Annotated in this window: 218 protein-coding genes, 2 other RNA genes and 3 pseudogenes (2 of these 223 cut by a window edge); 112 read left to right on the top strand and 111 right to left on the bottom strand. The window is 65.6% G+C overall.

Going from position 1 to position 223,975, the window contains the following annotated elements; genetic code table 11:
- Positions 1-165, top strand: the end of a protein-coding gene (locus tag ACETII_RS05405; protein ID WP_472787385.1) for a tRNA1(Val) (adenine(37)-N6)-methyltransferase. The gene continues 510 nt to the left of window position 1, outside the view; the window shows 165 of its 675 coding nt (coding positions 511-675); its start codon lies beyond the left edge, outside the window; it ends in the stop codon at positions 163-165.
- An 8-nt stretch (positions 166-173) separates the two neighbouring features.
- Here ACETII_RS05405 and ACETII_RS05400 read toward each other — a convergent pair whose 3' ends face one another.
- From ACETII_RS05400 to ACETII_RS05390, 3 genes are all read right to left on the bottom strand, one after another.
- Entirely contained in the window at positions 174-590 is a 417-nt protein-coding gene (locus tag ACETII_RS05400) for a L,D-transpeptidase (RefSeq protein WP_363349880.1), read from the bottom strand.
- A 98-nt stretch (positions 591-688) separates the two neighbouring features.
- A complete protein-coding gene (locus ACETII_RS05395) occupies positions 689-1,765 on the bottom strand; it encodes a DUF2778 domain-containing protein (RefSeq protein WP_363349879.1) in 1,077 nt (358 codons plus the stop codon).
- Positions 1,766-2,077: 312 nt separating this feature from the next.
- Positions 2,078-3,193, bottom strand: coding sequence for a DUF2778 domain-containing protein (locus ACETII_RS05390; protein WP_363349878.1), 1,116 nt, complete (start codon positions 3,191-3,193; stop codon positions 2,078-2,080).
- A gap of 150 nt (positions 3,194-3,343) precedes the next feature.
- Between ACETII_RS05390 and ACETII_RS05385 the strand changes: the two genes are divergently transcribed.
- Both ACETII_RS05385 and ACETII_RS05380 read left to right on the top strand, forming a co-directional pair.
- The gene (locus tag ACETII_RS05385; protein WP_363349877.1) at positions 3,344-4,276 is read left to right on the top strand and encodes a glycine--tRNA ligase subunit alpha; all 933 of its coding nucleotides are present in this window, start codon (positions 3,344-3,346) and stop codon (positions 4,274-4,276) included.
- A gap of 421 nt (positions 4,277-4,697) precedes the next feature.
- Complete coding sequence (locus ACETII_RS05380) at positions 4,698-5,090, top strand: hypothetical protein (RefSeq protein WP_472787384.1); 393 nt, start codon at positions 4,698-4,700, stop codon at positions 5,088-5,090.
- Between the two features lie 286 nt (positions 5,091-5,376).
- On the opposite strand, the gene ACETII_RS05375 is transcribed toward ACETII_RS05380, so the two are convergent.
- Positions 5,377-5,961, bottom strand: a complete 585-nt coding sequence (locus ACETII_RS05375; protein ID WP_472787383.1) for a gamma-glutamylcyclotransferase — start codon at positions 5,959-5,961, stop codon at positions 5,377-5,379.
- Positions 5,962-6,171: 210 nt separating this feature from the next.
- Between ACETII_RS05375 and smc the strand changes: the two genes are divergently transcribed.
- Positions 6,172-9,627: a chromosome segregation protein SMC gene (smc, locus tag ACETII_RS05370; protein WP_472787382.1), complete on the top strand. Its 3,456-nt coding sequence runs from the start codon at positions 6,172-6,174 to the stop codon at positions 9,625-9,627.
- Positions 9,628-9,644: 17 nt separating this feature from the next.
- Here smc and ACETII_RS05365 read toward each other — a convergent pair whose 3' ends face one another.
- On the bottom strand, positions 9,645-10,148 hold the full coding sequence (locus tag ACETII_RS05365; RefSeq protein WP_363349873.1) for a DUF305 domain-containing protein: 504 nt from the start codon (positions 10,146-10,148) through the stop codon (positions 9,645-9,647).
- A gap of 396 nt (positions 10,149-10,544) precedes the next feature.
- Here ACETII_RS05365 and ACETII_RS05360 point away from each other — a divergent pair, with 396 nt between their 5' ends.
- The 5 genes from ACETII_RS05360 to ACETII_RS05340 all read left to right on the top strand — a co-directional run bounded on the left by ACETII_RS05360 (position 10,545) and on the right by ACETII_RS05340 (position 13,213).
- Positions 10,545-10,868, top strand: a complete 324-nt coding sequence (locus tag ACETII_RS05360; protein ID WP_363349871.1) for an AtpZ/AtpI family protein — start codon at positions 10,545-10,547, stop codon at positions 10,866-10,868.
- A gap of 84 nt (positions 10,869-10,952) precedes the next feature.
- Positions 10,953-11,720, top strand: a complete 768-nt coding sequence (locus ACETII_RS05355; protein WP_363349870.1) for a F0F1 ATP synthase subunit A — start codon at positions 10,953-10,955, stop codon at positions 11,718-11,720.
- 45 nt (positions 11,721-11,765) lie between these two features.
- Positions 11,766-11,990, top strand: a complete 225-nt coding sequence (locus ACETII_RS05350) for a F0F1 ATP synthase subunit C (RefSeq protein ID WP_341105183.1) — start codon at positions 11,766-11,768, stop codon at positions 11,988-11,990.
- Between the two features lie 123 nt (positions 11,991-12,113).
- Positions 12,114-12,701, top strand: coding sequence for a F0F1 ATP synthase subunit B family protein (locus tag ACETII_RS05345; protein ID WP_472787381.1), 588 nt, complete (start codon positions 12,114-12,116; stop codon positions 12,699-12,701).
- A 14-nt stretch (positions 12,702-12,715) separates the two neighbouring features.
- Entirely contained in the window at positions 12,716-13,213 is a 498-nt protein-coding gene (locus ACETII_RS05340; RefSeq protein WP_363349868.1) for a F0F1 ATP synthase subunit B family protein, read from the top strand.
- Positions 13,214-13,251: 38 nt separating this feature from the next.
- Here the strand turns inward: ACETII_RS05340 and ACETII_RS05335 are convergent, their stop codons facing one another.
- Both ACETII_RS05335 and ACETII_RS05330 read right to left on the bottom strand, forming a co-directional pair.
- Positions 13,252-13,842, bottom strand: a complete 591-nt coding sequence (locus tag ACETII_RS05335; RefSeq protein WP_363349867.1) for a hypothetical protein — start codon at positions 13,840-13,842, stop codon at positions 13,252-13,254.
- 35 nt (positions 13,843-13,877) lie between these two features.
- A complete protein-coding gene (locus tag ACETII_RS05330) occupies positions 13,878-14,408 on the bottom strand; it encodes an invasion associated locus B family protein (protein ID WP_472787380.1) in 531 nt (176 codons plus the stop codon).
- A 319-nt stretch (positions 14,409-14,727) separates the two neighbouring features.
- Here ACETII_RS05330 and coxB point away from each other — a divergent pair, with 319 nt between their 5' ends.
- The 11 genes from coxB to ACETII_RS05275 all read left to right on the top strand — a co-directional run bounded on the left by coxB (position 14,728) and on the right by ACETII_RS05275 (position 24,241).
- On the top strand, positions 14,728-15,597 hold the full coding sequence (coxB, locus tag ACETII_RS05325) for a cytochrome c oxidase subunit II (RefSeq protein WP_363351213.1): 870 nt from the start codon (positions 14,728-14,730) through the stop codon (positions 15,595-15,597).
- Between the two features lie 38 nt (positions 15,598-15,635).
- Positions 15,636-17,297: a cytochrome c oxidase subunit I gene (gene ctaD, locus ACETII_RS05320; protein ID WP_363349865.1), complete on the top strand. Its 1,662-nt coding sequence runs from the start codon at positions 15,636-15,638 to the stop codon at positions 17,295-17,297.
- A 92-nt stretch (positions 17,298-17,389) separates the two neighbouring features.
- Positions 17,390-18,322, top strand: a complete 933-nt coding sequence (locus tag ACETII_RS05315; protein ID WP_472787379.1) for a heme o synthase — start codon at positions 17,390-17,392, stop codon at positions 18,320-18,322.
- A 21-nt stretch (positions 18,323-18,343) separates the two neighbouring features.
- Positions 18,344-18,532, top strand: coding sequence for a hypothetical protein (locus tag ACETII_RS05310; RefSeq protein ID WP_472787378.1), 189 nt, complete (start codon positions 18,344-18,346; stop codon positions 18,530-18,532).
- A gap of 1 nt (position 18,533) precedes the next feature.
- Entirely contained in the window at positions 18,534-19,124 is a 591-nt protein-coding gene (locus ACETII_RS05305; RefSeq protein ID WP_472787377.1) for a cytochrome c oxidase assembly protein, read from the top strand.
- Between the two features lie 77 nt (positions 19,125-19,201).
- Entirely contained in the window at positions 19,202-20,092 is an 891-nt protein-coding gene (locus tag ACETII_RS05300; protein WP_363349861.1) for a cytochrome c oxidase subunit 3, read from the top strand.
- Between the two features lie 80 nt (positions 20,093-20,172).
- Positions 20,173-20,550, top strand: a complete 378-nt coding sequence (locus tag ACETII_RS05295; RefSeq protein ID WP_363349860.1) for a DUF983 domain-containing protein — start codon at positions 20,173-20,175, stop codon at positions 20,548-20,550.
- On the top strand, positions 20,547-21,284 hold the full coding sequence (locus tag ACETII_RS05290; protein WP_472787376.1) for an SURF1 family protein: 738 nt from the start codon (positions 20,547-20,549) through the stop codon (positions 21,282-21,284). Before ACETII_RS05295 ends, ACETII_RS05290 begins: the two co-directional genes overlap by 4 nt.
- A 95-nt stretch (positions 21,285-21,379) precedes the next feature.
- Positions 21,380-22,786 (top strand): threonine synthase, encoded by a 1,407-nt coding sequence (thrC, locus tag ACETII_RS05285; RefSeq protein WP_363349858.1) that lies wholly within the window; start codon positions 21,380-21,382, stop codon positions 22,784-22,786.
- A gap of 16 nt (positions 22,787-22,802) precedes the next feature.
- Positions 22,803-23,399: a GNAT family N-acetyltransferase gene (locus tag ACETII_RS05280; RefSeq protein WP_363349857.1), complete on the top strand. Its 597-nt coding sequence runs from the start codon at positions 22,803-22,805 to the stop codon at positions 23,397-23,399.
- Between the two features lie 80 nt (positions 23,400-23,479).
- A complete protein-coding gene (locus tag ACETII_RS05275) occupies positions 23,480-24,241 on the top strand; it encodes a WecB/TagA/CpsF family glycosyltransferase (RefSeq protein ID WP_472787375.1) in 762 nt (253 codons plus the stop codon).
- A gap of 22 nt (positions 24,242-24,263) precedes the next feature.
- Here ACETII_RS05275 and hisG read toward each other — a convergent pair whose 3' ends face one another.
- The 4 genes from hisG to ACETII_RS05255 all read right to left on the bottom strand — a co-directional run bounded on the left by hisG (position 24,264) and on the right by ACETII_RS05255 (position 28,484).
- A complete protein-coding gene (gene hisG, locus ACETII_RS05270) occupies positions 24,264-25,226 on the bottom strand; it encodes an ATP phosphoribosyltransferase (RefSeq protein ID WP_472787374.1) in 963 nt (320 codons plus the stop codon).
- Positions 25,223-26,374, bottom strand: a complete 1,152-nt coding sequence (locus ACETII_RS05265; protein WP_363349853.1) for an ATP phosphoribosyltransferase regulatory subunit — start codon at positions 26,372-26,374, stop codon at positions 25,223-25,225. Before ACETII_RS05265 ends, hisG begins: the two co-directional genes overlap by 4 nt.
- Positions 26,375-26,537: 163 nt before the next feature.
- Positions 26,538-27,590, bottom strand: coding sequence for a hemerythrin domain-containing protein (locus tag ACETII_RS05260; RefSeq protein ID WP_472787373.1), 1,053 nt, complete (start codon positions 27,588-27,590; stop codon positions 26,538-26,540).
- A 108-nt stretch (positions 27,591-27,698) separates the two neighbouring features.
- The gene (locus ACETII_RS05255) at positions 27,699-28,484 is read right to left on the bottom strand and encodes a bestrophin-like domain (protein WP_472787372.1); all 786 of its coding nucleotides are present in this window, start codon (positions 28,482-28,484) and stop codon (positions 27,699-27,701) included.
- 170 nt (positions 28,485-28,654) lie between these two features.
- Between ACETII_RS05255 and ffs the strand changes: the two genes are divergently transcribed.
- From ffs to recR, 4 genes are all read left to right on the top strand, one after another.
- Positions 28,655-28,751: signal recognition particle sRNA small type (gene ffs, locus ACETII_RS05250), an RNA gene on the top strand.
- 73 nt (positions 28,752-28,824) lie between these two features.
- Positions 28,825-30,672 (top strand): DNA polymerase III subunit gamma/tau, encoded by a 1,848-nt coding sequence (locus tag ACETII_RS05245; RefSeq protein WP_472787371.1) that lies wholly within the window; start codon positions 28,825-28,827, stop codon positions 30,670-30,672.
- A 12-nt stretch (positions 30,673-30,684) separates the two neighbouring features.
- The gene (locus tag ACETII_RS05240; protein WP_363349849.1) at positions 30,685-31,008 is read left to right on the top strand and encodes a YbaB/EbfC family nucleoid-associated protein; all 324 of its coding nucleotides are present in this window, start codon (positions 30,685-30,687) and stop codon (positions 31,006-31,008) included.
- Between the two features lie 84 nt (positions 31,009-31,092).
- On the top strand, positions 31,093-31,698 hold the full coding sequence (gene recR, locus ACETII_RS05235) for a recombination mediator RecR (RefSeq protein WP_363349848.1): 606 nt from the start codon (positions 31,093-31,095) through the stop codon (positions 31,696-31,698).
- A gap of 20 nt (positions 31,699-31,718) precedes the next feature.
- Here recR and ACETII_RS05230 read toward each other — a convergent pair whose 3' ends face one another.
- From ACETII_RS05230 to ACETII_RS05190, 9 genes are all read right to left on the bottom strand, one after another.
- Positions 31,719-32,381 (bottom strand): DsbA family protein, encoded by a 663-nt coding sequence (locus tag ACETII_RS05230; RefSeq protein ID WP_363349847.1) that lies wholly within the window; start codon positions 32,379-32,381, stop codon positions 31,719-31,721.
- An 87-nt stretch (positions 32,382-32,468) separates the two neighbouring features.
- On the bottom strand, positions 32,469-32,690 hold the full coding sequence (locus ACETII_RS05225) for a hypothetical protein (RefSeq protein ID WP_363349846.1): 222 nt from the start codon (positions 32,688-32,690) through the stop codon (positions 32,469-32,471).
- A gap of 112 nt (positions 32,691-32,802) precedes the next feature.
- Complete coding sequence (locus tag ACETII_RS05220) at positions 32,803-33,477, bottom strand: alpha/beta hydrolase (protein WP_363349845.1); 675 nt, start codon at positions 33,475-33,477, stop codon at positions 32,803-32,805.
- Positions 33,474-33,776, bottom strand: coding sequence for a hypothetical protein (locus ACETII_RS05215; protein ID WP_363349844.1), 303 nt, complete (start codon positions 33,774-33,776; stop codon positions 33,474-33,476). Before ACETII_RS05215 ends, ACETII_RS05220 begins: the two co-directional genes overlap by 4 nt.
- 517 nt (positions 33,777-34,293) lie before the next feature.
- The gene (locus tag ACETII_RS05210; RefSeq protein ID WP_363349843.1) at positions 34,294-34,584 is read right to left on the bottom strand and encodes a hypothetical protein; all 291 of its coding nucleotides are present in this window, start codon (positions 34,582-34,584) and stop codon (positions 34,294-34,296) included.
- A gap of 105 nt (positions 34,585-34,689) precedes the next feature.
- Positions 34,690-36,645, bottom strand: coding sequence for an ATP-binding protein (locus tag ACETII_RS05205; RefSeq protein ID WP_472787370.1), 1,956 nt, complete (start codon positions 36,643-36,645; stop codon positions 34,690-34,692).
- A gap of 263 nt (positions 36,646-36,908) precedes the next feature.
- Positions 36,909-37,715 carry an outer membrane protein gene (locus ACETII_RS05200; protein WP_363349841.1) on the bottom strand — a complete coding sequence of 269 codons (807 nt, stop codon included), beginning with the start codon at positions 37,713-37,715 and terminating at the stop codon, positions 36,909-36,911.
- Between the two features lie 224 nt (positions 37,716-37,939).
- Complete coding sequence (locus ACETII_RS05195; RefSeq protein WP_363349840.1) at positions 37,940-38,233, bottom strand: HdeA/HdeB family chaperone; 294 nt, start codon at positions 38,231-38,233, stop codon at positions 37,940-37,942.
- 19 nt (positions 38,234-38,252) lie between these two features.
- Positions 38,253-38,549: an HdeA/HdeB family chaperone gene (locus tag ACETII_RS05190; protein ID WP_363349839.1), complete on the bottom strand. Its 297-nt coding sequence runs from the start codon at positions 38,547-38,549 to the stop codon at positions 38,253-38,255.
- Positions 38,550-38,787: 238 nt separating this feature from the next.
- On the opposite strand from ACETII_RS05190, the gene ACETII_RS05185 reads away from it, so the two are divergent.
- On the top strand, positions 38,788-39,954 hold the full coding sequence (locus ACETII_RS05185) for an efflux RND transporter periplasmic adaptor subunit (protein ID WP_472787368.1): 1,167 nt from the start codon (positions 38,788-38,790) through the stop codon (positions 39,952-39,954).
- Between the two features lie 8 nt (positions 39,955-39,962).
- Positions 39,963-43,103 (top strand): efflux RND transporter permease subunit, encoded by a 3,141-nt coding sequence (locus ACETII_RS05180; RefSeq protein ID WP_472787367.1) that lies wholly within the window; start codon positions 39,963-39,965, stop codon positions 43,101-43,103.
- Here the strand turns inward: ACETII_RS05180 and ACETII_RS05175 are convergent.
- Complete coding sequence (locus tag ACETII_RS05175; protein WP_472787366.1) at positions 43,100-44,365, bottom strand: acetyl-CoA C-acyltransferase; 1,266 nt, start codon at positions 44,363-44,365, stop codon at positions 43,100-43,102. The genes ACETII_RS05180 and ACETII_RS05175 overlap by 4 nt on opposite strands.
- Before the next feature lie 170 nt (positions 44,366-44,535).
- Here ACETII_RS05175 and ACETII_RS05170 point away from each other — a divergent pair.
- The 3 genes and pseudogenes from ACETII_RS05170 to ACETII_RS05160 form a co-directional block, all read left to right on the top strand.
- Positions 44,536-44,979: pseudogene (locus ACETII_RS05170) on the top strand (HdeD family acid-resistance protein); the annotation flags it as partial.
- 201 nt (positions 44,980-45,180) lie between these two features.
- A pseudogene (aqpZ, locus tag ACETII_RS05165) lies at positions 45,181-45,867 on the top strand (aquaporin Z); the annotation flags it as partial.
- Positions 45,868-46,161: 294 nt separating this feature from the next.
- The gene (locus ACETII_RS05160) at positions 46,162-46,551 is read left to right on the top strand and encodes an META domain-containing protein (protein ID WP_472787365.1); all 390 of its coding nucleotides are present in this window, start codon (positions 46,162-46,164) and stop codon (positions 46,549-46,551) included.
- 3 nt (positions 46,552-46,554) lie between these two features.
- On the opposite strand, the gene ACETII_RS05155 is transcribed toward ACETII_RS05160, so the two are convergent.
- Positions 46,555-48,129: a phytoene desaturase family protein gene (locus ACETII_RS05155; protein ID WP_472787364.1), complete on the bottom strand. Its 1,575-nt coding sequence runs from the start codon at positions 48,127-48,129 to the stop codon at positions 46,555-46,557.
- A 122-nt stretch (positions 48,130-48,251) separates the two neighbouring features.
- Between ACETII_RS05155 and msrB the strand changes: the two genes are divergently transcribed.
- From msrB to ACETII_RS05085, 14 genes are all read left to right on the top strand, one after another.
- Entirely contained in the window at positions 48,252-48,665 is a 414-nt protein-coding gene (gene msrB, locus ACETII_RS05150) for a peptide-methionine (R)-S-oxide reductase MsrB (protein WP_363349833.1), read from the top strand.
- 630 nt (positions 48,666-49,295) lie between these two features.
- The gene (locus ACETII_RS05145) at positions 49,296-51,032 is read left to right on the top strand and encodes a formate--tetrahydrofolate ligase (RefSeq protein WP_363349832.1); all 1,737 of its coding nucleotides are present in this window, start codon (positions 49,296-49,298) and stop codon (positions 51,030-51,032) included.
- A 102-nt stretch (positions 51,033-51,134) separates the two neighbouring features.
- Positions 51,135-52,328, top strand: a complete 1,194-nt coding sequence (locus ACETII_RS05140) for an aminotransferase class V-fold PLP-dependent enzyme (RefSeq protein WP_363349831.1) — start codon at positions 51,135-51,137, stop codon at positions 52,326-52,328.
- Positions 52,329-52,415: 87 nt separating this feature from the next.
- Positions 52,416-53,357 (top strand): D-2-hydroxyacid dehydrogenase, encoded by a 942-nt coding sequence (locus tag ACETII_RS05135; protein WP_363349830.1) that lies wholly within the window; start codon positions 52,416-52,418, stop codon positions 53,355-53,357.
- A gap of 133 nt (positions 53,358-53,490) precedes the next feature.
- Entirely contained in the window at positions 53,491-54,351 is an 861-nt protein-coding gene (locus ACETII_RS05130; RefSeq protein ID WP_472787363.1) for an NADP-dependent methylenetetrahydromethanopterin/methylenetetrahydrofolate dehydrogenase, read from the top strand.
- 1 nt (position 54,352) lies between these two features.
- Positions 54,353-54,985, top strand: coding sequence for a methenyltetrahydrofolate cyclohydrolase (gene fchA, locus ACETII_RS05125; RefSeq protein ID WP_472787362.1), 633 nt, complete (start codon positions 54,353-54,355; stop codon positions 54,983-54,985).
- A 58-nt stretch (positions 54,986-55,043) separates the two neighbouring features.
- Positions 55,044-56,216 (top strand): malate--CoA ligase subunit beta, encoded by a 1,173-nt coding sequence (locus ACETII_RS05120; protein ID WP_363349827.1) that lies wholly within the window; start codon positions 55,044-55,046, stop codon positions 56,214-56,216.
- Between the two features lie 18 nt (positions 56,217-56,234).
- Complete coding sequence (gene sucD / locus ACETII_RS05115; protein WP_363349826.1) at positions 56,235-57,122, top strand: succinate--CoA ligase subunit alpha; 888 nt, start codon at positions 56,235-56,237, stop codon at positions 57,120-57,122.
- A gap of 94 nt (positions 57,123-57,216) precedes the next feature.
- The gene (locus ACETII_RS05110) at positions 57,217-59,961 is read left to right on the top strand and encodes a phosphoenolpyruvate carboxylase (RefSeq protein WP_363349825.1); all 2,745 of its coding nucleotides are present in this window, start codon (positions 57,217-57,219) and stop codon (positions 59,959-59,961) included.
- Positions 59,962-60,043: 82 nt separating this feature from the next.
- Positions 60,044-61,018, top strand: coding sequence for an HpcH/HpaI aldolase/citrate lyase family protein (locus ACETII_RS05105; RefSeq protein WP_363349824.1), 975 nt, complete (start codon positions 60,044-60,046; stop codon positions 61,016-61,018).
- 175 nt (positions 61,019-61,193) lie between these two features.
- Positions 61,194-62,549 carry a glycerate kinase type-2 family protein gene (locus ACETII_RS05100; RefSeq protein ID WP_472787361.1) on the top strand — a complete coding sequence of 452 codons (1,356 nt, stop codon included), beginning with the start codon at positions 61,194-61,196 and terminating at the stop codon, positions 62,547-62,549.
- Between the two features lie 134 nt (positions 62,550-62,683).
- The gene (locus tag ACETII_RS05095) at positions 62,684-63,535 is read left to right on the top strand and encodes an NADPH-dependent oxidoreductase (protein ID WP_472787360.1); all 852 of its coding nucleotides are present in this window, start codon (positions 62,684-62,686) and stop codon (positions 63,533-63,535) included.
- 236 nt (positions 63,536-63,771) lie between these two features.
- On the top strand, positions 63,772-65,109 hold the full coding sequence (locus tag ACETII_RS05090) for an MFS transporter (protein WP_472787359.1): 1,338 nt from the start codon (positions 63,772-63,774) through the stop codon (positions 65,107-65,109).
- Positions 65,110-65,189: 80 nt separating this feature from the next.
- Positions 65,190-66,407 (top strand): LL-diaminopimelate aminotransferase, encoded by a 1,218-nt coding sequence (locus ACETII_RS05085; protein WP_363349820.1) that lies wholly within the window; start codon positions 65,190-65,192, stop codon positions 66,405-66,407.
- Positions 66,408-66,540: 133 nt separating this feature from the next.
- Here the strand turns inward: ACETII_RS05085 and murA are convergent, their stop codons facing one another.
- Positions 66,541-67,836, bottom strand: a complete 1,296-nt coding sequence (murA, locus tag ACETII_RS05080) for a UDP-N-acetylglucosamine 1-carboxyvinyltransferase (RefSeq protein WP_363349819.1) — start codon at positions 67,834-67,836, stop codon at positions 66,541-66,543.
- A gap of 425 nt (positions 67,837-68,261) precedes the next feature.
- Entirely contained in the window at positions 68,262-69,479 is a 1,218-nt protein-coding gene (locus ACETII_RS05075) for a beta-ketoacyl-[acyl-carrier-protein] synthase family protein (RefSeq protein ID WP_472787358.1), read from the bottom strand.
- Positions 69,480-69,707: 228 nt separating this feature from the next.
- On the opposite strand from ACETII_RS05075, the gene ACETII_RS05070 reads away from it, so the two are divergent.
- The 6 genes from ACETII_RS05070 (at position 69,708) to ACETII_RS05045 (ending at position 72,560) form a co-directional block, all read left to right on the top strand.
- A complete protein-coding gene (locus ACETII_RS05070; protein ID WP_472787357.1) occupies positions 69,708-70,328 on the top strand; it encodes a 50S ribosomal protein L25/general stress protein Ctc in 621 nt (206 codons plus the stop codon).
- Between the two features lie 90 nt (positions 70,329-70,418).
- Positions 70,419-71,024 carry an aminoacyl-tRNA hydrolase gene (gene pth, locus ACETII_RS05065; protein ID WP_363349816.1) on the top strand — a complete coding sequence of 202 codons (606 nt, stop codon included), beginning with the start codon at positions 70,419-70,421 and terminating at the stop codon, positions 71,022-71,024.
- Positions 71,025-71,096: 72 nt separating this feature from the next.
- Positions 71,097-71,450, top strand: a transfer-messenger RNA (tmRNA) gene (ssrA, locus tag ACETII_RS05060).
- Positions 71,451-71,518: 68 nt separating this feature from the next.
- Entirely contained in the window at positions 71,519-72,112 is a 594-nt protein-coding gene (locus ACETII_RS05055; RefSeq protein ID WP_472787356.1) for an SspB family protein, read from the top strand.
- Positions 72,112-72,303, top strand: a complete 192-nt coding sequence (locus ACETII_RS05050) for a DUF4169 family protein (protein ID WP_472787355.1) — start codon at positions 72,112-72,114, stop codon at positions 72,301-72,303. The genes ACETII_RS05055 and ACETII_RS05050 overlap by 1 nt, the downstream gene beginning before the upstream one ends.
- Positions 72,300-72,560 (top strand): ribbon-helix-helix domain-containing protein, encoded by a 261-nt coding sequence (locus ACETII_RS05045; protein ID WP_472787354.1) that lies wholly within the window; start codon positions 72,300-72,302, stop codon positions 72,558-72,560. Before ACETII_RS05050 ends, ACETII_RS05045 begins: the two co-directional genes overlap by 4 nt.
- On the opposite strand, the gene ACETII_RS05040 is transcribed toward ACETII_RS05045, so the two are convergent.
- Together ACETII_RS05040 and ACETII_RS05035 are read right to left on the bottom strand one after the other, a co-directional pair.
- The gene (locus tag ACETII_RS05040; protein WP_363349812.1) at positions 72,544-72,795 is read right to left on the bottom strand and encodes a hypothetical protein; all 252 of its coding nucleotides are present in this window, start codon (positions 72,793-72,795) and stop codon (positions 72,544-72,546) included. The genes ACETII_RS05045 and ACETII_RS05040 overlap by 17 nt on opposite strands.
- Before the next feature lie 89 nt (positions 72,796-72,884).
- A complete protein-coding gene (locus tag ACETII_RS05035; RefSeq protein WP_472787353.1) occupies positions 72,885-74,699 on the bottom strand; it encodes an ABC-F family ATP-binding cassette domain-containing protein in 1,815 nt (604 codons plus the stop codon).
- 112 nt (positions 74,700-74,811) lie between these two features.
- Here ACETII_RS05035 and ACETII_RS05030 point away from each other — a divergent pair, with 112 nt between their 5' ends.
- Positions 74,812-75,471: a class I SAM-dependent methyltransferase gene (locus ACETII_RS05030; RefSeq protein WP_472787352.1), complete on the top strand. Its 660-nt coding sequence runs from the start codon at positions 74,812-74,814 to the stop codon at positions 75,469-75,471.
- Positions 75,472-75,612: 141 nt separating this feature from the next.
- Here ACETII_RS05030 and ACETII_RS05025 read toward each other — a convergent pair whose 3' ends face one another.
- Positions 75,613-77,202 (bottom strand): L,D-transpeptidase family protein, encoded by a 1,590-nt coding sequence (locus ACETII_RS05025; RefSeq protein WP_472787351.1) that lies wholly within the window; start codon positions 77,200-77,202, stop codon positions 75,613-75,615.
- A 246-nt stretch (positions 77,203-77,448) separates the two neighbouring features.
- Here ACETII_RS05025 and ACETII_RS05020 point away from each other — a divergent pair, with 246 nt between their 5' ends.
- The gene (locus ACETII_RS05020) at positions 77,449-77,745 is read left to right on the top strand and encodes a type II toxin-antitoxin system HicB family antitoxin (protein ID WP_472787350.1); all 297 of its coding nucleotides are present in this window, start codon (positions 77,449-77,451) and stop codon (positions 77,743-77,745) included.
- On the opposite strand, the gene ACETII_RS05015 is transcribed toward ACETII_RS05020, so the two are convergent.
- From ACETII_RS05015 to smbP, 4 genes are all read right to left on the bottom strand, one after another.
- Entirely contained in the window at positions 77,746-78,066 is a 321-nt protein-coding gene (locus ACETII_RS05015; protein ID WP_472787349.1) for a type II toxin-antitoxin system HicA family toxin, read from the bottom strand.
- Positions 78,063-80,384: an ATP-dependent helicase gene (locus ACETII_RS05010; RefSeq protein ID WP_363349806.1), complete on the bottom strand. Its 2,322-nt coding sequence runs from the start codon at positions 80,382-80,384 to the stop codon at positions 78,063-78,065. Before ACETII_RS05010 ends, ACETII_RS05015 begins: the two co-directional genes overlap by 4 nt.
- A gap of 397 nt (positions 80,385-80,781) precedes the next feature.
- Positions 80,782-81,957, bottom strand: a complete 1,176-nt coding sequence (locus ACETII_RS05005; protein WP_472787348.1) for a serine hydrolase domain-containing protein — start codon at positions 81,955-81,957, stop codon at positions 80,782-80,784.
- Positions 81,958-81,976: 19 nt separating this feature from the next.
- Positions 81,977-82,330: a small metal-binding protein SmbP gene (gene smbP / locus ACETII_RS05000; protein ID WP_363349804.1), complete on the bottom strand. Its 354-nt coding sequence runs from the start codon at positions 82,328-82,330 to the stop codon at positions 81,977-81,979.
- Between the two features lie 126 nt (positions 82,331-82,456).
- On the opposite strand from smbP, the gene ACETII_RS04995 reads away from it, so the two are divergent.
- Positions 82,457-83,161, top strand: a complete 705-nt coding sequence (locus ACETII_RS04995; RefSeq protein WP_472787347.1) for an NAD-dependent deacylase — start codon at positions 82,457-82,459, stop codon at positions 83,159-83,161.
- A 122-nt stretch (positions 83,162-83,283) separates the two neighbouring features.
- On the opposite strand, the gene ACETII_RS04990 is transcribed toward ACETII_RS04995, so the two are convergent.
- The 5 genes from ACETII_RS04990 to ACETII_RS04970 all read right to left on the bottom strand — a co-directional run bounded on the left by ACETII_RS04990 (position 83,284) and on the right by ACETII_RS04970 (position 87,480).
- Positions 83,284-83,682 (bottom strand): DUF1178 family protein, encoded by a 399-nt coding sequence (locus ACETII_RS04990; protein ID WP_472787346.1) that lies wholly within the window; start codon positions 83,680-83,682, stop codon positions 83,284-83,286.
- The gene (gene grxC / locus ACETII_RS04985; RefSeq protein ID WP_363349801.1) at positions 83,679-83,948 is read right to left on the bottom strand and encodes a glutaredoxin 3; all 270 of its coding nucleotides are present in this window, start codon (positions 83,946-83,948) and stop codon (positions 83,679-83,681) included. The genes ACETII_RS04990 and grxC overlap by 4 nt, the downstream gene beginning before the upstream one ends.
- Positions 83,949-84,002: 54 nt before the next feature.
- Positions 84,003-84,776, bottom strand: coding sequence for a ComF family protein (locus tag ACETII_RS04980; protein WP_472787345.1), 774 nt, complete (start codon positions 84,774-84,776; stop codon positions 84,003-84,005).
- 65 nt (positions 84,777-84,841) lie between these two features.
- Positions 84,842-85,996 carry a CobW family GTP-binding protein gene (locus tag ACETII_RS04975; RefSeq protein ID WP_472787344.1) on the bottom strand — a complete coding sequence of 385 codons (1,155 nt, stop codon included), beginning with the start codon at positions 85,994-85,996 and terminating at the stop codon, positions 84,842-84,844.
- Positions 85,993-87,480: a D-alanyl-D-alanine carboxypeptidase family protein gene (locus ACETII_RS04970; protein ID WP_472787343.1), complete on the bottom strand. Its 1,488-nt coding sequence runs from the start codon at positions 87,478-87,480 to the stop codon at positions 85,993-85,995. The genes ACETII_RS04975 and ACETII_RS04970 overlap by 4 nt, the downstream gene beginning before the upstream one ends.
- A gap of 336 nt (positions 87,481-87,816) precedes the next feature.
- Between ACETII_RS04970 and ACETII_RS04965 the strand changes: the two genes are divergently transcribed.
- From ACETII_RS04965 to ACETII_RS04870, 20 genes are all read left to right on the top strand, one after another.
- A complete protein-coding gene (locus ACETII_RS04965) occupies positions 87,817-88,716 on the top strand; it encodes a LysR family transcriptional regulator (RefSeq protein ID WP_363351211.1) in 900 nt (299 codons plus the stop codon).
- Positions 88,717-88,842: 126 nt separating this feature from the next.
- Positions 88,843-89,319: a formate dehydrogenase subunit gamma gene (locus ACETII_RS04960; protein ID WP_472787342.1), complete on the top strand. Its 477-nt coding sequence runs from the start codon at positions 88,843-88,845 to the stop codon at positions 89,317-89,319.
- Complete coding sequence (locus tag ACETII_RS04955; protein ID WP_472787341.1) at positions 89,316-90,866, top strand: formate dehydrogenase beta subunit; 1,551 nt, start codon at positions 89,316-89,318, stop codon at positions 90,864-90,866. Before ACETII_RS04960 ends, ACETII_RS04955 begins: the two co-directional genes overlap by 4 nt.
- Positions 90,867-90,876: 10 nt before the next feature.
- Positions 90,877-93,756, top strand: coding sequence for a formate dehydrogenase subunit alpha (fdhF, locus tag ACETII_RS04950; RefSeq protein WP_363349795.1), 2,880 nt, complete (start codon positions 90,877-90,879; stop codon positions 93,754-93,756).
- Positions 93,753-94,580: a formate dehydrogenase accessory sulfurtransferase FdhD gene (fdhD, locus tag ACETII_RS04945; protein ID WP_363349794.1), complete on the top strand. Its 828-nt coding sequence runs from the start codon at positions 93,753-93,755 to the stop codon at positions 94,578-94,580. Before fdhF ends, fdhD begins: the two co-directional genes overlap by 4 nt.
- A complete protein-coding gene (locus tag ACETII_RS04940) occupies positions 94,570-94,803 on the top strand; it encodes a formate dehydrogenase subunit delta (RefSeq protein WP_472787340.1) in 234 nt (77 codons plus the stop codon). The genes fdhD and ACETII_RS04940 overlap by 11 nt, the downstream gene beginning before the upstream one ends.
- A 120-nt stretch (positions 94,804-94,923) precedes the next feature.
- Positions 94,924-95,436, top strand: coding sequence for a YchJ family protein (locus ACETII_RS04935; protein WP_363349792.1), 513 nt, complete (start codon positions 94,924-94,926; stop codon positions 95,434-95,436).
- Positions 95,437-95,661: 225 nt separating this feature from the next.
- Entirely contained in the window at positions 95,662-96,552 is an 891-nt protein-coding gene (locus ACETII_RS04930; protein WP_363349791.1) for a flagellin N-terminal helical domain-containing protein, read from the top strand.
- 170 nt (positions 96,553-96,722) lie between these two features.
- Positions 96,723-97,616, top strand: a complete 894-nt coding sequence (locus ACETII_RS04925; RefSeq protein ID WP_472787339.1) for a flagellin N-terminal helical domain-containing protein — start codon at positions 96,723-96,725, stop codon at positions 97,614-97,616.
- A 160-nt stretch (positions 97,617-97,776) separates the two neighbouring features.
- Positions 97,777-99,444, top strand: coding sequence for a flagellar basal-body MS-ring/collar protein FliF (fliF, locus tag ACETII_RS04920; RefSeq protein WP_472787338.1), 1,668 nt, complete (start codon positions 97,777-97,779; stop codon positions 99,442-99,444).
- 9 nt (positions 99,445-99,453) lie between these two features.
- The gene (locus ACETII_RS04915) at positions 99,454-100,086 is read left to right on the top strand and encodes a hypothetical protein (protein WP_363349788.1); all 633 of its coding nucleotides are present in this window, start codon (positions 99,454-99,456) and stop codon (positions 100,084-100,086) included.
- Positions 100,083-101,072, top strand: coding sequence for a flagellar motor protein MotB (locus tag ACETII_RS04910; protein WP_472787337.1), 990 nt, complete (start codon positions 100,083-100,085; stop codon positions 101,070-101,072). The genes ACETII_RS04915 and ACETII_RS04910 overlap by 4 nt, the downstream gene beginning before the upstream one ends.
- Positions 101,069-102,184 (top strand): hypothetical protein, encoded by a 1,116-nt coding sequence (locus ACETII_RS04905; protein WP_472787336.1) that lies wholly within the window; start codon positions 101,069-101,071, stop codon positions 102,182-102,184. Before ACETII_RS04910 ends, ACETII_RS04905 begins: the two co-directional genes overlap by 4 nt.
- Positions 102,181-103,641: a flagellar hook-length control protein FliK gene (locus tag ACETII_RS04900; RefSeq protein WP_472787335.1), complete on the top strand. Its 1,461-nt coding sequence runs from the start codon at positions 102,181-102,183 to the stop codon at positions 103,639-103,641. The genes ACETII_RS04905 and ACETII_RS04900 overlap by 4 nt, the downstream gene beginning before the upstream one ends.
- 37 nt (positions 103,642-103,678) lie before the next feature.
- Positions 103,679-104,149, top strand: coding sequence for a transglycosylase SLT domain-containing protein (locus tag ACETII_RS04895; RefSeq protein ID WP_472787334.1), 471 nt, complete (start codon positions 103,679-103,681; stop codon positions 104,147-104,149).
- A gap of 78 nt (positions 104,150-104,227) precedes the next feature.
- Positions 104,228-105,103 carry a flagellar motor stator protein MotA gene (gene motA, locus ACETII_RS04890; RefSeq protein WP_363349783.1) on the top strand — a complete coding sequence of 292 codons (876 nt, stop codon included), beginning with the start codon at positions 104,228-104,230 and terminating at the stop codon, positions 105,101-105,103.
- Positions 105,100-106,020, top strand: a complete 921-nt coding sequence (locus tag ACETII_RS04885) for a FliM/FliN family flagellar motor switch protein (protein WP_472787333.1) — start codon at positions 105,100-105,102, stop codon at positions 106,018-106,020. The genes motA and ACETII_RS04885 overlap by 4 nt, the downstream gene beginning before the upstream one ends.
- Positions 106,021-106,041: 21 nt before the next feature.
- Positions 106,042-106,404 carry a flagellar motor switch protein FliN gene (gene fliN / locus ACETII_RS04880; RefSeq protein ID WP_363349781.1) on the top strand — a complete coding sequence of 121 codons (363 nt, stop codon included), beginning with the start codon at positions 106,042-106,044 and terminating at the stop codon, positions 106,402-106,404.
- 14 nt (positions 106,405-106,418) lie between these two features.
- Positions 106,419-107,441 (top strand): flagellar motor switch protein FliG, encoded by a 1,023-nt coding sequence (locus ACETII_RS04875; RefSeq protein ID WP_472787332.1) that lies wholly within the window; start codon positions 106,419-106,421, stop codon positions 107,439-107,441.
- Entirely contained in the window at positions 107,442-108,527 is a 1,086-nt protein-coding gene (locus tag ACETII_RS04870; RefSeq protein WP_472787331.1) for an EscU/YscU/HrcU family type III secretion system export apparatus switch protein, read from the top strand.
- A gap of 48 nt (positions 108,528-108,575) precedes the next feature.
- Here ACETII_RS04870 and ACETII_RS04865 read toward each other — a convergent pair whose 3' ends face one another.
- The 15 genes and pseudogenes from ACETII_RS04865 to rph form a co-directional block, all read right to left on the bottom strand.
- Entirely contained in the window at positions 108,576-109,001 is a 426-nt protein-coding gene (locus tag ACETII_RS04865) for a sugar 3,4-ketoisomerase (RefSeq protein ID WP_472787330.1), read from the bottom strand.
- A gap of 23 nt (positions 109,002-109,024) precedes the next feature.
- The gene (locus tag ACETII_RS04860) at positions 109,025-110,095 is read right to left on the bottom strand and encodes a hypothetical protein (protein ID WP_472787329.1); all 1,071 of its coding nucleotides are present in this window, start codon (positions 110,093-110,095) and stop codon (positions 109,025-109,027) included.
- Between the two features lie 16 nt (positions 110,096-110,111).
- Entirely contained in the window at positions 110,112-111,167 is a 1,056-nt protein-coding gene (locus tag ACETII_RS04855) for an NAD-dependent epimerase/dehydratase family protein (RefSeq protein ID WP_472787328.1), read from the bottom strand.
- Positions 111,168-111,179: 12 nt separating this feature from the next.
- Positions 111,180-112,199 (bottom strand): beta-1,6-N-acetylglucosaminyltransferase, encoded by a 1,020-nt coding sequence (locus tag ACETII_RS04850; RefSeq protein ID WP_472787327.1) that lies wholly within the window; start codon positions 112,197-112,199, stop codon positions 111,180-111,182.
- Positions 112,200-112,416: 217 nt separating this feature from the next.
- Positions 112,417-113,520, bottom strand: coding sequence for a flagellar basal body P-ring protein FlgI (locus ACETII_RS04845; protein ID WP_472787326.1), 1,104 nt, complete (start codon positions 113,518-113,520; stop codon positions 112,417-112,419).
- Positions 113,521-113,976 carry a flagellar basal body P-ring formation chaperone FlgA gene (gene flgA, locus ACETII_RS04840; protein ID WP_472787325.1) on the bottom strand — a complete coding sequence of 152 codons (456 nt, stop codon included), beginning with the start codon at positions 113,974-113,976 and terminating at the stop codon, positions 113,521-113,523.
- Positions 113,973-114,761, bottom strand: coding sequence for a flagellar basal-body rod protein FlgG (gene flgG, locus ACETII_RS04835; protein ID WP_363349773.1), 789 nt, complete (start codon positions 114,759-114,761; stop codon positions 113,973-113,975). The genes flgA and flgG overlap by 4 nt, the downstream gene beginning before the upstream one ends.
- 13 nt (positions 114,762-114,774) lie before the next feature.
- Positions 114,775-115,101 carry a flagellar hook-basal body complex protein FliE gene (gene fliE, locus ACETII_RS04830; RefSeq protein ID WP_472787324.1) on the bottom strand — a complete coding sequence of 109 codons (327 nt, stop codon included), beginning with the start codon at positions 115,099-115,101 and terminating at the stop codon, positions 114,775-114,777.
- A 3-nt stretch (positions 115,102-115,104) separates the two neighbouring features.
- Entirely contained in the window at positions 115,105-115,524 is a 420-nt protein-coding gene (flgC, locus tag ACETII_RS04825; protein ID WP_472787323.1) for a flagellar basal body rod protein FlgC, read from the bottom strand.
- Positions 115,521-115,901, bottom strand: a complete 381-nt coding sequence (locus tag ACETII_RS04820; protein ID WP_472787322.1) for a flagellar basal body protein — start codon at positions 115,899-115,901, stop codon at positions 115,521-115,523. Before ACETII_RS04820 ends, flgC begins: the two co-directional genes overlap by 4 nt.
- A gap of 76 nt (positions 115,902-115,977) precedes the next feature.
- Positions 115,978-116,499: pseudogene (locus tag ACETII_RS04815) on the bottom strand (methylated-DNA--[protein]-cysteine S-methyltransferase); the annotation flags it as partial.
- Between the two features lie 49 nt (positions 116,500-116,548).
- Complete coding sequence (locus ACETII_RS04810; protein ID WP_472788218.1) at positions 116,549-116,923, bottom strand: DUF779 domain-containing protein; 375 nt, start codon at positions 116,921-116,923, stop codon at positions 116,549-116,551.
- A 99-nt stretch (positions 116,924-117,022) separates the two neighbouring features.
- Entirely contained in the window at positions 117,023-118,540 is a 1,518-nt protein-coding gene (adh, locus tag ACETII_RS04805; RefSeq protein WP_363349769.1) for an aldehyde dehydrogenase, read from the bottom strand.
- Positions 118,541-118,687: 147 nt separating this feature from the next.
- Positions 118,688-119,332, bottom strand: a complete 645-nt coding sequence (gene rdgB, locus ACETII_RS04800; protein WP_363349768.1) for an RdgB/HAM1 family non-canonical purine NTP pyrophosphatase — start codon at positions 119,330-119,332, stop codon at positions 118,688-118,690.
- Positions 119,329-120,045 carry a ribonuclease PH gene (gene rph / locus ACETII_RS04795; protein ID WP_472787321.1) on the bottom strand — a complete coding sequence of 239 codons (717 nt, stop codon included), beginning with the start codon at positions 120,043-120,045 and terminating at the stop codon, positions 119,329-119,331. Before rph ends, rdgB begins: the two co-directional genes overlap by 4 nt.
- Positions 120,046-120,202: 157 nt before the next feature.
- On the opposite strand from rph, the gene ACETII_RS04790 reads away from it, so the two are divergent.
- Entirely contained in the window at positions 120,203-122,284 is a 2,082-nt protein-coding gene (locus ACETII_RS04790; RefSeq protein ID WP_472788217.1) for an elongation factor G, read from the top strand.
- A 50-nt stretch (positions 122,285-122,334) separates the two neighbouring features.
- Here ACETII_RS04790 and ACETII_RS04785 read toward each other — a convergent pair whose 3' ends face one another.
- The 6 genes from ACETII_RS04785 to ACETII_RS04760 all read right to left on the bottom strand — a co-directional run bounded on the left by ACETII_RS04785 (position 122,335) and on the right by ACETII_RS04760 (position 128,604).
- Positions 122,335-123,624 (bottom strand): 4Fe-4S ferredoxin, encoded by a 1,290-nt coding sequence (locus tag ACETII_RS04785; protein ID WP_472787320.1) that lies wholly within the window; start codon positions 123,622-123,624, stop codon positions 122,335-122,337.
- 34 nt (positions 123,625-123,658) lie between these two features.
- Positions 123,659-124,120 carry a MarR family winged helix-turn-helix transcriptional regulator gene (locus ACETII_RS04780; protein ID WP_472787319.1) on the bottom strand — a complete coding sequence of 154 codons (462 nt, stop codon included), beginning with the start codon at positions 124,118-124,120 and terminating at the stop codon, positions 123,659-123,661.
- A gap of 354 nt (positions 124,121-124,474) precedes the next feature.
- Positions 124,475-125,101 (bottom strand): hypothetical protein, encoded by a 627-nt coding sequence (locus ACETII_RS04775; RefSeq protein ID WP_472787318.1) that lies wholly within the window; start codon positions 125,099-125,101, stop codon positions 124,475-124,477.
- Positions 125,102-125,222: 121 nt separating this feature from the next.
- Positions 125,223-126,467: a DUF2235 domain-containing protein gene (locus tag ACETII_RS04770; RefSeq protein WP_472787317.1), complete on the bottom strand. Its 1,245-nt coding sequence runs from the start codon at positions 126,465-126,467 to the stop codon at positions 125,223-125,225.
- Between the two features lie 154 nt (positions 126,468-126,621).
- Positions 126,622-127,347 (bottom strand): acetoacetyl-CoA reductase, encoded by a 726-nt coding sequence (phbB, locus tag ACETII_RS04765; RefSeq protein WP_472787316.1) that lies wholly within the window; start codon positions 127,345-127,347, stop codon positions 126,622-126,624.
- An 81-nt stretch (positions 127,348-127,428) separates the two neighbouring features.
- Positions 127,429-128,604 carry an acetyl-CoA C-acetyltransferase gene (locus ACETII_RS04760; protein ID WP_363349760.1) on the bottom strand — a complete coding sequence of 392 codons (1,176 nt, stop codon included), beginning with the start codon at positions 128,602-128,604 and terminating at the stop codon, positions 127,429-127,431.
- A gap of 248 nt (positions 128,605-128,852) precedes the next feature.
- Here ACETII_RS04760 and phaR point away from each other — a divergent pair, with 248 nt between their 5' ends.
- On the top strand, positions 128,853-129,476 hold the full coding sequence (gene phaR / locus ACETII_RS04755) for a polyhydroxyalkanoate synthesis repressor PhaR (RefSeq protein WP_363349759.1): 624 nt from the start codon (positions 128,853-128,855) through the stop codon (positions 129,474-129,476).
- Positions 129,477-129,554: 78 nt separating this feature from the next.
- Here the strand turns inward: phaR and ychF are convergent, their stop codons facing one another.
- Positions 129,555-130,652 (bottom strand): redox-regulated ATPase YchF, encoded by a 1,098-nt coding sequence (gene ychF, locus ACETII_RS04750; protein ID WP_472787315.1) that lies wholly within the window; start codon positions 130,650-130,652, stop codon positions 129,555-129,557.
- A gap of 103 nt (positions 130,653-130,755) precedes the next feature.
- Positions 130,756-132,420: a di-heme-cytochrome C peroxidase gene (locus ACETII_RS04745; protein ID WP_472787314.1), complete on the bottom strand. Its 1,665-nt coding sequence runs from the start codon at positions 132,418-132,420 to the stop codon at positions 130,756-130,758.
- A 293-nt stretch (positions 132,421-132,713) separates the two neighbouring features.
- Here ACETII_RS04745 and ACETII_RS04740 point away from each other — a divergent pair, with 293 nt between their 5' ends.
- Positions 132,714-133,967 (top strand): serpin family protein, encoded by a 1,254-nt coding sequence (locus ACETII_RS04740; RefSeq protein WP_472787313.1) that lies wholly within the window; start codon positions 132,714-132,716, stop codon positions 133,965-133,967.
- 117 nt (positions 133,968-134,084) lie between these two features.
- A complete protein-coding gene (locus ACETII_RS04735; protein WP_472787312.1) occupies positions 134,085-135,422 on the top strand; it encodes a L,D-transpeptidase family protein in 1,338 nt (445 codons plus the stop codon).
- A gap of 3 nt (positions 135,423-135,425) precedes the next feature.
- On the opposite strand, the gene ACETII_RS04730 is transcribed toward ACETII_RS04735, so the two are convergent.
- The 8 genes from ACETII_RS04730 to ACETII_RS04695 form a co-directional block, all read right to left on the bottom strand.
- A complete protein-coding gene (locus tag ACETII_RS04730) occupies positions 135,426-136,202 on the bottom strand; it encodes an ABC transporter permease (RefSeq protein WP_472787311.1) in 777 nt (258 codons plus the stop codon).
- Positions 136,199-137,029: an ABC transporter ATP-binding protein gene (locus ACETII_RS04725; RefSeq protein ID WP_472787310.1), complete on the bottom strand. Its 831-nt coding sequence runs from the start codon at positions 137,027-137,029 to the stop codon at positions 136,199-136,201. Before ACETII_RS04725 ends, ACETII_RS04730 begins: the two co-directional genes overlap by 4 nt.
- Positions 137,026-138,015 carry an ABC transporter substrate-binding protein gene (locus ACETII_RS04720; RefSeq protein WP_472787309.1) on the bottom strand — a complete coding sequence of 330 codons (990 nt, stop codon included), beginning with the start codon at positions 138,013-138,015 and terminating at the stop codon, positions 137,026-137,028. Before ACETII_RS04720 ends, ACETII_RS04725 begins: the two co-directional genes overlap by 4 nt.
- Before the next feature lie 34 nt (positions 138,016-138,049).
- Positions 138,050-139,384 carry a TldD/PmbA family protein gene (locus tag ACETII_RS04715; RefSeq protein WP_472787308.1) on the bottom strand — a complete coding sequence of 445 codons (1,335 nt, stop codon included), beginning with the start codon at positions 139,382-139,384 and terminating at the stop codon, positions 138,050-138,052.
- 5 nt (positions 139,385-139,389) lie between these two features.
- Positions 139,390-140,934, bottom strand: coding sequence for a TldD/PmbA family protein (locus tag ACETII_RS04710; protein WP_472787307.1), 1,545 nt, complete (start codon positions 140,932-140,934; stop codon positions 139,390-139,392).
- Between the two features lie 19 nt (positions 140,935-140,953).
- Complete coding sequence (locus ACETII_RS04705; RefSeq protein WP_472787306.1) at positions 140,954-141,688, bottom strand: RluA family pseudouridine synthase; 735 nt, start codon at positions 141,686-141,688, stop codon at positions 140,954-140,956.
- 24 nt (positions 141,689-141,712) lie between these two features.
- Positions 141,713-142,501 carry an SGNH/GDSL hydrolase family protein gene (locus ACETII_RS04700; protein WP_363349749.1) on the bottom strand — a complete coding sequence of 263 codons (789 nt, stop codon included), beginning with the start codon at positions 142,499-142,501 and terminating at the stop codon, positions 141,713-141,715.
- A gap of 123 nt (positions 142,502-142,624) precedes the next feature.
- The gene (locus ACETII_RS04695; RefSeq protein ID WP_472787305.1) at positions 142,625-143,662 is read right to left on the bottom strand and encodes an acyltransferase family protein; all 1,038 of its coding nucleotides are present in this window, start codon (positions 143,660-143,662) and stop codon (positions 142,625-142,627) included.
- Between the two features lie 316 nt (positions 143,663-143,978).
- Between ACETII_RS04695 and ACETII_RS04690 the strand changes: the two genes are divergently transcribed.
- A complete protein-coding gene (locus ACETII_RS04690; RefSeq protein WP_472788216.1) occupies positions 143,979-144,779 on the top strand; it encodes an enoyl-CoA hydratase in 801 nt (266 codons plus the stop codon).
- 7 nt (positions 144,780-144,786) lie between these two features.
- Here ACETII_RS04690 and cysE read toward each other — a convergent pair whose 3' ends face one another.
- Both cysE and ACETII_RS04680 read right to left on the bottom strand, forming a co-directional pair.
- Positions 144,787-145,638: a serine O-acetyltransferase gene (gene cysE, locus ACETII_RS04685; RefSeq protein ID WP_363349746.1), complete on the bottom strand. Its 852-nt coding sequence runs from the start codon at positions 145,636-145,638 to the stop codon at positions 144,787-144,789.
- Between the two features lie 2 nt (positions 145,639-145,640).
- Entirely contained in the window at positions 145,641-146,237 is a 597-nt protein-coding gene (locus tag ACETII_RS04680) for a LemA family protein (protein ID WP_472787304.1), read from the bottom strand.
- A gap of 132 nt (positions 146,238-146,369) precedes the next feature.
- Here ACETII_RS04680 and ACETII_RS04675 point away from each other — a divergent pair, with 132 nt between their 5' ends.
- Positions 146,370-146,789, top strand: coding sequence for a SufE family protein (locus ACETII_RS04675; RefSeq protein ID WP_363349744.1), 420 nt, complete (start codon positions 146,370-146,372; stop codon positions 146,787-146,789).
- Positions 146,790-146,837: 48 nt separating this feature from the next.
- Here the strand turns inward: ACETII_RS04675 and ACETII_RS04670 are convergent, their stop codons facing one another.
- From ACETII_RS04670 to ACETII_RS04660, 3 genes are all read right to left on the bottom strand, one after another.
- Positions 146,838-147,692 (bottom strand): DUF6456 domain-containing protein, encoded by an 855-nt coding sequence (locus ACETII_RS04670; protein WP_472787303.1) that lies wholly within the window; start codon positions 147,690-147,692, stop codon positions 146,838-146,840.
- A complete protein-coding gene (locus ACETII_RS04665) occupies positions 147,689-148,057 on the bottom strand; it encodes a chromosomal replication initiator DnaA (protein WP_363349742.1) in 369 nt (122 codons plus the stop codon). Before ACETII_RS04665 ends, ACETII_RS04670 begins: the two co-directional genes overlap by 4 nt.
- A 136-nt stretch (positions 148,058-148,193) precedes the next feature.
- Positions 148,194-148,808 carry a hypothetical protein gene (locus ACETII_RS04660; protein ID WP_472787302.1) on the bottom strand — a complete coding sequence of 205 codons (615 nt, stop codon included), beginning with the start codon at positions 148,806-148,808 and terminating at the stop codon, positions 148,194-148,196.
- On the opposite strand from ACETII_RS04660, the gene ACETII_RS04655 reads away from it, so the two are divergent.
- The gene (locus tag ACETII_RS04655; protein ID WP_472787301.1) at positions 148,807-148,995 is read left to right on the top strand and encodes a hypothetical protein; all 189 of its coding nucleotides are present in this window, start codon (positions 148,807-148,809) and stop codon (positions 148,993-148,995) included. The two genes, ACETII_RS04660 and ACETII_RS04655, sit on opposite strands and share 2 nt — an antisense overlap.
- A 316-nt stretch (positions 148,996-149,311) precedes the next feature.
- Here the strand turns inward: ACETII_RS04655 and ACETII_RS04650 are convergent, their stop codons facing one another.
- On the bottom strand, positions 149,312-150,259 hold the full coding sequence (locus ACETII_RS04650) for an IS1595 family transposase (RefSeq protein ID WP_472787300.1): 948 nt from the start codon (positions 150,257-150,259) through the stop codon (positions 149,312-149,314).
- A 198-nt stretch (positions 150,260-150,457) separates the two neighbouring features.
- On the opposite strand from ACETII_RS04650, the gene ACETII_RS04645 reads away from it, so the two are divergent.
- A complete protein-coding gene (locus ACETII_RS04645) occupies positions 150,458-150,829 on the top strand; it encodes a hypothetical protein (RefSeq protein ID WP_472787299.1) in 372 nt (123 codons plus the stop codon).
- A gap of 65 nt (positions 150,830-150,894) precedes the next feature.
- Entirely contained in the window at positions 150,895-151,701 is an 807-nt protein-coding gene (locus ACETII_RS04640; protein WP_472787298.1) for a hypothetical protein, read from the top strand.
- Positions 151,702-151,740: 39 nt separating this feature from the next.
- Here ACETII_RS04640 and yidD read toward each other — a convergent pair whose 3' ends face one another.
- The 14 genes from yidD to ACETII_RS04570 form a co-directional block, all read right to left on the bottom strand.
- Entirely contained in the window at positions 151,741-152,070 is a 330-nt protein-coding gene (yidD, locus tag ACETII_RS04635) for a membrane protein insertion efficiency factor YidD (RefSeq protein WP_472787297.1), read from the bottom strand.
- A gap of 208 nt (positions 152,071-152,278) precedes the next feature.
- Positions 152,279-156,454, bottom strand: coding sequence for a DNA-directed RNA polymerase subunit beta' (gene rpoC / locus ACETII_RS04630; RefSeq protein ID WP_363349739.1), 4,176 nt, complete (start codon positions 156,452-156,454; stop codon positions 152,279-152,281).
- 162 nt (positions 156,455-156,616) lie between these two features.
- Positions 156,617-160,756, bottom strand: a complete 4,140-nt coding sequence (gene rpoB, locus ACETII_RS04625; protein ID WP_363349738.1) for a DNA-directed RNA polymerase subunit beta — start codon at positions 160,754-160,756, stop codon at positions 156,617-156,619.
- 164 nt (positions 160,757-160,920) lie between these two features.
- Positions 160,921-161,298 carry a 50S ribosomal protein L7/L12 gene (gene rplL, locus ACETII_RS04620; protein WP_363349737.1) on the bottom strand — a complete coding sequence of 126 codons (378 nt, stop codon included), beginning with the start codon at positions 161,296-161,298 and terminating at the stop codon, positions 160,921-160,923.
- A 45-nt stretch (positions 161,299-161,343) separates the two neighbouring features.
- On the bottom strand, positions 161,344-161,859 hold the full coding sequence (rplJ, locus tag ACETII_RS04615; protein ID WP_363349736.1) for a 50S ribosomal protein L10: 516 nt from the start codon (positions 161,857-161,859) through the stop codon (positions 161,344-161,346).
- A gap of 543 nt (positions 161,860-162,402) precedes the next feature.
- On the bottom strand, positions 162,403-162,822 hold the full coding sequence (locus tag ACETII_RS04610) for a hypothetical protein (RefSeq protein ID WP_472787296.1): 420 nt from the start codon (positions 162,820-162,822) through the stop codon (positions 162,403-162,405).
- Positions 162,801-165,212, bottom strand: a complete 2,412-nt coding sequence (gene pheT / locus ACETII_RS04605; protein ID WP_472787295.1) for a phenylalanine--tRNA ligase subunit beta — start codon at positions 165,210-165,212, stop codon at positions 162,801-162,803. Before pheT ends, ACETII_RS04610 begins: the two co-directional genes overlap by 22 nt.
- Positions 165,209-165,661 carry a hypothetical protein gene (locus ACETII_RS04600; protein WP_472787294.1) on the bottom strand — a complete coding sequence of 151 codons (453 nt, stop codon included), beginning with the start codon at positions 165,659-165,661 and terminating at the stop codon, positions 165,209-165,211. The genes pheT and ACETII_RS04600 overlap by 4 nt, the downstream gene beginning before the upstream one ends.
- A gap of 8 nt (positions 165,662-165,669) precedes the next feature.
- Positions 165,670-165,951: a hypothetical protein gene (locus ACETII_RS04595; RefSeq protein ID WP_472787293.1), complete on the bottom strand. Its 282-nt coding sequence runs from the start codon at positions 165,949-165,951 to the stop codon at positions 165,670-165,672.
- Positions 165,952-165,963: 12 nt separating this feature from the next.
- Positions 165,964-167,043 (bottom strand): phenylalanine--tRNA ligase subunit alpha, encoded by a 1,080-nt coding sequence (pheS, locus tag ACETII_RS04590; protein ID WP_472787292.1) that lies wholly within the window; start codon positions 167,041-167,043, stop codon positions 165,964-165,966.
- A gap of 229 nt (positions 167,044-167,272) precedes the next feature.
- Positions 167,273-168,235: a bifunctional enoyl-CoA hydratase/phosphate acetyltransferase gene (locus ACETII_RS04585; RefSeq protein WP_472787291.1), complete on the bottom strand. Its 963-nt coding sequence runs from the start codon at positions 168,233-168,235 to the stop codon at positions 167,273-167,275.
- A gap of 9 nt (positions 168,236-168,244) precedes the next feature.
- Positions 168,245-168,781, bottom strand: a complete 537-nt coding sequence (locus tag ACETII_RS04580) for a DUF3280 domain-containing protein (protein WP_472787290.1) — start codon at positions 168,779-168,781, stop codon at positions 168,245-168,247.
- On the bottom strand, positions 168,778-169,539 hold the full coding sequence (locus tag ACETII_RS04575) for a M48 family metallopeptidase (protein ID WP_472787289.1): 762 nt from the start codon (positions 169,537-169,539) through the stop codon (positions 168,778-168,780). Before ACETII_RS04575 ends, ACETII_RS04580 begins: the two co-directional genes overlap by 4 nt.
- A 97-nt stretch (positions 169,540-169,636) precedes the next feature.
- Positions 169,637-170,284 carry an SCO family protein gene (locus ACETII_RS04570; protein WP_363349729.1) on the bottom strand — a complete coding sequence of 216 codons (648 nt, stop codon included), beginning with the start codon at positions 170,282-170,284 and terminating at the stop codon, positions 169,637-169,639.
- Between the two features lie 485 nt (positions 170,285-170,769).
- Here ACETII_RS04570 and ACETII_RS04565 point away from each other — a divergent pair, with 485 nt between their 5' ends.
- From ACETII_RS04565 to ACETII_RS04555, 3 genes are all read left to right on the top strand, one after another.
- A complete protein-coding gene (locus tag ACETII_RS04565) occupies positions 170,770-172,308 on the top strand; it encodes a helicase HerA-like domain-containing protein (protein ID WP_472787288.1) in 1,539 nt (512 codons plus the stop codon).
- Positions 172,309-172,516: 208 nt separating this feature from the next.
- Positions 172,517-173,401 carry an RNA polymerase sigma factor RpoH gene (rpoH, locus tag ACETII_RS04560; RefSeq protein ID WP_472787287.1) on the top strand — a complete coding sequence of 295 codons (885 nt, stop codon included), beginning with the start codon at positions 172,517-172,519 and terminating at the stop codon, positions 173,399-173,401.
- 58 nt (positions 173,402-173,459) lie between these two features.
- On the top strand, positions 173,460-174,149 hold the full coding sequence (locus tag ACETII_RS04555; RefSeq protein WP_472787286.1) for an SDR family oxidoreductase: 690 nt from the start codon (positions 173,460-173,462) through the stop codon (positions 174,147-174,149).
- 114 nt (positions 174,150-174,263) lie between these two features.
- On the opposite strand, the gene ACETII_RS04550 is transcribed toward ACETII_RS04555, so the two are convergent.
- Genes ACETII_RS04550 through ACETII_RS04535 form a run of 4 tightly spaced genes read right to left on the bottom strand, consistent with a single transcriptional unit; the run spans position 174,264 to position 177,948 of the window.
- Positions 174,264-175,016 carry an ATP-binding cassette domain-containing protein gene (locus ACETII_RS04550; RefSeq protein WP_472787285.1) on the bottom strand — a complete coding sequence of 251 codons (753 nt, stop codon included), beginning with the start codon at positions 175,014-175,016 and terminating at the stop codon, positions 174,264-174,266.
- The gene (locus ACETII_RS04545) at positions 174,958-175,713 is read right to left on the bottom strand and encodes an ABC transporter permease (protein WP_472787284.1); all 756 of its coding nucleotides are present in this window, start codon (positions 175,711-175,713) and stop codon (positions 174,958-174,960) included. Before ACETII_RS04545 ends, ACETII_RS04550 begins: the two co-directional genes overlap by 59 nt.
- Entirely contained in the window at positions 175,710-176,672 is a 963-nt protein-coding gene (locus ACETII_RS04540) for an ABC transporter substrate-binding protein (protein WP_472787283.1), read from the bottom strand. Before ACETII_RS04540 ends, ACETII_RS04545 begins: the two co-directional genes overlap by 4 nt.
- A 28-nt stretch (positions 176,673-176,700) precedes the next feature.
- Positions 176,701-177,948, bottom strand: a complete 1,248-nt coding sequence (locus ACETII_RS04535) for a glycosyltransferase family 4 protein (protein ID WP_472787282.1) — start codon at positions 177,946-177,948, stop codon at positions 176,701-176,703.
- 113 nt (positions 177,949-178,061) lie between these two features.
- Between ACETII_RS04535 and parE the strand changes: the two genes are divergently transcribed.
- Both parE and ACETII_RS04525 read left to right on the top strand, forming a co-directional pair.
- The gene (gene parE, locus ACETII_RS04530; RefSeq protein WP_472787281.1) at positions 178,062-180,077 is read left to right on the top strand and encodes a DNA topoisomerase IV subunit B; all 2,016 of its coding nucleotides are present in this window, start codon (positions 178,062-178,064) and stop codon (positions 180,075-180,077) included.
- Positions 180,078-180,150: 73 nt separating this feature from the next.
- The gene (locus ACETII_RS04525) at positions 180,151-181,215 is read left to right on the top strand and encodes a sensor histidine kinase (protein ID WP_363349719.1); all 1,065 of its coding nucleotides are present in this window, start codon (positions 180,151-180,153) and stop codon (positions 181,213-181,215) included.
- Between the two features lie 2 nt (positions 181,216-181,217).
- On the opposite strand, the gene ACETII_RS04520 is transcribed toward ACETII_RS04525, so the two are convergent.
- The 4 genes from ACETII_RS04520 to argJ all read right to left on the bottom strand — a co-directional run bounded on the left by ACETII_RS04520 (position 181,218) and on the right by argJ (position 184,952).
- Entirely contained in the window at positions 181,218-182,585 is a 1,368-nt protein-coding gene (locus tag ACETII_RS04520; protein ID WP_472787280.1) for a DUF2252 domain-containing protein, read from the bottom strand.
- A gap of 47 nt (positions 182,586-182,632) precedes the next feature.
- On the bottom strand, positions 182,633-183,034 hold the full coding sequence (locus ACETII_RS04515) for a (deoxy)nucleoside triphosphate pyrophosphohydrolase (protein ID WP_363349717.1): 402 nt from the start codon (positions 183,032-183,034) through the stop codon (positions 182,633-182,635).
- 8 nt (positions 183,035-183,042) lie between these two features.
- Positions 183,043-183,561, bottom strand: coding sequence for a carboxypeptidase regulatory-like domain-containing protein (locus ACETII_RS04510; protein WP_472787279.1), 519 nt, complete (start codon positions 183,559-183,561; stop codon positions 183,043-183,045).
- A 143-nt stretch (positions 183,562-183,704) separates the two neighbouring features.
- The gene (gene argJ / locus ACETII_RS04505; RefSeq protein WP_472787278.1) at positions 183,705-184,952 is read right to left on the bottom strand and encodes a bifunctional glutamate N-acetyltransferase/amino-acid acetyltransferase ArgJ; all 1,248 of its coding nucleotides are present in this window, start codon (positions 184,950-184,952) and stop codon (positions 183,705-183,707) included.
- A gap of 193 nt (positions 184,953-185,145) precedes the next feature.
- Between argJ and ACETII_RS04500 the strand changes: the two genes are divergently transcribed.
- Positions 185,146-186,882, top strand: coding sequence for a patatin-like phospholipase domain-containing protein (locus ACETII_RS04500; RefSeq protein WP_472787277.1), 1,737 nt, complete (start codon positions 185,146-185,148; stop codon positions 186,880-186,882).
- A gap of 51 nt (positions 186,883-186,933) precedes the next feature.
- On the opposite strand, the gene ACETII_RS04495 is transcribed toward ACETII_RS04500, so the two are convergent.
- Both ACETII_RS04495 and ACETII_RS04490 read right to left on the bottom strand, forming a co-directional pair.
- Positions 186,934-187,812 (bottom strand): peptidylprolyl isomerase, encoded by an 879-nt coding sequence (locus ACETII_RS04495; RefSeq protein WP_363349713.1) that lies wholly within the window; start codon positions 187,810-187,812, stop codon positions 186,934-186,936.
- 85 nt (positions 187,813-187,897) lie between these two features.
- Entirely contained in the window at positions 187,898-190,879 is a 2,982-nt protein-coding gene (locus ACETII_RS04490) for a bifunctional [glutamine synthetase] adenylyltransferase/[glutamine synthetase]-adenylyl-L-tyrosine phosphorylase (RefSeq protein ID WP_472787276.1), read from the bottom strand.
- 100 nt (positions 190,880-190,979) lie between these two features.
- Between ACETII_RS04490 and ACETII_RS04485 the strand changes: the two genes are divergently transcribed.
- Positions 190,980-191,828 (top strand): ATP-binding protein, encoded by an 849-nt coding sequence (locus tag ACETII_RS04485; RefSeq protein WP_472787275.1) that lies wholly within the window; start codon positions 190,980-190,982, stop codon positions 191,826-191,828.
- 9 nt (positions 191,829-191,837) lie between these two features.
- On the top strand, positions 191,838-192,152 hold the full coding sequence (locus ACETII_RS04480) for a hypothetical protein (protein ID WP_363349710.1): 315 nt from the start codon (positions 191,838-191,840) through the stop codon (positions 192,150-192,152).
- On the opposite strand, the gene ACETII_RS04475 is transcribed toward ACETII_RS04480, so the two are convergent.
- On the bottom strand, positions 192,149-192,622 hold the full coding sequence (locus ACETII_RS04475; RefSeq protein ID WP_363349709.1) for a cupin domain-containing protein: 474 nt from the start codon (positions 192,620-192,622) through the stop codon (positions 192,149-192,151). The two genes, ACETII_RS04480 and ACETII_RS04475, sit on opposite strands and share 4 nt — an antisense overlap.
- A gap of 176 nt (positions 192,623-192,798) precedes the next feature.
- Here ACETII_RS04475 and ACETII_RS04470 point away from each other — a divergent pair, with 176 nt between their 5' ends.
- Positions 192,799-193,677, top strand: coding sequence for a chorismate mutase (locus ACETII_RS04470; RefSeq protein ID WP_363349708.1), 879 nt, complete (start codon positions 192,799-192,801; stop codon positions 193,675-193,677).
- Here the strand turns inward: ACETII_RS04470 and ACETII_RS04465 are convergent.
- Positions 193,674-194,099, bottom strand: a complete 426-nt coding sequence (locus ACETII_RS04465) for a type II toxin-antitoxin system VapC family toxin (RefSeq protein WP_363349707.1) — start codon at positions 194,097-194,099, stop codon at positions 193,674-193,676. The two genes, ACETII_RS04470 and ACETII_RS04465, sit on opposite strands and share 4 nt — an antisense overlap.
- Positions 194,096-194,614, bottom strand: coding sequence for a DUF7662 domain-containing protein (locus tag ACETII_RS04460; protein WP_363349706.1), 519 nt, complete (start codon positions 194,612-194,614; stop codon positions 194,096-194,098). Before ACETII_RS04460 ends, ACETII_RS04465 begins: the two co-directional genes overlap by 4 nt.
- 151 nt (positions 194,615-194,765) lie before the next feature.
- Here ACETII_RS04460 and hisC point away from each other — a divergent pair, with 151 nt between their 5' ends.
- The 3 genes from hisC (at position 194,766) to ACETII_RS04445 (ending at position 197,513) form a co-directional block, all read left to right on the top strand.
- Positions 194,766-195,878, top strand: coding sequence for a histidinol-phosphate transaminase (gene hisC / locus ACETII_RS04455; protein WP_472787274.1), 1,113 nt, complete (start codon positions 194,766-194,768; stop codon positions 195,876-195,878).
- Positions 195,871-196,791 (top strand): prephenate/arogenate dehydrogenase family protein, encoded by a 921-nt coding sequence (locus ACETII_RS04450; RefSeq protein ID WP_472787273.1) that lies wholly within the window; start codon positions 195,871-195,873, stop codon positions 196,789-196,791. The genes hisC and ACETII_RS04450 overlap by 8 nt, the downstream gene beginning before the upstream one ends.
- A gap of 113 nt (positions 196,792-196,904) precedes the next feature.
- Positions 196,905-197,513, top strand: coding sequence for a response regulator transcription factor (locus tag ACETII_RS04445; protein ID WP_363349703.1), 609 nt, complete (start codon positions 196,905-196,907; stop codon positions 197,511-197,513).
- A gap of 127 nt (positions 197,514-197,640) precedes the next feature.
- Here ACETII_RS04445 and ACETII_RS04440 read toward each other — a convergent pair whose 3' ends face one another.
- The 4 genes from ACETII_RS04440 to sseA form a co-directional block, all read right to left on the bottom strand.
- Positions 197,641-197,958: a polyhydroxyalkanoic acid system family protein gene (locus tag ACETII_RS04440; protein ID WP_363349702.1), complete on the bottom strand. Its 318-nt coding sequence runs from the start codon at positions 197,956-197,958 to the stop codon at positions 197,641-197,643.
- Positions 197,959-198,184: 226 nt separating this feature from the next.
- The gene (gene glnA / locus ACETII_RS04435; protein WP_363351201.1) at positions 198,185-199,594 is read right to left on the bottom strand and encodes a type I glutamate--ammonia ligase; all 1,410 of its coding nucleotides are present in this window, start codon (positions 199,592-199,594) and stop codon (positions 198,185-198,187) included.
- A 102-nt stretch (positions 199,595-199,696) separates the two neighbouring features.
- Positions 199,697-200,035 (bottom strand): P-II family nitrogen regulator, encoded by a 339-nt coding sequence (locus ACETII_RS04430; protein WP_016921979.1) that lies wholly within the window; start codon positions 200,033-200,035, stop codon positions 199,697-199,699.
- Between the two features lie 188 nt (positions 200,036-200,223).
- Positions 200,224-201,084, bottom strand: coding sequence for a 3-mercaptopyruvate sulfurtransferase (sseA, locus tag ACETII_RS04425; protein WP_472787272.1), 861 nt, complete (start codon positions 201,082-201,084; stop codon positions 200,224-200,226).
- 157 nt (positions 201,085-201,241) lie between these two features.
- Here sseA and ACETII_RS04420 point away from each other — a divergent pair, with 157 nt between their 5' ends.
- Both ACETII_RS04420 and ACETII_RS04415 read left to right on the top strand, forming a co-directional pair.
- A complete protein-coding gene (locus ACETII_RS04420; protein WP_472787271.1) occupies positions 201,242-201,658 on the top strand; it encodes a hypothetical protein in 417 nt (138 codons plus the stop codon).
- Between the two features lie 44 nt (positions 201,659-201,702).
- Positions 201,703-202,518 carry a DUF3108 domain-containing protein gene (locus tag ACETII_RS04415; protein ID WP_472787270.1) on the top strand — a complete coding sequence of 272 codons (816 nt, stop codon included), beginning with the start codon at positions 201,703-201,705 and terminating at the stop codon, positions 202,516-202,518.
- An 18-nt stretch (positions 202,519-202,536) separates the two neighbouring features.
- On the opposite strand, the gene ACETII_RS04410 is transcribed toward ACETII_RS04415, so the two are convergent.
- A complete protein-coding gene (locus ACETII_RS04410) occupies positions 202,537-202,935 on the bottom strand; it encodes a DUF1190 domain-containing protein (RefSeq protein WP_363349698.1) in 399 nt (132 codons plus the stop codon).
- Between the two features lie 803 nt (positions 202,936-203,738).
- Here ACETII_RS04410 and ACETII_RS04405 point away from each other — a divergent pair.
- Complete coding sequence (locus ACETII_RS04405; protein WP_363349697.1) at positions 203,739-204,548, top strand: response regulator transcription factor; 810 nt, start codon at positions 203,739-203,741, stop codon at positions 204,546-204,548.
- 8 nt (positions 204,549-204,556) lie between these two features.
- Here ACETII_RS04405 and ACETII_RS04400 read toward each other — a convergent pair whose 3' ends face one another.
- Positions 204,557-205,351 carry a YdcF family protein gene (locus ACETII_RS04400; RefSeq protein ID WP_472787269.1) on the bottom strand — a complete coding sequence of 265 codons (795 nt, stop codon included), beginning with the start codon at positions 205,349-205,351 and terminating at the stop codon, positions 204,557-204,559.
- Between the two features lie 74 nt (positions 205,352-205,425).
- Positions 205,426-207,105 (bottom strand): electron transfer flavoprotein-ubiquinone oxidoreductase, encoded by a 1,680-nt coding sequence (locus ACETII_RS04395; protein ID WP_472787268.1) that lies wholly within the window; start codon positions 207,103-207,105, stop codon positions 205,426-205,428.
- Between the two features lie 131 nt (positions 207,106-207,236).
- Between ACETII_RS04395 and ACETII_RS04390 the strand changes: the two genes are divergently transcribed.
- The 6 genes from ACETII_RS04390 to ACETII_RS04365 all read left to right on the top strand — a co-directional run bounded on the left by ACETII_RS04390 (position 207,237) and on the right by ACETII_RS04365 (position 212,057).
- Positions 207,237-208,232 (top strand): HlyD family secretion protein, encoded by a 996-nt coding sequence (locus ACETII_RS04390; RefSeq protein ID WP_472787267.1) that lies wholly within the window; start codon positions 207,237-207,239, stop codon positions 208,230-208,232.
- Between the two features lie 83 nt (positions 208,233-208,315).
- Entirely contained in the window at positions 208,316-209,260 is a 945-nt protein-coding gene (locus ACETII_RS04385) for an ABC transporter ATP-binding protein (protein WP_472787266.1), read from the top strand.
- 77 nt (positions 209,261-209,337) lie between these two features.
- Positions 209,338-210,438 carry an ABC transporter permease gene (locus ACETII_RS04380; protein ID WP_472788215.1) on the top strand — a complete coding sequence of 367 codons (1,101 nt, stop codon included), beginning with the start codon at positions 209,338-209,340 and terminating at the stop codon, positions 210,436-210,438.
- A gap of 89 nt (positions 210,439-210,527) precedes the next feature.
- Complete coding sequence (locus tag ACETII_RS04375; RefSeq protein ID WP_363349692.1) at positions 210,528-211,316, top strand: class I SAM-dependent methyltransferase; 789 nt, start codon at positions 210,528-210,530, stop codon at positions 211,314-211,316.
- An 88-nt stretch (positions 211,317-211,404) separates the two neighbouring features.
- Entirely contained in the window at positions 211,405-211,614 is a 210-nt protein-coding gene (locus ACETII_RS04370) for a hypothetical protein (protein WP_363349691.1), read from the top strand.
- Entirely contained in the window at positions 211,614-212,057 is a 444-nt protein-coding gene (locus tag ACETII_RS04365) for a hypothetical protein (RefSeq protein WP_472787265.1), read from the top strand. The genes ACETII_RS04370 and ACETII_RS04365 overlap by 1 nt, the downstream gene beginning before the upstream one ends.
- A gap of 7 nt (positions 212,058-212,064) precedes the next feature.
- Here the strand turns inward: ACETII_RS04365 and ubiA are convergent, their stop codons facing one another.
- Positions 212,065-213,015: a 4-hydroxybenzoate octaprenyltransferase gene (gene ubiA, locus ACETII_RS04360; protein ID WP_472787264.1), complete on the bottom strand. Its 951-nt coding sequence runs from the start codon at positions 213,013-213,015 to the stop codon at positions 212,065-212,067.
- Positions 213,012-213,461, bottom strand: coding sequence for a hypothetical protein (locus ACETII_RS04355; RefSeq protein WP_363349688.1), 450 nt, complete (start codon positions 213,459-213,461; stop codon positions 213,012-213,014). Before ACETII_RS04355 ends, ubiA begins: the two co-directional genes overlap by 4 nt.
- A gap of 157 nt (positions 213,462-213,618) precedes the next feature.
- On the opposite strand from ACETII_RS04355, the gene ACETII_RS04350 reads away from it, so the two are divergent.
- Positions 213,619-214,362 carry a 16S rRNA (uracil(1498)-N(3))-methyltransferase gene (locus ACETII_RS04350; RefSeq protein WP_363349687.1) on the top strand — a complete coding sequence of 248 codons (744 nt, stop codon included), beginning with the start codon at positions 213,619-213,621 and terminating at the stop codon, positions 214,360-214,362.
- Between the two features lie 241 nt (positions 214,363-214,603).
- A complete protein-coding gene (locus ACETII_RS04345) occupies positions 214,604-214,909 on the top strand; it encodes a hypothetical protein (RefSeq protein WP_363349686.1) in 306 nt (101 codons plus the stop codon).
- Positions 214,910-215,041: 132 nt separating this feature from the next.
- On the opposite strand, the gene ACETII_RS04340 is transcribed toward ACETII_RS04345, so the two are convergent.
- Positions 215,042-216,430 carry a glutamate--cysteine ligase gene (locus tag ACETII_RS04340; RefSeq protein WP_472787263.1) on the bottom strand — a complete coding sequence of 463 codons (1,389 nt, stop codon included), beginning with the start codon at positions 216,428-216,430 and terminating at the stop codon, positions 215,042-215,044.
- Between the two features lie 238 nt (positions 216,431-216,668).
- Between ACETII_RS04340 and ACETII_RS04335 the strand changes: the two genes are divergently transcribed.
- Positions 216,669-216,833 (top strand): Flp family type IVb pilin, encoded by a 165-nt coding sequence (locus ACETII_RS04335; RefSeq protein WP_472787262.1) that lies wholly within the window; start codon positions 216,669-216,671, stop codon positions 216,831-216,833.
- A 48-nt stretch (positions 216,834-216,881) separates the two neighbouring features.
- Here ACETII_RS04335 and ACETII_RS04330 read toward each other — a convergent pair whose 3' ends face one another.
- Positions 216,882-217,727 carry a DUF937 domain-containing protein gene (locus ACETII_RS04330; RefSeq protein WP_472787261.1) on the bottom strand — a complete coding sequence of 282 codons (846 nt, stop codon included), beginning with the start codon at positions 217,725-217,727 and terminating at the stop codon, positions 216,882-216,884.
- 289 nt (positions 217,728-218,016) lie between these two features.
- On the opposite strand from ACETII_RS04330, the gene ispH reads away from it, so the two are divergent.
- The 7 genes from ispH to ACETII_RS04295 form a co-directional block, all read left to right on the top strand.
- Positions 218,017-218,985 carry a 4-hydroxy-3-methylbut-2-enyl diphosphate reductase gene (ispH, locus tag ACETII_RS04325; RefSeq protein WP_363349682.1) on the top strand — a complete coding sequence of 323 codons (969 nt, stop codon included), beginning with the start codon at positions 218,017-218,019 and terminating at the stop codon, positions 218,983-218,985.
- Positions 218,986-219,012: 27 nt separating this feature from the next.
- Positions 219,013-219,978, top strand: a complete 966-nt coding sequence (gene thrB / locus ACETII_RS04320; protein ID WP_363349681.1) for a homoserine kinase — start codon at positions 219,013-219,015, stop codon at positions 219,976-219,978.
- Complete coding sequence (rnhA, locus tag ACETII_RS04315; RefSeq protein ID WP_472787260.1) at positions 219,975-220,433, top strand: ribonuclease HI; 459 nt, start codon at positions 219,975-219,977, stop codon at positions 220,431-220,433. The genes thrB and rnhA overlap by 4 nt, the downstream gene beginning before the upstream one ends.
- Before the next feature lie 190 nt (positions 220,434-220,623).
- Complete coding sequence (locus ACETII_RS04310; RefSeq protein ID WP_472787259.1) at positions 220,624-222,030, top strand: OmpA family protein; 1,407 nt, start codon at positions 220,624-220,626, stop codon at positions 222,028-222,030.
- Between the two features lie 39 nt (positions 222,031-222,069).
- Positions 222,070-222,879 (top strand): hypothetical protein, encoded by an 810-nt coding sequence (locus tag ACETII_RS04305; RefSeq protein WP_472787258.1) that lies wholly within the window; start codon positions 222,070-222,072, stop codon positions 222,877-222,879.
- Positions 222,879-223,652 (top strand): pentapeptide repeat-containing protein, encoded by a 774-nt coding sequence (locus ACETII_RS04300; RefSeq protein ID WP_472787257.1) that lies wholly within the window; start codon positions 222,879-222,881, stop codon positions 223,650-223,652. The genes ACETII_RS04305 and ACETII_RS04300 overlap by 1 nt, the downstream gene beginning before the upstream one ends.
- Positions 223,649-223,975, top strand: the 5' portion of a protein-coding gene (locus tag ACETII_RS04295) for an ROK family protein (RefSeq protein ID WP_472787256.1). 582 nt of this gene lie beyond the right edge of the window; the window shows 327 of its 909 coding nt (coding positions 1-327); it begins with the start codon at positions 223,649-223,651; its stop codon lies off the right edge, out of view. The genes ACETII_RS04300 and ACETII_RS04295 overlap by 4 nt, the downstream gene beginning before the upstream one ends.

The raw sequence follows: 223,975 nt of genomic DNA, 5'->3' as shown, positions 1-223,975 counted from the left end.
GCCGACGCGTTAGCCGATTGTCTCGCCGCCGTGGCCGGGCGGCTGGGCGGCGTGGCCATTGAGCCGATTTATTCCCGCGCCGGCGCGCCGGCGACCCGCATCCTGCTGCGCGGGGTGAAGGGCTCGAAGGCGCCGCTGGCGCTGCTGCCCCCGCTGACCCTCTGACGGGCCGGTCACCGACGTCCGCTGATCGAGATGGTCGCGCCTTCCTGCCGCACCATCGAATAGAGCCGCGCCGCGTTCCAGGGCGACAGCCGCACGCAGCCATGCGACGCCGGTCTGCCCAGCGCCCGTGTCGCATAGGTGCCGTGAATGGCGTAGCCGCCGTTGAAAAAGATCGAGTGCGGCATCGGCGCGTTGTCGTATTTGGCGGAGTAATGCATCGGCTGCAGCGCCTTGGCGGAGAAGACGCCGCGCGGCGTCCGGTAGCCGGCCCTGGCCGTTGAAACCGGCCAGCTGTAGCTGCCGCGCGCCGAATTCACATACATGCGCTGGCTGCCGAGATCGATGTGGACATTCACCCGCGCCGCGGCGCTTTGCACGCTTGCCGCGACGAACAGGGAAGCAAGAAAGAGGGCGTTGATACGCAAGGCGACCTCCCGCTTGGAAGTGAGATCCTCACAAGCGGTACATATGCGGCGTTGGCGCGACGTCCACGGCCGCCGCGCCGAAAACCGCACGGGCGCAATCACATACGGGCGACGACCACCAGCCGGCGCACCTCGCCGCGCTTATAGGCTTGCAGAAAGGCGTTGTAGTCGCGGAAGGAGACGCAGCCGTTGGAGTCGCCGTTCGGTCCCAGCATGAAGGTGTGGGCCAGGAGGCCGGCGCGGCCGTAAACCGAGCTGTTGATCGGCGTGAGCCGCAGCGCCTCCACGCCGTGGAACAGCGCTTCGCGCGGCGACAAGGCGTAGACGCTCGGCGGCGTCGGGCCGCGCATGCGCACATGCACATAGCGGGGATCGTCGAGATATTCGCGCAGGCCCGAATGCGCTTCGAGCTTGCTGCCGTCCGGCATGTAAACCGTGTGGGCCGAAATGTCGTAAACCGCGGTTCCGGCGCCGGCGCGGGGCGCCGGGCCGACCGCGTCGTTTTGAGCGGGCGCGGCGGGCGCGGCAGGATTGGTGAGGCCGCCGAAAAGACCGCCGGTGGTCTCGGGCGCGGCATAAGCGAGCGCTTGGGCCGGCGCCTGCTGCGGGCGGCGGGCGTTGCGGCCGGTCTGACCCGCATCGGGCTGCGCGGAGGGCGGCGGCGGCGCGCCGGCGCCGCCGAAGATCTTTTCGAAGAAGCTGCGGTTATCCGCCGGGGCGGGAGCCGTCGCGGGCTCGGCCAGGGCGGCCTGGCGCTCCGGCGCGGGCGCCGCCATGCGACTGGCCAGAATCTTGAGGTCGGACGGCCGGCGCGGCGGCACGGGAACGGTGTCGGCGTCGGGGGACGCGCCTTCCGCCTCGGCCATGAGCTGCGGTTCGGCAGTCGGCGCAGCGGGCTCGGCTTTGGGGGCCTCGAGCGCGGCCGTCGTTTCGACCTTCTGCCCAGGCGCCGCGGCGGTCTTGGCCCAAGGGCCGAGGCCGACGACCAGCGGCCCGTAAGGGTTGCCGGTCGGCGCCGCCAGCGTCTCGGCCGAGGCCAGCGCTTTTTGTCGGTGGGCGTGCCAGCCGATCAGAAGGCTCGACGACAGCGCGGCGCCGCCAAGCGCCACATAAGCAAAGAGCCGGCCGCGCTCTCGTGACAGGAAGCCATGTAAAATCTGGGGTTTCGTCAACATCCGCCCTCGGAAGTACCTTGCGTGGCGCGCCTCGCGGGGCGCCCAGCGGATCCGAATCACGCGCCGGGGCCGACTCAGCTGGCGCGCAAGAACGCCGCAGCAACACTCTGGAAAAGCATCGCGGCCTTGCTTGGGCTTGAATTAGGCGAATTCTTGGCCGTCCCCGGACAGCTTGGCGCAAGGCGCTATAGCGTGTCCAGGCAAAAAGAACTAGTTAAATCTGATAGTTGCGTTCTCGTTGTCTGCTTGAATTGAGGCCGCTGACAGAAAAACGCGCCGTTTCGGAAAGACGGCGCGTCGGACGCGGATCGCCTAGAGATGCGCGACCACCGCCAGTCGGCGCACCTCGCCGCGCTTATAGGCCTGGAGGAAGGCGTTGTAGTCGCGAAAAGACACGCAGCCATTCGAATCGCCGTTCGGCCCGAGCATATAAGTGTGCGCGAGCAGACCGGCCCGGCCGAAAATCGCCCCCTCGCCGCCGACCGGGGTGAGGCGCAACGCCTCGACGCCGTGAAACAGCGCCTCCCGCGGCGTCAGCATATAAAGATGCGGCGGCGTCGGCCCGCGCATGCGCAGATGCACGTAGCGCGGATCGTCGAGATGCTCGCGCAGGCCCGAATGCGCTTCGAGCCGTGCGCCGTCCGGCATGTAAACGGTGCGGGCGGAAATGTCGTAGACCGCGGTATAGCGATCGAAGCGCGCAGCGGGATTGGCGGGGGCGACGGCGCTGCGCAATCCGCCGAACAGCCCGCCCGTATCCGGCGTCGCGGCATAGGCCATGACCTCGCGATTCGGGCGACCCGGCGTCACCGCCGACGCCGTCTGGGGCGCGCCGCCGAAGAGGCGCTCGAAGAAGCTGCGCCCATCGGCCGGCGCAGCGGGAACAACGGTCGAGCCCGAAGCAGCCCGCGCCATCTGGCGCGCGGGCGCCCGCGGCTCGTCCTGGGCGAGGGAGGGCGCTTGCTCCTTGGGCGGTTCCGGCTTCAGCGCCACGGAGAGCTCCGCCGGACGCCGCGGCGGCGTCGGCGCGTCCAGAGTCGCGGCCTCCAGCGCGGCCGCCTTCTCTGTCTCGAGAGCGGCGGGCCGCGCCGGCGGGGTCGGCGCCTCTGCCGCCTGCCAGGGCTGATCGGCCGATTGCGGCTTCGCCTCCGCTCTTGCGATGAAGAGGTTTTGCGCTCTCATGCCGGCGCTGCGGGGCGCAAAGGCGGTGGGCGCATGCGGACCGATGTCCGCAAGGAGGGAGCCGCGCAGACCGGCGCCGGCCGGCTCCAGCTCGGCGACGTCGAGGGTCGGCTCGGGCGGATTTTCGGCGAAGGAGTAAAGCAGGCCGCCGGTCATCAGGGAGAGGACGACGCCGCCGAGCGCCGGCGCGATTTTGTGCGCCCGCCGCGGGGCGCGAACACGGGGAGACGACACATGGTTACGCATGGGCTAACGCTAGCGCGCATGACTTTCGGAATGGTTTCCGAGCGCTTTCGCAGCCGGATCGACTTTGCTTCAAATTGGAACGACTCGCGCAGCCATTGACCGCAGGCGGCGGCGCCCGTAACTGCTTCTGCGCCGCGACAGGAAGCCCGCATGACCCCGATTGCCGAAGATCTCTCCCCCACGCGCTCCTTCCAGGGCCTGATTCTCACGCTTCAGAAATTCTGGGCGGCGCAGGGCTGCGTCATTTTGCAGCCCTATGACATGGAGATGGGCGCCGGCACCTTTCATCCGGCGACGACGCTGCGGGCGCTCGGCCCCAGGCCCTGGCGCGCGGCTTACGCGCAGCCGTGCCGGCGCCCCAAGGACGGGCGTTATGGCGAGAACCCCAACAGGGTGCAGCACTATTACCAGTTCCAGGTGATCTTGAAGCCGTCGCCGGCCAATCTCCAGGATCTCTATCTCGCCTCGCTCGCCGCAATCGGCCTCGACGCAACCCTTCACGACATCCGATTCGTCGAGGACGACTGGGAGAGCCCGACGCTCGGGGCCTGGGGGCTCGGCTGGGAATGCTGGTGCGACGGCATGGAAGTCTCGCAATTCACCTACTTCCAGCAGGTGGCGGGCTTCGAATGCGCGCCGGTGTCGGGCGAACTCACCTATGGGCTCGAGCGCCTCGCCTGCTATCTGCAGGGCGTCGACAGCATCATGGAGCTGAACTTCAACGGCCGCGACGGCGCGGAGAAGGTCACTTACGGCGACGTCTTCCTGCAGGCGGAGCAGGAATATTCGCGCCATAATTTCGAGGCCGCCGATACGTCGAAGCTGTTCGAGGACTTCAAGGACGCCGAAGCCGAGTGCCGGCGCCTGCTCGATTTCGGCGCGGGCTCCGGCGACGAGCGGCATCTCATGGCGCTGCCCGCCTATGACCAGTGCATCAAGGCGAGCCACGCCTTCAATTTGCTGGACGCGCGCGGCGTGATCTCCGTCACCGAGCGGCAGAGCTATATTTTGCGGGTGCGCGAGCTGGCCAAGGCCTGCGGCGCCGCCTGGCTGCGCACGGCGGGCGGCGGCGCCAACGGCTGACGCCGTCGGAAGACTGGAAAACCAGGGCCCCCCTCGAAACCGAGGGTTTTGGCGGCGTTCCCGCATGCGGCGCGCGGCGTCCAATCGGGCGCACGACCACCACAAAATCAAAAAAATTGCGGGGCGCGTTGAACGAACGTAAAAGTTGTGCGTTTTATTGTCGCGTTCTAGCTTGAACCGGACGAATCGTTTCCCATGTCTAAGCTTCAAACGAGCGCAAACGTTGGGGTTCGTGCTGCGCGTCGGCGCACGGCGAGGAAGCTGTGCGCCATGCAACAAACCGGGTGAGAGGCTGGCGCCCTGCGTCGCACGACGGCGCGTCGGCGTTGTCCCCATCCTCTGACACGCGGGGTTCGGTCATTGACCGGGGGCATGGTTTGTTCTAGCATTGTTCCTGTTTTGCTCTGGTAGGCAGGCTGTCATGCGTCGTGATCACGGTTTTTCGCCTTTTTTGCCGCCCCGTTCGTCGAACGGTCTGACGCCACGCGGTCAGGAGCTCGATTCGCTCGCCGAGGCGAATGTCCTGCGCGGCCGCTTCTTCTCCTGGCGAGGCGTTTCGGGCCGGCGTTATGTCTGCTCCGTTTTCCAGCGAGGAGAGGAAGGTTTCATTTCCGACCTCGACGGCGGCGTCGTCATTGGCGTGGCCCGGGGCGGCGGCTCTCTTCGTCCCTTATGCGTCCTTGTGGCGCGTGACAACGGGACCAAGCCGCCGCTCGCCCGTCTGGCGCGAGAACTCGGCGTCGACGAGTGGCATGTCCATTTCTGCGCCGGGGACGCAACCGCGCGCGATCTTTCGGGGTCGCTTCTCAACTAGAGCGGCTCTGATTCCAAAGGGGGCGCCTGAACCCCGATAAAAAGGGAGCCGCGATCTCGGTTGCTCGGATCGGCGAATGCTCCGGCGGCGTGAGCGTAGGTCGCGTTTCGTGCATGGTCGTCAGGTCGTCGTTGTGTGAGCGTTGCTGCCTTGCGTGTGTCGTCGTTGCGTGAGCGTGGTCGAGCGTGCGAGTGCAAGGCGTCTTGTAAAATGCGGGTTGCGTGTGTGTCCTAGCAGCCGGGGCTTGCCCCGGCCTTTTTTTGCTCGCGCGAGAATGATGGGCGCCTCAGATGTCCTGGCCGGCGGAGGCCGCGGGGACCGTCCGGCAGGAGCATTGGTCGAGCCGGCGTACGATTTCGGCGAGATCGGCGTCGTGAATGTCGAGCTGCATCAAGTGCTCGTAGGTGTTGCGCACATAGGAGGGGTTGTCGCCGGTCAGTCCCACGCCTTCGGCGACGAGACGGGTCATTTCCTCAATGGGCAGGCGGCCGGCGTATTGGCGGTGGCTGCGGTCGACGACATAGGCCAGCGCGTTGACGCAGCTCCCTTCGGCGAATCGCACGCCCACCGTCTTTTCGAGATAGACGGCCGTCACGAGCTCGCGTTCGCGCAGATAGCGGACGGTGCGCTCGCGGTCCCGGGCCGCGACGCGGAAGGCCACGCCCTGGCAGCAGCCGCCTCTGTCGAGACCGAGGACCAGGCCCGGCCGCTCCGGCGTGCCCCGATGGACGTGAGAAAAGATGCAGAGGGAGCGGTGATAGCCATGAACCCAGGCGAGGGCGCTTTCGACGTAGTCGAAGCCGGGGCGCCACATCAGGGAGCCATAGCCGAACACCCAGAGATCCTCGTCGCGGGAAAGCGTCTCCAGCAAGCCTGGTCCCCATCTGGAGCATGAAGCCCACCGGCGAAGACGAGTGGTCCGCGCCGCCCGTCGACTCTTTCAAGTCAATTCCTGCAATGCAACAGGAAAAGGCGGCGCGCCGCGGCCAAGCGAGCCCAAAGAGTCGCGCCTCGCGTCGCTTCCACAAGATATTGCGAGCGTTTTCTTGCTTTCACCCTTCTTTTGTGGCGCTCTTGACGCATGAAATTCGAACGCCTGAGACTTCTGGGGTTCAAGAGCTTCTGCGAACCGACCGACTTCCTGATCCACTCCGGCCTCACCGGCGTGGTCGGGCCGAACGGCTGCGGAAAGTCGAATCTCGTCGAAGCCCTGCGTTGGGTCATGGGCGAAAACTCGTATAAGAACATGCGCGCGTCCGGCATGGACGACGTGATTTTCTCCGGCGGCGGGTCGCGCGCCGCGCGCAATTTCGCTGAAGTCGGCCTTGTCCTCGACAATTCCGCGCGTCTCGCGCCCGCGGGCTTCAACGACGCCGACCAGATCGAAGTCACCCGCCGCATCGAGCGCGAGCAGGGTTCGACCTACCGAATCAACGGCAAGGAAGTCCGCGCCCGCGACGTGCAACTGCTGTTCGCCGACGCCGCGACCGGCGCGCGTTCGCCGTCGCTGGTCCGGCAGGGCCAGATCGGGGAGATCATCTCGGCGAAGCCCCAGGCCCGACGACGCATTCTGGAGGACGCCGCCGGCGTCGCCGGCCTGCACTCCCGCCGCCATGAGGCGGAGCTGCGGTTGAACGCGGCTTCCGAAAATCTCACCCGTCTCGAAGACGTGCTGAAGCAGGTCGAGAGCCAGGGCGACAGCCTCAGGCGCCAGGCCCGCCAGGCCGCGCGCTACCGCGAAGTGGCGGCGAAGATTCGCCAGAACGAGGCGCTCGTCGCCCTCGTCTCCTATCAGATCGCCGCCGACCAGCTGCGCGACGCGGCGCAAAAGCTCGAGGCCGACATTCTCAATGTGCAGGCCCGCACGCTGGCGCAGGCCGAGGCGGCGAAGCTGCAGGCCATCGCCGCGCATGAGCTTCCCAAGCTGCGCGACAAGGAGGCCGAGGCCGGCGCCGCCGTGCATCGCCTCGTCGCCGCCCGTCAGGCGCTCGAGGCCGACGAGCAGCGCGCCAAGCAGCGCATCTCCGAGCTGGCGCGCCAGATCGAGCAGTTCATGCGCGATCTCGAACGCGAGAAGGCGCTGATCGAGGACGCCGCCGAGGTCGCGGAGCGGCTCGAAGAGGAGCGCGCCGAACTCTTGGGCGCCGATCTGCAGGACGACGACCGCGAGAGCGAAGCGCGCGAGCGACTGGCGGAAATCGAGGCGACGCTCGCCGAGACCGAATCGGCCCTCTCCGACGTTCAGCAGCAGCTCGCCGGCGTGAACGCCCGGCGCGGCGCGATCGAATCGGCGCTGCGCGACGAAAACGGGCGCGTCGCCCGCTTCCAGGCGGAAGTCACCCGGCTCGACACGGAATTTGCGCTCATCGCCGGGCAGGGCGGCGGCGCCGAGGAGGCCCAGCGCCTCGCCGAAGCGTTTGAAATGGCCGCCGAGGAGGCGCAGGCCGCCGACGAAGCCGCACAGATGGCGGAAGAGGCGCAGCGCGAGGCGCGCGAGGCGGAGGCCGCCGCCCGTCACCCGGTCGAGCAGGCGGCGCTCAAGGCCCAGCGGCTGGAGACCGAGGTCCGCACGCTCGAAAATCTCCTTCACGCCGGCGCAGGCGGCCTGTGGGCGCCGGTCGTCGAAGCCATGACGGTCGAGAAGGGTTATGAGACGGCGCTGGGCGCCGCGCTCGGCGACGACCTTGACGCCTCGGCCGAAACCTCTGCGCCTGCGCATTGGGCGCTCACCGCCGACGCGGGGGATCCCGCCTTGCCGAACGGCGTGCGTTCGCTGGGCGAGATGGTGGAAGCGCCGCCGGCGCTGCGCCGCCGCCTCGCGCAGATCGGCGTCGTTCTGCGCGCCGAGGGCGAGAGCCTGCGCAAACTGTTGAAGCCGGGCCAGCGCCTCGTCTCGAAAGAAGGCGATCTGTGGCGCTGGGACGGCTTCACCCAGGCGGCCGAGGCGCCGACGCCGGCGGCGCGCCGTCTTACTGAAAAGAACCGCCTCGCCGAGTTGCGCGCCGAGGCGGCGCGCGCCCGCGCCGAGGCCGACGCCCTCGCCGAGGAACTGGAGAGCGCCCGCGAGGCGACGCGCCTCGCGACACTGGCCGACGCCGCGGCCCGCGACGCCCAGCGCCGCGCCCGCGCCCGTCTCGAAGAGGCGCGGGAACGCCATACCGCCGCCGAGCGGCGAATGGCCCAGATCGGCCAGCGCCTGTCCGCGCTGGAGGAAGCCAAGGCGCAGACCCTCGCCAATCTCGACGAAGCGGCGCAGAAGCGCGAATCGCTCGCCGCCGAACTCGACGGCCTCGACGAGCCGGCCTCGCTCGCCGGCGCGATGGAAAGCCTGCGCGCCCGCGCCATGGTCGAGCGCGCCCAGGCCGGCGAGGCCCGCGCGGCGCTGGCGACGCTGCGCAACGACGCGAGCGCCCGCGCCGCCCGCGTCGCGGCCATCGGGCGCGAGATCGCCTCCTGGGCCGAGCGCCGCGACCGCGCCCAAGATCGACTCGGCGAATTGGAGGAGCGTCTCGAATCGGCGCGCGAGGAGCAGGAGCGCCTGGCCGAGGCGCCCGACGCCTTCCTCGATCAGCGCCGGGCGCTGATGAACGCCCTCGAAGACGCCGAGGCCGCGCGCCGCGACGCCTCCGACGCCCGCGCCGAGGCCGAGACGCGGCTCGCCGAGGCCGACCGCGCCGCCCGCGCCGCGCTCGACGCAATGAGCGCCGCGCGCGAGGAGAAGGCCCGCAGCGAGGCGCAACTCGAGGCCGCGAGACAACGCGCCGCCGACGTCGAGCGCGCCATCCAGCACGATCTCGAAACGACGCCGGCCGCGCTCGCCGGTCTCGCGGGCGTGGCGGAAGGCGACGAACTCCCCGACATCGCCGAGGTCGAGCGGCGGCTCGAATCCTTGCGCGCCGACCGGGAGCGCCTCGGCGCCGTCAATCTGCGCGCCGAGGAGGAATTGACCGAGATCGACGCCCAGCGCGAGAGGATGGTCGCGGAGCGCGACGATCTCGCCGAGGCGATCAAGAAGCTGCGCGCCGCCATCGCCAGCCTCAACAAGGAGGGCCGCGAGCGCCTGCTCGCCGCCTTCGACAAGGTCAACGCCCATTTCAAGGAGCTGTTCACGCTGCTTTTCGACGGCGGCTCGGCGGAGCTTCAGCTCGTTGAAAGCGAAGACCCGCTGGAGGCCGGCCTCGACATTCTCGCCCGCCCGCCCGGCAAGAAGCCGCAGACCATGACGCTACTCTCCGGCGGCGAGCAGGCGCTGACCGCCATGTCGCTGATCTTCGCAGTGTTTCTCACCAACCCGTCGCCGATCTGCGTGCTCGACGAGGTCGACGCGCCGCTCGATGATTCGAACGTCGAACGCTTCTGCGACCTGCTGGAGGAAATGCGCAAGAAGACCGACACGCGATTCGTGACGATCACCCATAACCCGATCACCATGGCGCGCATGGACCGGCTCTTCGGCGTGACCCAGGCCGAGCGGGGTATTTCGCAGCTCGTCTCGGTCGATCTGGAGCAGGCCGAGAAATTCGCGCTGGCGAGCTGAGCCGCCGGCCGCGGCCGTCACCGGCTCACTGTCTTTGACTGCCCGTCCCGCGGCTGCGCCGGCGCCGGCCTGCCGCCGGTGCGTTCGAGATCGGCGATCAGCCGCTCCATTTCTGAAATCTCCTGCATTTGATCTGTGACGATGCGCCGCGCCAGCTCCCGCACGCGCGGGTCGCGCAGTTGCGCGCGCTCGGCCATGAGGATCGCGGCGGAGTGGTGCGGGATCATCGCGCGCAGAAAAGTCATCTCGTGCACGCCGTCCTGGGTGCGAACCAGCCAGGCGGCGGCGGCGAAGACCGTGATCGCAGCGGCGACGATCACCGAATTGGCGGGGCCGCTGCGATAGACGTCGGGCGAGAACGCAACGAGCGCCGCCGCGACGGCCGCGCCGGCGGCCACGGCCATCCAGAGGCGGCCCGCGCTGAGCCAGATATGATCGGCCTGGTAGACGTTGAGATAGCTCACGCAGAAAATGACCAGGGTCGCGACCGCGATGATAAGGGCGAGACGCGCATATGGCATGGGTTCCTCCCTGTCCCCGCCGCGCGGCGGGACCCCGTGCCGATAACCGTGCAGGGGCCGGGAAGGTCCAAGAGGTCTCGGCCCCGAAACGATCGGCCGCGATGAGCGCGGCGGCTCCGCACGAATGGGGGCGCCTTTCGCAAATGCACAAACTTTCAGCCGCGCAAATCGTCGCAACAAATGGTTTTTCCATATAAATCAAGATATTTGCGCAAAAGCGGCGCGCCTTGACTTAAGAGTGGCCGCTCAATATGTTGCGCGCGGCTCGAAAGGGCCTGGCCGCGAGGCTGGGGTTTTTCGATCAGCCGCTCCCGAAAGCCGGATAAATCCCCGAACCAAGCCGTCCCGGCCATCGTTCATTTTGCGCGCTCACGCAGGGCGCGACGGAGAGAGCCGATGACCGACGACGACAAGCGGGACGCCGAACAGGACGCGCTGAATGCGCGGCTCGAGAAGCTCAACGCCGCGCTGCGTCAGCGTGACGAGGAGCGACTCGCCAAGGAGGCGCCGCCGCCCGAGAGAAGGGGCCTGTCGCGGGCGTTGAGCGTCGGGCTCAACGCTTTTTCCGAATTTGTGGGGGCCGTGCTGGTGGGCGGCTTCGTCGGCTGGAAGGCGGACGAATGGCTCGGCACCAAGCCCTGGCTGATGATCGTCTTGCTCGGTCTCGGCATAGCGGCTGGCTTTTGGAACATTTATCGCGTGGCGAAGCCGAAGGACTGAGCCGTTCGCGAATTGGAACAGTCATCAGGCGCGGCGTATGCGCCTTCAAATCGAGGGCCGGGCGGAAACGTCCGGGCAGGGACGATGAGCACTGAAGCAGCGGCCGCGCCGAATCCGATCGAACAGTTCGAACTGCACCGCTACTTCCCGCACGAGATCGCGGGCGTCGAGACCTCCTTCACCAACGCTTCGCTCTACATGCTGCTCGCCGCGCTGGGCGTCGTGCTGCTGATGGTCATCGCCACCTCGCGCAAGGCCATTGTGCCGGGCCGTTTCCAGGCGCTCGCCGAAATGCTCTACGAGTTCGTCGCCAATACGGTGCGCTCGACCGCGGGCAAGGAAGGGATGAAATTCTTCCCCTTCGTCTTCTCGCTGTTCTCCTTCATCTTGATCGCCAATCTGATCGGCCTCATCCCGTATACTTATTCGGTGACGAGCCAGATCGTGGTGACCGGCGCCTTCGCGCTGCTCGTTATTCTGCTCGTGACCTTCTACGGCTTTTACCGGAACGGGCTGGGCTTCATTAACCTCTTCGTGCCGCATGGGGTGCCGCTGCCGGTGCTGGTGATTCTCGTGCCGATCGAGATCATCTCCTTCCTGTCGCGCCCGGTGTCGCTGTCCATCCGTCTCTTCGCCAACATCCTCGCGGGCCACGTAACGCTCGCGGTGTTCGGCGGCTTCGTCGTGCTGCTGCTCGCGGCCGGCGGCGCCTATGCGGCGCTCGCGCCGGTGCCGCTGCTCGCGATCGTCGCTCTTTATGCGCTGGAGCTTCTCGTCGCCTGCCTGCAGGCGTTCGTGTTCAGCGTTCTCACTTGCGTCTATCTCAACGACGCGATTCATCCGGGCCACTGATAAACATCCAACAATAAAAGTCGCCCCAATACACTGGAGAAAACTATGGCTACTGAAATGCAGCTGGTTGGCGCGGGTCTCGCCGCGATTGGCACCGGCGCCGCGGCGATCGGCGTCGGCCTCATCTTCGGCAACTTCGTCAATGGCGCGCTGCGCAATCCGACGGCCGCCGCCTCGCAGTTCACCAACGCGATCATCGGCGCGGCGCTCGCCGAAGGCCTCGGCATCTTCGCCTTCGTCATCGCGCTGCTGCTGTATCTGAAGGCCTAAAGGCTTTCTCCGACCGCGCGAGGCGCGCTGCGACAGCGTGCGCCTCGCGGCTTCTCAACGCCCCTCGCAGAGGCGCGTTTTTGCGTTCCATCCGCAGCCGCGTCGAAGACTTTGGATATGTCCATGGCGATCATCTCTCCCGCCTATGCCGCCGAGGCCGAGCAGGAAACCCAAGGAACTCACGAATCCGTGGGCGCGCCGGGTGGCGAGGCTCATCATGAAGGCGTCTTTCCGCCTTTCCAGACCGAGAATTTCGCGCCGCAGCTCATCTGGCTGGTTCTGATCTTCGGCGTTCTCTACATTCTGATGTCGCGCATCGCGCTGCCGCGCGTCGGCGGCATCATCGAGACGCGCGACGCCAAGATCGCCGCCGACCTCGACGCCTCGCGCGACATGCAGTCGAAGGCGCAGGCCGCGGCGCAGGCCAATGACGAACATCTGCGCCGCCGGCGCGAAGAGGCGCAGGCCATCGGCCGCGAAGCCCAGCAAAAGATCGCCAATGAGGCCGCCGCCCAGCGTACGCGCGCCGAGGCGGACGCCGCCGAAAAGATTCGCGCGGCCGAAGAGCGCATCGGCGCCGCCAAGACCGCCGCGCTCGCCAATGTCGAGCAGATCGCGCTCGACGCCGCCGCCTCGATCATCGAGAAATTGACTGGCGTTCCCGCCGAACGCGATCGGCTCTCCGCCGAATACCAGTCCGTGAAGCGCTAAAGGAGACGCGTTCCATGCATTTCGACGCGGAATTCTACGTCGCCGTCGGCTTCACGATCTTCGTGCTCGTGCTGCTGTGGGTGGGCGCCCATTCGAAGTTCGCGGCGCTGATCGACGCCCGCATCAACCGCATCAAGGGCGAGCTCGCCGAGGCGGAGCGCCTGCGTACGGAAGCCGAATCGCTGCTCGCGTCCTTCGAGAAGAAGCGCGAAGAGGCCGAGGCCGAAGCGCGCGCCATTGTCGCGCAGGCGAAGGAAGAGGCGGAGCTGATCGCCGCCGAGGGCAAACGCCGTCTCGACGAGTTCATGGCCCGCAGCGTCAAGCAGGTCGAGCAGAAGATCGCCCAGGCCGAGGCCCAGGCGGCCGCCGAAGTGCGCGCCGCCGCCGCCGACGCCGCCGTGAAAGTCGCCGAAGGCGTCCTGGCCAAGGGCGCGCCGGGCAGGGACTTCGTGACTGCCGGCATCAACGAGGTGAAGTCGCTCGCCGAGCGCGCGCGCTATGTGTCGACCTGAATCGCTCAGGAGCGTGTTAAGATCATTGAAGGCCGGCGTCAGCGCCGGCCTTTTTTGCGTCCGCGCGCCGGCTTGTCGGCGGCGTCGGCTAAGCCTTCCGTGAAGCCGACGAGAACTTCGTACTCTTCCTGCGCCTTCCCGTTCGCCGGCGCCGACAGCGGCTCGGCGAGAAGACTGAAATCGGCGCGCGTCCCGTTGGCGGGGATGACGGCGTTGATTCGATAGTTCTTCGAGGAGACGATCGAATCGTCCTTGGTCTGGCGCAGCGCGACCCGAATGGTTCCGCCGTAAGAGCCAGGCGCGCCGGCGGGGCCGAGCATGGCGTCGCCCTCGACGCCGACGCGGATGACGATCTGGTCGCCGTTGAGGATGCATTCGCGCGCGATGTTCTTGATCGATACCTGGTGATGCACGCTCGCCGCGTCCGCGCCGGCGGGCGCGCGCAGCATCTGCGCGCCGTCCTCCGCGACGATCACGGGACAATCGGTCGTGGCGCCAGGCGTTTGCGGCGATTCCTTTTTGCCGCCGAGGGCCTCGGGCCATTTGGGGAAATCGAAGGCCGTCGCCTCCTGCGCGCCGGACGCCGCCAAGAGGACGAGCGCCGCCAATCCAGCAAAACCCTTGTTCATTCGTGTGAGCGCTCCTCTCGAGGGGCCGCCGTTTATCATGGCAGCTTCGCGAAACCTTCCTTGAAGCCCTGCAGCGTCAAGGGCAGGCCAATGCCTTCTTCCGGCACCTGATGAATGATGAAGGTCGCCATCTTGCCGTTTTTCAGCTGGTCGACGAGCTTGTCGTCCATCATCACTTCGGCGACGCAGCCGGTTGGCAGACATTTGACAAAACCGGCGCGCCCAATGTCCGTTTGGTCGATTTTCAGACCAAGGCCGTTCGGCAACAATACGCCGAGCGGCGCGACCACGCGCAGCAGGCGGCTCTTGCCGTCGCTGGTCTTGAGCACGATCACCACCAGATTGACGTTGTTCTTGTCTTCGGCGACGACGCTTTGAACCAGCGCGCATTGTTCGGCGGCCGCGCCGGCGGGCGTCTCGCAGCGAATCTCCCAGTCGCCATATTTGGATTTGACCACGCCCTGGGCCAAAGCGGCGCCGCCAACGGCCGCGAGCGCGGCTCCTAAGATGCCCGCGACGAGATGTCGCAAGGGGCCAGGGGACGTCGCGGCGCGCAGAAGACTCATGATCTCTCCAAAAAGCAGAGGGGCGTTCCTGCGCCGACTATGTGCGGAAAAAAGGCCGCATCGCGGCGCGCCGTTGCCTAGCAAATCGAATGAGCCTGTCAAGCCGCCGCCACGCGCGCGCCGCGCCGCGCACCTTGCGGGAATCTTTTCAGCGCGACCATTTGTCAGCCGCGGTACGGCGACGCAGCAATTGCGTGTGGCTTGCGTTTGTGGTTGAACCGGGCCGGGTCGGGCAAAAGCTTGCGGCGGCGAAAGCGTGCTCGAAAATTGCATGAAACGAATGACACTGTCTGACGAAAAGGTGCGAAAGGCGACCTGCATGTCCACGGGCAATCGAAACTTCCTTTCTGTCGGCGCGCTTGCGGCGGCCGTCGCGCTTCCGGTCGTCCTCTTCGCCGGCTTCGCCTACGCCCAGGTGGAGGGGCAGCCAACGCCGGGCGGCATCGGCCTGCCGGCGACCGTGACCGAGGTCGGCCGCGAGACGCAGTTCTTCTACAACGGCATCCTGCTGCCCATCATCACCTTCATCGCGCTGTCGGTTCTCGGCCTGCTGCTCTATGTCTCCTGGCGCTACAATGAGCAGGCCAGCCCCGTGCCCTCCAAGCTGACGCACCACACGGGCCTCGAGATCGTCTGGACCCTCATCCCCATTCTGATCCTGGTCTTCATCGCCATCCCGTCGTTCCGCATCCTCGCCCATCAGGTCGAGATTCCGGAATCCAAGCTGACCATCAAGGTGACGGGCAATCAGTGGTACTGGTCGTATAAATATCCGGAGGATCAGGGCGGCGGATTTGGCTTCGACCAGCTCATGAAGCCCGATGCCGAGCTGAAGGAGGGCGAGCCCCGCCTGCTCGCCGTCGACAATGAGGCCTATGTGCCGGTCAACGAGGTGGTGAAGCTGCAAATCACGGCCGCGGACGTCATTCACTCCTTCGTGATCCCCGCCTTCGGCGTACGTATGGACGCGGTGCCGGGCCGTTTGAACGAGACTTGGTTCAAGGCCGAGAAGGAAGGCGTCTATTATGGCCAGTGCTCGAAGATCTGCGGCAAAGACCACGCCTTCATGCCGATGGCCATCCGGGTCGTGAGCCGCGAGAAATACGACGAGTGGCTGGCCGAGTCGAAGAAGAAGTTCTCGGCCGCCGAATCGCGCACGCGCCTCGCCTCGAGCGAGCAGGCTCGCTAACCCGACGCAAGACAACATAAGACATCGAGGACAAAACGATGGCGAGTTCGACTGCCGCAGCGCATGACCATCCGAGGGGCCTGCGCCGCTTTCTCTTCTCCACGAACCACAAGGACATCGGCACGCTCTATCTGATCCTTGCCGTCATCGGCGGCGTGGTCGGCGCGCTCATGTCTGTCGCAATTCGCGCGGAGCTCATGTATCCGGGCATCGGCGTATTCCCGGGACTCGCGCAGCTCATCAATCACGCCGACCCGTCGATGGGCGCCGACGCCGGCAAAAATCTCTACAACGTCTTCATCACCGCGCATGGCGTGCTCATGATCTTCTTCATGGTCATGCCCGCGCTGATGGGCGGCTTCGCCAACTGGTTCGTGCCGATCATGATCGGCGCGCCGGACATGGCCTTTCCGCGCCTCAACAATATCTCCTTCTGGTTCCTCGCGGTCTCGCTGATCCTTCTGGTGCTGTCGATGTTCGTCGAGGGCGCGCCGGGCATGATGGGCTTTGGCGGCGGCTGGGTCTTCTATCCGCCTCTGTCCTCGAACATCGGCCATCCCGGTCCGGCGATGGACTTCGTCATTCTGTCGCTGCATCTCGCGGGCGCGTCGTCGATCCTGGGCTCGATCAATTTCATCACCACGATCTTCAATATGCGCGCGCCCGGCATGACGCTGCACAAGATGCCGCTCTTCGCCTGGGCCATGCTTGTGACGGCCTTCCTGCTCGTTCTGACGCTTCCGGTTCTCGCCGGAGCCATCACCATGCTGCTGACCGACCGCAACTTCGGCACCATGTTCTATGATCCGGCCGGCGGCGGCGATCCGCTGCTGTTCCAGCATCTGTTCTGGTTCTTCGGCCATCCGGAAGTCTATGTGCTGATCCTGCCGGCCTTCGGCCTCATCAGCCATATCGTGTCGACCTTCTCCAAGAAGCCGGTCTTCGGCTATCTCGGCATGGCCTACGCCATGGTCGCCATCGGCTTCCTGGGCTGCATCGTGTGGGCGCACCACATGTATACGGTCGGCCTGTCGCTCAATGCGCAGCGCTACTTCGTCTTCGCCACCATGGTGATCGCGGTGCCGACCGGCATCAAGGTGTTCTCCTGGATCGCCACGATGTGGGGCGGTTCGATCACCTTCCGCGCGCCGATGGTCTGGGCGATCGGCTTCATCTTCGTCTTCGTCATGGGCGGCGTCACGGGCGTCGTGCTGGCGAATGCGAGCGCCGACCGTCAGCTGCACGAAACCTATTTCGTGGTGGCGCACTTCCACTACACGATGTCGCTCGGCGCGGTCTTCGCCGTCTTCGCGGGCTTCTACTACTGGTTCCCGAAGATGACGGGCTATCTCTACAACGAGACCCTGTCGAAGGCGCACTTCATCGTGTTCTTCATCGGCATCAACCTCACCTTCTTCCCGCAGCACTTCCTCGGCCTCGCCGGCATGCCGCGCCGCTACATCGACTATCCGGACGCTTTCGCGCTCTGGAACTACATCTCGTCGATCGGCGCGTTCATCGGCGTGCTGAGCATGCTGATCTTCTTCTACGCTGTGTATGAAGCCTTTGCGCGGAAGCGTGAGGCGGGCGCGAATCCGTGGGGCCCCGGCGCCACGACGCTGGAATGGACGCTGCCTTCGCCGCCGCCCTTCCACCAGTTCGAGGTGCTGCCGCGCATCTCCGGACCGGGCCACCAGTAACAGACGACAACAGCCGGCGCGGGTATGACCCTGCGCCGGCTGCCGCGATAACCGCGGCCTACTCGTTCCTGTCAGTGTCAAGAGCGACGGCGATGAGCGACGCATCCTATCTCGACGACGGCCAGAGCCCGCGCATTCCGGTTGCCGCGCCGTCCGATTATTTCCGGCTCTTGAAGCCGCGCGTCATGTCGCTTGTCGTGCTGACGGCGCTCGCGGGGCTTCTGCTCGCGCCGATGCCGCCGCATCCGTTCATCGTCTTCACCGCGCTTCTCGCCATCGCTGTGGGCGCGGGCGCGTCGGGCGCGCTCAACATGTGGTTCGACGCCGACATCGATGCGGTGATGACCCGCACGCGGCTGCGCCCGATTCCCGCCGGCCGCATGGAGCCCGAATCGGCGCTCGCCTTTGGCCTCGTGCTGGCGCTGTTCTCGGTCTTCACGCTGGGCTTCGCCACCAACTGGCTGGCGGCCGCGCTGCTCGCCTTCACCATTTTCTTCTACGTCGTGATCTATACGATGTGGCTGAAGCGTTCGACGCCGCAAAACATCGTCATCGGCGGCGCCGCCGGGGCGCTGCCGCCGATCGTCGGCTACGCCGCCGCGATGGGTGACGTCTCGCTCGCGAGCGTGGTCTTGTTCGCCATCATCTTCGTCTGGACGCCGCCGCATTTTTGGGCGCTGGCCATCCTCAAGCATGAGGACTACGGCCGCGCCGGCGTTCCGATGATGCCCAATGTCCATGGCGCCGACCGCACGCGGCTCGAGATCCTGATCTACTCGCTGCTGCTCGCGCCGCTCGGCGTCCTTCCCTGGCCGATGGGCTTTGCGACAGGCGTCTATGGGGTCGTCGCGATCGTTTCGGGCCTCTATCTCGTCTGGCTCGCGGTGCGGGTCTATCGCAAACGTGAGGGCGACGCAGCGCGCCGCGCGTCATTGCGGCTGTTCCTGTTCTCCATTTCCTATCTGTTCCTGCTGTTCCTCATTATCGTCGCCGAGCGCGCCGCGCATCTCGCCGGATACGTCTAAGCGGGACAAAAGGGAAAACACATGAGCAGCCAGCACAATGAGACGAGAGGCGGCCGGGCCGAGGACGGCGTCGTGCTGACCCCCGAGCAGGCGCGCAGCCGGCGCGCCCGCAACATCGCCATCGGCGTGGCCGTGGCGCTGCTCGCCATTCTGTTTTACGCGATCACGGTGGTCCGGCTCGGCGGCGCCGTCGCCAGTCGGGCAATTTGAGATGACCGGGTCGGCCCCAGAAAAGACGCGTCGCTCTCCGCGCGCCGTCGCCGCGGCGCTGGTGATTGGCTCTCTGGGCATGCTCGGGCTTTCCTTCGCCTCCGTGCCGCTCTACCGCGCCTTTTGCGCCGCGACCGGTTTCGGCGGCACGCCACAAGTGGGAAAAACCGTCGCCGCCACACAGGGCGAACGCCATTTGACGGTCCGCTTCGACGCCAATGTCTCGCGCGATCTGCCCTGGCGCTTCGAGCCGGAGGTCGCGAAAGTTTCCCTGCGCACGGGCGAGACGACGACGGTCTATTACAAGGTCGCCAATCTCTCCGACAAGGAGACGAGCGGCCAGGCCGCCTACAACGTCAGCCCCGATCAGGCGGGCGCCTTTTTCGTGAAGGTGCAGTGTTTCTGCTTCGACGAGCAGCGTCTGGGCCCGCATCAGACGGCCGAATGGCCGGTCGTTTTCTATCTCGATCCCGCTCTCGAATCGGACGAAACGATGCGCCGGGTGCAGGAAATCACCCTGTCCTATTCCTTCTATCCGACCAAATCGCCGGCGAAGACCAGCGACGCGGCCGGGCAGAAGCCAAAGTCCTGACCGCCGGCGACGCACGGCGGGAAGCGTATAACCTAAGAACACGCCGGGCGACCGGCGCATGACGAGGAAAACTAAAAATGGCCGACGGACACGCGAAACCTCAACACGATTATCACCTCGTTGATCCGAGTCCGTGGCCGATCGCCGGCGCCTTCGCCGCGCTCGCCACCGCCATCGGCGCCATCATGTGGATGGCGCAGCACAAGGGCGCGCCGATCTACGGTCAGACCTGGGGCGGAACGCTGTTTTTCGCGGGCTTTGCCGCGATCCTCGCGGTCATGTACGGCTGGTGGAGCGACGTCGTCCGCGAGGCGCAGGACAAGGGCGATCATACGCCCGTCGTCCAGCTGCATCATCGCTACGGCATGATTCTGTTCATCCTGTCCGAGGTGATGTTCTTCGTCGCCTGGTTCTGGGCCTTCTTCAACTCGAGCATTTTTCCCGACGACGTCTGGCAGGTGACCCGCACCGAACTGTTCCAGGGCGTTTGGCCGCCGAAGGGCGTCGAAGTGCTGAGCCCGTGGAAGTTGCCGCTGCTCAACACCGTTATCCTTCTAACCTCCGGCGCGACGCTGACCTGGGCGCATCACGGCCTGCTCCACAACGACCGCGACCAGCTCAAGAAAGGCCTGATCGCTACGATCGCGCTGGGCCTGCTGTTCACGGCCATCCAGGGCTATGAATATGCCCATGCGCCTTTCGCCTTCTCCTTCGATCCGGCGCATCCGGCGGCGACGAATTACGGCTCGACCTTCTTCATGGCCACGGGTTTCCACGGTTTCCATGTGATCGTCGGGACGCTGTTCCTGATCGTGTGCCTCGCCCGCGCCTTCAAGGGCCACTTCAAGCCGGATCAGCATCTCGGCTTCGAGTTCGCCGCCTGGTACTGGCACTTCGTCGACGTGGTCTGGCTGTTCCTGTTCTTCTGCATATATGTTTGGGGGAACTGGGGCGGCGCGATGGAGTAAGGCTCCGCGAGCAACCTCACGACCGGATTGAGACGGTCACGGCGCCGCCGTGGCCGTTTTCTTTAGCAAGCGAGCTTAGAATGGCTGAAGAGCAGGTTTATCCGCCCGCGCAAATCTACATTGACGGGTTGCTCGGCAAGTGCCCCCGCTGCAGCAAGGGACATATGATCAAGGGGCTTCTGCAGGTCGCGCCGCAATGCGAGGTCTGCGGGCTCGACTTCTCCTTCGCCGACACCGGCGACGGGCCGGCGATCTTCGTGATGACCATCGCCGGCTTCATCATTGTCGGCCTCGCCTGGTACATCGAGGTTGTTTATCAGCCGTCGTACTGGATCCATGCGCTGATCTTCCTGCCGCTCTCGGTGATCGTCTGCGTCGGCCTGCTGCGCCCAACGAAGGGTCTGTTGATCGCCCTGCAATATTTCAACAAGGCGGAAGAGGGCCGGCGCGAATCATGAGGAGCGGCGCGCGGGCGCTGTGGGGACCGGCGGTCGCGACCGCGCTCGTCTTCACGCTGCTCCTCGGCCTCGGCGTCTGGCAATTGCGCCGCCTCGGGGAGAAAGAGGCGCTCATCGCCCGCGTCGAGGCGCGCGTCCATCTCGCGCCGAAGCCCGTCCCGCCGCGCAGCGAATGGGCGTCGCTTGCGCCCGCCGACTATGAATTCGCTCATGTGGCGGCCGAAGGCAGTTACCTTCCGGGGCGAGACGCGCTCGTCTTCATGAAGCCGCCGGAGGGCTTCGGCCTCGAGCCGGGCTATATGGTCGTGACGCCCTTCGCCCTCGCCTCGGGCGGCGAGATTCTCGTCGAGCGCGGTTTTATTCCGGCGTCACGGGCGAATGACGCCGCAGGGCGCGCGCCGCCGGCGGGCGACGTCACGCTCACCGGCCTTCTGCACGCCCCCCAGCGCCGCAACTTTTTTACGCCTTCGGATACGCCGGACCGCTTCACCTGGTTCACGCGCGATCCCGACGCCATCGCCGCCCGGCTGGGCCTCTCGGACGCCGCGCCCTTCACGCTGGCGCTCGAACGCCCCTCGAGTGCGGGGCCGAGCGGCTTGCCGCGCCTCGTGCCGGCGACCCCGGAATTCGCCAACAACCATTTGTCCTATGCGCTCACCTGGTTCTCGCTGGCCGTGGCGCTCGTGGTGATCTTTATGATTTTTGCCCGCGCCCGTCTGGCCCGCGACGGCTAGATCGCGCACACGCCAATGCTTGCGAGGCGCGCGAATATGCTATGAAAGGCGCCGACGCGCGTCCTCGCGTCGCCTGCCCGAATGGATCGAGACAGTTGCGTTATCTTTCGACGCGCGGAGAAGCCGCGCAGCTTGCCTTCGAGGATGTTTTGCTCGCCGGCTTGGCGACGGACGGCGGTCTTTACGCGCCGCTCGCCTATCCGCATGTCGCGCCGGGCGAGATCGCGGCGCTTGCCGGCGTTCCCTACGCCGAGGCGGCGGCGCGGCTCATCGCGCCTTTCGTGAGCGAGGCGGCGTCGGAGGCGGGGCTGCCGGGCCAGGCCGAGGCGGCCTATGCGAGCTTCCGCCACCGCGCCATCGCGCCGCTGACGCAGATCGCCGACAACCTGTTCGTCCTGGAGCTTTTCCACGGGCCGACGCTCGCCTTCAAGGATCTGGCGATGCAGCTTCTCGGCCGCATGATGAACGACCTCCTGGAAAAGCGGAATCTGCGCGCCACCATCGTCGGCGCGACCTCCGGCGACACGGGCGCCGCCGCGATCGAGGCGTTTCGCGGCCTGCCGCGCGTCGACGTCTTCATCCTCTATCCGCATGGGCGCGTCTCGGAGGTTCAGCGGCGGCAGATGACGACCGTCGCCGACGACAACGTCCACACGATTGCGCTGCAAGGGACCTTCGACGACGCGCAGAACATTCTCAAGCGGCTGTTTCGAAACAAGCCGTTCCGCGAACGGGTCGCGCTCGCCGGCGTCAATTCGATCAATTGGGCGCGCGTCGTCGCACAGATGGTCTATTATTTCACCAGCGGCGTGGCGCTCGGCGCGCCGCATCGACGCATCTCCTACGCCGTGCCCACCGGCAATTTCGGCGACGTGCTCGCCGGCTATATCGCCAAGCGCATGGGCCTGCCGGTCGACCGGCTGATCGTCGCCACCAACGCCAACGACATTCTCGCCCGCGCGCTGGCGACAGGGCGATACGAACCGCGCGGCGTGACGCCGACGCAGTCGCCCTCGATGGACATTCAGGTTTCCTCCAATTTCGAGCGCCTCCTGTTCGACGCGACGGGCCGCGACCATGCGGCGGTGCGCGCGGCCTTCGCCTCGCTCGAGCAGTCGGGCGCCTTCGAGATCCCGCCAGCGCCGCTCGAGGCCATTCGAGCCGAATTCGAGGCGCTGTCGGTCGGGGAGGCGCAGACCACGGCGGAAATCGCTCGGACATGGCGCGAAGCCGGCTATGTGCTCGATCCGCATACGGCGACGGGCGTGCGCGCGGCGCGCACACGGCTCGAAAAGGACCCCGCGACGCCGGTCGTCGCGCTCTCGACGGCGCATCCCGCGAAATTCCCGGAGGCGATCGAGCGGGCCATCGGCCACCGGCCGCGATTGCCCGAGCCGCTTGCAGCGCGCCTCGAGGCGCCGGAGCGTTTCACCGTTCTCGAAAACGACGAGGCGCGCGTCGCCGCCTTCATCGCCGAGCGCGCCCGCGCGGCGCAAATTTGAGCGTTACGGGTTGGACATGGCTCTCTTTGGCGTCATTGGCCGTCGCGACATGCCGATCCGGGGCGAGGGGGTGTATCTGCGCCCCTCGGAGATGCGCGACTATGTCGAATGGTCGACGCTGCGCGAGAAAAGCCGGGCGTTTCTCACGCCCTGGGAGCCCATCTGGCCCGCGGACGACCTCACCCGCGCCAGTTTCAGATATCGTGTGCGCCGCCACGCCGAGGAAATGGCACGCGACGAGGCCTATTCCTTCTTCGTCTTTCGGGAGGAGGACGACGCGCTCATGGGCGGCCTCTCCTTCGGCCATGTCCGCCGTGGCGTCTCGCAGGCGGCGACGCTCGGCTATTGGATGGGCGAGCCCTACGCCGGCAAGGGCTATATGACCCGCGCGGTGCGGGCGGCCTGCGCCTATGTTTTCGAGCGCCAGGGCCTGCACCGGATCGAGGCCGCCTGCCTCCCCAATAACGAGCCCTCCAAGCGTCTTCTGGAGCGGGTCGGCTTTCGGCAGGAGGGTTATGCGCGGGCCTATCTGAATATCAACGGGCAATGGCGCGACCATCTGCTGTTCGCGCTTCTGGAGTCGGACCCCATCCCACCGGGAAAACCTCGCTAACCATACCCTATTTTTATTGCTGAGTTTACGTCTCGCTTCCTGTAGCTTCGCCATATTCCGGCAGACTCGGGAAGCGCGTCGTGATCCTCGACGATATTGAGACGACTCTCGTGGGCGGCGCCGCCGTCGCCCGGCTCGATCTGATGCAGACGGCGCGGCTGATGCTCGATCTGGCGCAAGCCCCGGCGCGGCCGGAAGGGCCCTATTACTTCACCTCGGTGAATGGCGAAGTGCTGGCGCGCCGGGTCTTCGACACAGAATTCGCCCGGTTGATCGACAACGCCGACTCGATTGCCGCCGACGGCCAGCCGCTGGTCTCGGCTTCGCATCTCTTTTCGCGAAATCCGTTGCCGGAGCGGGTCGCGACAACCGACCTCTATCCGGTCGTCGCGCTGCTCGCGCAACAGACGGGCGCGAGCTTCTATCTTCTCGGCGGGAGCGAAGAGGCGAACCGCGCGGCCTTCGAGGCGACGCGGCGCGCGGCGCCCAATCTGAAAATCCTCGGCCGTTCGCACGGCTTTCTGGAAGGGCGGCGCCTCGCGGAGAAGGTCGACGAGATCAATGCGCTCGCGCCCGACATGCTTTGGCTCGCAATGGGCGTTCCGCTCGAGCAGCATTTCGTGCGCGACTATGCGCCCCGCCTGAAGAATGTGAAGATCATCAAGACGTCGGGCGGGCTGTTCGACTTCATCGGAGGGACGAAGCGGCGCGCGCCGAAATGGATGCAGCGGCGCGGGCTCGAATGGGCGTTCCGGCTCGGGCTGGAGCCGAAGCGGCTCGCCAAGCGCTATCTGACGACAAACCCCGTCGCGGCGTTCCTGTTGTTGACGCAGACGCGTTGACGAGGTTTCCCCGAAGCGGGCTTTAACTGATCCGCCCTGCGAGCCGTCCCCACAGCGCATTGCCGGCGTTGAAGACGTAATCCAGCCGTGCGCTCGTGACGCTCTGCGCGCCCTTGCCGATCAGCCAGTCGGCCAGCGCCGGCGCGTGTTTCGTCGGGCAGGCGAAGGTCGCCGTCTCGCCTTGGCGCTCGCGCAGGCGCGCGCCGAAGGTTGCTTCCGCCGCGCGCAGCGTCTCGTCGGAGAGGGGCAGGGCGGCGCGCACCTCGCGAGTCGTGCGGGCCGCCTCTTCCGCCGCGATGCGGGAGAGGATCACCCGCGCGGCTTCGCGCGCCGTCTCGCTCCAGGGCGCGGCCAGGGAGGCGACGAGATTGGCCTGGGAGCGCAAAATCACGCCGTCTTCCAGCACCTTCAGCGCATTGGCGGCGAGGGTCGCGCCGGTCGTCGTAATGTCGACGATGAGATCGGCGGAGCCCGCCGCGGGCGCCCCTTCGGTGGCCCCGGAGCTCTCGACGATGCGATAGTCGCCGACGCCGTGCTGCGCAAAGAAGCGGCGGGTCGTGTTCACATATTTCGTGGCGACGCGCAGCCCGCGCCCGTGCCGGGCGCGAAAGCCGTCGGCGATGTCGGCGAGATCGGCCATGGCCCGAACGTCGATCCAGGCCTGCGGCGCGGCGACGACGACATTGGCGTGGCCGAAGCCGAGCGGCGCGAGCAACTCGATTTTGCTGTCCGGGTCGGCGATTTCTTCGCGCACCAGATCTTCGCCGGTGATCCCGAAATGCGCCTCGCCGCGCGCCAGGCGGCTCGTGATTTCGGAGGCCGAGAGAAAAGCGACTTCGACGCCGTCCAGCCCGGCGATGGCGCCGCGATAGTCGCGGGCGCCGCGCCCCTGAGTCAGCTCGAGACCGGCGCGGGCGAAGAAGGCGTTGGCGTTTTCCTGAAGGCGGCCCTTGGAGGGCGTCGCGACGATGAGTTTTTGCGTCATGCCGCGCCCCGCGCTTCGGCGGCGCGCGCCAGCCGGTCGATCCAGACGGCGGCGCCCACGGCCGGAATGTCCGCCGTCGCGCCCAAGGTCTTGAGAAGCCGGTCGTAACGGCCGCCGCCGATGACGGGCTCGCTCGACGCCGCCTGCCGCGCCTCGAAAACGAAGCCCGAATAATAGTCGAGTTGCCGGGCGAAGCTCGCCGAGAAAACCATGGCGTCGAGATCGAGGCCGCGCGCGGCGATGAAGCTCGCGCGCGTGTCGAAGCGGTCGAGCGCTGCGGCGAGATCGAGCTTCGCGTCCTCGGCGAGGCGGCGCAAGGCCGCCGAGGCGATGTCGGGCGCGCCCTCGACGACGAAAAAGGCTTCGGCCAGCGCGCGTTTTTCCGGCGAGATTCCGGCCCCCTCCGCGAGCGTCGCCTGGTCGAGAAAGCGCTCGGCGATCTCCGCCGCGCTGCGGCCGCCGACCGCCGTAATGCCGGCGATGGAGAGAAGGTCTTCGACGAGCCGCCGCGCGTCGGCCGGATCGGCCTTGGTCAAGGCGGCGAGTACGCCGGCCTTTTCGGCGCCGTTGCGCTGCGGCGGCGTGAAAATCTGCGACAGCGACTGGCCGCGCGCATGGCCCTTCTCGACGCGACGGCGCCACACCGGCGGCAGATCGAGCCCATCGAGAAAGGCGCCGACCAATCCGGCGTCGCCGATGCGCACGGCGAGGTCGCCGGCGCCGGCGGCGCGGGCGGCGTCGAGGGCGGCGCCGAGAATTTCCGCGTCGGCCGCCTCCCGGTCTTCGCGGCCGAAACTCTCGATGCCCGCCTGAAGAAATTCGCCTTCTCCCGCCGCGCCGTGCATGGGCGCGCGAAAGATCGATCCGCCATAGGCGAAGGCGGCGGCCCGCCCGGCCTGCGGCGCGGCGAGATAGTCGAGGCAGACCGGAATCGTGTATTCCGGCCGCAGGCACAGTTCGGCGCCGGAGGCGTCGGTGGTCAGATAGAGATGGCCGCGAAAATCCTCGCCCGAGCGGTCGAGAAAGACGCCCGCCGGCTGCAGGAGTTTCGGCTCATGGCGGGTGAATCCGGCGCGCTCGAAATGCGCCAGGACGGCCGCAAGTCTGTCGGCGCCTTGTCTCTCCGGGGCTTTCTCTGCGGCGGTCACAATCTTCCTTCCGATTTTGGCGCTTTCTTTAGCAAGCGCCCGCCCCCTGCGCACCCGCTTTCCGGCGGAAAGGTGAATACCCCCGTGGATTTTTTGCCATGGCGCGAAAAAGCCGCGTCCCGGAGGACGCGGCTCGGTTTTCTAGGCGTATCTCACGGGCCCGTCAGCGCCGGTGCTCCCACCCCCGGCGGGAGGCTTCCGAATGGCCCCTGGGGTCGCCGCGCCAGCCTCGGTGCTCGGCCCCGCGCTCCTGGCCGCCGCCTCGCGCCGCGCCGCGTTCCTCACCGCGCTGTTGCCCGCGCTCCTGCCCGCGCGCCATGGCGCCCCGGTCTTCTTCGCCGCGGGCGCCGCCCCGCTCCTCTTCACGGCCGCGCGAACGGCCGCCGCCGCTTTCGCGCTCTTCCCGGCCGCGCCGCGCCGCCTGGGCGTGCCGCTCGGGCTCTCCATGCCAGCCGCGTTCGCCTTCCCGGCCGCCGCCGCGCGCAGACCGGCGCTCGTCATAGGCGCCTTCCTCGCGCTCAGCCCAGCCGCGGCCCTCTTCGCCCTCTCTCTCCCAGGTCGACCGCTCCTCCATGCCGCGGCCCCCTCGAGCGCCGCGCATGCCGCGTCCGCCGCTCGGCGGGCCCGCCCAGACTTCCTCGTCCTGGGCGAGCGTCACATGCAGCGCCTTGGGTTGCGGCAGCAGAAGCTCCTGGGAGAATTCATCCATCAGCTCCTCGCGCCGCGCCGCCATGCGCCGCCCGAGGGCGGCCGTGTCGACGCCGCCTTCCTGCGCCTTGTTGAAGATGCTTTCGGCGCTCTTTTCCTCTTCCTGGACGTGGTGGCGAACATATTCGCCGAGCACCGACACCTTCGCGTCGAACATGGGATCGGCCGTTGGGGTTCCCATGGCGATTTCCGCGATGAGAATCTTCGCCGTATCGTGCTCCACCTGCGCCTCGTCGAGGAGCGGGTCGTCGACGTGCTCGCGGCAAGCGGGGTAGAAAATCTCTTCCTCGAGCTCTGCGTGAATCGTCAGCTCGAGGCAGATCTGCTGCGCGAGCTTGGCTTTCTCGGCGCGCCGGCGCGCCTGCTCATATTTGTCGAAAAGCTGCTCGACCCGGCGGTGGTCGGACTTGAGCATTTCGATGGCGTCGGTCTTTTGCCCGCCGTCGCCATTCGACCGCTCGCCTTTGGCGGACACATTCTCTTTGTCCCATTCGCTTTGCTTCGCCATGGGGGTGCCTCGAGTCCTGCTGGGAATTGCCCCTTACAGCCGCTTCGGGCGTAACGCTGACGGCGATTGGCCTGTTCCAGACGGTTAAGGTCGCGAAAGGGCGAGAGGTCACTCCTTGGGGAGCTTTCCGAGCAGTTGCTCGAGCGAGTCGGAGCTGACCGCTTTCGGCGGCGAATAGGGTTCCACGACCGAGGCGACGAGGGAAATGGCGACGACGGCGGCGGCCCCGAAAATCGCCTGCGCCAGAAGCTGCGGCCGCGCGCGCTCGAGATGCGCCACGGCGAGGCTGACCTGAGTGATGAAGGCGATGATGATGACCGCCGCCCATTTCCGGTCGTCCGGATAGGCCGCCGCGACGGCGAGCCGCTGCTCGCGCGCCGAGCGCAGCTTCATGACCGTCTCGATCAGCACGCGCTGAAAGGCCGGCTCGATTTTGGCGCTGCTCGCGACGCGCGTCAGCGTGTTCAGCGCGCTTTCGGCCTCGGGTGATTCTTCGCCATTTTCCATGGCTTTCCATTCAAGGCCCACGACGGCCTCGACATAGTCGCGGATGGCGCGGGGCAGAGCGGCGGCGTCGACGCCGTGGTTATCGCTGAGCGCCCCGAGAGTGACGAGCTGCTCGTGCTCCTGGGCGAGCGCGCGATAAGCCATGCCGTTCACCTCCCAGACGTCATGGGACAAGAAGGTCATCAGCAGCCCGAACAGCGTCGCCGGCACGCCGACGAACGGCGGCACGACGCCTTTGAGGGTTTGCACGAAGGGGGTGACGGGCGAGGCGAAGCTGAGCCAGGCCAGAAACAGCGCGAACGCGCCGAAGGCGCCCGTCAGCGTCAACGCCATGGCCTCCGTCGACTGCGCCATCCAGAGATGAATGATGCCAATGTGTTCGAGCACGCCCGCCCTCCCGCGAATCGCCGATCGCGGCATTTGGGCGCCGAATAGCCGGCGGCGCCAGCGCTTACTCAGATCGGAGCGGGCCAGAGCGGGCCGTCCGGCTCCCATTGCTTGGCGGGGCCGCGGGGCTGCCCCTTGCATCGCGGCGCATCCTCTGCCACATAGGTCGCGGGAGGTTGGCGTTGGACGTTTCACTCGCCAACCGGGTCAGGTCCGGAAGGAAGCAGCCCTAACGAGCTTGAGCGGGTCTTCGTCCAGCCTCCTACTTTCCGACAGGCGCGCAGCGCAGGGCCTCGCCGCTTCTGCCCGCGCCTTTTGTCTTTCTGGCGGCGCGTAACGCATGGACCAGGAGCACGACCAGCCGAGGTCATCAGTCGAGGACGCCGGACCGTCGCTGTTCGGCGAGGCGGCGCCTGCGGCCGCCTATCGGGTTCTCGCGCGCAAATACCGGCCCGTGACCTTTGCGGACTTGATCGGCCAGGAGCCGATGGTGCGCACGCTCGAAAACGCCTTCGACCTCGGCCGCATCCATCAGGCCTATCTGCTGACCGGCGTGCGCGGCGTCGGCAAGACCACGACCGCCCGCATTCTCGCCCGCGCGTTCAATTACGAATTGCCGGCGACGGATGGCCGCCCGGCGATCAACCAGCCGACGATCCACATGGATGCGCTGGGGGCGCATTGCCAGGCGATCATCGATTCCCGCCACGTCGACGTCCTGGAAATGGACGCCGCCTCCCATACCGGCATCGACGACGTGCGCGAGATTATCGATAATGCGCGCTACCGGCCGGTCATGGCGCGCACCAAAGTTTATATCATCGACGAAGTGCACATGCTCTCCAAGGCCGCCTTCAACGGCCTGCTGAAGACGCTCGAGGAGCCGCCCGAGCATGTGAAATTCATCTTCGCGACGACGGAAATCGACAAGGTGCCGGTGACGGTGCGCTCGCGCTGCCAGCGTTTCGACCTGCGCCGCATCGACGCCGGCCTGCTCGCGGCGCATTTGCGCAAAATCTGCGAGAGGGAACAGGTCGCGATCGATCCCGACGCGCTCGCCATGATCGCGCGCGCCGCGGAAGGCTCGGTGCGCGATGCGCTGTCGCTCCTCGATCAGGCCATCGCCTATGGCGCGGCGCATAGCGCGAGCGGCGCGATCTCGGCCGACGATCTGCGGCTGATGCTCGGCGTCGCGGACAAGTCGCGCGTCATCGATCTCTTCGAGGCCACGATGGCGGGCGACGTGGCGACGGCGATCGCGCTGCTGGAAGATTTGTACAACGGCGGCGCCGATCCGGCGCAGGCGTTGCTCGAAATGGCGGAGTTCGCCCATCTTGCGACGCGGCTCAAGCTCGCGCCCGAAACCGCGCAATCCGCGGCGCTGACGCCCGAGGAGCAGCGGCGCGGGCGCGACGCCGCGGAGCGCCTGTCGGTCCCGGCCCTGACGCGTGCCTGGCAAATTTTGATGAAGGGCGTCGACGAATTGCGCGGCTCGCAGCGTCCGCTGCAGGCCGCCGATATGGTCCTGGTGCGGCTTGCCTATGCCGCCGATCTGCCGACGCCGGGCGAAGCCTTGAAGCAATTGGGCTTCGGCGCCCAAGGCGCGGCGCCGGCCGCCGCCGCCCGGGCGGGCCCGCCGCGCGGCGCGCCTGTGGCCACCCGCGCCGCGCCGCAGCCGCAGGCGGCAAGCGCCGCGAGGCCGGTTCTGGCGCAGGCCTCGGCAGCGCCGGCGGTCACGATCGCGAGCTTCGACGCCCTCGTCGCCCTGGCCGAGGAGAAGCGCGACATTCGCTTGAAAATCGCGCTCGAGTCGGAGGTGCGGCTGGTGCGTTTCGAGCAGGGGCGCATCGAGTTCGAGCTTGCCCCAGGGGGCGCGCGCGATCTCGCCTCGCTGCTGACGCAGAGATTGCAGCTTTGGACCAATGAACGCTGGATGGTGTCGGTCGTCGCCGCGGGCGGCGCGCCGACGCTGAAGGAGACGCGCGAGGCGGAAGAGCGGCGCGTCCGCTCGGGGCTCGAGGCCGACCCGGTGGTGGCGAGCGTGCTCGCACATTTCCCGGGGGCGCAGATCGTGGCGGTGCGCAGCCGCGACGACGCCGCCAGCCAGGCTCCCCGCCTCGCCGAGGAGGCGACCGAAGTGCGCTATGACGAGGCGCCCTATGACGACCTGGCGCCCGAGGAGGATTGAGGAGAAGCACCGATGATGGACTTTATGGGCCTGATGAAACAGGCGCAGCAATTCCAGGCCAAGATGGCCGAAGCGCAGCTCGAACTCGAAAACACCGAGGTCGAGGGCGAGGCCGGCGGCGGCCTCGTGAAAGTCAGGCTCACCGCGAAAGGCGCGCTGAAGGCGATTTCGATCGACCCGAGCCTGGTGAAGCCCGAGGAGAAGGAAATTCTCGAGGACCTTATCGTCACCGCCCATATGCAGGCCCGCACCAAGGCCGACGAGGTCATGGCGGAGAAGATGAAGGCGATGACCGGCGGGCTGCAGCTGCCGGCGGGCTTCAAGCTGCCCTTCTGATTTCCTAATCGCCGCAGGGCTATTGATTTCCTCTCTCCGCTTGCGGGGAGAGGGAGCAGGCGGCGGCCGCACCCGAATTGAAAAATGGCCGAACGCGTCGCGGGTCCTGAAATTGAACGTCTGGTGCAGCTCCTGGCGCGGCTGCCCGGACTCGGGCCGCGTTCGGCGCGCCGGGCCGTGCTGCATCTCATGCGCAAGCGCGAGGAGCTGCTCGCGCCGCTCGCCGACGCCATGCGAGTCGCGCAGGAGCGCATCGTCGCCTGCTCGGTTTGCGGCAATCTCGACACCAGCGATCCCTGCACCATTTGCCGCGACGCAAGGCGGGACGGCTCTATCCTCGTCGTCGTGGAGACAGTCGCGGATTTATGGGCGCTGGAGCGCGCCGGGCTGCTCAATGCGCGCTATCACGTGCTCGGCGGCGTATTGTCGCCGCTCGACGGCGTCGGGCCGGAGGATCTGTCGATCGCGGCGCTGATCGAGCGCGTGCGCGGCGGCGAGGTTTCCGAGATCGTCCTCGCCGTCAACGCCACCGTCGACGGACAGACGACGGCGCATTATGTCGCCGACCTGCTGGCCCCCTTCGGCGTGAAGGTGACCCGTCTGGCGCATGGCGTTCCGGTCGGCGGCGAACTCGATTATCTCGACGAGGGGACGCTGGCCGCGGCGCTGGCGCGGCGCACGGCCTTCTGATCTCCCTCATCGACTGCAGGCTACTTCGCCGGCGCCTTGGCGGCGACGATCTTGTCGAGATCGGCGACGCTGAGTTCGCCCGTATATTTCTCGCCGTTGACGAAGAAGGTCGGCGTCGAGTTCACCCCGAATTTCTCCGCGGCGCGGGCGCGCACGTCGGTGATCTTTTTATAGAGGTCCTGATCCTTGAGCACCGCCTCGAATTTCTCCTGACCAAGGCCCGCCTGCTTGAGGACATTGGCGAGCCCGTCGAGCGGCTGGTCGACAAAGGCCCAATTCTTCTGCTGGGCGAAGAGAAGGTCGACCATTGCGTCACGCTTTTCGCCCATTTCGCGCGCCAGCATGAAGGCGGCGGTCGCGAGCGGATCGAGGGGGAATTCGCGCAGGATGAATTTCACCTTGCCGGTGTCGATGTAGTTCTTTTTCAGCGTCGGATAGACGTCGCGATGGAAGGCGGCGCAATGGCTGCAGGTCATCGAGGCGTATTCGACGATGGTGACGGGCGCATTGGCGTCGCCTTCGACAATGTCGGGCAGGGCGTTGGGCGCCATCAGCTCCGTCGTCGACACCGAGCCGGAGCCCGCCTTCTCGGCCATGGCGGGCGTGAGGGCGAGAGCGAGCGCGCCGCCAGCGGCGACGGCGATCAGGCGGCGGCGGGTGATCGCGAAAAGCGGTAAGAACATATCAGGCCCATAGCTGGAATAATCGTCGAGCCGAACATAGTCGTTCGGCCCGCGATCGCAAACCCCAAAGGACGCGCAGGCCGGCGCTCAGCGCTTGCCGGTGGGGAGCCCATGCCTGGGTTGGAAAAAGTAATACACGAGCGCGATCGCCGCGAAGACGCCGCCCGCCCAGAAGACGACGTCGCCGATCTGAAGGTCCTGCATGCTGAAACTTGCAAGGCTGATGAGCAGCCCGGCGATGGCGAACCAGAGCGGCGACTGGCTGCGCTCCTCCGCCGGCTTGCGCCGGTCCGGCGTATTGTTGGACATTATTCCCTCCCCGACTCGTTTTTTGGCACGATAACCCGTCGACGGAGCCGAATGAAGGGGAGGCGGTCGAGGCCTCGTGTTCCACGGGAAGTGGATGTCCGATGTGACCGCGTCAGCCGATCAGCGCGGATTGCAGCCAGAGCGACAGATCCTGCTCGAGCTCTTCCCGGCACTGGTCGAGACCGTGCCGGCACTCGGGATAGATGATCAGCTTCTTGGGCTCCCGGGCGCGCGCGAAAATGCGGCGCGAACAGGTATCGGGAAGAATTTCATCCTCGCCGCCATGGATCAGCAGCAGCGGCTTCGGGCTCAAGGCGCCGACGACGTCCGTTCCAGCCGTCTGGCTGCTGAGCGCGGCGACCCCGATCGCCGACGCGCTGAGCACGCCGGCGTTGATGACGACCGCGCCCCCGAAGGAGTGGCCGACGAGGGCCACGCGGCGCTTGCCGGCGCATTCGAGCCAGGAGAGCCCGAGGAGCGCGTCGGCGACGCAGGCGCGCAAATCGCCCGGGCGCCGATAGTCCAACTCCAAAGAGGCGATGCCCGGCGCTTGGAAGCGGCGCGCCAGGCGCCCGTAGACGCCGCCCGCGGGCCCTCCTATCCCGCCGCCGGCGCCGAATGCCCACAATATCGCCGAGTCGCCTTCCGCCGCGTGAACGCGTCCGCGAACCGAGCCCTCGGCGCCCACGATTTCAATGCGCTCTGATTGCGCGTCGAGCGCCTGCCGACGCACCTTTTCGATTTGAGGCTCTGTCGGCGAAAAAGTCGTGCGGGCGCTCGTGGTCACGGCAGCCTCTGAGAGACCAGGACGGCCCCGGCCAGAAGGAAGAGCGCGGCGCCCGCCAACGCCTTGGGCAAGGAAACGACCGCCTCGTCGCCGGTGTCGCTTTGGCCGAGGGTCGGGGTCATCGAGACGCCGCGCGCCGCCATGTCCCGCTCTTGCTCCGATGGCGGCGCGCCCGCCGCTTCGGCGTCCGTCCCTAGGGGGGCGGCCGCAGGGTCCGGGTTCGCCACCTTGTCTCCGGCGAGGCCTCGATCGATGCGGATCCGCAACGCATCCGAGGTCGGCGCAATTTTCTCGCGCATGTGAGAAGCCTCCAGAACGCATCCAACGCGGCCTCGCGCGTTTCGTTCCTGAGGGGGCGATCGACCCCGGCGCCAATCTCCTTGGTCAGCCGCGCGACATGGCCGGCGGTTGCAGCCTCGCAGCTTGTGAACTTTGTCCGCTGCGGGCCAGGCTCGCCGGGTCTCCTTACAGAAGGAGAGGGCGCCGGGCTCGGCGCCGCATCCGCGCACGGCGACGCTCGAAAGCCCGCCTCACGCGTCACATCTCACTCATGTCGGACATACGCATGAAGGGCGGCGCCGCCTCGCCCACCAAGAGCAGGCCGCCGCTTGTGAGAGACTCGGAGTATAAACCAGTGAATCGGGCCCGCGACGAGTCTCTCATGCAGGCCCAACTCGGAGCAGCCGTTCGGCAGGCGCTGAGGGACACGCTCGCCGCGCCGCTTCCCTTCGAGGTTGCGTTCCTGCTTGATCGTCTCGCAGCGAAGGAGCGAGCCGCGGGCCGCAGCGCGTCGGATGCGCCGCGCGGCTGTCGCCTTTAATCGCCGCAGGCGTAGCTCAACTCGCTCCGGCTGATCTGGTCGGCGACCCAGTGCACGCCTCTGGCCCTGTTTGCTTCGATGAAGGCCGAAGCCCGGTTCAATTCGTCTGCGGACAGCGAGAGATTGCACATAAGCGCGACCTGTCGGCCGATTTCCGCCTTGCGCGCCGCGGGCGTCGGCCGCGACAACACAACGCTGACCGCGACAGCCGGAGAAGGCTTGGCGTCGGCCTCGACGGTGGTCATCGCCGCCGCCGCGCAGCCAGCCAAGAGGATGAGCTTTTTCATTCCAGTTCCAGACCTTGTTCTTTGCCCCTTTCGCCCGAAGGCGCAAAACACGCTGTGATTGTGACGATGATGCGGCCGCGCTGAGAAGCGAGCGAAGAAACAGGTTCAAACGTCGTTCTGCGCCGCGGCCCGCGTAACGCGCGCCGGCGAGGCGTCGGCCAGCAGTCGCCGCAAGGCCGGCAGGGTTGCGGGCTTGGTGAGCTCGGCGTCGAAACCCGCCTCGCGCGCCCGCTCTCGAATCTGGTCCGGTCCCCATCCCGTGAGCGCCACGAGTGTCGCCGCCCGTCCTTCGGGCAGGGCGCGGATGCGACGCGCGGTTTCATAGCCGTCGAGTTGCGGCATGCCGAGGTCGAGGAAGATGAGATCGGGCCGGAACTCGGCGGCCGCCGTGGTTCCCTCAGCGCCGCTATAGGCGGCGCGCACCGTGGCGCCGAAGGTCTCGAGCAGCGTCACGAGACTGTCCGCGACGTCGCGTTCGTCGTCGATTACGAGAACGCGGCGCGCACTGGTCTCGTCGAACGCTTCGCGCTTCGTCTCCGCCGTCTTGTCCGACGGCTCGCAGACGCTCAGGGGCAGACGGATCGTGAAGGCGCTTCCCGTGCCGAGGCCGTCGCTTTGCGCTTCGACGGCGCCGCCGTGCAGTTCCGCGATGCGACGCACGAGCGCAAGACCGACGCCGATGCCACCCTGGGCGCGACCGAGCGTCCGGTCGACCTGCGTGAAGAGATCGAAGACATGCGGCAGCATCTCCTTTGGGATCCCGACGCCATTGTCGCGCACGACGATAACCGCGGCGCCGTCCTTCGCCTCGGCGCTCAGCGTGATCCTCCCGCCCGGGTCAGTGTATTTCGCCGCGTTGTTGAGAAGATTGGCGAAGAGCTGGGCCAGTCGCACCGGGTCGCCGTCGACCATGAGCGGTTCCGGCGGCATGACGATGTCGAGCGTGTGTTTGCCGCGTTCAATCGACGGGCGCGCCATGTCCAGCGCATTGCGCAGCGCCTCGGCGATGTCGATGGGCTGTTTCTTGAGCTCGATCTTGCCCCTGGTGATGCGCGACACTTCCAGAAGGTCGTCGACGAGGCGGTTGAGATGCTGGGATTGGCGGTCGGCAATCTCCAGAACGGCGACATCGCGCGCCTTCCACTTCCCTTCCTCCGCATCCCTTTGGAGGACATGCACGGCGTTTCGAATGGGCGATAACGGATTGCGCAGCTCATGCGCGAGCGTCGCCAGAAACTCGTCCTTGCGCCTGTCGGACTCGCGCAATTTTTCCATAAGCTCGGAGCGGCTTCTCTCGGCGCGCACGCGTTCGGTGATGTCCGTGTGGCTGATGACGACCGCCGCGGGCGCGCAATGCGCGCGCGCCGCATGCATCAGGAACCATCGCTCCCGATCCGGCGCGTGGCACGGATACTCCATCGAGAATTCCTCGATATCGCCGCTCGATACGCGCTGTATCCCGTCCAGCGCCTCACGCGCGAAACAGTCGCCTTTCTCGGCTGCGGCGCGGCTCACGTCGAGATAATTCGCGCCGATCTCCACGGAGCCGTCATTGCCGCGGGCGAAACATTCCCAGCGGCTGTTGATCGCAAGAATTGCGCCTCCGGCGTCGATCACCGCGATCTCATGCGGCAGCGAGTCGAGCACGCCGCGCAAGAATTCCTCGCGCTTTCGGATTTTCTCTTCAGCGAGTTGACGGTTGCGCGCCTCGGCGGCCTGCACTTGCGCATCGACCGCCGCCCGGATCGCCCGAGTTCGCGCTTCGGTGAGAACGGAGATGCTGAGCCCAATGGCCGAGAAGGCGATCAGCCGCACGAGATTGTCGCTCGATAACGCCTTGAAGGCGCCCGCGGGCTCCATGAAGAAATAAACGCCTGCGACAGACGAAAGAATCGTTGCGACGACAGCCGGGCCCGAGCCGGCGAAGGCGGCGACCAGCAGCACCGCGAAGATGAAGGTCACAAAGGGCTGGTTATGCACGACGCCGTCAAGCCGGAACCTGAGCGCCGCCGCGGCGAGGACGGCGAGGAGCGCAAAAAGATAGCGACTTGACCAGTACATTTGCGCGAGCGACTCCTGCTCAGCTTTCAGACGCATTCTGATCGCAGGACTAACTCTCCACTAGAAGCGCGGACGCACATAGGCAAGCTGATGCGCGTCATTTCCGCCGGCAGAAAACAAAACCGGACTATTCTTGCAAACTACCGCGGGAAGCGAGCAGCATGTTTCAAGCGCTGCGTGCGCGCTGACGCGAAAAGGCCCGGTCCTGACGGGCCGGGCCTTTGTCGTCATCTCTGCAAGAAGGGAGGGGGGCGCCCCTTCGCTCAGTAGTTGGCGACAGCCGGAGCTGCTGCGCCCCAGTTGAAATGATAATTCACGCCGGCGCGCACCGTATTGATCTGCGGATGACGATGGTAGCCGACCTGAAAACCGAAAGGACCCGTCGAGCCGCCGCTGTTGAGGTCGGTGTAAAGATACTCCGCCTTCGCCGACCAGTTCGGCAGGAACATCCATTCGACGCCGCCGCCGGCGGTCCAGCCGGTGCGCGTGTTGTTGAAGTTGCCCGCCGAAACGCCGCCATAAGCGAAGCCGCCCGTGCCGTAGGCGAGCAGCGTCGGCGTGATCAGGAAGCCGGCGCGACCGCGGACGGTGCCAAACCAGTTCAACGCGATGCCCGAATTGCCGGCGGGCCACAAGGGCGTGAGATAGGCGCCAGGGATGATCGGATCGGGATAGACGGCGAAGTTGTTGTTGCCGCCCGAGCGCATGCTCGTGCCCTGGAAATCGGTTTCGACGCCCACGACGAAGCTTGGCCCGATCTGGTAATTATAGCCGAGCTGACCGCCGCCCACGACGCCGCCGGCGTTGCTGCCGCCATTGTTGTTGCCCGGCAAGTAGTAAATGCCGCCTGTCGCCGTGCTCACATAAGGCGTCATGGCGGAGGGATTGACGCTGTTGGCGCTCCAGCCGCCGCCGAGGTTGAGACCCGCGTAAAAGCCGGTCCACATCGGGGGCGGCGGCGGCGGGGGCACGAAGGCGGGGGCCGCTTTGCGATACGGCAGGTCGGCCGCGAAGGCGGCGCCGCTGAGCGCGGCGAGGCAGGCCGCCGTGAGAAGACCGATTTTTTTCATTACTGAACCCTTACGCTACTTCGGTTTCGGCGGTTTCAGCCGAAAGCCTTTTTTCACACTGGAGAAAACTTGACCGACGGTCGATCCAATTCGCCCCATAAGGTCAATAATCCGTCAACGGTCTTAAGACTTCGCAAACGGCGGCGCTTCGGCTATCGGCGGCGCCGGGGCGCGCCCCGCTGCCGCGCATAAAAAAGCCCGGCCAGCGGCCGGGCTTCGCGCCTTTAACGGGCGTTCTTCTGAATGGCCTGCATGAGCGGCGATTTCGGCAGCTTGCTGCAGTAGCGCTCGATCTTCTCGGTGTTGCGCTTCACGTAGCGCGTGTCGATCACCGTGAGGTTCTTCGTCGACATCCAGTAGCCGCGCATCCAATTGCCGATGAAGTTCTTGGTGTCGGGATCGTAGCCCGCGAAGTCCTTGCAGGTGATCTCGGACATGTCGATCGTGACCTGCGCGGAGGCGGGGGCGGCGATCATGAAAGCGCCGGCGACGCCGGCGAGAATGACGTTGCGGATCATGTGGCTTGCCGTCCTCTGCTTACTTCTTCTCAGTGGCGCGCTCGAGGCCCACCATCACCGACGTGTCCTTATTGGACTTGCACCAGTCCATCACGCTTGCGACGTTCTTCTGGAACAGGGCCATGTCGATGAAGCTGCGGCCGGCTCTCTGTGAGAAGAAGCCGCTCATGAAGGCGGCGAAGTCCGCCTGATCGTCCGGCGACATGGCGAGCACTTCCCCGCAGGTCACCTTCATCATGTCGATCTTCACCTGCGCCTGCGACAGCGTCGGCGCGAGCGCGCCGGCGAGCGCCAGCGCGACGATAAGTTTTTTCATCTAGCTCTCCTTAGCAATAATCCCCTGGCCGACGTGGAGCGTCGCCGCCGGCTTTCGCCGGCGACACCCCCTGCGACGGCCGCGCGGACAATGGCACAGCTGGGTAGTCAAGTCCAAGCGACGCAAGCAGCAAGCCTATCTGGCTGGCAAGTATGGACGTCGGGGGGAGACTGTCCTAGTTTCAGCCGCGCGGCCGCGTTGCAGACGCCGTTTTCCCTCTCACCCGAGATCAGAATCCATGGATTTCACGCGATTACTCGCCAATCCGCGCCGCATTTGGCTAGGCTTGGGCGGGCTCGCCGTCGCCGCCCTCGTCGCCGTCAAGCTGGCTGCGGGCGCTCAAGAGGGGGCCCCCTCGGCCCCGCCGCTCCCGAGCGTCACAGTAGCCCATCCGCTTTCCGAGACGGTTCCGCGTTGGGACGAATTTACCGGCCGATTCGCCGCCGTGCAGCGCGTGGAAGTGCGCCCGCGCGTCTCCGGCGCGGTCGAAAAGATCCATTTTACCGACGGTCAGATCGTGAAGGCGGGCGATTTGCTCTTCACCATTGATCCGCGCCCCTATCAGATCGCGGTCGACAGCGCCCGCGCCGACGTCGCGCGCATGCAGGCGCAGACCACCATGCTGTCGAGAGACGCCGCACGCGGCGAATCGCTCGTTGGCGGCGGCGCCATCACCCGGCGCGACATGGACCAGCGGCGCGGCGGCTCCGACTCCGCCCGCGCCCAGCTCCTGGGCGCCGAGGCGTCGCTGCACAACGCCGAACTCAATCTCGAATGGACGCAGGTGCGGGCGCCGATCGCGGGCCGCGTCTCCGACCGGCGCATCGACATCGGCAATCTGGTGCAGGCGGGAGCAACCCTGCTCACGACCATCGTGACGCTCGATCCGATCTATTTCGAGTTCGACGTCTCGGAATCGGATTTTCTGCATTACGCGCGCAGCGGCGCGGGCCACCAGAAGGCGGGGCAGACGCCGGCCTACATCAGGCTCGCCGACGAGACCGAGTGGAAGCGCAAGGGGACAATCGACTTTCTGGACAATCAGCTCAACGTCCATTCCGGCACGATCCGCGCCCGCGCGGTGATCCCCAACAAGGATCTGTTCCTCACTCCCGGCGCCTTCGGCCGGGCGCGGCTCAATGGCGGCGACGCGTCGGCGCTGCTCATCCCCGACGCGGCGGTCGCCTCGGACCAGACGAGCAAGGTCGTGATGGCGGTGACGCCGGATCACAAGGTCGTCGCCAAGCCGGTCACGCTCGGGCCCCTTCATAAGGGATTGCGCGTCGTGCTCGCTGGCCTCGACCGCGACGATCTCGTCATCACCGCGGGCCTCGCCAATCCCATGGTGCGGCCGGGCGCGACGGTCGCGCCGAGCGAAGCCGCAATCGTCCCGCTGGGGAATTAGCAAAACACATGCGCTTTCCGCACTTCTTCATCGAACGGCCGATCTTCGCCGCCGTCCTCTCCATGCTGCTCACCATCGCCGGCCTCATCGCCGCGCGGACTCTGCCCGTGTCGGAATATCCCGACATCGCGCCGCCGACGGTGGCGATTACCGCGACCTATCCGGGCGCGTCGGCCGAGGTGATCGCCCAGACCGTCGCCTCGCCGATCGAGCAGGAGGTCAACGGCGTCGACGACATGCTCTATATCGCCTCGCAATCGACAGGCGACGGGCTGTTGACGATCAATGTGGTGTTCAAGACCGGCGTAAATATCGATCTGGCGCAGGTTCTGGTGCAAAACCGGGTGGCGATCGCGACGCCGCGCCTGCCGGAGGAGGTGCAGCGCTTCGGCGTCGTCGTCAAGAAAGCTTCGCCCGATCTGATGATGGTCGTGCATCTGCGCTCGCCCGACGGTTCGCGCACGCAGCAATACATTTCAAATTATGCGACGCTCTATGTGCGCGACGTGCTGGCGCGCCTCGAGGGCGTGGGCGACGTCCGGGTTTTCGGCGCGCGCGACTATTCGATGCGCGTCTGGCTCGACCCCGACAAGATCGCCGCGCGCGGCATGACGGCGGGCGAAGTCGTCATGGCCCTGCGGGCCGCCAATCTGCAGGTCGCGGCGGGCGCCATCAACCAGCCGCCGGCGGCGTCTCCGGGCGCCTTTCAGCTCTCCGTGCGCACGCTCGGGCGCCTCTCCGAGCCCGCCCAATTCGCCGACATTGTGCTGCGCTCCGACGCGGAGGGGCAAGTGCGCCTGCGCGACGTGGCGCGCGTCGAGATCGGCGCGCAGGATTATACTGTCAACGCCTATCTCGATCGCGATCCGGCGACGGCCATCGCGATCTTCCAGAAGCCCGGCTCCAATGCGCTCGCCACCTCCGAGGCGGTGGAGGCGGCGATGGTCGAGGCGAAGAATCAGTTCCCGGCCGGAATCGACTATTCAATCGTCTACAACCCGACGGAGTTCATCCAGCAATCCGTCGATCAGGTCGTGCGCACGCTCGTCGAGGCGATTCTGCTGGTTGTCGTCGTCGTCATCCTGTTCCTGCAGACCTGGCGCGCCGCGATCATTCCGGTGGCGGCCATTCCGGTCTCGCTCATCGGCAGCTTCGCGGTGATGAAGCTCGTCGGCCTCACCTTCAATACGCTGTCGCTCTTCGGCCTCGTGCTCGCGATCGGCATCGTCGTCGACGACGCGATCGTCGTCGTCGAAAACGTCGAGCGCTATCTCGACCATGGCATGACGCCGAAGGAGGCTGCGCACAAGACGATGGACGAGGTCGGGGGCGCGCTCATCGCCATTGCGCTCGTGCTTTGCGCGGTCTTCATCCCGGTCGCTTATATCACCGGCCTCCAGGGCGCCTTTTATAAGCAGTTCGCCATCACCATCGCCTCGGCGACGCTCATCTCGGCCTTCGTCTCGCTGACGCTGTCGCCGGCGCTCGCCGCCATTCTGCTGAAGCCGAGGGGCGCGGAAAAGGAGCCCGAAGGCCGGCTCCTCACGCTCCTCCACGCCTTTTTCGCGCGGTTCAACGCGCTTTTCGAGAAAATGTCGGAACGCTACGGCGTGCTGACGGCGCGGCTCGTGCGCGTGGGGCTCGCGTCGCTCATCGTCTATGCCGGCCTGATCGGCGTCGCGCTGGAGCTCCTGCGGCGTACGCCGACGGGACTGGTTCCGACGCTCGACCGCGGCTATCTCATCGCCGCCTTCCAATTGCCGCCCGGCGCCTCTCTCGAGCGCACCGACGCCGTCATGCGGCAGGCGAGCGACATGATCCTCCAGCGGCCTGGCGTGCAGTCGAGCGTGGTGTTCACGGGGTTCGACGGCGCCACCTTCACCAACGCCCCGAATTCCGGCGTCATCTTCGTCACGCTGAAATCCTTCGCGGAGCGGCACAAGCAGGGGCTCACGGCGATTGGCATCCGCGACGATTTGCGCACGGCCTTGTCGCCGATCAAGGAAGCTTTCGTCTTCGTGCTGGAGCCGCCCGCCGTCCCCGGCATCGGCACTGGCGGCGGCCTGAAGGGCTATGTGCAGGATCGCGGCGGCATGGGGCTGCCGGCGCTCGAAGGCGCGACATGGGCGCTCGCCGGCCCCGCCATGCATCTGCCCGGCGTGGCGCAGGCCTTCACGCTGTTCAATACGCGCACGCCGCAGATCTTCGCCGACATCGACCGCACCAAGGCGGAGATGATCGGCGTGCCGATCTCGCGCGTCTTCGAGACCATGTCGGTCTATCTCGGCTCCGTCTTCGTCAACGACTTCAATATTCTTGGCCGCACCTACCGGGTCATGGCGCAGGCGGATAATCCGCACCGCCTCACGCTGCGCGACATCTCCGAACTCAAGACGCGCAGCGCAACGGGCGAGATGACGCCACTCGGCGCCATCGCCAACTTTCAGGACACGACCGGCGCCTTCCGCGTGCCGCGTTACAATCTCTATCCCGCCGCGGAAGTGCAGGTGAATCTCGATCGCGGCGTGTCTTCGGGACAGGGCATCGCGATGATCGAAGCGCTCGCCAAGCAGAGCTTGCCGCAGGGCTTCGGCTTCGAATGGACGGAGATCGCGCTCCAGGAAAAGCTCGCCGGCAATACCGCGGCGCTCGCCTTCGGTCTCGCCGTCGTCTTCGTCTTCCTGCTGCTCGCGGCGCTTTACGAAAGCCTCGTGCTGCCGCTCGCAGTCATTCTTATCGTGCCGATGTGCGTGCTCGCGGCCATGGGCGGCGTCGCATTGCGTGGGTTGGACCGGAACATTCTCGTCGAGATCGGCCTCGTCGTGCTGATCGGCCTCGCCGCCAAGAATGCGATCCTCATCGTCGAATTCGCGCGCCAGGGCGAGGACGAGGGCAAGGACCGTTTCGCGGCGGCGATCGAGGCGGCGCGCACGCGTCTGCGGCCGATCCTGATGACGTCGCTCGCCTTCATCCTCGGCGTGTTGCCGCTCGTCGTGTCGCATGGCGCCGGCGCCGAAATGCGGCAGTCGCTCGGCGTCGCTGTGTTCAGCGGCATGATCGGCGTCACTTTGTTCGGCCTGTTGTTCACGCCGATCTTCTATGTGCTGTCGCGCGCGCTCGCGATGCGGGCGCGGGGGCGCGGGCCTTAGTTCTCGAGAAGCGCGACGGTTCCCTGTCCGCCGTCGGCGCAAATGCTGACGATGGCGCGCGCGCCGGGCCCCATGGCGGCGAGTTCCTTGACCGCCTGGCTGAGAATGCGCGCGCCCGTGGCCGCGAACGGATGGCCGAGCGCAACGCTGCCGCCGTTGGGATTGATGCGTTCGCGCGGGAAACGTCCGAGGTCCGTATCGATCCCGGCCTTCTCCTTCAAATAGGCGCGATCCTCGAGCGCCTTGATGTGACAAAGGACCTGCGCCGCGAAGGCTTCATGAATTTCCCACAGCGCGATGTCCTCATAACGCAGGCCGCGCCGCGCCAGGAGACGCGGGATCGCGAGCGCCGGGGCCATCAGCAGGCCCTCGTGGAAAATATCGACCGCGGCCATTTCGTAATCGACAAGCTTCGTGCGGGGGACAGAGTCCGGCAGCCGGGCGAGCCCTTCGCGCGTGGCGACCCAAATGGCCGCCGCGCCGTCGGTCAGGGGCGAACTGTTGCCGGCGGTGAGCGTGCCGCGCCCGCTCGTGCGGTCGAAGGCGGGCTTGAGTTTGGAGAGCTTTTCCAGCGAGGAGTCGCGCCGCGGAAAGGCGTCTTTCAACACGCCGTCGAGCGGGATAATCAATTCGTCGAAAAAGCCTGCGTCCTGCGCGGCGACGGCGTTGCGGTGGCTTTGAAGCGCCAGCTCGTCTTGTTCCGCGCGGCCGATCGCCCAATGTTTCGCCATCTCCTCCGTGTGCTCGCCCATGCTGCGGCCAGTGATGCGATTGGCGACCTGCGGCACATGCAGTCTGATGTCTTTGGGGCTCAGCGTTCGAATAAGCTCGAGCCGGTCGCGCCAGCCGCGGCGCGCAAAGCGGCGCAAGAAGACCGACAGCGCCTGGCCGAGCCCGAACTGAATGCGGCTCATGCTCTCGACGCCGCCGACCATGGCGAGCGACGGACCGCCGGCGCGCAACATGCCCGCGGCCTCGAAGACGCCGACCATGCTGGTGCTGCATTGCATGATCGTCGTGAAGGAGGGCGCGTGCGGATCAAGTCCGGCCTCTAACCAGACGTCGCGGGAAAGATTGGCGAAGCCGAGCGTCAGCGCGACGGAGCCCCAGACGCCGAAATCGATTGATCCTCTGGCCTGCGCCTTCATCGCGGCGGCGACAGGCGCAGATAATTCGAGGGCGTTGCGTTCGGCGAAAGCGCCGTCCACGGCGGCGAAAGGCGTTCGCAGCCCGGCTGCCAGCCAGATCTCGTCGGAAAACATCTCGAGCCTCGCTTTCTACTCACGCCCGAATTTGCGCGTCCGAGATCGCCGCGTCGAGCGCCGCTTGGCGTCGAAGGGTTGCAGGTTTAACCTCAACCCCTTCCGGTTGTCATTTGCGCGCCTATATTGTTAAGCTGATCGCGCAGTGAAATTATTTTGGAGCATGCGGCATGACAGTTTTTTCTTCGGCTGGTTTCCCCTCCGCCTCTGAGGCGGCCCCCCTACGGGACAAATGGGGTTGGATGGTCGCTTTTGGCGCCGTTCTCGCGCTTGCCGGCTTCGTCGCGCTCGGCAGCGTCGTCTGGGCGACCGTCGCCAGCGTCATGGTCGTCGGCGTCGCGATGGTCGTGAGCGGCATTGTCGAAATCGTCTATGCGGTCGCCGTGCGTTCCTGGAAGAAATTCTTCCTCTGGACCCTCATCGGCCTGCTCTATGTCGTCGGCGGCGTCGCCGTCATCGAGAACCCGATGCTGGCCGCGGGATTCCTGACGCTGCTGCTTGGCGCGGGGCTCGTCGCTTCCGGCCTGGTGCGCACCTTTCTCGCCTTCCAGCTTCCCAAGGACGCGCCCTGGGGCTTCGTCGTCTTTTCTGGGATCATCACCCTGCTGCTCGGCGGGATCATCCTCGCCCATTGGCCGGTGTCGAGCCTCTGGGTGCTCGGCACGTTCCTGGGCGTCGATCTGATCTTCGCCGGGGCGAGCTGGATGGGTTTCGGCTTGTCGCTCAAGCGCGCTGGCGACAATCGCGTCGGCGCCGTTTCGAGTCAGAGCAGCGCCACGGGTCCGCTCGTCGAGGGGTATGCGCCGGGCTTTGGCCGCAAGCTTTTCGCCGAATTTCTGGGCACGTTCTGGCTGGTGTTCGGTGGCGTCGGCAGCGCGCTGATTTCGGCGGGCTTTCCCCAACTCGGCATCGGCTTCACCGGCGTCTCCCTCGCCTTTGGTCTGACGGTCCTCACCGGCGCCTACGCCTTCGGCCCGATCTCCGGCGGCCATTTCAATCCGGCGGTGTCGCTGGGCCTCGCGACGGCCGGCCGCTTCCCGTGGAAGGAGCTCGGCCCCTATTGGATCGCCCAGCTCGTCGGCGCGACCTTCGCAGCCTTCGTGCTGCTCAAAATCATGCAAGGCAATATTGATTTCTCGCTCGCCAACGGCTTCGCCGCCAATGGCTACGACGAGCATTCGCCTGCAGGCTACACGTGGCAGTCCGGTTTCCTCATCGAAACCGTGCTGACGGGCTTCTTCCTGCTCGTCATTCTCGGCGTGACCGAAGGCCGCGCGCCGGTGGGCTTCGCGCCGATCTCGATCGGCCTCGCTTTGACGTTGATTCATCTCATTGACATTCCGGTCACCAACGCCTCGGTGAACCCGGCGCGGTCGACGAGCCAGGCGCTCTTTGTCGGCGGCTGGGCGATGGAGCAACTCTGGCTGTTCTGGGTCGCGCCGCTGCTCGGCGGCGTCATCGGCGGCCTGATCCACCGCTTCGTGCTGACGGACGAGGTCTGAGGCGACGGTCGTCATCTCCCCTCGGCCTCGTCCGTCGAGACGCGCGCTCGAGCGCGCGCCTCAGGATGAGGCCGAAGCGCTTGTTGCAAACGTAACGAGCCCCTCATGCTGAGGAGCCGCCGACAGGCGGCGTCTCGAAGCAGGAGGGGCCGCCGACAGGCGGCGTCTCGAAGCATGAGGAGCCGCCGACAGGCGGCGTCTCGAAGCATGAGGAGCCGCCGACAGGCGGCGTCTCGAAGCAGGAGGGGCGCGGTCGCCTGCTTGTCTGCGGGTCGCCGCTCAAAGGAGAATCTCATGCGCCTCTTGACGATCGCGGCGCTCCTTCTCGCGTCCTCTCTCGCCCTGGCCGCGCCCTCGCTGTTGGGGCAATGGCGCATCGTCGCGATCGCGGGCGTGGAGAAGGTCGACATGGCGCGGACCCGCGCAGATTTTGCACAGAACGGCCGCTACGCCTCCACCATCGGCTGCAACCGGATCGCGGGGAAGGCTATCGTTTCCTCAGACAGGCTGAGCTTCGGGCCCATGATGACGACGCGAATGGCGTGCCCAGACCCGCTCGATCGCGTCGAGCGCGCCTATCTGGCGGCTTTGCAGGCCGTTCGCGGCTACAGGTTCGAGGGCGGAAAGCTCGCCCTTGTCGGCGAAGACGGCGCGGCTCTGGTGACGCTGGTGCGCCTCCGGTAAGCGCTACGCCGGCAAAGGCGCCTCCAGCCTCCGCGCCGCAAGGCGCGCCGCCTCCGCGCCAGACAACATGGCGCCGTTGAAGCCATGTTCGCCGCCGAAAGCCGAGGCGAGAAAGAGCCCGCCGATCGGCGTCGCCGGCGTGCGCGGAAAGCCCATCAGGATCGGCTCATCCGGGGGCAGGGGGGCGAAGCCATAGACGGCGCCCTCCGGCGTGTTGAGATAGCTCGACATGGAGAAGGCGTTGAGCAGCATGCGCGAAGTCACGAGGCCCGAGAAACCGGGATAATCCTGCTCGAGCCGCGCCTGAATGGCGTCCAGCCAGGCCGCGCGGCGCGAGATCCCCTCTTCCTTCGATAGGCCCTTCCAATTGTCCAAACGATCGAGGCCGAGGACGCTCAAGAGAACCGGCGGCTCGTCCCACAGGCTGGAGTCGACCGCCGTAAAATTCGAAACGGCGTGGAGCGGCAGTTCGCCCTTCGGCATGTCCGCCATCGCCGTTGCGCCGTCGCCATATTGGTCGAAGCGGCCCATGGTCGAGGGCATGTTGATCGACAGGAAATTGGAAAGGCCCACTGTCGACGGCTTGGCGCTCAGGCCGAAATTGGCGGAGAACAGCGAGGTCGACAGCGGCCGGGCGCCGAAGGCTTCCTCCATCCTGGCGCGGGCGGGCGGCGCCATCATCGCCGCCGCCGTCGTCGGCGCGCAATTGGCCATCACGACGCGGGCTTCGATGCGCTCCTCATTGTCGCCCGCGCGCCGCGCGACATGGCGCACCGCGATGGCGTTTCCATCGGCGTCGGTCTCGATCTCCGTGACGAGCCGGCCCATCCGCACCTGGCCGCCGGCCTTAGTGATGCATTTGGCGAGCTTGAGGCTCAGCTGCCGCGAGCCGCCCTTGATATAGGCGCCTCCCGAAGCGATGTAGCCGCCCTGCGCCAGCGCATAATAGATCCACCACAGCCGGCGGGGATCGTCGCCGTAATAGAGAAGATTGGCGCCGAGCGCGCATTTGAGGCCCTCGGCCCCGACGAAATCGCGCGTAAAAATCTCGTCCAGCGAATTCATCCATCCGTCAGCGGCCGGCTGAACCTCCCACAATCCGCGCGTGAACTTGGCGAGCGACCCTTCCTCGCGCGCTTGTTTCAGGTTCCACAGCGCGTCGTGAATTTGTTCCACTTCGCCCAGGAACCGCTTGATGGCGGCGTTCTTGTCGGGGAAACGCGCGGCGAGCGCGTCATGGGCGGCCTCGAAGCCCACCGGTAGTTCAAAAGGCTCGCCAATCGGGCCGCCGCTCACCTTGTAAAGCGGGCCGGTCGGAAGCCATTCGATCTCGTCGAGAATGCCGAGCCTGCTCAAGATGTCGTGTTTCACGTCCCGCGGATTTCGCGCGTCCGAGGTCTGATGCAGCGACGCCTCGACCCAGAGGTCGCCGACCTTATAGACCGAGGCCGCGCCGCCGAGGCTGAAATTGCGCTCGAGCAGGCAGACGCTGTAGCCGGCCTCGGCGAGCAGCGCGCCCGCGGTGAGCCCGCCCAGTCCGGAGCCGATCACCACGGCGTCGAATTTCTTGTCGCTCATTTTCAGGCGTCGCCTATGTTCGTGTCTGTCCGAGCCCAAACGGCGCGGTCTGGCCAAAGCCGGAATCGGCGCCAACATAACATGGCGTCGCGCGAGAGCGCGGCCTCCCGGAGGAAGCGTCAATGACAGAAGAAAGTTTCCCCGTCACGCGGACCGACGACGAATGGCGCGCGCGTTTGACGCCCGAGCAATATCAGGTGATGCGCGGGCATGGCACCGAGCGGCCGGGGAGCTGCGCGCTCAATCACGAGAAAAGAGCGGGCGTGTTCGAATGCGCGGGCTGCGACCAGCCGCTTTTCCGCTCGGGCCAGAAGTTTGAAAGCGGCACCGGATGGCCAAGCTTTTTCGATCCTTTGCCGGGGGCGCTCGGCACGACGGTGGACCGCGGCTACGGCATGGTGCGCACCGAAGTGCATTGCAGCCGCTGCGGCTCCCACCTCGGCCATGTATTTCCCGACGGCCCGCCGCCAACGGGGCTGCGCTATTGCATCAATGGGGTGGCGCTGAATTTCGTGCCGGAAATCGCGCCCGCGTGATAAGGCTTGCTGATCGCCCGATAGAGCGGGCGATGCGACAGGCAGGTGCGACAAAAATTTTTTTTACCTGCCTGTTTCCCGCCAGATGGCGCCCCGCCGCCTCCCGTCCTGGACGGGGCAGGGCGGGGCCGACCTGACCGCGCGATCACGATGTAGCCAGCTGCGCGCCCATCGTCTCGGTCTGATGGGAATGACATTATACGAAGTATTTGCAACGTATTCTCAGTTTTGTCGCCGCGCCCCATGCCTACCTCTTCGGATAGGCTAAGGGTAGCAGCGGGTCCCGGCTTGAAGAATATGCGGCGCCTGCGATCGGCGTCGTCGCGCGAGCGGGAAAGGTCAGATTGCTGCGTTGCAGCGTTGCCGGCGCGCGCGTGAATGGCTGCTTGACGGGCAATTTTTATTGCCGTCATACGGAGCGCTGCAATCAAGGACGTTCGATGGGCTCATTGCATGCGGCGGAGGGTCCGGGCGCGAGTCGGGCATCGATGGGCCGAGAGCGAACTTAAAGCGACGGTCGTTTGAAGAGGCCGCGGACGCGATGACGGCGGGACGCCTCCGCCGCGCGCGCATCGGGGGTCGATAATTTCCAGAGCCTGGCAGCACGGGCTCGAGAGGGAGTGGAGCTATATGTCGTCAACTACGTCAGCCGCCGCGCCGGGCGCGAGCGGGAAAGACAACCAGCACCTTTCGCCCAAGTCCGATATTGAGATTTCCCAGGCCGCCAAGATGCGGCCGATCGTCGACGTCGCCCGCGACAAGCTCGGCATTCCGGCCGAGCACATCCAGCCCTATGGCCATTACAAGGGCAAGATTGCGCTCGACTACATCGCCTCGCTCGAAGGCAAGCCCAACGGCAAGCTCATTCTCGTCACGGCCATCACGCCGACCCCCGCCGGCGAAGGCAAGACGACGACGACTGTCGGCCTCACCGACGGCCTCAACTACATCGGCAAGAAGGCGCTTTGCTGCCTGCGCGAGCCCTCGCTCGGCCCCTGCTTCGGCGTGAAGGGCGGCGCGGCTGGCGGCGGCTACGCCCAGGTCGTGCCGATGGAGGACATCAACCTCCACTTCACCGGCGACTTCCACGCCATCGGCGCGGCGAACAATCTGCTCGCGGCCCTGATCGACAATCACGTCTATTGGGGCAATTCGCTCGGCCTCGACACGCGCCGCATTTCCTGGCGCCGCGTCGTCGACATGAACGACCGCGCGCTGCGCTCGATCGTCTCCTCGCTCGGCGGCGTCTCCAACGGCTTCTCCCGCGAGGACGGTTTCGACATCACGGTCGCCTCGGAAGTCATGGCGATCTTCTGCCTGGCGTCGGACTTCGCCGACCTGCAGAAGCGTCTCGGCAATATCGTCGTCGGCCAGACCCGCGAGAAGAAGAACATCCGCGCTTCCGAATTGAAGGCCGCGGGATCCATGGCGGCGCTGCTCAAGGACGCCATCGCCCCCAATCTCGTGCAGACGCTCGAGAATAATCCGGCGATCATTCACGGCGGCCCCTTCGCCAACATCGCCCATGGCTGCAACTCGGTCATCGCCACCAAGTCGGGCCTGAAGCTCGCCGACTATGTGGTGACGGAAGCCGGCTTCGGCGCCGATCTCGGCGCCGAGAAGTTCTTCGACATCAAGTGCCGCAAGGCGGGCCTCAAGCCCGACGTCACGGTGATCGTCGCGACGATCCGCGCCCTCAAGATGCATGGCGGCGTCGCCAAGGACGATCTGAAGGCCGAGAATGTCGCGGCGGTCGAGAAGGGCTTCGAGAATTTGAAGCGCCACATCGGCAACGTCCGCAAGTTCGGCGTGCCGGTGCTGGTCTCGATCAACAAGTTCTCCTCCGACACGCCGGCCGAAATGGAGGCGCTCAATCGTCTCTGCAAGGCGGAAGGCGTCGACTGCGTCGTGGCGGACAACTGGGGTTCCGGCGGCGCCGGCGCGGCGGATCTCGCCCGCGCGGTGGTGCAGACGATCGAGGCGCAGCCCTCGAAGTTCAAGCCGCTCTACGCCGACGAGCTGCCGCTCGCCGAGAAGGTGCGCACGATCGCCAAGGAGCTCTACGGCGCCGCCGACATCTCCTATGATTCGAGCATCAAGTCGCGCTTTGCGGAACTGGAGAAGGAGGGCTTCGGCCATCTGCCGGTCTGCATCGCCAAGACGCAATACAGCTTCTCGACGGATCAGAACGCCAAGGGCGCGCCCTCCGGCCATACGATCCCGATCCGCGAGCTGCGCCTCTCCGCCGGCGCGGAGTTCGTCGTCGTGGTCTGCGGCGACATCATGACCATGCCCGGCCTGCCGAAGGTTCCGGCCGCCAACAATATCGAGGTGGGCGCGGACGGCCGCATCTCGGGCCTGTTCTAAAGGCCGCGCGCCGGTCTGCCGGCGCTTCAAAAAAAACGCCGGCCGGCGCTTTGCGCCGGCGGACTCCATTGAAACCCAGAAAAGCTCGAAGGGAGCTCACAAATGTCCAATTCCAGAATTCCGGGCCGCAATTTCCTCTTCGTCCCGGGCCCGACCAATCTTCCCGACCGCGTCGTGCGCGCGATGATGGTCGCCTCGGAAGACCATCGCTCGCCCATCTTCCCGGATCTGGTGAAGCCGCTCTTCCCGCAGCTCAAGAAGGTCTTCGAGACCGAGAAGGGTCACGCCTTCATCTTCCCGGCGTCGGGCACCGGCGGCTGGGAAGCGGCGATCACCAACACGCTGTCGCCCGGCGACAAGGTGCTGGCGCAGCGCTTCGGCCAGTTCTCGCATCTGTGGATCGACCTCGCCAACCGTCTCGGCCTCGAGGTCATCAAGCAGGAGCTCCCCTGGGGCACGGGCAATGATCCGGCGCTGATCGAAGAGACGCTGAAGGCCGACAAGAATCACGAGATTAAGGCCGTCTTCGCCACCCACAACGAGACCGCCACCGGCGTGACCTCCGACATCGGCGCGGTCCGCAAGGCCATCGACGCCGCCAAGCATCCGGCGCTGCTCTTCGTCGACGGCGTGTCCTCGGTCGCCTCGCTGCCCTTCCACATGGACGAATGGGGCGTCGACGTCATCGTGTCGGGTTCGCAGAAGGGCTTCATGCTGCCGGCCGGCCTGCTGCTGATGGCGGCGAGCCCCAAGGCGATCGAAGCCGGCAAGACCAACAAGTCGCGCCGCGCCTACTTCGAATTCCAGGACATGATCAAGAACAACGAGACCGGCTACTTCCCCTATACGCCGTCGATCCCGTTGCTGCACGGCCTCAAGGAAGCGCTGTCGGTCCTCTTCGAAGAGGGTCTCGACCAGGTCTACAAGCGCCACCATCACCTCGCCGAGGGCGTTCGCGCCGCGGTCGCGGCCTGGGGCCTGAAGACCTGCGCCAAGGAGCCGAAGTGGAATTCGGACACCGTCACCGCCATCGTGGTGCCGGAAGGCTACAACGCCGCCAAGGTCATCGAGACCGCCTACAAGCGCTACAACCTCGCGCTCGGCGCCGGCCTCTCCGAGGTCGCGGGCAAGGTGTTCCGCATCGGCCATCTCGGCGACCTGAACGAGCTCATGCTGCTCGGCGCCATCGCTGGCGCTGAAATGGCGATGCTCGACAACGGCATCAAGGTCGAGGCCGGCTCCGGCGTCGCGGCGGCCCAGGCGGTCTATCGCGCCAACCCGCTGCTCAAGATGTAATTCGACAACGCCCTCTCCCCGCACGCGGGGAGAGGGCCTCTCCCGGAGAGGGAGACCGCCGCAAGAAGAATGACAAGGGGGAAGTTGATGTCGCACAAAATCGTTTTTCTCGATCGCGAAACGCTCGACGCCAATGTGCGCAAACCGAATTTCCCGCATGACTATACGGAATATGCGCAGACTTCGCCCGACCAGATCGTCGAGCGCGCCAAGGACTGCGACATCATCATCACGAATAAAGTGCCGCTGCGCGAAGCGACGCTGAAGCAGCTGCCGAAGCTGAAGCTCATCGCCGTCGCCGCCACCGGCACCGACGTGATCGACAAGGCCTATACGACGGCCAATGGGATCACCGTCTCCAATATCCGCAACTACGCCTACAATACGCTGCCCGAGCATGTGTTCGCGCTGATCTTCGCGCTGCGCCGCAATCTCGTAAACTATGTCGACAGCGTGCGACACGGCCGCTGGGGCTACGCCAATCAGTTCTGCTATTTCGACTATCCGATCTACGACATCGCCGGCTCGACGCTCGGCATCATCGGCTATGGCGCGCTCGGCAAGCAGGTCGAGACCCGCGCCCAGGCGCTCGGCATGAAGGTTCTGATCAACGACGTCACCGACATTCCGGGAAAGGTCGACGTCGCGACCATCCTGCGCGAAGCCGACGTCGTCACGCTGAACATTCCGCTGACGCCGCAGACCAAGAACATGATCGGCGCGAAAGAGCTCGCCTCGATGAAGAAGACCGCCTGCATCATTAATACGGCGCGCGGCGGCATCATCGACGAAGAGGCGCTCGCCGACGCGCTGCGCAAGGGCGTCATCGCCGGCGCGGGCCTCGACGTCTTGACCGTCGAGCCGCCGAAAAACGGCAATGTGCTGCTCGATCCGACGATCCCCAATCTGATCATCACGCCGCATGTCGCCTGGGCGTCCAAGGAGGCGATGCAGGTGCTCTCAGATCAGCTCATCGACAATATCGACGCCTTCGTCGCGGGCGACCCGCGCAATGTGGTGACGGCGTAAGGGGCGCGCGGGCTGCGGCGGCGCCGTCAGCCGGAAGGGCGCCTTGAGCGCCCGCAACATTATCGAACGTCCCGGCGCGGATAGCCGGGACAGGCCCGGCCATGACGGGCTGCGTGGTCCGCTGGAGAGATTGATGACCAAGAAGCTTCTTTTCCTTTTCGACACCGACCCCGTCGCCAGCGTTTTCGACACTGTCGTCGGCTATGACGGCGGCGCCGATCACATCATCGGCTACGGCGCCGTGACGCCCGAGAACGTCGGCGCGCTCGTCGACGGCTGCATCTACACGCGCGGCCCGAAGGAGAAGCAATATACGGCGATCTTCGTCGGCGGCGGCTCGATGGTCGCGGGCGAGGCGGTGTTCAAGGCGGTGAAGAAGCGCTTCTTCTCGAATTTCCGCGTCTCCGCCATGCTCGACTCGAACGGCTCCAACACGACGGCCGCGGCAGGCGTCGCGCTGCTCGCCAAGGCGGGAAATCTCAAGGGCAAGAAGGCGGTCGTGCTCGCCGGCACCGGCCCCGTCGGCATGCGCGCCGCCGCCATGCTGAATATCGAGGGCGCGGAAGTCGCCATCACCTCGCGCCAGAAGTCGCGCGCCGAGGCCGCCGCCCAGGCGATCCAGGAGCGTTTCGGCTTCACGCCCACGGCGATCGAGGCCCCTGACAACGCCGCCCGCGCCAGCGCCGTCAAGGGCGCGCAGATCGTCTTCGCGGCGGGCGCGATCGGCGTGCCGCTCCTCGACGAAAAGGACTGGCAGAACGATCCGACGATCGAACTCATCGCCGATTGCAACGCGCAGCCGCCGCTCGGCGTCGGCGGCGTCGAAGCGATCGACAAGGCCAAGGAGCGCCACGGGAAGATCGTCATCGGCGCGCTCGGACTCGGCGGCCTGAAGCTCAAACTGCATCGCGAATGCGTCGGCAAGCTCTTCGAGAGCGCCGACAAGGTGTTCGACTGCGAAAACATTTACGCCCAAGCGAAAGAACTGGCCTGAGATGAGCGCGAAGACTGAAACGATCGGCAAATTCCTCGACGAACTCGCGAGCGACGCGCCGACCCCCGGCGGCGGCGGCGCGGCGGCGCTCTCGGGCGCGATGGGCGCGGCGCTCGTCTCGATGGTCTGCAATCTGACCATCGGCAAGAAGAACTATGAAGCGGTCTCCGAGGACCTGAAAAAGACTCTGGCCCGCGCCGAAGCGCTACGCGCCGAACTGACAAAGGGCATCGACGAAGACGTCGTCGCCTTCAACACGCTGATGGGCGCCTATGGCCTGCCGCGCGCCACCGAGGAAGAAAAAGCGAAGCGCTCCGAGGCGATCCAGCACGCCCTGAAGGCCGCGACGCTCGCGCCGCTCGCGACCTGCAAGGTCTGCTACGAGGTGATCGCTCTGTCGAAGGAAGCCGCCGACAAGGGCAATCTCAACGTGATCAGCGACGCCGGCGTCGCCGTGCTCGCCGCCAACGCCGGCCTGCGCAGTTGCGCGCTGAACGTCTTCATCAACGCGAAGTCCATCAAGGACCGCGACTTCGCCGAGAAGCAGCTCGCCGAGGTCAATGCGTTGCTCGCCAAGGCGAACGCCGAGACGGAAGCGGTCTACGAGGTCGTCAAAGGCAAGATCGGCGGCTGACGCGATGCGCGCCAACGCCGCCCAATAACCGCGAAGAACGCGAGGAAGGAACGGGGAAATGGACGTCCACGAGTACCAAGCGAAGGAAATTCTGGCGGCGCATGGCGTAGCCATCCCGCCGGGCACCGTGGCGTTCAGCCCGGATCAGGCCGTCTACGCGGCGACCGAACTCGGCGGCTCGCATTGGGTGGTGAAGGCGCAAATTCACGCCGGCGCGCGCGGCAAGGCGGGCGGCGTCAAGCTGTGCCGCACCTATCACGAGGTCCAGCAGGCGGCGCGCGATCTGCTCGGAAAGCGCCTCGTCACGTCGCAGACGGGCCCCGAGGGCAAACCCGTCCAGCGCGTCTATGTCGAAGTCGCCGATCCTTTCGAGCGCGAGATTTATCTCGGCTTCGTGCTCGACCGCAAACTCGAGCGCGTGCGCGTCATCGCCTCGAAGCACGGCGGCATGGACATTGAGGAGATCGCCCGCACCGCGCCGGACGAAATCCTGCAGGTGATCGTCGAACCGGCCGTGGGTCTGTTGCAGTTCCAGGCGCGCGAGCTCGCCTTCCAGCTCGGCCTCAATCTCAAGCAGGTCTCTCGCGCGGTGCAGACCATCATGGGCGCCTATCGCGCGTTCCGCGACAATGACGCGACCATGCTCGAGATCAACCCGCTGGTCATCACCAAGGACGACAAGGTGCTCGCGCTCGACGCGAAAATGTCCTTCGACGACAATGCGCTGTTCCGCCGCCGCAACATCGTCGACATGAACGATCCCTCACAGAGCGATCCGCGCGAGGCGCAGGCGCATGAGCACAGCCTGAATTACATCGGGCTCGACGGCGAGATCGGTTGCATCGTCAACGGCGCGGGCCTCGCCATGGCGACGATGGACATGATCAAGCACGCCGGCGGCAATCCGGCGAACTTCCTCGACGTCGGCGGCGGCGCCTCGCCCGAGCGCGTGGCCACGGCCTTCCGCCTCGTGCTTTCGGACCGCCGCGTGAAGGTGGTGCTCGTCAACATCTTCGCCGGCATCAACCGTTGCGACTGGGTTGCGCAGGGCGTCGTCGACGCGGTGCGCGCCGAGCGCATCGAGGACGTGCCGCTGGTCGTGCGCCTGGCCGGCACGAATGTCGAGGCCGGGAAGAAGATCATTTCCGAGAGCGGCATCCCGATCATCCAGGCGGATACGCTCGCCGAGGCCGCCGAGAAGGCCGTCGCCGCTTACAAAAGCGTGAAGTAAGGGCGGGGGAAGGACATCATGAGCATTCTCATCGACGAAAAAACGCCCATCCTCGTCCAGGGCATCACCGGCGACAAGGGCAGCTTCCACACCAAGGAGATGATCGACTACGGCAGCAAGGTCGTGGCCGGCGTCACGCCCGGCAAGGGCGGCAAGACCCATCACGGCGTGCCGGTGTTCAACACGGTGAGGGAAGCCGTGCGTGAGACGGGCGCCCAGGCCTCGATCACCTTCGTCGCGCCGGCCTTCGCGGCGGACGCGATCATGGAGGCCGCGGACGCCGGCATTCGCCTGATCTGCTCGATCACCGACGGCATTCCGGCGCAGGACATGATGCGCGTGAAGCGCTATTTCCTGCGCTTCCCCAAGGATCGCCGCCCGATGATGGTCGGGCCGAATTGCGCGGGCATCATCTCGCCGGGGAAGGCGATGCTCGGCATCATGCCGGGGCATATCTACAGCCGGGGGCCGGTCGGGCTCATCTCTCGTTCTGGCACGCTCGGCTATGAAGCCGCCTCGCAGCTCAAGGCGCTCGGTCTCGGCATCACGACGTCGGTCGGCATCGGCGGCGATCCGATCAACGGCTCGTCCTTCCTCGATCATCTGGTCCTGTTCGACAAGGATCCCGAGACCGAGGCGGTGCTGATCATCGGCGAGATCGGCGGCCCGCAGGAGGCCGAGGCCGCGGCCTGGATCAAGGAGAACTTCTCCAAGCCGGTGATCGGCTTCGTCGCCGGCCTCACGGCCCCGAAGGGCCGTCGCATGGGCCATGCGGGCGCGATCATTTCGGCGGCTGGCGACAGCGCGGCCGAGAAGACCGAGATCATGAAGTCCTACGGTCTGACCGTCGCGCCCAATCCGGCGGAGTTCGGCACGACCGTCGCGAAGGTGCTCAAGCGCGCCTGATGCAGGCTTTGCGCCGGCGACACCGTCCTGCGGGACGCCGGCGCGGCCATCCCGCCGCCCCGAGAGGCGTTTCAAAGACGCGCATGGAGTTTTCATGACCGAGACAGAGAACACGAGACGCGCGATCAGCCTGCCCTCGGCTTTCGCCACGCGTTCCGTCACGGAGGCGTCGGCCTTTCTGCGCGAACAATTGCTCGCCGTCATCCGCCGCCATATGCCGGAGATCGAAGCCGTCGTGCGCGACAACAAGGCCGGGGCGGGGCTCGCGCCGCGGCAGATGGCGCGCGCGCTGCAGGCGCAGGGCATTATTTTCCAGCTCGTCTCCATTGCGGAACAGGCCTACGCCATGCGTCGGCGGCGCCGTATCGAGCGCGAGAAGGGCCACGACAAGCTGCTGGGCACTTTCGATTATGTGCTCTCCAGCGCGGCGAGCGCGGGGGTCGGCGCCGCCGAGGTTCACGCGCAATTGCAGACGCTGCGCATCCGGCCGGTCATCACTGCGCATCCGACCGAGGCGAAGCGCGTCTCGATCCTGGAAAAATATCGGCGCATCTATCTGCTGATGCGCGAATTGGAATCGACGCGCTGGACCGACCGCGAGCGCGAGGCGCTGGTCAAGTCGATTTACGATCAGGTCGAACTCTTGTGGCTCACGGGCGAATTGCATCTCGAGAAGCCGACGGTCGAACATGAAGTCGCCTGGGGACAGCATTTCTTCCAGGAGAGCATTTTCGATCTGGCGCCAGAGCTGCTCTCCTCCTTCGAGCGGGCGCTGAAGCGTCATTACCCCAGTGAGAAATTCGAGGTTACGCCTTTCTTCCAGTTCGGCTCCTGGATCGGCGGCGACCGCGACGGCAATCCTTTCGTCACCAATGAGGTGACGCGCCGCACCATGCGTCAGAACGCGACGGCGAGCCTCAATTACTACCGCACGCGCGTCGTCGATCTCGTGCGCATGCTGTCGATCAGCGAGCGCGCCGCCGTCATCCCGCCGGCCTTCAAGGAAGAGCTGTCGCGCCGTTTGGCGCAGCTCGACGACGGCGCGGCCATCGCCCAGCGCAATCACAACGAACCCTATCGCCAGTTCGTCACCACGATTCTGCGCAAGATCGACCATACGCTCGCGGCGGCCAATGACGAGCCGGTTTCCGGGCCGCGCTACACCAGCGCCGACAAGCTCATTGGCGATCTCTTGATGCTCGAGGCCGCGCTGGTCGAAGCGAAGAGCGAGGCGCTGGCGACCGATCTGGTGCGCCCGCTGCGCCGCGCCGTCGAAATCTTCCGCTTCAGCACGGTGCGTCTCGACATTCGCCAGAACACGACGCGCACCACCGCAGCACTGCAGGAATTGTGGCGCCTCAAGACGGAAGGGCAGACGCCGCCGGACGTGCGGTCCGACGAATGGCGCGCCTGGCTCTTGAAGGAGCTCGATGCGCCGCGCGCCGCGCCGATCCCGCGCGATGCGCTCACCGCCGACACGCGCGACGTCATCGAAATGTTCGAGGTCGTGGCGGACATGCGCGCGCGTCTCGACCGCGAAGCCTTCGGCAGCTTCATCCTGTCGATGACCTCCTCGGCAGAGGACGTTCTAGGCGTTTATCTTCTCGCCAAGGAGGCCGGCCTCTTCGCCGACGCCGCCGGGGTCGACCACCTCACTTTGCCGGTCGTCCCGCTCTTCGAGACGATCTCCGACCTTCAGGACGCGCCCGCGATCATGCGCGATCTGCTCGCCATTCCTGTCGTTCGCCGCAGCACCCAGGCGCAGGGCGATCTGCAGGAAGTGATGATCGGCTATTCAGACAGCAACAAGGACGGTGGCTTCCTGTCGTCGAACTGGGAGCTGTTCAAGGCGCAGGCGCGCCTGACCGAAGTCGGGCAGGAGATGGGCGTCGCCATCGCCTTCTTCCACGGCCGCGGCGGCTCGGTTTCTCGCGGCGGCGCCCCCACGGGCCACGCGATCGCGGCGCAGCCGGCGGGTTCGATCCGCGGCCGCTTCCGCGTCACGGAGCAGGGCGAGGTCGTCTCCTTCAAATACGCCAACCGCGGCACCGCGGCCTATCAGATGGAGCTCTTGGCCTCCTCGGTCTTCGCTCATGCGCTGCGCTCCGAGCGTGAAGAAGCTTTGGTGCCGCGCAAGGAGTTCGACGAGGCGCTCGAAGAGATCTCCGCGGCCTCCTTCGCCAAATATGCGGAGTTGGTCGCCGATCCCGACCTTGTCGCCTATTTTCAGGCGGCGAGCCCGCTCGAAGAAATTTCGCTGCTCAACATCGGTTCGCGGCCGGCGCGACGCTTCGGCGCGAAGAGCCTCGCCGATCTGCGCGCCATTCCCTGGGTCTTCGCCTGGGCGCAAAATCGCCATTCCATCACCGGCTGGTATGGCGTCGGCTCGGGCCTGAAAGCGTTTCTCGACGCGCGCGGCGACCGCGGGCTCGAGCTTCTGCGCTGGATGTTCGAGGATTCGCGGATGTTCCGCCTCATCCTCGACGAGGTGGAGAAGACGCTGGCGCTGGTCGATCTTTCGATCGCCAGGCAATACGCCAGCCTCGTCGCCGACGAAGCCGCGCGCGAAAAGATCTTCAAGCTGATCGAGGACGAATATGCGTTGACGCGCGACATGGTCCTGCGCGTCACCGGCGATCGCGAACTGACCGAGCGGTTCAAGGAATATGCCGCGCGGCTCACGCATCGTCTCTCCGTCATCAATGAAGTCAATCGCGAGCAGGTCGAACTCTTGCGCCGTTTCCGCTCGGCGCAGGACGAAACCCAGAAGGAGGACGTGAAAGTGCCTCTGCTCATCTCGATCAGCTGCATCGCCGCGGGCCTCGGGGCCACCGGCTAAATGCATCCTGGCGCGCCTCTCAGGGTCCCTTTTCGGATCGAGGCGCATCTTTGAAACTTAGAGGAAGAAGGAAGGAAATCTTATGAGCTTTACCCTGATCGAACAGGCCACGCCGCGTCTGCACCGCTCCGAGCTCGCTGTCCCGGGCTCCGCGCCGGGCATGTTCGAAAAGGCCGCCCAGTCGAAGGCCGACGTCGTGTTCCTCGACCTCGAGGACGCAGTGGCGCCGGACGACAAGGAGCAGGCGCGCAAGAACATCATCCAGGGCCTCAATGACATCGATTGGGGCAAGAAGACCATGACGCTGCGCATCAATGGTCTCGACACGCATTATTGCTATCGCGACGTCGTCGACGTGCTCGAAGCCTGCCCGCGCCTCGACGTGGTGCTGATCCCCAAGGTCGGCGTGCCGCAGGACGTTTACGCCATCGACATGCTGATCACCCAGATCGAGCAGTACAAGAAGCGCACCAAGAAGATCGGCATCGAGGTGCTGATCGAGACCGCGCTCGGCATGGCCAATGTGGAGGCGATCGCCCAGGCGTCGAAGCGCCTCGAAGCCATGTCCTTCGGCGTCGCCGACTACGCCGCTTCGACCCGCGCCCGCACCACCGTCATCGGCGGCGTGAACCCGGACTACGGCGTCTTGACCGACAAGAACGAGAAGGGCGAGCGCGATTATTACTGGATGGACCAGTGGCACGCCGCCCAGACCCGCATGATGGTCGCCTGCCGCGCCTATGGCCTGCGTCCGATCGACGGTCCGTTCGGCGACTTCAACGATCCGGAAGGCTACAAGGCCGCCGCCAAGCGCGCCGCGGTGCTGGGCTATGAGGGCAAGTGGGCGATCCATCCCTCGCAGATCGAGCTGGCGAACGAAGTCTACACTCCGTCGGAAGCCGAAGTCACCAAGGCCCGCCGCATTCTCGCGGCGATGGAAGAGGCTGCGAAGCAGGGCAAGGGCGCCGTGTCGCTCGACGGCCGCTTGATCGACATCGCCTCGATCCGCATGGCCGAGGCGCTGATCGAGAAGGCCAACGCCATCAGCGGTTCGTAATCGACAGCGCCCCCTCCCCAACCCTCCCCCGCTGACGCGGGAGAGGGAGCAGGTCGGGGCCTTCATCGACATTGCCGATCCGACCACGCTGATCGTGAGCGTCCCCTCTCCCGCGTGAGCGGGGGAGGGACAGGAAGGGGGTATTCCCCGACAGATTTCCGGAAGAAAGCGATCCATGTCCGCCGATCCCCGCCAGCTTCTCCGCGCCATGTTCGACGCCGCCGTCGGCGCCGCCCATCCGTCCCTTTGCCTGCCGTCGCACCTCGCCAAGATCGCGCCGCCCAAGGGACGCACGATCGTCATCGGCGCCGGCAAGGCGGCCGCCTCCATGGCGGCGGCGGTCGAGGAACATTGGAAGGGCGGACCGCTCGAAGGCCTCGTCGTCACCCGTTACGAGCATGGCGCGCCGACGAAGCAGATCGAGGTGATCGAGGCGTCGCATCCGGTGCCGGACGCGGCCGGCCGCGAGGCCGCCAAGCGCATTCTGCAGAAGGTGCAAGGGCTCACCCAAGACGATCTCGTGATCGCGCTTATTTCTGGCGGCGGTTCGGCGCTGATGGCGTTGCCGGCCGAGGGCGTAACGCTCGAAGAGAAGCAGGCGGTCAACAAGGCGCTCCTCAAGAGCGGCGCGAATATCTCCGAGATGAATTGCGTGCGCAAACATCTCTCCGCCATCAAGGGCGGCCGACTCGCCCGCGCCGCCGCGCCCGCGCGCGTCGTCGCCTTGATGATTTCCGACGTGCCGAACGACGACCTCTCGGTCATCGCCTCGGGTCCGACCGTCCCCGACCCGACGACCCGTGAGGACGCGCTCGCCGTCATCGCCAAATACAAGATCGACCCGCCGCCGGCGGTGCTCAAGCACCTTTCCAGCCCCGATTGTGAGACGCCGAAGCCGGGCGACGCGATCTTCGATCGGGTCGAGAACATCCTCATCGCGACGCCGCAGGGGTCGCTCGACGCCGCGGCCGCCGTGGCGAAGGCCGCGGGTTATACCCCCTGCATTCTGGGCGATCTCGAAGGCGAGTCGCGCGACGTGGCGCTGGTGCACGCCGGGATCGCCAAGCAGATTGCGCTGCACGGCCAGCCCTTCGAGCCGCCGGTCGCCATCATCTCGGGCGGCGAGACGACCGTGACCGTGCGCGGCAATGGCAAAGGCGGCCGCGACGCCGAATTCCTGCTGGGGCTGACGCTGGCGCTCGAAGGCTTTGGCGATATTTCCGCCATCGCCTGCGACACGGACGGGATCGACGGCGTCGAGACGAACGCCGGCGCCATCATGACGCCGGACAGCTATGCGCGCGCCCAGGCCAAGGGCGTCGACCTCAAGGCGCTCTTCGCCAATAACGACGCCTTCACGGCTTTCGAGGCGCTCGGCGATCTCGTCGTCACCGGCCCGACGCGCACGAACGTCAACGACTTCCGCGTGATTCTCGTGCCGAAGCGGGTTGGCGGGCATGGCGGCGGCGTCCCGTCGAAGGACGGTCAGACGGGGTCCAATCTGCTGCGCTGGTTGGGGCTCGCGCGATAAGGCCACTCATTGCTGCGCCGCGGCAAGGCCCTTGGAGCCGATCGCGGGCCTTGCTAGACTGACGCGGAAATGTCGCCGGGCTTGCAAGGCCCGGCGCGGCTTTCTGCGAAAGCGGCGTCCATCCCCGGAAGAACATGAACAAGCCCGTAAGCCCTGAAAATTTCGACGCGCGCGGCGCCGCCGCCATGTTCGAGCGCTATCGCCGCGCGGATGCGCCCAAGCCCGCGTTCTGGAACGACACGCTCGACCTCATCCTCGCGCATCGCTCGCACCGGAACTATCTCGATCAGCCGCTGCCGCCCGGCGCGCTGGAGACGATCGTGGCTGCCGCGCAATCCGCGTCCACTTCGTCCAATCTTCAGGTATGGAGCGTGGTCGCCGTCGAGGACGAAGCGCGCAAGACCCGCCTCGCTGACCTCGCCGGCGGGCAGAAACACATTCGCGACTGCAAGCTGCTCTTGATCTGGCTGTGCGATCTCGCGCGGCTCGACGCGCTCGCCAAGGACAAGGGCCGCGACGCGGCCGCGCTGCCCTATCTCGAAATCTTCATGACGGGCGTCGTCGACGCCGCGCTCGCCGCGCAAAACGCCGTCGTCGCGCTCGAGGCGCTGGGGCTCGGCTGCTGCTACATCGGCGCCATGCGCAACAAGCCCGAGGACGTGGCGAAGGAGCTGAACCTGCCGCCGAATGTCTTCGCCGTCTTCGGCATGACGGTCGGCGTGCCGGACCCCGCCGCCAACGCCGGCGTCAAGCCGCGCCTCGGCCAGGCCGCCGTGCTGCATCGCGAGCAGTATCAGTGGGGCGACGCCCAGCGCGAGGCGGTCGAGACGCTCGACCACGTGTTCAAGGACTTCCAGAAAGAGCAGGGCCTGCCCGAGCAGGGCTGGATCCGCCAGGTGCTCTCGCGCGTCCGTGGCCCGGATGCGATGAGCGGCCGCGATCGCATCCGCGAGGCGCTGAAGGCGCTCGGCTTCGAACTGCGGTGATGGCGATCCTTGAAGCGCGTGAGTGCGCCTTCTCCCCGGTCCAAGGCTGTCCCCACCCGTCGCCGCCGCGCGGCGACACCCTCCCCGCAAGGGGGAGGGAATGGAACACCGAGCGTGCGAATAATCTGCAGGGTTTCATGAGCGCTCGACGTTGATCCGCGCCCTCGCCGCTATCCCATCCCTCCCCTTTGCGGGGAGGGTGGCCCGCGAAGCGGGCCGGGTGGGGTCCAGGGACAATGCGCAATGCAAGTGAGAACCGCCTCGCGTCGCTGTCCATCGAGGGCGCTTTCGTGACCGAAACGCTGGTGAAATCCGAGCCGACAGTCGACGGCGAGCGCATCGTCGCCAAGGTCGCCTGGCGCCTCGTCCCCTTGCTGACGGCGGGCTTTTTCGTCGCCTATCTCGATCGCGTGAACGTCGGCTTCGCCGCGCTCACGATGAACAAGGAAATGGGCTTCACGCCGGCCTTCTACGGCTGGGCGGCAGGGGTCTTCTTCATCACGTACTGCCTCTTCGAGGCGCCCAGCAATCATGTGATGCACCGCGTCGGCGCGCGCCGCTGGATGGCGCGCATCATGGTGAGTTGGGGGCTGATCGCGGCGATCACCGCCTTTGTCTGGAGCGAGACGAGTTTCATCGTTCTGAGGCTGCTGCTCGGCGCGGCGGAGGCGGGCTTCGCGCCGGGCGTGATCCTTTATCTCACTTACTGGATTCCGGCCGCGCAGCGGGCGCGCATCCTGGCCGGTTTTCTGATCGCCGTTCCGCTTGGCAGCGCCGTGGGCGCGCCGATCTCGGGCGTCCTCCTCACGGTCATGGACGGCGTCGCCGGCGTCTCCGGCTGGCGCTGGCTGTTTTTCATCGAGGCGCTGCCCTCGATTGCGCTGGGCCTCGTCTGCTTCTTTTACCTCCCCGACCGTCCGGCCGAGGCGCGATGGCTCGCGCGCGACGAGCGTGATTGGCTCGAGGCGGAGCTTGCGCGCGAAGAGCCGTCTCACGACGAAGACTATTGGGGCGCGCTTCTCAACGGCCGCGTTCTCGCGCTCGGCGTCGCTTATTTCGGCGTCGTGATGGCGCTCTATGGCTTGAGTTTCTGGCTGCCGCAGATCGTCAAGGGCTTTGGCGCCAGCATCCTTGCGACGGGTTTTCTCGCGGCTGTCCCTTACGCCTTCGGCGCGCTCGCCATGTGGCTGTGGAGCAGAAGCTCGGACCACAGAGGCGAGACGGTCCGTCACACCGCGATTGTCTGCGTCCTCGGCGCAGTCGGCCTCGCTGGCGCGGCTTACGCCCCCACGCCCCTCGCCGCCATGATCGCGCTTACTGTCGCCGCTGTCGGCTCGGTGGCGGCGCTGCCGACCTTCTGGAGCTTCGCGACCCTTACGCTCGGCCCCGCCGACGCGGTCGTCGGGGTGGCGATGATCAATTCCATCGGCAATCTGTCGGGGCTTGCCGGGCCCTGGCTGGTTGGCCTTATAAAAGGCGCGACGGGAGAGTTTTCTGACGCCCTTCTCGCCCTCGCCCTGGGGCCGGCGCTGACGGCTGCGCTGATCCTGCGCGTCGCCCGCCGAGGGCGTTGAAACGGCCCAGCCGCGCGCGTCATTGCCGAAGCCGCGCAAAAACCGGTACAATCGCTGTTCCTGAATCGGAAAAGATCGAAATGTCGGATTTTTATCGCATCAAGCGCCTGCCGCCTTACGTCTTCGAGCAGGTCAACCGCCTGAAGGCCAAGGCCCGCGCCGGCGGCGCCGACATCATCGACATGGGCATGGGCAATCCCGATTTGCCGGCGCCGAAACATGTCGTCGAAAAGCTCGTGGAGACGGCCGGTCGCCCGCGCACGGACCGTTATTCCGCCTCCAAGGGCATCGCCGGCCTGCGCCGCGCCCAGGCGGCCTATTATCAGCGCCGCTTCGACGTGAAGCTCGATTCCGAGACGCAGATCGTTGCGACGCTCGGCTCCAAAGAGGGCTTCGCCAATATGGCGCAGGCGATCACGGCGCCAGGCGACGTCGTGCTCGTTCCCAATCCCTCCTACCCCATCCACGCCTTCGGATTTCTGATGGCGGGCGGCGTCATCCGCTCCGTGCCGTCGGCGCCCGGCCCGGCCTATTTCGCCGCGCTCGAACGCGCGATGATCCATTCGATCCCCAAGCCCATCGCCGTCATCGTCTGCTATCCGTCCAATCCGACGGCGGAAGTGGCGTCGCTCGATTTCTATAAGGATCTCGTCGCCTTCGCGAAGAAGCACGACATTTTCATCCTGTCCGACCTCGCCTATGCCGAGGTCTTCTTCGACAATGATCCGCCGCCCTCGGTCCTGCAGGTGCCGGGGGCCATCGACGTGACGGTGGAGTTCACGTCAATGTCCAAAACCTTCTCCATGGCGGGCTGGCGCATCGGCTTCGCGGTCGGCAATGAGCGGCTCTGCGCGGCGCTCGCGCGCGTCAAGAGCTACCTCGATTATGGGGCCTTCACGCCGGTTCAGGTCGCGGCGACCGCGGCGCTCAACGGCCCGGACGATTGCGTGCGCGAGATGCGCGCGATCTACAAGAAGCGCCGCGACGTGATGGTGGAGAGCTTCACGCAGGCCGGTTGGCCGATCCCGGCGCCCTCCGCCTCCATGTTCGCCTGGGCGCCGGTGCCCGAGCGTTTTCGAGGCATGTCGAGCCTCGACTTTTCGAAGCTCCTCATCGAAAAGGCCGACGTCGCGGTGGCCCCCGGCGAGGGCTTCGGCGAGAACGGCGAGGGCTATCTGCGGCTCGCTTTGGTCGAGAATGAACAGCGCATCCGACAGGCCGCGCGCAATCTCCGCCGCTTCTTCGAGACCGCCGATCAGCACCTTCACAACGTCGTGCCGCTCGCGGCGCGGGGATAGCGACGAAAGCCCCCTCCCCAACCCTCCCCCGCTTTCACGGGAGAGGGAGCAGATCGTGGCCTTCATCGAGTTCGATCGCGAGCGTCCCCTCTCCCGCGAAGCGGGGGAGGGACAGGGAGGGGGCGTTTCCGCTTCAGCCCTGTCCGCTAATCCGCTCGATCTGCGCGCCGCAATCCGAAAGCTTCTTCTCCAGCCGCTCGAAGCCGCGATCCAGGTGATAGACGCGATTGATCGTCGTTTCGCCGCGCGCGGCGAGGGCCGCGATCACCAGCGAGACGGAGGCGCGCAGGTCCGTCGCCATGACCGGCGCGCCGTCGAGATGATCCGCGCCCGTGACAACCGCCGTATCGCCTTCGAGCTTGATGTGGGCGCCGAGCCGGGCGAGCTCTTGCACATGCATGAAGCGGTTTTCGAAAATTGTTTCTGTGATGCGGGACGTCCCCTTCGCCCGTGTCATGAGCGCCATGAACTGCGCCTGAAGATCGGTCGGGAAAGCCGGAAATGGCGCCGTCACGACGTTGACCGGCGCGATCCCGGACCCATTGCGCGCGACCCGCAGCCCTTCATTGGTCTCGCTCACAGTGGCGCCGGCCTCGACGAGCGCGTCGAGCGCCGCCTGCAGGATATCGGCGCGGGCGCCGGCGAGCACGACGTCGCCGCCCGTCATCGCCACCGCCATGGCGTAAGTGCCCGCCTCGATGCGATCCGGCATGACAGCGTGATGCGCGCCGGATAGGGACGTGACCCCCTCGATTTCGATCGTCGAGGTCCCAGCGCCGGAGATGTGCGCCCCCATCTTTTGCAGGCACTCGGCGAGATCGACAATCTCCGGTTCGCGCGCCGCGTTGCGGATCACTGTCGTTCCGCGCGCGAGCGAGGCCGCCATCAGCGCGGTATGGGTGCCGCCGACGGTGACTTTGGCGAAATCGATTTCTCCGCCGACGAGCCCGTTTTTCGCCGTGCCGACCACATAGCCGTTTTCGATCTCGATGTTGGCGCCGAGCTTTTTCACCGCCTCCAGCAGCAGATCGACCGGCCGCGTGCCGATGGCGCAGCCGCCGGGAAGCGACACGCGACATTCGCCCATGCGCGCGAGCAGCGGCGCGAAGACCCAGAAGCTCGCGCGCATGCGCGACACGAGCTCGTAAGGCGCCGTGGTGTCGACGATCTCACGGGCCGTGAAATGCACGGTGCGGCCGGCGTTTTCGGTGTCGCCGCGGCGCTTGCCGGAGATGGTGAAATCGACGCCGTGATTGCCGAGGATGCGCTCGAGTTGCGTCACGTCCGCCAGCAGCGGCATGTTTTCGAGCGTCAGCGTCTCCTTCGTGAGCAGCGAGGCGATCATCAGCGGCAAAGCGGCGTTCTTGGCGCCGGAGATGGGGATGACGCCATTGAGCGGCGCGCCGCCGACGATCCTGATCTTGTCCATTACGCCTCGCTGTCGTCTTTTTGCGCGGCGGCCCGCAGCGCCCGCTCCCGGGCCTTGCGACGCGCTAAATTGGCCCGGAGCGCCGCGGAAAGCGCGGCGGCGTTCTTCTTCGCAGCAGTCTTTTGAGCTTTTCCGCCTGAATCCGACGCTTTTGCGGCGGGAGGCGGCTCTTTGCCTCGTTCCGTCATGGCTTCGTCAACCGGTAAAGCTTCAAGCCTTCCTAGGGCTTCGCGGGAGGGGTGGCAAGCGTGGGCGGCGCCAGGGCCAGGCGGCAGGCGCGGGGACGGCCCCCCCATTATCGCCAGGAACGCGCGAGCGACGGCGGAATTCTTTCCGCCCGAGAGATTGCCCCCGCGTCTCGAAATGGCAAGTTCGCGGCGGAAATTCAGTAAGGATATGGAAGCGCCGCGACGTGGGCGGCGCGGCTATATCGCCTGCACCACCAGCGTCGCGTTGACGCCGCCGAAGGCGAAGGAGTTGGAGAGCGCCACGCGGATCGGCATTTTCCGCGCCTCATTGGGGATCGGGTCCACCCGGCATTTGGGATCGGGCTCGACGAAATTGATCGTCGGCGGCGCGATCTGCTCGCGCAACGCGTTGATCGTCACCGTCAGCTCGAGGCCGCCGCTCGCGCCCAGCGCATGGCCATGAATCGGCTTGGTCGAGGAGACGGGCGGCGGCCTGTCGCCGAAGACCGCGCGCATCGCCTCGGATTCGGTGATGTCGTTGGCGTAGGTCGCCGTGCCATGGGCGTTGAGATAATCGACGGCCGCGGGCGCCAGTCCGGCGCTCTCCAGCGCCAGACGCATGCAGCGCGCCGGACCTTCGACGTCGGCGCGCAGCGGATCGAAGGCGTCGCTCGTCGTGCCGTAGCCGGAGAGTTCGCAGAGCGGCGTTGCGCCGCGCGCCAAAGCGGCGTCCAGCGTCTCCAGAATGAAGACCGCCGCGCCCTCTCCGAGCGTCATGCCGTTGCGTCGCGCGGAGAAGGGGCGGCAGAGGTCGGGCGTCAGCACGCGCAGCGCCTCCCAGGCGCGCATCGAGCCATTGGTGACGCAGGCCTCGGCGCCGCCGGCGATGGCGCGGTCGGCGCGGCCGGCGCGCAGCATCTCGAAGGCTTCGCCGATGGCCTGCGTGGCGGAGGAGCAGGCCGAGGCGAGAGCGAAAGTCGGCCCCTTGGCGCCGTAGCGCATGCCGAGCGTCGTCGGCGCGGCGCTCGGGATGAGGCGGGGAACGGACAGCGTGTCGGGGCGCTTTCCCTCCGCATATTCGCCGTACGAGGTGTCGTCGATCGTCGTCGCGCCGCCGATTCCGGTGCCGATGACGACCGCCGTGCGCGGCCCGCCGACCTCTTTGCGCCGCAAGCCGGCCTGCGCCAACGCCTCGTCGGCGGCGACGATCGAGAACTGGGTGAAGGGATCGCAGTAAGGGAGAAGCTCGGGCTCGAGATAGGCCGCCGGATCGAAATCGGGGACTTGCGCGGCGATCTTGATGCGCCCCGGATAGGGGCGGGCGAGCTTCAGCGGCCGGATGCAGGAGACGCCGCCCTTCGCCGCCGCCCAGAGGGGGGCCGCGCCGACGCCGGCGGCGGAGACCGCGCCCATGCCGGTGACGACAACCCTGCGGCGAGCGGATTCTGTCGTCATGCGGCTGGGTTCCTCTGCAAGAATCAATCGCGGCGCGCGCCGCTGAATCTTTTGTTTGCGCGATAACTCTGTTAAGGCCGCAGCGGCTTTGAACGCAAGCGAGGCCATGCCGTCGCCCGCGCGCCTTGCCTCGCCGGCCGCTCTCGCCTATAAGCTCGCGCCCAGCGCCTGCGTTTCCGACACCCCTGGAGGCGAGCGGCGCTTTTTCTTTTTAAAAAGGACACCGACATGGCCGAGATGAAGACGCTCGCGGCCACGGTGCGCAGCGGGACCGGCAAGGGGGCCGCCCGCAGCGTTCGCCGTGAGGGCCGCATTCCAGCAGTATTGTATGGCGGGGGCGAAGCGCCCACGCCGATTTCGCTCGACAAGAAGGCCACGACCCAGCTGATCTTCGCGGGCCACTTCCTCACGACGATTTTCGAGCTCGACATCGACGGCAAGAAAGAGCGGGCGATCCCGCGCGACTACCAGCTCGACGTCGTGCGCGACTTCCCGCTCCATGTCGACTTCCTGCGCCTGAAGCCCGGCTCGCGCCTCAAAGTGAACGTGCCGGTCCACTTCATCAATCAGGAACAGTCTCCCGGCCTGAAGCGCGGCGGCTCGCTCAACATCGTCTTCCACACGATCGAAATGACGGTGCCGGCCGACGCCATTCCGGAGGCGGTCACCGCCGACCTCGCGGGCATGGACTTCAACGATTCGCTGCATGTCTCGGCGATCCCGCTGCCCGAGGGCTGCAAGCCCACCAATCCGGATAAGAACTTCACCGTGGCAAGCCTCGCCCCGCCGGCTGGCGGCGGCGAAGAGGCGGCGCCCGCGGCGGCTGCCGCTCCGGAAAAGAAGAAGTAACAACGAAGAACGCCCTCTCCCGTCGCCGGGGGAGGGCCCCGCGCGGGGAGGGCTCTGTCTCCCTTCGAGGGATCAGCGCTGGACGCCGCCATGCAGCTCTTCGTCGGCCTCGGCAATCCCGGGCGGCAATACGCCAAAAACCGTCACAACATTGGCTTCATGGCGCTGGAGGCGATCGCCCGCCGGCACGGCTTTGCGCAGGCGCGGTCGCGGTTTCAGGGCCTCGTCAGCGAGGGCAATATCGCCGGCGAGAAGGTCCTGCTGCTCGAGCCGCAGACTTATATGAACGAGAGCGGCCGCTCCGTCGGCGAAGCGGCGCGATTCCACAAGATTCCGGTCGCAGATATTGTCGTCTTTCACGACGAGCTCGACCTCGCGCCCGCCAAATGCCGGATCAAGGCCGGCGGCGGCGTCGCCGGCCACAATGGCCTGCGCTCCATCACCGCCCATGTCGGCAACGACTATAAGCGCGTGCGCCTCGGGATCGGACACCCTGGCGACAAGGCGCTCGTGCATGGCTATGTGCTGAACGACTTCGCCAAGAGCGAAGAGCCCTGGGTCGAGGCGCTTTGCGAGGCCCTTGCCGACAACGCCGCGCTTCTCGTGAAGGGCGACGACGCCGGGCTGCAGAACAAGCTGCATCTCGCCATGGAGGCGAAGGGCTTCGGCGCGGTGAAGCGGGTCGGGGAAAAGTAACCTTATTCGAAAGCCGCCCGCAGTCGCCTCTTAACGTCACGGTTGAGAAACCGACGATGTCGGGCCTGCGCGCCCCTTTCACAAATTCCGGGGAGCGCCTATATTCGCTTTGCCGCTTCACGGCGGCTATGGCGATAAACGAACACCGCAATAAACCATTCGGACCCGGGGGCGGTACCCGGCGCCTCCACCAGAGCCCGTCCCGGCGGGCTGCGGCGGGGGCGAAATAGGATCGACGAGGGCGTAAAGGGTGATTTTTCGCTCGGCATGATACCGCCGTTATCGGGTCAAACCTTATAGTTGCCAACGACAACTATGCTCCGGTGGCCGTCGCCGCGTAATGCGGCGCCCACACCGGGATCAAAGCCCTAGGGGTTTGCACTTCTAGGCGGGGCTCGGAGGCGCCTGGCAACAGAAGCCTCCACTTTCATTTTTTCCCGTCTCCCGGGGGCAGGGCGGGGCGGGGCCCGACATCGGGCTCCAGGGACAAGCGCATGGCGACCGATCTTATTCGTTACGACCTTCTCGTTCAGGACGCTATGCGCGGCGTGGTGCGCAAGGTTTTGGGAGACGTCGCGGAGAACGGCTATCTCCCCGGCGACCATCACTTCACCATCAGCTTTCGCACCGACGCCCCGGGCGTGCAGATTTCCCGCCGCCTCGCCGAGCAATGGCCGCAGGAGCTGACCATCATCCTGCAGCACCAATACTCCAACCTCGCCGTCGAAGACGACGGCTTCGGCGTCACGCTATCGTTCCGCTCGATCCCGGAGCATCTCTATATCCCTTACGCGGCCATCACCGGCTTCTACGACCCCTCGGTCGAGTTCGGACTGCGCTTCGAGACAGCCGACCTCGAGGAGGAGGAGGACGAAGATGAAGAGGAAACCGCGCCGCCGCGCCCGAGCCTGGTGAGCGCGCGGGCCGGGGACGAGAAGGCGGAAGCCAAACCAACGCCCGCCAAGGCGGAGAAACCTGCGCCCGAGAAGCCCAGGACGCCGCAGAAGCCCGAGCCGCCCGTTGGGGAATCCGACGGAGAGGGCGACGCGAAAGTCGTCTCCATCGACGCTTTTCGCAAAAAGACCTGATGGGCGAGATCGTCAATCTGCGTCGCGCCCGCAAGGACCGCGCCCGGCGCGAGAAAGACGCGCAGGGGCAGGAGAATCGCATCGCCTTCGGACGCAGCAAGGCGGAGCGTGCGCTGAGCTCTGCGCAAACGCGGCTCGAGACGCGGAGGCTCGACGCGCATAAGCGCGAGACCGGAGAAGAGCCGGCGTGAGCGACCTCCCCGGTTCGGGCCGAGTCGTCAAACATTCCATCGTCATTGCCGGGCATCGCACCAGCGTCTCGCTCGAGGACGCGTTCTGGCTTGCGCTGAAAGAGATCGCGACCGAGGAGGGCGTCTCCCTCGCCGCCCTCGTCGCCCGGGTCGACGCGTCGCGGGGCGAGGCGAATCTCTCATCGGCGCTGCGGGTTTTCGTGCTGGCGCGCGCGATGGCGGCGCGGCCGGCTCCGTCGGTCACAAGGGTTCGATGATATCGGCTAGATGAGGCACGAGGCGCACCCTGTAGCGTGCGTTCTTGCAGACGAGCACCCACGCCGATTCGTCCGGCCGCGAGGCGGCGGTGTCGCGCCGGGCGCTTATCGGCGCGTCGCAGGGGTAGCCTTGCAGCCGCACATGCGCGGCGATGATGTCCTTGGGCTTTTCCTGCGCCGTCGCCAGGGCGGCGCCCAGGAACAGGAAAGCAAGGATAAGTCCGCCCCGGCCCATTCTTCTGCTCCTGCATTTCGTCGAGCCAAGACGCCAAAATGACAGGCGCGCCGAGCGCAGGCAACCGCTCTAGCGTCGTGTCTCCGGTCTCAGCCTTCGATGTCCTCGCGCTTGATCTCGAGCTCCAGCCACTCTTCTTCGGCGGCGGAAAGATCCGCTTCGACCCCGGAAAACATTTCGCTCGCCTTGGCGAATCTGGCGGGGTCCTTGGCGTAGAGCTCCGGGTCGTCGAGAAGGGCCTGCAGCTTGGCGCGCTTGGCGCGCAGCTCTTCCATCTTTGCCGGCAGCGTCGCCAGCGCATGCTGCTCCTTGAAGGAGAGTTTCGCCTTGACCGGCTGCCGCTCGGCGGGCTTTTCCCTTGGCGCTTTCTCTTTCGGGGCCTCGCGTGGGCCGCCGCCGCGCGCCTCGACGCCGCGCCCGCGCTGCGCGACCATGTCGCTGTAGCCGCCGGCATATTCGAGCCAGCGGCCGTCGCCCTCGCTCACCAGCACGCTCGTCGCGACCCGGTCGAGAAAATCGCGGTCGTGCGACACGACGATCAGCGTGCCGGGGTAATCGGCGAGCATTTCTTCGAGGAGGTCGAGCGTTTCGAGGTCGAGGTCGTTCGTCGGCTCGTCGAGGACGAGAAGATTGGAGGGCTTGGCCAGGGCGCGGGCGAGCATGAGACGGCCGCGCTCGCCGCCCGAAAGCTTGCCGATCGGCGTGCGCGCCTGCTCCGGCTTGAACAGAAAGTCCTTCATATAGCCGACGACATGGCGCCGCTCGCCATTGATCTCGACCATATCGGAGCCGCCGCCGGTGAGCGCGTCCTGCAATGTCGTCTCCGGCTTGAGGCTGGCGCGGCTTTGATCGAGCGTCGCCATTTCCAGTCCGGCGCCGAGTTTGAGCTTGCCGGCATCGGGCGCCAGGGTTCCGGTCAGGAGATTGATGAGCGTCGTCTTGCCCGCGCCATTCGCGCCGACGACGCCCAGCCGGTCGCCGCGCAGGACGCGGGTGGTGAAGTTCTCCACAATTGCGCGCTCGCCATAGCTCTTGCGTAATTTGACCGCCTCGATGACCAGCTTGCCGGAAAGCTGCGCTTCGCTGGCTTCGAGCTTGACGTCGCCCGTCGGCATGACGCGGTTGCGCCGCTCGACGCGCAGCGCCTGCAGCCCGGCGAGCCGCTTCATATTGCGTTTGCGCCGGCCGGAGACGCCATGGCGCAGCCAGTGCTCTTCATTGACGATCTTGCGCTCGAGCTTATGAGCCTGCTTCTCCTCCTCCTCGAGTTCGCGGTCGCGCCAGGCCTCGAATTCCGCAAAGCCGCGCGAGAGATGCCGCGCGCGGCCGCGGTCGATCCACACCGTCTCGCGCGTCAGATCCTGAAGAAAGCGGCGGTCATGGCTGATGATCACCATCGCCGAGCGCAGCGCGTCGAGACGCTCTTCGAGCCAGAGGATCGTGGGAAGATCGAGATGGTTCGTCGGCTCGTCGAGCAGCAGAATATCGGGCTCCGGCGCCAGCACGCGCGCCAGCGCCGCGCGCCGCCCCTCGCCGCCCGAAAGCGTCGAGGGGTCCTCGTCCCCGGTCAGCCCCAGTTCGGCGAGCAGGGTCTTGGCGACATGCGGATCGTCGAGCGGACCGAGCCCCGCCTCGACATAGGCGGCGACCGTCGCAAAGCCCGAGAAATCCGGCTCCTGCGGCAGGTAGCGCAAGGAGGCGCCGGGCTGAAGGAACCGCACGCCCGCGTCGGCCTCGATCTCGCCGGCGGCGATCTTCAAGAGGGTCGACTTGCCGGAGCCGTTGCGCCCGACAAGGCAGATGCGCGCGCCGGGGGCGACGGAGAGATCGGCTCCGTCCAAAAGCGGCTTGCCGCCGAGGGTGAGCGTGACGCCCTGCAGGGCGAGAAGGGGAGGCGGGGCCATTGCGCGGGTGCCAGGTCTCGTGTCTTTTTCGGATTGAAGCCTTTTTCCACGGCCCGGCGCGCTTTGCCACCCCTCGCGCGCCAATCCCCGAGGAATAGACCGAGGAACAGACATGTCCTTCACGCCTGAGGAGATCGCGGCCGGGCAGGCGATCTACACGCCGGGGATGCTGAACCTTTACGATCTGCGCGTGCTGTGGATTTCGAACCGCTGGATCTGGAAATGCCCGACGCCGCGTCTGCTCGCCCATTACGACCGGCATGTCACGGCCAATCACCTCGATGTCGGCGTCGGCAGCGGCTATTACCTCGACAATTGCCGTTTTCCCGCGGCCGATCCGCGCGTCGCGCTCATGGATCTAAACCCCAATTCCCTCGCCTTCGCGGCGAAGCGCATCGCGCGCTACAAGCCTGAAACCCATGTCCGCAATGTGTTGGAGCCGATCCCCTTCGAGGGCGCGCCCTTCGACTCGGTCGGCGTCAATTATCTGCTGCATTGCCTGCCGGGCGACATGGCGGCCAAGGCCTGCGCCTTCGATTTCCTCGCGCCTTTGATGAACCCCGGCGCCGTGATTTTCGGCTCCACGCTCTTGCAGGGCGGCGTCGAGCGCAGCGCGGCGGCGCGCTGGCTCATGGCCTATTACAATTCGGACGGGGTCTTCTCCAATACGCGCGACGATCTGGCTACGCTGCGGCGCGAACTCGGCAAACGCTTTACGGACGTAACGGTCGTCGTCGTCGGCTGCGCAGCTTTGTTTTCGGGGCGGCGCTGAGCGCGCGCTCGAACCCCACCCGGTCCCGCTCCGCGGGACCACCCTCCCCGCAGAGGGGAGGGATGGGACTGCGGCGAGGGCGGGGATCGCCTTCGACGTTTTCTCTTGCAGGCCAGGGCGCCGGGAAGCGGCGACAGGCCATTAACCGGCGAACCCCAACGCCTTCCGCACCCGCGCCGAATAGCCGTAGAGGTCCGGACGCTGCACCAGCCGGCCCGCCTCGTCGACGTAAGCCGTGAAATATTCGATGTGCACCGGCAGCGGCTTCGCGAGATTGATGTAGCGCTCGCTTGCGCCGACGAGCCGCTTCACCCGCTCCTCCGACCAGCCGCTCTTGGGGCCAAGCACGGCTTCGGCGAGCGCGAAAGGCTGATCGACGCGCATGCAGCCGTGGCTGAAGGCGCGGTGTGTCTGGGCGAAGAGTCCGCGCGACGGCGTGTCGTGCATGTAGACCGCATAGTCGTTGGGGAAGACGAATTTCACCCGGCCGAGCGCGTTCTTCTCGCCCGGCGGCTGGCGCACGACCATCTGGCCGTTGCGGTAAGAGACCTCGTAGCCCGCGCCGACGCCGCCATGCCATTCCTTCTGGATGATGGACCGCGGGACATACCAGGACGGATTGACGATGATCTCGACCATCTCGTCAGAGAAGATCGGCGTCGGCGTCTGCTCCTTGCCGACGATGACGCGGGTGCGATGCGTCACCTCGCCGTTGCGAATGACCGCGAGTTCGAAATCGGGGATGTTCACCTCGATGCGCTCTTCGCCCATATCGCGGGGCAGCCAGCGCCAGCGCTCCATATTGGCGATGATCTCGGCCTCGAGTTGCGACGTCGACGCGGGCGTCTGCGGGCGATGGCGCTTCGCCTTGGCGGGCGGCAGGGCGTCGGACAGGCCGGCCTCGGCGGCGGCGAGGCGGTCGTCGAGTTCCGGCAGGCCGGCGCGATGCGTGCGCAGCTCCACGAGTTTCTCGCGCAGTTGCTGATAGCCGTAGTGGGGCGGATTGAAGCTCTGCAAGGTTTCGCCCGCGCGCGCGCCGGCGGCGGCGACCTCTGCAACCGCCGCAGCGGGATCGGGCAGCGTCGGCTTCGCGCCGATCAGGCGGGAGAGTTGGCCGGGCTCGAGCCGGCCGCCGCGCGCCTGATAGGCGTAGAGCGCGACCGCTTCGGAGAGCGCCAATTCCTCGGCGACGCTGGCGGCGTTCTGCGCGGAGGGGATCGAGAGGGCGCGCAGCTCGAGCCCGTCCTCGCTCGCCGCGCGCAGGCGCGTGATGGCCGGGTCGGCGGCCTCACGCCAGCCCGTTTCGTCCAACCAGAAGGGCGCGAATTGGCGCGCCGCATAGGCGCGGGCGAGTTTGGCGCGCAAGGCGCGGCGCGCGGCGTCTCGGGCGACGTCGGGCGCGGCGGTCCAGTCTGACAGCGCCAGCGCGAGTTCCCGCTGATTGTCGGGAAGAAGGCTCAGGGCGAGGTCCAGTTCGTCCGGCGCCGCGGGCGTCACGCGCAGCCGAGCGGCGGTGAGAGCGACAACAGGCGACGTCTCGTCGGCGGGAAGCGACAGGGCGTCGAGGTCGAGTGGCGCGACGGTCGGCGCCTTCTCGAGCGCAATGAGCGCAACGGCGGCGGGCGGCGCGAAAAGTTCGGGACGGTAAGGCGCAGCCTGAGCGCCGCCGAGCGCCGCCGCGAGCGCGACGCCGGAAAGGCCGAACCGGGCGAGAAACGAAAGAGCCTCCATGGCTGCCCTCGGAACAAAGCGACGCACGCGCGCTATCGTCTAATACTGTCAAGGATATGGCGCGGTGGCCGCCGGCGCGCGAGCCCTTCGCCCAAAAAAACTACCGCGCGGCCGTCTCGGTGGGAATCGTGCCCCGCCCAGCCTGGGCGGCTGCGTGAAGAATTTCAGCGACTGTGGCGCGCCTGCAACAGCATGGCGGCGGTTCGCGGGGGGCGCTATGGTAACCGGAAGGATCGAGGTCGCCCTATGAAGCCCTATGTCGTCATCGTCCACAAAGACGAAAACAGCGCCTATGGCATGACTTTTCCCGACGCGCCCGGATGCTTCTCCGCGGCCGATGACCTGGACGGCCTCTTCCCCATGGCGCGAGAGGCGCTGGAGCTGTGGGCCGAGGGGATGCGGGAGGACGGCTTGCCGATCCCTGAGCCGAGGGACTTCGAGGCCCTGCGGGCGGATCCGGAGTGGGCGGAACAATTCAAGTCAGGCGAGATCGTCATCGCGGTGGAGCCGCCCTGGGCGCAACGCCGTGTGGCGGCGGAGTAATCAGTCCTTCGTCCAGCCTGCGCTTTGATAGATGTTCAACGTGGTTTTCAGCGGCATGTCTTTCTTTGGATGCGGCACGGTCACGCGGCCGGGCTTCGTCGGATGTTTGAATTGGCGATGGGAGCCTTTCGAGCGCACCAGCCGCCAGCCTTCGCTTTCAAGGCGGCGGATAATGTCGCGGCTGTTGGTGAGCATGCGGCGCCCCGTGATTCGATCGACGCCTTTGTATTGGTGGCGGCCTTGCGAGAGGTGCAACAAGTCATTGTTCAACTCTCCGAGTGTCGTCCACTTGTTGGACTTATCCACATCCAGACAGGTCACCCCGCCTGCAAAAAGCTCTCCAGCACCATCTTCCGCCCGGCCTTGTCGAAATCCACGGTGCATTTGTTGCCGTCGACGGCCGCCACCGTGCCGGGGCCGAATTTCAGGTGGAACACGCGCGAGCCCGCGCCATAGCGTGACGCCGTCGAGGAGCGCGCGATAATTTCGCCGTCGATCGTCACGGGCTGCTTGGCCCGCGCGGGTTTCTCACGGGCGGGCTCGGTGCGGGCGGCCTGAGCGCGTTTCCAGCCGGGCGTCGAATAGTCGGAGCCATAGACGTCGAGATTGGCGAAGCGTGAGACGGCGTAGCCGCCATATTGCGAACCGCTCGGCGCTTCGACCACCTCGACATGGGTGGGCGGCAGATTGTCGACGAAGCGCGACGGCACGGTCGGCTGCCACAGGCCGCGAATGCGGCGGTTGCTGGCGAAGAAGATTTTGGCGCGGCGTTTCGCGCGCGTGAGCCCGACATAAGCGAGGCGTCGCTCCTCTTCGAGGCCCGCGCGGCCCTGCTCGTCGAGCGAGCGCTGATGCGGAAAGAGACCTTCCTCCCAGCCGGGCAGATAGACCGTCTCGAATTCGAGCCCCTTAGCGGCGTGCAGCGTCATGATCGAGACGCGCTCCTGGCTCTTGCCTTCCTCCGCCTCCATGACGAGCGACACATGTTCGAGGAAGCCCGCAAGGTCGGGAAACTGCTCCATCGCGCGCACGAGTTCCTTGAGGTTCTCGAGCCGGCCGGCGGCCTCCGGCGTCTTGTCCTGCCGCCACATCTCCGTGTAGCCGGACTCATCGAGCACCATTTCGGCGAGCTCATTTTGCGGCTTCGCGTCGATGAGACTGCGCCAGCGGTCGAAGTCGGCGATAAGGCTTTTCAGCGCGCCGCGCGGCTTCGCCTTCAGCTCCTCCGTCTCGACGAGCGCGCGCGCCGCCTGCATGAGAGGGACGCGCTCGCGGCGGCCATATTCATGCAGCAACTGCAGCGTCGCGTCGCCCAGGCCGCGCTTGGGCGTATTGACGATGCGCTCGAAGGCGAGATCGTCGGCAGGCTGCGCGACGCAGCGCAGATAGGCGAGCGCGTCGCGGATTTCCGCCCGCTCATAGAAGCGCGGGCCCCCGATGATGCGATAGGGCAGGCCGATCTCGACGAAACGCTCTTCGAATTCCCGCATCTGAAAGGAGGCGCGCACGAGAATGGCGATCTCTTCGAGCGAATGGTCGCGACGTTGCAATTGCTCGATGTCTTCGCCGATGACGCGCGCTTCCTCCTCGCTGTCCCAGACCCCGGTGAGCGTCGGCTTTTCGCCGTCCTCGCCGTCGGTAAACAGCGTCTTGCCGAGGCGGCCCTCATTATGTCCGATGAGATGCGAGGCGGCCGCGAGAATATGGCCCGTGGAGCGGTAATTGCGTTCGAGCCGCACGATCTTGGCGCCGGGAAAGTCCTGTTCGAAACGCAGGATGTTTTCGACTTCGGCGCCGCGCCAGCCATAGACGCTCTGATCGTCGTCGCCCACGCAGCAGACGTTGCGGCGCCCCTGCGAGATCAGCCGCAGCCACAGATATTGCGCGGTGTTGGTGTCCTGATATTCGTCGACGAGGATATATTTGAAGCGCTTCTGATAGTCGGCGAGCACGTCGGGGTTTTCGCGAAAGAGCCTGAGCGACTCGAGCAGCAGGTCGCCGAAGTCGACGGCGTTGAGAATTTTCAAGCGTTCCTGATAGAGCGCGTAAAGCGCCGCGCCCTTGCCATTGGCGAAACTCTCGGCGTCGCCGGCCGGCACCTGGTTCGGCAGAAGGCCGCGGTTCTTCCAGCCGTCGATGCGCATGGCGAGCGCGCGCGCCGGCCAGCGCTTGTCGTCGATGTTTTCCGCCTGCAGCACCTGCTTCAAGAGGCGGATCTGGTCGTCCGTGTCGAGGATGGTGAAATTGGGCTTGAGCCCGACGAGCTCGGCGTGGCGGCGCATGATCTTGGCGCTGATCGCGTGAAAGGTGCCGAGCCATTGCATCGCCTGCGCGCCCTCGCCGACGAGCATTTCGACGCGCTCGCGCATTTCGCGCGCGGCCTTGTTGGTGAAGGTGACGGCGAGGATCTCATAGGCGCGCGCCTTGCCGAGCGCGAGGATATGGGCGATGCGCGTCGTGAGCGCGCGCGTCTTGCCGGTGCCGGCGCCGGCGAGAACCAGCACCGGTCCGTCGAGCGTCTCGACCGCCGCGCGCTGCTCGGGGTTCAATCCGTCGAGATAGCGCGGCCGCTGCGCCGCCGCTGCGGCCCGGGCGGCGAGACCCCCGTCGCGCGGCGTGTAATCTTCCAGATCGGACAACCGTTTCTCCCCATGATTCCGCTTCAAGCATATAGGAGAACGGAACGCGAATCACGAATTTGGGCGATTGGGCCATAAACTGAGCGGCGGCCTCGTCCTTCGAGACGCGCGCTGCGCGCGCTCCTCAGGATGAGGCCTAAGTTACTGGCTGAGACGGGAATAAACCCTCATGCTGAGGAGCCGCCGAAGGCGGCGTCTCGAAGCATGAGGAGCCGCCGAAGGCGGCGTCTCGAAGCATGAGGAGCCGCCGAAGGCGGCGTCTCGAAGCATGAGGAGCCGCCGAAGGCGGCGTCTCGAAGCATGAGGAGCCGCCGAAGACGGCGTCTCGAAGCATGAGGAGCCGCCGAAGGTGGCGTCTCGGAGCGCGAGGGGCGGTCTGGCCAGTTCATGACCGCCCTCAGGCTGGCGCATGGCGCCGATAGAGCCGCTCCATCGCCAGGGCGGCGGCTTCGTCCGCCTTGCCCTCGGGGAAATTGGTCACCACGACGACGCCGAGATCGTTTTCCGCGTCGATCAGGATTTTCGCCAGATTCATCCCGTTCGAGCCATTGTGCTGAAGCACGGGCGCGCGGGTCCAGTCGAACTTCATGACGCCCCAGCCCAGCGCATAGTCGCCCTCCTGCGGCGTGCCGGGGCGCGGATGGGGGATTTTGCCCGTCTTGACATGCGGCGCATGGATGCGGGCGAGGGTCTCAGGCTTGACGAGCGCAGGGCCGCGCTTGCCGCGGCCGGCGTTCCAGCCGGCCCAGGCTGCGAAGTCGAGCACGGACATATGGGTGACGCCGGCCGGGCCGAGCAGCGGCGGGCCGTCGGCCGCTGGTCCCCACAGCATGGGCGTGATCGCGCCCTTCTCGCCCACGCGATGGCCGACCGGAGCGTCGAACCGGCCCCGCGTCGCCTGCGGGCCGAGGCCGGCGCTCTTGAGCCCCAGCGGCGCGAAGATCCGATCCGTGATCAACGCCTCCCAGGGGCGCCCGGCGGCCTTTTCGATCATCGCGCCGGCGATGAGATAGCCGAAATTCGAATAGTGGAACGCCGCGCCCGGCGGCGTCTGCGGGGCATGGGACTTCCAGGCGGCGAAGGTCTTGAGCCGCAGCGCCGTCAGATTGAAGTCGAAGGCGTCGACGTTGAAATAGAGCTTCAGCATCTGTGGCGTGTCGCTCGGAACGCCGGAGCTGTGCGAAAGGAGCTGCTCCAGCGTCACCGCCGCGAGGCGCGGATTGATCTGCGGAACAGCCGCCCCGAGCACGTCGCCGATCGTCGCGTCCCAGGCGAGTTTGCCCTCGTCGACCAGCATGCCGGCGAGGGTCGCCGTCATCGCCTTGGTGTCGGAGCCCAGATGAAAGCGATCGTCGATTTGAGCCTTTATCTCCGTCCCATGGACGCGCACGCCGGCGACGCCGCGCGCGACAATGGCGCCGCCGCTGACGACGGCCGCCGCCAGCGCGGGAAGGCCGTATTGGCTCCGCAGCGCGTCGAGCTCCTGGTCGAGATTTTGAGGCGCGTCGAGCGCGAGCGCCGGCGCGGGAGCGAAGAGGCTCAGGAGCGACGCCAGACAGATGCGGCGGTTCATCGGGGAGAAAAGCCCGGCGCTATTTGACGGACTGGAACTGCTGCAGCGCCAGCTCCGCCTGTTCGGTCGCCTTGGCGATGCGCTTGTCGTAGCTCGTGCCCTTGGCGAGCTTGACCGCCTTGCGCAGATATTTGATGCCCTTGCGGATCGGATCGACAGGGGTCTGCCAGACGGCGCTGCGGGCGTAGTCGATGGCGTCGTCCGCATGTTCGACGAAGGAGCCCGCCTGAAGCTGCTTGCCGGCGTCGATCGCGGCCTGGGTTTCTGAGATCGCCTCCTGGAGGTAATTCGGATCGGCGTGAGCGGGGCGCGCGAGGACGCCGAGGCCGAGGCCCATGCTCAAAGCGACAATCAACAGGCGGCGCGCGATCATATTCTCACTCCTTGAAATTTGTGGCGAGGTCGACGCCCATAGTGCGCATTTTTGCGCGCGCCTCAACTTTTGGCTGCCGCGCCTCTATGATCGTGTTTTGTTCCGACGCATGGCGGAGGCGGGATCATGCGCATCTTCGTTCTGACAGGGGCGGGCGTTTCCGCGGAGAGCGGCCTCGGGACGTTCCGCGACAAATCCGGAACGGGCCTGTGGGCGCGCTTCGATCCGATGAAGCTCGCGACGCCCGAGGCCTTCGCGCGCACGCCCGAGGCCGTGCATGAATTCTACAATTTCCGGCGGCGCAACCTGCTCTCGGCTAGGCCCAACGCCGCCCATGCCGCACTCGCCCGCTTGCAGCGGGAATTGGCCGCAAGGGGTGGGGCGCTGACCCTCGTCACGCAGAATATCGACGATCTGCACGAACGGGGCGGCGCGCGGGACGTGATCCACATGCATGGGGAGTTGTTGAAGGCGCGCTGCGCGGCCTGCGGCGATCTGCGCGAGCAGCGCGCCGACCTCTCGACCGAAGATCGCTGCGCCGCCTGTGGCCGCGCCGGCGCCATGCGGCCGCATGTCGTCTGGTTCGGCGAGGCGCCGCTCTGCCTTGAGGAGATCGCCGCGGCCCTTTCGGCCGCAGACCTCTTCGTGTCCATCGGAACTTCGGGCGCCGTTTATCCAGCGGCGGGCTTTGTGTCACAGGCGCGCCGGCTCGGCGTCGCCACCTGCGAAATCAACCTCGAACCCTCCGACAACGCCGCGCAATTCGACGTCAGACGCTATGGCGCGGCGAGCGCGGCTGTCCCGGCCTGGGTCGAGGAGATGCTGCGTTAGACGCCGGAACCAACCCGGCGACGTGGGGTTTGACCGCGGGGCGGGGCTCGCAGCCTCGAGTCGAGGAATTCGTGATGCGCGCGTTCGCCTTCTCGCGCCGGCCGGCGCAATGTGAGGGCCGGTCAGTTGTCGCCGGGCAATTCCGGGATCGGCAGAATTTCGATGCCGTCCTCGAGCAGGGCCTTCGCCTCCTCGAAGGTGGCGCGACCGCGGATCGGGCGGCGTTCGGCTTCGCCCTCCTCGATCGCGCGCGCCTCCTGCGGGAAGCGTTCGCCGACATCCTCTGAGCCGGCCACGACCTTGTCGCGCAATTTTCTGATCATGCCGCGCAGTCGCGTCGCTTCGTCCTCCTGGCCGCCACGCGCCACATGCGGGGCCATCACCGCACGGGTCACCGCCGTCGAGGCGCAGAAGGGGCAGGCGACGAGGCGCTGCGACGATTGGCTCTCGAAAGTCTCGCTGTCGCGAAACCAGCCATCGAAACTATGTCCTTCGTCGCAGACGAGCGCGTAATGGATCATGCCGAGGCCCCCGCCGCCAGCAGCGGATCGAGTTGGCCGACGTCGTCGAGCGCATAAAGATCGTCGCAGCCGCCAATGTGCTTTCCGTTGATGAAGATCTGCGGCACCGTCGTGCGGCCGCCGGCGCGGTCGCTCATGGCTCGACGGCCGGCCGGATCGCCGGCGACGCTGATTTCCTGGAACGCCGCGCCCTTCCGCGTGAGCAGGGACTTCGCGGCGATGCAGTACGGACAGGTCGGCGTGGTGTAGATTTCGATATGCGCCATTGAGATGGGGGGTCCTCGACCGGCGTTTTCGCTGCGCCGCTTATACGCCCGAAGTCACACGCTTGTCACGGCCCGGGCAAAGACAAGGAGATCGACCCGCGCCGCCCCCGCCCGGAGCAGCGTGCGAGCGGCGGCGTTGGCCGTCGCGCCCGTCGTCAGAACGTCGTCGATCAGGACCACGTTCCTGCTTTCGAGCGAGGTCGCGCGCTCCGGGTCGACTCGGAAGGCGCCGGCGAGATTGAGCGCCCGCTGGGCGCGCGACAGGCCGACCTGCGGCGCCGTCGCCTTCACGCGCAGCAGCGCCTGCGTTTCGACCGGCACGCCGCTTTCGCGCGAGACGACTTTCGCAAGGTCCGCCGACTGGTTGAAGCGACGCGCCGCGAGGCGCAGGCGATGTAAGGGAATGGGCGCAAGGACATCGGCGTCGGCCAAGAGTTCGGCGCCGGCGCGCGCCATCCACCGGCCCATCGGGCCCGCAAGCTCCAGGCGGTCGTGATATTTCAGCCGATGCGCGAGCGAGCGCGCCTTGTCGCTGTCATAGCGCGCCACCGCCCGCGCCCGCGCGAAGACCGGCGGGTTGGCCGCGGCCTCGGGCGAGATGAGTCCCGGCTGGTCCAGATCGCGCTCGAAGGGCGTGCCGAGCCGCTCGCAAAAGGGCCGCTCGATGAAGGCGATGTCCCGCCAGCAGGCGGCGCAGAGCGCGCCATGCTCGGCGACCCCCCGGCGGCAGACCAGGCAAACTGGAGGATAGACGAGGTCGAGCAGCCCCGAGCCCAGGCGTCGCGCCGCGGCGGCGAGGGGGGCGAAGGCTGCGGCGGCCGACTGCATCTTCGCTTTATAGCGCGGCGCCTCTTCCCTGTCTCTGCCGGCGTCGCGGGAGGGCGAGGGCGGGACTATCCGAGCAACCCGCCCCGCGCCGGCGCCAGCGGATTATGCGTCAGCGCCTCGGCGTCGGGCGTGTCGATCGCCGGTCGATTGATCAGCGCCGCATAGAGGCCCTCGACGAAGGCGCGGTCGAGGTCCTTCACGATGAAGACGATACGGGTGCGGCGGTCGGCGTCGGGCCAGGCGTCGAGCCGGTGCGGCGGGTGGAAGACGTGCTGGACCCCGTGGATCACCACCGGGCGTTCGGGTTCGTCGGAAAGCGCCACGATCCCCTTCACCCGCAAGAGCCGCGGCCCATGCGTATGGCGCAGCAGATCGATAAAAATATCGAAGGACGGCGGGGTGAAGGGCGTGTCGCCGGTCAGGCAGAACGCCTGAATGTGGTCGTCGTGACGGTTGACGTCGTGATGGCGATGGCCGTGGTCGTGATGATGGCTATGGTCGTGATGCGCCGCCTCGACCGCTTCGGCGTTGAGCCACTCGCGCACGCGCGGGGTCTTGGTCGCGGGATCGTAAAGGCCGCAATCGAGCAGCGCCTCCGGCGTCGCCTCGCCCTTGGCGGCGATCAGAATGCGTGCGCCGGGATTGAGGGCGGCAAGCCTTTCGGTCAGCCGCGCCGCATGTGCGGCGCCGTCCGGGAGGTCTGTCTTGGCGATGACCAGACGATCGGCGACCGCCGCCTGTTTGACCGCCTCTTCATGAGCGTCGAGCGTCGCCTCGCCATTGACGGCGTCCACCACGGCGATCACCCCATCGAGCCGGAATCGCATCACCAGATAGGGGTGGCTCATGATGGTGTGCAGGATGGGCGCGGGATCGGCGAGGCCCGTCGTCTCCAGCACGACGCGCCGGAAAGGCTTGATGCGCCCGTTGTCCAGTCGGCGCAGCAAATCTTCGAGCGTCGTGACGAGATCGCCGCGGATGGTGCAGCAGACGCAGCCCGAACTCATCATCACCATGTCCCCCTCGACCTTCTCGATGAAGAGATGGTCGAGCCCGATTTCGCCGAACTCATTGATGAGGACGAGCGTGTCGGAAAGTTCGGGCGCCGCGAGCAGCGTGTTGAGCAGCGTGGTTTTCCCGGCGCCGAGAAAGCCCGTGAGAATCGTCAGCGGAATCGGCGGCGGCGGCCGGCGCTGCGCCGCCGAAGGGCTGTCGGTCATTGAATCTTGACCTGCGGCTTGGCGGCGGTCTGGGTCTTCGCGGGCGCGGGTTTGGCGGCGGCTTTCTCGCCCCGAGGCTTGCTCACGGCTTTCGACGCGGCTTTCGGCGCGGCTTTCACGACCGGCTTGGCGGCGGATTTGGCTTTGGGTTTCTCGGGCTTTTCGTCGCCCGAAGCCGCCTTGTCGTCTTCGATGATGTTGTCGACGGGGGCCGGCGTCGCGACGGGCGCGATGCGCTTCGCCGCGCGCTTGGCGGCCCGCTTGGCCTGGCGCATGCTGACGGCGTCGGGAGCCGCCCGGCTGATCGGCGAGGCCTCGCCGCCGGCGGGCTCGGGGGCGTTGGCGTAGGCGGAATAATCAGTCTGCTCGCCGATCGGCGCGCCGGGCGCCCGGGCGCGGGCGACGGGGCCGACATAGCCCGGCGCACGGCCGGCGTAGACGGGAACCGGATCGTAATGCGGGCGCGGCAGGCGCGCCAGATCCTTGGCGCTGATGCGCTGCTGCGCCGCGGCGGAATCGAGGAGCGGGATGCCGGTCGAGGCGGAGCCGATCGGAATGGACACGTCCTCGACCTCGCTCATGAACTCCGCCGTGGCCGGGCCGCGATTGCGGCACACGCTGTCGCGCATGTCGGGGGCCGGCGCGGGGCCGGCGGCGGCGAGCGAGCCCAACGAGCCGGCCGAGCCGGCGGTCTGGAAGCCGCGGTCGAGCAGAGCGGCGGCCTTGGCGGTTCTCGCGGCGGCCGAGGGCGCGCCGAGCACGACGGCGATCAGACGCTGACTGCCATGGCTGGCGGAGGCGACGACGTTGAAGCCGGCGGGGCAGGTGAAGCCCGTCTTCATGCCGTCGGCGCCGGGATAGCGGCCGAGCAGGCCGTTATGGGTCGGATGGATCTGGCGGCCGAACTGCATGGCCCCGATGTTCCAGAGATTGGCGTATTCCGGGAACTGCACGTAGAGCGCCCGGCCGAGAAGGGCGAGGTCGCGCGCCGACGTCACCTGCCGCGTGTCCGGCAAGCCGTTGGGATTGACCCAGACCGACTGCGTCATGCCGAGCTTCTGCGAGGCGCGGTTCATCTCGTCGGCGAAGGCTTCGACCGAGCCGGAGACGCCCTCGGCGATCGCGACGGCGATGTCATTGGCCGATTTCACCATCAGCATGATCAGCGCGTTCTGCAGCGTCACCTCGGAGCCCGGCCGGAAGCCCATTTTGGACGGCGCCATGCGCGCGGCGCGCGGCGACATCATCAGCGGCGTATCCATCGTGATGCGGCCGGCGCGCACCGCGTCGAGCGCGACATAGGCGGTCATCAGCTTGGTCAGGGACGCCGGATACCAGGAGGCGGTCGGCTGGTCCTGGGAGAGCACCGCGCCAGACGCCACGTCGATGACGAGGGAGGGGGTGGCCTGCGCCGGAAGGGCGAGGGTCGTCGCGAGAAGAGCGGCAAATGCGCCGAGACGCGTGAGTTTCTTCATCGTCGTCATTTGCAATTGCCTCTCCAAGGTCGCGCGGGCGGCGCCGCAGTGGGACAAATAAAGTTAATCCGAAACGGATCAAATGAGGGGAAATTGTGGCCGCAGCCGCTCAACCGCCGGCGCGGCGGCCTGGTTGAGCGCGATGCAGCCGGGCGCCCCGGCCCGCGCGTCCCGTCGCCTGCAGCACGGCCGCTGGGCGATTTTTCGGGCGTTTTTCGCCTGAATGTGCTAGCGCATGCATCGAGCGAAACAATGGAAAAGGGCGTTTCGCCGCCGTCCCTCCCTCGAGCGGACCCCGCCTTTTTCGTCCAGGGACGGCGCGGCCAGGCGCCGAAACGCTTCGACGTGATCGACAAACTCGAATTCCTCATCACCGTCGCCAGCGAAAAGAGTTTTTCGCGCGCGGCGGAGTTGTGCGGGGTCACTCAACCGACCCTCTCCGCCGGCATCAAGCAGCTCGAGGATTCGCTCGGGGTCCTGCTCGTCAACCGCTCGTCGCGCTTCCACGGGTTGACGGCCGAGGGCGAGCGGGTTCTGGAATGGGCCAAGCGGATCGTGGGGGACGCCCGCGCCATGCGCCAGGAGGTGCGGACCCTGCGCGAGGGCCTCTCCGGCCAGTTGAAGATCGCCGTCATCCCGACAGCCGAGGGAATCGTCTCGGCGCTGACGACCCCTTACCGGGAAAAGCACCCGCACGTGCGCTTCAAGGTCATTTCGGCTTCATCCACCGAAGTGCTGGCCATGCTGGACAATCTCGAAATCGACGCGGGGATCACCTATCTCGACAACGAGCCGTTGGGGCGGGTGCGAACCGTGCCGCTTTGTTCGGAACGCTACAGGCTGTTGACAACCGCGGGCAATCCGCTGGGCGACCGCGAGCGCGTGACATGGGCCGAGGTCGGCCGCATCGATCTGTGCCTGCTGACCCCGGACATGCAGAACCGACGGATCATCGAGCGACTCATTGGCGCAGGGGACGCAGAGCCCGCGCCCATCCTCGAGTCGAACTCGGTCATTCTGCTCTACGACCATGTGAAATCCGGCCGATGGGCGACGATTCTCCCGGAAAAGCTCGCAAAAACAATGGGCGCTTCGCCGCCTCTGCGCTCGATTCCGATCGTCGAGCCGGAAGCGGGCTACGAAATCGGCCTGGTGGCGCCGCAGCGCGATCCGGTGATTCCGCTCGTTGGCGCGCTCGTTGCAGAGGCAAAGGCCTTGGCCGAAAGCGGCAGATTGGCCGATTGATAGGCAAGCCCTATGGCGCAACGGCCGAGACGCTATTGATCAGGACCGGGATTTCCGGCACTGTCCTTGGAACAAAACCAATCAAGGGCGCTTGTCTTGAGCTCGACGCCCAAAGCGAGGGAAGAAATGGCTGGCGCTGCTCCTTATAGCGACGAGCGGGCGCGGGAGATCATTGCGGCCCATATGGGCCTCGAAGGACCTGCACTCCCCATATTGCATGCGCTTCAGGCTGAATTCGGCTTCGTTCCGGAATCCGCCGTCCGTGAGATGGCCAACGCGCTGAACATCAGCCGCGCGGAAATGCATGGCGTCGTCACCTTCTACCACGATTTCCATACGTCCCCGCACGGCCGCCATACGCTGAAAATCTGTCGCGCCGAGTCCTGCCAGTCTATGGGCGCCGAAAAGCAGGCGAACGAATTCCTGGCCCGCCACAAGCTCGATTGGGGCCAGACGACTCCCGACGGCTCCCTGACGGTCGAGCCGGTCTACTGCCTGGGCCTCTGCGCCCACAGCCCCTCCGCCCTCTACGACAACGAACCGATTGGATTGGTCGACGCCGAGACGCTCGACGAGCTGGTCGAGGAGGCGAAAGGCAAATGACCAAGATCTACATTCCCCTGGACATGGCCGCCGTGGCGATGGGCGCCGACCGCCTCGCCGCCGCCGTCGCCAAGGAGGCCGCCGCCCGCGGCCTGACGATCGAGATCGTGAGAAACGGCTCGCGTGGAATGCTCTGGCTCGAGCCCCTGATCGAGGTGGAGACTCCCGCGGGCCGCGTCGGTTATGGGCCGGCCAAGGCGAAGGACGTCGCCTCGCTGTTCGAGGCGGGCTTCCTGACCGGCGGCGCGCACCCCCTGAATATCGGGGTCGTCGACGAACATCCCTGGATGAAGCGCCAGAACCGCTTCACCTTCGTGCGCTGCGGGATCATCGATCCGCTCTCCGTCGCCGAATATGAGGCCCATGGCGGCTTCGTAGGGCTCAAGCGCGCTTTCGAGCTCGGCGCGCCGGCCGTCATCGAAGAAGTGACGAAGTCGGGCCTGCGCGGCCGCGGCGGCGCCGGCTTCCCGACCGGCATCAAATGGAAGACCGTGGCCGACGCGCCGGCGGACCGCCGTTACGTCGTCGTCAACGCCGACGAGGGCGACTCGGGCACCTTCGCCGACCGCATGATCATGGAAGGCGATCCGCTCTCGCTCATCGAGGGCATGATCATCTGCGGCTACGCGATCAAGGGCTCGAAGGGCTACGTCTATCTGCGCTCGGAATATCCCGTCGTCGCCAAAGTGTTTCAGGCCGCGATCGAGAAGGCCCGTGAAGCCGGCTGGCTCGGCGATAACATCAAGGGCTCGGGCTTCGACTTCGACGTCGAATTGCGCATCGGCGCGGGCGCCTATGTCTGCGGCGAGGAGACCTCGCTGCTCGAGAGCCTCGAGGGCAAGCGCGGCATCGTGCGCGCCAAACCGCCGCTGCCGGCCCATGTCGGCCTCTTCGGCAAGCCGACGGTCGTCAACAACGTCCTCTCCATGGCGACCATTCCGATGATTCTGGAGAAGGGCGCCAAGCATTACGCCGATTTCGGCGTCGGCCGCTCGCGCGGCACCATGCCGCTGCAGATCGCCGGCAATGTGAAATATGGCGGCCTGTTCGAAACCGATTTCGGCATCCCGCTCGGCGCGATCGTCAACGACATCGCCGGCGGCACGCGCAGCGGGCGTCCGGTCAAGGCCGTTCAGGTCGGCGGCCCGCTCGGGGCCTATGTGCCCGTGTCGCTTTTCGACCTTCCGTTCGATTATGAGGCCTTCGCCGCGAAGGACAGCCTCATCGGGCACGGCGGCCTCGTCGTGTTCGACGACACTGTCGACATGCTCTGGATGGCGCGCTTCGGCATGGAGTTCTGCGCGATCGAAAGTTGTGGAAAGTGCACGCCTTGCCGCATCGGCTCGACTCGCGGCGTCGAGACGATCGACAAGATTAGCAAGGGTCAGGACGTCGAGAAGAACATCGAGCTTCTCAAGGACCTGTGCCACACGATGAAGTTTGGCTCATTGTGTGCATTGGGCGGTTTCGCGCCTTATCCGGTCGAAAGCGCTCTTCGTCATTTCCCAGAAGACTTCCGCAAGCCGGCCCTTGAAGCCGCTGAGTGAGGTAGCCGCCATGACGCTTATCAAAGAGATTGATTACGGGACGCCACAGTCCAAATCCGAAAACATGGTCACGCTGACCATCGACGGAAAGAGCGTCACTGTTCCGGAGGGCACCTCCATCATGCGCGCGGCGATGGAGGCGGGAACCGAAATCCCGAAGCTCTGCGCCACGGACAGCATCAAGGCGTTCGGCTCCTGCCGCCTGTGCGTGATCGAGATCGACGGCCGCAACGGCACGCCGGCTTCCTGCACCACGCCGGTCGCGCCCGGCATCGCCGTCAAGACCCAGACCCCCCGCCTCGCCGCCATCCGTCGCGGCGTGATGGAGCTTTATATCTCCGACCACCCGCTCGACTGTCTGACCTGCGCCGCCAATGGCGACTGCGAATTGCAGGACATGGCCGGCGCGGTCGGCCTGCGCGACGTGCGCTACGGCTATGACGGCGCCAACCACGTCTTCGCCCGCAACAGCGGCGAGGCGAACTTCAACTGGAAACCGAAGGACGAGTCGAACCCCTATTTCACCTATGACCCGTCCAAGTGCATCGTTTGTAACCGCTGCGTGCGCGCCTGCGAGGAAGTGCAGGGCACATTCGCGCTGACGATCTCCGGCCGCGGCTTTGATTCGCGCGTGTCGCCCGGCATGGACGAAGCCTTCATGGAGTCGGAATGCGTCTCCTGCGGCGCCTGCGTGCAGGCCTGCCCGACCGCGACGCTGACCGAGAACTCCGTCATCGCCATCGGCCAGCCGGAGCATTCCGAGATCACCACCTGCGCCTATTGCGGCGTCGGCTGCACCTTCAAGGCCGAGATGCGCGGCGAGGAAGTCGTCCGCATGGTCCCCTGGAAGGACGGCAAGGCCAATCACGGCCATAGCTGCATCAAGGGCCGCTTCGCCTATGGCTACGCCCATCACGGGGACCGTATCCTGGACCCGATGATCCGCGAGTCGATCGACGAGCCGTGGCGGGTCGTCTCCTGGGACGAGGCTCTGACCTTCGCCGCCGACCGTCTCAGCGCCGTGCAGGCGAAATACGGCAAGGGGTCGGTTGGCGCGATCACCTCGTCGCGCTGCTCGAACGAAGAGACCTATCTCGTTCAGAAGCTCGTGCGCGCCGGCTTCGGCAACAACAATGTCGACACCTGCGCCCGCGTCTGCCATTCGCCGACCGGCTATGGCCTCAACCAGGCCTTCGGCACCTCGGCCGGCACGCAGGACTTCGACTCGGTCGACGAGGCCGACGTCATTCTCGTCATCGGCGCCAATCCGACCGACGCCCATCCGGTGTTCGGCTCGCGCATGAAGGCGCGCCTGCGTGATGGCGCCAAGCTGATCGTCATCGATCCGCGCCGCATCGACCTCGTGCGGTCGCCCCATGTTGAGGCCGACTACCATCTGGCGCTGAAGCCCGGCACCAATGTCGCGATGATCACGGCGCTCGCCCATGTCATCGTGAAGGAAGGCCTCGTCAACGAATCCTTCGTCCGCCATCGCTGCGACTGGGACGAATTCCAGGCCTGGGCCGATTACGTTTCGCTCGACCGCAACAGTCCCGAGGCCCTCGAATCCGTCCTCGGCGTGAAGGCCGAAGACATTCGTGGCGCGGCGCGTCTCTATGCGCGCGGCGGCAATGCCGCGATCTATTACGGCCTCGGCGTGACGGAGCATTCGCAAGGCTCGACCACCGTGATGGGCATCGCCAATCTCGCCATGGCGACCGGCAATCTCGGCCGCCGCGGCGTCGGCGTGAACCCGCTGCGCGGCCAGAACAATGTGCAGGGCTCCTGCGACATGGGCTCGTTCCCCCATGAACTGCCGGGCTATCAGCACATTTCGGGCGCGGCCGCGCGGTCGGTGTTCGAGGCCGACTGGGGCGTCAAGCTCGATCCCGAGCCCGGCCTGCGCATTCCCAACATGTTCGACGCGGCGATCGAGGGCCGCTTCAAGGGTCTTTATCTGCAGGGCGAGGACATTCTCCAGTCCGACCCGGACACGCGCCATGTTTCGGCGGCGCTCGCCAACATGGAAATCGTGATCGTGCAGGACCTGTTCCTGGTGGAGTCGGCGCATTATGCGCATGTCTTCCTGCCGGGCTCCTCCTTCCTCGAGAAGGACGGCACCTTCACCAACGCCGAGCGCCGCATCCAGCGCATCCGCAAGGTGATGACGCCGAAGAACGGCTATGGCGACTGGGAGATCACCCAACTCCTCGCCAACAAGCTCGGGATGAAGTGGAACTACAAGAACCCGTCCGAGGTCATGGACGAGATCGCGCGGCTCACGCCGTCGTTCCACAACGTCTCTTACGACCTGCTCGAGGAAGTGGGCTCGGTGCAGTGGCCGTGTAACGACGACGCGCCGGACGGCATGCCGATCATGCACATCGACGGCTTCGCGCGCGGGAAGGGCAAATTCGTCATCACCGAATATGTCCCGACCGACGAGAAGGTGGGGCCGCGCTTCCCGCTGCTGCTGACCACCGGCCGCATCCTGTCGCAGTACAACGTCGGCGCGCAGACCCGCCGCACCGAGAACAGCCGATGGCATGAGGAAGACGTGCTCGAAATCCATCCGCATGACGCGGAAGAGCGCGGCGTCTGCGAGGGCGATTGGGTGAAGGTTGCGAGCCGCGCCGGCGAGACGACGCTGCGCGCCCAGATCACCGATCGCGTGGCGCCCGGCGTGGTCTACACGACCTTCCACCACCCGCTGTGCAACACCAATGTCGTGACCACCGACAATTCGGACTGGGCGACCAACTGTCCGGAATACAAGGTGACGGCCGTTCAGATCTCGAAGAGCAACGGCCCCACCGAGTTCCAGGAGAAGTATCGCGAACTGTCCGACAATGCGCGGCGGATCGCGAGCACCATCGACGCGGCGGAATGATCGACATACCGTCGCCGTCTCTTCGGGTAGATTGCCTGGCGCGCCGTCACGATGTGACGGCGCGCTCTTCACGCGTGATCCCCGAGGAGACGCCGATCGCCTTTACCTATGGCGGGTCCACCCATGCGGTGATGATGGCGACGCCCGCCGATCTCGAAGATTTTGCGGTGGGCTTCGCGATCACCGAAGGGCTGGTGGACCGCGCGGAGGACGCCGGCGCAGTCGAGGTGGTGTCGTCCGAGTTGGGCGTGGAATTGCGCAGCTGGCTCGGCGGCGGGCGCCAGGAGGCCTATGCCGACCGGCGCCGCTCGATGGCCGGCCCGACGGGTTGCGGGCTCTGCGGGGTCGAAAGCCTCGAGGCCGCGACGCGCAGCCTGCCGACGCTCGACAATGCGCTCACCGTGACGGCGGAGGGGCTCATCGAGGCGATGGATCGTATGCCGGGGGCGCAGACGCTCAATCAGGAGACGCGCGCCGTGCATGCCGCGGCTTTCTGGAATCCCGGGTCCGGCGCGCTGATCGTGCGCGAGGACGTCGGCCGCCACAATGCGCTCGACAAGCTCGCCGGCGCGCTGGCGCGCCAGGGCCTCGCCGCATCGCAGGGCGTCGTGCTGATGACGAGCCGCGTCTCCGTCGAGCTCGTGCAGAAAGCCGCCCGGATCGGCGCGCCAATCATCGCCGCCGTGTCGGCGCCGACCGCACTGGCGGTTCGCAGCGCCGAAAAATGCGGTATGACGCTCGTGGCCGTGATGCGGGGCCGCGATTTCGAAATCTTCACCCATCCAGGACGCATCCTCGAACAGGTTTCCGCTCATGTCGCATGATTCAGTTGAGAAGCTCGTGAAAATGGCCAATCAGATCGGCGCCTTTTTCGGGGCGCAGAAGATCGGCGCCGCCGCCGGCATGGCCGAGCATCTGCGCAAGTTCTGGGCTCCCCACATGCGCGAGACCATCTGCGAACATGTCCGCCATGGCGGCGTCGGCCTCGAGCCGATCGCCATCGAGGCCGTCAAGATCCTCGACGCCGAGAAGAAGGGCGCGGCCTGACGCCAGCCTGTCCGTAAACGGAGCGGCGCGTCCGGCCCCCAAGACTGCCGCCCGTCGCAGCATCACATACGCGCGCTCCAGCGCGCCTTTCCCGAGCTTCGCGCGAGAGCGAAAACCAGCATGACGACAGATTCAACGTGCCCGTGCCGCATGATCGACGCCGACAAGCGCGACTATGTCGATTGCTGCAAGCCCTATCTCGAGGCGGGCAAGGCGCCGCCGACGGCGGAAGCGCTCATGCGATCGCGCTATACCGCCTTTGCGCAAGGCGACGTCGACTATCTGGAAGCGACCTTAGCGCCCGGAACCCGCGACGATTTCGACCGCAAGGCGATCACCCACTGGGCCAGACAGTCGCAATGGCTGGGTCTCGAGGTGCTCTCGACCGAGGACGGGCAGGAGGGCGACGAAACCGGCTATGTGGAGTTCATCGCCAATTTCAGTCTCGACGGCGAACGCTATGCGCATCGCGAGCGCTCGCTCTTTAGCAAGGTGGACGGCCGCTGGTATTTCCAGGAAGAGGCGAACCGCAAAAACCAGCCGATCGTGAAAGGCGCCCAGCCGGGCCGCAATGATCCCTGTCCCTGCGGCTCGGGCAAGAAATACAAAAAGTGCTGCGGCGCCGCCGCCTGAGACTTGGCTGTTAACTGTCCATTAAGCCCGTTTGGGCATTCTCATTTTCAAAGGCGCAGCTTCCGATAGAGTTGTGGCGTCGATCTGTAAAATCGCAAGCCGCGTATTCAGTCGATTAGTTGCTTCGGACGGGCTCGCGCCCGCGGCATGACGCCTTATCCGATGAGCCGGCGCGACACCGGCATGTCCCTTACATGTTCTCAGTCCAACAAGGGACATCCTCAAATGGCTAGCATTCTCGTAAACCCATCTGCGATCACCGCCCTCCAGTCGCTGCGCACCACCCAGTCGGCGTTGAACAAGACGCAACAGGAGGTCTCGACCGGCTTGAAAATTTCGAGCGCGGCCGACAACGCCTCGACATGGTCGATTGCCGAGACGATGAAGTCCGACAAGACCGTTTTGGCGACCATCAGCGACTCGCTTTCCGGCGCCAACTCCGTGCTCAACGTCGCCGCCGCGGCCGTCAAGAGCGCGATTACTGTCATGAACGACATCAAGAATGGCATTGCGCAGGCTCAGCAGCCGGGCGCTGATACGGGGAAAATCTTGACTAGCCTGGCGCAGCTCGGCAAGCAGCTTTCGAGCATCGTGGCCTCGGCGAATTTCACCGGCTTGAACGTTCTCGACGGCTCCCAGACCTCGGTGAAATTCATCGCGTCTTACACCGACGGCGCGGGCGCCAATAATTCCTCCATCGCCACAATCGACCTGACGCCTACGACGCTGATCGACAGCGCGGGCGCCGGCACGGGAATTTTGGAACAGGCGCAGGGCGGCGCGGCCGGCGCCGCGACGAATTTCACTTCGCTCGCCGCCGGCGATCTTGCTGCGGCGACGATCGCCGATACGCTCACCAACGCCGACAAGGCGCTGTCCGATCTCACGACCTACGCCGCCGAGATCGGCGCGACGCAGACCCGCGTGACGCAGCAGAACGATTTCATCAAGACGATGAGCGAGGCGTTGACCACCGGCGTGTCGTCGCTCGTCGACGCGGATATGAATGAAACGTCGACCCGCCTGCAGGCGTTGCAGACGCAGCAGCAGCTCGGCGTCCAGTCGCTCTCGATCGCGAACCAGAACGCGCAGATGATCCTGAAACTCTTCCAGTAAGGTTCGAGTGAAATCATGGCCGCGGCTCACGAGTCGCGGCCTTTGCTTAGGCTTGTGGTTGACTACTTGCTTCGGACGGGCGAGGCCCGTGGCATGACGCCTTATCCGTGGAACCGGCGCGACACCGGTATGTCCCTTGTATTTTTCTCAACCGAAAAGGGACAACGAAAATGGCCAGCATCCTCGTAAACCCCTCCGCCATCACCGCGCTTCAGTCGTTACGCTCGACTCAGGCGGCGTTGAACAAGACGCAGCAGGAGGTCTCGACCGGCCTCAAAATCGCCAGCGCCGCCGACAACGCCTCCACCTGGGCCATCGCCGAGACGATGAAATCGGACAGAGCCGTGTTGTCGACGATCAGCGACTCGCTTTCTGGCGCCAATTCCGTGCTGAATGTCGCAGCCGCGGCGGTGAAGAGCGCCATCACGGTCATGAACGACATCAAGAACGGCATCGCGCAGGCGCAGCAGCCGGGCGCCGATACGACGAAGATTCTCACGAACTTGCAGCAGCTCGGCAAGCAGCTCTCGAGCGTCGTCACTTCTGCCACCTTTACCGGGCTCAACGCGCTCGACGGCTCGCAGACCAGTCCGCTGAAATTCATCGCCTCCTACGCGGACGGGGCCGGCGCGAACAATTCCTCGATGGGCACGATCGATCTGACGCTCACCACCTTGATCGACAGCGCGGGCGGCGGCGCGGGCATATTGGAGCAATCGCAGGGCGGCGCGGCCGGCGCCGCGACGAATTTCACTGCGCTCGCGGCTAGCGATCTTGCTGCGGCGACCATCGCCGATACGCTCACCAACGCCGACAAGGCGCTGTCCGATCTCACGACCTACGCCGCCGAGATTGGCGCGACGCAGACCCGCGTGACGCAGCAGAACGAGTTCATCAGGACGATGAGCGAGGCGTTGACCACCGGCGTGTCGTCGCTCGTCGACGCGGATATGAATGAGACGTCGACCCGCCTGCAGGCGCTGCAGACGCAGCAGCAGCTCGGCGTCCAGTCGCTCTCGATCGCGAACCAGAACGCGCAGATGATCATGAAGCTGTTCCAGTAAGCTTCAGGCCGGGCGGGCCGCTATAGACGAGCGGCCCGCCTAGTCGTTTTGTTATTAACCTTTTGTTAATAGATCGATTACAGCTCGTCGCGCAACGCTCGCGCAAGCCCGTGCGCGGACTCTTGGCGTCAAAGGAACAGGGGACGCCTGCTTCGACGCCATGGATCATCTCAGCCTATTCTTCGATAATCTCAAGGCGCTCGGCGGCAAGAAGCTCGCCGCGCTCGGGCTCATCTTCGCGCTCGTCATTGGGATCGTCTCCGCCGCAGCCTATTACCTTTCGCGTCCTGCATTCGAGGTGCTGTACGCCGGGCTCGACCGAGAGGACGTGAGCCGCATCGGCGCCGCGCTGAAGGCGAGCAACATCGCCTTCGACGTAAGCCCGGAAGGGAATGCCGTGTCCGTTCCCTACGGCCAGACCGCGCAGGCGCGTATGCTGCTCGCAGAGCGCGGCCTGCCGCAGAGCGCCAACGCCGGCTACGAACTCTTCGACAAGGTCGGCGCGCTCGGCCTCACCTCCTTCATGCAGGAGGTGACGCGGGTGCGCGCGCTCGAAGGCGAGCTTGCGCGCACCATCCAGCTCATTCGCGGCGTCAAGGCGGCGCGCGTTCACATCGTCATGCCCGATGAAGGTTCGTTTCGCCGGGCCAAACAGCCGCCGTCGGCCTCGGTCATCATCCGCACCGAGGGGCCCGACGATTCCAGCGCTGCGCAGGCCATCCGTCATCTCGTCGCCTCGTCGCTGCCCGGCATGACTGTCGATCAAGTGACGGTGCTCAACACGGACGGCATGATCCTCTCATCCTCCGATGGCGAAGCGACCGACGCCGTTCCAGTGAAGACGCTGGCGCTGGAGAAGAGCATTTCAAAAGACATACAGGACAATATCCGACGAACGCTCACGCCTTACCTGAGGCTCCCCAATTTTCAAGTGAGCGTGCGCACGCGCGTCAACACCGATCGTAAGCAGACCAATGAGACGATCTTCGATCCGGAGTCGCGCGTCGAGCGCTCCACCCGCACCGTGAAGGAAACGGCCCAGTCGCAAAACAACAGCGGCGCTCAGTCGACGACCGTCGAGCGCAACATCCCGCAAAACGGCGCCAGCGGCGGCGATACGAAGCAGTCGAACGACGAGAGCAAGAAAAGCGAGGAGCTCACCAATTACGAACTCTCGTCCAAGACGGTGACGACGGTAAGCGGCGGCTACACGATCGAGCGCCTCTCGGTCGCCGTGCTGATCAATCGCTCCGCTTTCGCCGAGCCAGGCAAGGAGCCGCCGAAGCCTGAAATCGTGGAAAGGCAGCTCAAGGAGATTGAAATGCTCGTCTCCTCCGCCGCGGGGCTGAGCAAGGAGCGCGGCGACGCGCTCAAAGTGTCGGCGGTCGATTTCATGTTCAACGAGCACGAAATGACGCCAGAAGAAAATCCGGGCGTCGTCGCGACGCTCCGCAGCCATCTCGGCGCGATCATCAATGCGCTGACGGCGATCGGCATTGCGGCGGTCATCGTGATCTTTGGCCTGGCGCCCGCGCGTCGCGCGCTGCTGGCCGAGGCGCCGCTGGCGCAGGAGCGGATCGAGCCGCCGCCTTTGGCGTCGCCAGGGATCGCGCCGCTCACGCCGCCCGAACCGCCGCTCGCCATTGAACCCGCTTTCGACTCGCCGCCGATGCTTCAAATCCCCGACGAAGGCCTGTTGCCGGGCTCGGCGCTCTTCGAGGGAATCGTCGAAGCGGCGAAGGAGAGCGCGCGCAAAAAGCTCGAGCGCTTGATCGAGCAGGACGACGCCCACGCCGCCGCGATCATGAAGCAATGGATGAGGTCTTAAGGCCGCGCCATGAACATTCACGACGTTTCCGCCTATCTCCTGCGCTTCGACGAGCCGCCTCGGCTGCCCCCGCCGACGCCGATCCTCGAGACATTGTTCGAGCCGTCCATAGAGGGGCTGGGCGAAGAGCCCGCGCCCGAATCTGTCGCGCCTCCTTCCGTCGATCTCGAGGCGCTGCGAAGCGCCTTCGATGAAGAGCTCGCCGCCGCCCTCGAACAGCAGCAGGCCGCGCATGAGGAGAGCTTGCGCCAGGCGCGGACGCAATGGATCGAGCAGCAGGGCGACGTCCTTGCGCGGCGACTTTCCGAAACCCTCGCCCAGGCTTTCGACGCGCTGAGGGGCGACGTCGCCCGCATTCTGGCGCCCTTTGTCGCGCGGGAAGTCGAACAAACGACGGTCGACGAGCTGACGGACTCGATTCGTCGCGCCATCGCCGACGACTCCGCGCCCGCGATCCGGCTCGAGGGTCCAAGGGATCTCATCGAGAAGATGGCCGAGACATTCGCTGCGCAACAGGCGGCGGCGATCCTCACTGAAAGCGACGGCGTCGACGTGACAGTTGATTTCGGCCTGACCAGGATCGAGACGCGACTCGAGGCGTGGATGCGCCGTCTGTGCGACAGCAGGAGCTATGGTTCATGAGTCACAACGGACCCCCGATCATCGTCAAGAAAAAGGTGGAAGCCGAAGAGGAGCATCACGGCGGCGTGTGGAAGCTCGCTTTCGCGGATTTCATGACCGCAATGATGGCCTTTTTTCTGGTCATGTGGCTCATCAACTCGACGTCCAAGGAAACGAAGGCGGTCATCGTTCAGTATTTCAATCCCCTCCAGCTCGTCGACGTGACCAAGGCGCACAAGGGTCTTCGCGATCCCGCGACGGGCTCGGAGGGAAAGAGCGCGATCAATCCGCCCGTGCCTCAAAAACAGGGGAACGGCGAGCCCAAGGATACGGAGGCGGCGCTGCAACGGGACCCATTGCAGGCGCTCGACGCGATCGCCCAGGAGGAGCCGCGGCCCAATGCGCGGCCGGCCTCAGCGCCGCGCGATCCGTTCGACCGTTCTCTCAAAAAGGAGATGCGCCCGGCCGCAGAGTCGGGGCCGGCCGAAGATCCGCTTTCGCACGAAAAGCCCAATCCGAAGCAGAGTCCGGCCGCCGCGGGCGAAGCTGCGGCGATGGCGAGCGCGCTTCAGACAGATATCCAGAAGATCGCCGCGCAAGAGGCGCACGCGCCGAAGGTGGAGGTCAAGCAGACGGATGAAGGCCTGCTGATCAGTCTCACTGACGACGCGAATTTTTCGATGTTCGACGTCGGCTCCATCAAGCCGAAGCCGCAGCTCGTGCGAATCATCGGCGAGATCGGCAAAATTCTCGCCGCGAGAAAGGGCGCGGTGGAGCTCAGGGGCCACACCGACGCGCGCTCTTACATGGGCAAGAACTACGACAATTGGCGCCTCTCGAGCGATCGCGCGACGGTGGTCAATTACATGCTGGTGCGCGGCGGCCTGCCGGCGGCGCGCGTCGAGCGGATCATCGGCTTCGCGGAGCGGCGGCCAAAGAACGCCAAGGATCCGCTGTCGCCTGTCAACCGTCGGATCGAGATCCTGCTGCGCGGAGCCGAGCGATGACGCATGTCGGACGCGCCGTCGTCTTTCTCGCGGCGTTGCACGCGAGCGGCGTTGCGCGAGCGGAGGATTTCGCATCGATGGTGCGCGATCTCAACGCCATGCAAAATCTCATGGCCGTGGGCAATAGCGCGGCGCGGGATCGGGCGGCGAAACAGTTCGACCTCATCGACATGGCGATTGAGACCGTCGAGCCCGAGGGCTGGCGAGACGAACGCAATGTGCGCGCCGCGATCGTGTATCTCCTGTGCGGCGGCGCTGCGACGAGATTGCGTGAAATTCACGAGGCGCAATTCGTCGGCGGCGACCTCGCCGGTTTGCTCGGCGCGAGCGTCGAATACGCGGATGGCCGCGAAGGCGGCATTCCCAAGGCGCTGATGGAAATGAATGCGCGAGACGTTCCGCCTGTCGTCGGCGGCCATCTGGCGCTCGTGCAGGGCGGCGCGCTGATCGGCGTCGACAATGCGCGGGCGACCGCCCTGTTCGATCTGGCGCGCCTGCTGATGCCGGGCTCGCTCGTGGAGGAAGCGGCGCTGCGGCGCGAGATCGCCATCCTCGACCCCGTGCGCGAGACCGGCAAGCTCGCGATGCTCGCCGGACGCTATATCGCCAAATACGCCGCCTCGCCCTATGCGCAGAACTTCTGGGAGGCGTTTCGCCGGGCGACGGTCGAAGAGAAGACGATCGTCGATCGCCCCGGACCCTTCGAGCCGCTCGTCGACAAGGCGCCGACGACCTTGCGCCTATCCTTTTATCTCGCATTGGCGCGAGGGGCGCTGCAAAGCGGCAAATTCGATCCCGCGCGGAAGGCGATCGACAAGGCCGCCGTCTCGGCGACGACGCCGGCCGCCCAAAAGCGGATCGACGCCTATCGCAGCATCCTTGTCGCGCTGACGGAGGAGCGGGGCGGCGAGGATCTGCGGGCGCTCGAGCAAAAGCGGCTCGAAAAGGAAGACGCCGAGCTGGTCGCGCTCGCGTCGAGCGTCGTGTCGCGGCTCTCCGCGAGAGTCGAGCCGGAGCCGCGGGCCGACGAAGCCCCCTATGAGATGGCTGAGACCGTGCGTCGCGCCCTCGCCCAAAGCGACGAGCTGTTGAAAAGGTCAGCGCGCCCATGACGAGCCCTTTGAGCGACGCCATGGGCAGCGCCATGCTGTCCTTGCTGCAAGCCGGACGCATCGCGCCGGACAGCGGCGCCAATCCGCAGGACGCCCCGGCGGGCGGCGACTTTGGCCGCCTCCTCGACAATCTGAGCGACAAGACCGACGCGCCGCCAGCCGACGCGGAGGAGGAGATGGCGGCGCCGCTGACGAATGCATCGCCTTTCTCGCTGCGCTTCTTGCTGACCGCCGACGCGTCGCCTGAAACGGCCGCCGCAATCCCCTTGGTGGACGCAGCCCTGGCGGCGCCGATCGAGTCCGCGCCTTCGCATGAAGAAGAAGATGGCCGCGCCGCGCAAGAGGCGCGCGCCGAGGGGCCGCAGGGCGCATTCTTGGCGCCGGCCGCACCGCTTCCTCCGCTTCAGACGCCCCCGCCCCCGCCTCCGCCCGCGACGGCGCAGCTTTCCGCCGCTCAGCCCGGCTCTGCGCAGGCGCCTGATGCGGCCGCCGTCGCGCCGGCGCCGGCGCGCGCCCTGGCGCAGCCGCTCGCCGCGCATCAGTTGGCCCCTGCGCCACAGTCGGCGGCGCAGCCAACGAGCCGGTCTGCGGCGTTCCTGTCCCCGCTAGCCCCGCCGGCGTCCGGCGCGTCTCCATCCGGGACGGACGCCGGCGCGGCGAGGGAGCCGTCGCTCGACCATGTGCAGGGTCCCGCCGTCGCCATCCCGGATAAGCAGCGGCGTCTGCAAGACGCCAGGGATATTGCGACGCCAAGGGAGCTTTCTGAGCCGAGGCAGGACGGCGGGGAAGGGCGCGAGACGCCCAATGTCTCATCGAGCGACGCGCGAGAAGACCGCGCCGCGGCCACGCCGGTCGAGGGCATATCCATCAAACTGGCGCCGTCGTCGGAACTTGCTCCCTCGCCGCTTTTTAAGATCAACGTCGGCGAGATCGTCACGCACCTGCCTGTCGTTGTCGCGCAAACGCTGGTCGCGTCGCCCGGCGCCGACAGCGCGGGCGCCGACGCGTCGGCCGCTGCCCACACCGCGGCGCCGACGTTCGAAAAGCCTGCGGAGGTTGTGAAGATTTTGAGGTTCCAGGTCGAGCCGGCGGCGCTTGGAACGATCGCCGTCAGGATGCGGGTGACGCATGCAAAAGTCGAGATTCAGCTCGACGCGGAATCCCCAAGGACATCGACTTTGCTCATGGACGCGCGCGACAATCTCACCTCGGCGATCGGCGAGAAAGGCATGACGCTCGAGTCCTTCAAGGTCAATCTGAGTCCGCCTGTCTCAGCTGTTGCGTCCGGGCAGGATCGCGCGGGCGTTGACGATCAAACGGCGCGTTTTGCGTCACAGCGCGGATTCGACAATGACCAAAGATCCGATCAGCGTCGGCAGCATCAGTCGCCGGCCCGCCAGCGGCAGAGGCGCGACGAGACGCCTGCTCAGACTGGGCCTCTTGGCGTTATTTTGTAACCCGGCCCAGGCGGCGGAAACGATCTGCGAAGCCGAAATGATCCGCGCGTCCCGCGAGACCGACGTGCCGCTCGCCGTTCTCTACGCCGTCGCGCTTACCGAGACCGGCCAACGCGGCGCGCTGCACGCCTACGCGATGAACATCCACGGGCGCCCCTCTTTCAACGCGACGCTCGCCGACGCGCTTTCGACATTCGACCAGGCGCGTCGACAGGGCGAGAGCCTCGTCGACATTGGCTGCATGCAGATCAACTACCGTTATCACGGAAAACAGTTCGCCTCGGTCGAAGAGATGTTCGATCCGGGGAAGAATGTCGACTATGCAGCGCGTTTCCTCGCATCCTTGCACAAGAAGGAAGGCAGCTGGACGGCGACAGTCGCGCGCTACCACGCCGGGCCCGGCAATGCGCCCGCCCAGCGCACGTATGTCTGCGCCGTCATTCGCAACATGGTCGCAAGCGGCTTTGGCGCCTGGACAGAGGCGGCCATAGCCTTCTGCAGCCCGTAGCCCTCCTCGAAAAACAGGCTCGGGCAAGTCCCATAACTTATCCAGAGCTTGTCGAACGGCAAGAAAGAACCTGATGAAATGAGCTTCGTCATTGGTCTCATCGTAACGATGGGCTGCATGCTTGGCGGCTTTGCAGCGCTCGGCGGCCATCTGATTGTCCTTTGGCAGCCCTGGGAATTCGTCATCATCATGGGTTCCGCGCTCGGGACCTTCATTGTCGCGAACCCGATCAAGGTCATCAAGGACACGGGCAAGGCTATCGTTCAGGCGATCCTCGAGAAGACCCCGAAGCGGCGCGATTACCTCGACATTCTAGGCCTTCTTCACGCTTTGATGCGCGAATTGCGCAGCAAGTCCCGCACCGAGGTCGAGGGCCATATCGACGCGCCCAACGAATCTGCGCTTTTCACAGCATTTCCAAATGTCTTGAAAAATCCCGAGATCACGACGTTCATTTGCGACTATTGCCGGCTTTACATTATCGGCAATGTGAAGACCTTCGAGATCGAGGCGCTGATCGACGAGGAAATCTCCGCCATCAAGCAGGACAAGCTGAAACCCTATCATGCGCTGACTGCAATCGGCGACGGCCTGCCGGCGCTCGGCATTGTCGCGGCGGTGCTCGGCGTCATCAAGGCGATGGGCGCGCTCGATCAGTCTCCGGAACTGCTCGGCGGCCTCATCGGCGCCGCCATGGTCGGCACATTCGCCGGCATCTTCGTCTCTTATGGAATCATGACGCCGCTCGCCTACAAGGTGAAGGTGGCCCGCACCAAGGATTGTCACGTCTTCTTGATCATCAAGCAGACTTTGCTCGCCTTCATGAATGGGGCGCTGCCGCAGGTCGCGATCGAACATGGGCGCAAGTCCATTCCGGCCTATGATCGGCCATCGATCGACGAAGTCGAGAATGAAACCATCAACGGCGGCGCAGCGGCGGCCGAAGCAGCATGATCCTCAAAGAAGCATTCAAAGAGGGCGGCGAGGAGCTGGTGCTCGTCGGGGACGCGACGATCGATCGCATGCCCGCGCTCACCGCGATCTTCGAGGAAACAGGCGCAAATTTCGCACGCTTTCTCAGCCGCTACGCCAACGGAATCGTCGTTACGACCGAGAATTTCGAAGGCAGCCGGGTTCACGAGCTGGCGGAGAAATACGGAGCGCTGGGCAAAATCTACGTCTTTAGAAGCCAGGAGAACGACACCCGCTTGGCTGTCGCCGTCGACGGGGTCTTTCGCTGCCTTACCTTCGAGCTTCTGCTCGGCTCCGGCGTGATCGACGCCACGCTCGACAGGCCGCCAACGCGCATCGAAGACCGCATCATCGCCTATTGCGTTACGAAGCTCGTCTCGGGATTTGCAGACGCATTTTCGAGCCTGTCGAGGCTTAGCTACGATCGTGAGCCCTCGCTCGAGGGGTCGGGTTTCTTCGCGCTCGGCTCCAAGGCGACCGTGGCGGCGCTTGTGCGCATGACGATCCGCTATGGCGACTACGCTGGCCAAATCCTCGTCGCATTGCCGCGCAGCGCGCTCGATCCCTTCCGCGATGCGCTGTCTCGAACGCCAGGCGCGGAAGGAAAGGCGACCGACGAGAAATGGTCGGAAAACCTTTACCAGAATCTTGTGCGCACCGAGGTTCGGGCCGAGGTGCGCCTGGAGGCGCGCGGCTTCACTCTCGGCGACATATCGCGCCTCGAGGTCGGCGACGTGCTGCGGCTGCCGATCGCGCCGACGGATCCCATCCGCGTCGTCGCCGAGGGACGGACGCTGTTCTGGTGCACGCTCGGTCAGAAAGACAATATGTATACGGTGAGGCTCGAAGAATTTTCAGATGAGCGCGAATCCTACATAGAAAACATCCTGGGCGTTTGAGACGGACGAAGGAGGATCGCGATGATCGACGATTTGGAAATCGATGGACTTGTTTCCTCCCCGTCTCTGGACGAGGGCCCGTCGCTCGCCGGCATTGAAGACGAACAGAAAGTAAGCTCCAAGCGCATCGACTCCATCCTGCGCATCCCTGTTGTCTTGCAGGTTGTGGTCGGTTCCGCGACGCTGCCAGTGTCAAATCTTTTGAAACTCGGGCGCGGCGCCGTCGTGCCGCTCGATCACCGCGTCGGCGATCCCGTCGACGTCGTCGTCAACGGACGCACCATCGCGCGCGGCGAAGTTGTCGTCGTCGAGGAAGACGGCGCGCGCTTCGGCGTTTCACTGACCGAGATCTGTGAACCGCAGAGCGAGCAAATACGGCTCTAGAAGTCGACTCCGGCATGACGATTCATACCCCGCAGGACGCTGGCCGCCCGCTTGGAGGCCCTGAAAAGATTGCAGCTGTGCTGCTCGCGCTCGATCGGGAGGCGTCGAGCCGGGTGTTGAAGCACTTCGACCACGGCGAACTCAAGCAGATCGCCCGCGTCGCGGCGACGCTCGACGTCGTGCCGTCGGCGACGCTCGAGGAGATTTGCACGGGCCTGATCGAAGAAATCAGCAACGGCCAGCCCGATCTGCAGGGCGGCGAGTCGGTCGCAGAGGATCTGCTGGCGAGCGCTCTGCCGGACGAGCAGGTCGCCGACATCATGTCGGAGCTGCGCGGCCGGTCCAACAAGTTTCTTTGGCGGCGCATCGGCGCGCTCTCCGATCAGTTGCTGGCGGATTATCTCACGAATGAACATCCTCAGACGGCCGTCATTATGTTGTCGCGCGTCGATCCGGCGGTCGCCGCCCGCGTGCTGGGGCTGTTGCCGAGCATGTTGCGGTCGCAAGCCATGCGCCGGATGCTCGTTTCGAAGCCCGTCTCCGAACATGTGCTGCATATTGTCGAGGAGGCCCTGCAGGAGGACCTCTTCGCCGCGGCGAGCGCGCCCTCGACCAATGAAGTCAGCGCGCGCGTAGCGGGCATCGTCAACCAGCTCGAACGGGAGCAGATCGTGGAGATTATCGAGGGCATCGCTCAATCCGAGCCGGTTCTCGCCGAGCAGCTCAAATCGATGATCTTCTCTTTCGAGGATATCGTCGGCCTGAGCGAGCGCGCGCGCATGATCATTTTCGATCAGGTGCAGATCGACCGGCTGATCCTGGCGCTGCGCGGCGCCGACGCAGCGGTGCGCGCGGCGGTGGTCCCTTGTCTCTCCACACGCACGCGTCGCATGGTGGAGGCGGAGCTTGCGTCCGCGTCCGAGCCGCCGCGTAAGGAAGTTGTCGCCGCGCAGCGCGAGATCGCCAGTCTTACCTTGCGGCTTTCCAGCCAGGGGCTCATCGATCTCGCCGCCGAGCGGCGCGGCGAGGCGGCCTAAGTGTCGGAAAGCGAAGACGCCGATTCCAAAACGGAAGAAGCCACCGATAAGAAAATCGCCGACGCGCTGGAACAGGGCAATGCCCCCGTGTCGCGCGACGTTCCGTCCGCCTTCGGGATTCTCGGCCTTCTCGGCGCCCTTGCCTTCCTGGCCAAAGCGAGCGTCGCGCAGCTTTCTCACTCACTTCGACTTCTTCTTGGAAACTCCGGCGCGCTGCCGCTGCGGTCGGACGGCGACGCCTCTCGCTATCTCGAGGCTGTCGCCTTCGAGCTGGCGGGCTTTCTGACGCCCTTCCTTCTCGTCGCTGTACTGTCCGGCTTGGTGGGCGCCTTCGTGCAGGGCGCGCCACGATTGGTGCTCACCCGCATCATGCCGGACCTGTCGCGGCTCTCCCCGATGGCGGGTCTCGCCCGGTTCATCAGCCTCGCCTCGGTTCTGGAAGTTGCAAAATCAGCGATAAAGATTCTCATCGTCGGAGCCGCGATGGCCATCGTCGCCTCGGGCGACCGCTCGCTTTACGCCGATGCGATGCGCATGGAGCCGGCGATGCTGCCCTCCATTGCGCTGCGGCTCGTCATTCATCTGACCAGCGTCGTCGCGATCGCGATGTCGCTCTTGGCGCTTGCGGACTTTTTCTGGACACGTTTCAAGTGGCGCCGCGATTTGCGCATGAGCCGCCAAGAGCTCAAGGAAGAACTCAAGCAGTCCGAGGGCGACCCGCTGGTGAAGGCGCGCATGCGCTCTCTCGCGATGGATCGCTCGCGACGCCGCATGCTCGCCGCGGTGCCCAACGCAAGCTTCGTTATCGCCAACCCGACGCACTACGCAATTGCGCTGCGCTATGTGCGTGAGGAGGGCGGCGCGCCATTGGTGCTGGCCAAGGGGAAGGATCTCATCGCGCTCAAGATCCGCGAAGTCGCCCAGGAGCATGGCGTGCCGGTGCTGGAGCGCAAGGAGCTCGCGCGCGCCATGTACGACATTGTGGAAGTGGACAAGATGATACCGCAGGAATTCTACCGGCCCGTCGCCGAGCTGATCCATTTCCTGGATAACGTCTCGCGTTCGCGGGCGCCCGGTCCGTCATGAACCCGCGCGCCGAGGGCGTGCATGCTGGGGATGATCTGCGCCTAAAGCTCAGGTTTCTTCGCGGATCTGGTCTTCGGGCCTGAACACCTCGCTCGAGAAAACTAAAAGCACGGCGTCCGGAGAGCGGTAAGTTGTCTCCTTCCACACCGGCTCCTCGATGAGCAGGGCGTCGCCCTCCGACTGCAAGGCGACGGTTTCTGTCCTCCCCCCGAGGCGCATGGTGACGGCGATTTGTCCAGACAGGCGCAGCAACAGCTGGTATCCGCGCCGCTGGGCATGGCCGGCTCGCGTCGTTCCCGGCGGCGCTCTGTCGACGACAAAGGCGCGTTTGGGGAAAAACGGAAGCGCTTCAAAGTCGACCGGCAACAAGGCGCCCCTCGGCTCGGCGATTGGTTCAAACTCCAGAAGCAAAATTCTCCCATCGAAGAAGCGCGATCGTGTCCTTGGCGGGCAAGGGGGGCCGCTTGGGCGCATTGGAGGCCTGCTTTCTGAAAGCTTCAAGTGCAAATGAGTGCTGCGATCACATCGGCGGCTTCGGCTATTCCCGACGGCTCCACCGCCGGCGCAGGCGGTCTCGACAGAAGGAATTCGAGCGCCTGACGAAACTCTTCCACGCCGCAGTCCAAGGGCAGTTCAGAAAATTGCACGTGTTCCTTGGCCCATGCGACAAAGAATGGCGTCTCAGGCCAGTCCTGGCGGGTGAGCATAAGCAAGCGCACGCCGTTGCACGCGGCCTCTGCCAGCGTCCCGTAACCTTCCTTACTCACCACGGCGTCGACAGAGGCCAGAACATCGATGAACGGCATCGGAAGATCCCCAAGATTCGCCGCTCTGGGCGCGTCGATTTGGGAGGCGTCTCGGACGATCCAGAATATGTCAGCGTCTCGGGGAAGGCGAAAGGAATGATCCCCCGGCGAACCGCCAAACGTCACCAGGACGAGTTTCTGCCCGGGCGGCACATCGAGAAGGCGGCGCAACTCTGCGCCTCTGCGCGCCCCTATTCGAGCCAGCGGGCCGATCGAACGCCGGTTCGACAAATATTCCATGGGCATATGCGGTCTCGTCTGTAGAAAGACGCACGCCGACTGATAGGCTCGCTCGATCTGCTCCTCGATTCTATCGTCTGTCTTCGTGAAGAACCGCCGAGCGTCTCGCCAATTGTAACAACACAGCGCGACAGCAGGCAGCGCGAGGCGTTCCGCTGCGGCGAGGCTGACATAGGGGATATCGCTCACCAACAGATCGGGCTCGAATTCGGACATTATTTCCGCGCGAGCCTTCACGTTCTGCTCCCACGCGTCGTGGAAGCGTCGGAACGCCGCCTCGGTCGCATCCTTGTTTACTGACAGGGGACCGTACATCTCGAGCGTCGGCTCGGGCGGCAGCGGCGCATAGTGGAGATCAGAGCCGATAAATTGCTCGAGCAGGGCTGGCGAATAGGCGCTCCGCACGGTGACGTGGAGATCGGACGAGGCCGCCTTAAGCCGCGCGATGAGCGGCGCGACCTGCGCCAGGTGGCCTAACCCGTGCGCCGAGACATCGACCAGCAGATTTCTGCGCTTCTTCATGGAACCCAAACAGAGATCACATCCGTTCGTCGATCCAGCGGCAAAGTCGATCCAAACCCTCTTGGAGGTCGACCTGGGGCTCCCATCCGAGGTCTGCGCGGGTCTGCTCGATTTCGCTCGAGGCATGACGAACGTCGCCATGTCGGTATTTGCCGCAGACGTGCGGAGCCGGAGCGTTGTAGCGAGCCGCGATAATCCGGGCGGTCTCGCCGATCGTGGCGGCGCGGCCGGAGCCTATGTCATAGGGCTGCGCCGAAGGCGCGCCACAAAGGGCGACTTGGGCGAGCGCTCGGGCGACGTCGTCGATGAAAACGAAATCCCGAAGCATGCAGCCGTCTTCGTAAAGTGGAATGCTTTGCCCGGCCTTGGCGATCCTGGCGAAGAGCGGCAGGATCCCCGTATAGGAATTGGTCAGCGACTGGCCTGGCCCATAGACGTTCTGAAGGCGAAGCGTGACGACCTCCGAGCCGAAGGCGTGACTCCACGCCGACATCAAATGCTCTTGGGTCAATTTCGTCGCGCCATAGACGCTGATCGGGCTGGGTCGGGTCGACTCGGCTGAAAACGGGCGGGGTGAAAGCCCCGAAAAATCCCATTGGCCTGCCTCGAGCTGGCTTCTCGTGCGTTGGCCAGGATAGAGGAGGCCGCCTTCGGCGTTGCGCCACGCGCCTTCGCCGTAGACGGCGCGGCTGGATGACAGCACGAAGCGCTTCGGCGCCATCGCATGGCGCGCCAGTCCGTCCAGAAGCTGAGCGGTTCCCACGACATTGACGGCGGCATGGCGCGTCGCCTCCGTCAAGGATTGACCGGTGCCGGTCTCCGCCGCCAGATGGATGACGACCGTCGGATCGAAATCCGCGAAAAGGCGATCCCACGTTCCGGCTTCCGTGACATCGGCGACATGGAGAGCGGCGTGGGGAGCGAGCGCATCCGGACGACGATGGTCGGCGTGAATTTGAGGATGAAGATTGTCTACGACGACAAGCTCGTCGAAGGCGCCCGCGAGCTCTCTCGACAGGGCGCAACCGATAAATCCGGCGCCGCCGGTGATGAGACAGGTATTTTTCGACATGGGTTTTACTTTTCAGTTCGCGGCGGAAGCGCCGCTGAGCGCGCTCTCGCTGCGCAAGAGATTTCGGCGGCGATCGATTTCATCCAGCGCGTCGGTCGATTCCCATTTTCTGGCAAACCATTTCCCCGAGGCGAGGGCGCTTGCAGGGTCTGTCAGTGTCTTGGGGGTCCCATCGTTTGGATGGCTCCACTCCACGTAATGGACTTCCTCATCGATCAGCGTCGAGCGAAGGTCCGAATTACCGAGAATAGTTTGGAAGAAAGTTTCGCAGGGAATGTAGCTGTTCTCGAAGAAGCGGACGACGCTGGGATTTTCGTCGATGAATCGCAAAACGTAATCGACGCATTCCCTCGACAGGCACCAATAAGACGAGCCGCCATAGGGATGGAGATTCAACGGGAGGCTCCGGACGATGAATGGCGCTGTCTTCGCCTGGCCCGCGACAAAATACTTATACTTCTTAATTCGTCGCCAGCCCTCGTAGCCCCAATAGGAGGGCTTTGTCGTCGGCTTTACGCAAGGCTGATCATTGGGGGACGTTTGGACCTGTTCGTCTCCGGAGCCGAGGCCGAGCAGACGCTTCAGCCTCGCCAGCTGATAACGCAGCTGAAGGCCGTAATCGCGCAGAATGAAATCCGCCGGGATATCGAACGGCTCATGTTGGATGAGAGATTTTCCGCCGAGCCGCCCGAGCGCTTCTTCGACGTGGCGCATGGGGAGGAGCGGATAACATTGGCCCGTTAGCAGGATGGCGTAATCGAGATCAGTGGTCTGGAACCAGCGCATGCCTTCGAGGCTCGCGGCGACATGACCGAAGTCGCCCCACGAAACCTGGTGCTGTTTGAGGAAAGTTACATTTGAAAGCCCGCCGAGCGCCCGCTCGAGGTCGGGACGAATGGATGATTTCTTGTCGACGTGAATGCTGCACGGCCTGCCCTCGAGAGCGTGCACCAAACGTTCTGTGAGCTCGGGGCGCTTGTAGGCCGAAATGATAAATCCCACTCTCGCCGGAGTCGAATTGTCAAGCTTCATACGGCCAGCCTCTCGCAATCTACGCAAACCTCGCCTGTCCGACATAGCTCAAAACGCGGCGAGAGACGAGCGCGTCCGTGCGCGCGCGTCCCAGCAGATGGCGTCAGAAGGGAATCAAGCGGAGACGCAAAGCGCCGCCGCATTGCGACGCTTGACGACAAATGTCTGAAATCGCCGGCTTTTCACTGATCAGGGGGCTTTTTTGGCCGTTATTGCGTTATTGAATGAGGAGATCGGCCTGCAGGGCGCCGGCGCTCTTGATCGCCTGCAGGATCGAGATGATGCCCGTGGGTTTGAGCCCGATCTCATTCAGCCCTTTCACCAGCTGTTTGAGGGAGGGCCCCGCGAGCATGGCGACCTGCCCGGCGGGTTCGGCGGCTGAAATCGTGGTCTGGTTGGTCACCGTTGTGCGACCGTTCGAGAAGGGTGCAGGTTGCGAGACTTCGGGCGTTTCGCTGATGCGCACAGTGAGGCCGCCCTGGGTAACCGCGACGGGTGAAATCTGCACATCGGCGCCGATGACGACGGTGCCGGTGCGTTCATCGATGACGACGCGCGCGGGCGTTTCCACGGCGACGCGCAAATCGCCGATCTCGGCGAGAAAGCGGGTCGCCTGCGCGCCTCTGGGAAGGGTCAGCGCCACGCTGCGGTCGTCGCGCTCCCGCGCCAACGCAGATTTGTAGCGCTGGCGGGTGAAACCGTTGACGGCGTCAGCGACGCGCACCGCAGTCGCATAGTCCGGATTGCGAAGTTGCAGAACAAGCGGGCCGTCGATCCCGGCGGCGGGACGCGGCGGCTCCCGTTCGATCGTCGCGCCATTCGGGATGCGTCCGACCGTGGCGACGCCATGGGTGAGGGTCTCATTCTGCCCTTGCGCGGCGAAGCCCGAGACGGCGATAGGGCCCTGCGCGATGGCGTAGACGGCGCCGTCAAGCCCCGTCAACGACGTGAGCACCAGCGTGCCGCCCATCAAGGATGTCGCGTCGCCCATGGAGGAGACGGTGACGTCGATCGTCGTGCCCCAGCCTGCGTAAGGCGGCAGCGACGCCGTGACCATGACGGCGGCGACGTTGCGCGTGCGCATGGTGTTGTTGGGGCGCACATTGACGCCCATGCGATCGAGCAGCGCCGAGGCCGACTGCTCCGTAAAAGGCGCATTGCGCATCGTGTCGCCGGTGCCCTGCAGGCCGATCACGAGACCGTAGCCGATGAGCTGATAGTCGCGCGGCCCGACCGGCGACGTGACGTCTTTGATGCGCACATCCGCCGCGGCGGCGGGCGCGAGGAGCAGGACGGCCGCGAGGAGGATGAACCGGCGCATTTAGCCTTCGCCGACGCGGACCGAGCCGTCGCTTTGCACGCGGCCGGAGATGGAAAGGCCGCTGTCTTGATTGCGGACGCGAATGACGTCGCCGACTCCGCCCGGCTGTTGCGCGATCCCATAGGTTACGATGTGCAGGCCGGCCTCGGCAAACACGATCTTTACCTGCGCGCCCACTGCGACGATGCGTGGGGCGTCGACGGCGATCAGCGGAATAGGCTGGCCCGGCAATAGAGTGCGGCGGGCAACCTTGCCGAGCAACGCCGCGCGCGACCGCATGTAGAGCGCCTGCGCCTCCTGGGCGACGACGCCAACGCGCTCGTCGAGCATTGTTTCAGTGATCGCGTCGCCGGGATAGATCGTGACGCGCGCGACCGGGAAACTTTCCTGCGCCTCTGCGCGCGCCAAAGCGGCGACGGCGAGAAGAACGACAAGCATCGTCCGTGCAAGACTCATCGGATGCCCTTCGAAACGGTTCCGGCCATTTCGTCGGCGGCCTGAATGACCTTGGAATTGAGCTCGAAGGCGCGTTGCGCCGCGATGAGATTGGTTAGCTCTTTCACCGGATCGACGTTAGAGCTCTCGAGATAACCCTGGTTGACGACGCCGAAACCCGGATCGCCCGGCACGCCCACAACCGGCTGCCCCGACGCCGCGGTCTGGCGGAACAGATTGCCGCCGAGCGCCTCGAGGCCCGCGTCGTTTGGAAAGGTCGCGATCGTGATCTGACCGATCTGCTGTGGATCGGTTTGTCCGGCGATCATCGCGGAGACGACGCCCGTCTGGCTGATCGAGACGCTCAACGCATTGCTCGGCACGGTGATTGTCGGAGAAAGCTGATAGCCGTCCACAGTGACGAGCTCGCCGTTGGCGTTGGTGCTGAACGAACCGGCGCGCGTATAGACCGTCTCGTTGTCGGCGCCGAGGATCTGAAACCAGCCGCGCCCGTTGAGGCTGAGGTCATACGGATTGCCGGTGTTGGTCATGGCGCCCTGCTGCTGCAGGCTGCGCACCGCGGCGGTGCGCACGCCGAGCCCGAATTGCGAGCCTTGCGGCACGGTCGCGTCGCGGCCGCGGTTGGAGACGCCCTGCAGCCGCTCCGTCTGGTAGAGAAGATCGGTAAACTCCGCGCGCGCGCGCTTGAAGCCGGTCGTATTGATATTGGCGATATTATTGGAGATGACTTCGATATTCTGTTGCTGGGCGCTCATGCCCGTCGCTGCGATGGCGAGTGCTCTCAAGACGCCTGCTCCTTTAGATCGCCATGCGGCTGATTTCCTGATAGGCGGAGACCGCCTTGTCGCGCAGCGCGATGGCGGTGTGCAGATCCCGCTCCGCCTGCATCACTGCGCCGACGACTTTCTGCAAGGAGGCCTTGCCGTCGACGCCGGCGATGGCCGCCGCTTCGCCGTTCTTCAGCGAGTCGACGGTCTGCGCGCTGAACTGCTGGAGGAAGTCGCCGAAGGAGGCGCCGGCGGCTTCAGCGGTCGCGGCGGGGCGCGGCGCTTGCGTGAGCACGGTTGCCGCCGTTTGAGCGAGCGGTCCGACGGCGGCGGCGGCGATGGAAGCGAGTGGAAGCATTTTTCAAGCGCCTTTCAAAAGATCGACGGTCATTGCGACGAGGTCGCGCGTCTGTTTCATCATTTGCAGATCGGCCTCATAGGCGCGGTTGGCTTCGCGCAAATCGCCCATTTCGAGGAGAAGATTGACATTGGGCCGTTTGACGTCGCCGCTGGCGTCGGCGGCCGGATTGCCGGGATCGTGCTCGATCGGAAAGGGCGTCGGATCGGCGCCGACCGAATTGACGCGCACCAGATTGACGCCATTGGCGCGATCGAGCTCGCTGGCGAAGGAAATCGTCTTGCGGCGATACGGGTCCGCTCCGGCGGCGCGTCCCGTCGACTGGGCGTTCGCCATATTTTCGGAAACGACGCGCAGTCGGGCGGACTGCGCTTCGAGGCCTGAAGCGGCAATTTTCAAGGAAGCGTCGAGCGGGTCGATCATGACCGCACCACCGCGATCCACATATTGTGGAAGCTGCGCATCAGATTGGTGTCGAGCGTGAAGGCGCCGCGGATTTCGCCGGCCTTGATCATCTCCTGCTCGGGCGACACGGTGTTGCCGGAGATCGTCGTCTCCCAGCCTTCCGCCGGCTTGACGGCGGCGGCCATGGTCTCGGTCGGAGAGGGACGCATATGCAAAGGATCGGCGCCCGCCATTTCCAGCGCGCTGCGCTCCATCACGCGTGCGAAAGGCAAGGTGTCGAGCGCTTTGTAGCCCGGCGTATTCACATTGGCGACATTTTGCGCAACGAGCGATTGCCGGGTGGACAGCCAGCTTTTCTGCTGGTCGATGAGTTTGAAGAGATACACCGGCTCCATATTCGGCCTCACATGATCGAATGAGGCGAAGCTAGGCGCGGGCGCTTGTGTCTTGCTGGAGGGGCGGAGCGCCTCTTTAGGCGGTTTTTACAAATTGGCGCGCCTTAGGCCGATATCCCTCGCGAGCGAGAAGAGCGTCCTTGCGATCGACGCCCCAGCGATAGCCCGACAATCCGCCGTCGCTGCGCAAGACGCGATGGCAGGGGATGGCGACGGCGATCGGATTGGCGCCGCAGGCGCTGGCGACGGCGCGGGTGGCGGTCGGCGCGCCGATGCGCGTTGCAATGTCGGCATAGCTTGCCGTGGCGCCGGGCGGGATTGCGCGCAACGCCTCCCAGACGCGGCGCTGGAACGCGGTGCCGCGCGCGTCGAGCGGGAGATTTGCGGGTGAAGACGGCGCCTCCACGAGGGCGAGCGCTTCGGCGACAAGTCCGCCGCAATCGGCGCCGGCGTCTGTGATCTCTGATTTCGGAAAGCGGCGACGCAGTTCGTCGAGAAGCGCCTCAGCGTCGTCGCCCAGCAGAATGGCGCAGACGCCTCTATCGCTCACGGCGATGAGCGCAAGGCCCAGGCTGCACGGGCGCAGGGCGAAGCGGATGGCCGCGGCTTTCAAAGTCTGATTTGCAAGCGACATCTAGCCCTCCGCATTATGCCCCGAGCGCCGCGAGTTCTTCGTCGCTGAAGAGTCGCGAGCGCGTAAGAAAGCGCCTTCCAGTTCCGTTGTCGAGCGAGAACATGCCGCCCTGTCCGGGCACGACGTCGATAATGAGCTGGGTGTGTTTCCAGTAATCGAACTGCGCCGCGCCGATGTAAAAGAGCGCGCCGCCGATTTCTCCGAGCAAGACGTCATTGTCGCCGATAAGAAAGTCGCCTTTCGGATAGCACATTGGCGCCGAGCCGTCGCAGCACCCCCCGGACTGGTGGAAGAGAATGTCGCCATGGTCCGCGCGAAGATGCGCGATGAAGTCGCGCGCGGCTTGCGTGGCGGTGACGCGTTGAGGCGTGTTGGTTGCGCTCAGGATCTCCTCCCTGTCCCTCCCCCGTTGCGCGGGAGAGGGGACGCTCGAGGCCCGCGCCTGCTCCCTCTCCCGCGCAAGCGGGGGAGGGTTGGGGCGGGTGCTCTAGAAGAACCCTAGTTTTTTCGGGCTGTAGCTCACCAGCATGTTCTTCGTCTGCTGATAATGATCGAGCATCATCTTGTGATTTTCACGGCCGATGCCGGACTGCTTGTAACCGCCGAAGGCTGCATGCGCCGGATAGGCGTGATAGCAGTTGGTCCACACGCGTCCCGCCTGGATCGCGCGGCCGAAGCGGTAGCAGCGATTGATGTCGCGGCTCCACACGCCGGCGCCGAGACCGTAGAGCGTGTCATTGGCGATCTGCAGCGCTTCGTCGTCGTCCTTGAACGTCGTCACCGAGACAACGGGACCGAAGATTTCCTCCTGGAAGACTCGCATGCGGTTGTGGCCCTGCAGGACCGTGGGCTTCACATAGAAACCGCCGGCGAGGTCGCCGTCGAGCAGGTTGCGCTCGCCGCCGGCGAGCACCTTGGCGCCTTCCTGCTTGCCAATGTCGATATAGCTCAAGATCTTCTCGAGCTGCTCGGACGACGCCTGCGCGCCGATCATCGTCTCGGGGTCGAGCGGATTGCCCTGCTTGATCGCCGCGACGCGCTCCAGCGCGCGCGCCATGAAGCGGTCGTAGATCTTCTCATGGATGAGCGCGCGGCTCGGGCAGGTGCACACCTCGCCCTGGTTCAGCGCAAACATCACGAAGCCTTCGACAGCCTTGTCGAAGAAGTCGTCGTCCTCGCGCGCCACGTCTTCGAAGAAGATGTTCGGCGACTTGCCGCCGAGTTCCAGCGTGACGGGGATCAGCGTCTGACTGGCGTATTGCATGATCAGCCGGCCCGTCGTCGTCTCGCCGGTGAAGGCGATCTTTGCGATGCGATTCGACGAGGCGAGCGGCTTGCCGGCCTCGAGCCCGAAGCCGTTCACGATGTTGAGGACGCCCTTCGGCAGCACGTCGCCGACAATCTCCGCCCAGACGAGAATGCTCGCGGGCGTCTGTTCGGCGGGCTTGATCAGGACGCAGTTGCCGGCGGCGAGGGCGGGCGCGAGCTTCCAGGCCGCCATCAGCAGCGGGAAGTTCCACGGGATGATCTGGCCGACGACGCCGAGCGGCTCGTGGAAGTGATAGGCGACCGTATCGTGATCGATCTCGGATATTCCGCCTTCCTGCGCGCGCACCGCGCCGGCGAAATAGCGGAAATGATCAATCGCGAGCGGCACGTCGGCGGCCATGGTCTCGCGGATGGGCTTCCCATTGTCCCAGGTCTCCGCGGCGGCGAGAAGCTCGAGATTCTCCTCCATGCGATCCGCGATCTTGTTGAGAAGCGTCGCGCGCTCCGCGGCGCTGGCCCGTCCCCAGGCGGCTTTGGCGGCGTGGGCGGCGTCGAGCGCGGCCTCGATATCGTCCTTGTCCGAGCGGGCGATCTCGCACACTTTCTGGCCCGTGATCGGGGAGAGGTTGTCGAAGGTGCGGGCCGACTTCGCGTCCGCCCATTCGCCGTTGACGAAATTGCCGTAGCGGGCCTTGAAGGGCGGTTTCGAGGCGGCGAAAATCTCGTGCTTAGTCATGGGGCGCTTCCTGAGGGTTTCATCCCGGCGCGCGCTTTCGCGCTGTTCTTAGCCGACAGATAGTAACGCACAGGCCCGCGCCAAGAGAAAGGGTCTGCGCCGCCGCATCGCCCGAACTGGGCGCGTGAGGCGGCGACGCAACCCTGGTCAGTCCAGACAGGCTTTCGCCATCGCCTGAAAAGCCCGCGCGCGATGCGAGAGCGCGCGAGAGCCGTCGCCCGGCAGCGCGTGCTTTTCGGCCGACATCATCTCGCCGAAGGTCTTGTCGAGTTCGTCGGGCTTGAAGATCGGATCATAGCCGAAGCCTTTGTCGCCCTTGGGCGGAAAAACCAGCTCGCCGTCGACGCGGCCTTCGAATTCCTCGATGTGGCCGTCGGGCCATACGATCGCCAGCGCGCAGGTGAAATTGGCGCGATAGGGCGGGCGCGCGCCGCGTTCGTCGAGTTTGCGGCGCACCAATTCGCAGGCCGCCTTGAAGTCTCTGGTTTCGCCCGCCCAGCGCGCCGAATAAACGCCCGGCGCGCCCTCGAGCGCATCGACGCAAAGTCCCGAATCGTCGGCAAAGGCGGGCAGGCCCGACGCCATCGCCGCCGCGCGCGCCTTCAGCGCCGCATTGCCGCGAAAGGTCGTCTCCGTCTCCTCGGGTTCGGCGAGGCCGAGGTCGCCGGCCGACACGGCGTCGACGCCATGCGGCGCGAGCAGTTGCTGAAGCTCCCAGAGCTTGCCGGGATTATGCGTGGCGATCACGAGCTTGCCGGCGATCTTGCGGTGGGGCGCGCCGCTCGTTGTCATGTTGCGAGCGCCGCCTTTTGCAGCGCAACAAGATCGGCCACGCCCTTTTGCGCGAGCGCGAGCATGGCCCCGAGTTCGTCCTGCGAAAACACCGCCACCTCTGCCGTCGCCTGAATTTCAACGAGGCCGCCAGCCCCGGTGATGACGAAATTGGCGTCGGTCTGCGCCGTCGAGTCTTCGGCGTAGTCGAGATCGATGACAGGCGTTCCGTTGAAGATGCCGCAGGAGACGGCGGCGACATGGTCGCGCAGCGGATTCTCCTTGATGATCGACCGCGACCGCATCCATTCGAAACAATCGCGCAGCGCGAGCCAGGCGCCGGTGATGGAGGCCGTGCGCGTGCCGCCGTCGGCCTGGATCACGTCGCAGTCGAGCACGATCTGGCGCTCGCCGATCGCGGGCAGATTCGTCACCGCGCGCAGGCTGCGGCCGATGAGGCGCTGGATTTCCTGCGTGCGTCCCGTGAGCTTGCCGGCGGAGGATTCCCGCCGCGTGCGCGTATGGGTGGCGCGCGGCAGCATCGAATATTCCGCGGTGACCCAGCCGCGGCCCTGGCCGCGCAGCCACGGCGGCGGCTTGTCCTCGAGCGACGCGGCGCACAAAACCTGCGTATTGCCGAATTTCACCAAGCAGGAGCCTTCGGCGTAACGGGCCACGCCGCGCTCGAAACTCACGGGGCGCATCTCGTCGGGCGCGCGCTTGCTGGGACGCATGAAAAACCTCTCTTCTTTGGAATTAGAAACGTTCTAGCCCGCTTTGGCGCGACTTGGAAGCGCCTCCCTTATTCATTGCTTGCGCTAATTGGAATGTGGTGGGACCATGACGCAACGGAGCTGGCCGAACAGGCTCCGATACATAAGGGAGGAAATGATGGGTGAGTCGACCTCTTCCCACGAAGCGAGAGCGCGGGGTCCGCGGCTGATCGCGCTGGCGGGTCCCTTCCAATGCGGCAAAACCACGCTTCTCGAAGCCATCGTGGCGCATGCCGGCGCCATTCCGCGTCAGGGCGCGGTTGGCGACGGATCGAGCGTCGGAGACGCCAGCGCCGAGGCGCGGGCGCACAAGATGAGCGTCGAAGCGAATGTCGCCAGCGTCGATTTCATGGGCGACCGCTATACGTTCGTCGATCTTCCCGGCTCGGTGGAATTTTCCCACGAAGCGCGCAACGTCCTTCCCGCGGTCGACGCCGCGGTCGTCGTCTGCGAAGTGGACGAGCGCAAGGTTCCTGCGCTGCAACTCACGCTGCGCCAGCTCGAGGAATTGGGCGTTCCGCATTTTCTATTCCTCAACAAGATCGACGCCACCACGATCGACGTGCGCCACGCGCTCACCGTGTTGCAGCCCGCGTCGCGCACGCCGCTGCTCTTGCGTCAGATCCCGATCTGGAACAATGGCGTCGCCGTCGGCTTCATCGATCTCGCGCTCGAACGCGCCTATGTCTATCGCGAACATGCGCCCTCCGAGGTGGTCGAAATTCCCAAAGGCGAGGCGGCGACGGAGAGGGAAGCGCGCTACTCCATGCTGGAGCGCCTCGCAGATTACGACGACGCTTTGATGGAGGAGCTCATTTCCGACATCGAGCCGCCGCGCGATCAGGTGTTCGACGATCTTACCAAAGAATTGCGGGCGGGCCTGGTTGCGCCGCTCTTCATCGGTTCGGCCGAGCGCGGCGCGGGCGTCACGCGCCTGTTGAAGGCGCTGCGTCATGAAGCGCCGGGCGTGGCCGACACGCGTGCGCGTCTCGCGCTGAAGGAAGGCGGGCCGCCGCTGGCGCGCGTTCTGCGCACGGTGCACACCCCGCATGGCGGCAAGCTCTCGATCGCGCGCGTGCTGCGCGGCGCGCTCGCCGACGGCCAGACGGTCGTGTCGGCCCATGGCGAGGATCGCATATCGGGACTGTCCCGGCTGCTCGGCCCCAATCTGACCAAGGTGAGCGAGGCGAAAGAGGGCGACGTGGTCGCGCTCGGGCGTCTCGAGCACGTCCAAACCGGCGATACGGTCGTCGCCGACGGCCGCGCCGACGGCGCCGCGCTCGAGACGCGCGCCCCGGTCCCCGACCCCGTGCATGCGATCGCGCTCGCGGTGAAGGACCGCAAAGACGAAATGCGCCTTGCCGCGGCCATGGCGAAGCTCGTCGAGGAAGATCCCTCGCTCGTCTTCGTCCATGATCAGGAGATGTCGCAGATCAAGCTCTATGGCCAGGGCGAGATGCATCTGCGCGTGGCGCTCGAACGGTTGCAGTCGCGCTTCGGCGTCGCGGTCGAGGTGACGAAGCCGAGCGTCGCTTATCGAGAAACGATCCGTCACAAGGTGACGGTGCGCGGGCGCCACAAGAAGCAGTCGGGCGGACATGGTCAATTCGGCGACGTGGTGCTGGAGGTTGCGCCGCGCGGGCGGGGAGAGGGCTTCGCCTTCTCCGAGCGCGTGCACGGCGGCGCGGTGCCCAAGCAATATTTTTCGTCGGTCGAGGCGGGCTGTCAGGACGCCATGACGCATGGGCCGCTGGGTTTCCCTGTGGTCGACGTCGAGGCTGTGCTGACCGACGGCTCCTATCACACCGTCGACTCTTCCGACATGGCGTTTCGGACGGCGGCGCGCATCGGCATGAGCGAGGCGCTGGGCAAGGCCGAACCGATCCTGCTGGAGCCGGTGCTGGCGGTGAATATCTTCGTGCCGAGCGACGCCATGTCGCGCGCGACGGGCCTCGTCTCCGGGCGGCGCGGGCAAATCATGGGCTTCGGGCCGCGCGAGGGCTGGGAAGGCTGGGACAGGCTCGAGGCTTTGATTCCCGAGGCCGAGATGGACAATCTCATCGTCGAATTGCGCTCGGCGACGGCCGGATCGGGCTTCTTCCAGGCCCGCTTCGACCACCTCGCGGAAGTCGTCGGCAAGCAGGCGCGCGACATTGTCGCGGCGCATGCCGGCCATCCGGCGCGCGCGGCGGTGGGGTGAGGCGACGCCGCTTCCGGTCCCTCTCCCGCATGCGGGGGAGGGATGGGGGTTCACGCCGGAAAACAGCGTCCGAAGGCGGCGAGGAGCCTCGGGTCGCCTTTCAACCTGATGCGGCGGCTGATCAGCGCCCAGGGCAGGCTGGCCTCCTTGCGCAGAAAGCGAATCCAGGTCTCGCCGTCAGCGACGACGGCAAGGTCGGCTGCACCGACGAGGCCGTCGCGCACGTCGATCTTTCGGTTCGAAATGGCGATCGTCGCCTGCCGCGGCCACGCGCCGGTAAAGGTGAAATGATAGGCGGCGTCGATACCCGCGGATTGGTTGCGTTGAAAAACATGAGTCAGCGCCGCAAGGAAACTGTCGACGTTGGCTGGCCGTAAAACGGAGCCCACGCGCTTGATTTTCTTGTGCGGCAGGCGGCGCGCCACATACTCTTCCGCATCCGAGCCCGCCGAAACGTAAATCGTTTCGGCCTTCTTCCTCAGCGGATCGACGACGTCTCGCAGAAAGCCTGCCTTGTCGCTCCGATAGGCGCCGATGACGTCCTCGCCGGCGGGGCAGACGGCGAGGCAATAGGCGGCCTTGTAATTGGGCTTGTACGCGAGGCTCTGCCACATCGAGACGGTCTCCGAGTCGGCGCGCTTGCCACGATAGTCGCGGGCGCTTTTCGCTTCGGCGACGGTTTCGACGAAATCCACGAATCCGCCCATGAATTCCCGGTAGTTATGCGTATAGCAGGCCGCGAAGTCGAAATGGCCGTCGGCCGCGATGGCCCCCGTGGGGCAGGCCGCGACACAGAGTTTGCATTCGAGACAAGGGTTGTCATCGATCGGCGCGCAGACATGCGCCACGTCGACGTCGATCGCGACCGTTCCGAGCAGAATGAAATTGCCGAACTTCGGATGAATGACGTTACGATGAATGCCCATGAGACCGAGGCCAGCGGCGACGGCGACAGGCTTGTGGGCGATCACCCACAATTTCCCCGGCCATCTGTCGGCCTCCATCGGAAAGCCCGCGGGCGCAAAGCCGGCGCGCACGCCGCGCGCCTCCAGCGCCCGCGCGAGCGCGTGGGCGGTTTCGTCGCAATCGGCGCCGGCGTGGTGGAATTCATGATTGGCCAGCGAGCGCGCGGGACTGCGCAAATTCTCGCGGCTCATCCGCACGACGAAGGAAATCAGCGTCCGGGCGAAGGGAAAAGCGGCGAGGATCTCGGCGCGCTGATCGTCGAGCGCAGGATTGTCAATCGAGACGAAGCCCGCGTCGTCCGCCCCGGCGGCGAACGCAAGGTCGCGCAGCGTAAGGGCGTCGAGCGTGGCGGCGGCGTCAGCACGTGCAATCATTGCATATACCCCTTTTCAGGCAAGCAGGAGCGTCTCAGTCTCCGTCCGGCGCGCGCGCCGTGATCTTCGTGAGATCCTTCAGGTCCGACAAAAGTCTTTGCAGGCGCTCCGCGCCGAATTGGGTTTCGACCGCATGCTGCGCCTCGCGCCAGTGCGGCAAGGCGTTGGCGAGCGTCGCTTCCCCGAAGGGCGTCAGCGTCACCTTGCGCGTGCGCCGGTCTTCGCCCGCCTTGACCTTCACCAGGCCTCGCTTTTCCATGATCGCGAGGTTCCTGGCGAGGGCGCTTCGGTCCATCATGAAAGCCTCTGCGAGCTTGCTCACCGTGGCCCCCCCGGTGAGCGAACAGGCCACCAGCAGCGAATATTGCGTGGGCTCGAGCCCGGTCGACGCCATGAAGCGCCCGTAGAGCTTCGTCACGGCGCGGCTCGCGCGCCGCACATTGGCGGCGGCGCAGCTCTGGGCGCAGGCGCGGATCTCGGCGGGGTCGACGGCCATGAAAGATGCATATGCCCGTTTCTCCGCGCTGTCAATGGGCGCGGCCCCGCAAGCGCCCTACCTATTTGCCTCGGAGTCCTGTGTGGCCGCCAAGCCGTTCACTGCCGGAGCGTCGACATGCGCCTTCTCATTCTTGTGTTCGGGGCGTCTTGCATCACCTTGCCAAGCGCCATGGCGAGCGAGAGCGTGCGCGCGGCCCCGGCAAGCGACGGAGCTCATGCGGTTGCGGAGAAGAAGCCAGACCTCAAAGTCTCGCCCGCGAAGCCGCATTTCCGATGCGCGAAAAAAATCGTGCTGGGTCCGGACAAGAGCGAGACCGCCTGTCTGATGAAGAAGCGTAACGCATATGCGACGTCACCCGGCGGGAAGGCCGCGCCAGCGCCGCAGCGCGACATGGGTGGGCGCGAACAGGAGCAAAGGAAGTCCGACCATCATTAGCGCGAGCCACGCCGACGCCGGCATCCAGTTTTGCGGCGCCTGATCGCTGGGGCCGAAGACATAGTCCACATTGACGGGGATTAGTCCCGCATCCGGCGTCGGCCCCGGCAAGAACAGATACGAGACGAGCATGAGCGCCCAGGCGAGGCCGGTCCAAGCGAGAAAGGCGCGATGATCGTAGCCCAGTCTGGAGACCAAATAGAGAAGGAGAAACGGCAGCCAGCCGTGAAAGAGCGACAGGCCACGCAGCAGGGCCGGCGTGGCGGCATTGAACATATAGTCGGTCATGCCGGTGAGGCCGACGCCAGAAAGATTGAATCCGAAATCCACGACCCAGAGAAATTGCGGCGCGAGGATGCCGACCGCCGGCATCGAGACGAGAAGCGCATTTTCGAGCCAGACGCCGGCAAGCGTCGCCAATAAGGCCATATCGCAGAAATAGAGGAAATTGGTCGGGCCGTAATTCGCCAAATAGACCGGGATCAGCACGGCCATGAAGGCGGTGAAGGCAAGTTTGACCGGGAGAGGAATTCGCGACGACATGTCCACCGCTCTCTGAGCATCGTTCATGAACGATGTTCTAAGCTCGCGCCGGCAGTTCTGTCAAGCGCGCGCATTCCTCTGGCGACGCCTCGGCGCGCGAGCCGCGCAGATCGCGCTGGGCCTAGGCCACGGGCGCGTGCGCGCGGGTCTTCTTGAGGTTCAGGGGCGCGTAATCGCCGTCCTGGGCGAGCTTGTCGCGCGCGCAGGACGAAAGATCGATTTGAAACCCGACGTCGAGCGGAAATTCCGCCGGATCGGCCGCCAGCGCGTCTGATCGATCGATCTGGCGGAGGAAATCGCCGTTCTCCTGCACGCGCTCGATGAGCGGCGCCTCGCTCTTGTCGAGGATCTTCAGCAAGGGCTTCAGCCAGTAAACGAAAACCTTGGTTGAGAAGCGGTAGAAACCGTTCTGCGAGTCGTGGATCGGCACAAGCGGGTTGGGATCGAACGGCCGCGACCCGATCTGCGAGAAGTCGTTGACGCACAGCCCGTGTTTCACGGCTTTCTCCACCATCCATTGCAACGCGCAGTCGGAAAGGCTCGAATCTTCATAGCCTCCGCCCACATCGGAATGGACGCCGGGAAACCACGCTTCCTCGTACTGATATTTCTGCGCGAGTTCCGCCTCATTGGCCTGCGCAACCTCCTGTTCGCGTTTCGGGGTCAGCTCCATGCGCGTCGGTCGGAACGGCCAGCGCTTCTCGTCGATGGCGCAGGCGTGATAGGCGTTCAGAATGATCGGGCTGATCTTGGTGTCGTGGAATTGCGTTGGAAAAAACAGATTGAGAAGCTTGCCGATGAAAAAGCCGAAGGGCGCGCCGAGCGCGCCGACCGTATCCCACACGCCGAGAAATTTGATCGTTTCGCCGCCATGCGTGTGGTTTTTGCGAAAGGCCTTGGACTCTTCGCTGCTCGGATGCCATTTCGGATCGTCGCTTCGATAATGTTTGTAGGCTTCTTCGAGGAGATGAAGCGCGTCGCGACGCAGAATGCCCACGTTGAAAACCATGCCGGCGAGACTGCGCACGGTGAAGGCGCCGCGGCTGAAGCCAAAGAGGAAAATCTCGTCGCCCGCTTCGTAGTTGCTGACGAGAAACTGATAAGCGTCTTTGATGTTCTGGGAAATGCCGAGGCCGAAGCCGCCGCCGGTGATGCGCTCGTCCCAGCGATTGCCGACGCCGCGCACATAATGGACGATCTGGAGGCAGCCATCGCCGTCGCCGGGGCGCGTCAATTCAAAAAGCCGCAAAACATTGGTGGGGCAGGGCTGGCCGTTGCGGCTTTTCTGGTCTTCCTTGTTCCAGGTGCCGTCGCAGAAGACCACGAGGCGCTTGTTCTTTTTCGAAACGGGCGTGGTATCGCTCATTGAAAGATCCTTGAATCAAAACTGAATGCCGCCTGAAAATCTAACTGGTCATTCGAAGGCCTGGCAACCTGAGCCGATTTTCGTCTCTCGCCTCAAAAAAAAGCCGGCGGCCTTGCGGGCCGCCGGCGATCGCTTTCGCGGCTGAGGCGAAAAACTAGGTCAGATACTGGCCGCCGTTGATGGTCAGCGTCGAGCCGGTGATGAAGCCGGCGTCGTCGGAGGCGAGGAACACGACCGCGCGCGCGATCTCTTCCGGCTCGCCGAGGCGGCCGACGGCGATATAGGGGATGATGTGCTTGTCGAGCACGTCCTGCGGAACCGCTTTCACCATTTCGGTGGCGATATAGCCGGGCGCGATGGCGTTGACGGTGATGCCCTTGGACGCGCTCTCCTGCGCCAGCGCCTTCACGAAGCCGATGTCGCCGGCCTTGGAGGCGGAATAGTTGGTCTGGCCCGCCTGGCCCTTCTGGCCGTTGATCGACGAAATGACGATGATGCGGCCGAAGCCGCGATCGCGCATGCCGTTGATGACCGGGCGCGTGACGTTGAACAGCGAGTTCAGATTGGTGTTGATCACCGCCTGCCACTGCGCCAGCTCCATCTTGTGGAAAAGGCGGTCCTTGGTGATGCCGGCGTTGTTGACGAGGACTTCGACCGGGCCGAGGTCCTTCTCGATCGCCGCAACGCCCGCGGCGCAGGCGTCGTAATCGGAAACGTCGAACTTATAAACTGGAATGCCCGTCTCGGCCTTGAACTTATTGGCCGCGTCGTCGTTGCCGGCGTAGGTCGCGGCGACCTTGTAGCCGGCGGCCTTGAGCGCCTTGGAGATCGCCTCGCCGATGCCGCGCGTGCCGCCCGTCACAACTGCTGTTCTAGACACGTTTCTCTCCTTCGTCTTCAAACATCAAGGCTGCGCGCATGACGCGCGCAGCCGCATTTTCTGCTTCTTGTTGGAAGGCTCTTAGCGTTCCACGGTCAGGGCGATGCCCATGCCGCCGCCGATGCAGAGCGTCGCCAGGCCCTTCTTGGCGTTGCGGCGGCCCATTTCGTGGAGCAGGGTCACGAGGATGCGCGCGCCGGAGGCGCCGATCGGATGGCCGATGGCGATGGCGCCGCCATTGACGTTCACGATGTCGGTGTTCCAGCCCATGTCCTTGTTGACCGCGATCGCCTGGGCCGCAAAAGCCTCGTTGGCCTCGATGAGGTCGAGGTCCGCAACCTTCCAGCCGGCCTTCTCCAGCGCCTTGCGCGACGCCGGGATCGGGCCCGAGCCCATCACGGTCGGATCGACGCCGGCGGTCGCCCAGGAGGCGATGCGCGCGAGCGGCGCAAGGCCGCGCTTCTGCGCCTCGGCCGCGCTCATGATGACCAGCGCCGCGGCGCCGTCATTGATGCCGGAGGCGTTGGCGGCCGTGACCGTGCCGTCCTTGATGAAGGCGGGCTTCAGCTTGGAGACGCCCTCAAGCGTCACGCCATGCTTGATGTATTCGTCGGCGTCGACCACCACGTCGCCCTTCCGGGTCGAGATGGTGTAGGGAATGATCTCGTCCTTGAACTTGCCGGCCTTCTGGGCGGCCTCCGCCTTGTTCTGCGACGTCACCGCGAAAGCGTCCTGCTGGTCACGCGTGATCTGCCACTTCTTGGCGACGTTCTCCGCGGTGATGCCCATGTGGTAGTTGTTGAAGGCGTCGGTCAGGCCGTCGATGATCATCGTGTCGGTGAACTTCACGTCGCCCATCTTGGTGCCGGTGCGCAATTGCGCGGCATGGTTGGACAGCGACATGGACTCCTGGCCGCCGGCGACGATCACGGAGGCGTCCCCGGACTGGATCTGCTGGGCGGCGAGCGCCACGGCGCGCAGGCCCGAGCCGCAGACCTGGTTGACGCCGAAGGCGGTCGCGCTGTCGGGAACGCCGGCCTTGATGGCGGCCTGGCGGGCGGGGTTCTGGCCGTGGGCGGCGGTCAGCACCTGACCGAGGATCACCTCGTCGACCGAGCCCGGCTCTACCTTGGCGCGCTCAAGAGCGGCCTTGACAGCAGCGGCGCCGAGCTCGTGGGCCGGAACCGTTCCAAGGGCTCCGTTGAACGATCCGACGGCGGTGCGCGCCGCGGAAACGATCACGATATCGGTCGTCATGTCTGTCTCCTTGCAGATGGGTCGGGCTCTAAATCAGCCCCTCATGCGCCCGGCCGGGGCGGATGTGGTTGAGCACTTCGCGCTTGCATTCGTCAAGCCGCGGCCCGTTTTGCACGGAATTGAGCGGGAGCGAAAGCCGTCACAGAGGAAAATATTGCCGCAGGCGCCCAAATGCGCTTATCGTCAAGCGGCCGGCCATGGCGTTTTTTTAGGCGGTCCGGCGGGTCGAGGGGAGCGGCGGCAGGCGTATGGCGACGGAAAAAAAACCTACGGTTATCAAGAAATACGCCAATCGTCGTCTCTATGACACGGGCACCAGCACCTACGTCACGCTCGAGGATCTGGCCGCCATGGTGAAGCGGGGCGAAGATTTCGTCGTCTGCGACGCCAAGACCGGCGAGGACATCACCCGCCCGGTGCTGACGCAGATCATTTTCGAGCAGGAGGGCAAGGACGGGCAGAGCCTGCTGCCGATCGCCTTTCTGCGCCAGCTCATTCGCTTTTACGGGGATTCCATGCAGATGCTCGTGCCGAGCTATCTGGAGTTCTCGATCGACAAGCTCACCAAGGAGCAGCAGAAGTTCCGCGATCAGCTCACCTCGGCGCTGCCGGCCGGCCCCTTCGCCGAGCCCACGCGCCAGGCTTTTCAGGCGATCGAGGAGCAGACCCGCAAGAATATGGCGGTGTTCCGCCAGGCGCTGACCATGTTCAACCCCTTCGGCCTGCCCGCCGAGGGCGTCGGCGCCACTACCGGCCCCTCGCTCGACGAGCACGAGGGCGCGGCTGGCAAGGAGGGCGGCGACGTGGCCGAGCTCAAGCGTCAGCTGGACGAGCTGAACAAGCGGATCGATAATCTGTCGAAGCCGGGGTAGGGGAAATCGTCCCGCATCGCCCGTTGGCGTGTCTGTCGGCGCGGGGATGGCCGGGATGACCCCGGCCGTGACTTCGGGCTAGGTATTGAACCTGAAATGCATCACGTCGCCGTCGGCGACGACATATTCCTTGCCTTCCAGCCTCAGCCGCCCGGCGTCGCGCGCGCCCGCCTCGCCCTTGTTGGCGACATAATCGTCGAACGCGATGGTCTCGGCGCGGATGAAACCCTTCTCGAAATCCGTGTGGATGACGCCGGCAGCCGCCGGGGCGCGCGTGCCTTTTTCGATCGTCCAGGCGCGGGCCTCTTTCGGGCCGACCGTGAAATAGGTGATGAGGCGCAGCAGGTCGTAGCCGGCGCGGATGACGCGGTTGAGGCCGGGTTCGCTCAGACCCACGGCGTCGAGAAAGTCGTTCTGCTCCTCGGGGGCCATCACCGCGATTTCGCTCTCGATCTTCGCCGAGACGACGACCGACGCCGCCCCTTCCTCGGCGGCGCGGGCGGCGACCTTGGCGGAATTGCCGTTGCCTGCGGCCGCCGACTCCTCCTCGACGTTGCACACGTAAAGCACCGGCTTCGACGACAGGAGCCCGAGACCGTTGAACGCCACGCGCTCCTCCTCGGAGACTGTCGCCATGCGGGCCGGCTTGCCCTCGCGCAGCAGCACGAGGCAGCGGTTCATGAGCTCGACAAGCTCCTTGGCCTCCTTGTCGCCGCCCTTGGCCTTCTTTTCGAGCGCCACGACGCGCTTTTCGAGGCTTTCGAGATCGGCGAGCATGAGCTCGGTCTCGATCGTCTCGATGTCGCGGATCGGATCGACGCCGCCTTCGACATGGGTCACGTCGCCGTCTTCGAAACAGCGCACGACATGGGCGATGGCGTCGCATTCGCGGATATTGGCCAGGAACTGATTGCCGAGGCCTTCGCCCTTCGAGGCGCCGCGCACGAGGCCGGCGATGTCGACGAAGGTCAGCTGCGTCGGGATGATTTGCTTCGACCCTGCGATCTGGGCGAGCGTCTCGAGGCGCGGATCGGGCACCGCCACCGCCCCGACGTTGGGCTCGATGGTGCAAAAGGGGTAGTTCGCGGCCTGCGCCGCCGCCGTCTGCGTGAGCGCGTTGAAGAGGGTCGATTTGCCGACGTTCGGCAGACCGACGATGCCGCATTTGAAGCCCATATCCGTCCCGCTTGATTGGAGTTGTCCGCTTGGCGCGGGGTATGCGGGGCGGCGCGGCAAAAGGCAAGGGGGCGCGCCGGCGCCCCCTCATTTTCGACGCGCGTCAGAGGCTCTTCAAATATTCCAGAAGGGCCTTTTTCTCATCCGGAGCGAGCTTCACGCCGAACTCATGGCCGCAGCGGCTGTTGCCCGAGCCCCGTTTCGCGCAGTCGTCCGCCGTATAGGTCGAATTCAGGCCGGGCTGCTCCTTCGCGAGGCCGACATTCTCGATGTCATAGGCCCGGCCGACCTTGAACGAAGCGGGACGCTCCGAGGCCGGCTTGAGAAGGTCGGCGAGCGTCGGCACCGAACCATTGTGGAGATAAGGCGCAACGGCCCAGATCCCTTTCATCACGCGGGACTCATAGGCGATCGGCGGGGCCTCGCCGGGCTTCTTGTACAAATCGCCCAGCGCCTTTCGCAGCTTTTCGAGCAGCGCGGCCCGCAACGCCGCCGGCGTCGCCGGCTTGATCGGCAGACATTCTTCGACGATCGGGCGGAACACGTCGAGACCGAAATGCAGCGGCGCCTCGAGGATCGAACCGATGACCGAAAGGCCGAGAATGGTGATGATCTTGTCTTTGGGCTTCAGCGGCTTGTCGATGCCCGGAACGAAGGCGATCGACGCGCCTTCGAGCACGCCGGTCTCGGCTTCGCGGCCGAGCACCGTATATTCCTTCGAGTCGGTGCCGACATCCTGGATGGGCGTGCGCCAGGTGTCGGGATTGCAGACCCGCGCCGCGCCGGTCTTGATCTCGTGACAGCCCTTGGCGCAGCCGCCGTCTTTGGGGTCGCGATGGAAAATCTCGTCGCCTTTGGCGACGAGCGCGGCGTCGAGCGCCCAGGGCCATTTTGGCGGCTCGATCTGCTTGAGAAGAATTTCGAGCCTCTGCAGCCCGGCGTAGTTCAACGAGGAATCGTTGAGGTAATTGATGACGTTCGGAAGGATGGACTTCGTCGGCCGATAGACGCCGAAGACGCCGTAGACCTCGCCCACGTTACGCGCGAGGCCGAGAATGTCGTCGCCGTTGCGCGCGAAGCCCGGCCATTGCGTGATGTCCTGAACCGGGGCCTTCCAGACGAACGGATAACGCACGGGCGCATCCGCGGGGGCGATGTTGTCTCTGTTGATGCGGGTCGGCGGCTCGCCGATATCGAGCCCGGCGACGCGGTTGAAGATCATCGAAACCGCATCGGCGCGGCCGACGCCCCAGCCGGGCGCCGGCAGGGCCTTGCTCATCAGCGCGTGATAGGGCGCAAACCACGCCTGCACGTCATCGCGCAGTTCTCTGCGCGCCTCCTCGCTTTGCGCGCCGACGGCTTTGCCGAAGTCGTCGAACGCCGTCGCGTCTTTCAAAACGTGATCCACCGCCCAATCGATGTCGGCGAGGAGCGATTGAAAATCGGTGAGCGCCGGGCCGCCGTCGACTCGCCAGGAGACGCCGTCGACATCGATCTGCCGCACATGGCACGCCGAGCAGGTCATGCTGAGCGTGCGCACATTGTTTTCCGAAGCTGTGAGGAAGCCCACGGGGAGGCCCGGCGTCGGACTGTCGGGATTGGGCAAATAGCCATAACGGGCGAGGCCGTCGTCGAGAAAGCCCGAGCCATCGGCGCGTTTGAGCGCCTTGAACCAGGCGAAGGGGATGATCCGAGCGCCCTGGTCGCGGGTGTAAAAATCGTTCCGGCTTTCAGAGGTCCATTGTGCGCCCTGGCTTGCAAATTTCACTTCCGCTATCGAAGGGGTTGCGACGGCGAGCGCGAGCAGCGAAACGGCGCTAAAACAAGCAAGCGATAAAAGTCTCGAGCTTTTCCTCAACATGGCTTTCTCCAATAATATTCGTAATATTTCAGGCAAATAGCAGAGTACAGCTGGGCCGACAACAGAGTCGCCGGCGTTATCGGCGCGCTTTCCCCAAGGCGCTTCGCGGCGACCGTGTCGACGCCCTGAGCCGGCTTTGCAAAAAAGCCAACTTGGCCAAGGAGTATAGCAGCGGAAACTGATATTTTGAGGAGGCATTTATGAGAAGAGCGCTGGCGGTCTTTATCTTCTTCGCACTGATCGCCGCCGTCGGTCTGGGGATTCATGCGTGGGCCGGCGGGGCGGCGGAGCACCTCATCGCGAACCCCATCGATCCGGCCAAAGCCGCCGCACTGTCCGTGGCCCTGGCCGTCCCTCAGGCTCGGGTCGCCGTCGAGTTGATCGGGCGACTTGCCGATAACGACAAGAAAAACGTCGTCGTCTCGCCGGCGAGCGTCGCCTCGGCCCTGGCGGTCGTGGCCGAGGGAGCTGATTCCAGGTTGAAGACGGCGATTCTCGCCTCGCTTGGCCTGTCTGCCGACGCGCCCGAAAAAGCGCTTGCCGCCCTGCACGAGGCCCGCGCGAGCCTCGCCGTCGACAACGGCGAGCTTTTCGCCTTCGCGGATCGCCTTCTGCTCGCGTCCGGCCTTACGCCGGCGCCGGAACTCGCCGCCCGTCTCGAGGCGCTGGGCGCCAAGCCCGCCAATGTGGATTTCTCGAACCCGGCCGCGATCGAGGAGATCGACGGCTGGATCAACGAGACGACCAGGGGGGCGATCCCTTATCTGCTTCGAAGGCAGCCGCTTCACAAAGTCGTCTTCGTCGCCCTCAACGCGCTCTATTACAAAGGCAAATGGCGCAGGGCCTTCGATGCGGCGCTCACACGGCCAGCGTCCTTTACAGGCGCCGACGGCGAAGCCGGCAAGGTCGACATGATGCAGATCAAGGCGCCGCAGGCCTATCGCTCAGAGGGGAGCTTCGTCGGCGTCGATCTGCCGTTTCGGGACCGTTTCTCGCTCGTCGTCGTCACGACGGCCGACAAGCCCGCGAAGGCGGCGGAGTTTTCGATGGTCGCCAAGTGGCTGACGGGCGCGGGCTACGAGACTCGCGCAGTCGACCTGAGGCTGCCGCGCTTCAAGCTCGACGGCGGGCCCGTAGAGCTGCTGCCGGCGCTGGATGCGATGGGAGTGGGCGAAGCGCGGCGCGATCCGGAAGCGTTGCGGGCCTTCGGCGCAAACGCCGCGCTCGACAAGGTCTTGCAGCGCGCGGTCGTCGAGGTGGACGAGCAAGGGGCGACAGCCGCCGCCGTGACCGCAGCCGTCGCGGTACGCGGAATTCCCCGTGAAGCGCCAAAAATTACGCCGATGACCGTCGACAAGCCTTTTGTCTTCGCCCTTCGCGACGGCAATACGGGCCTGATCTTGGTCGCAGGCTATGTCGCGCGATTGCCTGTCAATGCCACGCGGGGAATTTGAATCGCGCGCAATCGGCGTGACACGCAGGGGCGCGCTTGGAAAGCTGTTGACCCTGCAGGATCGACGCCTGAAAAGCTCTTGTCGACGATCGTGAGCGAGAGGACGAATCGGCCCACCATGACGCGCGCGAAAATTAGCAGTTTCTGCCTCGCCGCTCTGCTCGCCGCGCCGGCCTGCGGCGCCGCATGGGCGCAATCCCCGGCTGCCGCTCCGGCGCCAGCGCCCGCGACCGCTGCGCCCGTCCCTGCGCCGGCGGCCCCGGCTCCCGCTCCCGCTGCGCCAGCCACGCCCCAGGCCGCCGTCTCCGGGGCGGAGGCGGGCGCGCCGAAGCCGAAGCCAAAGCCGAAACCGCCGGCGCCCCCGCGCGAAACGGCGCTTTCCGACGACCCGACGCCCGTTCTCCAGCCTGAAACCTTCTTCACGACCTCAAAGGCGTCCCAGCGCTACGCGCAGATCGTCGATCTCGGCGGCTGGCCGAGCGTCGGCGTTCCGCTGCGCGCCGGCGCCAAGGGACCGGCGGTCGTGGCGCTGCGCCGCCGCCTCGCCGCTGAGGATGACGCGGTGACGGACACGCGCAAACAAAGCTGGGACGCGGAGCTCACGGCCGCCGTCAAGCGCTTCCAGTTTCGCATGGGGCTGAAGCAGACGGGCGTCGTCGCCGGCGCCACGCTGCGCGCCCTCGACGTGCCGGCGGACGTGCGCTTCCGCCAGCTCGCGTCGAGCGCGCAACGTCTCGCCGGCGTCGATTTTCCCTTCGGCGAGCGCTACATTGTCGTGAACATTCCCTCGACGGCGGTCGACGCCGTGGAGAACGACCGCGTGGTGCGCCGCTATGCGGCGATCGTCGGCGATCCCGAGCATCACTCGCCGGAGGTGCAGGCGAAGATCGTCGCGGTGAACATCAATCCCACCTGGACCGTGCCGACCTCGATCATCAAGAACGAGATCGCGCCGAAAATGCTCAAGGACCCCGGCTATCTCACGCGCTCGCGCATCAGGGTGCTCAACAATCGCGGCGAGGAGGTTGATCCGCGCTCAATCAACTGGGCGAGCGAGCGGGCGGTGAATTACACGCTGCGGCAGGATTCGGGGACCGGCAATTCGCTCGGTTCGATCCGCATCTCCATGCCCAACCCGCACTCCGTTTATATGCACGACACGCCGTCGCGGAACCTGTTCGCCAACGACTACCGCTTTCTCTCGCACGGCTGCGTGCGGGTGCAGGGGGTCGTCGATCTCGCCGCCTGGCTGCTCGACGGCGCGAACGGCCCCGCGCTCGGCAAGTTGGAAATAGAGGCCAAAATCGCCATCGGCGAGCGCGAAGAGGTCAAGCTCGCGCGCCCTGTCCCGGTGGTGTGGGTTTACATGACCGGCTGGGCGTCCGCCGACGGAAGAGTGCATTTCCGCGACGATGTTTACCATCTCGACGAGGCAGGCGGCGTCGCGGAGCAGTAAGGCTCAATCGCGCCTCTCCAGCGCGCTCTCGTGCCAGCCGCGCAGCAGATAGTAAGACAGGGCCGAGAGCGCGCCATAGATGGCGAGGCCGGTCGCCGAGATTAGCGCCAGCGCCGCGAACATGCGCGCGATATCGAGACGAAATCCGGCTTCCACGATGCGATAGGCGAGCCCCTCTCCCTGACCCGAGGCGCCCGCCGACAATTCGGCGACAATGGCGCCGACGAGCGCGAGCCCGCCGCCGATGCGCAGTCCCGTCAGAAACTGCGGCAGCGCCGAGGGCAGCCGCAGATGCACGAGCCTTTGCCAGGCGGAGGCGTGGTAGAGATCGAAAAGGTCGCTGAGCGCGTGGTCGACCGAGGCGAGGCCGAGGGCCGTATTGGAAAGAATGGGAAAGAACGCCACCAGAAAGGCGCAGACCAGCACGGCGCTGTCGGGCTTCAGATAGACGAGCAGCAGCGGCGCGATGGCGATGATGGGCGTTACCTGCAGAATGACCGCGAAGGGCAGAAGCGCCCGCTCCAGCCATTTCGACTGCGCCAGAAGCAGCGCCAGCGCGACGCCGCAAGTGGTGGCGATGGCGAGCGCTTTCAGCGTCACGCCGAGCGTGACGGCGAGAGACGAAAACAGCAGGGCGCGATCTTCGATCAGCTTGGCGAAAATCGCGGAAGGCGCGGGCAGAACATAGGGCGGAATGTTCTTCGCCGCGACGATCCACTCCCAAAGTCCGAGGAAGGCCAGAAAGACCGCAAGCGGAATGACGGCGTCGCGCAGCTTCACCGCGTCTCTCCCATGGCGTCGTGCAGGGCGCGCGAGGCGCGGCGGGCCGTCGTGGAGAAAGTCTCGCTCATGCGATAGTCGTCATTGCGCGCAATCGACGGATCGACCTCGATCTCCGCGACGATCGCGCCGCGCGGGCGCGACATGACCACCATGCGCGTCGAAACGAACGCGCTCTCGAAGATCGAATGGGTGACGAAGACAATTGTCGCGCCGAGCCGTTCCTTCAGCGTGACGAGCCCCTCGTTGAGCTTGCAGCGCGTCACTTCATCGAGCGCGGCGAAGGGTTCGTCCATCAAGACGAGCGATGGCCGCGTGATGAAGGCGCGGGCGATGGCGCAGCGCATTTTCATGCCGCCCGAAAGCTCGCGCGGCAGGGCTTTGGCGAAATCCGCGAGGTCGACTCGCTCGAGCGCCTCCATCACCAGCCCTCGCGCCTCGGCCCGACTCCCGCCGGCAAGGCGCAACGGCAGGAAGACATTGTCGAAGACGCTGGCCCAGGGGAGCAGCGTCGGGTCCTGGAAGACGAAGCCGATGTTGTCTCGCGCCGCCTCATCCGCCCAGGCGATGGCGCCGGCGGTGGGCTCCGTCAGTCCCGCGATCAGCCGCAGCACGGTCGATTTGCCGCAGCCGGAGGGGCCGAGCAGCGTCAGCGTCTCGCCCTGCCGGACCTCGAGGTTCAGGCCCGCGAGCGCCGTGACGCCATTGGGAAACGTCTTGCCGATGTTTGTAAGCGAAAGGAGCGGCGGCGAGACCGCGTCATCGCGCCGCGCCGCCGGCCAGCTCGATGGCTTTGCTTTGCTGGCGATGACGGAAGCGTCTGTCAACGCTTGGCCTCCATGCCGACCTTCTTGCCGATGAAGCGCAGCGTGTAGCCCTTCTTGTAATCGAGGTCGGCCGGAACGACGCCGGCCTTGGCCATTTTTTCGAAGAAGCTTTTCATGCGCGCATGCGTCATGGCGCCGACGCCAAGCGTTTGCGCGTCGCCCCAATCGACGACGCCGCGCTCTTTCATCTTGGCGAGCGAAAAGGCGATCTGGCCGTCCGTCATCTCCGGATTGTCGCGCTTGATCGCCGCATTGGCCGCGGCGTTATCGCCATTAAGATAATTTTGCCAGCCGATGATCGAGGCGTCGACGAAGCGCTGCACGAGGTCGGGCTTCTTGTCGATCGTGTCGGCGCGCGTTTCGATCGTCGTCGAATAGCCGTCGTAGCCAACGTCTGCGAGCAGAAAGACATTCGGCCGGAAGCCGCCCTGTGTTTCGATGGCGTAAGGCTCCGAGGTGAGCAACCCCTGCTGGATCGACTTCTTGTCGGCGATGAACGGCGCGGAATTGAAGCCGTAAGGCTTCACCTTCTCGTCGCGAAAGCCATAGGCGTCTTTGAGCCATTGCCAGACGGAGGCGCGCATGTCTCCTGCGATGAAGGCCGTCGCTTTGGGAAGGTCTTCGAAGCGATCGAGGCCCTGGCCGGGATGCGACATGAAGATCACCGGATCGATCTGAAACATGCTGGCGACCGTGACGAGCGGCACGTTCTGCTGCACGGATTCGAACATCTGGATCGTATTGGCGCCCATGGCGAAGTCGACGCGTCCCGCCGCGAGCAGCAGCCGCGCGTTGATCTGCGGGCCGCCCTGCTGGATCGTCACGTCGAGGCCGTAGCGCGCGTACGTGCCGTCGGCGAGCGCCTGATAGAAGCCGCCATGCTCCGCCTGCGCGCGCCAATTGGTGGCGAAGGTCACCTTGTCGAGGGCAGCCGCCGGGAGCGTGGACAGCAGGGCGAAAAAAGCAGCGAGAAAACGAAGAAACATAAAGCCGAGCGCTCCGTGGTCTCGCGGGGATAAGTCACACGCCGCTGGATTTCGAGGAGAAATGAAACTTCTCGACGAGCATCGGCGGGGCCGCCGCCGCGCCGCCGCCGCCGGCTGCGCGCCATGTCCGCTCTGCCGGACCGAGCGCGACGATGTTGGCGAAGAGTTCGCCGAGCCGCTGATTGAAGCGCATGTTGCGCACCGGCGCCGTCACGCGGCCGTTTTCGATGAGGAAATTGCCGTCGCGGGTGAGGCCGGTGAGAAGCAGGCTCTTGGGCTCCACCATATTCTCGTACCAGATTCGCGTGATTAGCACGCCCCGTTTGACCGAGCGAATCATGTCGTCGAGCGAGGCGTCGCCGCCCGCCATGATGAAATTGCGCGCGAAGGGAATGGCTTCCGCGTCCGTCTTCTGCGCCCAGGCGCGCGAGCGATAGAGCGAAGAGACGACGCCCTTGTCGATGAAGGCGCGGGCGCGGTGCGGCACGCCTTCCCAGCCAACGCCCGCTTCCGGCGCCAGCGGGTCGGCTGGGTCGATGCGGATCGTCAGTTTCTTGTCGAAAAGTTTCTCACCGATCAATGCGCCGCCGCCCGGGCGCGCATAAAAACTGCGGCCTTCGTCCGCGGCCCGCGCGTCCATCGCGCTCAAGGTCCAGAAGGCGAGTTCCGCGACCGCGACCGGTTCGAGGATGACCGTGTAATCGCCGGGCTCGAGATCGACGGGCTCGGTGTCATGCGCCGCCTTCTCGCAAGCCCGCCGCGCAATGCTTTCAGAATCGAGGCGCGCCGAAAAAAACTCATGTGCGCCCGCCCAGCCCGACCATCTGTCGGATTTGTTGCGCGCGGTGGCGGAAAGGTCGATTTCGCTGCGGCGTTCATAAGCGAAGAGACCGGCGCTCGTCGCCAGCGCCTCGAATCGCCTGGCGCTGGAGGCGCAGCCGAAGGTGTCGACCCCGACGCGCGCGCCTTCGTCGATCACCCGCGCCGCCTGCGCGGCGAGCGTATCGAGCCGCAGCGCGCCGGCGTTGTCGTCATAGCGCGCCGAGGTTTCGTATTCCTGCGGGCCGAGCGGCGCGACATAGTCCGGATCGACCGGCAACATGCGGGCGATCTCCTCCGAGCGCGCGCGCGCCGCCTCGAGCGCCTCATCGTCGAGGCGCGTCGTCGTGACCGAGCCGACGCGCCCGCCGATATGGGAGGAAATGCGCAGGCTCGTCTCCGAGGTCGCGAGATTGGTGGTGGCGCCGCCGCGCGCGAAGCGCAGGCTGAAATCCTCGCCCCCGTCGATCCGCACCACGCAGGCGTCGGCGTTCGAGCGTTCGATGATGCGCTCAGTGATTGTCCTTGCGTCGTCGGAGGAGAGAAACATGCGCTTTACGCGTCGCCGCTCGTGTTCAGCACGCGCACCTGGCGGAAGCGCGCGGGCGGGCTGCCGTGGGAAACGGGCGCGACCTGCACCGGCTCCGCCTTGCCGCAGGTGAAGGTGCCGTCGAGATGATAGGTCGAGGCGTCGCCGAGCCCGTCCAGCGAATTCCAAAACGGAATCGTTCGGCCCTGATAGGCTCCGTCGCGCAAGAGCTCGCCGAGCTTGCCGTTCTTGATTTCGTAGAAGAGCTGCCCGCCGAATTGGAAATTATCGCGCTGCTGGTCGATGCTCCAGCTTCCCGCGCCGACGACATAGACGCCGTTCTCGATCCCGCCGACGAGATCGTCCAGCGTGCATTTCTCGGGGTTGGGCGCGAGTGAAATATTCGGCATGCGCTGAATCGGAAAAGCCGTGGGGCTGTCCGCATAGGCGCAGCCGTTGGAGGCGGACAGGCCGATGTAATGCGCCTGCCCCAGCGCCATCTGAAAATTCTTTAGCACGCCCCGTTCGACGATCTTGAATTCGGCCGCTTCAGCGGGCGCGCCGTCGTCGTCGAAGCCGATGGTCGAGAGCGCGCCGGGCTGCGAGCGGTCGGCGACGATCGTCATGAGCTCCGAGCCGAAGCGCAGCGCGCCCCGCATCTGCGGCTTCACGAAACTCGTGCCGGCGAAATTCGCTTCCCATCCGAGCACGCGGTCGAGTTCGGTGGAATGGCCGACAGTCTCGTGAATCGTGAGCCAGAGATTGGTCGGATCGATGATGATGTCGTAATCGCCGGTCGTGACCGGCTTGGCCGCGAGCTTGGCCCGCGCCTGCGCCCCGGCCTCGGCGGCTTCCGTCAGGAGGCCCGCGCAGGTGACATACTCCCAGCCCGCGCCGCGCGCTGGGATCAGACTGTCGCGGGAGGCCATGCGTCCCGCGGCGCGGTCGACCGCCGTGGCGGTGAAGGTCGGATGCACCCGCGTCCGGGTCTGGCGGATGCGCGCGCCGAAACTATTGGCGAAGAGCCGCTCCTCGCGCGCGATCGACAGCGCGGCCCAGCAGAAATCGGCGCCGGCGTCGCGCGCGGCGGCGCAAACGGCAAGCAGAAGATCCGATTTCTCGCGCGACGAAATGGCGAAAGGATCGACCCCCATAGGCATGATCCATTCCGCCTCATGGGCCGGAAGCTGCTCGAGCGCGATCGGCGCGCCTTGAATGGGACGGACCGCGCGGGCGTTCTCGAGCGCGCGCTCCACGCCTGTGCGAATGGTCGCCTCGTCCAGCCGCTTCGCGCCGTAAAAGCCCCATGAGCCGTCGAGCAGGACGCGCAGGCCGAACCCGCGCGTGGACCGCTCGTCGAAATGCTCGAGCCGGTCGTCCTTGGCCTGCGCATATTCACGCAAGGTTTCGCCGAGGCGAATGTCCGCATAGCTCGCGCCGCCGCGTTTCGCGCCATCGAGCGCGAGATCGGCAAGTCTGTCGAGCAGCGCGCGGTCGAGGGCGAAGCGGCTCCCGCTCGTCGCATCGGCCCGCTCCGGGGCGTCCCTGAGGGGCGCAGCTGTTCGCGCCACTGAAGCTTCTCCTTCGGATTCAGTCCACTAATTTGAGCGCTTCGCTGGCGTTTGGCAATTCCCGTAATGCGTCGGCAGCCGCGCGCCAGCCGCACGCGGCCAGGGCTTCGCGCATATGTTCGGGGGCCGGCGCCGTAACGCTCACGGGCGGCTTGCTGTCCTGCATCGGGATCGTGATCGCCCGCGCATGCAGATGCAGCGGCGGAGCGTCCTCGCGGCGGCCATGACCATAGACCGGGTCGCCGAGGATCGGCCACCCCATGGCCTGCGCATGCACCCTGATCTGATGGGTGCGGCCGGTGTGCGGGGTGAATTCGACGAAGGCGCGGGCGCCGTCGGCCGAGCGGCCGAGCACGCGCCAGCCGGTGCGCGACGGCAGGCCAAGCGGGTCCGGACGCATCCACCAGCCGCGCGCCGCGTCGAGACGGCCCAGCGCCAAGTCGATCTCGCCGGCGTCGCCTTCCGGGGCGCCCTCGACCACGGCCCAATAGGTCTTGCCGACGCGCCCGGTCTTGAACAGCTTGCCCAGCCGATCGAGCGCCTTGCGATGGCGGCCCAGCACGAGGCAGCCCGAGGTGTCCTTGTCGAGCCGATGGGCGAGGGCGGGGGCGCGCGGCAGGCCGAAGCGCAACTGGTCGAAGGCGTCCTCGAGGCTCGGGCCGCCCTTGGGGCCGCGATGCACGGGAACGCCCGCCGGCTTGTCGATGACGAGCATCAGCCCGTCGCGGTGCAGAAGGCGGGAAAGGAGATCCATAAACCGGGTTCTAGCAGGGGGCGGCTATCTCCGCTCGGCCACGCGGCTCGGGAGCGTCATCGCTTCGCCGATGAACCTACCATATTTGTGGAGATATTCATCCGTCAGATGCACGCCGTCGAGCTTGTAATATTCCTCATGGCCCTCGAATCTGTCGACGAAATTGTCGAATTCGAGCACATGCAGGTCGGGATGGTCGCGCCACAGCGCGACGCGGTAAAGCTCGTTCACCTGGAAATCGCAACTGTCGTAGAAACAGCGCAGCACATTGCGCTTCATCCGGCTGAAAAGATTGGGCGGCTTGAACCAGCGCTCGTTCACGCGCGGGATGGAGATCACCTCCACATCGTCAGCGTCGGCAAAATACTCGGTGAGTTTCTTGGTGAACTCGACGTAATTCGCGGCGCCGACGTGCTGAATGACGTCATTGACGCCCGTCATCAAGATCACCTTGTTCGGCGGATTGGAGTCGTAAAGCGAATAAAGCCGGTATTTGGGGAATTTTTCGCGAAGCTCCGAATAGAGAAGGCGCGAATTTCGCCCGTTGAAGCCGATGCTGCAGGCCTGCACGCCGCGTCCGCCGAGCCGTTTCGACACCACCTTGGGCAATTCCGGAAAAACCTTGCCGTCGGAGGCCCAGGACTCGCCGACGACGAGCACGGTATAATTGTTGGGTCCGTCGTTGACGAGCGAGCAGGCGACGACCGGCTCGTCCGTGCGCTTCAGGGTGAGGAGCGTCAGGCCGGTTGTGACGGCGAGGACGAAAAAGCCGCGCCGCAGGCCTGGCAGAAGGATCTCAAGCCCTTGTTTCAACAAAGCGGACGCCCCTTGGACTCATCGGGGCTCGAAACCACGACGCGCCTCAAGCTATCAGCTTTACAGGGCTGCCGCCACTTACGCTTTTTGCTCTAAGTCCACAGACTTAGCCGCCGCGTGTCAGGCGAGGGCGGGTTGCAGCGCCGCGCCGCCGGGCTCCGCAGTCGCCGTCACGCGCCGGCGGGCGACCCAGCCAGCCCGCAACCTTCCGATCGGCCGGTCGAACAGCAGCCAGATCAGCCAGGAGGCGACGAGAATGACGATGACCGCCTCCGAGCACAGGACGAAACGATCGGCATAGGAGCCTTCGCCCGTGCCGATGGCGCCGATCACCGACCAGTGCAGCAGATAGAAGATGTAGGAAAGGTCGCCGAACATCCGGTCGGTCGAGCCGCTCTTCTGCTTCGTCGTATAGATCGCCCAGGGCGTCATCATCACGGCGATCAGGAGATTGGCTTTGCTGCTGAAGGCGAGGAGCTGGGTCTGCGTCGGATCGGCCGCGACGCTCTTGAAGAAGATCGCCGCATAGACGGCGAGCAGCGCGAAGGTCGCGCCGAGCGAGGCATAGGCCAAACGGCGGCTCGGCTTGAGGTCGTGGGTCGCGGCGGCGACGCCGATGCCGAAGAAATACAGGAAGGGCAGCACCGTCGCCGAGCCGCCGAACTTCGGCGCCAGAAGCGACAGCAGGACGCAGCCGAGCAGAACGAAGATGTTTCTCGACACCAGGAAAACGACGACCGGCGCGACGAGATAGAACTGCATCTCCATGTCGAGCGACCAGCCCGGCACATTCGCCTGATAAGAAAGCGAATTATAGCCGAGGATCATGACGTTCGAGAAAAGCTGGCGCATCAGGCCGCCGGCCTCCGCCGGCGCGACGCCCCGCCACCACAGAAGCGTCCAGGCGATCGCGGAGCACAGCATGAAAACCGGCGCGACGCGCCAGAAGCGCGAGACGAGGAAGGTGAAATAGGACAGGCTGGTCTTGGAATAGGTCTTCGTCCACATCGTGGCGACCCAATAGCCGCTGAGGACGAAAAAGATCAGCACGGCGGACATGCCGAGATTGAACTTCGTCGTGTGGTGCACGAAGACCGCAAAGGCCAGCGCCATTCTCAGCGCGCCGGGCGACGCAAATTTGTCCGATCCAACCGCCATGACTGCTCCAGGGCCGCCGCATGAAAATCTGACAAATTGCTTTACTCCCTCCCGGCGCGATCGAGCTGTGGCAAGAGGTCGCGAAGGGGCGCGGCGAGGTGTGGCGTGGCGTCGCAGGCGAGCAGAGGCTTGCAGCGGTTGCGCGCCCCCGGCGCGCCCACCTACGCCACGAGGCGCCACAAAGGCTGCAAGACATGGGTCCGCACCGCGGGGACTCCCGCCGGCAAGCGGGGGCGTGACGCTGAGCGGGCGGGGCGCGCTCAGGCCAGGCGTTAAACCTCTGTCGAAGATCAGGCGCGGTTGCTACATCTCGCTCATGCCGATCGATTCCCCCACCCCCAAGCTCCGCGTTGAGCTCCGTCAAGGCGTGGCGCGCCTCCTCATCGACAATGGAGCGAAGCGCAACGCCTTCGATCTCGAGATGTGGCGGGCGCTGCCGCCGCTCGTCGCCGCAATCGACGCCGAGCCCTCGGCGCGAGTCGTTTTAGTTTGCGGCGCCCAAGGCCTGCCCTTCTGCTCGGGGGCCGATATTTCGGAATTCTCCACCGTGCGCGCGACAAGCGCCGGCGGGCGGGCCTATGAGCAGGCCAATGTCGAGGCCTTCGACGCCATTTCGGCTTGCTCCAAGCCGACGATCGCGGCCATATCCGGCTTCTGCATGGGCGGCGGCATGGGGATCGCCGCCGCCTGCGACCTGCGCGTCGCGCAGGAGGGCGCGGCCTTCGCCATTCCGGCCGGACGATTGGGCGTCGGCTATCCGCCCTCGGCCATGCGCTATGTGGTGGCGGCGGTGGGCGCGCAGCGCGCCTTCGAGATGTTCTTCACCGCCCGACGCTTCACCGCGAAGGAGGCGCTCGCTGCGGGGTTCCTGGCGCGGGTTTTCGAATCGGAGAGCTACGAGGGGGCGGTGGACGATCTCTCACAGACGATCGCCGCCAATGCGCCGCTGACGCTTGCCGCGGCCAAGGCCGCCATCCGCGCCGCCGCCGGACTTCCCAATGCGCCGAGCCTCGCAGACTGCGAGGCCCTCGCGGCGCGCTGTTTCGACAGCGCCGATTACATGGAGGGGCGCGCGGCCTTTCTCGAAAAACGCGCGCCGAAGTTCACGGGAAGGTGAGGTGAGCTCAGATCACGTAATCGAACGAGTCGTACGCGAGCCCGCGCAAGAGCTGGTCCATGTCGCGGGCGGGCTCGGCCGCCGCCTCGACGCCAACGACCTTCGCCGGCACGCCCGCGACCACGGAGTTGGGCGGAACCGGGTGCAGCACGACGGACCCCGCCGCGATTCGCGCGCGCTGGCCGATCTCGATATTGCCGAGGATCTTCGAGTCGGCGCCGATCATCACGCCGCGCCGGATCTTCGGATGGCGGTCGCCCGCGACCTTTCCGGTGCCGCCCAACGTCACGCCGTGCAGGATCGAGACGTCGTCCTCGACGACCGCCGTCTCTCCCACGACGAACCCCGTCGCGTGGTCGAGGAAAATCCCCTTGCCGAACCGCGCCGCCGGATGAATGTCGGCGGCGAGCGCGTCCGAGGCGCGGCTCTGGATGTAGAAGGCGAAGTCGCGTTTTCCCGCGCGCCACAGCGCATGGGCGAGGCGCGACGCCTGGATAGCGTGATAGCCCTTGAAATAAAGCAGCGGCTCGATGAGGCGCCGGCAGGCGGGGTCGCGTTCGACATAGGCCGCCGCGTCGGCGCGGAACGCGTCGCCGATCGTGGGCTCGCTGTCGAGCGCGGCGAGAAAGGCGTCGGCGATTGTCGCGGCGTCCATCGCCGAGGCGCCGAGCCGGCCGCTCACGCGATGGATCACCGCCTCTTCGAGGCTATGCCGGTTCAAAAGCTCGCCCATGAACAGGGGCGCGAGGGCGGGGTCGAGCCGCAGCGCGTCCTCCGCCTCCTGCCGCATATGCGCCCACATGGCGTCACGCTCCGCGCAAAGCGCGCCGAGTTCTTGCGGCGGGCGCTCGCTGGCCATTTCTAGAACTTCACCTGCGGCGCCTGCTGCGCCGACTCGCTCGCCGAAAATTCCGCCATCGGTTTGGCGTCCGCAAAGAAAGTCTTCGCCCACAGCAGGGTGGGAAAGGTTCGCAGCGACAAATTATATTCGCGGACGGCCTCGATATAGTCCCGCCGCGCGACATTGATCCGGTTCTCCGTGCCTTCGAGCTGGGATTGCAGCGCCAGGAAGTTCTGGTTCGATTTGAGGTCGGGATAGGCTTCGCTCACCGCGAGCAGCCGGCCGAGCGCGCCGGTGAGCTGCGCCTGCGCGTCCTGGAACTGCTTCATCTTCTCCGGATCGGTGATGCTCGAGGCGTCGACCTTCACGGCGGTCGCCTTGGCGCGCGCTTCGACGACGGATGTCAGCACGTCGTTTTCCTGTTTGGCGTAACCTTGCACCGTCGCCACGAGATTGGGAATAAGATCGGCGCGGCGCTGGTACTGGGATTGCACGGAGGCCCATTTGGCCTTGGCGTTTTCCTCGAGCGTCGGGATTGTGTTGTAGCCGCAGCCCGACAGCGACAGGGCGGCGACAATCGCGACGGCGAGGATGCGCCAGCGGGGCATGAGGCTCATATTCATCTCCATGAAATCGGGACCAGGGCGCGCCCCGGCAAGTTTAGGATAGTCACAAACTTAAGGCCTCGCTCTTCGCATGGAAAGGGCGCGCGCCTGGTCTAGAATGAGCAGGGAAACAGAGGAAGGCGCATGGTCATCGACGACATCATCGGCAATTTCGAGCTCTTGGAGGAGTGGGAGGATCGCTACCGCTATCTGATCGAGCTGGGCCGCACGCTCGAGCCGCTGCCGAAGGAATCCTACGCAGACGAGAACAAGGTGCGCGGCTGCGCCAGTCAGGTCTGGCTCGAGACGACGCGCGGGCGGGACGCCGACGGCGCGCCGACGCTCACTTTCCGCGGCGACAGCGACGCGCATATCGTGCGCGGCCTCGTCGCGCTTGTGCTGGCGCTTTATTCCGGCCGCCGCGCGCAGGAGATCGTGGAGACGGACGCGAGCCCGCTCTTCAAGCAGCTCGGGCTCGCCGAACATCTCACGCCGCAGCGCGCCAATGGCCTGCGCGCCATGGTCGAGCGCATCAAGAAGGAAGCGCGCGACGCCCTGGCGTAAAGCGGCCGTTTGCGCCTCGACGGACGCGGCCGCTTCGCACGCTGACGTTTACAGGCTGGGCCGATAATCCTCCGCGCCCCAGTGCACGAGGCTTTTCGCCCGCGCGGGGCCGGTGGCGGCGGCGCCGATCCCATAATGGCGCGCGAGCCGCGCGAGCGCGATCTTCAGCACCACCTTGCCGGAGCGCGCCGGCCATCCGCGTTCGCTTTCGACCGTCTCCAAGCCCTTGAGATAGCCGCACATGTCGGTGAGCAGCCCGGCGAGATCGGGCCCGACGGCGTCATAGGCGCGCGCCAGACGTTTGCGGGCGTCCAAGGCGATCTCCGTGACCACGACGCCGGCGTCCGCTCCCCGCCGCGCGCCGGCGCCGGACGACTCCCAATTGGCGGTGACGCGCTGGAGGATTTGCGCCTGCTCGATATCGCGGCGGAAGCGCTCGCCGGCCTCGATCTGCGCGGGATCGAGGAAGGGCCGCCCATCCGCCCCCTTTCGCCGGGCGAGCCAGGCGAGAGGGCTCTCGGCCTCGTTCACCAGCGTCGGCCCCGCGCCTTTCTCCGCCGGACGCCGCGCGTAATCGCCGTGCTGGGCGCGGAACGGATCGAGTTCGGGATCGTCGGCCGCCCGCCGCCGCAGGTAGGCGCGGCCGGCGTCGGTCAGATAGAGCCGACGCGCCGTTCCTTCGCGGACCCATTGCGCGAGCCCCTCCGCCACCGCCGCCTCGCCCGCCTCGGCGGCGATCCGGGCGCGGGCAACGGTGACGCCCTTGCGGGGGGCGAGCACGACGAGCGTGTTCGCGTCGAAATCGCTCGGGGCCGCGCAGGCGCCGGCCTCGCCGAGCGCCCGCGCCAGCCGTTCGAGCGCCCGCGCGGCCGTTTCTTCCCTCGGTCGGCTTGCCTTGCTCATCGCCCGTCTCCTTCCCCCGCGATCAGCCCGAAGACCATGTCGCGCTGGGCGGCGACCGCCCGTTCGAGCCTCGCGGCGCAGCGGTCGAAGGCGGGATTGCTGCGCAGGTCCTCGATGCGGGCGCAGGCGTAGCGCATCGAGGCGCGGTCGCGCGCGAAATCGCGGGCGCAGGCCGAAAGGCTGGCGCCGAGCGCGACGTGATGGAGATAGACCGCGAGATGCCGCGCGCGCGTCACCCTGGCGCGGGTCCGCCAGCGATCAGCGAGGGCGGCCACGGGCACCCCGGTCGCCGCAGCGGCGGCCGCCGCGCTCAGCCCCATGATCGGCGGGGGCGGAAAAACAGTCCTGTCCAGAAAGGCATGCATCGTCTCGGTCTCCCTCTGCGAGATCAATGTAAAGCTTAAGATGGAAAAAAATCCTATTCAAGGGAAAAAATTCACAATTATATACGTGACAAAGCAGAAGGATGTGGTAAGGTGATACCGCGTGACAGGCCGGAAATCAGCGAAGCTCAGGATGGTCTTTCAAATATTGACGCCATGCTCGATCGCGGCGTGACTGAGCTTCGCGCTTCTGGGCGTCTTGAGATAGAAGACGACGCAGCAGATCGGGCGCTGGTCTTGGCAATTCTTGATGCTGTGATGCCGGCGTCGTTACAGACAGATCAAAATATAAAAGACAGTCGATAAGCTCTACGAACTTTTCTCTGTATGAGTAGATTTCGCGTAAGTGTATCTTTGGCTTAGGTGAGAATAGCGCGAGAAACGGTTCAATGTGGGAATTCTCTGTCCCTTCAAGAAATACAGTTCCGTGAGCGATTTTGTTGCGAAGTTTGTAATTCGACATTACTTCACTTCGGAGTAATGACCAAGTATATGCAGCGTGTCTGTGAGCAGCAGATGCTTCTAGGCACTTAGACAATAGGTCTATCTTTGCTTCAAAACTTCTTAGAGCAGCCCAGATAATGTCTGCTCTATAGTGCTCATGCGGTCGGAAAAGGTTCTGGAATATAAGGAGCAGGCGAAACTCTACCGCTCCCCAGGCCATAATTGTTTCTCCTATGGCCTGCAACAATTTGGTATCATGGTCTTTATTCGGTAGGTCTGGAGTAGCCATGTCGAAGGACTCTGATTCGGATCAAGACGGCGCAATGGCTATGGCCAACGAAACTCTACGCCGGCTGCACAAGATGCCGCCGAAGCCGCATAAGGAAAAAGGCGGCGCAGATACGCCGCGCCGCCCAACTAAGAGAAAGATTACTTCTTCTTCGAAGGATTCGTCGGCTTCGAAGGAGGAGTCTTGATGGTCTCGACGACCGTCTGGTTCGGCCTGCGCCGGGCGTCAGCCATTGTGGTGAATTGACCGTTGCCGGCGTCTCGTGCTTGTTTACGCGTAGTAGCCATTGTCGGGGTCCTTCTATTGGACTTCGATTTCCGCCACCACTCCATTGCCTTCCAAGCTGATAGGAGTGGTGGCGGCTCCCGTGACGTTCACGGAATGTCCAATAATGACTGATTCTCTCCATAGAGTCCCAGCGCTCTGCTGCGGCTGGCCTTATTTACGATTAAGTTTTGTTAATGTTGTGTTTGCGCCAGCGCAGGAACTTACGCGCCTCCTGTTTACGCGTTCGCGGCTTCGTCAGGTCGCCGATAATACAGGCGACGCCCTTTGATGCCGGCCAGCGCCTTGTCGGCGGGCATGGCGTCGGTGTAACCGAGCTTGGCGCGGGTGTTATAGCGGTGGTCGAACTCGACCAGATAGCGGTGCAAGTGCTTCTCTGAGCAATGCTGGTAGATGCCCTTCATGCCGCGTTTGAAGATGCTGAAAAAGCCTTCGATTGTGTTCGTGTGAACGTTGCCGCGCACGTATTCCTCGGCGCTGTGGCACACGGTCTCATGACCAGCGAACTCTTTGCCGACCTCGATATACATGCGGGCTTCGTCCGTATGCAGGCGGGTTGAGCGGCAGACGTTGGTGACGAGGATCGTGCGCACGGTGTCCTTGGTGGCGCTGTCAACGTGGAACGAGCGGACTGAGCCGCCGCGCTCGACGAGAGCGACAACGGCGCGCTTGCTGGAATGCGACGGCTTGCCGTGCTTCGTGCGCTTGGTGACGGTCTCTTTCGGGCCGAAGTAAGTTTCGTCGGCTTCGACGATCTTGCCTTCGCCGCCAAGGGGGCCGGTCTCGGCGGGGTCGGCCTTCATCGCCTCGCGGATGCGGTGAAACATAAACCAAGCCGTCTTGTAAGTGACGCCAAGCGTGCGGTGCAGTTGGTGGGCGCTGTAGCCTTTCTTGGAGGCGTTCAGCAGGTAAGTCGCCAGCAGCCACTTGTTTAGCGGGATTTTGGAGCGCTCGAACGCTGAGCCCACGGTCACGGTGAACTGCTCGCGGCATTCCATGCACTGATACAGGCCGGGGCGGTGCGACTTGCCTTTGAGGGCGGTGATTCGGTCCTGCGCGGCGTTGCCGCAATGCGGGCAGATCGGGCCATTCGGCCAAACCTGAGCTTCAAGATGACGACGGGCCGCGTCGGCGTCGGTGAAGATAGGATCGGTTAGGTCAACCATCGGTCTAAAGTCCTAGAAATCTGCCGCTTTAGGGATCAATTCAGCACTTGAGCTTGACTATCCAAAACGGGCGCATTTGGCTAACGTCTTGGTTTGTTGTAAAAGACGGGCAACGCTTTGTCAAGTATATAATTGGGAAAAAATTCTTTCCCCAGGGCGCCGATCTCGGTCGATCCTTCGCGCCTGGAGGATCGAGACATGACCAGAACCCAAAGCTCCCTTGGCTCCCTTGGCGCAAAGAGACAGGCTTTCGAGAGGCTGGAGGCGGCGGCGCGGCCCGCTGTCGACGCGGCGCTCGACGCAAGTCTCGCCGCCTATAACCGCGCCCATGCGCTGTCGCGCTTTCACCGCCTCTCGCAGGAGATCATTGCGAGCGAAACGCCCCAGGCCGCACGGCGGGTGGTTCGGGAGATCGAACGCGCCCTGCGCGCCGAGCGGGCGCGCCGCGGCCATTGGACTTATGACCTCAACCGGCATATCGCGCTCCTTGTCGCGCATCGCGCCGAAAGCGCCCGCCTCGCGCGGCTACGCGGCGCCGCGATCAGAAGCGGCGGGGCCGAAAAAGCGTAGAGTCGCTTTTCAGGCCCGCCGCCTTTGCATAAATTCAACCTCCGCTCCGCTCGCAGGCTCGCTGAATGCTCTTTGTGGAAAGAATTCTGGCGCTCGCCGCCGCCGCCGTCGTCGCAATCTGTCTCGGCGTCGGCATGATGATCCTGGCGTTCAGCCCGGCGCGGCCGGGCGGGGCCTTCGGCGCGTTGAGCGGCCCGATCGACCTCGCCACGGCGCGGCAGATCGTCGAGACCGAGATCGCGCAGGCGCCGGAATATGCGCGCTTCTTCGCGCGGCTGCGCGAAACCTTCACCGGCGATTACGAAAAGACGCTGCAGGAGTTCGCCGAGCGGCTCTCGCAGACGAAGACCGAACAGAGCGTCGATTACTATCTCTCCGAGGCGGTGCGGCGGCTGCGCCAGTCGCGCGGCAGCCTCGCCGCCAAGGCCGATCCCGAGGCGATGTCGCGCGTCTTCGCCGAGCAGCTCGCGGTGTTGCAGGCCGTGGCGCGGGAAGACAAGAAATTATGCGTCGGCTTTCTCTATGGCGCGACCAATCAGGACTTCCAGCGCTTCGCCGCGGCGCGGCGTCCGCTCGTCGCCCAGATGGCGATCGCCAGCCTCGAGGCGATGGTGAGCGGCAAGACCAAAAACCTCGCCCGCAGCCAGCCGACCGAGGCGGATTTCAAGACGCTCGAGACGGCGCTCGCCGCGCGCGGCCTCGACAAGGCGGAAATCGATGCGCTGCTCGACGGCAAAATGCCCGACCCGCCACTGGACGACGCCAGGATGTGCGCCGCGGGACAAACCTATCTCGAAGTGCTGCGCACCTTGCCCGAGGCGTCGCGCACGCGGATTTACGGTCTGGCGCTGGAGCTGATGGCGAAGTCGTAACGGCTCAGGCCGGTCGCCCAGGGAGCCCCCAAAGCAAAGCTACTCGTCGACCTCCTCACAGCGAAACGGTCCCCGCCACCGCGCATAGCGCCAGGGGGTGAACGCGCTGGCGCCTGCGGGCAGGCGCTCCGGAACGGGGTCGAATCCCTCGCCGCCGCCCGGCCGGCATCGGCAAATGCGCGCAAAGCCCATCCAGCCTCCCGCCCACAGGCCATGTTTTGCAATGGCCTCCTCCGCATATTCCGAGCACGTCGGCGCATAGCGGCAACTCCGCCCGGCGAAGGCGGAGAAAGTCACGCGATAGACGAGGATCAGCGCGCGCGCGGCGCGGGCGGGGAGGCTCCTCAGGAGGGAAAGGATGGAAGACACGAACGCCATCTCTTCGTTTTCAACCAGTATCGCCGCCTCGCGCGCCTGTGACGCCCGCGCCTGTCGCGGTTGTCCACGCGGCGCCTCTCTGGCGCGAGCTGCCGGATGCGCGCCGGCGGGACAAGCCGCGGCCATGACGGACCGCACAAGCGGATAACCCAAAGAAGAAAGGCCGCCCTCGCGGGCGGCCTTCTTTTTCACCAGGCTCTTACTCCGCCGGCGGCAGCGCCGGGGCCGGCTCGGCCGCCTCGGCCCGCTGCTCGATGATCAGGTCGTCGCGGCCCGATGCGATGCCGCGGAACTTGGCCATCGCTGCGCCCGTGCCGGCCGGGATGAGACGGCCGACGATGACGTTCTCCTTGAGGCCGACCAGCGGGTCGATCTTGCCGTTGACGGCGGCCTCGGTGAGGACGCGCGTCGTCTCCTGGAAGGAGGCGGCGGAGAAGAAGGAGCGCGTCTGCAGCGACGCCTTGGTGATGCCGAGCAGCACCGGCGTCCCGCTCGCGGGCTTGCCGCCGTTCTCGATCGCCCTGGCGTTCGCCTCGTCGAGCTCGACGTGATCCACCTGCTCGCCTTCGAGGAAGCCGGTGTCGCCCGGATCGGTGATGTCGATCTTCTGAAGCATCTGACGCACGATCACTTCGATGTGCTTGTCGTTGATGTTCACGCCCTGCAGACGATAGACCTCCTGGATCTCGTTGACGAGGTAGGCCGCAAGCTCCTCCACGCCCTTGATCGCCAGAATGTCGTGCGGCGCCGGATTGCCGTCGACGATGTAATCGCCCTTTTCGACGACGTCGCCATCCTGAAGGTGAATGTGCTTGCCCTTCGGGATCAGATATTCGACCGGCTCCGCGCCCTCTTCCGACGGCACGATGCTGAGACGCTGCTTGTTCTTGTAGTCGCGGCCGAACTGAACGGTGCCCGAGATCTCCGCGATGATCGCGTGATCCTTCGGCCGGCGCGCCTCGAAGAGCTCCGCGACGCGCGGAAGACCGCCGGTGATGTCGCGGGTCTTGGCGCTTTCGACCGAGATACGCGCGACAATGTCGCCGGCCTTCACCGTGCCGCCGGGCTCGACCGCGATGATCGAGTCGACAGGCAGCAGATAGCGGGCGTCGCCGCCGCGCTGCAGCTTGGCGATCTTGCCGTCCGCGCTCTTGATGACGATCGCGGGCTTGAGGCTCGCCGAGCGCAGATTGAGGCGCCAGTCCATGACCATGCGCTTGGCGATGCCGGTCGATTCGTCGACCGTCTCCGACATCGACTGGCCTTCGACGAGGTCCTCGAAGCCGATGACGCCGTCCACCTCGCTGATGATGGGACGCGTATAGGGGTCCCACTCGGCGATGCGCTGGCCGCGCTTGACCTTGTCGCCTTCGTCGACCTTCAGCTTGGCGCCGTATTGGATGCGGTTCACCGCGCGCTCGGCGCCGTCCGGCCCGAGGATCACGATGGCGACGTTGCGCGCCATGACGATGAGGTCGCCGTCCGAGTTGCGGGCGACATGGCGGTTGCGCACATGCACCGTGCCCTCGAAATTCGACTCGATGAAGGACTGGTCCGCGAGCTGCGCCGCGCCGCCGATGTGGAAGGTGCGCATGGTGAGCTGCGTGCCCGGCTCGCCAATCGACTGCGCCGCGATGACGCCCACGGCCTCGCCCATATTGACGGGCGTGCCGCGCGCGAGGTCGCGGCCATAGCATTTGGCGCAGACACCGTTCTTGGCCTCGCAGGTCAAGACCGAGCGGATCTTCACCTCCTGAATGCCGGCGGCGTTGATCGGCTCGATATGCCACTCCTGGATCATCTCGCCCGCGGGGACGATGACCCTGCCGTCCGGCGCCTTGAGATCCTCCGCCGCCGTGCGGCCGAGGATACGCGTCGCCAGCGACGCGACGACCTGGCCGGCGTCGATGATGGCGCGCATGCGGATGCCGTTCTGCGACCCACAGTCCGTGGACGAGATGATCGAATCCTGCGCGACGTCGACGAGACGACGGGTGAGATAGCCCGAGTTCGCGGTCTTCAACGCCGTATCCGCGAGGCCCTTGCGGGCGCCGTGGGTGGAGTTGAAGTATTCGAGAACCGTCAGCCCTTCCTTGAAGTTCGAGATGATCGGGCTCTCGATGATCTCGCCCGACGGCTTCGCCATCAGGCCGCGCATGGCGGCGAGCTGCTTCATCTGCTGCGGCGAACCGCGCGCGCCGGAGTGCGACATCATGTAGATCGAATTGATCGGCACGTCGCGGCCGTGCTCGTCCTTACGCACCGCGGAGATGCGCTGCATCATCTCCTCGGCGAGCTTGTCCGTGCACTTCATCCAGGCGTCGACGACCTTGTTGTATTTCTCACCCTGGGTGATGAGGCCGTCGTTGTACTGCTGCTCATATTCTTTCGCGGCGGCGCGCGTCTCGGAGACGATCTTCTCCTTCGTCTCCGGCACGACCATGTCGTCCTTTCCGAAGGAGATGCCGGCCTTGAAGGCTTCGCGGAAGCCGAGCGCCATGATGCGGTCGCAGAAAATGACCGTCTCCTTCTGACCGCAGTTGCGGTAGACGGTGTCGATCATGTTCGAGATCTCTTTCTTGGTCATCAGCTTGTTGACGACGTCGAAGGGGATCTTCGTGTGCTTGGGCAGAAGCTGGGCGAGCATCATGCGGCCCGGCGTGGTGTCGTAGATTTTCGCCACGCGCTTGCCCGCCGCGTCATAGGTCCAGCCGCGGCCCTTGATCTTCGTGTGCAGCGTGATGGCCTTGGCGGCGAGCGCGTGCTCGATCTCGCCCTGATTGGCGAAGCACATGCCCTGGCCCGGCTCGCCGTCGCGCTCCAGCGTCAGATAATAGAGGCCCAGAACAATGTCCTGCGACGGCACGATGATGGGCTGACCATTCGCCGGGTGCAGGATGTTGTTCGTCGACATCATCAGCACGCGCGCTTCCAACTGCGCTTCGAGCGACAGCGGCACGTGCACGGCCATCTGGTCGCCGTCGAAGTCGGCGTTGAAGGCCGCGCAGACGAGCGGATGCAGCTGGATCGCCTTGCCCTCGATCAGCACCGGCTCGAAGGCCTGAATGCCGAGACGATGCAGCGTCGGCGCGCGGTTCAGGAGAACCGGATGCTCGCGAATGACCTCGTCGAGGATGTCCCAGACTTCGGGCTTCTCTTTCTCCACGAGCTTCTTGGCCTGCTTCACGGTCGCCGAATAGCCCTTGGCGTCGAGACGCGAATAGATGAAGGGCTTGAACAGCTCCAGCGCCATCTTCTTTGGCAGGCCGCATTGATGCAGTTTGAGCTCCGGACCGACGACGATCACCGAGCGGCCCGAATAGTCGACGCGCTTGCCGAGCAGATTCTGGCGGAAGCGGCCCTGCTTGCCCTTCAGCATGTCGGCGAGCGACTTCAGCGGGCGCTTGTTGGCGCCCGTGATGACGCGGCCGCGGCGGCCGTTGTCGAACAGCGCGTCGACGGCCTCCTGCAGCATGCGCTTTTCGTTGCGGATGATGATGTCCGGCGCGCGCAGCTCGATCAAGCGCTTCAGGCGGTTGTTGCGGTTGATTACGCGGCGGTAGAGATCATTCAAGTCCGACGTCGCGAAGCGCCCGCCGTCGAGCGGGACGAGCGGACGCAGATCCGGCGGGATGACCGGGATTTCCTTCAGGATCATCCACTCCGGCCGATTGCCCGACTGGATGAAGGCCTCGATGATCTTCAAGCGCTTGGCGAGCTTCTTGGGCTTGAGCTCGGTCTTCGCCTCGGCGATCTCCTGACGCAGGGACGCGGCGATGCCCTCGAGGTCCATCGACTCGAGCAGCCGGCGGATCGCCTCGGCGCCGATCATGGCGGTGAACGTGTCCTGGCCGAACTCGTCCTGCGCGGTGAGATATTCCTCTTCCGAGAGGAGCTGGCGCTCCTTGAGCGGGGTGAGGCCCGGATCAATGACGATATAGGACTCGAAGTAGAGGATGCGCTCGAGATCCTTCAGCGTCATATCGAGCAGAAGGCCGATGCGCGAGGGCAGCGACTTCAGGAACCAGATATGCGCGACGGGCGCGGCGAGCGAGATATGGCCCATCCGGTCGCGCCGCACGCGCGCGAGCGTGACTTCGACGCCGCACTTCTCGCAGATGACGCCCTTGTATTTCATGCGCTTGTACTTGCCGCACAAGCACTCGTAGTCCTTGATCGGCCCGAAGATGCGCGCGCAGAACAGACCGTCGCGTTCGGGCTTGAACGTGCGGTAGTTGATCGTCTCGGGCTTCTTGATCTCGCCGAACGACCAGGAGAGGATTTTCTCCGGGCTGGCGATCGAAATCCTGATCTGGTCGAAGGCCTGCGTCGCCACGACCGGATTGAAGAGATTCATGACCTCTTGCTGATTCATGGTCTTCTCCTGGGACGCCGGGGCGCGTGAGCCGCGCCGCCTGCGTCGTAAAATCTCAAGGGTTGGCTACGCCGTCACAAGAGCGAAGCAGCGAAGCATTCCAGAGCCGCCGTTGCTGCTCTGGAATGCTGCGCTCGCCATGACGGGGGACAGTCGCATCGACTATTCCGCAGCCTCCGCGGTGGACGGCGCCATCTCTTCCTGCTCCGGCGTGGCGTTGGTGAGCTCGACATTGAGCGCCAGCGAACGCATTTCCTTGATGAGCACGTTGAAGCTCTCCGGAATGCCGGATTCGAAAGTGTCGTCGCCGCGCACGATCGATTCATAGACTTTGGTGCGGCCCGCGACGTCGTCGGACTTCACCGTCAGCATTTCCTGCAGCGTGTAGGCGGCGCCATAGGCTTCGAGCGCCCACACCTCCATTTCGCCGAAACGCTGGCCGCCGAACTGCGCCTTGCCGCCCAGCGGCTGCTGGGTGACGAGCGAGTAGGGGCCGATCGAGCGCGCGTGGATCTTGTCGTCGACGAGGTGATGGAGCTTCAGCATATAAATGTAGCCCACGGTCACCTTGCGGTCGAAGGCCTCGCCGGTGCGGCCGTCGAAAAGCGTCACCTGGCCCGACGAGGCGAGCCCCGCCTTGGTCAGCATGTCGACGATGTCCTTCTCGCGCGCGCCGTCGAAGACCGGCGTCGCGATCGGCACGCCGCGCTTCAGATCCTTGCCGATCTCGATGAGCGTCGTTTCGTCGACGTGATCGAGCTCCTGATCGGGACCATAGACGTCCTTCAAGGCCTCGCGCACCGGCGTGGCGTCCTTGCTGCGCATATAGGCGTCGACCGCCTTGCCGACCTGCTTGCCCAGACCCGCGCAGGCCCAGCCCAGATGCGTCTCGAGAATCTGGCCGACGTTCATGCGGCTTGGCACGCCCAGCGGGTTGAGCACGATGTCCACGGGCGTGCCGTCCTCGAGGAAAGGCATGTCCTCCTGCGGCACGATGCGCGAGACGACGCCCTTGTTGCCGTGACGGCCGGCCATCTTGTCGCCGGGCTGAATCTTGCGCTTCACCGCGACGAAGACCTTGACCATCTTCATCACGCCGGGCGGCAGCTCGTCGCCGCGCTGCAGCTTCTCGACCTTGTCGAGGAAGCGGTTTTCGAGGCCCTTCTTCGACTCGTCGTACTGCTTGCGGACGGCTTCGATCGAGGCCATCAGCGCGTCGTCCTCGATAACGAAGGTCCACCACTGCGAGCGCGGATATTCGTCGAGGATCGCCTGCGTCAGCACCTGATCCTTCTTGAAGCTCTTCGGGCCGGCGATGGCCTTCTTGCCGATGAGGGTTTCGCCGAGGCGCGCATAGACGTTGCGGTCGAGGATCGCGAGCTCGTCGTCGCGGTCCTTGGCGAGCCGCTCGATCTCCTCGCGCTCGATCGCCTGCGCGCGCTCGTCCTTCTCGACGCCGTGGCGATTGAAGACGCGCACTTCGACGATGGTGCCCTGAACGCCCGGCGGCACGCGCAGGGACGTGTCGCGCACGTCCGACGCCTTCTCGCCGAAGATGGCGCGAAGAAGCTTTTCTTCCGGCGTCATCGGGCTTTCGCCCTTTGGCGTGATCTTGCCGACGAGAATGTCGCCCGCCTGCACCTCGGCGCCGATATAGACGATGCCCGCTTCGTCCAGGTTCTTCAGCGTCTCTTCCGAGACGTTGGGAATGTCGCGGGTGATCTCTTCGGGACCAAGCTTGGTGTCGCGCGCCATCACTTCGAATTCGTCGATATGGATCGACGTGAACACGTCCTCCTTGACGATGCGCTCGTTGAGGAGGATCGAATCCTCGAAGTTGTAGCCGTTCCACGGCATGAAGGCGACGAGCACGTTGCGGCCGAGCGCCAGATCGCCGAGGTCCGTCGACGGGCCGTCGGCGATGATGTCGCCCTTTTGCACGACGTCGCCGACGCGCACGAGCGGCTTCTGGTTGATGCAGGTCGACTGGTTCGAGCGCTGGAACTTCATCAGCCGGTAGATGTCGACGCCGGGCTTGGCGGGGTCCTGCTCTTCCGTGGCGCGGATGACGATACGCGTCGCGTCGATCTGGTCGACGACGCCCGTGCGGCGGGCGGCGATCGCGGCGCCCGAGTCGCGCGCGACGATCGGCTCCATGCCGGTGCCGACGAGCGGGGCGTCGGCCTTGACGAGCGGCACGGCCTGACGCTGCATGTTCGAGCCCATGAGGGCGCGGTTGGCGTCGTCGTTCTCGAGGAACGGGATCAGCGCCGCGGCGACCGAGACGAGCTGCTTGGGCGACACGTCCATCGCGTCGACTTTTTCGCGCGGCACCAGCATGACGTCGCCGGCGTGACGGCAGAGCACGAGGTCTTCCGTCAGATTGCCGTCGGCGTCGATCGGCGCATTCGCCTGCGCGACGTGATACTTCGACTCTTCCATGGCCGAGAGATAGGCGACCTCGTCCGTCACCTTGCCGTCGCGGACGCGGCGGTAAGGCGCTTCAATGAAGCCATATTTATTGACGCGCGCGAAGGTCGCCAGCGAGTTGATCAGGCCGATGTTCGGGCCTTCGGGCGTTTCGATCGGGCAGATGCGGCCATAATGCGTGGGGTGCACGTCGCGCACCTCGAAGCCGGCGCGCTCGCGCGTCAGGCCGCCCGGACCCAGCGCCGAGAGACGACGCTTGTGCGTGATCTCCGAAAGCGGGTTGGTCTGGTCCATGAACTGCGAGAGCTGCGAGGAGCCGAAGAACTCGCGCACCGCGGCGGCCGCGGGCTTGGCGTTGATCAAATCCTGCGGCATGACCGTGTCGATGTCGACCGAGGACATGCGCTCCTTGATGGCGCGCTCCATGCGCAAAAGGCCGAGGCGATACTGATTTTCCATCAGCTCGCCGACCGAGCGGACGCGGCGGTTGCCGAGATGGTCGATGTCGTCGATCTCGCCACGGCCGTCGCGCAGGTCGACAAGCGCCTTCACCACGGCGAGAATGTCCTCACGACGCAGCGTGCGCACCGTGTCCGGCGCATCGAGATCGAGGCGCATGTTCATCTTCACGCGGCCGACGGCCGAGAGGTCGTAGCGCTCCGCGTCGAAGAACAGCGAATGGAACATGGCTTCCGCCGTGTCCATGGTCGGCGGCTCGCCGGGGCGCATCACGCGATAAATGTCGAACAGCGCTTCTTCGCGGTTCGAATTCTTGTCGACCGCGAGCGTGTTGCGGATGTAGGGGCCGACGTTGATATGGTCGATGTCGAGCACCGGCAGCTCGTCGAAGCCCTTCTCCAGCAGCAGCGGCAGCGTCTTGGCGGTGATCTCGTCGCCGGCTTCCGCGAAAATCTCGCCCGTGCCCGGGTCGAAGAGATCTTCGGCGAGATACTGGCCGTAGAGGTCTTCCGACGACACGCGGATCGCCTTCACGCCCTTTTCGGCGAGCTGGCGCGCAGCGCGCACGGCGAGCTTCTTGCCGGCCTCCAGGATGACCTGGCCGGTGTCGGCGTCGATCATGTCGGCGACGGCCTTCACGCCCTTCATGCGCTCGGCGTCGAAGGGCATGCGCCAGTTTTCGCCATCCGCCTTGTAGGCGATGGTCTTGTAGAAGGTCGAAAGAATCTCTTCGCCGTCGAGGCCGAGCGCGAACAAAAGCGACGTCACCGGAATCTTGCGGCGGCGGTCGATGCGGGCGTAGACGATGTCCTTGGCGTCGAACTCGATGTCGAGCCAGGAGCCGCGATAGGGAATGATGCGGGCGGCGAACAGCAGCTTGCCGGAGGAGTGGCTCTTGCCCTTGTCGTGGTCGAAGAACACGCCCGGCGAACGATGCATCTGCGAGACGATGACGCGCTCGGTGCCGTTGACGATGAAGGTGCCGTTCGACGTCATGAAGGGCATGTCGCCCATGTAGACGTCCTGCTCCTTGATGTCCTTGACCGACTTCGCCTGCGTATCGGGATCGACGTCGAACACGATGAGGCGCAGCGTCACCTTCAGCGGCGCGGCGAAGGTCATGCCGCGCTGGCGGCATTCGTCGACGTCGTATTTCGGCTGTTCGAATTCATAGCGGACGAATTCGAGCAGCGCGACCTGCGAGAAGTCGGAGATCGGAAAAACGGATTTGAAGACGGACTGAAGGCCTTCGTCGGGGCGGCCGCCCTTGGGCTCGTCGACAAGCAGGAATTGATCGTAAGAGGCCTTCTGCACCTCGATCAGATTGGGCATCGCCGCCGCTTCGCGGATGTGTCCGAAGAACTTGCGGGTGCGCTTGCGACCGGTGAACTTGCGGGCCGACGTCTGAGCCATGTCGCTTTTCGAGCCTCTCTCATGAGGGCGGCCTGCTCACATTCGAGCCGCTCTCGCCCTGTCGGGCGCCTGCCACATAGCGCCCCTTATCAACCGCGCGCGGTCCCGGCTCGAGCCGGGACCGCGATTCTCGTCTCGCCGCCGCTTTGAAGGCGGCGGGGAAATTACTTGAGCTCGATCTTGGCGCCGACCTTCTCGAGGGTCGCCTTGATCTTCTCGGCCTCTTCCTTCGAAGCGCCTTCCTTCAGCGGCTTCGGGGCGCCTTCGACGAGGTCCTTGGCTTCCTTCAGGCCGAGGCCGGTGATCGCGCGGACCTCCTTGATGACCTCGATCTTCTTGTCCCCGGCCGCGGCCAGGATCACGTTGAACTCGGTCTTCTCCTCGGCGGCCGGAGCGGCGGCGCCAGCGGCCGGCGCGGCGGCGACAGCCACGGCGGCGGCCGCGGAGACGCCCCACTTCTCTTCGAGCAGCTTGGCGAGCTCAGCCGCCTCGAGGACGGTGAGAGCCGAGAGGTCTTCGACGATCTTTTCGAGATTAGCCATAGTTGCGTCCTTTGAATTTGGTTCTTGACTTGGTTTGCGCGCCTCTTAGGCCGCGTCTTTCTTGGCGTAGGCGCCGAACACGCGCGCGAGCTTGGCGGCAGGCGCGGTCGAGAGCTGGGCGATCTTGGTCGCGGGCGCCTGGATGAGGCCCACGAGCTTGGCGCGCAGTTCGTCGAGAGACGGCATGGTCGCAAGCGACTTGACGCCGTCCGGGTTCAGCAACGTGGCGCCCATGGCGCCGCCCAGGATCACGAACTTGTCATGGTCCTTGGCGAAGGCCACAGCCACCTTCGGCGCCGCCACCGGATCGTCCGAATAGGCGATCAGGGTCGGGCCCTTGAGCAGGGTCCCGAAATCGGCGACGCTCGCGCCATCCAGAGCGATCTTGGCGAGGCGGTTCTTGGCGACCTGAACGGATGCGCCCTCTTCGCGGGCCCGCTTGCGCAGGGCCTGCATTTGGGCGACCGTCAAGCCGGAGTAGTGCGCAACGACGATTGCGCCGGCCTGATTAAAGACCTGGTGCAACGCCGCGACGGCTTCTTTTTTCTCCGCTCTATCCACGGTTGCTCTCTTCATAACTGGCGGGAGGAACCCGCCGGTTGCGACTTGCCGCCCGCGGGCGCGGACGGCTCCGTAGATCCTGTCCCCAGAGCGCCTCGCCGGATGACGAAAGCCCTGGTTGAAGGGGCGTGAACCAAATTCAAAGGACGTTGGCGGTCGAGCCAGCGGCCAAAAATTACGGTTTCCCCGTCTGTGCAGGCCGCTTTCGGACGACAGATTTCTCTGATCGTCCTCCAGCCGATTGAGTCGCTCGGGGTGTGGAAACCCCTTCGACGACGCCGGCAGTCTCGGACAGGACATGGCCGGACGGGACACGAGGCTTTACCCCCGGATCCGCCGGCCTATCCACCGCCTGTCTCCTAAGCCATTGACAAAGCCTTGGTTCGGGCGGAAGCTCCAAATCTGAAAGCGGGGTCGAAGCCCTATGTCAACCCCGGAACGGCTTATTTAAAGGGCCGGCGCCCGTTTGCCAAGAGGTAAATTCGGCGCAGGGTCTTTTTGTGCTCAGCTTAGAGGCGATGTTGCGCCGCCGCTTGGCCTTCATCAGCGCCCTGGCGTGAATTCCATGCGCACGCGCCCGCCGCTCAAATAGTTCATTGATGCGCCGGCGGGGCCCAAATGGCGCGCCGCCGCCCGGCGGCCGCCACGTGAAGCGCCGCCGCCGCGCTTCTCCCCTTCGGCGGCGACGCCGGGGTAGCTCGCGCCGTGCTGGCCGCGCATCGGGCCGAAGGACGCGAGGCAAAGATTGTAGGCGTTGGGGTCCTTTATGGCCTCGCAGTCGTCGATCGTCCGGGGGCCAGCGACGGCGGACGGCGCGAGGGCGCCTGCAAGAAGCGCTGCAAACACGACTGTGCGCGGGCGTCCGAACGCCCGTGTGACGGCCATGGTCTTCCCCTGCGCGCGCGAGGAGACGGAGCCTGCGCCGCCGACCTTCGCCTTCCTCACCGCAGCGACGCCCCGCATTTTCTTTCCGCCTCGGCGACGATCTTCTGCGCCACCGCCTCGATTTCCGCGTCGGTGAGGGTTTTTTCGCGCGGCTGCAACGTCACCGCGACGCCGACCGACTTCCTGCCCTCCGGCACGCCGACGCCCTCATAGACGTCGAAGACGCTCACATCGGAAATGAGGGTCTTGTCGGCCCCGGCCACGGCTCGGACCAGATCACCCGCCGGCGCCGTTCGATCCACTATGAAGGCGAAATCGCGGGAGAGCGGCTGGAGGTCGGAGAGCTCCAGCTTCGGCTTGATCTTGGTGGGCTTGGCCTTGGGGGCCGGCAGCGCGTCGAGGATGATCTCGAAAGCGGCGATCGGGCCCTCCACGTCGAGCGCCTTCAGCGCGCGCGGGTGCAATTCGCCGAAATGGCCGACGATCGCCTTGGGGCCGAATTGCAGCGTCGCCGAGCGGCCCGGATGGAACCAGGCGGGTCCGCCGGGGATGACCTGCAGGCCGCCGGTCGCGACGCCGAGCGCGTCGAGCAGAGTCAAGGCGTCCGCCTTGGCGTCGAAGGCGCCGGCGCGCCGGGCCGGCGCCGACCAGTGCCGCCCTGCGCCCGCGAGGCCACGGCGGATGCCGGCCGCGGAGAGTCGCTGGCCCTTTTCGGAAGGGTCGAGGAAGATCTGCCCGACCTCGAACAGGTCCTGGTCGCCGAGACCGCGCGCCGCATTGCGGTTGGCGGCGGCGACGAGGCCCGGCAGCAGGCTCGGCCGCATGTCGGAAAGATCGGCGGCGATCGGATTGGCGAGGGCGAGGCCCGGGGCGCCGCCGCCGAAGGCTTCGGCCTGCTCCTTGGCGATGAACGACCAGGTGACCGCCTCGACGAGCCCCTGCGACGCCAGCGCCCGCCGGGCGTTGCGGGCGCGCTTCTGCATCAGGGTCAGCACGGGGGGCGCGACGCCCTCGGCGCGAGGCAAGGGCGTTGACGGCACGTTGTCGACGCCAAGAATGCGCACGATTTCTTCGACGATGTCGGCCTTGCCCTCGATGTCCGGCCGCCAGCTCGGCGTCGTGACGCGCGCGCCTTCCGTCCCGGACTTTTCAACCGTGAAGCCGAGGCGCTCGAGAATGGCCGTCGCCTCCGCCTGCGAGACGTCGACGCCGGCGAGGCGCTGCGTTTCCGACCAGGGGAAGTCCACGACCCGCCGCTCGCGCGGAACCGCGCCGGCGATGACGAGCTGAGAAGCCTCGCCGCCGCAGAGATCGACGACGAGTTTTGTCGCGAGTTCAATCCCGGGCAAGGCCAAGTCGGGATCGACGCCGCGCTCGAAACGGTAGCGCGCGTCGGTGACGATGCCGAGTTTGCGGCCCGTGTGGGCGATGTTTTGTGGATCCCACAGGGCTGATTCGATCAGCACGTCGGTCGTGTCGTCGTTGCAGCCCGAGACCTCGCCGCCCATGACGCCGGCGATCGATTCGACGCCGTGGTCGTCGCTGATCACGACCATGCCCGCCTCGAGCTCATGGGTCTTGCCGTCGAGCGCCAGCAGCGTCTCGCCCTTTCTGGCGCTGCGCACGACGAGATCGCCCTTCACTTTCTTCGCGTCGAAGACGTGCAGCGGCCGCGCGCGGTCGAAGGTCATGAAATTGGTGATGTCGACGAGCGCATTGATCGGCCGCAGGCCGATCTCGCGCAGACGCTTCTGCATCCAGGCCGGGCTCGGGCCATTTTTGACGCCCCTGACGAGGCGCAGTGCGAAGAAGGGGGCGAGATGTTTGTCGCTCTCGGCGAAATCCAGCGTCACGCCCACGGGGCAGGGGAATTTGCCCTCGACGGGGAGGATGTCTTTCTCCTTGAGAACGCCGAGGCCCGCCGCCGCCAGGTCGCGCGCGACGCCGTAAACGCCGGCGGCGTCGGGCCGGTTCGGCGTGAGATTGATCTCGATGACCGGATCGTCGAGGCCGGCCCATTGCGCATAGACTTCGCCGACCGGCGCGTCTTCGGGCAGTTCGATGATGCCCTCGCTTTCCGTCGCGAGCTCCAGCTCCTCGAAGGAGCACAGCATGCCAAGCGATTCGACGCCGCGGATGACGCCTTTGCCGAGCGTAATCTTCTTGCCGGGGATGTAAGTCCCCGGCGCCGAGAAGACGCTCCTGAGCCCCGCGCGCGCGTTCGGCGCGCCGCAGACGACTTGAACCAGTTCGGGTGCGCCCGTATCGACCTTGCAGACCCGCAGCCGGTCGGCGTTGGGATGCTGCGTCGCCGCGACAATTCGCGCGATCGTGAAGGCTTTGAGCTGCGCGGCGGGATCGTGCACATGCTCGACCTCGAGGCCGATGCGCGTCAGCGTCTCGACGATCTCGGCGAGCGTGGCGGAAGTGTCGAGATGCTCTTTGAGCCAGGAGAGGGTGAGTTTCATGTTCGATTCTTGATGATCAGACGCACAGCCAAGCGGCGGCGCTCCTCGGGGGAAAGTCGGTCGAGGGCCTGGAGGATAGACCGAGCGGCCAACAGAAGCTTAGTGCTTTCGATGTCGGAAAAGGCGAAAGTTGGTGGGCGGTAGTCTGCGTCATGCCTGCTGCTCTGAAGCTCGACGACCGCGTCCCCGATCTTGGCGACCGCTGGATTGTCGTCCGACTTTCCGCCGAACACTGCTTTCATAGACCTATGTTCAAGCGCACGATAAACGCGCTCATAGTCGTCTGATTGATGAATGTCTCCGTCGATCCCCAGAAACTCATCCGCACAGAGGCGAGCGAGGGCATGAAACACCGAATAATAGGCTGTGCTGACAGCGCGCCGGCGCGAGGCCAAGCCACTATCGTCTCCGAGCGAGCGTTCGGCGACAAGTAAGAGGCGCTCGGCCATAGACATACTCAATGGGCCCCTGCGCCAGGGGTCGTTGAGCTGGGAAAGTCTTGCTTGATGAATACAAAGCGATCGTCGCCTTCTAATTGAAGCCGATTGCGGATCGCGCCAACAGAATCATAAATCTCATCGACGTTCGTGACAGGTTTTGACAAGTGAAGGGTGACGAGAATGACTTCTTCGCCATCGAAGTCCTGTTTGAAGTGAACGTCAGCGCTCGAGTAGCCATTTTCTGCAAAACGTTCTCGTAGGACGGTCGTCACGACCTCTTTCACCTGGGTCATATTCATGCCGCTCTCCAGCTAGCTGCTCAATCCGCCCGCCAGCGTCGGGAAATCGAGCGGGTGGAAGCCGTAATGCTCCAGCCAGCGCGTGTCGGCGTCGAAGAAGGCGCGCAAATCGGACATGCCGTATTTCAGCATGGCGAGACGATCGATGCCGACGCCGAAGGCGAAGCCCTGATAGACGTCCGGATCGTGCCCGCAGTTCCGCAGCACATTGGGATGCACCATGCCGCAGCCCAGAATCTCCATCCAGTCCTCGCCCTCGCCGAAGCGGATTTCGCCGCCCTGACGCCGGCACTGCACGTCGACCTCCATCGACGGCTCGGTGAAGGGAAAGAAGGAGGGGCGGAAGCGCAGTTTGACGCCCTTGACCTCGAAGAAGCTCTTCAAAAACTCCTCGAGCACCCATTTCAGATGGCCGAGATGGGTCGACTGGTCGATGACCAGCCCCTCGATCTGGTGAAACATCGGCGTATGGGTCTGATCGAAGTCGCAGCGATAGACGCGGCCCGGACAGATCACGCGGATCGGCGGCTTTTGCGCGAGCATGGTGCGCACCTGCACCGGGCTCGTATGGGTGCGCAGCAGCTTCTTTTCGCCCGCCTCCGGCGCGAGGAAGAAGGTGTCCTGCATCTCCCGGGCGGGGTGGCCCTCGGGGAAGTTGAGCCTGGTGAAATTATAGTCGTCGCTTTCGATGTCCGGGCCTTCGGCTACGGCGAAGCCCATGTCGGCGAAGATAATCGCAAGCTCGTCCATCACCTGTGAGATCGGGTGAATGCGGCCGCGCTCGAGCGGGCTGGCCGCGGCCGGAAGCGTCACGTCGAGCGTCTCGGCCTTCAGACGCGCCTCGAGCGCGGCCTCGGCGAGCGCGGCGCGGCGGGCGGCGAGCGCCTCGGTCGCCTTGTCCTTGAGCGCATTGATCTTGGCGCCCTCGGTCTTTCGATCCTCCGGCGCCATTTTGCCGAGGGTGGCGAGCAGCGCCGAGATCGCGCCCTTCTTGCCGAGGGCGGCGACGCGCACGGCTTCGAGCGCCGGCTCGTCGGCGGCCTCGTTGATCTGGCGCAGCGTTTCTTCTTCGAGTCTGGCGATGTCGGTCATGTCGATTGTCTAGGGTGGGCGGGTCACGCTCGTCTCCCTCATCCTGAGGAGCCCGCGTCAGCGGGCGTCTCGAAGGACGAGGGAGACGAGCGTGCGACTCCCTTTCGTCGCCCCCGCGTCGAGACGGCTTTGAAGCCTCCTCAGCATGAGGGCGGAAGGAAGGGTCCCCGCCGGGAAATCTGTCGGTCCGTCGGGGTTCTGCCACGCGCGGGCGCTTCTGTCGAGGCGGCTAGGGCGTGGGTCGGGGACGATGGGTAAAGAGCTGGGCCAGGGCCGAGGAGGCGACGCGCGAGGCGACGTCGTCGGCGCGGCTCGTCAAGACGATGGGAACGCGGGCGCCGAGCACGATCCCGGCCGTGTCGGCTCCGGCCAGAAAAACAAGCTGCTTGGCCAGAATATTGCCGGCTTCGAGATCCGGGGCGACGAGGATGTCCGGGTCGCCCGCGACCTGCGAGGCGATCTGCTTGGCGTCCGCCGCCTCGCGCGAAATGGCGTTGTCGAAGGCGAGCGGCCCATCGAGGATCGCCCCCTCGATCTGGCCGCGATCCGCCATCTTGCACAAAGCGGCGGCCTCCACCGTCGAAGGGATTTTCGGCTCGACGGTCTCCACCGCGGAGAGCAGGGCGACCTTGGGGCGGGCGAGACCGATTGCATGGGCGAGGTCGACGGCGTTGCGGACGATGTCGCGCTTGACCTCGAGCGCCGGCAGAATATTGATCGCCGCGTCGGTGACGAGCAGCAGCTTGTGATAGGTCGGCGCGTCGATGACGAAGACATGGCTGATGCGCCGATCGGTGCGCAGGCCGGTCCCTTCGCGCACCACGGCGGACATGAGTTCGTCCGTGTGCAGCGCGCCTTTCATCAGCGCATGCAGCTTGCCCCGGCGCGCCATCTCGACCGCTTGATCCGCCGCCGCATGGCTGTGCGGCGCCTCGACGATGTCGATGTCCTCGAGCGAGACGCCGATCTGCCGGGCGGCGGCCTCCATCTTCTTGCAGGGACCAATGAGCGTCGGCACGATCAGGCCCTTGTCGCGCGCAGCGAGGGCGCCTTCGAGCGAGGGCCGGTCGCAAGGATGCACGACGCCCATGCGAATCGGCGGCAGGGCCTGCGTCCGCGTGATCAACGCGTCGAGCAGCGCGCCGCGCGCGCGGGGAAAAACGGGCGCCGTCGCCTTGCCGCTCTCACTCATCCAGACACCCTATGTGGCGGGATCGCGCGCGATCCGCTCGGTGAAAAATTGCGCGGCGCGGGCCCAGGACGTGTCGTTGTCGCCGCGGAAGTCGAAGCCCTGATGGAAAATGAGCTCCCCAGATGACGCGCGCGTGATCGAGACGCCCATGCTCAGAATCAGCGTGCTGACCTTGTTGACCAGCCCGGTCATGACGAGATCCGCGCCGGCCTTTCTGGCGAGCGCGACCTCGCAGCCGTTGCAGGTGCGAATGTAGGTCTGTTGCAAAATGCGGTCGAGATCCGCCTGAACGGGCGCGCGGTCGACGGCGTCATAAGTTCCGAGCCCGGCGAGGCCGTCGGCGATGGCGTCGCGCGCCGCAGCCAGGCGGCGTGCGTGATCGGCGCGCTGGTCGGCGGGCTCGTTGGAGGTGTCGACAATCTCGAAGTCGAGAACGAGAAGTCGCTTGCCGGTCTTCGGCCGCGCGACGGTCTCAGCGGCCGCCGCTTCGATGAGGAAAGGAAACAGCGCCGTGGCGGCGATAAGGCGACGCCGATCGAGGCTCATCCCTTGGCTCCGTATTTGTGCAGATGAGACCCATGCGTCGAGAGCCAGGTTTCGGCCCGGTCGGTGTCGGGGCAGAGGCGCCGCGCCAGCGCCCAGAAGCGCGGCGAATGGTCGAGGTGCATGAGATGCGCCACTTCATGCGCCGCCAGATAATCCAGAACATAGGGCGGCGCCATGATCAGTCGCCAGGAGAAATTGAGTGATCCGGTAGACGAGCAGGAGCCCCAACGGCTCACTGGATCGCGCAGCCCCACGCCGCGCGGCGGCAGGCCCAGAGTCGACGTATGACGCGCGACGGCGCTCTCGAGATCGCGGCGCGCTTCGCGCTTGAGGTGATCCTGTACGCGGCGGTGCACGTGCTCCGCCTGTCCGGCGACGCAAAGCGCGACGCGCGTCGCCACGTCGTCGCGCTGCTCCGTCCACACGGTGCCGCGGCGCTGCGGCACATGCAGGAGCGCATGATCCACGCCGCGCAGCGGCACGATCGACCCATGCGCGAACGGAGTGGTCGCCGGCAGACGATTGAGCCGCGTGGCGATCCAGGCGGCGTGACGTTCGGCAAAGGCCCGCGCGTCGCGAAGCGAAGCGCGGCTCGGCATGGTGAGAACGGCGTCGCGCGCCGCGAAGCGCACGCGCAAGGTGAATCGTCGCGCCGTCGTCGCGCGGCGCAGCGCGACGACAATCGTCTCGCCGGCGTGCTCGAGAGTGATGAGAGACGAACCGTCTCGGGAAGGTCCGTCACGCAGAAGTCGAAGCATCCCGACATGCTAACGAAAGCCGCCGCGAGTCGCGAGTTCGAAAAACGCAACAGACATAAATTTTTTCGTCTGGCCAGGTCGACGGGCTGCGTCAGCGTCACAGATAACGCTGCAGGTCCTTGGCGGCTTCTTCCGGCTTGCGGTTGACGTTGAAGGCGGTCACGAAGCGGCCGTTCTTGTCCATGAGATAGACGACCGTCGTGTGATCGACGGCGTAGTCCTCTTCCTTGCCCGGCGCGCGCTTCGCGTAAATGCGGTATTCACGCAGCATGGGTTCGAGCTGCGGCCGCGGCCCGGTGACGCCAATGATGCGCGAATCGAAATTGGCGAGATATTCCTTGAGGACTTCGGGCGTGTCGCGCTCCGGATCGACCGTCACGAACAATCCGCCGATCTTCGCCTCGGGACCGAGCGCGCGCATGATCTCGGACATTTCGAACAGCGTCGTGTGACAGACGTCGGGACAGTGCGTATAGCCGAAGAAGACGAGATAGGGCTTGCCCAGCAGATCTTTCTCGCTCACCTGCTCGCCCGCTTGCGACGTGAGCTGGAACGGCCCGCCGATCGCCGAGGCCGGCGGCGCGGGAGTCGTGTTGCTGGTGACGGCGACGAAGACGCCGAAAACCAGCGCGAAAAAAGCGCCTGCGCCGATGAGCAGGGTCTTCGAAACGGCTGGGCCGTTTGCAGCGTTTTTGTCGCCGCGCTTGCCGGCTTTGCCGTTGCCTTTAACCGAGCCCTTGGCCATGTCCCCGTTTCCTGTTTCCCTGAAGGCCGCCCGTTTTCGGGGGCTTTTTTTGAATTTGGCGTCTCGTCGTCGAGGACGCGTTCGCTGTCGCTAAAGTCGCCGCTTCGCCGTCAAGCGCGTCCCGGCCCGCCCGAAAGCGGCGGATGAGCCGCGCCGCGCGCCGCGAGCGGCGCAGGGAGCTTGCCGACGGACCGCCTCGGGCGTCTTGCCCCCGGGGGCGTGATCTCGTTTGTTCTCCAGATCGACCGCGGCGGCAAGCTCGAGCGTCCTGGACTCCCCCGTTTGTCCGGTGGTCGCGTGCGTACAAACGCTTGCGGCCAGAAGTCCGACACTGACAAGACCAGACGCATGGCTCTTCCTCTCGGGCGCGGAATTTAGCCCGGCCGGCGGCGTTCGCCAAGCCATCGCTCCCCGCGGCCGGATGCGGCTTGAATGAGAATGATGTAGCCTCCCCGAGAGATGTGATTCCAGCCCAAAGCGCGACGATGACAGAGAGTGCAAAGCGACGTCCGAATGCCGAGCCGGGCAAGATTCTCGTCGGCGCGACGCATGGCGCCGAGCCGCGGGCCTACCGCTATCTCACGCTCGCGCTCGGCAATCGCCACGGCCTCATCGCGGGCGCGACAGGCGGCGGCAAGACGGTTTCGCTGCAACTGCTCGCGGAAGGGTTCTCCAATGCGGGAACGTCGGTCTTCCTCGCCGATGTCAAGGGCGATCTTGCCGGACTTTCACAGCCGGGAGACGGCAAGCCGCCCTTCGTGAAACGCGCCGAGGAAATTGGCCTCGCCTATCAGCCCGACCGTTTCCCGGTCGTCTTCTGGGACGTTTTCGGCGAACAGGGCCATATGGTGCGCGCGACCGTCTCCGAGATGGGACCGCTGCTGTTGTCGCGCCTTCTGGGTCTCAACGAGACGCAGGAAGGCGTTCTGAATATCGTTTTCAAAGTCATGGACGAGCAGGGACTTCTGCTCATCGACCTCAAGGATCTGCGCGCGGCGCTCAACCATATCGCCGAGAACGCTGGCGCCTTCAAGCTCAAATACGGCAATATATCGCCCGCGAGCGTCGGCGCCATTCAGCGCCAGCTTCTCGTGCTGGAGACGCAGGGCGGCGACAGGTTCTTCGGCGAGCCGGCGCTGGACATCAACGATTTTTTCGCAAGCGATCGCGACGGGCGCGGCGTCGTGAATATTCTCGCCGCCGAGCGCTTGATGCGCGCGCCGCAGCTTTACGCAACCTTTCTTTTGTGGATGCTCTCCGAGCTCTTCGAGACGCTCCCCGAGGTCGGCGACCTCGACAAGCCGAAACTCGTCTTCTTTTTCGACGAGGCGCATCTTCTCTTCGAGGACACGCCGAAAGCGCTGCTCTCCGCCATCGAGCAACTGGTGCGGCTCATTCGCTCGAAAGGCGTCGGCGTCTATTTCGTGACCCAGAATCCGCTCGACGTCCCGGACACGGTGCTCGGCCAGCTCGGCAATCGCATTCAGCACGCGCTGCGCGCCTTTACGCCGCGGGACCAGAAGGCGGTGCGCGCGGCCGCCGAGACCTTCCGCAAGAACCCCGCTTTCGACACCGCCGACGCGATCATGCATCTTGGCGTCGGCGAGGCGCTCGTCTCCATGCTCGGCGACAAGGGCGCGCCGGAGATTGTCGACCGCGTGCTGATCGCGCCGCCCGCCGCCCGCGTCGGGCCGGTGAGCGAGGCGGAGCGCGCGGCGGTCATGCGGTCGAGCAGAGTCGCCGGCAAATACGATGCGCCGGTCGACCGCGACTCAGCCTATGAGACGCTCGAGGGGCGCGCGGCGGGCAAAGAGGCCGGAGGCGGCTTGTTCGGAACCATTTTCGGCGGCGTTCTCGGGACGCTTTTCGGCTCGAAAAAGGGCAAGCGGCTCTCTCCTGCCGAAATCGCCATGCGCTCGGCCGTGCAGAGCGCCGCCCGCTCGGCGGGGACGCAGATCGCCAGGCAGGGCGGGCTGATCGCCAAGGAAATTTTGCGCAACATGCTCGGCGGGATGGCCAAATAAAGCCCGGGCGTCACCGGGGCGCATACATCTCCCGCCGGTTGGCCGGCCAAATATTACGGAATCTTAATCCCGACTTTAGCGACTTGTCACCCGCGACCGATTTTCCCGGCCGCCATTTCCGGCCTATACTAATCTCGTTTCGATCGGCGCTCGTGCGATCGACCATTGCGGGCTCGCCGTCGCCCGGGGGCCCGTCAGGAGGGGAGATATGGCGAATTCCTTGCCCATCGTCGCGGAAGGCGGCCTCGCCCGCTACCTCGCCGAGATCCGTCGTTTCCCGATGCTGGAGCCCCAGCAGGAATATATGCTCGCCAAGCGCTGGCGCGAGCACGAAGACCCCAAAGCCGCCCAGGAGCTGATCACCTCGCATCTGCGCCTCGTCGCCAAGATCGCCATGGGCTATCGCGGCTACGGCCTGCCGATCGGAGAGATCGTTTCGGAAGGCAACGTCGGCCTGATGCAGGCCGTCAAGCGCTTCGAGCCCGACCGCGGCTTTCGCCTCGCCACTTATGCGATGTGGTGGATCCGCGCCTCCATTCAAGAATACATCCTGCGCTCCTGGTCGCTCGTGAAGATGGGCACCACGGCGAGCCAGAAGAAGCTGTTCTTCAATCTGCGCAAGGCGAAGAGCCGCATTTCGGCCTTCGAGGAGGGCGACCTCAAGCCCGAGCATGTCGAGACGATTGCGACGCGGCTCGGCGTCTCGCGGCAGGACGTCATCGAGATGAACCGCCGCATGGGCGGCGACGCCTCGCTGAACGCGCCGCTGCGCGAGGAGGGCGAAGGCGAGTGGCAGGACTGGCTCGTCGACGACAGCGACAGTCAGGAGCACGTGCTCGCCGCGCAGGAAGAGAGCAACAACCGGATGAAGGCGCTGCGCGGCGCCCTCGACGTCCTCAATCCGCGCGAGCGCCGCATCTTCGAGGCGCGCCGCCTCGCCGACGAACCGGTGACGCTGGAGCAGCTTTCCGAGGAGTTTGGCGTCTCCCGCGAGCGGGTGCGGCAGATCGAGGTCCGCGCCTTTGAAAAGGTGCAGGCGGCGGTGAAGAGCGGCGTCGCCCGCCTGGAAGAGGCGCAGCACGCGGCGATGTAACGCCGATCTGGACGCCGCGCCCCGCGCTATATGACCTCCCGGCGGAGGAGGTCGAGAGATGGCGCATTGGCTGATCGCCGGCGCGAGCCGGGGCATTGGACTGGAGCTGGCGCGGCGGCTCGCCAAGCAGGGCGAACGCGTCACCGCCAGCGTGCGGAGCGAAAGGGGACGCGCGACGCTCGCGACGGCTCTGGCGCCCCTTGGGGACCGCGGACGGCTTCTCAGCTTCGACACGCGCGACGAGTCGCAGATATCGGCGGCGGCGGCGCAGGTTACGGAGCCGGTCGACGTGCTGGTCGCCAACGCCGGCGCCTATGGACCGAAGCGGCAGACGGCGCTCGACATGGACTTTGCGGGCGCGCTCGACCTTTTTTCGGTCAATTCGCTCGGACCGCTTCGCGTCGCTCAGGCTTTCTTGCCTCAGCTCCGGTTGGGTGAACGTCCGCGCATCGTAATGATGTCGAGCGTGCTCGGCTCCATGGCCCTCGCTGGAACCGTCAACGCGGCCTATCGCGCCTCCAAAGCGGCGCTCAACAAATTCGCCCAATGTCTCGCCGACGAGTTGAGGCCGTCTGGCGTCGCCGTCGTTTCGCTGCACCCGGGCTGGGTGCGCACCGACATGGGCGGGCCGGGGGCGACGCTCAGCGTCGAGGAAAGCGCTGAAGGAATTATCAAGGTGGTCGAGGGCCTGACGCTTTCGGATACGCGCCGCTATGTTGACTATCGCGGCGTCGATATCGACTGGTAGGCGTTACCAAATCTTTCCCTCCGACGCTCATTCTGTCGCCGCGCCGCCGAGACGCGCCGCAAGTCTCGCCAGCGTCCTCGGAAAGCTCACGGGCGTCGAAAGCCTGCATCATCATCATTTCTGAGCGGAGCGCCGCGCTGAAGCCAGGGTCTCCAGCGCCTGCGCCTGCAGCGCCTCGGCGTCGACTCTCGTCAATTTGCGTGGCGCCGGCACGTCGAGCGTCGCCAGGACATGGGCCGGCCGCGACGACAACAGGAAGATTTTGTCCGCAAGCGCGATGGCTTCGGCAAGATCATGCGTCACGACCAGGGTGGTGATGCGTTTCTCGTCGATGAGCGCCGCGATCCTGTCGCGCAGTTCACGCGCCAGCGCCGCGTCGAGAGAGACCAGCGGCTCGTCGAGCAGCAGCAGATCGGGTTTGACGGCGAGGGCGCGGGCGAGCGCAGCGCGGCGGGCGAGGCCCAGCGACAATTCGCCGGGGAAGTGCGTGGCGTGCTCGCTGAGCCCGAGCTCGTCGAGTAGCGCGGCGACCTCCTGCGACGTCGCCTCCGGCGCCGCAATGGCGACATTATCCTGAATGCTCCGCCAGGGCAGCAGCCGCGGCTCCTGGAACGCCATGCCGAGGCGTCCATGCGCCGGCAGCGTTATGCGGCCGGTAAAATCCCGGTCGAGGCCGGCGATGAGGCGCAGCAAGGTCGTTTTGCCGCAGCCGGAGGGGCCGACGACCGCGCCGGCTGCGCCCCTGGGCAGGACGAGCCGGAAATTCTCCAGCGCGCGCAGCGGCGGGCCGCCGGCGCGATGATGATCCTTAGCGGTTATGGCGACGTCGAGCGCCGCCGCGCCGCCAGCGGGCGAGATATTGTTCAAGGGGCTGCACCAGGAGCGTTTCGACGCCGAGCATCAGCGCGACGAAGGGAAGAGCGTAGGCGAGCAGCAGCTTCATGTCGAAGAGCTGGAACGCCATGTTGATTTCGAAGCCGACGCCGTTCGAGCGGCCGAGCAGCTCCACGACGAGCACGATTTTCCACACGAGCGACAGGCCCGAGCGCGTCGCCGCCGCGACATAGGGCGCAAGCTGCGGCAGCACGAGATGCCGGAGGCGCGCCGCGCGGGAAAAGCGGAAGGCCTGCGCCATCTCCTCGAGTTGCGGATCGAGGGCGCGGGCGCCCTCGCGAATGACGACGACGGCGTTCGGCAGCTTGTTGAGCGCCACGGCTCCGATCGCCGCGGCTTCCGTCAGCCCCGCCCAGACATAGGCGAGCACAATGACGACGAGCGCCGGCAGATTGAGAAGCGCCACGAGCCAGGGATCGAGCAGGCGGTCGGCGATCTTGTTGCGGCCCATCAGATAGCCGATCGCCGCGCCCAGGCTCATGGCGAGCGTGAAGGAGGCGACGACGCGGGCGAGCGTGACGGCGAGATTTGCGAACAAGGCGCCGGAGCGGGCTTCCTCCATCATCGTGTCCAGGACGAGGAAGGGACCCGGGAGCCGGCGCGGATCGGAGAGCCACGCGCCGATCTGCCAGAGGCCAAGGAGCGCCGCGAGCGAGGCGAGGCGGATCAACGCCCGTCGCCGCCCTTGTAGAAGGTTCCCGGATCGAGCGTCTTGCCGGGGCCGACCAGCTTCTCGCCGCCGATGTCGGCGAGCACGCGGTAGAGCAGGGCGGCGTCGGCCTCCTCCGCGGCGACGCTGCGCCTCGGGATCGCCGCGACATAGCGCTTGCGATAGAGCGCGAGGGTCGTGGGGTCCTTCGTCCCGATGCGCTGCGCAGCCGCCGCCCAGGCGGTGTCGTCGCTTGCGATCAGCGCCTTGGCCTTCGCCGTCATGGCGAAGAAACGCGCCAGAGTGTCCTTGTTTTTCGCGGCGAAGGCGTCGCCGAAAACATAGCCGGTGACGACCACGTCGCCTTTGGCGCCGAGCGCCTTTTCGACATCGGCGATTTCGATCGCGCGCGCGAAGCCCCTGGCCTCGAGATCGACGGCGAAGTTCCAGAATTCGAGCGCCGCGTCGATTTCCCCCTGGCTTGCTTTTTCGGCGATGAGCGGCGGGGCGCCATAAAGGATCGTCGCGCCTTTTTCGAGATCGACGCCTTGCTTCAAAGCAAAGGCTTTCAGCATCAGCCAGCTCTTGTCGAGCGGCCCGCCGGCGACGCCGAGCTTCTTGCCGAGAAGATCCTTGACCCCGCGGATGGCGGGGTCTTTGGTCATGACCGCGCCGACGCCCGTCGAATAGGGATAAAGGGTCAGCCGCGCGCCCTGCGCCCGCTCGCGCGCCACCCACAGCCAGTCCGAGACGATGATGTCGGCGGAGCCGCCCTGGAGGGCGATCTTTCCGGCCTCCGGCGCGCCGAGCTCCGTCACCTCGAGGTCGAGCCCGGCCTCCTTGTCCAGCCCGAAGGCGCGCACGACCGCGAGCTCCCAGCCGGTCGTGCCAGTCTTTTGCAGGGCGAGCCGCAGCTTCTCGGCCTGCGCCGGCGCAGCGGCGAGCAAAGCGGCGACACCCGCGAGGACGATGCGATTCATAGCTGTTCCCTGTGATTTACAGGGGTCTTTAGCGCAGCTTCGCCCTCGCGTCGATTGGCGCCAGCATCTTCTCATAAACCGCCAGCGTCTCCGCGACATGGCGCGCCCGGGTCGGCGGGGCGGCCCAATAGGAGCCATAGGCGCGTTTCGACATCTCGGCGATCGTCGCGTCATTGACGAGCGCGCGGATCGCCGAGGCGAGCGAGTCGACGTCGCCGCTTCTGAACCAGAGGCCGGTGACGCCATGCTCCACCGCCTCGCGCGCGGCGCAGCCGTCCGCGACGATGGCCGGCGTTCCCAGGGCCTTGGCCTCGAAGGCCGTGAGGCCGAAGGTCTCGTGCCACAGCGAGGGGAAGACGAGCGCCCGCGCCGCGCGCATCGCCGCGCGAACCTCGGCCGGCGCGCGCCAGCCGAGAAGCCGCGCCTGCGGAAAGCGCGCGCCGAGCTCAGCGGCGAGCGGCCCGTCGCCAATGAAAACCGGCGTCACGCCCGCGCGCCGCGCCGCTTCGGCGAAGAGAAAGACGCCTTTCTCGGGAGACAGCCGGCCCACGAAGAGGAAGTCGCCCTCCGTCGGATTGCTTTTGTGGCCGAGCGGCTCGGCCTCCACAGGGTTGGTGACTCGGTGGACGCGGGCGTCCGCAGGCAGGCAGCCCTTCGAGACTTTTTCCTGCAGATCCGACAGCAGCACATAGTCGGAAAAGGTCTCGGCGAGGCGCGTGACACGCCGGCCGACAAGAAGCCGCGCATTGCGCCACAACTTGTGTGCGTAACTGCGGGAATCGCAATTGGTCGCCCAGCAGGCGGCGGACAGCGGGATAAGCGGGCAGGCGGCCTCCCGCCTGAAATTGTAAAAAGCGCCGTTGGGGCAATCGAGGAAGAAATCGTGCATCGTCAGGACGGCCGGAACGCCGGATGCCCGGATCGGCCCGGCGATCGACGGGGAAAGCGCTTTCGCCCAGCCATGCACATGGACGATCGTGTTTGCGCGCGGCAGCCTCGCCAGAGTCTCGCCGAGCGCCCGCGCCGCCACGCCGTTCCACATCCCTTGCCGCGCCGCGTCGAGACGCGAGGGATTATCGAGTAGGTCGCTCTGGCCGAGGCAAACGGCCTCGATTCCCGCCTCCGCGAGCCGGCGGTCGACGGGCCCGCAGGCGGCGAAAAAGACCACCCGCGCTCCCGCTTGCGCAAGTCCGAGGGCGCTTTCGAGCGCAACCTTGTTCTGTCCGCCGTTGACATAGGCGTTATCGGCGCAGATCAGGACGTTAAGCTGGGTCATGCGGTAAAGATTAAGTCTGGGGCGCTTGCAGGCGGGTTAAGGTTTGCTCTCCGTAAAAGCGGGACCCGGAGCAGCCGCTGATTTCCGCGCTCGAATCGCGCTAATATGGCGCCATGGCCACCAAACCTGATCTTTTCGGCGGCGCGCCCCGCAAGGCGCCCGCGACCAAGCCCGCAGCAAAGCCCGCGACGTCCGAATATTCCGCCGCCTCCATCGAGGTTCTGGAGGGGCTCGAGCCGGTGCGCCGCCGTCCCGGCATGTATATCGGCGGCACCGACGAGACGGCGATGCACCACCTCTTCGCCGAGGTGCTCGACAACGCCATGGACGAGGCCGTCGCCGGCCACGCGAGCTTCATCGAGGTGACGCTCGAGCCGGGCGGCTGGCTCACCGTAACGGACAACGGCCGCGGCATTCCGGTCGGGCCGCACCCCAAGATGAAGGACAAATCGGCGCTGGAAGTCGTGATGACGGTGCTTCACGCCGGCGGCAAATTCGATTCGGGCGCCTATCAGACCTCCGGCGGCCTGCATGGCGTCGGCGTTTCCGTGGTCAACGCCCTTTCCGAAAAGCTCGAGGTCGAGGTGGCGATCGCCGGCCAGCTTTACCGCCAGGAGTTTTCGCGGGGCCACGCGCTCGGCAAGCTGAAGGAGATGGGCAAGGTTTCGAACCGCCGCGGCACGCGCGTGCGCTTCAAGCCCGATGCGCAGATTTTCGGCGAGAGCGCCCATTGGCGGCCCGCGCGGCTTTTCCGTATGTCGCGCTCCAAGGCCTATCTGTTCGGCGGCGTCGAAATCCGCTGGCGCTGCGACCCCTCGCTCATCGAGCCCGGCGCCGATACGCCCGCCGAGGCGGTGCTGCGTTTCCCGGGCGGCCTCAAAGATTACCTGGCCCGTGAAATCCACGGCAAGGAGCTCGTCACGGACCAGCCCTTCGTCGGCAAAGTGACTCGCGAGGGCGGCCATGGCTCGCTCGAATGGGCGGTGTCCTGGTTCGCCGAGGATGACGGCTTCGTCCATTCCTACTGCAACACGATCCCCACGCCCGACGGCGGCACGCACGAAGCGGGTTTCCGCAACGCCCTGCTGAAGGCGCTGAAAGATCACGCCGAGCGCATCAACCAGGCGAAGCGCGCCAAGGACGTCGCCGGCGACGATCTCATGGGTCAGGCCGCGGCGATGATCTCCGTCTTCATTCGCGAGCCGGAATTTCAGGGCCAGAACAAGAGCCGGCTGATGACGGTCGAAGCCTCGCGCATCGTCGAGAGCGCCGTGCGCGACGCCTTCGACCATTGGCTCGCCGCCGCGCCGACCCAGGCCAACAAGCTGCTCGATTTTGCGGTGACGCGTGCGGAAGAGCGCCTGCGCCGCCGCGCCGAAAAGGACATCGCCCGCAAGACGGCGACGCGCAAGTTGCGGCTGCCCGGCAAGCTCGTCGATTGCACCAACAACTCCGCCCAAGGGTCCGAGCTTTTCATCGTCGAGGGCGACTCGGCGGGCGGCTCCGCGAAGGAGGCGCGCAATCGCGTCATGCAGGCGGTGCTGCCGCTGCGCGGAAAGATCTTGAACGTCGCCTCGGCGACGAAGGACAAGCTCCTCGCCAATCAGCAGCTTGCGGATCTCACCCAGGCTCTCGGCTGCGGGCTCGGCGCCCATTACCGGGACGAGGACCTGCGCTACGAGAAAGTCATCGTGATGACCGACGCCGACGTCGACGGCGCGCATATCGCCTCGCTGCTCATCACTTTCTTTTATCGTCAGATGCCGCGGCTGATCGAGAACGGCCATCTCTATCTCGCCCAGCCGCCGCTCTACAAACTGACTCAGGGCCCAAAAACCGTCTACGCCCGCGACGACGACCATCGCGACGAACTCATTCGCACAGTGTTGACCGGCAAGGGAAAGGTCGAGACCAACCGCTTCAAGGGCCTTGGCGAAATGAGCGCCGCGCAGCTCAAGGAGACGACCATGGACCCGACAAAGCGCACGCTGCTCAAAGTGGTGCTGCTCGGGGAAGAACGCGAAGAAGTCGCCGATTGCGTCGAGCGGCTCATGGGCAATAAACCCGAAGCGCGCTTCGCCTTCATTCAGGAGAAGGCGGCTTTCGCCACCGAGCTCCTGGATGTCTGATCGCAAAGGGCGCTTTGCCTTCGCAGCCTCTCGCGGTCTAGTATGTGTCGGTCCATGACTGGAGAGCAGAAGTTTGACTGAAACGAGCTCACTCCAGAAGCGCGCCGCGCCGGCGCCTGTCGCCGCAGCTTGCGAGGCTTGCCGCGATCCCGCCTATGCGCTGGAGCGCATGCAATTGGCGCTCGACGCCGGGCGCACCGGCGTCTGGGATTGGAATCTCGTCACCGGCGAAGTCCATATCGACGCGCGCGTGCGTCAGCTATGGGGCCTCGACGACGAAACGGAGCCAAACTTCGACGTTTTTCGCAATGCGCTCCATCCGCAGGACCGCCGCCGCACCAAGGAGGCTGTTGGCCTGGCGCTCGATCCCGGCCAGGACGGCGATTACGAAATCGAGTATCGCGTCATCGGCATGCAGGACAGGATCGAGCGCTGGGTGGCGATCCGCGGCCGTACCTTTTTCGAGGGTGGACGCGCCGTGCGCATCCTCGGCACCGCGCGCGACATCACCGAGCGCAAGATGCGCGAACATCACGTGCGCGTGCTGCTGCGCGAACTGGTGCATCGCTCGAAAAATCTTCTTGCCGTCGTGCAGGCCATGTCGCGGCAGACCGCTGCGGGCGCGCCCTCGGTCGAGGACTTCCAGCGCAAGTTCAGCGCGCGATTGCAGGCGCTCTCGATGGCGCATGATCTGCTCGTGTCGCAGGACTGGCGCGGCGCGTCGATGCACGATCTCGTGCGCGCGCAAATGGCCTATTGTCTCGACGTCGCCAAAGACAACGTCGCCGAACACGCCGAGATCGAGGGGCCTAAACTCATGTTGAAGCCGGAGGCCGCGCAGAACATCGGCCTCGCTCTGCACGAACTCGCAACCAACGCGTTGAGCTATGGCGCGCTGTCGCGCCCCGAAGGCGGGATTTCCCTCAAATGGGGCCTCGAGGACGGCAGGCTCGTCATCGAATGGCGCGAGAGCGGCGGGCCGGCGCTCGCCACGCCGCCGCGCGAGGGTTTCGGACACAAGGTCGTCAAGCGCCTCGTCGCGCAGGCGCTCGACGGCGAAGCGACCTTGAGCTTTCCGCCCGACGGGCTGGTCTGGACGCTCTCGATCCCCGCGAGTTTCGCGATGATCCGCGAATAGGCTCACGCGGCGCCGTAGGCCGTTCGGAAGACAGCGAGATCATTCTGCGTCTGCTGCGCATAAAGCATGGCGAAAGACGCCAGCGCGTCGTCGAAGGCTTCGCCTTTGCCCATGTAGCCGGCGAGCAGCGCCGGCCGGGACGACCGCGCATGGGCGCGCGCCAGCGTATAGCCGCAGAGCTCCACATAGCGCGGGAAGGCCTGATCCTTCAGTAATTCCGAGATCGAGCCGAGACGGCGCGTCTTGAGATGGCGCAGGTAGAAGCGCGCGTCGGCTTCCGGATCGTCGACGCTCGCGAGGAAGATGTCGCTTGCGGCCTGCATGACGCGCTGACCGGACGTCACGCGTTTGCCCTGGGAGCCCGGCCAGCGCGCGAAGCCGAAGCGCTCGAGCACGGAAGCCTTGGCCTCTTTCACCTGAAGCGCCAAGGGCTGCTCGTCCTCCGAGATGAACAGACCGATGGCGCAAAATGTCCCGACGCTGCCGACGCCGACAGCCTTGAAGGCGGTGTCGCAGAGGCGGTAGCGTTTGAGAAGCGTGGCGACCGGCTCCTGAAGGCCGCCGGCGATGAGACGCGCGAACAGCGCCTCGAGATCGATGCGCGCCTCGGGGTCGCTCATCTTGTCGAGATGGACAAGTTTGGGGGGCTTCTCGACGAAGCGCCAGCCGTCCTGCGTGCGCGCGATCTTCGGCAGGCCGTCGATCCTGTCCTGCGGACCCTTGCCCGCATAGATCGCGGCGCTCAGCCTGTCGTGCAGAACCCGGTCGCTCAGAAATCTCAGAAGTTCGCGCAGACGCACCCGCACGTTCCAGATTTCCATGGGGGACATGACGGCGAGCTCGAGCATGCGCTCCCGATAGGCCCTGACGCCGCGCCGCGCGAATTTTCGCGCCTCCCCTGCCGAATAGCCCATGTCCGTCGCGGCGACGGCGACGCTCGCCGCCAGACGACGGAGGTCGCAGACAATGTCGATCTGCGGCAGCGTCTCGTCGAAGTCATTGACGTCGAAGAGCACATTGCCCTCCGGCGACAGGAAGGCGCCGAAATTCATCAGATGGCAGTCGCCGCAGGCCTGCGCCGTGACGCCCGGCGCGCGTTGGTGGGCGAGGTCGAAGGCCATGACGTCGGCGGCGCCACGCAGGAAGGCGAAGGGCGACTCGGCCATCAGCTTGAGCCGCAGCTCGCGCAACGACGCCAGCCGGTCGCCGAGCGTCGTGTCGATAACGGCGAGCGGGTCACGGTCCGCTGGCGGGCAAAAATCGGCCAAGGCTTCGCGGGGCGTCGCCTCGCGCAGCCGCTTCCCGCGCTTATAGTCCTCCCGACGGCTGTGGGCGGAGGAGTCCGCTTGGGTTCGAGCGTTCTCGGTCATGGCGCGATGCTAGCCGCGGCGACATGACGAGTCGATGTCGCGCCCGCCTATCCGAGCAGATCAATCAGCGGCGAGACGAGCGGCGCGTCGGCCGGCGGCATGTCGTATTGGCGCAGATCGCGCGCGCGCACCCATTTCACCGCCTGCCCTTCCGTGGGCGCGACGAAGCCCTCCCATTTGCGGCAAACGTAGAGCGGCATCAGCAGGTGGAAGTCGTCATAGGCGTGGCTCGCGAAGGTGAGCGGCGCGAGGCAGGGGGCCTTCACGGCGATGCTCAACTCCTCCGCAAGTTCGCGGATCAGCGCCTCTTCCGGCCGCTCGCCGGGATCGAGCTTGCCGCCGGGAAATTCCCAGAGCCCCGCGAGCTGTTTGCCTTCGGGCCGCTGCGCGATCAGCACGCGATTGTCCGCGTCGACAAGCGCGCAGGCGACGACGAGAAGAAGTTTCATGAGCGCCCTTATTTGCCGGAGACGATGACCTCCACGGGCTTGGTCTCCGCGCCGGTGACGGTCACTTCCTCATATATCAGGCCGCCCTCCGACAGAAAGGCGCCGTCCGGCTTCCAGATCACCTGCGTCGAGAGGAAATAGTCGCCCGGCGGCACATTTTCGAAAACGAAGCGCCCCGTAGAGCCGGCCTTGGTCGCGCGCGTATGGGAGAGATAGCCGGGATCGGGGTCGTTCTTGGGGACGGATAGGGCCGGCGCGAACTTCGCGCCGTGGAAATAATAATCGAGCCGCGCCCGGGAATAGCGCGTCGCGGGAATGAGCCGTACCACCTCGCCGGAAGCAAAGCGGACATTCACATGGCCGGTCTTGTCGGGCAGGAAGGCCTGTCCGGTAATCGTCGTCTTTCCGGGCTTGTTGATGAAGGCCGCCTCGGCTGGGTCGAAACTGACTTGCGGCGCCGGCGCTGAATTGCAGGCGGCAAGGACAATAGGAAGAAAAGCAACGGAAAAGAGACGCGCGAAACACATGCGCAAAACGCTCCAGCGAGACTGTCGACACTATGGCACAGTCTCAGCTTGGCGCTCAACGGCGCGGCTGTTTCTTTCCGGCGTTCCCCACCCGTCGCGCTTCGCGCGCCACCCTCCCCGCAAGGGGGAGGGATGGGAGTCCGTCAGCTCCGATAGTCGCCGTTGATCGCGACATATTCCTTGGTCAAATCGCAGGTCCATACCGTCGCGGCGCCGGCGCCGAGGCCGATGTCGACATTCACGACGATTTCCTGCCGCTTCATGATTTGCGACACTTCCTGCTCATTGTAGGCGGGATCGCGCAGGCCCTTGTGAGCGACCCGCACGCCGCCGAACCAGATCGCGAGCTTGTCGCGTTCGGCGCGTTCGCCGGCCTTGCCGACCGCCATCACGACGCGGCCCCAATTGGCGTCCTCGCCGGCGATGGCGGTCTTGACGAGCGGCGAATTGGCGATCGCGAGCGCGATACGCTTGGCCGCTTTGGCGTTTTCGGCCCCCGTCACGGTCACCTCGACGAATTTGCGGGCGCCTTCGCCGTCCTTCACCACCTGATGCGCGAGATCGAGCAGCACTTCGTCGAGCGCGCGCTTGAAGTCGGCCAGGCGCTTGTCGTTCGCCTTGTCGATCTTGGGCGCGCCGCGTTTCTTGGCGGCGCCGGTGGCGAAGAGCAGCAGCGTATCCGAGGTCGATGTGTCGCTGTCGACAGTGATGGAATTGAACGAGCCCTGCACCGACTTCGATAGCATCGCCTGCAAGGCGTCCGCCGCGATGGGCGCGTCGGTGAAGACGAAAGAGAGCATTGTCGCCATGTCGGGCGCGATCATGCCGGCGCCCTTGGCCATGCCGCTGATCGTCACGTCGACGCCCGAGATGACCGCTTTGCGCGTCGCGAGCTTTGGAAAGGTGTCCGTCGTCATGATGGCGCGGGCGGCCTCGAGCCACGCGTCCGGCCGCGCCTCGTGGGCGAGCTTCTCCAGCACGCCGTCGAATTTCGTCGCGTCGAGCGGCTCGCCGATGACGCCGGTCGAGGCGATGAAAATCTGCCGTTCGCTCGCGCCCGTGGCGGCGGCGGCGATCTTGGCGGAGAGCTTCACGGCGTCGGCCCCGACCTTGCCGGTAAAGGCGTTGGCGTTGCCGGAATTGACGAGCAGCGCCTTCGCCTTGCCGCCTTTGAGCCGGGCGCGGCACCAGTCGACGGGCGCGGAGGGACATTTGGATTTGGTGAAGACGCCCGCAACCGTTGCGCCGGCGTCGAGAACCGCCAGCATGACGTCGGTGCGCCCGGCGTAGCGCACGCCTGCGGCGCCGGCGGCGAAGCGCACGCCCTCGAGCGGCGGAACCTCCGGGAGGGTTTGCGGCGCGAGCGGAGAAAGCGGGGCGGTGTGAGCCATGTCTTTAACCCTTGAATCACGTGCAGGCGGCGAGGAAGACGTTCGCAGCTGCGAGAAGGGTTTGGCGGGGCCGGCCAACGTCGTCAAGACATGTCTTGGCGCGCGTTCTAAGATTGAGGCGGGCGCGTTACACCAATGTCGCGCGCTCGCGGTTTTGATGAGTATTTCGAGAATCGGTTTTGAGGAGAAATCAGTGGCCAAACCCACCTATGAAATTGGTGTCGTTCTTTCGGGCGCCATTTCGGCCGGCGCCTATTCGGCCGGCGTCATCGACTTTCTCATCGAAGCGCTCGACGCCTATGAGGCGGCGAAGGCGCGGCCCGATTGGGACGGCCCGACCCATGACGTGCGCATCCCGATCATGGGCGGGGCCTCGGCCGGCGGCATGACGGCGGCGATCGCCGCGCTGCACGCCTTTCACGAACTCCAGCATGTCTGGCCGGGCGAGCCGCTTCCGCAGCCGCCCGCCAACCGCCTTTACTCGAGCTGGGTCCACGACATCGACATTTTGCGGCTTCTGGAGACGACCGATCTCGACGGAACGCAGTCGAAAAAGGGCGTGCGCTCACTTTTGTGCTGCGACGTCATCGACGAGATTGTCGCCAACGCTTTCAACCTGTCCGGCGCGCTGCGTCAGGCCCATTGGGTCGGTCGCGGCGACGACCGCGCCTTGCGGGTTTTCCTGACGCTCACCAATTTGCGGGGCGTGCCCTATTCGTTTCAGCTTTTTGGCTCGGACGATCCGCGTCGCTACGGCATGCTCAATCACGGCGACTATCTCGATTTCAAGGTCGGCGTCTCACCGGCGCCGGCGGCCGGGGCCTATGCGCTCGACGTCCGACAGACCGGCCCCGGGGACTGGGATCTTTATCGCACCGGCGCCAAGGCGACGGGGGCCTTTCCGGTCGGCCTCGCGCCGCGATTCATTTCGCGCAAGGCGGCTGATTACTGGAGCAGCCTGCGCGTGGGACTCGAAAATGACGACGCCTTCTCGCCCGTTTTTCCGGATGACTGGGTGAAGGCGAACGACCCTTACGCCTTCGTTTCTGCTGACGGCGGCACGATCGACAATGAGCCGCTGGAACTGGTGCGGCGTTATCTCGCGGGGCCCGGCGAGCGCAATGCGCGCAGCGCCGAGAGGGCCAACCGTTCCGTGATCATGATCTCGCCCTTTCCAAATTTGCAGAAGACAACCTATGAGGGGCGCGGGGAGCGGATCGTGGATGTTGCGCCCCGGCTTTTCTCGACGCTCATCGACCAGGCGCGCTTCAAGCCGGACGAGCTAATGCTCGCCGAGAACGAACGGGTCTACTCGCGCTACATGATCGCGCCAGAGCGTCCGCGCAACCGTAACCCCGAATCCAAGCTCTATCCGATCGCCTGTGGCGTGCTCGGCGGCTTCGGCGGCTTTCTGCATCGTTCCTTTCGCCACCACGATTATTTGCTCGGCCGACGCAACGCGCAGGCGTTCTTCCGCGCGAATTTTTCGCTTCCGGTCACGAATCCGCTGTTCGCCGAGTTTCCCGAGGCGCGCCGCGACAAATGGCTGGTGCGGGATATCGTCAGCGGCGCCTTGCGAACGCATCGGACGGCGGAGGGGGAGCAACCCGGCTTGCCGATCATTCCGCTGACGCCGGAACTGACGAAGGAAATCGTCATCGGGGACGCCAATCTGCCGCGCCCGCAAGTCTTCGATAATCCCGCGGTCTCCGGCCAGCTGAGGGCGGCGATCGACGCCCGCGCCTCGCGCGTGGTCGACGTGCTCGTCGACAATGACCTCAGCGCGATGATTTCGGGACGGTTCGGCTACTTCAAGCGTCTCGGCGCCAAATATTTCGGCGCCGACGTCCTGTCGACGAAATTCGCCGAGGCCATTTTCGACCCCGGAGGCGCGCTCGACGCTGTGAGAAACGCCTTCTACGAGACGTAAGCGACGGACGACGCGCCGGCGCGCCTGACGGGCCCCGGCGCGACTCTCTCGTTACTTCTTCGGGGCGGGGGCGGCGGGCGCCGCCGGAGCGGCCTTGTCGGCGTCGACCGGCGGCTCCGTGCGCTCGATCTTGGCGCCTTCGCGCAGCTTCATCACGAGATCGCTCTGCGCCTTCTGCACGACATAGCGGGCGACCTGATCCTTGATCTGATCCAGCGGCGGGAAGACCTTCGGGCGCGACTCGTCGAGCTTGATGATGTGCCAGCCGAACTGGGTCTTCACCGGCTCGGAAATCTCGCCCGGCTTCATCTTGGCGGCGGCGTCGCCGAATTCCGGCACCATGCGGTCCTTGGTGAACCAGCCGAGGTCGCCGCCCTTGGAGCCCGGATCCTTCGACACTTCGCCGGCGACCTTCGAGAAGTCCTCGCCGCCCTTCACGCGCGCCAGGGCCTTCTTCGCCTCCTCCTCGGTCGGCACGAGGATGTGATGAGCGTGATATTCGGTTTCGGGCTTCTGGTTCTTGGCGGCCTCGTCATAGGTCGCCTTGATCGCGGCGTCGGTGGCCGCCGCCTTGGCGACATTGCCGAGCAGCGTCTCCATCAGCGCCTTGTCGCGCAGATAAGCCATTTTCTTGGCGAAATCCGGCGTCTCGGCGAGCTTGTCGGCCTGCGCCTTCTGCACGACGAGCTGCTCGTCGATGAGGAAGTCGAGCACATAGCTGTCGCGCGCCTTTCCCTGGAGCTGGTGCGGAATGCCGGGTCCCAGATCTTCGATAGCGATCTTCAAATCGTCGTCGGTGATCTCGACGCCGTTGACCTTGGCCAGAACCTTTGCCTGCGCCGGCGCGGCGCTCGCCATCAGGACGACGAGGCCGATCGTCCCGAACGTGGCTCGGGTCAGGGAACGCGCATTCTTGCGGGCATGTGACATGAGATGCTCCAAAAAAGAGGCGAACCGCCCCAAAAACCGCCGCCAGCCGGCGAAAAAAGGTTCCTGCGTGACGAACCGGGCGTATCTATGCTCGCGGGCGAGCGTCTGACAACTCCCTGCCGCCGGACATTTCCGCGCCTTTCACAGGGCCGACGACCGTTACGAAGATCTCCCGGGTCTTCCTCTCCGTCTCCGCCAACAGCGCTTCGAGATGCGAGAGGTTGGGAGAGTCGCCGACGCGCAGCAGGAGATCCGCCAGACCGCGCGGCGCGTCTGCCGGCTGGAAGGCGCCGTCGATCGCGAGCCGCAGCAATTGCAGAAGGCCCTGATACAGACGATAGGCGGCAAGAAGCGCCTCGGCGGCGCCGGGATCGAGCAGGCGTGCGTCGCGGAGCCTGACAAGCGCGTCGGGCGTCGTGGTCGAGAAGACCTCCGGGCGCGCCGCGCCATGGAGAAGCATCAGATATTGGGCCAAAAACTCGATGTCGATCAGCCCGCCGGCGACCTGCTTGACCTCCCAGGGATTTGTCGACCCCTTCTCCTTCTCCAAGAGCCGGCGCATGGCGAGCGCGTCCGTCTTCAGTTTCTCGGGGCTGCGCGGAAGGGTCAGCGCCGCGACGATCGCGTCCTCGACGCGCGCCGCGAAATCCGCCGGCCCGGCGATCACGCGCGCGCGGGTCAACGCCATATGCTCCCAGGTCCAGGCTTCTTCTGACTGATAACTGACGAAAGAAGCGAGGCTCACCGCGATCGGCCCCTTGTTGCCGGAGGGCCGCAGGCGGAAGTCGGTCTCGTAAAGAAGGCCCTCGGCCGTCGGCGCCGAGAGCGCGGTGATCAGCCGCTGCGTCAGCCGCGCATAATATTGCGGCGTATAAAGCGCGCGCTCGCCGCCGACGGACTCGGCGAGCGGGTCGGCGTCGTAGAGGAGCATCAAATCGAGATCGGAAGCCGCGGTCATCTCGCGGCCGCCGAGCTTGCCCATGGCGACCACCGCGGCCGCGCCGCCGTCTATGCGCCCATGGACCTTTTCGAACTCGCGGCGGACGACGTCGAACAAGGCTGCGATGAGCGTTTCCGCCAAGCGCGAATAGGCGGCCCCAGCCTCCGCCACCGACACCGAGCCGGTCAGCACGCGCACGCCGATGAGAAATTTCTGCTCCTGCCCGAAGATGCGGGCGCGGTCGAGCGCGTCCTCATAGGAGCGCGCCTCTGCAAATTGCGCGGCGAGCCGCGCGCGCAGGTCGTCCTCGCTCGGGACGCTTTGGAAAAAGGCGGGCTCCATCAGCGCATCGAGCACGCGCGGGCGTCTCGAAATGGTGGCCGAGAGTTTCGGCGCCGAGCCGGTGATCGCCGCGATGAGCTGCAGCAGGCGCGGCTGCGAAACGAGCAGCGAGAAGAGCTGCACGCCGGCCGGCAATTTCTGAATAAGCTTGTCGAAGGCGAGGAAGGCCTGGTCGGCGTTTTCCGTCGCGGCGAGGGCTTCGAGCAGCGACGGTGTGAGTTCGGTGAGGCGCTCGCGCGCGACCGTCGAGCGCGTCGCGGCGTAGCGGCCGAAGTGCCAGCCGCGAATGGTCGCGGTGACCATCTTGGGGTCCTTGTAACCCATCCGCGCGAGCGTTTCGATCGTGCCCGGATCGTCGTCGCCGCCGGTGAAGACCAGATTGCCGCCCGTAGACGACAGTTGCGGCGCGCTCTCGAAGAGGCGCGCGTAATGGCCCTGCACGACATCGAGACGCTTCAGCAGCGCCTCGGCGAAGTCGTCGAACCCCGAAAAGCCCATCATGCGGGCGATGGTCTCGACGCCCTCGGCTGTTTCAGGCAGCGTGTGCTTCTGCTCGTCGGCGACCATCTGGATGCGATGCTCGACGTCGCGCAGGAAGAGATAGGCCTCGCGCAGATCGTCGCGCGCCCGCGCCTCCACCCAGCCGCTATCCACAAGTTGATCGAGCATGGGGAGCGTCGCGCGGCCGCGCAGGCGCTTGTCGCGACCGCCGGTGATGAGCTGCTGCGTCTGCACGAAGAATTCGATCTCGCGAATGCCGCCGCGGCCCAATTTGATGTTGTGGCCGAGCACGGCGATTTTGCCATGGCCCTTGTGGGCGTGGATCTGGCGCTTGATCGAATGGACATCGGCGATGGCCGCGAAGTCGAAATATTTGCGCCAGATGAAGGGCGCCAGTTCTTCGAGGAATTGCTCGCCGGCGTAAATGTCGCCGGCGACCGGGCGCGCCTTGATGAAAGCGGCGCGCTCCCAGTTCTGGCCCATGCTTTCGTAATAGGAGAGCGCCGCTTCGAGCGGGATGGCGATCGACGTCGCGCCGGGATCGGGCCGCAGCCGCAGATCGGTGCGAAACACATAGCCCTCGCTCGTCCCGTCGCTCATGATTTTCACTATTCGCTTGGTGAGCTTCACGAAGAGATCGACGTCCTCCAGCGGATCGGCGACGCGGGCGCGGGCGCGGTCGAAAAAGACGATGAGGTCGATGTCGGACGAATAGTTCAGCTCAAAGGCGCCGCCCTTGCCCATGCCGAGGAAAATCCAGCCAGAGCCGCGTTCGGGATCGCGCTGGTCGGCGAGCTCCAGCTTGCCGGCGTGCTGAGCCTGCCGCAGGGTGAAGCGGATCGCGGCGGAAAGCGTCGCGTCGGCGATTCGAGTCAGGGCTTCGGTCGCCTCGAGCGTCTCCCAGGCCTTGGAGAGGTCGGCGAGGGCGATGACGAGCGCCGCCTCCTGCTTGATGAGGCGCAGCCGCCGCATCAGCTCGGCTTCGTCGTCCGTTTCGAGCCCTCGGGCCTCGCCGACGAGCCCCGCGACGCGCGTCTTCGGGTCGGCGGCGAGCAGGCCCGCGAGCCGCGCCGGGTCGCGCGCCGCGAGGTCGGTGAGGTAAGGCGAAGAGCCGAAGACGCCGAAGAGCAGATCACGCGCCTTCGGGCTTTCGGCGAGGAAAGCGGCGAGCGCGCCCGTGTCCTTCTCGAGCACGCGGTCGAGCGCCTGCTGGGCCTTGCCGGCGTCGGCGGGGGCGATAATGACTCTCGCCCGGTCAATGAGGGCGTTGGCGTCGCGCGTCACGGGTTTCCTCTCCGTGGCCGTCTGATGCGGCCTTTGCCAATGGGTATAATCCGGCTATGCGGGCAAATCAGCCCCGATGGTCAAGGAACGCGCAAGGCACATGTCGAAGACCGAAAACGCCGCCAATCTGGCCCGCATCGCCGAAGCGCTCGAGCGCCTCGCGCCCCCAGCGCCGCCGCCCCCGGATTTCAAAAAAGCCGAAGCCTTCGTCTGGCGCGCGCGCGGCTCGGTCTTTCATCCGGTCGCGAAGGTCAACCGTGTGGCGTTGACCCTGCTCGAGGGGATCGGTCTTCAGCGCGACATCCTCTTTTCCAACACCGAGCGCTTCGCCCGCGGGCTCCCGGCCAATAACGCGCTGCTGTGGGGCGCGCGGGGCATGGGCAAGTCCTCGCTGGTCAAGGCGGTGCATGGCGCGCTGGCGGGGGAGGGGCGGCTCAAGCTCGTCGAAATCCACCGCGAGGACATAGAGGCGCTGCCCGATCTCCTCGGCGCGCTCGCGCCCGCGCCATTTCAGTTCGTCGTTTTTTGCGACGATCTCTCCTTCGACGGGCCGGAGACGAGCTACAAGGCGCTGAAAACCGCGCTCGAAGGCGGGGTCGAGGGACGGCCCGCCAATGTGCTGTTCTACGCCACCTCCAACCGGCGTCACCTCATGCCGCGCGACATGATGGAGAATGAGGCCGCCGGGGCGATTCACGGGAAAGAGGCGGTGGAGGAGAAGGTCTCGCTCTCCGACCGCTTCGGTCTCTGGATTGGCTTCCACAACTGCAGCCAGGACGATTATCTCGCCATGGTCTTCGGCTACGCGCGCCATTACGGGCTCGACGCGCCGGCGGCCGAGATCAGGGCGCAGGCGCTGGAATGGGCCATGACCCGCGGCGCCCGCTCGGGCCGCGTCGCCTGGCAGTTCGTGACGGATCTCGCGGGGCGGCTGGGGAAGAGACTTTAGGAGCATGCAATGGGACGACGCGGCGTTTACTTGGCGGCGGGCGCCGCGGCGCTCATCCTCCTGCTGCTCTGGCTTTTCCTGCCGGTCCGCGAGGAGGATGTGGCCGGCCGGATCGAGCGCAGCGCCGGTTTCGATCTCGTCGCCGCGTGCAACGAGGCCGCCGGCGGGCGGGCGCGGTTCGCCCCCGGCGACGTGCGCCAGACGCCGGCTGAAACGCCCCATGGCGTCGTGGCGCTCGCCTCCGTGCTCGAGGCGCGACGCGACGGCCTGATCTGCCGGTGGAACGGCGTCGATCCGCCGACGATCCTGCGTGCGCGACCTTAGTGGTCGCCGTGGGCGTGGTCCTCCGCGCCCGGCGGAACAGCGATGATCGACCCCTTGCCCTCCGGCATGTTCGCCGGCAGCAATTCGAAGTTCAGGAGCACGACCGGTCCCTGGCCGACATTGCTCGACTCATGGGTCATCGCGCCTGTCTCGGTAAAGCAGTCTCCCGCTTTATAGATCGTCGTCTTGCCGCCGATCTCGTATGTCATCTCGCCGGACTGGATGCAGCGCAGGCCGGGGCCGAGATGGTGATGGGCGTGCATATAGCCGCCGGGATCCATGGTCACTTCCGTGACGCGAATGCGATATTTGCCGTTGAGCTCGGAGAGATGGCCGAGGTCGGCGAGTTCCGCCTTCACAGTGGCGTGAAAACCCTTGAGGTCGACCCCGTCGGCGTGGACGGCGGCGGCGGGCAAGAGGGCGAGGAAGAGGGCGAGGAAGGCTGATCCGAAGGCGTATCTGGCGAGCATGGTTTCCCTCATTTTTGCCCAGACTAGCCTGTCGGCCCCGCGCTGCAAGCGACCTTGTCACGTCCTCGCCCGCTCCCAATGGCGCCTTGGTCTGCACATTGGCGGGCGGACGGGCGGATTTACGAGCCTCTGGCGCCCCCTTCACTCCGGCCGTCCGCTGGCCTAAGAGAAACGCCATGCGCGACGCCCCACAGCTCAAACCCGCCGCCGACACGCTTGCCGAATTGCGCGCCGAGATCGACCGCATCGACCTCGACATGCACCGGCTGCTCATGGCGCGCGGCGAGATCATCGACCGCCTGATCGCGGCAAAGCGCGCGCAGGGCGGCGGCTGCGCCTTCCGGCCGGACCGCGAGGCGCAAATGATGCGCGCGCTCGTCGAGCGGCATCGCGGCCTCTTGCCGGTCGACGCGGTCGAGGGCGTCTGGCGCGTCATCGTTTCGACCTTCACCTATGTGCAGGCCAACTATTCAGTTCACGCGGACGATTCGGGCGGCGACGCGCAAATGCGCGACAGCGCGCGCTTCCACTTTGGGTTCACGGTCCCTTACGTGCCGCACCATGGCGCCGGCCCGGTGATTGACGCCGTGGCGGCGTCGACGGGCGATCTCGGCATGCTGCGCGCCGCCGGCGGCCTCGCCGACGGCGCCTGGTGGATGCGGCTCATCGGCGCGAATACGCCCAAGATCATCGCGCGTCTGCCCTTCGTCGAGCGGCCCGATCATCCCGCCGGCCTGCCGGTCTTCATCGTGGCGCGGCCGGCCGCCGACGCCGCCTCGCGCGACATTCTGCTCTATGCGCTCACCGTGCCGCGCTGGTCGCACGCCATTCCGGCGGTCGTGTCGTCGCTCGAGGGCGAGATCCTCGCGAGCGCCCCGTTTGCCGGCGGCCTCTCCCTGATGGTCGCCGCCCCCGGCCGGGTCGAGGCCGCGCGCTTTGCGCAGGAGCTGGCGTCCGCCGGCGCCGCCGACGCCGTCGTCGAGCCGATCGGCAGCCACGCCGGCCGGTATGAACTCAACGAAGCGCGCAGCGGCGTCTTCGCGCCAAGGAGCTAAGGTGAGCTCCGATCGACGAACGGGTCGAAGGCGCGTACGCCTGTCGCGTTGACGTCGCGGGTGTTGCGCGTGACGAGCGTGAGGCCGCGGGCGATCGCCGTCGCAGCCAAAAGCCCATCGACTAAGGGCAAAGGGTTGGGGACGCTCAAGCGCGCCCAAACTGTGGCTATCTCCTCGTCGACCGGCAAGACGCGGTCCTCTAGCCCTTGCCTGACCGCATTCAACCAGAGCTCAAGCTTGTCCGCCTGAAGGGGGTCCCGAAGCCTTTTCAGCTCGACGCCACGTCGGATTTCGGCAAGGACCAGCACGCTCGTCCCCAATTGGCCCGTGTCGACCGTTTCCGCCCAGGCCAAAACGTTGGGATGCGCCCGCCGACCCTTCCGCAACTCCGAGATGACGTTTGTATCGACCAGAAATTTCACAAGCCCACCTCGCGCCAGCTCTTCTGGCGAGGGTGTTCAAACACGCCGTCGAAAGCCTCGTCGGGCAGCTCCGAGCCAAAAAGATCGAGGGCGGTTCTAGCCCGCTTTTTTTCGAGCGCGGCGAGGATAGCGTTACGGAGTGCTTGCGCTTCCGTTTCATCACCGCGGAGGATGTCGAGAATCCGGCCGATCATTTCGGCGTCGTTGATTTTCTGGAGGCCGCCGCCGTGGTCAGACGACCGGTCTGACGATCCCTTGTCGCCGACGCGCCGGAAAACGACCGTTTCGCCCGGCATGTCGACCTGCTCCGCCCGGTAGCCGGCCGTCACCCAAACTTTGGTCATGACGTTGTTCGAGTCGTTATTGGACCACCAGGCTCTGTGAGCGCGTGCGGCCGGCGGCAGCGTAAAGCCGAGGGCGTGTTCGATTTCCCTAAAAGTGCAGCGCACCTCGCGTTGCGGGTGCCGCTCGAGAAACGAAGCGAGAGGAGAGTATTTGGACATGGCGGGATCCATAGTTGCACAGAAACACTAACACACAGGGTGTGTTTGTCAACCGCTACGGGCGCGCGCGGCTTTTTACGGATCTCGACTTGCTCTCGCCGCGCCGAGGCTTAAGAAGAAGGGCAACCTCCCCAAAAGGCGCGAAAACAGAAGCAAGGCAAAGATGACCCGTCCCGTCCCCCGCCCCACTGTGCTGGAGATCGACGCCTATGTGCCCGGCAAGAGCGCGGCGCCCGGCGCGGGCCGCGTGTTCAAGCTCTCGGCCAATGAGACGCCGCTCGGACCTTCGCCCGCCGCCGTGCAGGCTCTGCGCGACATGGCGCATGAGATCGCCATCTATCCGGAAGGCTCTTCCCGCGTCCTGCGCGAGGCGATTGGCGCGCACTATGCCCTGGATCCCGCCCGCATCATCATGGGCGCGGGCTCCGACAATATTCTCGAGTTGCTGGCGCTCGCCTATATCGGCCCGGGCGAAGAGGGACTCTACAGCCAATATGGCTTCCTCGAATATAAGATCGTGACCCTCGCCGCCGGCGGCGTCCCCGTCGTCGCGCCGGAGAAGCATTTCACGGCGGACGTCGACGCCCTTCTCGAACGGGTGACCGAGAAGACGAAAATCGTCTTCCTAGCCAACCCGAACAACCCGACCGGCAGCTATCTGCCGGCGAGCGAAGTGGCGCGGCTTGCGGAAAACCTGCCGCCGCAGGTGCTGCTCGTGCTCGACGCAGCCTATGCGGAATATGTCGTCCGGCCGGACTACGAGGCCGGGATCGCGCTCGTCGACAAGCACGAAAATGTCGTGATGACGCGCACCTTTTCGAAGATCTATGGCCTGGCCGGCCTGCGCCTCGGCTGGGCCTATGGCCCGCGCCACGTCATCGACGCCTTGAACCGCATCCGCTCGCCGTTCAACATTTCCACCGCCGCCAGCGCAGCGGGCGTCGCCGCGGTGCAGGATGTCGCGCACATTCAGGCGGCCGTCGCGCATAATGAGAAATGGCTGCCCCGGCTCACCCGGGAAGTCCGCGGGCTCGGTCTCGAGGTCCTGCCGAGCGTCGCCAATTTCATCGCGATCCGCTTCCCGGACCGACCCGGCCGCTCGGCGGCCGAGGCCGACCGCTTCCTCACGTCGCGCGGTCTCGTGCTGAGGGGCGTTGGCTCCTATGGAATGGCGGATTTCCTGCGCCTGACGATCGGCGTCGAGGAAGCCAATCAGCGGGTCGTCGCCGCGCTGGGGGATTTCATGGCGGAGACGAAAGCCGCGGCCAATGGCTGACGCCGTTTTCGCGCGGGTCGCCATCGTCGGCGCCGGCCTCATCGGCTCCTCCATCGCCCGCGCGGCGCGCGACTATGGCGCGGCGCGGCAGGTCGCCGTTCTCGACGCCTCGCCGCAGGTCATGGACCGCGTGCGGGAGCTCGGCATCGCCGACGAGACGAGCGGCGAGGCCGCGCAGGCCCTCAAAGGCGCCGATCTCATCATCATCTGCACGCCGGTGGGCGTGTGCGGCGCGGTCGCCGAGACGCTCGCGCCGCATCTCGAGCCCGGCGCCATTCTTTCCGACGTCGGATCGGTCAAAGGCGCGGTGGTCGCGCAAGTCGCGCCGCATGTGCCCGAGGGGGTGCATTTCATTCCGGCGCATCCCCTCGCCGGCACGGAATATTCGGGCCCCGACGCGGGCTTTGCGTCGCTCTTCCAGAACCGCTGGTGCATCCTGACGCCGGGGGAGGACGCCGACCCGCGCGCGGTGGCGCGGCTCGACGATTTCTGGACGCGGCTCGGCGCCAAAGTCGAGGCGATGAGCGCCGATCACCATGACAAGGTGCTCGCGCTCACCAGCCACCTGCCGCACCTCATCGCCTACAACATCGTCGGCACGGCGGATGATTTCGGCGAACAGACGCGCTCGGAGGTGATCAAATTCTCCGCCTCCGGCTTTCGCGACTTCACCCGCATCGCCGCCTCGGACCCCACGATGTGGCGCGATATCTTCCTCGGAAACCGGGAGGCCGTGCTGGAAATGCTCGGCCGCTTCAACGAGGATCTGAGCGTGCTGCAGCGGATGATCCGACGCGGCGACGGAGAGGGGCTTTTCGCCTTCTTCACCCGCACCCGCGCCATCCGCCGCTCCATCATCGCCCAGGGCCAGGACACGGCGGCGCCGGACTTCGGGCGACGAAAATCCGATTAATTCGGCTAGAACCTGATTAAGGCTCGTCAAGGCTGCGGAGATATTCCCTCTTCAACTCGAGCGCGAGTATATGATACAAGGTTGACAATAACGGCTACCTTCAAGGTGAGCATATGATTGTCTACCTCATCGCCGGGCAGGGCGAGCGGGACGCGATCGCCACGCTGCTTTCTGACCAGGCTTATGAAATCAGGCGCTTTCAGGACGTCGCGACGTTCCTGGCCGAAGCCGAGCTGCAGCTTCCAGGGTGCGTCCTGGTCGACCTGCAGCCGGCGGACGTCGCCATGATGCGGCGGTTGCGGGCGATTTGCCGGCCCCTGCCGATCATCGTCCTCTCGTCCCGGGCCAATGTGGCGCTGGCGGTCAGCGCCATGAAAGAAGGCGCCGCCGACTTTCTGCAAAAGCCCTTCGATCCCGAGAGATTGCGGGCTTCCGTGGGCGCGGCGCTCGCCGATAGTCGCGCCCGGGTCGAACGCGGCCGCAAGAAGCAGGAGCTGCTGGCGCGCTTCAAATCGCTCAGCGCCCGCGAGCGGGACGTCGTCGACGCCGTTCTGCACGGCTGCGCCAATCGCGAGGTGGCGTCGCTCCTGGGGATCAAGCTCCGCACCGTCGAGATCCATCGGTCGAATGCGATGAGCAAGCTGGGCGCGCGCTCGCTCCCAGACCTCGTGCGCATCTGGCTCGACGTGGACGCCTCGGTTGCGCGGCTGAACGCCGAATAATCAGCCGCGCAAGCTGGCGCGGGGCTCAGCGGCCGGAAAGGGCCGACGCGCTCCGCCCAAGAGGGTAGAGGACCCCAATTAGGAGGCGGGCCCAGCCGATCGCGTAAACTCTGCTGCGCGACCGCCTTCAGGTCTTGCCGATCTTCAACACGTCATTGGCGTTGCGCGCAATGACGTCCTTCACCCTTCCGGCGATGGCGGCGAGGAGCCAGGGAAGCTGCACGTCGATGCGCACCATGTCGGCGAGCACCGTCATCTGCGCCGTGGCTTGCTGCCCCAGCGCCGTGACCTTGATCGTCGCGACGTCGCCGGCCCAGGTCACTTCTGAGTGCGCGACCTTGTCGACATATTCGCGCTGCAGCGTTTCCAGCCGCTCGGCAAGCCGCTTCTTTGCGGTCTCCACGCTCATGTCATGCGGCACGGTCACGGTTATGGTGTTTTGCATCGGCGTCTCTCTGCGTCACGCCTGATGTAGGCGCCGCCCGCCGCAAAATAAAGCGCCCTCGGGCCTCATCCTTAAGGAGCGCGCGCAGCGTGCGTCTCGACGGATGAAGCGGCCTCGGAGCTTGTCACAAAAAGCCGAGGCCCGGGAGCGCAAGCTCCCGGGCCTCGCGTTCTCGGCTTCGCGGCCGTCGGGGCGTCTTCCGCCGCGCCGGCCGGAAAAGCGTCGCTTAGTAGGAGTAGTACATATCGAACTCGACCGGATGCGGGGTCATCTCGAAGCGCATCACGTCCTGCATCTTGAGTTCGATGTAGGAGTTGATGAAGTCCTCGTTGAAGACGCCGCCGGCGGTCAGATAGGCATGGTCGGCCTTGAGGTTCTCGAGCGCCTCGCGCAGCGAGCCGCACACCGTCGGGATCGCCTTCAGCTCTTCCGGCGGCAGATCGTAGAGGTCCTTGTCGGCCGGAGCGCCCGGATCGATCTTGTTGACGATGCCGTCGAGGCCCGCCATCAGCATCGCCGCGAAAGCGAGATAGGGGTTCGCCGTCGGGTCGGGGAAGCGGACCTCGATGCGCTTGGCCTTCGGGCTCGAGCCGAACGGAATGCGGCAGGACGCCGAGCGGTTGCGCGACGAATAGGCGAGCAGCACCGGCGCCTCATAGCCCGGGACCAGACGCTTGTAGGAGTTGGTCGACGGGTTGGTGAAGGCGTTCAGCGACTTGGCGTGCTTGATGATGCCGCCGATGTACCAGAGGCACTCCTGCGACAGGCCGGCGTATTTGTCGCCAGCGAAGACCGGCTTGCCTTCCTTCCAGATCGACTGGTGGACGTGCATGCCCGACCCGTTGTCGCCGAAAACCGGCTTCGGCATGAAGGTCGCCGACTTGCCGTAGGAATGCGCCACCTGATGGATCGCATATTTGTAGATCTGCAGATGGTCGGCGACGGTGACGAGGGTCTCGAACTTCAGGCCGAGCTCGTGCTGGGCCGAGGCCACCTCATGGTGGTGCTTCTCGACCTTGACGCCCATGGCCGCCATGGCCGCGAGCATTTCGCCGCGCATGTCCTGCGCCGAGTCGACCGGCGGGACCGGGAAATAGCCGCCCTTGGTGCGAACGCGGTGGCCGAGGTTGCCGCCCTCATAGGCAGTGCCGGAGTTCGTCGGCAGCTCGACGGAGTCGAGCTGGAAGCCCGTGTTGTAGGGGTCGGAGGAGAAGCGAACGTCGTCGAAGACGAAGAATTCGGCCTCGGGGCCGAAAAAGGCCACGTCGCCGACGCCGACCGACTTGACGTGCGCCATCGCCTTCTTGGCGATCGAACGCGGGTCGCGGTTATAGGGCTGGCCGGTCGAGGGCTCGACCACGTCGCAGACGATCGACATCGTCGAGGCCGCGAAGAAGGGGTCCATGGTGCAGGTTTCAAGATCGGGCAGGAGGGTCATGTCCGACTCGTTGATCGCCTTCCAGCCGGCGATGGAGGAGCCGTCGAACATGATGCCTTCGGTCAAAGCGTCTTCATCGACGATCGAGACGTCGAAAGTGACGTGCTGCCACTTGCCGCGCGGGTCGGTGAAGCGGAAGTCTACGTATTTGACGTCGTTGTCTTTGATTTGCTTGAGTACGTCCTTGGCCGTTGTCATGTCCGTCCTTGCCTCTTGCTTGTCATTGGATGTGCGCGTCTGCGGCGCCTCGGCGCGGCGAAACAGTCTTTCCAGAAAGCTCATGATGGTGGCTCGAGCAGGTTAAATCGCATCCGCGCCGGTTTCGCCGGTGCGGATACGGATCGCGCCTTCGATGTTCGAAACAAAAATCTTGCCATCCCCGATGCGGCCGGTCTGGGCGGCCGTGCGGATGGCTTCCACCGCACGGTCGACGGCCTCGTCCGCGAGAACGATCTCGATTTTCACTTTCGGCAGGAAATCAACGACATATTCGGCGCCCCGATAGAGCTCGGTGTGCCCTTTCTGGCGGCCGAAGCCCTTCGCCTCGGTGACGGTGATGCCCTGCAGTCCCGCCGCCTGCAGCGCCTCTTTCACCTCATCGAGTTTGAAAGGCTTGATGATCGCCTCGACCTTCTTCATCGCTTATCCCCGCTGCGTCTTAGCCCTCGCCCGCATCCGCGCTTCGCCGTTAGCGACGCCGCCGCGCTTCTACCATTTGAGCGAATTCCGCGCCATGGCCAAAGGAGCGGCGCCGGAATCTAAGGAATTGCCCGTCTGATGCTCAAGATGCACGCTTTTAGGGCTATGTGTGATTATTTTTAAGGCAATCAGTCGACATAGGCGACGACCGGCAGATCCGCCCGCCCGCCCCATTCCGACCAGGAGCCGTCATAGACCGTCGCGGGGGCGCGGCCCGAGGCCGCGAAGGCGAGGCTCAAAATACAGGCCGTCATGCCGGAGCCGCAGCTGGCGATGGTCGCCTTGTCCGGCGAAAGGCCTGCGGCGGCGAAGGCGGCGTCGAGCCCCGCCTTGTCCTTCAGTCGCCCGCCCTCGACGACCTCCTGGAAGGGCAGGTTATACGCGCCGGGCATGTGGCCGGGGCGCAGACCCGGACGCGGCTCCGGCGCGCGGCCCATGAAGCGTTCTGCGGCGCGGGCGTCGACGATCTGGGCGTCGCCGGCCATGAGCGCGGCGTTGACGCGGGCCGTATCCGCCACGAGGGACGGATCGACTCTCGGGGTGAAATCGCGGGGCTCGTGGGCGGTCTCCCCTGTCGCGAGCGGACGGCCTTCAGCCTTCCAGGCGGGCAGGCCGCCCGCGAGGATCGAGACCCTGTCGGCGCCGAAGACATGCAGCGTCCACCACAGGCGCGGCGCGGAGAACAGGCCGACGCTGTCATAGACGATGGCGTGCATGCCGTCGCCGAAGCCGAGACGGCGCATTTCGGCTGCGAAGACCTCCGGCGCGGGCAGCATATGCGGCAGGCCCGTCGAATGATCGGCGACGCCGTCAATGTCGAAGAAGACCGCTCCGGGGACGTGGCCGGCGAGATATTCCGCCCGCGCATCGCGGTTGGCGGCGGGCATGTGCCACGAGGCGTCGAAGACGCGCAGATCGGGAGAGTCGAGATGATCCGCCAGCCACTCTGTGGAGACGAAGAGGGTCGAAGGGTCTGTTTGTCGCGACATGATCCCGTTCTCAAGTCATTCGCCGTCGCCGTTTCGAACCGGCGCGGGGTGCGCATGGAGAATGCGCCTTGTCATTGTGCGGCGCGGCTTGCATCCGGCGCCGCCAAGGTGAGAATACGCTGATTCGATTCACACTGTCTTCGGCGCTCGCATCCTCATGCTCGACATCCCCGGCAAAGCCTGCGGCTCCTGTTTTTTCTGCTGCAAGGTGCTCGAAATCGAGGAGCTCAAGAAGACGGCTGGACAACTCTGCGGGCATTGCGCGCAGACCGGCGGCTGTAGCGTTTACGCAACGCGTCCGCAGGTGTGCCGTGACTATTACTGCCAGTGGAAGGAAGATCGCGGCCTGCCGGCGACGATGCGGCCCGACAAGGTCGGCACCCTGCTGATGGACGATCCGGACAGCGACGAGTACCACGCCGTCTGCGACCCCGAAAAGCCCTTTTCCTGGCGCAATCCTCTCATATTCCGTCATCTCGTGGCGGAGGCGAAGGCCGGCCGCATCGTCATGGCGAAAGCGGGGCTGCGGGCCTGGCGCATCTATGCCGACGGACATTGGCAGGAGTCGGCGTGAGGTCTGACCCGCCGCTCAGCCTTTTGCAACAGAGGCGTCACCCGATGATGAGCCTGACCCAAAAACGCGCCTCCGCCGTCCTCGCCGCGCTGCTGTCTTGCGCCGGCGCGGCTCAGGCGGAAACGATCAAGGCCCATTACGCACTGACCCTGATGGGGCTTTCCATCGGCAGCGCTTTCGCGTCGGGCGTCGTCGACCGAAATTACCGCATCGACATTTCGATGCGGACCACCGGCCTCGCCAATCTCGTCAGCAACACCAAGGGGGCCGCCACCGCGAGCGGCGGATTGAGCGCCGTCGGCCCGTCGCCCTCTGCCTACGCCAACACCACCTCGAACGAGGATGACGTCCGCACGGTTCGCATGTCGCTGGCCGGCAACGCCGTGCGCATGGTGGAGGTGAAGCCGGAGCCCTGGGACGCGGATCAGCGCATCCCCGTGACGGATGGGAACAAGAAGCGCGTGGTCGATCCGGTCAGCGCGCTGATCATGAGCGTGGCGCAGGGGCAGGAGCTCGCCGGCCCCGCCGCCTGCAACCGCACGATTGCGGTCTTCGACGGGGTCACTCGATTCGACGTTGCGCTTGCTTATGCGGGCGAGCATGTGGCGAGCACGAAAGGCTTCTCGGGCCCAGTCGCGGTCTGCTCGGCCCGCTATACGCCCATCGCGGGCCATCGGCCCGACAGCAAATCGACCCGATACATGGCCGAAAACCGCGATATGAACGTCTGGCTCGCGCCGCTGCCGGAGGCGCGTGCATGGGTGCCGATCCACATCGACATCAAGACCGCAGCGGGCGATCTCGTCATCGACGCCTCGGAGTTCCAGATCGGGTCGAAACGGGCCGACTCGGCGCGTTGAGAGACGCGCATTGGCGCGTCAATCGATACGCACTTCCTTTGTCTTCTTCCGGTTGCGGCGGTCGGACTCATATTCGAGATATCGAATCTCCTTCGGTTCGCCGTCGGCGCGCAGGCAGAAGGCCGGACGCGGCGAGAAGCCGCCGGCCGGATTTTCGAAACAGTCCGTGAAACGAAGTTCGCACTGGAAGAGGGTCTCGGTCTTCGGCGCGGCGCGCGCGGCGACCGCCCGGGCCTTGTCGACCGCCTGCCGGCAAAGCTCGGCCTCGAGCCCCCAGGCCTGGCAGTCGGCGACGCTCGCCATGTATTTGCCGTCCGCCGCGCAGGCGGGAATTGTGCGCCGCGCATAAAAGATCCAAACGCCGGCGGCCGCCAGCGCGACGAAGACGAGGATATATTTCAAAGGCGCATTCGCCATGTTCGTACTCTGCTCGAAAATCGTGGGGACATTAGGCGTGACGAGTCCGCGACGGCAAGCGCAATCTCCGCCAGTCGGCCGCTCTTCCGCGACATCTCGCCGCCGGGGGCGCGCGCCATGTCGCTTGACAAGGGTAGGCGACTACAATAGTTCGTTTGCTCACCGCATTTCGGAAGCCACAGATGAAAAGCTGTGGAGCGATATGGCTCACCGGGCGCGGACAGAGCCGAACAGATGTGCGCCCACCCTTTCGAGGGTCGCGTTTCTACGCTATGGGAACATGTCCGCGATGCGATCCTAAAACGCAAATCTGACAACTTCGCTCGAAACGGCGAAGCAGATAGAAGCATGTCGGTTCGTCTTTACGACCGCCAAAAGTGTGACAGAAGGAGGAGATAATGGGCGCTATTCTCGAATTGACCAGCTATGCGGCGACCCCGGTCGGCATGATCGCGATCATCGTCATCGGCGCGGCTGCTTACTTCGCCGCTCGCTGGGTCTTCACCGACTAATCCAGCGGAAAAGAATTTAGCCTATCGAGGCGCGGCGCGTCGGCTTTGGCCGATGCGGCGCGCCTAACTTTTTGCGGTTCTGATTTTTCATCTCATGGCGTCTCAGCCGGCCGTTCCGTGGGATAAGGCTTGCGCCTCGGCGCAGCGCGAGTATTCTAGCGCCATCGCCCGAACGGGCAGGTATTTGTCCCACGCCTTCAAAAAGAATCACCGCTCGCAATCAAGGCGCTGGTATTCTCCTTTGGCGGTTTTGGCTCATGTGCGGAGCTCCGCGCGAGCCTGGAGGAAAGAATGGCGCCTACCTCTTCGATCGGGGCTGCAGAAAGTCAGACGGAGCTCGACCGGGGGAGCAAAGGCGACGCCGACCTCGGCCGGGCGCGGCCCCGCCCGGAGAACGACGACGGCGCCTTGTCGGTTCAGGGCCGCATCGACGTCGCCATCGCCGACAAGAGCCCGCTGATCCTCGCCGGGCTCGACAAGCTGCTTTCCGACGACAAGCGCTTCAATCTGGTGCTGAAGGTGACGGACGGCGAGGAATTCCTCGAGGCGGCGCGACAGCAGAAATTCGCGATCGCCGTCATCGGCTGGCAATTGCCGACGCTCCACGCGCGCGACGTGCTGCGCGCCCTGTCCCGACAGGTCTCGGCGCCCAAGATCGTGGTCTACAGCGGCACCAATGATCCCGCCGCGCCTGCCGAAACGCTGCAACTGGGCGGTGCCGGCTTTGTCTCCAAGCGCGCCCCGCCGGAGCGGCTCCTCGACGTTCTCGCCGCCGTCGCCGCAGGCGACATGGTCTTTCCCTTCGTCGACATCCGAAAGATGCGCAGCGACCCGTTGGAGAACCTCACGCTGCGCGAGCGCAGCCTGTTGTCGGCGCTGGGGTCGGGCCACACCAACAGCCAGCTCGCCAAGGATTTCGGCGTCTCGATCAACACGATCAAATTTCATCTGCGCAACCTTTTCGAGAAGCTCGAAGTGCGCAACCGCGCGCAAGCCATCGCGCTGTTTCTCGAAATGAAGCACGGCGCCTGGCCGGGAAGCGGCGGCGGCCGCAGCATGGAGCCGACGACCACGACGAGAGGCCGGCGGCGCGGCGAATAGCTCGCCCGTCAAGGCGCCGGAAACAGCGCGTCGGTCTTGCCGGTCAGCCGATAGGCGGCGAGGCCGATCCATTCGTGCAACGCGGCTTCCGCGAGCAGGAAATTCAAGGTGGCGTGGCGGGGCGCGCTCCAGTTCTGCAGCGCGTCTGTCGCCCGGTAATCCACAGGATAGGGGATTACGGCAAAGCCCGCCCTGCGGAAAATGCCGACCGAGCGCGGCATGTGCATCGCCGACGTCACGAGCAGCCAGCGCTCGCCCGCCTGCGGTTTCACGAGGTCGCGCGTGGCGATGGCGTTCTCATAGGTGTTGCGCGACTTGTCCTCGTAGATCACATCGCCCCGATCGAGACCCGCCTCGCGCCAGAACCGGGCGACCGCCTCCGCCTCCGTATGGGTCGAGCCGGCGAGCGCCCCGGATCCGCCGGTAAAGACGAGGCGCGCCGCTGGATAGAGGCGCTTGAGCGCGATGGGCGCCGTGAGCCGCTCGGCCGCCTCATTCATCGCGACGCTGTCGTGGATGGCGCTCATTTTTTCATCCACGGAGCCGCCGAGCACGATAATCCCGTCTGGTGCTGGCGCGTCGGCCGGGGGCGGCGCAAAACGCTCTTCCAGCGGCAGGGCGAGAAGGTCGGGGAGCGGCGAAAATCCGATCAGCAACAACAGCGCAATGGCGACGGCGGCGAGCGCGCGTCCGGTCTTTTTATGTCGGGTCAATCCGAGCGCAACGCCGAGAGTCCCCGCGAAAATCGCGAGATGAACCGGCGTGACGACGAACTCGAAAATCTTGGACAGGATGAAGAACATCAGCGCGCGCCGACTCTCTCTTCGCGCCCTCGCGCCGAGCAGCTTCGTCGGCGTGAGGGCGAAAAGGAGGCCTTTTACATATTCGGATAATTGGGCCCGCCGCCGCCTTCCGGCGGCACCCAGGTGATGTTTTGCGCCGGGTCCTTGATGTCGCAAGTTTTGCAGTGGACGCAGTTTTGCGCATTGATCACGAAGCGCGGCTCCTTCCTCGACACGTCGTCGGCGTAGACGACTTCATAGACGCCGGCCGGACAATAGAGGCGCGCCGGCTCGCCATAGACCGGCAGGTTCTTCTCGATCGGGATCGACGGGTCCTTCAGCTTCAAATGCACCGGCTGGTCTTCCTCGTGGTTCGTGTTCGACACGAAAACCGAGGAGAGCTTGTCGAAAGCCGGCTTTTGCGTGAGCTTCGGATAGACGATCGGCGTCACTTCGGAGAGCGGCTTCAGGCAGGCGTGATCGGGCTTGCCATGCGACTGCGTGCCGAAGAAGGAGAAGCCGAAGAGTGAATTGGTCCACATGTCGAGACCGCCGAGCGCGGCGCCGAGATAGGTGCCGTATTTCGACCAGAGCGGCTTGACGTTGCGCACCGGCTTCAGATCGCGCCCAATGTCGGAAGCGCGCCAGGCGGCGTCATAAGCCGTCACCTCGTCATAGGCGCGCCCTTCCGAAATCGCCGCGGCGACGTGATCGGCCGCGAGGATGCCGGAGAGAATGGCGTTATGCGACCCCTTGATGCGCGGCACGTTCATGAAGCCCGCCGCGCAGCCGAGGAGCGCGCCGCCGGGGAAGACGAGCTTGGGCACGCTCTGCCAGCCGCCCTCGGTGAGCGCGCGCGCGCCATAGGCGAGGCGTTCGCCGCCCTCCAGCGTCGGCGCCACGAGCGGATGGCATTTGAAGCGCTGGAATTCGTCGAAGGGCGACAGCGTCGGGTTCGAATAGTTGAGATGCACCACGAAGCCGATCGACACGAGCCCGTCCTCGAAGTGATAGAGGAACGAGCCGCCGCCCGTGTCGGACTGTAGCGGCCAGCCGAAGGAATGCTGCACGAGGCCGGGCTTGTGCTTTTCCTTCGGGATGCGCCACAGCTCCTTGAAGCCGATGCCGAACTTCTGCACGTCGCTGTCCTTGGCGAGCGCATATCTGGCGATGAGCTCCTTGGAGAGCGAGCCGCGCGCGCCTTCGGCGAAGAGCGTGTATTTGCCGCGCAGCTCCATGCCGCGGGTGAAGCTGTCCTTCGGCGCGCCGTCGCGATCGACGCCCATGTCGCCGGTGGCGACGCCGCGCACTTCGCCGGCGTCGCCGTAGAGGAGTTCGGTTCCGGCGAAGCCCGGATAGATCTCGACGCCCAGGCCTTCCGCCTCGGCGGCGAGGAAGCGCACGAGATTGCCGAGCGAGCCGATGAAGTTGCCGTGATTGTTCATCAGCTTCGGCATCAGGACGTTGGGCAGGCGGACGCCGCTCTTTTCGGTGAGCACGAGAAACTGGTCGTCGTGAACCTGCGTTTTGAGCGGCGCATCGTCGCGCGTGCGCCAGTCCGGCAGCAGCCGGTCGAGGCCGATGGGATCGATGACGGCCCCGGAGAGAATATGGGCGCCGGGCTCCGAACCCTTTTCGATGACGACGACGGAAAGATCGGGCGCAACCTGCTTGAGGCGAATCGCTGCGGCGAGGCCGGCGGGGCCCGCGCCGACGATCACCACGTCGTAATCCATGCCTTCGCGCTCCGGCAATTCCGTAATCTCTTCAGCCATTTCCGATCCCTTTTCGCGTCCCTCTGGCGCCTGTGGCGGCGCACTGTAGCCTTTTTGCGCGCAACGCGCCAAAAGGAGTTTGCGCCGGTTCGAATCGACAGGCGGGCTTGCGCGCAAGGAGGCGGCAGGCGATGCGACGCGTGGCCGCTTTGGCGGTAATCCTTCTCGCGCTCGGCGGTTTCTTCGCCTGGCGGATGATGCGCGATCGGGACGCCGCTCAGGCGCCCTTTCTCGGCTATGTCGAGGGCGAGGTGCTCTATATCGGCCCCAATGAGGGGGAGCGGCTCGCGAGCCTCGCGGTGGCGGCAGGCGCCGTGGTCAAGCCGGGCGATTTATTGTTCGCCATGTCGACGACGCTGCTCGATCGGCAGCGCTCGGAAGCCCTGGCGCGCATCGGGCAGTTCGAGGCGCAACTGCAAAATCTGCGCGCGGCGATGAACCGCCCGGAACAGGTCGCGGTGTTGCAGGCGGGATTGGAGCGCGCCGAGGCGGCCTTGACTCTCTCGCGCAACGACTATGACCGCCAGCTCAAACTCTATCGGTCGGGGAATGTCGCCAAAGCGACGCTCGACCGCGCGGAAATGGCCTTGCGACGCGACGAGGCGAGCGTCAAGGAGGCGCGCCGGCAGGTGAATGCGGCGCTGATCCCCGGCCGCTCGCAGGAGATCGAGGCGGCCGAGGCCGCCATCCGCCAGGCGCGCGCGCAGCTCGAGGCGATCGACATCCGCCTCGGCCGGCAGAGGGTTCGCGCGCCGGCGGCGGGCGTCGTCCAGGACGTGTTCTTCCGCCCCGGCGAAGTGGTCAACGCCGGCCAGCCGGTCGTGGCGCTGCTGCCGCCTGAAAACCGCAAGGTGCGCTTCTATGTCCCGGAGCCCCGGCTCGCCGCCGTGAGAATCGGCGGGCAGGTGAAGGTGGGCTGCGACGGCTGTCCGGATGACCTTTTCGGCCGCATTTCCTTTGTCGCCAGCCGCCAGGAATATACGCCGCCCGTCATCTTCAGCGACGTCGAGCGGGCCAAGCTCGTCTTCAAGGCGGAGGCGCGCCTCGAGGGGCGGGCGCGGGAACTGCCGCTTGGGATGCCGGTTTCGGTGACGCCGCTGGCGCAAACGGCGGGGGCCGAGAGGTGACGGCCGTGCGCGCGCTCGACTCGCCGCCGCGCCGCGTGGATGGCCGGGCCGATCCCGGCCACGACCGCTGAGGGGCCGGGCTCATGTCTGCCGAAGCCATCGCCGCGCATCCCGACATCGCCATCGACGTCAAAGGCCTCACCAAGGTGTTTGGAGCGAAGACGGTCGTCGACAATCTGACGCTCACTGTCGCGCGCGGCCACATACAGGGGTTTCTCGGGCCCAATGGCAGCGGCAAGACGACGACGATCCGCATGCTCTGCGGCCTGCTGACGCCCGACGCCGGCGAAGGACGGTGTCTGGGCTATGACATCCGCACCGAGCAGGACGAGATCAAGCGCCACGTCGGCTATATGACGCAGGGCTTCTCGCTGTATCGCGACCTGACGATTCGCGAAAATCTCGAATTCGTGGCACGAATCTACGGGCTCGCGGCCCCGGAACAGGCCGCCCAGGCGGCGCTGGAGCGGCTCGGGCTCACCGGGCGCGCCGATCAGCTCGCGGGCGAGCTATCGGGCGGCTGGAAGCAGCGGCTGGCGCTCGGCGCCTGCATTTTGCCGGCGCCTTCCTTGCTGCTGCTCGACGAGCCCACGGCGGGCGTCGATCCCAAGGCGCGGCGTGATTTCTGGGACGAAATCCATCACCTGGCCAATGAAGGCCTGACCGTCCTCGTCTCGACGCATTACATGGACGAAGCCGAGCGCTGCCACGAGATCGCCTATATCCTCGACGGCAAGCTGCTCGTGTCGGGAACGATAGACGACATCATCGCCAAGGCGGGCCTGACGACCTATGTGGTCTCCGGCGAAGGTCTCGACGCTTTGGCCGAGCAGCTGAAGACGACGCCCGGCGTCGATATGGTGGCGCGCTTCGGCGCAGCTTTGCATGTCGGCGGACGCGACGCCGCCGCCATCGAGGCGATCGCGCACCGCTACGCCAGCAGGTCGCAGCGCTGGGCGCATGACGAGGCGACGCTCGAAGATGTTTTCATCGATTTGATGACCCGCAACCATCGCAGCGCCAGATGACGCACGCGCCGGGACATGCCCCTGTGAAACCCCCGCGGCTCGGGCCGATCGCGCAGGCCTGGCAGCGGCTCGTCGCCATGTTCGTCAAGGAGTTCATCCAGCTGCGCCGCGATCGTCCGACGCTCGGCATGATCGTCGGCATTCCACTGTTGCAGTTGCTGCTGTTCGGCTACGCCATCAACACCGATCCCAAGCATCTGCGCACCGCGCTGCTGTCGAGCGACGACAGCCCCATCGCGCGCGCGCTCGTCGGCGCGCTGCGCGCCACCGACTATTTCGACATCCGCTATTTCGCCCAGGGCGAGGCCGACGCCGATAAGCTGATCCTTTCGAACAAGGCGCAGTTCGTCATCCAGATACCGCCGGATTTCTCGCGTCGGCTGGTGCGCGGCGAGCGGCCTTCCGTGCTCCTCGTCGCCGACGCCACCGATCCGACCGCGACGGCGGGCGCGGTCGCTGCGGCCTTGGGCGCGGTGAGCCAGGCGCTCGACCGCGAACTCACCGGACCGCTCGCGACGCTTGCGCAAAACCCGCCGCCCTTCGATCTGCAGGTGCAGCGGCGCTACAATCCGGCGGGAGAGACGCGACGCAACATCGTGCCGGGACTGATCGGCACGATTCTGACGATGACCATGCTGATTTATACGGCGCTTTCAGTGACGCGCGAGATCGAGCGCGGGACGATGGAGGCGCTGCTCGCCATGCCGGTGAAGCCCGTTGAAATCATGCTCGGCAAGATCACGCCCTATGTGCTCGTCGGCGCCGTGCAGATGGCGACGATTCTCATTGTCTCGAGCTTTCTGTTCCGTGTGCCAATCGTCGGCTCGCTCTTCGTGCTCGTGCCGTTGACGCTGCTCTTCATCATCGCCAATCTGTCGATGGGCTACACACTCTCCACAATCGCCGCGAATCAGCTCCAGGCGATTCAAATGACCTTCTTTTTCTTCCTGCCGAGCATGCTGCTTTCGGGCTTTCTGTTTCCCTTCTATGGCATGCCGCGCTGGGCGCAGGTTCTCGGCGAAGTTCTGCCGCTCACGCATTACCTGCGCATCGTCCGATCGGTCATGCTGAAAGGATCGGGCTTCGCCGATTTGGCCGCCGACGCCGGCGCCTTGGCGGTTTTCACGCTCGTCGCCATGTCGATCGCCGTGATGCGCTTCCGTCAAACTCTGGATTGATTGGGCCTTTGGCGCTCGCTGGTCAGCCTCCCTAAAGGCCACGCCGCTATTTTGGGGCGCTGCACCACCTCTCTAGCAGGAGCGCCTTTTTGCAAACCGCTCAACCCCTTCCTTCCCCCGCCATCCCCAACGTCGCGGAGACGCTGCGCCTGCTGACCGAGGCGGAGATCCGGCGCATGTTCGGCATGGGTCTGTTCCCTTGCGACGGCGCCAATCTCGACGCCGTCGCGCCGCTCGCCGCGGCGATCGACACCGCCATTTTCGTTTCCCAGCACCTTCCCGAAACGCCCGCCTTCGTGGATTCGGGGGCGCTGCTCGATGAAGCGATGCGCCGGCGCGAGGTCGAGGGGCTGGTCCTGGAATTCGGCGTCTTTTCGGGTCGAACGATCAATCGCCTCGCCGCCCAGACGCCGCAAAAGATTTACGGCTTCGACAGTTTCGAGGGCCTGCCGGAGGATTGGCGGCCGGACGTCGGCAAGGGCAGTTTCCGCGCCGGGCTTCCCGCAGTCGCGGCGAATGTCGAACTGGTCGTCGGCTGGTTCGACCGGACGCTGCCGGATTTTCTCGCGCGCAACGAGGGTCCGGCGTCCCTCATCCACATCGACTGCGATCTCTACTCTTCGACCAAAACGGTCTTCGACTGCTGCGCCGATCGCATCGTTCCCGGAACCATCCTCGTCTTCGACGAATTCTTCAATTACGTCGGCTGGCGGCGTCACGAGTTCCGCGCTTTCACGGAATTCGCCGAAAAGGCGAAGATCGACTTCGACTATATCGGCTACGTGCCGTCGCATCAGCAGGCGGCGGTGCGCGTCCGGGCCACGGGACGTCAATCCGCCCCCGTCAAGAGCCGCGGCGGCAGGAAGCGCGCCGCCTGACGCGGCGGCCGCGCTCTGGATCGAGCGGGCCCGACGGACGTTGACGCGGCCAGCTTCCGGCCTAACATTGTGGCAGAAGGAGGCGCCCATGTCAGAGCCAAACTCCGATCCGATCTCGCGCTTCAACACGATCGTCAAGGTCGCCGCCGTCATCGCGCTGCTGCTCGGCGGCTACAATCTCTGGTCCTTTTTCAACAGCAGCCGCTATCAGGCGCTTTGCGGCGCGTCTTATTGGGACCTCAATCGCGCCCAGCTCGATTCCTGCCTCGATCAGAAGCGGGCGCTGGAAGGCAAATAATGGGCGCGAAGAGAAGCGGCGTCGGGAAAGCTTTCGCCCTTCTGGCGCTTGTCGCGCTCCCGGCGACGGCTCCGGCGAAGGAAATACATCTCGATTGCGAAAGGTCGAATCAATCGGCGATGGTCGACGTCGACACCGACCGGCGGTTCCTGCAGATCATGTGGGGCGAGGGCGTCGCCGAGGAATACAAGCAGGGGGATTTCTATATCTCCGGCCCCGACAAATATGGCCGCAAGGAAAAGGTCGTCTCTGTGATGAACGCGGACGGAAGCGTCGTCACCTTCGGCACGGACCGGCTCTGCATGGAAGACGGCGCGAAAAAATGCAGCGAGCAGCATGTGCGCAATACGCTCGACATCGGCCGCGGCGAGATGAAATATGACAATGGCGACGAGATCGCCGTGCTGGCCTGCCGTCCGGCGCCGCCAGGGCGTCGGTTTTAGCTCGGCTTCACGCTACATACGTCAGGCTTTGCAGGAAGAAGCCCGCAAATAGCAGAAGCCCCGCGTCCCTGTTCGAGCGGAAGAGGGTCAAGGCGAGGGAGGTCGGCGCGTCTTCGCGCGTCAGCGAGACCTGCCAGGCCAGATGCGCGGCATAGGCCGCGACGCCCAGCCAGACGAACAAGCCGCCGCCGATCATGTGCGCGGCGAGCGCGACGCAGAGCGCCGAGCCGGCGTAAAGTCCGCCCACGGCGCGCTTGACCTGCGCGCCGAAAAGACGCGCCGTCGACCGTACGCCGGCGATGGCGTCGTCGCGCACGTCCTGCAGCGCATAGATCGTGTCGAAGCCGATCGTCCAGAGAATGCAGCCGGCGTAAAGCAACACTGCCGGAAGGCCGAGCGAGCCCGTCTGCGCGGTCCAGCCGAGCATGGCCCCATAGGCGAAGGCGAATCCCAAAATGGCCTGTGGCCATGAGGTGAATCGCTTCGCGAAGGGATAGACGAGCACGATCAGCGGCGAGAGGAACCCCAGCGCGATCGTATAGCCGTTGAAGGAGAGCAGCACCGCGAGGCCGATGAGGCATTGCGCCACGATGAACCACAGCGCGGCGCGGGGGCTGACTCTTCCGCTCGCCAGCGGCCGGCCGCGCGTGCGCGCGACTTTCACGTCGATGTCGCGGTCGACGTAGTCGTTATAGGTGGAGCCCGCGCCGCGCATGACGACCGCGCCGATAAAGAACAGCGTCAGATGCCAGAGATTGGGCGGGCGATGCAACGCGGCCGAGGCGAGCGCGCTGGATTCCCAGCAGGGCAGCAGCAACAGCCACCAACCGACCGGACGATCGAGCCGGGCGAGTTGCACATAGGGGCGCAGACTTTCCGGCGCATGGCGCCATATCGGATGATCTCTTTGCGCGTCGGGCAGGGCGGCGTCGTCGCCGCCGTCGCTTAAAAGACTCACAGCGGTCCGGACGGGAGCTTCGGCGGGGCCATGCCTCCGCCGCTCGCGGCCTGCTCGCGCTGCTGCTGCTCCATCTGCTTCATCTTTGCGGCGGCCGTGCAGGCCTGAGAGGCGAAGACCTTGGTCTTGCTCGCCGCCTGTTTGAAACCGTCGAGAACATTATCCGGAATGTTGCACCATTCCTTGTTCTTGGTCATGTAGCCCGCCATCTCGCTCTCGACGCTGACGAGCTTCTTGGCGACGGGGCAGGCGGCGTTAGGGTCCATTTTGCCCTTTCCCGCCTTGCCGATGGCGTTCAGGGCCTGGATTTGCGCCATGCGGCGGTCGGTCAGTTTCTGAAAGTCCTCCTGACAGGACTGTGCATGGGCGGCGCCCGCCGCGGCGAAGAAAGCCAGCAGCGACAGGCCCGCGACAAATCGCGAAAAAGAGGGGGCGCTGATCTTCATGACGGGGGTCGCCTCTGCAAAGGACGCCTTCTGTTAACAGCAGGCTTGCCGCTCGTGCAAGTTTTCGACAACCTGTCAGCGAACAAAACGGCCGCTTCATGGCGGCCGGAAGGCGGCGGGCCCGGCCCGCCGCAGCCCCGTCCCAGGACATCCGGTCTTGTCCCACTACGATTTTTCCGCGCAACGCCTCTTTGTCGAGACGGCGCTCGCGCCGGGCGTCGAGTTCGTTCCGCCGCCCGAAGCGCTCAACTATCTGCTCAACGTCCTGCGGCTGCGCGCGGGCGATCCTCTGCTTCTTTTCAACGGGCGGGACGGCGAGTTTCTCGCGCATCTCGCGGAGGTCACGCGGCGCGCGGCGACGATACGCGTCGAGCGGTTGACGCGGGCGCAGACCCTTCGCGCCGATCTCGACTATTGCTTTGCGCCGCTGAAGCAGGCGCGCCTCGATTATATGGCCCAGAAGGCGACGGAAATGGGCGCCGGCCGGCTCACGCCCGTCATTACGCGCCGCACGCAGGCGCGCCGCGTCAATATCGCGCGGCTGAAGGCCAACGCCGTCGAGGCGGCCGAGCAATGCGGCGTGCTCGCCGTGCCCGACGCCGCCGACGCCGTCGATCTGTCTGATTTCCTCGCCGCCTTTCCCCCCGGCCGACTGCTGGTCTTTTGCGATGAGGATGCGCCCATCGCCAATCCCCTGCACGCGCTCGCGGGCCGTTCGGGACACGGAATTTCGGTGCTTGTCGGCCCGGAGGGCGGCTTTGACGACGCGGAGCGGGCCGCCGTGACGCGCCTTCCCAACGTCGCGCGCGTCTCGCTCGGCCCGCGCATTTTGCGGGCGGATACGGCGGCGGTGGCGGCCCTCGCAATCGTTCAGGCGACGATTGGCGACTGGGCCTGTTAGCTTTTTGTAAACGCTGTTTAATCAATCCTTTCACGTAAACGGAAAATAAATCGGAATGTGGTTTTTAATCCACAGGTGACGGACAGATCCCCCGTCTGGGACACGATGCTGCCACGATGTTGAACTTAAGTGTCGAAATCGCAGAAACGAGTCGGGCGGCGACGCTTGGCCTTCTGCAAAGGGATTGGGCAAGAGATTGCAGACGCCTTGTCGCGCGCAATCGGAGAAAGGCTGACCGCCAATGATGTTCGCCGACTTCCGCCCCAATGCGCCGCTCGCCATCGCAGCGGCCGTCGCGCTCGCGGCGTCTTTTTCGGCCCTCCCGGCGAAGGCTGAGACGTCGAATCATTGCGCGCGCTATGGGGCTGATTATGTGGCCGTCGCGGGTTCGAATGGCTGCGTCAAGATTGGCGGCCATGTCCGCGTCGACATCGCCCGCGCGCCGGTTGCGCCGATGGGCTACGCCGCCATGCACGACGGCGTGCAGCGCACCTCGCAGCTCCAGCCGATGGCGCCGTTCGGTCTCAACGACCTCTTCCCGCGCTGAGCTGACTTAGCCAAGAGCGCCTCAGCCGGGGCGCTTCCTGGACTGCTCCAAAGACTCGAGACTGAGCGTAACGCGCTAGCGCCGCGAGAGCAGAAGTTCGATCCCGCGCTCGCCGCGCGGGCTTTTTTTTGCTCAGAAGGGAATCACGCAGTCGCTGAAGGCCCCGTCGACGGAGCCGCCCCAGGGTCCGTGATAGGCTTCGAGCCGGCGCTCGGCGAGCGTACGCCCCTCCGTGACGATACGCTCCATCGGCGCGAGATAGATCGTTTCGTCTTGCCCCTGCGCATTGGCCTTGGCCCGCCGCCTGAGGCCGGCGGCGGCGAGATCGAGCGCGTCTCGGGCGACGTCGCGGACGCTACGGCCGTTGATCGTCGCGTTGAGGGCCAGCGCCGGCGCGTCTTCCCGAAGCTTCTGACGCGCCTCGGCGCTCCACCCCTTGGTGAGCTGGCGCGCCTGGTCCAATGCGACGCTGTCATAGAAAAGCCCGGCGAACATCGCCGGCAGGGCGGTCATATGAGATCGTGGCCCGCCGTCGGCGCCGCGCATTTCAAGATAGGTCTTGAGCCGCACCTCCGGGAAGATCGTCGAGAGATGATTGGCCCAATCCGAGATGGTGGCGCGCGCGCCCGGCAATTGCGGCAGGCGCCCCGCCAGCAGGTCGCGGAAACTCGCGCCGGCGACGTCGTGATAGACGTCGCCGCGCTTGACGAAATACATCGGCACGTCGAGGGCGTAGTCGACATAACGCTCGAAGCCGAAGCCCTCCTCGAAGACGAAGGGCAGCATGCCGGTGCGGTCCCGATCGGTGTCGAGCCAGATATAGGAGCGCTGCGAGAGGCGGCCCGTGGGCTTGCCGTCGAGGAAGGGCGAATTGGCGAAGAGGGCGGTCACGATCGGCTGCAGCGCCAACCCGACGCGCATTTTCTCGACCATGTCCGCCTCGCTGACGAAGTCGAGATTGGCCTGAATGGTCGCGGTGCGGAACATCATGTCGAGGCCGCGCGAGCCGACTTTCGGCATATAGGCGGCCATGATCCGGTAGCGCTGCTTGGGCATGACCGGCGTCTCTGCGCGCGACCATTTGGGGCTCGCGCCGAGGTCGAGAAACTCGACGCCGAGCGATTTCGCGACGCCCGCCAGAGCCGAAAGATGCGCGCCGAGCTCCGTCGCCGTCGCGTGAATGTCGGAGACCGGGGCGCCGGAGAGTTCGAACTGCCCGCCGGGTTCGATCGAAATTGCGCCGCCGCCGTCGATTTGGGCGAGGCCGATCAGCGCGTCGCGGTCCATGATCGGCGTCCAGCCGGTCGCCTCCTGAACGCCCTCGAGCAACCGGCCGACGCCGCAGCGGCCGTCGACGCAATCATAGGGAACAGGCGCGCGCGTGTCCGAATAGAAGGGAATCTTTTCATGTTCGGTGCCGACGCGCAGCGCCGCCCCGGAGGGCTTGCAGCCGGCGGCGAGCCAGTCCACAAGCGCCTCACGGGACTCGATCGGCGTCGTGTCTGTTACGTCGCGAGCCATGGTTCGACTAATTTTTCCATTAATGTAGGGTCGAAAGGACCAATGGAGGCGCAAGGGAGGCGGCGGGGCTGCGCCATGCGCCGGCGCGGCGCGGCGGGGAGCCGTCCCGTCGCCGGACGCCGGATGGATGCCGGAAAAGACGCCCGGACGCAAGAGCGCCGGCTTCGCGCAAACATAAGTCCTTAAGCTCTAGCTCGCATATTACGGGAAGTCTTGAGCCTTGGAGCGGGAGGCTTGGTTGGGTAAGATTTTACGGCGCTTCGTCGCACAGGAGGGCGGCAGCACCTTTTTGGAATATGCGGTTATCGCCGCCTTCGTGGCGATCGCCATCGTGGCGGGGGCCTCGTCGATCGGCGTAAAATTGTCAGCCACCTATCTCGGGAGCATCGCGCCCAATTTGTAGGGTCGCGCGTCGCCCGATCCGACGCTTCGGATCGGGCGACGCGGCCACTCAGCGTTTTCCGAGAATTTGACCGAGGATGGCTTCGAGGTCGGAAGCGCCGCTCTGGCCCGTCTGCCGACTGGCGTTCTGCCCGACCTGAAGCGTCTTCTTGATCTCTTCAATGGCCTGCTGGATCGAGGCCTGATCGAGGCCCACCGGCAGGCCGCCGGGGCCGGCTCCGCCCACGTCGGCGTCGAGAGGGCCGCCGCGGTCGAAGCGACCCCCTTGGGGCTGGGGCGGCGCGCGGCGTCCGCCGAGCAGCGAGCCGAGGATGGAGCCGAGAAGTCCGCCCAGCCCGCCGCCGGCGTTGCCGCGTGGCGTCGGCGCAGGCTCGGGCGCTGGGCGGGGCGCGCCGCCGCCGGCGAGAATCTGTTCGAGAACGCCGCCCAGCCCGCCCGAACCGGCGAGCTGCCCCAAAACGCCGCCGAGCCCCTTCTCATTGATATTCTTGGTCAGCCCGCTGAGCAGCACGGAGACGAGGACGGGCAGGAGCTGGCCGAGGATGTCCGCCCGCACCCCGGACTCGCGCGCGGCCGCCTGCAGGACCTGGCCGGTCGCGGCCGGAGAGCCGAACATCTCGTTCAAGAGATCGCGCCCGAGATCGACCGACTCCTGGCTGTGCGCCGCCTCGGGCTCGTCGAAGAAGGAATAGCGCGACGCCCCCGCCATGGCGCCGAGCGTCTTTTCGAAGACCTGGGGCTCCTCGGCGGCGTGGTTGAGGCCGATGGCGAGCGCCGGGGCCAGCGCGTTGATGGCGCTGTCGATCTGTTCGTTTGTGAGGCCGAAGCGGTCGGCGAGATTGGCGACGAGCTGGCCGCCTTGGGCCGTGGAGAGAAGGGATTCGAGATCGGACATGATTCCTCCCGCTGACAATGAGGGGAGTCGCGCTCCCGTCTCCTTGTTCCAAACCCGCGCTGGCCCGTCGGATTTCGCGCAATGTTAGCGCAGACCCCGCCGAATCGATAGCCCGAGCCGCGGGCGGGCGAAGGCCCGGCCAGCCGCTTGCCGGGCGGCTGGCTTGACAGAGCCCGACCGGCGCGACATTGCTTCCCGCCGATCGACGCCGATATGGTCATGTCGTCCCGAAACGGGCGAAAGGCCGATTGCATCGCGCGGCCGCGCGCAACCTCGCCGAAGGCCATTCATGAATGTTCAGCCCCGCGGCGCGAAGCCGCCGCTCAAGATTCTCCTGTGCTCTCCGCGCGGCTTCTGCGCCGGGGTCGTCCGCGCGATCGACGCCGTCGAGCGGGCGCTCGCCAAATACGGCCCGCCAGTCTATGTGCGCCACGAGATCGTCCATAATCGCTATGTCGTCGAGTCGCTGAAGGCCAAGGGCGCTGTTTTCGTCGAGGAGCTGGACGAGATTCCGAGCACCGACGCGCCGGTGATTTTCTCCGCTCACGGCGTCGCCAAGGCAGTCTCCGCCGAGGCGCAGGCGCGCAACCTTCTCGCCATTGACGCGACGTGCCCGCTGGTGACGAAAGTCCACCGTGAGGCGGAAATCCACTGGAAGCGGGGACGCCGCGTTCTGCTCGTCGGCCATTCCGGACATCCGGAAGTGGTCGGCACCATGGGCCAATTGCCGGAAGGCGCGGTGGTGCTCGTCGAATCCGTCGACGACATCAAGGATCTGTGCTTCGACGACGAGCAGAACCTCGCCTATGTGACGCAGACGACGCTGTCGCTCGACGATTCGCAGGAGATCGTCAGCGCGCTGCAACGTCGCTTCCCGTCCATTATCGGCCCCCATAAGGAAGACATCTGCTATGCGACCACGAACCGCCAGGCGGCGGTGAAGGAGGTCGCGCCCAATGTCGACGCCGTGATCGTCGTCGGGTCGCCCAATTCCTCCAATTCCCAGCGTCTTCGCGAAGTCGCGGAGCGCGCCGGGGCGCCGGCGCAACTGGTGCAGGGCAGGGGCGAGATCGACTGGTCGATCTTTGGAAACATCTCCTCGCTCGGCATCACCGCGGGGGCGTCGGCGCCGGAAGTGCTCGTCGAGGAGATCATGGACGCTTTCGCGGAGCGGTACGAGATTGCGGTCGAAACCGTGTCCACGGCGGATGAAAGCGTCTCCTTCCCGCTGCCGAAGGAGCTGCGGGCGATGGCCTGACGGGCGCTGCTCTTTGGAAAAACGTCCATGGCCGTTTACACCCAGGTCGACGATGCGGAGCTGATCGCGTTTCTGTCGACCTATGACATCGGCGACCTGCTTTCCTGCAAGGGAATTGCGGAGGGAGTCGAGAATTCGAATTATTTCCTCCATACGAGCGCCGGGAATTTCATCCTCACGCTCTATGAGCGGCGCGTGGCGGAGGCCGATCTGCCCTTTTTCCTCGGCCTCATGGAGCATCTCGCCACCAAAGGCGTCACCTGCCCGCAGCCTGTGCGCAACCGCGCCGGGGCGGCGCTTGGGCGACTCGCCGGTCGTCCGGCGATGATCGCCACTTTCCTCGACGGCTACGCGGTGCATCATCCCGAGCCGGCGCATTGCGCCGCGCTTGGCGATGCATTGGCGCGTCTTCACCTCGCCGGCGCCGGCTTTCCGCTGCGGCGAGAAAACGCCTTGTCCGTCGACGCCTGGCGCGGGCTTTTCGCTCCCGCCGCGGACCGCGCCGCGGAAGTGGCCGATGACCTGCGCGAGACGGTCGAGTCGGAGCTCGACCTGCTCGAAAACCGCTGGCCGCGGGATTTGCCGCGCGGGGTCATCCACGCCGATCTCTTCCCCGACAACGTCTTCTTCCTCGGCGATAAGATTTCAGGCCTCATCGATTTTTATTTCGCCTGCTGCGACGCGTTCGCCTATGATCTCGCGATCTGCTTCAACGCCTGGTGCTTCGACGCGGCGCACGCCTATGCGCCCGAAAAGGGCGTCGCGCTGCTCGAGGCCTATGCCCGCCTGCGGCCGCTGACGCCCGCGGAAATAGACGCCTTTCCGCTCCTCGCGCGCGGCGCGGCGCTGCGTTTCCTGCTTACCCGTTATGTGGATTGGCTGAACGTGCCCGAGGGCGCGCTGGTGCGGCCGAAGGACCCGCGCGAATATCTCGCGAAGCTGCGCTTCCACCGCACCGTTTCCGATATTGGCGGCTACGGCCTCGCCCTGTGACGAAGCGCGTCTCGATCTGGACCGACGGCGCCTGCTCGGGCAACCCCGGCCCCGGCGGCTGGGGCGCGATCCTGCGCTTCGGCGACCGCGAGCGGGAGCTCTCGGGCGGCGAGCCGCTCACCACCAATAATCGCATGGAATTGATGGCGGCCATCATGGCGCTCGAGACGCTGACGCGGCCCTGCGCCGTCGATCTCTACACGGATTCCCAATATGTGCGCGGCGGCGTCACGTCCTGGATCAAGAACTGGAAAACGCGCGGCTGGAAAACCGCCGACCGCAAGCCGGTGAAGAATGTCGAGCTCTGGCAGCGGCTCGAGGCCGCAGAGGCGCGCCATGACGTCACCTGGCATTGGGTGCGCGGCCATTCGGGCGACGAGATGAACGAGCGCGCCGACGCCCTGGCCCGCGCCGGCATGGCGCCTTTTCAGCTACAGCGCCGCGCGCCCGGCTGAGCGCCCCTTGCGCGGCGCTTCCGCGCGCCTATTTCTTAATCAAACCCAGGATCTCTTCTCTAACCTGCGGGCGCGGTTACGGCCGCGCCCCTTTTTGCGCCATCTTCTTGACACCTGCGCCCTTCAGACAAGGATGCGTCTCCAGTATGCGCGTCTTGGCTGATTCTCTTTCTTCAGGGGCAGGACGTTCATGCACCAGCCCAGAAAATGGTGGGTCGGACTGCCGGTCCTCGCCGGCGTCGTCTATGGCGCGACGCAATGGCTGACGCCGCAGGTCGAGGCTGACCTCGCCGCCCGGGTCGCGGCGCGGCTCGGCGTCGCTCCTTCCCTCGTGTCCGTCTCGGGCCGAGACGTGACCCTCTCCGGCGTTGCGCCGGACGCGGCTTCGGCCCTGCGCGACGCGCAAGGCGTCCGCAAGCTCGTCTTCTCCGGCCCCGCCGCGCCCGCCGCCTCCGCCTTGGCCTCTCTGGCGGAGGCGCCGAAACCTGCCGCACGGCCCGAACCTTATGTGTTCGCCGCGACCCTCGGCGACAGCGTCGTCGCGCTCGACGGCAAGCTGCCCGACGCGGCCCTGCGCGAGAAGATCGTGTCGCTCGCCGCGGCGGCGGGCGCTGGCCGCGCCGTCAGCGACGGGGCGAAGATCGACGCCGGCGCCCCGGCCGGGGACTATGCGGCGGCGCTCGTCGTCGCGCTCGAGGCGCTTGCCGCGCTGGAGCGGGGCAAGGCGACGCTTTCCGACGCGCGTCTCTCCATCGAGGGCGCCGGGCGGATGAACGTGCGCGCCGACACGCTGGCGTCGCAGGTGCAGGCGCGCTTGCCGCAGGGGTTCGACCTCGTCCGCATCGAGGTCTCGCCGGGTCCCGTTTCGCCTTATCTGTTCGAGGCGGCGCGCAAGGGCGGCGGCGTGACGCTCACGGGCTTTGCGCCGGACGAGATGACCCGCGGTCGCCTCGCGGCGTCGGCGCGTCGGCGCGTCGTCGACGCGAAGGTGGAGGACCGCCTCGAAATTGCGCCGGGTGCGCCGGCCAAATTCGCGGAAGCCGCGGTCGCCGCTTTGGCCGCGCTTGGCCGTCTCGACGAGGGCCGCCTGCAGATCGCCGACTCCGCTGTCCTGCTTTCCGGCGTGGCGCGCTACGAGGGCGCTCGCGCCGCGATCGCCGCAGCGCTCGACGAGCGTCTGCCCAGGGGGTTCGCCAGCGACGTGCGTCTCGTCGCCCAGGCGGCGGGCGCGCCGCTCGACGCCGCCGGCTGCCGCGCCGCCCTGGCCGCGCTGTCGGCGACGCCGATCGCTTTCGACGCCGACGACTCGGCTGTCAGCGAGGAGTCCGAGGCGCTCATGGACAGGCTGACCGCCGAGGTCCTGCGCTGCAAGGGCGTTGCGATCGAGGTCGCAGGCCATTGGGACGACCGCGACGTCGAAGCCGCCCGCGAGCGCAGCAAGCGGCGCGCCCAGCGCGTGGTCGACGCCTTCGTCAAGGCGGGCGCCGATCCATTTCGTGTCTGGGCCATGGGGTACGGGGCGGAGCGTCCGATCGCCTCCAATGACACGGAGGACAATCGCGCCCGCAACCGGCGCATCGAGTTCAACGTGAAATGACGGCTTTGATGACCTAACCGCAGGAAAGGAGAGCGGCGAATGGCCTATTTGCTCATGCTCGGCTGGCCTTGGTTTGCTGGCGCCTTTGCGCTTGGCGCGCTTGTTGGCTTTCTGACCTTCTCGCGCGCGAAAGGAGCGACCTTCTCGGGGGGCTGGATCGTTTTGCTCGGCGCGGTCGCTCTGGCGACAGGCTATGGCGCTTCCTTTGCGGAAGTGCTGTCGGGCCGGGAAGCGACGACCCTGGACATTGCCGTCCTCGCCGGCCTCGCCTATGCGGCGGGTCTCCCGCTCGGCGGCTGGCTGAAATCACTCGCCGCCGACGCCGAGAAGAAGCGGCCGGCGCCGACCCCGATCATGGTCGCGCCCCCGACCGCCCCACTCGCTTTGGAGCCGGCGATCCCCCTGGCGGAGTCGTTCATCGCCACGACGGCCGCTGTGGCCCTCGATTCGGCCGCGCCGAGCGTCGGCGTGCTCGCCAACGGCCATGCCGGAGAAGCGGCGCCGCTCGAGCTCCTTTCGGACGCCGTCGCCTCTGGCGTCATCGAACGCGCCCGGACCGCCGCGCCCCGGCCCGCCCGCGACAAGAAGGCCGCGCCCGGCGTGAAGCCGGAAACGCTCCCCGCCCCGCGCGACGGCGGCGCCGACGATCTCGCCCGCATCAAGGGAATCGGCCCGAAGAGCCTCGAAAAGCTCAACGCGCTCGGCGTCTTCCATTATGATCAGATCGCGACGTGGAATCTCGACAACGCCAAATGGATCGGCTCTGCGATCGGCGCGCCGGGCCGCGTCGAGCGCGACAGATGGATACAGCAGGCGCGGGACCTCGCCGGCGCCGGAACGGGACGCTGATGAAGGGTTTGCTGATGCGCGCCGCGGTCGGCGCGCTGCTTTTCTCCCCTGCGCCGCTGTCGGCGCAGGACATGTTGCAGGGCGTCGATCTCTCTCAGCCCGCCTATTCCCAGTCGGAGCTCACGCGCGCCGAGGTCGAAGCGGCGCTGAAAGCCGGCAAGTCCGACTTTTCCGGCAAGAGCCTCAATGGCCTCGATCTCTCGGGGCTCGATCTGTCGCATGTAAACTTCCGCGCCGCGCGCCTCAACAAGGCGCGCCTCTCCGGCGCCAAGCTCGACGGCGCCATTCTCGATCAGGCCTGGCTCATGCAGGCGGATTTGACCGGCGCCTCGCTCAAGGGCGCGCAGGCCTTCGCCGCGCAGATGCAGCGCCTGCGCGGGGACGGCGCCGATTTTTCCGGCGCGCGACTCGCGGGCGATCTGACCGGGGCCTCGCTGCGGGGCGCAAAGTTCGAAGGCGCCAATCTTTCTGCGGATATGAAGAACCAATCGATGGGACTGATGCGCGCCGTGCTGCGCTCGACCTATCTCGAAGGGGCGAGATTCGGCAAAGCCAACCTCATGAGCGCCGATCTGCGCTTCGCCCATGCCGCGGGCGCCGATTTCCGCAACGCCAATCTGATGAACGCCGACGCGTCCGGCGCAGATTTCACCGGCGCGCTGTTCGACGGCGCCGTGACCAAGGATCTCGATCTCGATTCCGCCCAGATCGATGCGGCGGCGGAAGCCGCCCTCGCGCCGGCGCAGCATCTCGACCGCGCCCGCCGGCAATGACGCAGGAGTCGATCAGAATCGGCGTCGATCTCGGCGGGACCAAGATCGAGGCGATTGCGCTGGATTTCGCGGGCGAGATTCTGGCGCGCCGTCGCGTCGCGACGCCAAGCCAGGACTATGAGGAAATCATCCGCGCCGTTGCGGCGCTGGTGCGCGACATCGAATTGGAGACCGAGCGGCGCGCAACGGTCGGCGTCGGCGCGCCCGGCTCGATCTCCACGCATACGGGCCTGGCCAAGGGCTCCAACACTCAAGTTGTCAACGGCAGGCCGCTCGACGCCGATCTGTCGCAGGCTCTGTCGCGTCCCGTGCGCGTCGAGAAC

The organism is Methylocystis sp. NC52PC (genome assembly GCF_055698645.1).
This window is presented reverse-complemented; position numbering and strand designations above follow the sequence as displayed.

Bases quoted from the DNA above. Each gene is read 5' to 3' on its own strand.
- rph (WP_472787321.1), bottom strand. From the start codon at position 120,045: ATGCGTCCCAGCAAGCGCGCGCCCGACGAGATGCGCCCCGTGAGTTTC.
- smbP (WP_363349804.1), bottom strand. From the start codon at position 82,330: ATGATCGCGCGCCGCCTGTTGATTGTCGCTTTGAGCATGGGCCTCGGC.
- phaR (WP_363349759.1), top strand. From the start codon at position 128,853: ATGGCGACGGAAAAAAAACCTACGGTTATCAAGAAATACGCCAATCGT.
- fliN (WP_363349781.1), top strand. From the start codon at position 106,042: ATGATCGACGATTTGGAAATCGATGGACTTGTTTCCTCCCCGTCTCTG.
- ACETII_RS04450 (WP_472787273.1), top strand. From the start codon at position 195,871: ATGGCTGACGCCGTTTTCGCGCGGGTCGCCATCGTCGGCGCCGGCCTC.
- coxB (WP_363351213.1), top strand. From the start codon at position 14,728: ATGTCCACGGGCAATCGAAACTTCCTTTCTGTCGGCGCGCTTGCGGCG.
- hisC (WP_472787274.1), top strand. From the start codon at position 194,766: ATGACCCGTCCCGTCCCCCGCCCCACTGTGCTGGAGATCGACGCCTAT.
- ACETII_RS05360 (WP_363349871.1), top strand. From the start codon at position 10,545: ATGACCGACGACGACAAGCGGGACGCCGAACAGGACGCGCTGAATGCG.
- ACETII_RS05380 (WP_472787384.1), top strand. From the start codon at position 4,698: ATGCGTCGTGATCACGGTTTTTCGCCTTTTTTGCCGCCCCGTTCGTCG.
- ACETII_RS04885 (WP_472787333.1), top strand. From the start codon at position 105,100: ATGATCCTCAAAGAAGCATTCAAAGAGGGCGGCGAGGAGCTGGTGCTC.
- ACETII_RS04855 (WP_472787328.1), bottom strand. From the start codon at position 111,167: ATGTCGAAAAATACCTGTCTCATCACCGGCGGCGCCGGATTTATCGGT.
- ctaD (WP_363349865.1), top strand. From the start codon at position 15,636: ATGGCGAGTTCGACTGCCGCAGCGCATGACCATCCGAGGGGCCTGCGC.
- ACETII_RS05305 (WP_472787377.1), top strand. From the start codon at position 18,534: ATGACCGGGTCGGCCCCAGAAAAGACGCGTCGCTCTCCGCGCGCCGTC.
- ACETII_RS05110 (WP_363349825.1), top strand. From the start codon at position 57,217: ATGACCGAGACAGAGAACACGAGACGCGCGATCAGCCTGCCCTCGGCT.
- ACETII_RS04930 (WP_363349791.1), top strand. From the start codon at position 95,662: ATGGCTAGCATTCTCGTAAACCCATCTGCGATCACCGCCCTCCAGTCG.
- fliE (WP_472787324.1), bottom strand. From the start codon at position 115,101: ATGCTTCCACTCGCTTCCATCGCCGCCGCCGCCGTCGGACCGCTCGCT.
- ACETII_RS04520 (WP_472787280.1), bottom strand. From the start codon at position 182,585: ATGACCGAGAACGCTCGAACCCAAGCGGACTCCTCCGCCCACAGCCGT.
- ACETII_RS04645 (WP_472787299.1), top strand. From the start codon at position 150,458: ATGACCAGAACCCAAAGCTCCCTTGGCTCCCTTGGCGCAAAGAGACAG.
- ACETII_RS05085 (WP_363349820.1), top strand. From the start codon at position 65,190: ATGTCGGATTTTTATCGCATCAAGCGCCTGCCGCCTTACGTCTTCGAG.
- ACETII_RS04735 (WP_472787312.1), top strand. From the start codon at position 134,085: ATGACGCGCGCGAAAATTAGCAGTTTCTGCCTCGCCGCTCTGCTCGCC.
- ACETII_RS04785 (WP_472787320.1), bottom strand. From the start codon at position 123,624: ATGATTGCACGTGCTGACGCCGCCGCCACGCTCGACGCCCTTACGCTG.
- fliF (WP_472787338.1), top strand. From the start codon at position 97,777: ATGGATCATCTCAGCCTATTCTTCGATAATCTCAAGGCGCTCGGCGGC.
- ACETII_RS05140 (WP_363349831.1), top strand. From the start codon at position 51,135: ATGTCCAATTCCAGAATTCCGGGCCGCAATTTCCTCTTCGTCCCGGGC.
- ACETII_RS04970 (WP_472787343.1), bottom strand. From the start codon at position 87,480: ATGACGACGATGAAGAAACTCACGCGTCTCGGCGCATTTGCCGCTCTT.
- ACETII_RS05030 (WP_472787352.1), top strand. From the start codon at position 74,812: ATGTCCTTCACGCCTGAGGAGATCGCGGCCGGGCAGGCGATCTACACG.
- ACETII_RS05130 (WP_472787363.1), top strand. From the start codon at position 53,491: ATGACCAAGAAGCTTCTTTTCCTTTTCGACACCGACCCCGTCGCCAGC.
- fdhF (WP_363349795.1), top strand. From the start codon at position 90,877: ATGACGCTTATCAAAGAGATTGATTACGGGACGCCACAGTCCAAATCC.
- ACETII_RS04310 (WP_472787259.1), top strand. From the start codon at position 220,624: ATGCACCAGCCCAGAAAATGGTGGGTCGGACTGCCGGTCCTCGCCGGC.
- ACETII_RS04935 (WP_363349792.1), top strand. From the start codon at position 94,924: ATGACGACAGATTCAACGTGCCCGTGCCGCATGATCGACGCCGACAAG.
- ACETII_RS05175 (WP_472787366.1), bottom strand. From the start codon at position 44,365: ATGTTTTCCGACGAGATCTGGCTGGCAGCCGGGCTGCGAACGCCTTTC.
- glnA (WP_363351201.1), bottom strand. From the start codon at position 199,594: ATGACAACGGCCAAGGACGTACTCAAGCAAATCAAAGACAACGACGTC.
- ACETII_RS04445 (WP_363349703.1), top strand. From the start codon at position 196,905: ATGATTGTCTACCTCATCGCCGGGCAGGGCGAGCGGGACGCGATCGCC.
- ACETII_RS04345 (WP_363349686.1), top strand. From the start codon at position 214,604: ATGATGTTCGCCGACTTCCGCCCCAATGCGCCGCTCGCCATCGCAGCG.
- ACETII_RS04695 (WP_472787305.1), bottom strand. From the start codon at position 143,662: ATGGCGGTTGGATCGGACAAATTTGCGTCGCCCGGCGCGCTGAGAATG.
- ACETII_RS04405 (WP_363349697.1), top strand. From the start codon at position 203,739: ATGGCGCCTACCTCTTCGATCGGGGCTGCAGAAAGTCAGACGGAGCTC.
- rpoH (WP_472787287.1), top strand. From the start codon at position 172,517: ATGGCGAATTCCTTGCCCATCGTCGCGGAAGGCGGCCTCGCCCGCTAC.
- ACETII_RS05105 (WP_363349824.1), top strand. From the start codon at position 60,044: ATGAGCTTTACCCTGATCGAACAGGCCACGCCGCGTCTGCACCGCTCC.
- ACETII_RS05190 (WP_363349839.1), bottom strand. From the start codon at position 38,549: ATGAAAAAACTTATCGTCGCGCTGGCGCTCGCCGGCGCGCTCGCGCCG.
- rpoC (WP_363349739.1), bottom strand. From the start codon at position 156,454: ATGAATCAGCAAGAGGTCATGAATCTCTTCAATCCGGTCGTGGCGACG.
- ACETII_RS05350 (WP_341105183.1), top strand. From the start codon at position 11,766: ATGGCTACTGAAATGCAGCTGGTTGGCGCGGGTCTCGCCGCGATTGGC.
- ACETII_RS04610 (WP_472787296.1), bottom strand. From the start codon at position 162,822: ATGCGGGGCGTCGCTGCGGTGAGGAAGGCGAAGGTCGGCGGCGCAGGC.
- ACETII_RS05020 (WP_472787350.1), top strand. From the start codon at position 77,449: ATGAAGCCCTATGTCGTCATCGTCCACAAAGACGAAAACAGCGCCTAT.
- ACETII_RS05050 (WP_472787355.1), top strand. From the start codon at position 72,112: ATGGGCGAGATCGTCAATCTGCGTCGCGCCCGCAAGGACCGCGCCCGG.
- fchA (WP_472787362.1), top strand. From the start codon at position 54,353: ATGAGCGCGAAGACTGAAACGATCGGCAAATTCCTCGACGAACTCGCG.
- ACETII_RS04515 (WP_363349717.1), bottom strand. From the start codon at position 183,034: ATGAAACTTCTTCTCGTCGTCGCCTGCGCGCTTGTCGACGCGGACAAT.
- ACETII_RS04760 (WP_363349760.1), bottom strand. From the start codon at position 128,604: ATGACGACCGATATCGTGATCGTTTCCGCGGCGCGCACCGCCGTCGGA.
- cysE (WP_363349746.1), bottom strand. From the start codon at position 145,638: ATGGCCAGCGAGCGCCCGCCGCAAGAACTCGGCGCGCTTTGCGCGGAG.
- ACETII_RS04770 (WP_472787317.1), bottom strand. From the start codon at position 126,467: ATGAGCGATACCACGCCCGTTTCGAAAAAGAACAAGCGCCTCGTGGTC.
- rpoB (WP_363349738.1), bottom strand. From the start codon at position 160,756: ATGGCTCAGACGTCGGCCCGCAAGTTCACCGGTCGCAAGCGCACCCGC.
- ACETII_RS05040 (WP_363349812.1), bottom strand. From the start codon at position 72,795: ATGGGCCGGGGCGGACTTATCCTTGCTTTCCTGTTCCTGGGCGCCGCC.
- ACETII_RS04915 (WP_363349788.1), top strand. From the start codon at position 99,454: ATGAACATTCACGACGTTTCCGCCTATCTCCTGCGCTTCGACGAGCCG.
- ACETII_RS04420 (WP_472787271.1), top strand. From the start codon at position 201,242: ATGCTCGACATCCCCGGCAAAGCCTGCGGCTCCTGTTTTTTCTGCTGC.
- ACETII_RS04875 (WP_472787332.1), top strand. From the start codon at position 106,419: ATGACGATTCATACCCCGCAGGACGCTGGCCGCCCGCTTGGAGGCCCT.
- smc (WP_472787382.1), top strand. From the start codon at position 6,172: ATGAAATTCGAACGCCTGAGACTTCTGGGGTTCAAGAGCTTCTGCGAA.
- ACETII_RS04895 (WP_472787334.1), top strand. From the start codon at position 103,679: ATGATCCGCGCGTCCCGCGAGACCGACGTGCCGCTCGCCGTTCTCTAC.
- recR (WP_363349848.1), top strand. From the start codon at position 31,093: ATGGCCGAACGCGTCGCGGGTCCTGAAATTGAACGTCTGGTGCAGCTC.
- ACETII_RS04400 (WP_472787269.1), bottom strand. From the start codon at position 205,351: ATGTTCTTCATCCTGTCCAAGATTTTCGAGTTCGTCGTCACGCCGGTT.
- ACETII_RS04510 (WP_472787279.1), bottom strand. From the start codon at position 183,561: ATGTGTTTCGCGCGTCTCTTTTCCGTTGCTTTTCTTCCTATTGTCCTT.
- ACETII_RS04340 (WP_472787263.1), bottom strand. From the start codon at position 216,430: ATGGCTCGCGACGTAACAGACACGACGCCGATCGAGTCCCGTGAGGCG.
- ACETII_RS04665 (WP_363349742.1), bottom strand. From the start codon at position 148,057: ATGCATGCCTTTCTGGACAGGACTGTTTTTCCGCCCCCGCCGATCATG.
- ACETII_RS05385 (WP_363349877.1), top strand. From the start codon at position 3,344: ATGACCCCGATTGCCGAAGATCTCTCCCCCACGCGCTCCTTCCAGGGC.
- ACETII_RS04995 (WP_472787347.1), top strand. From the start codon at position 82,457: ATGCGCATCTTCGTTCTGACAGGGGCGGGCGTTTCCGCGGAGAGCGGC.
- ACETII_RS04415 (WP_472787270.1), top strand. From the start codon at position 201,703: ATGATGAGCCTGACCCAAAAACGCGCCTCCGCCGTCCTCGCCGCGCTG.
- ACETII_RS04365 (WP_472787265.1), top strand. From the start codon at position 211,614: ATGGGCGCGAAGAGAAGCGGCGTCGGGAAAGCTTTCGCCCTTCTGGCG.
- ACETII_RS05210 (WP_363349843.1), bottom strand. From the start codon at position 34,584: ATGAAAAAGCTCATCCTCTTGGCTGGCTGCGCGGCGGCGGCGATGACC.
- ACETII_RS04860 (WP_472787329.1), bottom strand. From the start codon at position 110,095: ATGAAGAAGCGCAGAAATCTGCTGGTCGATGTCTCGGCGCACGGGTTA.
- ACETII_RS04670 (WP_472787303.1), bottom strand. From the start codon at position 147,692: ATGAGCAAGGCAAGCCGACCGAGGGAAGAAACGGCCGCGCGGGCGCTC.
- ychF (WP_472787315.1), bottom strand. From the start codon at position 130,652: ATGGGCTTCAAATGCGGCATCGTCGGTCTGCCGAACGTCGGCAAATCG.
- ACETII_RS05245 (WP_472787371.1), top strand. From the start codon at position 28,825: ATGGACCAGGAGCACGACCAGCCGAGGTCATCAGTCGAGGACGCCGGA.
- ACETII_RS05155 (WP_472787364.1), bottom strand. From the start codon at position 48,129: ATGAGCGACAAGAAATTCGACGCCGTGGTGATCGGCTCCGGACTGGGC.
- ACETII_RS05160 (WP_472787365.1), top strand. From the start codon at position 46,162: ATGCGCCTCTTGACGATCGCGGCGCTCCTTCTCGCGTCCTCTCTCGCC.
- ACETII_RS04355 (WP_363349688.1), bottom strand. From the start codon at position 213,461: ATGAAGATCAGCGCCCCCTCTTTTTCGCGATTTGTCGCGGGCCTGTCG.
- ACETII_RS05260 (WP_472787373.1), bottom strand. From the start codon at position 27,590: ATGGCGAAGCAAAGCGAATGGGACAAAGAGAATGTGTCCGCCAAAGGC.
- ACETII_RS05035 (WP_472787353.1), bottom strand. From the start codon at position 74,699: ATGGCCCCGCCTCCCCTTCTCGCCCTGCAGGGCGTCACGCTCACCCTC.
- grxC (WP_363349801.1), bottom strand. From the start codon at position 83,948: ATGGCGCATATCGAAATCTACACCACGCCGACCTGTCCGTACTGCATC.
- ACETII_RS05355 (WP_363349870.1), top strand. From the start codon at position 10,953: ATGAGCACTGAAGCAGCGGCCGCGCCGAATCCGATCGAACAGTTCGAA.
- fdhD (WP_363349794.1), top strand. From the start codon at position 93,753: ATGATCGACATACCGTCGCCGTCTCTTCGGGTAGATTGCCTGGCGCGC.
- rplL (WP_363349737.1), bottom strand. From the start codon at position 161,298: ATGGCTAATCTCGAAAAGATCGTCGAAGACCTCTCGGCTCTCACCGTC.
- ACETII_RS04430 (WP_016921979.1), bottom strand. From the start codon at position 200,035: ATGAAGAAGGTCGAGGCGATCATCAAGCCTTTCAAACTCGATGAGGTG.
- ACETII_RS04715 (WP_472787308.1), bottom strand. From the start codon at position 139,384: ATGTTTCTCTCCTCCGACGACGCAAGGACAATCACTGAGCGCATCATC.
- ACETII_RS04385 (WP_472787266.1), top strand. From the start codon at position 208,316: ATGTCTGCCGAAGCCATCGCCGCGCATCCCGACATCGCCATCGACGTC.
- ACETII_RS05200 (WP_363349841.1), bottom strand. From the start codon at position 37,715: ATGAAAAAAATCGGTCTTCTCACGGCGGCCTGCCTCGCCGCGCTCAGC.
- ACETII_RS04380 (WP_472788215.1), top strand. From the start codon at position 209,338: ATGTTCGTCAAGGAGTTCATCCAGCTGCGCCGCGATCGTCCGACGCTC.
- ACETII_RS04390 (WP_472787267.1), top strand. From the start codon at position 207,237: ATGCGACGCGTGGCCGCTTTGGCGGTAATCCTTCTCGCGCTCGGCGGT.
- ACETII_RS04460 (WP_363349706.1), bottom strand. From the start codon at position 194,614: ATGGATCCCGCCATGTCCAAATACTCTCCTCTCGCTTCGTTTCTCGAG.
- ACETII_RS04330 (WP_472787261.1), bottom strand. From the start codon at position 217,727: ATGTCCGATCTCGAATCCCTTCTCTCCACGGCCCAAGGCGGCCAGCTC.
- ACETII_RS04600 (WP_472787294.1), bottom strand. From the start codon at position 165,661: ATGGCCGAGCGCCTCTTACTTGTCGCCGAACGCTCGCTCGGAGACGAT.
- ACETII_RS04650 (WP_472787300.1), bottom strand. From the start codon at position 150,259: ATGGTTGACCTAACCGATCCTATCTTCACCGACGCCGACGCGGCCCGT.
- ACETII_RS04535 (WP_472787282.1), bottom strand. From the start codon at position 177,948: ATGACCCAGCTTAACGTCCTGATCTGCGCCGATAACGCCTATGTCAAC.
- ACETII_RS05005 (WP_472787348.1), bottom strand. From the start codon at position 81,957: ATGAACCGCCGCATCTGTCTGGCGTCGCTCCTGAGCCTCTTCGCTCCC.
- ACETII_RS05075 (WP_472787358.1), bottom strand. From the start codon at position 69,479: ATGACGACAGAATCCGCTCGCCGCAGGGTTGTCGTCACCGGCATGGGC.
- ACETII_RS05345 (WP_472787381.1), top strand. From the start codon at position 12,114: ATGGCGATCATCTCTCCCGCCTATGCCGCCGAGGCCGAGCAGGAAACC.
- ispH (WP_363349682.1), top strand. From the start codon at position 218,017: ATGAATGTTCAGCCCCGCGGCGCGAAGCCGCCGCTCAAGATTCTCCTG.
- ACETII_RS04975 (WP_472787344.1), bottom strand. From the start codon at position 85,996: ATGACCGACAGCCCTTCGGCGGCGCAGCGCCGGCCGCCGCCGCCGATT.
- ACETII_RS04570 (WP_363349729.1), bottom strand. From the start codon at position 170,284: ATGGCCAAGGGCTCGGTTAAAGGCAACGGCAAAGCCGGCAAGCGCGGC.
- ACETII_RS04305 (WP_472787258.1), top strand. From the start codon at position 222,070: ATGGCCTATTTGCTCATGCTCGGCTGGCCTTGGTTTGCTGGCGCCTTT.
- ACETII_RS04585 (WP_472787291.1), bottom strand. From the start codon at position 168,235: ATGAGTGAGAGCGGCAAGGCGACGGCGCCCGTTTTTCCCCGCGCGCGC.
- argJ (WP_472787278.1), bottom strand. From the start codon at position 184,952: ATGGCTCACACCGCCCCGCTTTCTCCGCTCGCGCCGCAAACCCTCCCG.
- ACETII_RS05145 (WP_363349832.1), top strand. From the start codon at position 49,296: ATGTCGTCAACTACGTCAGCCGCCGCGCCGGGCGCGAGCGGGAAAGAC.
- ACETII_RS05295 (WP_363349860.1), top strand. From the start codon at position 20,173: ATGGCTGAAGAGCAGGTTTATCCGCCCGCGCAAATCTACATTGACGGG.
- flgA (WP_472787325.1), bottom strand. From the start codon at position 113,976: ATGAGTCTTGCACGGACGATGCTTGTCGTTCTTCTCGCCGTCGCCGCT.
- ACETII_RS04485 (WP_472787275.1), top strand. From the start codon at position 190,980: ATGTCGAAGACCGAAAACGCCGCCAATCTGGCCCGCATCGCCGAAGCG.
- ACETII_RS05055 (WP_472787356.1), top strand. From the start codon at position 71,519: ATGGCGACCGATCTTATTCGTTACGACCTTCTCGTTCAGGACGCTATG.
- ACETII_RS04790 (WP_472788217.1), top strand. From the start codon at position 120,203: ATGGGTGAGTCGACCTCTTCCCACGAAGCGAGAGCGCGGGGTCCGCGG.
- ACETII_RS04540 (WP_472787283.1), bottom strand. From the start codon at position 176,672: ATGAATCGCATCGTCCTCGCGGGTGTCGCCGCTTTGCTCGCCGCTGCG.
- parE (WP_472787281.1), top strand. From the start codon at position 178,062: ATGGCCACCAAACCTGATCTTTTCGGCGGCGCGCCCCGCAAGGCGCCC.
- ACETII_RS05225 (WP_363349846.1), bottom strand. From the start codon at position 32,690: ATGTCCAACAATACGCCGGACCGGCGCAAGCCGGCGGAGGAGCGCAGC.
- ACETII_RS04575 (WP_472787289.1), bottom strand. From the start codon at position 169,539: ATGCTTCGACTTCTGCGTGACGGACCTTCCCGAGACGGTTCGTCTCTC.
- ACETII_RS04640 (WP_472787298.1), top strand. From the start codon at position 150,895: ATGCTCTTTGTGGAAAGAATTCTGGCGCTCGCCGCCGCCGCCGTCGTC.
- sucD (WP_363349826.1), top strand. From the start codon at position 56,235: ATGAGCATTCTCATCGACGAAAAAACGCCCATCCTCGTCCAGGGCATC.
- ACETII_RS04675 (WP_363349744.1), top strand. From the start codon at position 146,370: ATGGTCATCGACGACATCATCGGCAATTTCGAGCTCTTGGAGGAGTGG.
- ACETII_RS04850 (WP_472787327.1), bottom strand. From the start codon at position 112,199: ATGAAGCTTGACAATTCGACTCCGGCGAGAGTGGGATTTATCATTTCG.
- ACETII_RS04690 (WP_472788216.1), top strand. From the start codon at position 143,979: ATGCCGATCGATTCCCCCACCCCCAAGCTCCGCGTTGAGCTCCGTCAA.
- ACETII_RS04820 (WP_472787322.1), bottom strand. From the start codon at position 115,901: ATGGAGCCGGTGTATCTCTTCAAACTCATCGACCAGCAGAAAAGCTGG.
- ACETII_RS05365 (WP_363349873.1), bottom strand. From the start codon at position 10,148: ATGCCATATGCGCGTCTCGCCCTTATCATCGCGGTCGCGACCCTGGTC.
- pheT (WP_472787295.1), bottom strand. From the start codon at position 165,212: ATGAAACTCACCCTCTCCTGGCTCAAAGAGCATCTCGACACTTCCGCC.
- ACETII_RS04410 (WP_363349698.1), bottom strand. From the start codon at position 202,935: ATGGCGAATGCGCCTTTGAAATATATCCTCGTCTTCGTCGCGCTGGCG.
- rdgB (WP_363349768.1), bottom strand. From the start codon at position 119,332: ATGACAACGAGCGGCGCGCCCCACCGCAAGATCGCCGGCAAGCTCGTG.
- ACETII_RS04470 (WP_363349708.1), top strand. From the start codon at position 192,799: ATGCGCGACGCCCCACAGCTCAAACCCGCCGCCGACACGCTTGCCGAA.
- ACETII_RS04440 (WP_363349702.1), bottom strand. From the start codon at position 197,958: ATGCAAAACACCATAACCGTGACCGTGCCGCATGACATGAGCGTGGAG.
- ACETII_RS04660 (WP_472787302.1), bottom strand. From the start codon at position 148,808: ATGGCTACTCCAGACCTACCGAATAAAGACCATGATACCAAATTGTTG.
- ACETII_RS04580 (WP_472787290.1), bottom strand. From the start codon at position 168,781: ATGAGCCTCGATCGGCGTCGCCTTATCGCCGCCACGGCGCTGTTTCCT.
- ACETII_RS05240 (WP_363349849.1), top strand. From the start codon at position 30,685: ATGATGGACTTTATGGGCCTGATGAAACAGGCGCAGCAATTCCAGGCC.
- ACETII_RS04475 (WP_363349709.1), bottom strand. From the start codon at position 192,622: ATGCTCGCCAGATACGCCTTCGGATCAGCCTTCCTCGCCCTCTTCCTC.
- ACETII_RS05280 (WP_363349857.1), top strand. From the start codon at position 22,803: ATGGCTCTCTTTGGCGTCATTGGCCGTCGCGACATGCCGATCCGGGGC.
- thrB (WP_363349681.1), top strand. From the start codon at position 219,013: ATGGCCGTTTACACCCAGGTCGACGATGCGGAGCTGATCGCGTTTCTG.
- ACETII_RS04905 (WP_472787336.1), top strand. From the start codon at position 101,069: ATGACGCATGTCGGACGCGCCGTCGTCTTTCTCGCGGCGTTGCACGCG.
- ACETII_RS05315 (WP_472787379.1), top strand. From the start codon at position 17,390: ATGAGCGACGCATCCTATCTCGACGACGGCCAGAGCCCGCGCATTCCG.
- ACETII_RS04775 (WP_472787318.1), bottom strand. From the start codon at position 125,101: ATGTCGTCGCGAATTCCTCTCCCGGTCAAACTTGCCTTCACCGCCTTC.
- ACETII_RS04980 (WP_472787345.1), bottom strand. From the start codon at position 84,776: ATGCAGTCGGCCGCCGCAGCCTTCGCCCCCCTCGCCGCCGCGGCGCGA.
- ACETII_RS04595 (WP_472787293.1), bottom strand. From the start codon at position 165,951: ATGAATATGACCCAGGTGAAAGAGGTCGTGACGACCGTCCTACGAGAA.
- ACETII_RS05290 (WP_472787376.1), top strand. From the start codon at position 20,547: ATGAGGAGCGGCGCGCGGGCGCTGTGGGGACCGGCGGTCGCGACCGCG.
- adh (WP_363349769.1), bottom strand. From the start codon at position 118,540: ATGACTAAGCACGAGATTTTCGCCGCCTCGAAACCGCCCTTCAAGGCC.
- ACETII_RS04990 (WP_472787346.1), bottom strand. From the start codon at position 83,682: ATGATCCATTACGCGCTCGTCTGCGACGAAGGACATAGTTTCGATGGC.
- murA (WP_363349819.1), bottom strand. From the start codon at position 67,836: ATGGACAAGATCAGGATCGTCGGCGGCGCGCCGCTCAATGGCGTCATC.
- ACETII_RS05185 (WP_472787368.1), top strand. From the start codon at position 38,788: ATGGATTTCACGCGATTACTCGCCAATCCGCGCCGCATTTGGCTAGGC.
- ACETII_RS04740 (WP_472787313.1), top strand. From the start codon at position 132,714: ATGAGAAGAGCGCTGGCGGTCTTTATCTTCTTCGCACTGATCGCCGCC.
- ACETII_RS05330 (WP_472787380.1), bottom strand. From the start codon at position 14,408: ATGAGTCTTCTGCGCGCCGCGACGTCCCCTGGCCCCTTGCGACATCTC.
- ACETII_RS04955 (WP_472787341.1), top strand. From the start codon at position 89,316: ATGACCAAGATCTACATTCCCCTGGACATGGCCGCCGTGGCGATGGGC.
- ACETII_RS05025 (WP_472787351.1), bottom strand. From the start codon at position 77,202: ATGGAGGCTCTTTCGTTTCTCGCCCGGTTCGGCCTTTCCGGCGTCGCG.
- ACETII_RS04925 (WP_472787339.1), top strand. From the start codon at position 96,723: ATGGCCAGCATCCTCGTAAACCCCTCCGCCATCACCGCGCTTCAGTCG.
- ACETII_RS04565 (WP_472787288.1), top strand. From the start codon at position 170,770: ATGACAGAGAGTGCAAAGCGACGTCCGAATGCCGAGCCGGGCAAGATT.
- ACETII_RS04720 (WP_472787309.1), bottom strand. From the start codon at position 138,015: ATGTTTCTTCGTTTTCTCGCTGCTTTTTTCGCCCTGCTGTCCACGCTC.
- ACETII_RS04655 (WP_472787301.1), top strand. From the start codon at position 148,807: ATGTCGAAGGACTCTGATTCGGATCAAGACGGCGCAATGGCTATGGCC.
- ACETII_RS05205 (WP_472787370.1), bottom strand. From the start codon at position 36,645: ATGTACTGGTCAAGTCGCTATCTTTTTGCGCTCCTCGCCGTCCTCGCC.
- ACETII_RS04370 (WP_363349691.1), top strand. From the start codon at position 211,405: ATGTCAGAGCCAAACTCCGATCCGATCTCGCGCTTCAACACGATCGTC.
- ACETII_RS05335 (WP_363349867.1), bottom strand. From the start codon at position 13,842: ATGAACAAGGGTTTTGCTGGATTGGCGGCGCTCGTCCTCTTGGCGGCG.
- ACETII_RS04845 (WP_472787326.1), bottom strand. From the start codon at position 113,520: ATGCGCCGGTTCATCCTCCTCGCGGCCGTCCTGCTCCTCGCGCCCGCC.
- ACETII_RS05100 (WP_472787361.1), top strand. From the start codon at position 61,194: ATGTCCGCCGATCCCCGCCAGCTTCTCCGCGCCATGTTCGACGCCGCC.
- ACETII_RS05340 (WP_363349868.1), top strand. From the start codon at position 12,716: ATGCATTTCGACGCGGAATTCTACGTCGCCGTCGGCTTCACGATCTTC.
- msrB (WP_363349833.1), top strand. From the start codon at position 48,252: ATGACAGAAGAAAGTTTCCCCGTCACGCGGACCGACGACGAATGGCGC.
- ACETII_RS04780 (WP_472787319.1), bottom strand. From the start codon at position 124,120: ATGGCCGTCGACCCCGCCGAGATCCGCGCCTGCGCCCAGAGCTGCGCC.
- ACETII_RS04300 (WP_472787257.1), top strand. From the start codon at position 222,879: ATGAAGGGTTTGCTGATGCGCGCCGCGGTCGGCGCGCTGCTTTTCTCC.
- flgC (WP_472787323.1), bottom strand. From the start codon at position 115,524: ATGATCGACCCGCTCGACGCTTCCTTGAAAATTGCCGCTTCAGGCCTC.
- ACETII_RS05300 (WP_363349861.1), top strand. From the start codon at position 19,202: ATGGCCGACGGACACGCGAAACCTCAACACGATTATCACCTCGTTGAT.
- ACETII_RS05120 (WP_363349827.1), top strand. From the start codon at position 55,044: ATGGACGTCCACGAGTACCAAGCGAAGGAAATTCTGGCGGCGCATGGC.
- ACETII_RS05395 (WP_363349879.1), bottom strand. From the start codon at position 1,765: ATGTTGACGAAACCCCAGATTTTACATGGCTTCCTGTCACGAGAGCGC.
- ACETII_RS05230 (WP_363349847.1), bottom strand. From the start codon at position 32,381: ATGTTCTTACCGCTTTTCGCGATCACCCGCCGCCGCCTGATCGCCGTC.
- ACETII_RS04910 (WP_472787337.1), top strand. From the start codon at position 100,083: ATGAGTCACAACGGACCCCCGATCATCGTCAAGAAAAAGGTGGAAGCC.
- hisG (WP_472787374.1), bottom strand. From the start codon at position 25,226: ATGACGCAAAAACTCATCGTCGCGACGCCCTCCAAGGGCCGCCTTCAG.
- ACETII_RS04960 (WP_472787342.1), top strand. From the start codon at position 88,843: ATGGCTGGCGCTGCTCCTTATAGCGACGAGCGGGCGCGGGAGATCATT.
- ACETII_RS04395 (WP_472787268.1), bottom strand. From the start codon at position 207,105: ATGGCTGAAGAGATTACGGAATTGCCGGAGCGCGAAGGCATGGATTAC.
- ACETII_RS05390 (WP_363349878.1), bottom strand. From the start codon at position 3,193: ATGCGTAACCATGTGTCGTCTCCCCGTGTTCGCGCCCCGCGGCGGGCG.
- motA (WP_363349783.1), top strand. From the start codon at position 104,228: ATGAGCTTCGTCATTGGTCTCATCGTAACGATGGGCTGCATGCTTGGC.
- ACETII_RS04495 (WP_363349713.1), bottom strand. From the start codon at position 187,812: ATGTCACATGCCCGCAAGAATGCGCGTTCCCTGACCCGAGCCACGTTC.
- ACETII_RS04555 (WP_472787286.1), top strand. From the start codon at position 173,460: ATGGCGCATTGGCTGATCGCCGGCGCGAGCCGGGGCATTGGACTGGAG.
- ACETII_RS05180 (WP_472787367.1), top strand. From the start codon at position 39,963: ATGCGCTTTCCGCACTTCTTCATCGAACGGCCGATCTTCGCCGCCGTC.
- ACETII_RS04940 (WP_472787340.1), top strand. From the start codon at position 94,570: ATGTCGCATGATTCAGTTGAGAAGCTCGTGAAAATGGCCAATCAGATC.
- ACETII_RS05090 (WP_472787359.1), top strand. From the start codon at position 63,772: ATGCGCAATGCAAGTGAGAACCGCCTCGCGTCGCTGTCCATCGAGGGC.
- ACETII_RS05195 (WP_363349840.1), bottom strand. From the start codon at position 38,233: ATGATCCGCAACGTCATTCTCGCCGGCGTCGCCGGCGCTTTCATGATC.
- ACETII_RS04705 (WP_472787306.1), bottom strand. From the start codon at position 141,688: ATGGATCTCCTTTCCCGCCTTCTGCACCGCGACGGGCTGATGCTCGTC.
- ACETII_RS05135 (WP_363349830.1), top strand. From the start codon at position 52,416: ATGTCGCACAAAATCGTTTTTCTCGATCGCGAAACGCTCGACGCCAAT.
- ACETII_RS05095 (WP_472787360.1), top strand. From the start codon at position 62,684: ATGAACAAGCCCGTAAGCCCTGAAAATTTCGACGCGCGCGGCGCCGCC.
- ACETII_RS04900 (WP_472787335.1), top strand. From the start codon at position 102,181: ATGACGAGCCCTTTGAGCGACGCCATGGGCAGCGCCATGCTGTCCTTG.
- ACETII_RS05310 (WP_472787378.1), top strand. From the start codon at position 18,344: ATGAGCAGCCAGCACAATGAGACGAGAGGCGGCCGGGCCGAGGACGGC.
- pth (WP_363349816.1), top strand. From the start codon at position 70,419: ATGCAGCTCTTCGTCGGCCTCGGCAATCCCGGGCGGCAATACGCCAAA.
- sseA (WP_472787272.1), bottom strand. From the start codon at position 201,084: ATGTCGCGACAAACAGACCCTTCGACCCTCTTCGTCTCCACAGAGTGG.
- ACETII_RS05215 (WP_363349844.1), bottom strand. From the start codon at position 33,776: ATGCGCGAGAAAATTGCGCCGACCTCGGATGCGTTGCGGATCCGCATC.
- pheS (WP_472787292.1), bottom strand. From the start codon at position 167,043: ATGACCGACATCGCCAGACTCGAAGAAGAAACGCTGCGCCAGATCAAC.
- ACETII_RS04480 (WP_363349710.1), top strand. From the start codon at position 191,838: ATGGGACGACGCGGCGTTTACTTGGCGGCGGGCGCCGCGGCGCTCATC.
- ACETII_RS05070 (WP_472787357.1), top strand. From the start codon at position 69,708: ATGGCCGAGATGAAGACGCTCGCGGCCACGGTGCGCAGCGGGACCGGC.
- ACETII_RS04680 (WP_472787304.1), bottom strand. From the start codon at position 146,237: ATGAGCCTCATGCCCCGCTGGCGCATCCTCGCCGTCGCGATTGTCGCC.
- ACETII_RS04865 (WP_472787330.1), bottom strand. From the start codon at position 109,001: ATGCGCCCAAGCGGCCCCCCTTGCCCGCCAAGGACACGATCGCGCTTC.